226 protein-coding genes and 9 pseudogenes (2 of these 235 only partly in view) are annotated in these 226,251 nt (G+C 57.3%); 121 read left to right on the forward strand and 114 right to left on the reverse strand.

The genetic code is table 11. The features are described from left to right. From KB890_RS01430 to KB890_RS01455, 6 genes are all read right to left on the reverse strand, one after another. Window positions 1-177: the beginning of a M20 family metallopeptidase gene (locus KB890_RS01430; protein WP_004179899.1), read on the reverse strand. Its footprint begins 966 nt before the window's first position; 177 of the gene's 1,143 nt are visible here — the first part of the coding sequence; the start codon lies at window positions 175-177; the stop codon falls past the left edge of the window. Further along, window positions 177-932 carry a glutamine amidotransferase gene (locus KB890_RS01435; RefSeq protein WP_004179898.1) on the reverse strand — a complete coding sequence of 252 codons (756 nt, stop codon included), beginning with the start codon at window positions 930-932 and terminating at the stop codon, window positions 177-179. Before KB890_RS01435 ends, KB890_RS01430 begins: the two co-directional genes overlap by 1 nt. Before the next feature lie 14 nt (window positions 933-946). Then, window positions 947-2,026: a phosphotriesterase family protein gene (locus KB890_RS01440; protein ID WP_004176149.1), complete on the reverse strand. Its 1,080-nt coding sequence runs from the start codon at window positions 2,024-2,026 to the stop codon at window positions 947-949. A gap of 3 nt (window positions 2,027-2,029) precedes the next feature. Continuing rightward, the gene (locus KB890_RS01445; protein WP_002904978.1) at window positions 2,030-3,031 is read right to left on the reverse strand and encodes an ABC transporter permease; all 1,002 of its coding nucleotides are present in this window, start codon (window positions 3,029-3,031) and stop codon (window positions 2,030-2,032) included. A gap of 18 nt (window positions 3,032-3,049) precedes the next feature. Beyond that, window positions 3,050-3,796, reverse strand: a complete 747-nt coding sequence (locus tag KB890_RS01450) for an ATP-binding cassette domain-containing protein (RefSeq protein ID WP_004198552.1) — start codon at window positions 3,794-3,796, stop codon at window positions 3,050-3,052. 380 nt (window positions 3,797-4,176) lie between these two features. Further along, the gene (locus tag KB890_RS01455; protein ID WP_004176158.1) at window positions 4,177-5,199 is read right to left on the reverse strand and encodes a LacI family DNA-binding transcriptional regulator; all 1,023 of its coding nucleotides are present in this window, start codon (window positions 5,197-5,199) and stop codon (window positions 4,177-4,179) included. 346 nt (window positions 5,200-5,545) lie between these two features. Between KB890_RS01455 and KB890_RS01460 the strand changes: the two genes are divergently transcribed. Then, window positions 5,546-6,499 (forward strand): ABC transporter substrate-binding protein, encoded by a 954-nt coding sequence (locus tag KB890_RS01460; RefSeq protein ID WP_004176159.1) that lies wholly within the window; start codon window positions 5,546-5,548, stop codon window positions 6,497-6,499. A 1-nt stretch (window position 6,500) separates the two neighbouring features. Here KB890_RS01460 and KB890_RS01465 read toward each other — a convergent pair whose 3' ends face one another. After that, window positions 6,501-7,373, reverse strand: a complete 873-nt coding sequence (locus tag KB890_RS01465) for a PfkB family carbohydrate kinase (protein ID WP_004179897.1) — start codon at window positions 7,371-7,373, stop codon at window positions 6,501-6,503. Window positions 7,374-7,399: 26 nt separating this feature from the next. On the opposite strand from KB890_RS01465, the gene KB890_RS01470 reads away from it, so the two are divergent. Together KB890_RS01470 and KB890_RS01475 are read left to right on the forward strand one after the other, a co-directional pair. After that, window positions 7,400-8,245, forward strand: coding sequence for a BtpA/SgcQ family protein (locus KB890_RS01470; protein WP_004179896.1), 846 nt, complete (start codon window positions 7,400-7,402; stop codon window positions 8,243-8,245). After that, window positions 8,245-8,889, forward strand: a complete 645-nt coding sequence (locus KB890_RS01475) for a TenA family protein (RefSeq protein WP_002904912.1) — start codon at window positions 8,245-8,247, stop codon at window positions 8,887-8,889. Before KB890_RS01470 ends, KB890_RS01475 begins: the two co-directional genes overlap by 1 nt. 52 nt (window positions 8,890-8,941) lie before the next feature. On the opposite strand, the gene KB890_RS01480 is transcribed toward KB890_RS01475, so the two are convergent. Further along, window positions 8,942-9,814, reverse strand: coding sequence for an alpha/beta hydrolase family protein (locus KB890_RS01480; RefSeq protein ID WP_004151646.1), 873 nt, complete (start codon window positions 9,812-9,814; stop codon window positions 8,942-8,944). Window positions 9,815-10,267: 453 nt separating this feature from the next. Here KB890_RS01480 and lysM point away from each other — a divergent pair, with 453 nt between their 5' ends. Beyond that, on the forward strand, window positions 10,268-10,717 hold the full coding sequence (gene lysM, locus KB890_RS01485; protein WP_004179893.1) for a peptidoglycan-binding protein LysM: 450 nt from the start codon (window positions 10,268-10,270) through the stop codon (window positions 10,715-10,717). 133 nt (window positions 10,718-10,850) lie between these two features. Here the strand turns inward: lysM and pgtP are convergent, their stop codons facing one another. After that, entirely contained in the window at window positions 10,851-12,242 is a 1,392-nt protein-coding gene (gene pgtP / locus KB890_RS01490; protein ID WP_004179891.1) for a phosphoglycerate transporter PgtP, read from the reverse strand. A 405-nt stretch (window positions 12,243-12,647) separates the two neighbouring features. Between pgtP and pgtC the strand changes: the two genes are divergently transcribed. The 4 genes from pgtC (at window position 12,648) to KB890_RS01510 (ending at window position 17,760) form a co-directional block, all read left to right on the forward strand. Beyond that, window positions 12,648-13,868 (forward strand): phosphoglycerate transport regulator PgtC, encoded by a 1,221-nt coding sequence (gene pgtC, locus KB890_RS01495; protein WP_004179889.1) that lies wholly within the window; start codon window positions 12,648-12,650, stop codon window positions 13,866-13,868. An 11-nt stretch (window positions 13,869-13,879) separates the two neighbouring features. Beyond that, window positions 13,880-15,874, forward strand: coding sequence for a two-component system sensor histidine kinase PgtB (pgtB, locus tag KB890_RS01500; protein ID WP_004176164.1), 1,995 nt, complete (start codon window positions 13,880-13,882; stop codon window positions 15,872-15,874). Next, a complete protein-coding gene (pgtA, locus tag KB890_RS01505) occupies window positions 15,864-17,114 on the forward strand; it encodes a two-component system response regulator PgtA (RefSeq protein WP_004179886.1) in 1,251 nt (416 codons plus the stop codon). The genes pgtB and pgtA overlap by 11 nt, the downstream gene beginning before the upstream one ends. Before the next feature lie 127 nt (window positions 17,115-17,241). Further along, on the forward strand, window positions 17,242-17,760 hold the full coding sequence (locus KB890_RS01510) for a GrpB family protein (RefSeq protein ID WP_004179884.1): 519 nt from the start codon (window positions 17,242-17,244) through the stop codon (window positions 17,758-17,760). Window positions 17,761-17,941: 181 nt separating this feature from the next. Here the strand turns inward: KB890_RS01510 and KB890_RS01515 are convergent, their stop codons facing one another. Beyond that, window positions 17,942-18,850, reverse strand: a complete 909-nt coding sequence (locus tag KB890_RS01515; RefSeq protein WP_004179874.1) for a LysR family transcriptional regulator — start codon at window positions 18,848-18,850, stop codon at window positions 17,942-17,944. Window positions 18,851-19,066: 216 nt separating this feature from the next. Between KB890_RS01515 and KB890_RS01520 the strand changes: the two genes are divergently transcribed. From KB890_RS01520 to KB890_RS01530, 3 genes and pseudogenes are all read left to right on the forward strand, one after another. Continuing rightward, entirely contained in the window at window positions 19,067-20,053 is a 987-nt protein-coding gene (locus KB890_RS01520) for an aldo/keto reductase (protein ID WP_004179872.1), read from the forward strand. 2 nt (window positions 20,054-20,055) lie between these two features. Then, window positions 20,056-20,379, forward strand: a pseudogene (locus tag KB890_RS01525) (aldo/keto reductase); the annotation flags it as partial. Between the two features lie 65 nt (window positions 20,380-20,444). Then, the gene (locus KB890_RS01530) at window positions 20,445-21,389 is read left to right on the forward strand and encodes an SMP-30/gluconolactonase/LRE family protein (protein WP_004884416.1); all 945 of its coding nucleotides are present in this window, start codon (window positions 20,445-20,447) and stop codon (window positions 21,387-21,389) included. A 51-nt stretch (window positions 21,390-21,440) separates the two neighbouring features. Here the strand turns inward: KB890_RS01530 and KB890_RS01535 are convergent, their stop codons facing one another. Both KB890_RS01535 and KB890_RS27495 read right to left on the reverse strand, forming a co-directional pair. After that, complete coding sequence (locus KB890_RS01535; RefSeq protein ID WP_004179866.1) at window positions 21,441-22,478, reverse strand: aldo/keto reductase; 1,038 nt, start codon at window positions 22,476-22,478, stop codon at window positions 21,441-21,443. 217 nt (window positions 22,479-22,695) lie between these two features. After that, entirely contained in the window at window positions 22,696-22,800 is a 105-nt protein-coding gene (locus KB890_RS27495) for a helix-turn-helix domain-containing protein (protein ID WP_077257447.1), read from the reverse strand. Between KB890_RS27495 and KB890_RS27500 the strand changes: the two genes are divergently transcribed. Then, on the forward strand, window positions 22,765-22,884 hold the full coding sequence (locus tag KB890_RS27500) for a hypothetical protein (protein WP_223168828.1): 120 nt from the start codon (window positions 22,765-22,767) through the stop codon (window positions 22,882-22,884). The genes KB890_RS27495 and KB890_RS27500 overlap by 36 nt on opposite strands. 548 nt (window positions 22,885-23,432) lie before the next feature. On the opposite strand, the gene KB890_RS01545 is transcribed toward KB890_RS27500, so the two are convergent. Further along, on the reverse strand, window positions 23,433-24,308 hold the full coding sequence (locus tag KB890_RS01545) for a LysR family transcriptional regulator (RefSeq protein ID WP_004179864.1): 876 nt from the start codon (window positions 24,306-24,308) through the stop codon (window positions 23,433-23,435). A gap of 216 nt (window positions 24,309-24,524) precedes the next feature. On the opposite strand from KB890_RS01545, the gene KB890_RS01550 reads away from it, so the two are divergent. Together KB890_RS01550 and KB890_RS01555 are read left to right on the forward strand one after the other, a co-directional pair. After that, on the forward strand, window positions 24,525-25,727 hold the full coding sequence (locus tag KB890_RS01550) for a M20 aminoacylase family protein (protein ID WP_020806275.1): 1,203 nt from the start codon (window positions 24,525-24,527) through the stop codon (window positions 25,725-25,727). A 100-nt stretch (window positions 25,728-25,827) separates the two neighbouring features. Continuing rightward, on the forward strand, window positions 25,828-27,147 hold the full coding sequence (locus KB890_RS01555; RefSeq protein WP_020325038.1) for an MFS transporter: 1,320 nt from the start codon (window positions 25,828-25,830) through the stop codon (window positions 27,145-27,147). Between the two features lie 482 nt (window positions 27,148-27,629). On the opposite strand, the gene KB890_RS01560 is transcribed toward KB890_RS01555, so the two are convergent. The 17 genes and pseudogenes from KB890_RS01560 to KB890_RS01640 form a co-directional block, all read right to left on the reverse strand. Then, a complete protein-coding gene (locus KB890_RS01560; protein WP_080883435.1) occupies window positions 27,630-28,145 on the reverse strand; it encodes a methyltransferase family protein in 516 nt (171 codons plus the stop codon). A 223-nt stretch (window positions 28,146-28,368) separates the two neighbouring features. Beyond that, entirely contained in the window at window positions 28,369-28,752 is a 384-nt protein-coding gene (locus KB890_RS01565) for a RidA family protein (RefSeq protein WP_004884428.1), read from the reverse strand. Window positions 28,753-28,826: 74 nt separating this feature from the next. Continuing rightward, entirely contained in the window at window positions 28,827-29,738 is a 912-nt protein-coding gene (locus KB890_RS01570; protein ID WP_004179857.1) for a LysR family transcriptional regulator, read from the reverse strand. Window positions 29,739-29,817: 79 nt separating this feature from the next. Then, window positions 29,818-31,023, reverse strand: a complete 1,206-nt coding sequence (metC, locus tag KB890_RS01575) for a cystathionine beta-lyase (protein ID WP_004884445.1) — start codon at window positions 31,021-31,023, stop codon at window positions 29,818-29,820. Between the two features lie 86 nt (window positions 31,024-31,109). Beyond that, on the reverse strand, window positions 31,110-32,294 hold the full coding sequence (locus KB890_RS01580) for an aminotransferase-like domain-containing protein (protein WP_004179855.1): 1,185 nt from the start codon (window positions 32,292-32,294) through the stop codon (window positions 31,110-31,112). A gap of 191 nt (window positions 32,295-32,485) precedes the next feature. Then, window positions 32,486-33,766, reverse strand: coding sequence for an amino acid permease (locus tag KB890_RS01585; RefSeq protein WP_004179854.1), 1,281 nt, complete (start codon window positions 33,764-33,766; stop codon window positions 32,486-32,488). Between the two features lie 365 nt (window positions 33,767-34,131). Further along, window positions 34,132-35,070, reverse strand: a complete 939-nt coding sequence (locus KB890_RS01590; RefSeq protein ID WP_004179853.1) for a LysR family transcriptional regulator — start codon at window positions 35,068-35,070, stop codon at window positions 34,132-34,134. A gap of 161 nt (window positions 35,071-35,231) precedes the next feature. Then, window positions 35,232-35,375 carry a DUF2474 domain-containing protein gene (locus KB890_RS01595; RefSeq protein ID WP_022631200.1) on the reverse strand — a complete coding sequence of 48 codons (144 nt, stop codon included), beginning with the start codon at window positions 35,373-35,375 and terminating at the stop codon, window positions 35,232-35,234. 12 nt (window positions 35,376-35,387) lie between these two features. After that, window positions 35,388-36,392 (reverse strand): cytochrome d ubiquinol oxidase subunit II, encoded by a 1,005-nt coding sequence (cydB, locus tag KB890_RS01600; RefSeq protein WP_004179851.1) that lies wholly within the window; start codon window positions 36,390-36,392, stop codon window positions 35,388-35,390. Next, window positions 36,385-37,799 (reverse strand): annotated as a pseudogene (locus tag KB890_RS01605) (cytochrome ubiquinol oxidase subunit I). The gene cydB and the pseudogene KB890_RS01605 overlap by 8 nt, the downstream one beginning before the upstream one ends. 124 nt (window positions 37,800-37,923) lie before the next feature. Further along, complete coding sequence (locus KB890_RS01610) at window positions 37,924-38,445, reverse strand: carboxymuconolactone decarboxylase family protein (protein WP_004179848.1); 522 nt, start codon at window positions 38,443-38,445, stop codon at window positions 37,924-37,926. A gap of 35 nt (window positions 38,446-38,480) precedes the next feature. Beyond that, window positions 38,481-38,804 (reverse strand): thioredoxin, encoded by a 324-nt coding sequence (trxA, locus tag KB890_RS01615; RefSeq protein WP_004179847.1) that lies wholly within the window; start codon window positions 38,802-38,804, stop codon window positions 38,481-38,483. 27 nt (window positions 38,805-38,831) lie between these two features. Further along, window positions 38,832-39,857 (reverse strand): alcohol dehydrogenase catalytic domain-containing protein, encoded by a 1,026-nt coding sequence (locus KB890_RS01620; protein WP_004179846.1) that lies wholly within the window; start codon window positions 39,855-39,857, stop codon window positions 38,832-38,834. Beyond that, window positions 39,854-40,927 (reverse strand): flavin monoamine oxidase family protein, encoded by a 1,074-nt coding sequence (locus KB890_RS01625; protein ID WP_004179845.1) that lies wholly within the window; start codon window positions 40,925-40,927, stop codon window positions 39,854-39,856. Before KB890_RS01625 ends, KB890_RS01620 begins: the two co-directional genes overlap by 4 nt. Then, entirely contained in the window at window positions 40,924-41,598 is a 675-nt protein-coding gene (locus KB890_RS01630) for a cupin domain-containing protein (RefSeq protein WP_032408683.1), read from the reverse strand. The genes KB890_RS01625 and KB890_RS01630 overlap by 4 nt, the downstream gene beginning before the upstream one ends. A 53-nt stretch (window positions 41,599-41,651) precedes the next feature. Then, window positions 41,652-41,990: a carboxymuconolactone decarboxylase family protein gene (locus KB890_RS01635; protein ID WP_004179843.1), complete on the reverse strand. Its 339-nt coding sequence runs from the start codon at window positions 41,988-41,990 to the stop codon at window positions 41,652-41,654. Window positions 41,991-42,020: 30 nt separating this feature from the next. After that, the gene (locus tag KB890_RS01640) at window positions 42,021-42,302 is read right to left on the reverse strand and encodes a hypothetical protein (protein WP_004179839.1); all 282 of its coding nucleotides are present in this window, start codon (window positions 42,300-42,302) and stop codon (window positions 42,021-42,023) included. A gap of 237 nt (window positions 42,303-42,539) precedes the next feature. On the opposite strand from KB890_RS01640, the gene gcvA reads away from it, so the two are divergent. The 10 genes from gcvA (at window position 42,540) to KB890_RS01690 (ending at window position 55,161) form a co-directional block, all read left to right on the forward strand. Then, window positions 42,540-43,502: a transcriptional regulator GcvA gene (gcvA, locus tag KB890_RS01645; protein WP_004179838.1), complete on the forward strand. Its 963-nt coding sequence runs from the start codon at window positions 42,540-42,542 to the stop codon at window positions 43,500-43,502. 410 nt (window positions 43,503-43,912) lie between these two features. Next, window positions 43,913-45,469 (forward strand): class I adenylate-forming enzyme family protein, encoded by a 1,557-nt coding sequence (locus KB890_RS01650; protein WP_004179837.1) that lies wholly within the window; start codon window positions 43,913-43,915, stop codon window positions 45,467-45,469. Continuing rightward, the gene (locus tag KB890_RS01655; protein ID WP_004179836.1) at window positions 45,466-47,058 is read left to right on the forward strand and encodes an acyl CoA:acetate/3-ketoacid CoA transferase; all 1,593 of its coding nucleotides are present in this window, start codon (window positions 45,466-45,468) and stop codon (window positions 47,056-47,058) included. The genes KB890_RS01650 and KB890_RS01655 overlap by 4 nt, the downstream gene beginning before the upstream one ends. Window positions 47,059-47,069: 11 nt before the next feature. Beyond that, window positions 47,070-47,804 carry a 3-oxoacyl-ACP reductase FabG gene (gene fabG / locus KB890_RS01660; RefSeq protein ID WP_004179835.1) on the forward strand — a complete coding sequence of 245 codons (735 nt, stop codon included), beginning with the start codon at window positions 47,070-47,072 and terminating at the stop codon, window positions 47,802-47,804. Window positions 47,805-47,815: 11 nt separating this feature from the next. Next, window positions 47,816-49,006, forward strand: a complete 1,191-nt coding sequence (locus tag KB890_RS01665; RefSeq protein WP_004179834.1) for a thiolase family protein — start codon at window positions 47,816-47,818, stop codon at window positions 49,004-49,006. A 135-nt stretch (window positions 49,007-49,141) separates the two neighbouring features. Beyond that, a complete protein-coding gene (locus KB890_RS01670) occupies window positions 49,142-50,479 on the forward strand; it encodes an MFS transporter (protein ID WP_004179833.1) in 1,338 nt (445 codons plus the stop codon). 13 nt (window positions 50,480-50,492) lie between these two features. Continuing rightward, complete coding sequence (locus KB890_RS01675) at window positions 50,493-51,371, forward strand: SMP-30/gluconolactonase/LRE family protein (protein ID WP_004179832.1); 879 nt, start codon at window positions 50,493-50,495, stop codon at window positions 51,369-51,371. Window positions 51,372-51,447: 76 nt separating this feature from the next. Continuing rightward, window positions 51,448-52,818 (forward strand): MFS transporter, encoded by a 1,371-nt coding sequence (locus KB890_RS01680; protein WP_004176181.1) that lies wholly within the window; start codon window positions 51,448-51,450, stop codon window positions 52,816-52,818. A 13-nt stretch (window positions 52,819-52,831) separates the two neighbouring features. Next, the gene (locus KB890_RS01685; RefSeq protein WP_020323808.1) at window positions 52,832-54,007 is read left to right on the forward strand and encodes a glycerate kinase; all 1,176 of its coding nucleotides are present in this window, start codon (window positions 52,832-52,834) and stop codon (window positions 54,005-54,007) included. After that, a complete protein-coding gene (locus tag KB890_RS01690; protein WP_002904834.1) occupies window positions 54,004-55,161 on the forward strand; it encodes a CdaR family transcriptional regulator in 1,158 nt (385 codons plus the stop codon). Before KB890_RS01685 ends, KB890_RS01690 begins: the two co-directional genes overlap by 4 nt. Window positions 55,162-55,243: 82 nt before the next feature. Here the strand turns inward: KB890_RS01690 and KB890_RS01695 are convergent, their stop codons facing one another. Both KB890_RS01695 and KB890_RS01700 read right to left on the reverse strand, forming a co-directional pair. Beyond that, window positions 55,244-56,119 carry an NAD(P)-dependent oxidoreductase gene (locus tag KB890_RS01695; protein ID WP_004179830.1) on the reverse strand — a complete coding sequence of 292 codons (876 nt, stop codon included), beginning with the start codon at window positions 56,117-56,119 and terminating at the stop codon, window positions 55,244-55,246. Window positions 56,120-56,230: 111 nt separating this feature from the next. Continuing rightward, window positions 56,231-57,028 carry a LysR family transcriptional regulator gene (locus KB890_RS01700; protein ID WP_020323809.1) on the reverse strand — a complete coding sequence of 266 codons (798 nt, stop codon included), beginning with the start codon at window positions 57,026-57,028 and terminating at the stop codon, window positions 56,231-56,233. A 111-nt stretch (window positions 57,029-57,139) separates the two neighbouring features. Here KB890_RS01700 and KB890_RS01705 point away from each other — a divergent pair, with 111 nt between their 5' ends. Beyond that, window positions 57,140-57,883 (forward strand): sulfite exporter TauE/SafE family protein, encoded by a 744-nt coding sequence (locus KB890_RS01705; RefSeq protein WP_002904827.1) that lies wholly within the window; start codon window positions 57,140-57,142, stop codon window positions 57,881-57,883. Between the two features lie 5 nt (window positions 57,884-57,888). On the opposite strand, the gene KB890_RS01710 is transcribed toward KB890_RS01705, so the two are convergent. Then, entirely contained in the window at window positions 57,889-58,587 is a 699-nt protein-coding gene (locus KB890_RS01710; protein WP_002904825.1) for a GntR family transcriptional regulator, read from the reverse strand. Between the two features lie 267 nt (window positions 58,588-58,854). Between KB890_RS01710 and KB890_RS01715 the strand changes: the two genes are divergently transcribed. From KB890_RS01715 to iroE, 7 genes are all read left to right on the forward strand, one after another. Beyond that, a complete protein-coding gene (locus KB890_RS01715) occupies window positions 58,855-60,387 on the forward strand; it encodes a PTS transporter subunit EIIC (protein ID WP_004179828.1) in 1,533 nt (510 codons plus the stop codon). Window positions 60,388-60,398: 11 nt separating this feature from the next. Next, window positions 60,399-61,727, forward strand: a complete 1,329-nt coding sequence (locus tag KB890_RS01720; protein ID WP_094965667.1) for a 6-phospho-alpha-glucosidase — start codon at window positions 60,399-60,401, stop codon at window positions 61,725-61,727. 745 nt (window positions 61,728-62,472) lie between these two features. After that, window positions 62,473-63,918 (forward strand): sugar porter family MFS transporter, encoded by a 1,446-nt coding sequence (locus KB890_RS01725; protein WP_004143440.1) that lies wholly within the window; start codon window positions 62,473-62,475, stop codon window positions 63,916-63,918. Further along, complete coding sequence (locus KB890_RS01730; protein ID WP_002904819.1) at window positions 63,908-64,351, forward strand: PTS sugar transporter subunit IIA; 444 nt, start codon at window positions 63,908-63,910, stop codon at window positions 64,349-64,351. The genes KB890_RS01725 and KB890_RS01730 overlap by 11 nt, the downstream gene beginning before the upstream one ends. 416 nt (window positions 64,352-64,767) lie before the next feature. Further along, complete coding sequence (locus KB890_RS01735) at window positions 64,768-65,007, forward strand: hypothetical protein (protein ID WP_004179827.1); 240 nt, start codon at window positions 64,768-64,770, stop codon at window positions 65,005-65,007. A gap of 24 nt (window positions 65,008-65,031) precedes the next feature. Beyond that, complete coding sequence (locus tag KB890_RS01740) at window positions 65,032-65,172, forward strand: hypothetical protein (RefSeq protein WP_002904814.1); 141 nt, start codon at window positions 65,032-65,034, stop codon at window positions 65,170-65,172. 187 nt (window positions 65,173-65,359) lie between these two features. After that, the gene (gene iroE, locus KB890_RS01745) at window positions 65,360-66,295 is read left to right on the forward strand and encodes a siderophore esterase IroE (protein ID WP_004148380.1); all 936 of its coding nucleotides are present in this window, start codon (window positions 65,360-65,362) and stop codon (window positions 66,293-66,295) included. A 33-nt stretch (window positions 66,296-66,328) separates the two neighbouring features. Here iroE and KB890_RS01750 read toward each other — a convergent pair whose 3' ends face one another. Beyond that, window positions 66,329-67,984 carry a putative bifunctional diguanylate cyclase/phosphodiesterase gene (locus KB890_RS01750; protein ID WP_004143447.1) on the reverse strand — a complete coding sequence of 552 codons (1,656 nt, stop codon included), beginning with the start codon at window positions 67,982-67,984 and terminating at the stop codon, window positions 66,329-66,331. A 296-nt stretch (window positions 67,985-68,280) separates the two neighbouring features. Here KB890_RS01750 and KB890_RS01755 point away from each other — a divergent pair, with 296 nt between their 5' ends. The 3 genes from KB890_RS01755 (at window position 68,281) to map (ending at window position 69,800) form a co-directional block, all read left to right on the forward strand. Then, a complete protein-coding gene (locus KB890_RS01755; protein ID WP_002904810.1) occupies window positions 68,281-68,529 on the forward strand; it encodes a hypothetical protein in 249 nt (82 codons plus the stop codon). 289 nt (window positions 68,530-68,818) lie between these two features. Further along, complete coding sequence (locus tag KB890_RS01760) at window positions 68,819-69,037, forward strand: ParD-like family protein (protein ID WP_002904808.1); 219 nt, start codon at window positions 68,819-68,821, stop codon at window positions 69,035-69,037. Continuing rightward, complete coding sequence (gene map, locus KB890_RS01765) at window positions 69,018-69,800, forward strand: type I methionyl aminopeptidase (protein WP_004179825.1); 783 nt, start codon at window positions 69,018-69,020, stop codon at window positions 69,798-69,800. The genes KB890_RS01760 and map overlap by 20 nt, the downstream gene beginning before the upstream one ends. A gap of 226 nt (window positions 69,801-70,026) precedes the next feature. Here map and KB890_RS01770 read toward each other — a convergent pair whose 3' ends face one another. Continuing rightward, the gene (locus tag KB890_RS01770) at window positions 70,027-70,314 is read right to left on the reverse strand and encodes a hypothetical protein (RefSeq protein WP_004176193.1); all 288 of its coding nucleotides are present in this window, start codon (window positions 70,312-70,314) and stop codon (window positions 70,027-70,029) included. Between the two features lie 444 nt (window positions 70,315-70,758). On the opposite strand from KB890_RS01770, the gene KB890_RS01775 reads away from it, so the two are divergent. The 5 genes from KB890_RS01775 (at window position 70,759) to KB890_RS01795 (ending at window position 77,038) form a co-directional block, all read left to right on the forward strand. Then, window positions 70,759-71,322 carry a fimbrial protein gene (locus KB890_RS01775; RefSeq protein WP_004179824.1) on the forward strand — a complete coding sequence of 188 codons (564 nt, stop codon included), beginning with the start codon at window positions 70,759-70,761 and terminating at the stop codon, window positions 71,320-71,322. 77 nt (window positions 71,323-71,399) lie between these two features. After that, entirely contained in the window at window positions 71,400-72,095 is a 696-nt protein-coding gene (locus tag KB890_RS01780) for a fimbrial biogenesis chaperone (RefSeq protein WP_004176194.1), read from the forward strand. 15 nt (window positions 72,096-72,110) lie between these two features. Continuing rightward, window positions 72,111-74,612, forward strand: coding sequence for a fimbria/pilus outer membrane usher protein (locus tag KB890_RS01785; protein ID WP_020323802.1), 2,502 nt, complete (start codon window positions 72,111-72,113; stop codon window positions 74,610-74,612). Next, window positions 74,600-75,604 (forward strand): fimbrial protein, encoded by a 1,005-nt coding sequence (locus KB890_RS01790; RefSeq protein ID WP_004179822.1) that lies wholly within the window; start codon window positions 74,600-74,602, stop codon window positions 75,602-75,604. The genes KB890_RS01785 and KB890_RS01790 overlap by 13 nt, the downstream gene beginning before the upstream one ends. Window positions 75,605-75,745: 141 nt before the next feature. Further along, complete coding sequence (locus KB890_RS01795; protein ID WP_002904794.1) at window positions 75,746-77,038, forward strand: glycoside hydrolase family 10-like protein; 1,293 nt, start codon at window positions 75,746-75,748, stop codon at window positions 77,036-77,038. A gap of 16 nt (window positions 77,039-77,054) precedes the next feature. Here the strand turns inward: KB890_RS01795 and KB890_RS01800 are convergent, their stop codons facing one another. From KB890_RS01800 to KB890_RS01820, 5 genes are all read right to left on the reverse strand, one after another. Then, on the reverse strand, window positions 77,055-78,377 hold the full coding sequence (locus tag KB890_RS01800) for a type II toxin-antitoxin system HipA family toxin (protein ID WP_004179815.1): 1,323 nt from the start codon (window positions 78,375-78,377) through the stop codon (window positions 77,055-77,057). After that, window positions 78,377-78,643 (reverse strand): type II toxin-antitoxin system antitoxin HipB, encoded by a 267-nt coding sequence (hipB, locus tag KB890_RS01805; RefSeq protein WP_004176198.1) that lies wholly within the window; start codon window positions 78,641-78,643, stop codon window positions 78,377-78,379. Before hipB ends, KB890_RS01800 begins: the two co-directional genes overlap by 1 nt. A 265-nt stretch (window positions 78,644-78,908) precedes the next feature. Continuing rightward, window positions 78,909-79,235 (reverse strand): hydroxyisourate hydrolase, encoded by a 327-nt coding sequence (gene uraH / locus KB890_RS01810; protein ID WP_002904788.1) that lies wholly within the window; start codon window positions 79,233-79,235, stop codon window positions 78,909-78,911. Then, the gene (gene uraD, locus KB890_RS01815; RefSeq protein ID WP_004179811.1) at window positions 79,232-79,732 is read right to left on the reverse strand and encodes a 2-oxo-4-hydroxy-4-carboxy-5-ureidoimidazoline decarboxylase; all 501 of its coding nucleotides are present in this window, start codon (window positions 79,730-79,732) and stop codon (window positions 79,232-79,234) included. Before uraD ends, uraH begins: the two co-directional genes overlap by 4 nt. Next, a complete protein-coding gene (locus tag KB890_RS01820; protein WP_094932908.1) occupies window positions 79,710-81,089 on the reverse strand; it encodes a nucleobase:cation symporter-2 family protein in 1,380 nt (459 codons plus the stop codon). The genes uraD and KB890_RS01820 overlap by 23 nt, the downstream gene beginning before the upstream one ends. 345 nt (window positions 81,090-81,434) lie before the next feature. On the opposite strand from KB890_RS01820, the gene hpxO reads away from it, so the two are divergent. After that, window positions 81,435-82,589, forward strand: a complete 1,155-nt coding sequence (hpxO, locus tag KB890_RS01825; RefSeq protein WP_002904783.1) for an FAD-dependent urate hydroxylase HpxO — start codon at window positions 81,435-81,437, stop codon at window positions 82,587-82,589. Here hpxO and hpxR read toward each other — a convergent pair. After that, window positions 82,570-83,493, reverse strand: coding sequence for a LysR family hpxDE operon transcriptional regulator HpxR (gene hpxR, locus KB890_RS01830; RefSeq protein ID WP_002904781.1), 924 nt, complete (start codon window positions 83,491-83,493; stop codon window positions 82,570-82,572). The two genes, hpxO and hpxR, sit on opposite strands and share 20 nt — an antisense overlap. A 125-nt stretch (window positions 83,494-83,618) precedes the next feature. On the opposite strand from hpxR, the gene hpxD reads away from it, so the two are divergent. Together hpxD and hpxE are read left to right on the forward strand one after the other, a co-directional pair. Continuing rightward, a complete protein-coding gene (gene hpxD, locus KB890_RS01835; RefSeq protein ID WP_002904779.1) occupies window positions 83,619-84,656 on the forward strand; it encodes a molybdenum cofactor-independent xanthine hydroxylase subunit HpxD in 1,038 nt (345 codons plus the stop codon). Between the two features lie 11 nt (window positions 84,657-84,667). After that, on the forward strand, window positions 84,668-85,642 hold the full coding sequence (gene hpxE, locus KB890_RS01840) for a molybdenum cofactor-independent xanthine hydroxylase subunit HpxE (protein ID WP_004179806.1): 975 nt from the start codon (window positions 84,668-84,670) through the stop codon (window positions 85,640-85,642). On the opposite strand, the gene KB890_RS01845 is transcribed toward hpxE, so the two are convergent. Next, window positions 85,619-86,857, reverse strand: coding sequence for an MFS transporter (locus KB890_RS01845; RefSeq protein WP_004179804.1), 1,239 nt, complete (start codon window positions 86,855-86,857; stop codon window positions 85,619-85,621). The genes hpxE and KB890_RS01845 overlap by 24 nt on opposite strands. Window positions 86,858-86,962: 105 nt before the next feature. Between KB890_RS01845 and KB890_RS01850 the strand changes: the two genes are divergently transcribed. After that, the gene (locus KB890_RS01850; RefSeq protein ID WP_004179802.1) at window positions 86,963-87,907 is read left to right on the forward strand and encodes an AraC family transcriptional regulator; all 945 of its coding nucleotides are present in this window, start codon (window positions 86,963-86,965) and stop codon (window positions 87,905-87,907) included. Window positions 87,908-87,916: 9 nt separating this feature from the next. Here KB890_RS01850 and KB890_RS01855 read toward each other — a convergent pair whose 3' ends face one another. The 3 genes from KB890_RS01855 to KB890_RS01865 all read right to left on the reverse strand — a co-directional run bounded on the left by KB890_RS01855 (window position 87,917) and on the right by KB890_RS01865 (window position 89,445). Further along, window positions 87,917-88,672 carry a VOC family protein gene (locus tag KB890_RS01855; RefSeq protein WP_004179800.1) on the reverse strand — a complete coding sequence of 252 codons (756 nt, stop codon included), beginning with the start codon at window positions 88,670-88,672 and terminating at the stop codon, window positions 87,917-87,919. Between the two features lie 176 nt (window positions 88,673-88,848). Beyond that, a complete protein-coding gene (locus KB890_RS01860; protein WP_020323805.1) occupies window positions 88,849-89,160 on the reverse strand; it encodes a cupin domain-containing protein in 312 nt (103 codons plus the stop codon). Window positions 89,161-89,181: 21 nt separating this feature from the next. Beyond that, window positions 89,182-89,445: a VF530 family protein gene (locus tag KB890_RS01865; protein WP_002904643.1), complete on the reverse strand. Its 264-nt coding sequence runs from the start codon at window positions 89,443-89,445 to the stop codon at window positions 89,182-89,184. A gap of 282 nt (window positions 89,446-89,727) precedes the next feature. Between KB890_RS01865 and KB890_RS01870 the strand changes: the two genes are divergently transcribed. From KB890_RS01870 to KB890_RS01885, 4 genes are read left to right on the forward strand one after another with little or no spacing between them, the layout of a single operon-like run. Next, window positions 89,728-90,756, forward strand: coding sequence for an isopenicillin N synthase family dioxygenase (locus KB890_RS01870; protein WP_004176215.1), 1,029 nt, complete (start codon window positions 89,728-89,730; stop codon window positions 90,754-90,756). Between the two features lie 23 nt (window positions 90,757-90,779). Then, window positions 90,780-91,586 carry a MetQ/NlpA family ABC transporter substrate-binding protein gene (locus tag KB890_RS01875; protein ID WP_004179797.1) on the forward strand — a complete coding sequence of 269 codons (807 nt, stop codon included), beginning with the start codon at window positions 90,780-90,782 and terminating at the stop codon, window positions 91,584-91,586. Further along, window positions 91,583-92,374, forward strand: coding sequence for a methionine ABC transporter ATP-binding protein (locus KB890_RS01880; protein WP_002904635.1), 792 nt, complete (start codon window positions 91,583-91,585; stop codon window positions 92,372-92,374). The genes KB890_RS01875 and KB890_RS01880 overlap by 4 nt, the downstream gene beginning before the upstream one ends. Next, window positions 92,371-93,030 carry a methionine ABC transporter permease gene (locus KB890_RS01885; RefSeq protein WP_004217626.1) on the forward strand — a complete coding sequence of 220 codons (660 nt, stop codon included), beginning with the start codon at window positions 92,371-92,373 and terminating at the stop codon, window positions 93,028-93,030. Before KB890_RS01880 ends, KB890_RS01885 begins: the two co-directional genes overlap by 4 nt. A gap of 10 nt (window positions 93,031-93,040) precedes the next feature. On the opposite strand, the gene KB890_RS01890 is transcribed toward KB890_RS01885, so the two are convergent. Next, window positions 93,041-94,099: an NAD(P)H-dependent flavin oxidoreductase gene (locus KB890_RS01890; protein WP_004179795.1), complete on the reverse strand. Its 1,059-nt coding sequence runs from the start codon at window positions 94,097-94,099 to the stop codon at window positions 93,041-93,043. An 89-nt stretch (window positions 94,100-94,188) separates the two neighbouring features. On the opposite strand from KB890_RS01890, the gene KB890_RS01895 reads away from it, so the two are divergent. Continuing rightward, window positions 94,189-95,034 carry a LysR family transcriptional regulator gene (locus tag KB890_RS01895; protein ID WP_004143508.1) on the forward strand — a complete coding sequence of 282 codons (846 nt, stop codon included), beginning with the start codon at window positions 94,189-94,191 and terminating at the stop codon, window positions 95,032-95,034. Here KB890_RS01895 and KB890_RS01900 read toward each other — a convergent pair. Then, window positions 95,031-96,188 carry a YbfB/YjiJ family MFS transporter gene (locus tag KB890_RS01900; protein WP_004184010.1) on the reverse strand — a complete coding sequence of 386 codons (1,158 nt, stop codon included), beginning with the start codon at window positions 96,186-96,188 and terminating at the stop codon, window positions 95,031-95,033. The two genes, KB890_RS01895 and KB890_RS01900, sit on opposite strands and share 4 nt — an antisense overlap. A gap of 206 nt (window positions 96,189-96,394) precedes the next feature. Here KB890_RS01900 and KB890_RS01905 point away from each other — a divergent pair, with 206 nt between their 5' ends. The 6 genes from KB890_RS01905 (at window position 96,395) to KB890_RS01930 (ending at window position 100,501) form a co-directional block, all read left to right on the forward strand. Continuing rightward, window positions 96,395-96,817, forward strand: coding sequence for a VOC family protein (locus KB890_RS01905; RefSeq protein WP_002904629.1), 423 nt, complete (start codon window positions 96,395-96,397; stop codon window positions 96,815-96,817). Between the two features lie 155 nt (window positions 96,818-96,972). Beyond that, window positions 96,973-98,160 carry an MFS transporter gene (locus KB890_RS01910; protein WP_004179791.1) on the forward strand — a complete coding sequence of 396 codons (1,188 nt, stop codon included), beginning with the start codon at window positions 96,973-96,975 and terminating at the stop codon, window positions 98,158-98,160. A 228-nt stretch (window positions 98,161-98,388) separates the two neighbouring features. Next, complete coding sequence (locus KB890_RS01915; RefSeq protein WP_002904624.1) at window positions 98,389-98,679, forward strand: hypothetical protein; 291 nt, start codon at window positions 98,389-98,391, stop codon at window positions 98,677-98,679. Window positions 98,680-98,887: 208 nt separating this feature from the next. Next, window positions 98,888-99,649, forward strand: coding sequence for a trans-aconitate 2-methyltransferase (tam, locus tag KB890_RS01920; RefSeq protein ID WP_004176221.1), 762 nt, complete (start codon window positions 98,888-98,890; stop codon window positions 99,647-99,649). A 160-nt stretch (window positions 99,650-99,809) separates the two neighbouring features. Then, on the forward strand, window positions 99,810-100,130 hold the full coding sequence (locus tag KB890_RS01925) for a carboxymuconolactone decarboxylase family protein (protein WP_002904619.1): 321 nt from the start codon (window positions 99,810-99,812) through the stop codon (window positions 100,128-100,130). Continuing rightward, on the forward strand, window positions 100,121-100,501 hold the full coding sequence (locus KB890_RS01930) for a tautomerase family protein (RefSeq protein ID WP_002904617.1): 381 nt from the start codon (window positions 100,121-100,123) through the stop codon (window positions 100,499-100,501). Before KB890_RS01925 ends, KB890_RS01930 begins: the two co-directional genes overlap by 10 nt. A gap of 48 nt (window positions 100,502-100,549) precedes the next feature. On the opposite strand, the gene KB890_RS01935 is transcribed toward KB890_RS01930, so the two are convergent. From KB890_RS01935 to KB890_RS27505, 3 genes and pseudogenes are all read right to left on the reverse strand, one after another. Next, a complete protein-coding gene (locus KB890_RS01935; RefSeq protein ID WP_002904614.1) occupies window positions 100,550-101,032 on the reverse strand; it encodes an Hcp family type VI secretion system effector in 483 nt (160 codons plus the stop codon). Between the two features lie 18 nt (window positions 101,033-101,050). Continuing rightward, window positions 101,051-101,245 carry a hypothetical protein gene (locus KB890_RS01940; RefSeq protein WP_002904612.1) on the reverse strand — a complete coding sequence of 65 codons (195 nt, stop codon included), beginning with the start codon at window positions 101,243-101,245 and terminating at the stop codon, window positions 101,051-101,053. Between the two features lie 4 nt (window positions 101,246-101,249). Further along, a pseudogene (locus tag KB890_RS27505) lies at window positions 101,250-101,333 on the reverse strand (hypothetical protein); the annotation flags it as partial. 158 nt (window positions 101,334-101,491) lie between these two features. Between KB890_RS27505 and KB890_RS01945 the strand changes: the two are divergent. Next, window positions 101,492-101,677, forward strand: a pseudogene (locus tag KB890_RS01945) (tautomerase family protein); the annotation flags it as partial. 210 nt (window positions 101,678-101,887) lie between these two features. Here KB890_RS01945 and KB890_RS01950 read toward each other — a convergent pair. The 7 genes from KB890_RS01950 to sad form a co-directional block, all read right to left on the reverse strand. Further along, a complete protein-coding gene (locus tag KB890_RS01950; protein WP_002904604.1) occupies window positions 101,888-102,334 on the reverse strand; it encodes a GNAT family N-acetyltransferase in 447 nt (148 codons plus the stop codon). A 253-nt stretch (window positions 102,335-102,587) separates the two neighbouring features. After that, entirely contained in the window at window positions 102,588-104,039 is a 1,452-nt protein-coding gene (locus KB890_RS01955) for a tagaturonate reductase (RefSeq protein ID WP_004179787.1), read from the reverse strand. Between the two features lie 113 nt (window positions 104,040-104,152). Beyond that, window positions 104,153-104,683: a GNAT family N-acetyltransferase gene (locus KB890_RS01960; RefSeq protein ID WP_004179785.1), complete on the reverse strand. Its 531-nt coding sequence runs from the start codon at window positions 104,681-104,683 to the stop codon at window positions 104,153-104,155. A 77-nt stretch (window positions 104,684-104,760) separates the two neighbouring features. Further along, complete coding sequence (locus tag KB890_RS01965; protein WP_004148352.1) at window positions 104,761-106,185, reverse strand: GGDEF domain-containing protein; 1,425 nt, start codon at window positions 106,183-106,185, stop codon at window positions 104,761-104,763. 114 nt (window positions 106,186-106,299) lie between these two features. Next, a complete protein-coding gene (locus tag KB890_RS01970; protein WP_002904598.1) occupies window positions 106,300-106,668 on the reverse strand; it encodes a DUF4186 domain-containing protein in 369 nt (122 codons plus the stop codon). After that, window positions 106,668-107,594, reverse strand: coding sequence for a glutaminase B (glsB, locus tag KB890_RS01975; protein WP_004179782.1), 927 nt, complete (start codon window positions 107,592-107,594; stop codon window positions 106,668-106,670). Before glsB ends, KB890_RS01970 begins: the two co-directional genes overlap by 1 nt. 80 nt (window positions 107,595-107,674) lie before the next feature. Then, a complete protein-coding gene (sad, locus tag KB890_RS01980; protein WP_004179780.1) occupies window positions 107,675-109,063 on the reverse strand; it encodes a succinate-semialdehyde dehydrogenase in 1,389 nt (462 codons plus the stop codon). Between the two features lie 101 nt (window positions 109,064-109,164). On the opposite strand from sad, the gene ptrR reads away from it, so the two are divergent. Next, window positions 109,165-110,043 carry a putrescine utilization regulator PtrR gene (gene ptrR / locus KB890_RS01985; RefSeq protein WP_004143535.1) on the forward strand — a complete coding sequence of 293 codons (879 nt, stop codon included), beginning with the start codon at window positions 109,165-109,167 and terminating at the stop codon, window positions 110,041-110,043. Here ptrR and KB890_RS01990 read toward each other — a convergent pair. Further along, on the reverse strand, window positions 109,997-110,479 hold the full coding sequence (locus tag KB890_RS01990; protein ID WP_002904493.1) for a GNAT family N-acetyltransferase: 483 nt from the start codon (window positions 110,477-110,479) through the stop codon (window positions 109,997-109,999). The two genes, ptrR and KB890_RS01990, sit on opposite strands and share 47 nt — an antisense overlap. 144 nt (window positions 110,480-110,623) lie before the next feature. Here KB890_RS01990 and KB890_RS01995 point away from each other — a divergent pair, with 144 nt between their 5' ends. Further along, window positions 110,624-111,568: an L-lactate dehydrogenase gene (locus KB890_RS01995; RefSeq protein WP_002904491.1), complete on the forward strand. Its 945-nt coding sequence runs from the start codon at window positions 110,624-110,626 to the stop codon at window positions 111,566-111,568. A gap of 14 nt (window positions 111,569-111,582) precedes the next feature. Here the strand turns inward: KB890_RS01995 and KB890_RS02000 are convergent, their stop codons facing one another. From KB890_RS02000 to dtnK, 3 genes are read right to left on the reverse strand one after another with little or no spacing between them, the layout of a single operon-like run. Beyond that, entirely contained in the window at window positions 111,583-112,344 is a 762-nt protein-coding gene (locus KB890_RS02000; protein WP_002904489.1) for a DeoR/GlpR family DNA-binding transcription regulator, read from the reverse strand. A 1-nt stretch (window position 112,345) separates the two neighbouring features. Further along, entirely contained in the window at window positions 112,346-113,332 is a 987-nt protein-coding gene (locus tag KB890_RS02005; RefSeq protein ID WP_004151623.1) for a D-threonate 4-phosphate dehydrogenase, read from the reverse strand. Beyond that, window positions 113,325-114,560: a D-threonate kinase gene (dtnK, locus tag KB890_RS02010; protein WP_004179776.1), complete on the reverse strand. Its 1,236-nt coding sequence runs from the start codon at window positions 114,558-114,560 to the stop codon at window positions 113,325-113,327. The genes KB890_RS02005 and dtnK overlap by 8 nt, the downstream gene beginning before the upstream one ends. Before the next feature lie 174 nt (window positions 114,561-114,734). Between dtnK and KB890_RS02015 the strand changes: the two genes are divergently transcribed. From KB890_RS02015 to KB890_RS02030, 4 genes are all read left to right on the forward strand, one after another. Further along, a complete protein-coding gene (locus tag KB890_RS02015; protein ID WP_004179774.1) occupies window positions 114,735-115,883 on the forward strand; it encodes an iron-containing alcohol dehydrogenase in 1,149 nt (382 codons plus the stop codon). A 14-nt stretch (window positions 115,884-115,897) separates the two neighbouring features. Beyond that, window positions 115,898-116,782, forward strand: a complete 885-nt coding sequence (locus KB890_RS02020) for a dihydrodipicolinate synthase family protein (RefSeq protein ID WP_004179772.1) — start codon at window positions 115,898-115,900, stop codon at window positions 116,780-116,782. A gap of 85 nt (window positions 116,783-116,867) precedes the next feature. Next, complete coding sequence (locus KB890_RS02025) at window positions 116,868-117,818, forward strand: phosphoglycerate dehydrogenase (protein ID WP_004179770.1); 951 nt, start codon at window positions 116,868-116,870, stop codon at window positions 117,816-117,818. 63 nt (window positions 117,819-117,881) lie between these two features. Continuing rightward, window positions 117,882-119,201 (forward strand): MFS transporter, encoded by a 1,320-nt coding sequence (locus KB890_RS02030; protein WP_004179768.1) that lies wholly within the window; start codon window positions 117,882-117,884, stop codon window positions 119,199-119,201. Window positions 119,202-119,246: 45 nt separating this feature from the next. Here KB890_RS02030 and KB890_RS02035 read toward each other — a convergent pair whose 3' ends face one another. Beyond that, a complete protein-coding gene (locus tag KB890_RS02035) occupies window positions 119,247-120,041 on the reverse strand; it encodes a PhzF family phenazine biosynthesis protein (protein WP_004179766.1) in 795 nt (264 codons plus the stop codon). A gap of 201 nt (window positions 120,042-120,242) precedes the next feature. On the opposite strand from KB890_RS02035, the gene KB890_RS02040 reads away from it, so the two are divergent. Further along, window positions 120,243-121,442, forward strand: coding sequence for a sugar transporter (locus KB890_RS02040; RefSeq protein WP_002904407.1), 1,200 nt, complete (start codon window positions 120,243-120,245; stop codon window positions 121,440-121,442). A gap of 68 nt (window positions 121,443-121,510) precedes the next feature. On the opposite strand, the gene KB890_RS02045 is transcribed toward KB890_RS02040, so the two are convergent. Together KB890_RS02045 and KB890_RS02050 are read right to left on the reverse strand one after the other, a co-directional pair. Continuing rightward, window positions 121,511-122,179 carry a MarC family NAAT transporter gene (locus KB890_RS02045; protein WP_002904403.1) on the reverse strand — a complete coding sequence of 223 codons (669 nt, stop codon included), beginning with the start codon at window positions 122,177-122,179 and terminating at the stop codon, window positions 121,511-121,513. Window positions 122,180-122,222: 43 nt separating this feature from the next. Beyond that, complete coding sequence (locus KB890_RS02050) at window positions 122,223-122,351, reverse strand: hypothetical protein (protein ID WP_004217987.1); 129 nt, start codon at window positions 122,349-122,351, stop codon at window positions 122,223-122,225. An 89-nt stretch (window positions 122,352-122,440) separates the two neighbouring features. Between KB890_RS02050 and marR the strand changes: the two genes are divergently transcribed. The 3 genes from marR to marB are packed head-to-tail and all read left to right on the forward strand — an operon-like array spanning window position 122,441 to window position 123,529. Further along, window positions 122,441-122,875: a multiple antibiotic resistance transcriptional regulator MarR gene (gene marR / locus KB890_RS02055; protein WP_004143563.1), complete on the forward strand. Its 435-nt coding sequence runs from the start codon at window positions 122,441-122,443 to the stop codon at window positions 122,873-122,875. Between the two features lie 20 nt (window positions 122,876-122,895). Then, window positions 122,896-123,270 (forward strand): MDR efflux pump AcrAB transcriptional activator MarA, encoded by a 375-nt coding sequence (marA, locus tag KB890_RS02060; RefSeq protein ID WP_002904397.1) that lies wholly within the window; start codon window positions 122,896-122,898, stop codon window positions 123,268-123,270. A gap of 40 nt (window positions 123,271-123,310) precedes the next feature. Then, window positions 123,311-123,529 carry a multiple antibiotic resistance protein MarB gene (marB, locus tag KB890_RS02065; RefSeq protein WP_002904394.1) on the forward strand — a complete coding sequence of 73 codons (219 nt, stop codon included), beginning with the start codon at window positions 123,311-123,313 and terminating at the stop codon, window positions 123,527-123,529. 47 nt (window positions 123,530-123,576) lie between these two features. Here marB and eamA read toward each other — a convergent pair whose 3' ends face one another. Further along, window positions 123,577-124,476, reverse strand: a complete 900-nt coding sequence (eamA, locus tag KB890_RS02070) for an O-acetylserine/cysteine exporter (RefSeq protein ID WP_004179762.1) — start codon at window positions 124,474-124,476, stop codon at window positions 123,577-123,579. Between the two features lie 195 nt (window positions 124,477-124,671). On the opposite strand from eamA, the gene ydeE reads away from it, so the two are divergent. Together ydeE and KB890_RS02080 are read left to right on the forward strand one after the other, a co-directional pair. Continuing rightward, window positions 124,672-125,868, forward strand: coding sequence for an efflux MFS transporter YdeE (gene ydeE / locus KB890_RS02075; RefSeq protein ID WP_002904391.1), 1,197 nt, complete (start codon window positions 124,672-124,674; stop codon window positions 125,866-125,868). Window positions 125,869-125,997: 129 nt separating this feature from the next. Beyond that, a complete protein-coding gene (locus tag KB890_RS02080) occupies window positions 125,998-126,480 on the forward strand; it encodes a helix-turn-helix domain-containing protein (RefSeq protein ID WP_002904389.1) in 483 nt (160 codons plus the stop codon). Between the two features lie 35 nt (window positions 126,481-126,515). On the opposite strand, the gene urtE is transcribed toward KB890_RS02080, so the two are convergent. The 7 genes from urtE to KB890_RS02115 all read right to left on the reverse strand — a co-directional run bounded on the left by urtE (window position 126,516) and on the right by KB890_RS02115 (window position 133,823). Continuing rightward, window positions 126,516-127,214: an urea ABC transporter ATP-binding subunit UrtE gene (gene urtE, locus KB890_RS02085; RefSeq protein WP_004179759.1), complete on the reverse strand. Its 699-nt coding sequence runs from the start codon at window positions 127,212-127,214 to the stop codon at window positions 126,516-126,518. Window positions 127,215-127,223: 9 nt separating this feature from the next. Then, on the reverse strand, window positions 127,224-128,021 hold the full coding sequence (urtD, locus tag KB890_RS02090) for an urea ABC transporter ATP-binding protein UrtD (protein ID WP_002904321.1): 798 nt from the start codon (window positions 128,019-128,021) through the stop codon (window positions 127,224-127,226). Further along, entirely contained in the window at window positions 128,021-129,094 is a 1,074-nt protein-coding gene (urtC, locus tag KB890_RS02095) for an urea ABC transporter permease subunit UrtC (RefSeq protein WP_004148341.1), read from the reverse strand. The genes urtD and urtC overlap by 1 nt, the downstream gene beginning before the upstream one ends. Beyond that, a complete protein-coding gene (gene urtB, locus KB890_RS02100) occupies window positions 129,094-130,668 on the reverse strand; it encodes an urea ABC transporter permease subunit UrtB (RefSeq protein ID WP_004179758.1) in 1,575 nt (524 codons plus the stop codon). The genes urtC and urtB overlap by 1 nt, the downstream gene beginning before the upstream one ends. A 61-nt stretch (window positions 130,669-130,729) precedes the next feature. After that, a complete protein-coding gene (gene urtA / locus KB890_RS02105) occupies window positions 130,730-132,001 on the reverse strand; it encodes an urea ABC transporter substrate-binding protein (protein ID WP_004196000.1) in 1,272 nt (423 codons plus the stop codon). A gap of 171 nt (window positions 132,002-132,172) precedes the next feature. Then, entirely contained in the window at window positions 132,173-133,276 is a 1,104-nt protein-coding gene (locus tag KB890_RS02110; RefSeq protein WP_002904248.1) for a cobalamin-independent methionine synthase II family protein, read from the reverse strand. Window positions 133,277-133,424: 148 nt separating this feature from the next. Further along, a complete protein-coding gene (locus KB890_RS02115) occupies window positions 133,425-133,823 on the reverse strand; it encodes a rhodanese-like domain-containing protein (RefSeq protein ID WP_002904247.1) in 399 nt (132 codons plus the stop codon). Between the two features lie 67 nt (window positions 133,824-133,890). Here KB890_RS02115 and ftrA point away from each other — a divergent pair, with 67 nt between their 5' ends. Then, the gene (gene ftrA, locus KB890_RS02120; protein ID WP_004176251.1) at window positions 133,891-134,988 is read left to right on the forward strand and encodes a transcriptional regulator FtrA; all 1,098 of its coding nucleotides are present in this window, start codon (window positions 133,891-133,893) and stop codon (window positions 134,986-134,988) included. Next, window positions 134,957-135,172 carry a DUF4177 domain-containing protein gene (locus tag KB890_RS02125; protein WP_004205985.1) on the forward strand — a complete coding sequence of 72 codons (216 nt, stop codon included), beginning with the start codon at window positions 134,957-134,959 and terminating at the stop codon, window positions 135,170-135,172. The genes ftrA and KB890_RS02125 overlap by 32 nt, the downstream gene beginning before the upstream one ends. A gap of 52 nt (window positions 135,173-135,224) precedes the next feature. Here the strand turns inward: KB890_RS02125 and KB890_RS02130 are convergent, their stop codons facing one another. Next, the gene (locus tag KB890_RS02130) at window positions 135,225-135,665 is read right to left on the reverse strand and encodes a GNAT family N-acetyltransferase (protein ID WP_004176252.1); all 441 of its coding nucleotides are present in this window, start codon (window positions 135,663-135,665) and stop codon (window positions 135,225-135,227) included. Between the two features lie 254 nt (window positions 135,666-135,919). Next, window positions 135,920-136,980, reverse strand: a pseudogene (locus KB890_RS02135) (LacI family DNA-binding transcriptional regulator). Between the two features lie 196 nt (window positions 136,981-137,176). Here KB890_RS02135 and KB890_RS02140 point away from each other — a divergent pair. Next, the gene (locus tag KB890_RS02140) at window positions 137,177-140,284 is read left to right on the forward strand and encodes a beta-galactosidase (RefSeq protein ID WP_004179756.1); all 3,108 of its coding nucleotides are present in this window, start codon (window positions 137,177-137,179) and stop codon (window positions 140,282-140,284) included. 54 nt (window positions 140,285-140,338) lie between these two features. Next, window positions 140,339-141,604, forward strand: coding sequence for an MFS transporter (locus KB890_RS02145; protein WP_004176258.1), 1,266 nt, complete (start codon window positions 140,339-140,341; stop codon window positions 141,602-141,604). A gap of 30 nt (window positions 141,605-141,634) precedes the next feature. Here KB890_RS02145 and KB890_RS02150 read toward each other — a convergent pair whose 3' ends face one another. Then, complete coding sequence (locus tag KB890_RS02150; protein ID WP_004179755.1) at window positions 141,635-142,723, reverse strand: AAA family ATPase; 1,089 nt, start codon at window positions 142,721-142,723, stop codon at window positions 141,635-141,637. A gap of 86 nt (window positions 142,724-142,809) precedes the next feature. Next, a complete protein-coding gene (locus tag KB890_RS02155; protein ID WP_004176262.1) occupies window positions 142,810-143,070 on the reverse strand; it encodes a hypothetical protein in 261 nt (86 codons plus the stop codon). Between the two features lie 266 nt (window positions 143,071-143,336). On the opposite strand from KB890_RS02155, the pseudogene KB890_RS02160 reads away from it, so the two are divergent. Further along, window positions 143,337-144,371 (forward strand): annotated as a pseudogene (locus tag KB890_RS02160) (IS481 family transposase); the annotation flags it as partial. Window positions 144,372-144,465: 94 nt separating this feature from the next. Then, window positions 144,466-145,326 carry a broad-spectrum class A beta-lactamase SHV-28 gene (locus KB890_RS02165; RefSeq protein WP_004179754.1) on the forward strand — a complete coding sequence of 287 codons (861 nt, stop codon included), beginning with the start codon at window positions 144,466-144,468 and terminating at the stop codon, window positions 145,324-145,326. A gap of 20 nt (window positions 145,327-145,346) precedes the next feature. On the opposite strand, the gene KB890_RS02170 is transcribed toward KB890_RS02165, so the two are convergent. Then, window positions 145,347-146,108 (reverse strand): DeoR/GlpR family DNA-binding transcription regulator, encoded by a 762-nt coding sequence (locus tag KB890_RS02170; RefSeq protein ID WP_002210513.1) that lies wholly within the window; start codon window positions 146,106-146,108, stop codon window positions 145,347-145,349. Between the two features lie 260 nt (window positions 146,109-146,368). Between KB890_RS02170 and ltnD the strand changes: the two genes are divergently transcribed. Genes ltnD through KB890_RS02195 form a run of 5 tightly spaced genes read left to right on the forward strand, consistent with a single transcriptional unit; the run spans window position 146,369 to window position 151,370 of the window. Then, window positions 146,369-147,271, forward strand: coding sequence for an L-threonate dehydrogenase (ltnD, locus tag KB890_RS02175; RefSeq protein WP_002903955.1), 903 nt, complete (start codon window positions 146,369-146,371; stop codon window positions 147,269-147,271). Between the two features lie 11 nt (window positions 147,272-147,282). Beyond that, window positions 147,283-148,548, forward strand: coding sequence for a 3-oxo-tetronate kinase (otnK, locus tag KB890_RS02180; RefSeq protein WP_004179748.1), 1,266 nt, complete (start codon window positions 147,283-147,285; stop codon window positions 148,546-148,548). Continuing rightward, window positions 148,541-149,161, forward strand: a complete 621-nt coding sequence (locus tag KB890_RS02185) for a 3-oxo-tetronate 4-phosphate decarboxylase (RefSeq protein WP_002210516.1) — start codon at window positions 148,541-148,543, stop codon at window positions 149,159-149,161. The genes otnK and KB890_RS02185 overlap by 8 nt, the downstream gene beginning before the upstream one ends. Window positions 149,162-149,165: 4 nt before the next feature. After that, a complete protein-coding gene (locus KB890_RS02190; protein WP_004179747.1) occupies window positions 149,166-149,948 on the forward strand; it encodes an HPr family phosphocarrier protein in 783 nt (260 codons plus the stop codon). 57 nt (window positions 149,949-150,005) lie between these two features. Next, entirely contained in the window at window positions 150,006-151,370 is a 1,365-nt protein-coding gene (locus KB890_RS02195) for a GntP family transporter (RefSeq protein ID WP_002903916.1), read from the forward strand. Window positions 151,371-151,396: 26 nt separating this feature from the next. Here the strand turns inward: KB890_RS02195 and KB890_RS02200 are convergent, their stop codons facing one another. Beyond that, window positions 151,397-152,323, reverse strand: coding sequence for a helix-turn-helix domain-containing protein (locus tag KB890_RS02200; protein WP_020806136.1), 927 nt, complete (start codon window positions 152,321-152,323; stop codon window positions 151,397-151,399). Between the two features lie 310 nt (window positions 152,324-152,633). On the opposite strand from KB890_RS02200, the gene kbvR reads away from it, so the two are divergent. After that, entirely contained in the window at window positions 152,634-153,245 is a 612-nt protein-coding gene (kbvR, locus tag KB890_RS02205) for a LuxR family transcriptional regulator KbvR (protein ID WP_004179745.1), read from the forward strand. A 30-nt stretch (window positions 153,246-153,275) separates the two neighbouring features. On the opposite strand, the gene KB890_RS02210 is transcribed toward kbvR, so the two are convergent. After that, a complete protein-coding gene (locus KB890_RS02210; RefSeq protein ID WP_004195995.1) occupies window positions 153,276-153,395 on the reverse strand; it encodes a small membrane protein in 120 nt (39 codons plus the stop codon). A gap of 400 nt (window positions 153,396-153,795) precedes the next feature. Here KB890_RS02210 and KB890_RS02215 point away from each other — a divergent pair, with 400 nt between their 5' ends. Further along, a complete protein-coding gene (locus KB890_RS02215) occupies window positions 153,796-155,013 on the forward strand; it encodes a diguanylate phosphodiesterase (RefSeq protein ID WP_004143607.1) in 1,218 nt (405 codons plus the stop codon). A gap of 20 nt (window positions 155,014-155,033) precedes the next feature. Here KB890_RS02215 and KB890_RS02220 read toward each other — a convergent pair whose 3' ends face one another. The 4 genes from KB890_RS02220 to KB890_RS02235 all read right to left on the reverse strand — a co-directional run bounded on the left by KB890_RS02220 (window position 155,034) and on the right by KB890_RS02235 (window position 156,733). After that, the gene (locus KB890_RS02220; RefSeq protein WP_004179742.1) at window positions 155,034-155,546 is read right to left on the reverse strand and encodes a 2-oxo-tetronate isomerase; all 513 of its coding nucleotides are present in this window, start codon (window positions 155,544-155,546) and stop codon (window positions 155,034-155,036) included. Window positions 155,547-155,712: 166 nt separating this feature from the next. Beyond that, complete coding sequence (locus KB890_RS02225) at window positions 155,713-156,186, reverse strand: Hsp20 family protein (RefSeq protein WP_002903808.1); 474 nt, start codon at window positions 156,184-156,186, stop codon at window positions 155,713-155,715. 22 nt (window positions 156,187-156,208) lie between these two features. Continuing rightward, entirely contained in the window at window positions 156,209-156,406 is a 198-nt protein-coding gene (locus KB890_RS02230; protein WP_020806134.1) for a hypothetical protein, read from the reverse strand. 225 nt (window positions 156,407-156,631) lie between these two features. Continuing rightward, window positions 156,632-156,733 carry a hypothetical protein gene (locus KB890_RS02235; protein ID WP_223174880.1) on the reverse strand — a complete coding sequence of 34 codons (102 nt, stop codon included), beginning with the start codon at window positions 156,731-156,733 and terminating at the stop codon, window positions 156,632-156,634. On the opposite strand from KB890_RS02235, the gene KB890_RS27725 reads away from it, so the two are divergent. The 3 genes and pseudogenes from KB890_RS27725 to KB890_RS02245 all read left to right on the forward strand — a co-directional run. Next, window positions 156,693-156,788 (forward strand): YnaM/YnfT family protein, encoded by a 96-nt coding sequence (locus KB890_RS27725; protein WP_271229884.1) that lies wholly within the window; start codon window positions 156,693-156,695, stop codon window positions 156,786-156,788. The genes KB890_RS02235 and KB890_RS27725 overlap by 41 nt on opposite strands. A gap of 219 nt (window positions 156,789-157,007) precedes the next feature. Further along, window positions 157,008-157,130 carry a hypothetical protein gene (locus KB890_RS02240; RefSeq protein ID WP_020325016.1) on the forward strand — a complete coding sequence of 41 codons (123 nt, stop codon included), beginning with the start codon at window positions 157,008-157,010 and terminating at the stop codon, window positions 157,128-157,130. 67 nt (window positions 157,131-157,197) lie between these two features. Next, a pseudogene (locus KB890_RS02245) lies at window positions 157,198-157,572 on the forward strand (helix-turn-helix transcriptional regulator); the annotation flags it as partial. 21 nt (window positions 157,573-157,593) lie between these two features. Here KB890_RS02245 and KB890_RS02250 read toward each other — a convergent pair. Beyond that, complete coding sequence (locus KB890_RS02250) at window positions 157,594-158,625, reverse strand: IS630-like element ISEc33 family transposase (RefSeq protein WP_004176137.1); 1,032 nt, start codon at window positions 158,623-158,625, stop codon at window positions 157,594-157,596. A gap of 102 nt (window positions 158,626-158,727) precedes the next feature. Here KB890_RS02250 and KB890_RS02255 point away from each other — a divergent pair. Beyond that, window positions 158,728-158,988: pseudogene (locus tag KB890_RS02255) on the forward strand (helix-turn-helix transcriptional regulator); the annotation flags it as partial. On the opposite strand, the gene KB890_RS02260 reads toward KB890_RS02255, so the two are convergent. Together KB890_RS02260 and KB890_RS02265 are read right to left on the reverse strand one after the other, a co-directional pair. Further along, window positions 158,985-159,107, reverse strand: a complete 123-nt coding sequence (locus KB890_RS02260) for a small membrane protein (RefSeq protein ID WP_004143611.1) — start codon at window positions 159,105-159,107, stop codon at window positions 158,985-158,987. The pseudogene KB890_RS02255 and the gene KB890_RS02260 overlap by 4 nt on opposite strands. 54 nt (window positions 159,108-159,161) lie before the next feature. Beyond that, a complete protein-coding gene (locus KB890_RS02265; protein WP_004219446.1) occupies window positions 159,162-159,290 on the reverse strand; it encodes a hypothetical protein in 129 nt (42 codons plus the stop codon). 171 nt (window positions 159,291-159,461) lie between these two features. On the opposite strand from KB890_RS02265, the gene KB890_RS02270 reads away from it, so the two are divergent. Beyond that, the gene (locus KB890_RS02270) at window positions 159,462-160,136 is read left to right on the forward strand and encodes an SOS response-associated peptidase (protein ID WP_004179739.1); all 675 of its coding nucleotides are present in this window, start codon (window positions 159,462-159,464) and stop codon (window positions 160,134-160,136) included. A gap of 50 nt (window positions 160,137-160,186) precedes the next feature. Here the strand turns inward: KB890_RS02270 and KB890_RS02275 are convergent, their stop codons facing one another. Beyond that, window positions 160,187-161,029 (reverse strand): AraC family transcriptional regulator, encoded by an 843-nt coding sequence (locus tag KB890_RS02275; RefSeq protein WP_004179738.1) that lies wholly within the window; start codon window positions 161,027-161,029, stop codon window positions 160,187-160,189. 27 nt (window positions 161,030-161,056) lie between these two features. Between KB890_RS02275 and KB890_RS02280 the strand changes: the two genes are divergently transcribed. Next, window positions 161,057-161,443 carry a nuclear transport factor 2 family protein gene (locus KB890_RS02280; RefSeq protein ID WP_004179737.1) on the forward strand — a complete coding sequence of 129 codons (387 nt, stop codon included), beginning with the start codon at window positions 161,057-161,059 and terminating at the stop codon, window positions 161,441-161,443. A 77-nt stretch (window positions 161,444-161,520) separates the two neighbouring features. Here KB890_RS02280 and dcp read toward each other — a convergent pair whose 3' ends face one another. Beyond that, complete coding sequence (gene dcp / locus KB890_RS02285; protein ID WP_004179736.1) at window positions 161,521-163,566, reverse strand: peptidyl-dipeptidase Dcp; 2,046 nt, start codon at window positions 163,564-163,566, stop codon at window positions 161,521-161,523. Window positions 163,567-163,696: 130 nt separating this feature from the next. Here dcp and ydfG point away from each other — a divergent pair, with 130 nt between their 5' ends. Both ydfG and KB890_RS02295 read left to right on the forward strand, forming a co-directional pair. Continuing rightward, entirely contained in the window at window positions 163,697-164,446 is a 750-nt protein-coding gene (ydfG, locus tag KB890_RS02290; RefSeq protein ID WP_002903733.1) for a bifunctional NADP-dependent 3-hydroxy acid dehydrogenase/3-hydroxypropionate dehydrogenase YdfG, read from the forward strand. A gap of 92 nt (window positions 164,447-164,538) precedes the next feature. Next, window positions 164,539-165,225: a GntR family transcriptional regulator gene (locus tag KB890_RS02295; RefSeq protein ID WP_002903730.1), complete on the forward strand. Its 687-nt coding sequence runs from the start codon at window positions 164,539-164,541 to the stop codon at window positions 165,223-165,225. A gap of 50 nt (window positions 165,226-165,275) precedes the next feature. Here KB890_RS02295 and KB890_RS02300 read toward each other — a convergent pair whose 3' ends face one another. The 4 genes and pseudogenes from KB890_RS02300 to KB890_RS02315 form a co-directional block, all read right to left on the reverse strand. Then, window positions 165,276-165,707, reverse strand: coding sequence for a universal stress protein (locus KB890_RS02300; RefSeq protein WP_002903728.1), 432 nt, complete (start codon window positions 165,705-165,707; stop codon window positions 165,276-165,278). A 264-nt stretch (window positions 165,708-165,971) separates the two neighbouring features. Beyond that, window positions 165,972-167,435, reverse strand: coding sequence for a mannitol dehydrogenase family protein (locus KB890_RS02305; RefSeq protein WP_004195998.1), 1,464 nt, complete (start codon window positions 167,433-167,435; stop codon window positions 165,972-165,974). A gap of 263 nt (window positions 167,436-167,698) precedes the next feature. Next, window positions 167,699-168,982, reverse strand: a complete 1,284-nt coding sequence (locus KB890_RS02310) for an MFS transporter (protein WP_004179732.1) — start codon at window positions 168,980-168,982, stop codon at window positions 167,699-167,701. A 113-nt stretch (window positions 168,983-169,095) separates the two neighbouring features. After that, a pseudogene (locus KB890_RS02315) lies at window positions 169,096-169,457 on the reverse strand (YnfA family protein). Window positions 169,458-169,565: 108 nt separating this feature from the next. Here KB890_RS02315 and KB890_RS02320 point away from each other — a divergent pair. Both KB890_RS02320 and speG read left to right on the forward strand, forming a co-directional pair. After that, window positions 169,566-169,907, forward strand: coding sequence for a DUF1283 family protein (locus tag KB890_RS02320; protein ID WP_002903720.1), 342 nt, complete (start codon window positions 169,566-169,568; stop codon window positions 169,905-169,907). Between the two features lie 78 nt (window positions 169,908-169,985). Beyond that, window positions 169,986-170,546 (forward strand): spermidine N1-acetyltransferase, encoded by a 561-nt coding sequence (gene speG / locus KB890_RS02325; protein WP_004179730.1) that lies wholly within the window; start codon window positions 169,986-169,988, stop codon window positions 170,544-170,546. Here the strand turns inward: speG and KB890_RS02330 are convergent. Then, on the reverse strand, window positions 170,540-171,250 hold the full coding sequence (locus tag KB890_RS02330; RefSeq protein WP_004179729.1) for a YnfC family lipoprotein: 711 nt from the start codon (window positions 171,248-171,250) through the stop codon (window positions 170,540-170,542). The two genes, speG and KB890_RS02330, sit on opposite strands and share 7 nt — an antisense overlap. A 101-nt stretch (window positions 171,251-171,351) precedes the next feature. Between KB890_RS02330 and KB890_RS02335 the strand changes: the two genes are divergently transcribed. From KB890_RS02335 to clcB, 6 genes are all read left to right on the forward strand, one after another. Beyond that, the gene (locus tag KB890_RS02335) at window positions 171,352-171,621 is read left to right on the forward strand and encodes a DUF1161 domain-containing protein (protein WP_002903714.1); all 270 of its coding nucleotides are present in this window, start codon (window positions 171,352-171,354) and stop codon (window positions 171,619-171,621) included. A gap of 150 nt (window positions 171,622-171,771) precedes the next feature. After that, window positions 171,772-174,207 (forward strand): selenate/tellurate reductase subunit YnfE, encoded by a 2,436-nt coding sequence (gene ynfE, locus KB890_RS02340; RefSeq protein ID WP_004190280.1) that lies wholly within the window; start codon window positions 171,772-171,774, stop codon window positions 174,205-174,207. Between the two features lie 10 nt (window positions 174,208-174,217). Further along, the gene (locus KB890_RS02345) at window positions 174,218-174,835 is read left to right on the forward strand and encodes a DMSO/selenate family reductase complex B subunit (protein ID WP_004152235.1); all 618 of its coding nucleotides are present in this window, start codon (window positions 174,218-174,220) and stop codon (window positions 174,833-174,835) included. A gap of 1 nt (window position 174,836) precedes the next feature. Next, a complete protein-coding gene (locus tag KB890_RS02350) occupies window positions 174,837-175,694 on the forward strand; it encodes a DmsC/YnfH family molybdoenzyme membrane anchor subunit (protein ID WP_002903710.1) in 858 nt (285 codons plus the stop codon). A gap of 41 nt (window positions 175,695-175,735) precedes the next feature. Further along, the gene (gene dmsD / locus KB890_RS02355) at window positions 175,736-176,344 is read left to right on the forward strand and encodes a Tat proofreading chaperone DmsD (RefSeq protein WP_004179727.1); all 609 of its coding nucleotides are present in this window, start codon (window positions 175,736-175,738) and stop codon (window positions 176,342-176,344) included. A 133-nt stretch (window positions 176,345-176,477) separates the two neighbouring features. After that, window positions 176,478-177,773 (forward strand): voltage-gated ClC-type chloride channel ClcB, encoded by a 1,296-nt coding sequence (clcB, locus tag KB890_RS02360; RefSeq protein ID WP_004148305.1) that lies wholly within the window; start codon window positions 176,478-176,480, stop codon window positions 177,771-177,773. Here the strand turns inward: clcB and bioD are convergent. The 3 genes from bioD to KB890_RS02375 form a co-directional block, all read right to left on the reverse strand. Further along, window positions 177,726-178,421 (reverse strand): dethiobiotin synthase, encoded by a 696-nt coding sequence (gene bioD / locus KB890_RS02365; protein ID WP_002903703.1) that lies wholly within the window; start codon window positions 178,419-178,421, stop codon window positions 177,726-177,728. The genes clcB and bioD overlap by 48 nt on opposite strands. 127 nt (window positions 178,422-178,548) lie before the next feature. Next, on the reverse strand, window positions 178,549-179,769 hold the full coding sequence (mlc, locus tag KB890_RS02370) for a sugar metabolism global transcriptional regulator Mlc (protein ID WP_002903701.1): 1,221 nt from the start codon (window positions 179,767-179,769) through the stop codon (window positions 178,549-178,551). Between the two features lie 123 nt (window positions 179,770-179,892). Beyond that, on the reverse strand, window positions 179,893-180,795 hold the full coding sequence (locus KB890_RS02375) for a LysR family transcriptional regulator (protein ID WP_002903700.1): 903 nt from the start codon (window positions 180,793-180,795) through the stop codon (window positions 179,893-179,895). Between the two features lie 130 nt (window positions 180,796-180,925). On the opposite strand from KB890_RS02375, the gene KB890_RS02380 reads away from it, so the two are divergent. Next, window positions 180,926-182,176 carry an MFS transporter gene (locus KB890_RS02380; RefSeq protein ID WP_002903698.1) on the forward strand — a complete coding sequence of 417 codons (1,251 nt, stop codon included), beginning with the start codon at window positions 180,926-180,928 and terminating at the stop codon, window positions 182,174-182,176. A gap of 30 nt (window positions 182,177-182,206) precedes the next feature. On the opposite strand, the gene KB890_RS02385 is transcribed toward KB890_RS02380, so the two are convergent. Then, the gene (locus KB890_RS02385) at window positions 182,207-182,299 is read right to left on the reverse strand and encodes a KPN_01571 family protein (protein WP_004206050.1); all 93 of its coding nucleotides are present in this window, start codon (window positions 182,297-182,299) and stop codon (window positions 182,207-182,209) included. 216 nt (window positions 182,300-182,515) lie between these two features. Between KB890_RS02385 and KB890_RS02390 the strand changes: the two genes are divergently transcribed. From KB890_RS02390 to KB890_RS02405, 4 genes are all read left to right on the forward strand, one after another. Further along, window positions 182,516-184,003 (forward strand): carboxypeptidase M32, encoded by a 1,488-nt coding sequence (locus tag KB890_RS02390; RefSeq protein ID WP_002903695.1) that lies wholly within the window; start codon window positions 182,516-182,518, stop codon window positions 184,001-184,003. A 164-nt stretch (window positions 184,004-184,167) separates the two neighbouring features. Next, window positions 184,168-184,587 carry an acid resistance repetitive basic protein Asr gene (gene asr / locus KB890_RS02395; protein ID WP_002903693.1) on the forward strand — a complete coding sequence of 140 codons (420 nt, stop codon included), beginning with the start codon at window positions 184,168-184,170 and terminating at the stop codon, window positions 184,585-184,587. Window positions 184,588-185,525: 938 nt separating this feature from the next. Continuing rightward, entirely contained in the window at window positions 185,526-186,338 is an 813-nt protein-coding gene (locus tag KB890_RS02400) for a trypsin-like serine peptidase (protein WP_004179725.1), read from the forward strand. A 13-nt stretch (window positions 186,339-186,351) separates the two neighbouring features. Continuing rightward, entirely contained in the window at window positions 186,352-186,468 is a 117-nt protein-coding gene (locus tag KB890_RS02405; RefSeq protein WP_004224649.1) for a hypothetical protein, read from the forward strand. Window positions 186,469-186,511: 43 nt separating this feature from the next. Here the strand turns inward: KB890_RS02405 and kpnF are convergent, their stop codons facing one another. Next, a complete protein-coding gene (gene kpnF / locus KB890_RS02410) occupies window positions 186,512-186,841 on the reverse strand; it encodes a multidrug efflux SMR transporter subunit KpnF (protein WP_002903683.1) in 330 nt (109 codons plus the stop codon). Continuing rightward, entirely contained in the window at window positions 186,828-187,190 is a 363-nt protein-coding gene (gene kpnE / locus KB890_RS02415; protein WP_004179723.1) for a multidrug efflux SMR transporter subunit KpnE, read from the reverse strand. Before kpnE ends, kpnF begins: the two co-directional genes overlap by 14 nt. Window positions 187,191-187,632: 442 nt before the next feature. Here kpnE and KB890_RS02420 point away from each other — a divergent pair, with 442 nt between their 5' ends. The 9 genes from KB890_RS02420 to mdcH all read left to right on the forward strand — a co-directional run bounded on the left by KB890_RS02420 (window position 187,633) and on the right by mdcH (window position 195,951). After that, window positions 187,633-188,667, forward strand: coding sequence for an AI-2E family transporter (locus tag KB890_RS02420; protein WP_002903679.1), 1,035 nt, complete (start codon window positions 187,633-187,635; stop codon window positions 188,665-188,667). A 224-nt stretch (window positions 188,668-188,891) separates the two neighbouring features. Further along, a complete protein-coding gene (mdcA, locus tag KB890_RS02425; RefSeq protein WP_004176297.1) occupies window positions 188,892-190,547 on the forward strand; it encodes a malonate decarboxylase subunit alpha in 1,656 nt (551 codons plus the stop codon). Beyond that, entirely contained in the window at window positions 190,547-191,389 is an 843-nt protein-coding gene (locus tag KB890_RS02430) for a triphosphoribosyl-dephospho-CoA synthase (protein WP_004143107.1), read from the forward strand. Before mdcA ends, KB890_RS02430 begins: the two co-directional genes overlap by 1 nt. Window positions 191,390-191,406: 17 nt before the next feature. Further along, entirely contained in the window at window positions 191,407-191,706 is a 300-nt protein-coding gene (mdcC, locus tag KB890_RS02435) for a malonate decarboxylase acyl carrier protein (protein WP_004143106.1), read from the forward strand. Then, the gene (locus KB890_RS02440; RefSeq protein WP_004143105.1) at window positions 191,699-192,532 is read left to right on the forward strand and encodes a biotin-independent malonate decarboxylase subunit beta; all 834 of its coding nucleotides are present in this window, start codon (window positions 191,699-191,701) and stop codon (window positions 192,530-192,532) included. The genes mdcC and KB890_RS02440 overlap by 8 nt, the downstream gene beginning before the upstream one ends. Then, on the forward strand, window positions 192,532-193,332 hold the full coding sequence (mdcE, locus tag KB890_RS02445) for a biotin-independent malonate decarboxylase subunit gamma (RefSeq protein ID WP_004224637.1): 801 nt from the start codon (window positions 192,532-192,534) through the stop codon (window positions 193,330-193,332). Before KB890_RS02440 ends, mdcE begins: the two co-directional genes overlap by 1 nt. A gap of 136 nt (window positions 193,333-193,468) precedes the next feature. Continuing rightward, window positions 193,469-194,428: an AEC family transporter gene (locus KB890_RS02450; RefSeq protein ID WP_004148291.1), complete on the forward strand. Its 960-nt coding sequence runs from the start codon at window positions 193,469-193,471 to the stop codon at window positions 194,426-194,428. A gap of 3 nt (window positions 194,429-194,431) precedes the next feature. Beyond that, window positions 194,432-195,049: a malonate decarboxylase holo-ACP synthase gene (locus KB890_RS02455; RefSeq protein WP_004152239.1), complete on the forward strand. Its 618-nt coding sequence runs from the start codon at window positions 194,432-194,434 to the stop codon at window positions 195,047-195,049. Then, a complete protein-coding gene (gene mdcH / locus KB890_RS02460) occupies window positions 195,049-195,951 on the forward strand; it encodes a malonate decarboxylase subunit epsilon (RefSeq protein WP_004179720.1) in 903 nt (300 codons plus the stop codon). The genes KB890_RS02455 and mdcH overlap by 1 nt, the downstream gene beginning before the upstream one ends. On the opposite strand, the gene KB890_RS02465 is transcribed toward mdcH, so the two are convergent. The 4 genes from KB890_RS02465 to KB890_RS02480 form a co-directional block, all read right to left on the reverse strand. Then, window positions 195,941-196,867, reverse strand: a complete 927-nt coding sequence (locus KB890_RS02465) for a LysR family transcriptional regulator (protein WP_002903632.1) — start codon at window positions 196,865-196,867, stop codon at window positions 195,941-195,943. The two genes, mdcH and KB890_RS02465, sit on opposite strands and share 11 nt — an antisense overlap. A 157-nt stretch (window positions 196,868-197,024) precedes the next feature. Then, on the reverse strand, window positions 197,025-198,635 hold the full coding sequence (gene mqo, locus KB890_RS02470) for a malate dehydrogenase (quinone) (RefSeq protein WP_171889666.1): 1,611 nt from the start codon (window positions 198,633-198,635) through the stop codon (window positions 197,025-197,027). A gap of 309 nt (window positions 198,636-198,944) precedes the next feature. Further along, complete coding sequence (locus KB890_RS02475) at window positions 198,945-199,865, reverse strand: N-acetylmuramic acid 6-phosphate etherase (RefSeq protein ID WP_004179719.1); 921 nt, start codon at window positions 199,863-199,865, stop codon at window positions 198,945-198,947. Between the two features lie 163 nt (window positions 199,866-200,028). Then, window positions 200,029-200,385: a hypothetical protein gene (locus tag KB890_RS02480; protein WP_004179716.1), complete on the reverse strand. Its 357-nt coding sequence runs from the start codon at window positions 200,383-200,385 to the stop codon at window positions 200,029-200,031. A gap of 155 nt (window positions 200,386-200,540) precedes the next feature. Here KB890_RS02480 and KB890_RS02485 point away from each other — a divergent pair, with 155 nt between their 5' ends. Further along, complete coding sequence (locus KB890_RS02485; RefSeq protein WP_004179714.1) at window positions 200,541-202,157, forward strand: sensor histidine kinase; 1,617 nt, start codon at window positions 200,541-200,543, stop codon at window positions 202,155-202,157. Further along, window positions 202,154-202,873, forward strand: a complete 720-nt coding sequence (dcuR, locus tag KB890_RS02490) for a two-component system response regulator DcuR (RefSeq protein ID WP_004176303.1) — start codon at window positions 202,154-202,156, stop codon at window positions 202,871-202,873. Before KB890_RS02485 ends, dcuR begins: the two co-directional genes overlap by 4 nt. Here dcuR and KB890_RS02495 read toward each other — a convergent pair. Then, complete coding sequence (locus tag KB890_RS02495) at window positions 202,854-203,804, reverse strand: FAD:protein FMN transferase (RefSeq protein ID WP_004179712.1); 951 nt, start codon at window positions 203,802-203,804, stop codon at window positions 202,854-202,856. The genes dcuR and KB890_RS02495 overlap by 20 nt on opposite strands. A gap of 67 nt (window positions 203,805-203,871) precedes the next feature. Then, on the reverse strand, window positions 203,872-206,649 hold the full coding sequence (locus tag KB890_RS02500; RefSeq protein ID WP_004179710.1) for a flavocytochrome c: 2,778 nt from the start codon (window positions 206,647-206,649) through the stop codon (window positions 203,872-203,874). 642 nt (window positions 206,650-207,291) lie between these two features. On the opposite strand from KB890_RS02500, the gene KB890_RS02505 reads away from it, so the two are divergent. The 3 genes from KB890_RS02505 (at window position 207,292) to KB890_RS02515 (ending at window position 212,289) form a co-directional block, all read left to right on the forward strand. Then, complete coding sequence (locus tag KB890_RS02505) at window positions 207,292-208,803, forward strand: anion permease (RefSeq protein ID WP_004148278.1); 1,512 nt, start codon at window positions 207,292-207,294, stop codon at window positions 208,801-208,803. Window positions 208,804-208,857: 54 nt separating this feature from the next. Then, window positions 208,858-210,510, forward strand: coding sequence for a class I fumarate hydratase FumA (fumA, locus tag KB890_RS02510; protein ID WP_004152246.1), 1,653 nt, complete (start codon window positions 208,858-208,860; stop codon window positions 210,508-210,510). 162 nt (window positions 210,511-210,672) lie between these two features. Further along, the gene (locus KB890_RS02515; RefSeq protein ID WP_004179708.1) at window positions 210,673-212,289 is read left to right on the forward strand and encodes a mechanosensitive ion channel family protein; all 1,617 of its coding nucleotides are present in this window, start codon (window positions 210,673-210,675) and stop codon (window positions 212,287-212,289) included. Between the two features lie 1,044 nt (window positions 212,290-213,333). Here the strand turns inward: KB890_RS02515 and pcaC are convergent. From pcaC to KB890_RS02545, 6 genes are read right to left on the reverse strand one after another with little or no spacing between them, the layout of a single operon-like run. Beyond that, the gene (pcaC, locus tag KB890_RS02520) at window positions 213,334-213,723 is read right to left on the reverse strand and encodes a 4-carboxymuconolactone decarboxylase (RefSeq protein ID WP_004143067.1); all 390 of its coding nucleotides are present in this window, start codon (window positions 213,721-213,723) and stop codon (window positions 213,334-213,336) included. Next, window positions 213,716-214,480 carry a 3-oxoadipate enol-lactonase gene (gene pcaD / locus KB890_RS02525; protein ID WP_004179700.1) on the reverse strand — a complete coding sequence of 255 codons (765 nt, stop codon included), beginning with the start codon at window positions 214,478-214,480 and terminating at the stop codon, window positions 213,716-213,718. Before pcaD ends, pcaC begins: the two co-directional genes overlap by 8 nt. Continuing rightward, window positions 214,470-215,822 carry a 3-carboxy-cis,cis-muconate cycloisomerase gene (locus KB890_RS02530; protein WP_004179694.1) on the reverse strand — a complete coding sequence of 451 codons (1,353 nt, stop codon included), beginning with the start codon at window positions 215,820-215,822 and terminating at the stop codon, window positions 214,470-214,472. Before KB890_RS02530 ends, pcaD begins: the two co-directional genes overlap by 11 nt. A 9-nt stretch (window positions 215,823-215,831) precedes the next feature. Then, window positions 215,832-217,034, reverse strand: a complete 1,203-nt coding sequence (gene pcaF / locus KB890_RS02535; protein ID WP_004179693.1) for a 3-oxoadipyl-CoA thiolase — start codon at window positions 217,032-217,034, stop codon at window positions 215,832-215,834. 10 nt (window positions 217,035-217,044) lie between these two features. Further along, the gene (locus KB890_RS02540) at window positions 217,045-217,701 is read right to left on the reverse strand and encodes a 3-oxoacid CoA-transferase subunit B (protein ID WP_004151559.1); all 657 of its coding nucleotides are present in this window, start codon (window positions 217,699-217,701) and stop codon (window positions 217,045-217,047) included. Window positions 217,702-217,711: 10 nt separating this feature from the next. Then, window positions 217,712-218,398, reverse strand: a complete 687-nt coding sequence (locus KB890_RS02545) for a 3-oxoacid CoA-transferase subunit A (protein WP_002903522.1) — start codon at window positions 218,396-218,398, stop codon at window positions 217,712-217,714. 169 nt (window positions 218,399-218,567) lie between these two features. On the opposite strand from KB890_RS02545, the gene KB890_RS02550 reads away from it, so the two are divergent. After that, window positions 218,568-219,374 carry an IclR family transcriptional regulator domain-containing protein gene (locus KB890_RS02550; protein WP_004151560.1) on the forward strand — a complete coding sequence of 269 codons (807 nt, stop codon included), beginning with the start codon at window positions 218,568-218,570 and terminating at the stop codon, window positions 219,372-219,374. Here KB890_RS02550 and smrA read toward each other — a convergent pair. After that, window positions 219,371-219,934 (reverse strand): DNA endonuclease SmrA, encoded by a 564-nt coding sequence (smrA, locus tag KB890_RS02555; protein WP_004143055.1) that lies wholly within the window; start codon window positions 219,932-219,934, stop codon window positions 219,371-219,373. The two genes, KB890_RS02550 and smrA, sit on opposite strands and share 4 nt — an antisense overlap. Before the next feature lie 101 nt (window positions 219,935-220,035). Continuing rightward, entirely contained in the window at window positions 220,036-220,944 is a 909-nt protein-coding gene (locus tag KB890_RS02560) for a LysR family transcriptional regulator (protein WP_002903460.1), read from the reverse strand. 166 nt (window positions 220,945-221,110) lie between these two features. On the opposite strand from KB890_RS02560, the gene KB890_RS02565 reads away from it, so the two are divergent. The 3 genes from KB890_RS02565 to abgT all read left to right on the forward strand — a co-directional run bounded on the left by KB890_RS02565 (window position 221,111) and on the right by abgT (window position 225,512). Continuing rightward, on the forward strand, window positions 221,111-222,421 hold the full coding sequence (locus KB890_RS02565; RefSeq protein ID WP_004179692.1) for a M20 family metallo-hydrolase: 1,311 nt from the start codon (window positions 221,111-221,113) through the stop codon (window positions 222,419-222,421). Beyond that, on the forward strand, window positions 222,421-223,866 hold the full coding sequence (locus tag KB890_RS02570; RefSeq protein ID WP_004176321.1) for a M20 family metallopeptidase: 1,446 nt from the start codon (window positions 222,421-222,423) through the stop codon (window positions 223,864-223,866). Before KB890_RS02565 ends, KB890_RS02570 begins: the two co-directional genes overlap by 1 nt. Window positions 223,867-223,985: 119 nt before the next feature. After that, window positions 223,986-225,512 carry a p-aminobenzoyl-glutamate transporter gene (gene abgT / locus KB890_RS02575; RefSeq protein ID WP_002903400.1) on the forward strand — a complete coding sequence of 509 codons (1,527 nt, stop codon included), beginning with the start codon at window positions 223,986-223,988 and terminating at the stop codon, window positions 225,510-225,512. Window positions 225,513-225,544: 32 nt separating this feature from the next. Here abgT and KB890_RS02580 read toward each other — a convergent pair whose 3' ends face one another. Further along, on the reverse strand, window positions 225,545-225,703 hold the full coding sequence (locus tag KB890_RS02580) for a hypothetical protein (RefSeq protein WP_002903398.1): 159 nt from the start codon (window positions 225,701-225,703) through the stop codon (window positions 225,545-225,547). A gap of 292 nt (window positions 225,704-225,995) precedes the next feature. Here KB890_RS02580 and ogt point away from each other — a divergent pair, with 292 nt between their 5' ends. After that, a protein-coding gene (gene ogt / locus KB890_RS02585) for a methylated-DNA--[protein]-cysteine S-methyltransferase (protein WP_004176326.1) crosses the window boundary here: on the forward strand, window positions 225,996-226,251 show its 5' end (the start). The gene runs 260 nt beyond the window's last position; the window shows 256 of its 516 coding nt (coding positions 1-256); its start codon is at window positions 225,996-225,998; the stop codon falls past the right edge of the window.

A 226,251-nucleotide genomic window follows, 5' to 3' on the forward strand; every position in this document is an offset into this window, starting at 1 on the left:
CCCGGGCAGGCTGGCGATAAGATTGCAGCGTCCTTCGCCGAACGACGACAGCGAAACCTCAAAACCGCTATCGTCAAGCCAGTCGGCGAAGAACCGCATGCAGTCGGCTTCGCTGCCCGGCGGGTTGATGGTGTTAAAGCCCAGCAGCTGCCGGGCGAGCTCAAGGGTCGCGGTCATCAGCGGCGTTCCGTTAGCCAGTCGAGGCAGTTAATCCACAGCTGGCGATAGCCGGGCCATTTGGTAAACTCTTCCGGCAGCCAGTGCGCCGACATGTCGCTGGTCCACACCAGCGAGCGACCCTGCTGATATTCGCGAACAGCCAACAGCGGATGACCGGTACCGGCCACGGTCGCCAGCAGTTTGCCTTCCGGGTGCATTTCAACTTCGTTATAGCCCAGCAGCCACGGCCATTCGCCCGGAATATCGTTAAACAGGGGGTGAGACTCCGTCACTTCGGCATAGCAGCCTTCCGGGGTTTCAATGCGATCGTCCCAGGCCAGGCAGCGTACCGGCAGCACTTTCTCCACCTCGGTATGGCGGTAGCGCGCGCCGCCGTTGATTCCCTGGAAGCTGTAATAGCCGCCGATCATCATCAGCGCCCCCCCGCCGGCCACGTAATCATGCAGGAGCGTTAAACGGTTGGCGGTTCGGCGGCTCTTCAGCCAGGTGTCCGGATGCAGCAGCAGCGTATTGGCGCCAATGTCCGAGAGAATAATCGCATCCCACTCCTGCAGCGCTTCCAGCGTCAGCGGAAAGTCGGTCGCCGCCGCGTGGGCGGGCATATAGGTAATGGCATAGGGACTGTCGGCGAGCGCGGCCAGAAAGTCCGTTGCGCCGGTGTGCCAGGTGGCGGTGGCAAACTGGTCGAAGCCTTTAACGTGCGTTGACGTGCTGGTCCAGGACTCACCGACCAGTAAGATTTTTTTCTGCATGATGACGTTTCCTTTTATCCGCCAAAGACCCGCTGGGGGTTTCCAATCATTAAGGTTTCAAGTTGTTCGCCGCTGACGCCGTGGCGCCGCAGACGGGGAACAAAATGCTTGAGTATGTAGCCATAACCGTGGCCGCCGTAGCGGGTGAGCATGGTTTTCAGGAAGACGTCCTGCGACAGCAGAATTTGCTGGATGTAGCCGTCGTCAATCAGCTCGCGGATCGCGCGGGCGTTCTCCTCGTCGGAGGGCGACTGCGCCGACTCGTCGGCGTAGTAATAGCTCATGCCAATCATGTCGTATTCGAGAAACGCCCCGCGCTGCGCCAGTTCGCGCTGGTAGCGCTTATCGGCAAAGCTGGGATTCATATGGCACAGCACGGTATGGCGTAAATCGGCGCCTTCCTGCTCGAGAATATCCAGCACCCGATGGCCCAGCCGCTCCCAGCCGGGCAGATGGACCTCGATCGGCACGCCGGTCGCGGCGCTGGCCCGACCCGCAGCGCGCAGGGATTTCTCCTCATCCGGCGTAAAGCGGCTGGAGATACCGATTTCGCCGATGAGCCCGGCGAGCACCTCCGGTTTCTCCTCCGCGCCGCCAAGATCGTAAATCAGCCGTTCGGTCAGCTGTTCGACGCTGCTGATTTTTACCCACTCAGGGTGCGAAGGTTCCAGATAGAGCCCGGTACCCATAATGATGTTCAGACCGGTCAGCCGCGCGATGCGCGCCAGCGCTTTCGGATCGCGGCCAATGCCGATATTGGTCGGGTCGACTACCGTTTCTCCGCCAAGGGCGCGATATTTAGTCAGCTCGTCAATCGCAACGTCGACATCAAACAGCTGACAGTTATCGCGGCTCATCAGCGGGTTGAGCGACAGTTCGCCAAGGTTTTCCATTTTCACCGGCATTTCGGCAAGATGGCGATCGCTGCAGCAGCAGGGCGGCACCCATTTGCCGGAGGCATCCAGCAGAATATGCTCATGCATCAGAGTAACGCCCATTTCGTTAATCGGCAGTGGGCCAAGCACAGTCATTACGTAACCGCTGCTAACGCCAACCGGCAGCGGCGAGGGATGGCGAAAAATTGATCCTTTCATCAGCTATCCTTTTGCCGCGGAGCGCGTCGGGTTGAGAATGCGGGTGTTCAGCCAGATAGCCAGCAGGATAATGGTGCCGGTGGCTATCTGGGTGTAAAACGGCGAAATATGCGACAGGATCAGCCCGTTCTGAATGACCGCAATCGACAGTGCGCCCAGCAGCGTGCCAATAATAGTTCCGAAGCCGCCAAACAGACTGGTGCTGCCTAGCACAACGGCAGCAATGACCTGCAGTTCAAAGCCTTCGCCCTGGTTGGAGGAGCCGCTGCCGAGGCGTGCGGTAATGATCATCCCCGCCAGCGCGGCGGCCATTCCGCTGATGATATAGACCTTCATGGTGACCGCTTTGGTGTTAATACCGCTGCGCCGCGCGCCTTCGGCGTTAGCGCCGATGGCGGTCACGTAGCGGCCAAAGCGCATATGGTTGAGAACGATATGCCCGATCAGCAGAATCAGAATGCCGAGCAGTGCGGGCATGGGGATCCCGACGACCCACGCGCGTCCGATAAAGGTAAACAGGCTGTCAGCCGGCACCGGAATCGAGTAGCCCTGGGTGACCAGCAGCGCGATGCCGCGAACTACGGCCAGGGTGGCGAGCGTGACGATAAACGCCGGAATGCCCTCATAGGCAATAAAGAAGCCGTTGATGGCACCAACGAATCCGCCTAGCAGCAGGCCGCCGAGGAGTACCACCGGCCACGGCAGACCCCAGCTATTCAGGGCGATAGCGGAGAGCGCGCCGACCAGCGCCAGGGTGGAGCCTACCGACAGATCGATACCGCCGGTGGTAATGACCAGAGTCATTGCCGTCGCGACGATCAGCAGCGGGGCGCTCTGACGGATAATGTTGAGCCAGTTGGTGCCGGTGAGAAAGTTGCTGGTGATCAGCGAAAACACCACGCAGCAGAAGACGAAAAAGAGCGCGATGCTGACTACGCCTGAATGGTTATGCAGCAGGCGGCGCGGCAGCGAATGCTGGATCATGCGTGAGCTGCTTAAATTCATGATACTCATCCTGTTACCTCAATGTGCTGCCGCAGAGCGGGCGGTGAATTTTTCGCCCACAATCAGGTTAACGATATCGCTCAGGCTGGTGTCGGACACCCGTCTGTCGGCGACGTTGGTACCTTCATACATCACCATGATCCGGTCGCAGACCAGGAACAGGTCCTGCAGGCGGTGGGTAATCAGAATCACGCTCACCCCGCGAGCGGAAACGCGGCGAATGAGCTCCAGAACCGCTTCAACTTCCGCGACGGCCAGCGCGGCGGTGGGTTCATCCATAATCAGCACTTTCGGGTCAAAGGCCGCGGCGCGGGCGATGGCTATAGCCTGGCGCTGGCCGCCGGAGAGATTTCGCACCAGCAGCCGGGTATCCGGAATGGAGATCCCGAGCCCTTTAAGCATCTCTCTGGCATCGGCGTGCATTTTGGCCTCGTCGAGAAAGGGGATGCCGAGGACCGATTTCATCGGCTCACGGCCCATAAACAGATTGCCCGCGACATCGACCGTGTCACAGAGCGACAGATCCTGGTAGACCATCTCGATATGGCAACGGCGTGAATCGGCCGGATTCGTAAACTGTTGCTGTTCACCGTCGATACGAATCGTGCCGCTGGAGGGGATCACCGCGCCAGAGAGCACTTTGGTCAAGGTGGATTTCCCCGCGCCGTTATCGCCCACTAAGCCCAGCACTTCGCCCGGGGCCAGCTCAAGGTTGACTCCGCGCAATGAGCGTATCGACCCGTAGGTCTTGGTGATATTGATCATCTCTACCCTTGGCGGGGTAGTTTGTGGCTGCTGCATCTGATAACTCCCATCGCTGTGGCCGGGAAAATGTTCGCCATCCTGCGGGAGAGACTCTATCCGACACGGTTTACAATCTAGTAAACCGGTTTACCTGCGGACCAGAGCACTCGCCAGTGCAGTCAGGACAAACGCTATGTAAGATATTTGTTCGCCAGTAAGAACATTGCAGCATCCGTGCCAGGGCAGTAACCACACAGCAGCCCTGTAACTTAACCTTATGTATTCAATACACTTAATTGAATACAATCCGGTAAACCGGTTTACTGATTATAGTGAATAAATTGTTAATTGATCGTTTTTTGCGCCAAAAGCGGGCGCTTTTGCGCCATTTTGGGACGGGCTTAACAAATCTTGATCGAGTCGCGGCCAATCCATTCAACCGGCAGGCGGGTTTCCGCAGGGATATCCGGATCGTCGTTTAGCAGGCGCATCATGATGTTCACCGCAGTGCGGCCCAGTTCGCGGGCGGGCTGACGGATAGTGGAGATCCGCGGCTGGGTAAAATCGGCATAGTTGGCGTCATCGAAGCCGACTAACGATAGCGCCTCTGGCGCCTGGAGCCCACTGGCGCGCAAGCCGTCGAGCAGACCGAGCACCAGATAGTCGCTGGCAGCGAAGACGGCGGTAGGGCGAACCTGTTGGCTGAACAGGTACCGCAACGCTTGCTGGCCAAACTCGCGCTGGTAGTCGCCATACATCACCCATTCGGGCGGCCAGCTCAGGCCCGCTTGCTCCATCGCGGTGCAAAAGCCCTGATAGCGCTCGCGGACGCTCATCAGCTTGTCCGGGCCACCGACGAAAGCGATATGGCGATGCCCGGCGGCGATCAGTTTTTCGGTGGCGATCCGCCCGCCCTGGACGTTATCGGCAAACACTTTCGGTACCTTACTGCCGGGAATATCTTCATCCAGCAGGACAATCCGTTCGTGACGCTGGACTTCCTTGCGCAGCAGGCCATTATCGGGGCGGTTGGTGGTGAACAGCAGACCGTCGACCTGGCAGGTATCCAGCCAGCGAATGAACTGGCACTCTTTTTCCGGGTTGTTGCGGGTGATACACAGCACCAGGCTGTAGCCGCTGGCAGAAGCGGCCTCTTCGGCTGCGTCGGCCAGTTCGGCAAAGAAGGGGTTGGTAATATCGGGAAGCACCAGGCCAAGCGTTTCGCTGCCGCCTTTGCTAAGACGGCGTGCCAGGCTATTGCCGCGATAGTCCAGTTCGCGAATGGCGGTTTCGATGCGGTCGATGGTGTCCTGCGGCAGCACAATACTGTTGTTCATATAGCGCGACAGGGTCGCCTTCGACAGCCCGGCCAGCTTTGCCACATCGGATAACAATACACGTTTTATACTCATTTCCTGCGCCATTTCTGCCAGAATCGGCTATCTGTAACATAGTTAAGCGCGGTGGATACAGCAATTTCTCTGCGAACAATCACCAAAAATAAATGCTTGACAAATTTTAATCAGCAGAGAATTGTATAGGCAGTTTACCGCATCATCCGGGAAGTCATTCCCAACCCCGTTTAAGTTATTCCAGTCGCGCACCGACACGGACCGGTTGCCGGGATGACATTAAGCAGGTATCCGCCGAACGTTCAATGATTGTTCTGGCGATATAGACGATATTTGCCCGCCAAAAAAAATAATCCTTCTGCGTTCGCATGCGGCGCGGAACTCTGCTGGCTATCAACTATTCCCGACGAGGATACTGATGATGTTATTTCACACCGGAAAACTGCGTTTCCTTGCTGTCGCCACGACCATGCTGGCATCCATGAGTTTTATTTCTGCCGCCAGCGCTGCCGGTCCGACTTATGCGCTGGTACAAATCAACCAACAGGCGCTGTTCTTTAATCTGATGAATAAAGGCGCACAAGATGCGGCCAAAGCCAGTGGCAAGGATTTAGTTATTTTTAACTCTAACGATAATCCCGTGGCGCAAAACGACGCGATAGAAAACTATATTCAGCAAGGCGTTAAAGGCATTCTGGTTGCTGCTATCGACGTTAACGGGATCATGCCAGCGGTTAAAGAAGCCGCCGCCGCAAACATTCCGGTGATTGCGATTGATGCCGTATTACCGGCCGGGCCACAGGCAGCTCAGGTCGGCGTTGATAATATTGAAGGCGGCAGAATTATCGGTCAATACTTCGTGGACTACGTGCAGAAAGAGATGGGCGGCCAGGCGCGACTGGGTATAGTCGGCGCGCTGAATTCGGCCATTCAGAACCAGCGGCAGAAAGGGTTCGAAGAGACGCTGAAAAGCAATCCGAAGATTACTATCGCTAACGTGGTCGACGGGCAGAATGTGCAGGATAAAGCGATGACCGCGGCGGAAAACCTGATCACCGGTAATCCGGATCTGACAGCGATTTATGCCACCGGCGAACCCGCGCTGCTCGGCGCTATCGCCGCCGTAGAAAACCAGGGGCGGCAGAAGGATATTAAAGTCTTTGGCTGGGATCTGACGGCGAAGGCGATTTCCGGTATTGACGGCGGCTACGTCACCGCCGTACTGCAGCAGGACCCGGAAAAGATGGGCGCCGAAGCCCTGAATGCGCTGAACAGCATCACGTCGGGTAAAACCGTGCCGAAAACCATTCTGGTTCCAGCGACGGTGGTAACCAAAGCGAACGTCGATTCATACCGTCCGCTGTTTAAGTAGGTCAGCGCGCCCCGTCCGTGGTTAACAGGGCGGCGAGCTCACGGCTGCCGGGAAACGCGCTGAGCGTCCCCCGGCGGCTAACCGTAATGGCGGCAGCGCGACTGGCGTGCGCCAGCGCCAGCGCATCCGGCGCGACGCCGCGCAGCAGGGCGGAGGCCAACATGACGGCGAGGAACGTGTCGCCCGCGCCGGTAGTATCAAGCGCCTCGGCGGGCACGGCGGGACAAAACTGACGCTGGCCCTCCTGGACCAGCCAGGCGCCTGCGGCGCCCTGGGTAATCACTAAGGTTTTCACCCCGTATGGCTGGAGCAGCTCGGCCTCGGATTCATTGACCACCGCGATGTCGATGAGGGGCCACAGATGGCAAAAGTCAGGATTGACAGGTGAGGGGTTGAATACCGTCGTCATGCCGCGGCTTCTGGCGTACTGGAACAGCGCCCGCGTTTTATCGAGGGAGAAATTGCCCTGCTGTAGCAGAATATCGCCAGCGACGGCATCCGCCATATGCGGAATCATTTCATCCAGGCTGAATGTATCGGCCGCCGCCGTAGTGGTAATGATGGCGTTGTCGCCATCAGCGCTATTTAAAATAATCGAGGTATCGCTATGTTGATTGAAATGGCCGTCGGGTAGTAGCATCAGTGGTTCATTTTTTATCTGCTGGCGGATCCACGCGCCGTTGCTGTCATTTCCCGTGGCGGCAATTAAACGCGTCTCTATTCCGCAGCGGGATAATATAATCGCCTGGTTCGCGCCTTTACCGCCGATATCCTGCGACACTTTAACGCCGTGAATGGAGGCTCCTTTTTTCGGTATATCCGGAATGGACCAGGTTTCATCTACGGTAATATTACCAGTAACGTAAACACGCATAGTGTTCCCTTAACAGGATGGATAAGATGGTTGCTATCTCAGCAGAAAAAACGAATGCAATACAAGCTATTTTTTCACGAAGCAAGGCTGTTATTGGTGTTATTCATTGCGACCCATTTCCTGGCACGCCAAAATATCGAGGAAAATCAGTCTCGGATATTGTTGAACGTGCGCTTCGCGATGCTGAAAATTATATTTCAGGCGGTGTTCATGGTCTGATTATTGAAAATCATGGCGATATTCCTTTCTCTAAACCTGAGGATATCGGCCATGAAACCTCAGCGCTGATGGCGGTCATTACCGAGAAAGTTCGTGAACGTTTTGCTGTGCCGCTGGGCATTAACGTTCTGGCTAACGCGGCGATCCCGGCAATGGCGATCGCCCTGGCGGGAGGCGCCGATTTCGTCCGCGTAAACCAGTGGGCCAACGCCTATATCGCCAACGAAGGATTTATAGAAGGGGCGGCCGCTAAGACGCTGCGATACCGCAGTATGCTGCGCGCTGAACATATTCGCGTTTTTGCCGATAGCCACGTTAAGCACGGTAGCCATGCCATTGTCGCCGATCGTTCGATTCAGGAACTGACGCGCGATGTCGATTTCTTCGAGGCTGACGCGGTGATCGCCACCGGCCAGCGTACGGGCGATAGCGCCACGATGGCGGAAATTGACGAGATCCGCGCGGCGACGGAACTACCGCTGCTGGTGGGCTCCGGGGTGACACCGGCTAACGTGAAGCAGATCCTCGGGCGGACTCAGGGGGTCATTGTGGCCAGTACAATGAAGGTCGATGGCGTCTGGTGGAACGATGTTGAGCTGGCCCGGGTGAAACATTTTATGTCGGTCGCGCAGGCCGCGCTGGAGGAAGCTTAATGGAAGCGTTTAGCGAACGCCTTCTGCGCGAGCATCAACCGGCGTGGCAGGCGATGCAGCAGCACCCGTTTGTGACTGATATCGAACAGGATCGTCTGCCGACAGTCGTCTTCAACCGCTATCTGGTGTTTGAGGGCAACTTTGTCGCGACGGCAATCGCGATTTTTGCCCTCGGGGTCAGCAAAGCGCCGGGTATTCAACAGCAGCGCTGGCTGATTGGCGTGCTGAATGCCCTGGTTGATATACAGATCGCGTGGTTTGAACAGGTGTTGTCAGCGCGGCAGATCGATCCCGCTGAGTACCCGGATGATTTGCCCGGGGTACGGCGCTTTCGCGACGGTATGCTGCGGACCGCCCACGAGGGCAGCTATGAGCAGATTGTGACCCTGATGTTCGGTGCGGAATGGATGTACTATTTTTGGTGCCGACGGGCGAGCGAACATTATCAGAGCGATGCTGATTTACGACGCTGGGTGGAAATGCACGCGGAGGACGAATTTTATCAGCAGGCTCTCTGGCTAAAAAACGAACTCGACCGCTGCGCCATGGCGCTGAGTGAAGACGAAAAGCAGGCGTTATCGGCGCTTTACGGCGAGGTGCTGCAGTGGGAAATTGATTTCCATCACGCGGCGTACGAGGAGTAGCCGCGAGGTGAAGAACAGGAGGCGCCGGAAGCGGCGTCTCCTGAAATATTGCTCAGGTCGTCCGCCTCTTATCCGGGCAATGTCTCTCCAGCCATTGTGCGACGAGGGGCCATAATTTCTCCGCATTCCGGGTACGAAAGAAGCCCATATGACCAATGGATGAAAGTCCGTAATCCGCCCGCCGTATTTCACGGCGTTCTATTTTTGCGTTTTGCGCTGGAGCAAGCAGGCGTGAGATGGCTTCTGTATTAGCCCAGGGGTCGTCATCAAAACCCAACACCAGAATAGGTAAGGTTATCTTTCCTGCCCGCTGACGCGCATCCCACTCCGGGTCGTCATAGAAATATTCAGGCATCGCGCTCCAGCGTCCCCACTGAAGCATCGCCGGAGCCGGTAAATCTTCACCCAGCCCGAGACGTCTGGCTGGCATATACCCAAAGAGCCGGCAAAGTGCCGGCCCCAAAACGCGCAGTAAGCACCATACTCGCAGCTTTTCCTTCGTTTGGCTGATAGTGCTTGTCACGCCTGCGTGTGAGGCAACCATGACGGCGGCTCGCAGGTCGGTGGAGGCGGAAGATAACAGCACGGCATGCCCGCCAATACTGTGCCCAATCGCCAGCAGGGTAAGGCCAGGGGCTCGGGCTTTCGCCCACGCGGTGATGCATCCGACGTCCTGCTCGATCCAGTCGGACATGGTGTTTTTGTTGTGACGGACTCTCCCGGACTTCGAAAGACCAGTGCCCCGGTAATCATAAGTAATGACACTAAACCCCCTTTTATAAAGGTATTCAGCGAATCCTTTATAAAATCCCTGTACAACGGCCGTCGCCGGGTGAACGATCACCAATGCTTTGGCTTTGTGTCTTTGCCAGAGCGTGGCGGCGACAAAGCCGCCCTGGCTTACGGGGATGATGACAGATTCCATGAGTCTCGCCTTGTGTGGTCATACCAGTTTAACCTGGATTTACTGTAGCTGCTGCGGCAGAAATCAGCGAATGTTTTTGAGACGATCTCAGTAAGAAAAACGTCCTGAAAGCATTGGCGACCAGAATCAGGAGCCCTCAGGCGGGGTGCCAACTCCCAGCCTGCCATTTAAGGTCCCATATCCTTTCACAATCAATCAGCCTCTGCGCCAGGTGCCTTGTGTTCGGGGGGATAATGTCCGCTTTAGTTTCGTGTCGCCTTGCCGGAATACAGACTTTCCTGCCATACCATGGCAAATTTCCTGCACTTTGACGCTCATTGATTATACTTTGATGGTGGCTTGTGCTGCTTCAGGCTGTTGACGCGAGGGCGGGTAGCAAAACCAGCCCCCTGACATTGGATCAACGGGTCCGATGATGATGTGATCATGTAACCGTCGTGGAGGTATGGAAAGATGGGATTATTAAATTTTGTGAAAGAAGCGGGTGAGAAAATATGGGATGCCGTCTCCGGCGACAGTAAAGAAGATCGGGCCGATAAGCTGAAAAAACATATCGATGGACTTAATCTGCCTGGCGCCGAAAAGGTCAATATTGATGTTGCGGAAGATGGCACCGCAACGGTCACTGGTGATGTCGCTTCGCAGGAGGATAAGGAAAAAATTCTGGTAGCGGTCGGGAATGTCACTGGCGTAGGCCAGGTCAGTGACGGCGTTAAGGTGACGCAAAGCGGGGCGGAAAGTCGTTTTTACACGGTCAAATCCGGTGACACTCTGAGCGCAATCTCAAAAGCGATGTATGGCTCGGCCAATGATTATCAACGTATTTTTGAAGCCAATAAACCGATGCTGACCCATCCCGACAAAATCTATCCGGGTCAGGTGCTGATTATCCCGGCGAAGTAGGCCACTCAGCAGCAACATCAGTGATGGCAGGAATACTTGCTTTATACCGCTGTCGGAAGCCGCCGCGGACATCTATTCCTCTCTCAACGACAAAAGAGCCAGCTTGCTGGCTCTTTTACCGGGGTTCAGGCGCTTACTGTGCGTCAGCCAGTGCCAGTCGGGCCTCTTCCTGCTCGGTGATTTTACGCTGTTGCTCAAGTTCCAGCGCGCCGCGATGAGAGAGGTAGCAGAAGAGTATGCAGCAGACGATCCCGCCCATCAGCAGATAGAACCCGCCGTGCCAGCCCATTTTATCGACCATTACGCCGAACAGGCTGGTGCCTAACGATGCGCCAAAGATATAGCTCATAAATCCGCGCAGACCCACGGCTGAACCGACGGCAAAGCTGGGGACGATTTCCATGGTCTGGACCGAGGCCAGAAACTGCGGGACATAAATAAGGCAGCCCACAATTGCCGCGAATACCGTGACCATCAGTAGCGATTCGCTTTTCCAGTAGCCGATCAGACAGATGAAGATTAGCGTCATACAGATTATGGCTAACGGCATCCGGCGCCCTTTAAACAGCTTGTCGGAGAGCCAGCCGGCCAGCAGAGTAGACGGAATCGCCGCCCACTCAAAAAACAGGAATGCGACGCTCATTTGTTCTTTGGAAAAATGTTTCACCGTCAGCAGGTAAATTGGCAGCCAGCTGATCATGCCGAAACGCACCATATAGACAAACACATCCACAAAGGAGACATACCAGGCGTTTTTGTTACACAGTACGTAGGTACAGAAGATCTGAAATGCGCTCATGTGCTCCGGCGCTTTCTGGCCGTGTTTGGTCTTCAGCACCACTTTCTCTTCCGGCATCATCTCTGCCAGCGAAGGCAGACCTTCCTCGCGCGGCGAACCCTTACCCAGCACCAGTACGCTAATGGCGAATACCACCGCCACGCAGGCCGGTACAATGTAACTGGCGCTCTGCCAGTGCTCGGTGCCGAGAATGGCGAATGCGGCGCCGACGATCGGGGCGACAATTCCGCCGCCGACGTTATGGGAAATGTTCCAGAACGCCCCTACGCGGCCACGCTCACGGCGCGGGAACCAGTTCGCAATAGTAATAAAAGAGGGGCCGACCCCCATACCCTGAAACAGGCCGTTCAGGACAACCAGCGCAGCGAAGACCCAGAATGCGGTACTGAATCCTAACCCGACGTTGACGATGGCGCACAGCACCAGGCCACAGGCCATAAAGACTTTCGGGCTGGCTTTATCCGCGAGGCTGCTCATTACGCCTTTACTGATCCCGTAGGCGATGAGCATACAGCTGCTGAGCAAACCGATCTGCGTGGCGCTGAGGTCTAACTGTTCTTTCAGATAGGGCGTGGATAAGGTGAAGTTATTGCGCACGATATAGTACGCCAGGTATCCCAGAAATACGCTTAGCAGCGCCTGCATACGGTATCGACCATAGGTTGCCTGAATTTTCTCAGCAGGAACTTTATTCGCCGACGGGCCTTTTTTTAATAATGATAACATGTCGTCACCTGTATTTATATTGATATGAACATCAGGAGTAATTACCCCGAAGGGTGAAATAAGCGGCTAAAAAATTCAAATCGTAGAAATGAGTCAAAATTGACTCAAAATAATGCAGGGACGGGTTGTTTTTGACCCATCTGGCATGAGCGAGATTTTGCGCAATTAATTTTGCGCTGATTTTATGTCCGGCTTGTGCGGACACTAACAAATTGCCTAATCATTATCTGGTAATCTTTCCCGATATTCCCGGACGCCCGTTTGACTATTTTTCCGCTCGCGGCGATTAATTCACCAGATGTCATAAACGGGTAAGTTTTGTCTCAACGCGGTTTTTACGGTATTTCAATATTTATGAACGGGATCACAAACATATTTCTTCGTGGGGTCAGGATAGTGAGCAAAATGCTCGCGCTGCTGCTGCTGACCGCATGGCTGAGACCCTGTGCGGCGCAAAGCAATGAGCTGGTGATGGCGACGACATTTTCTCCCAGCGCCACCGTGTGGATTATCGATCGCTGGCAGAAAGAGCCAGGGTCGGTGATGATAAGGACGCTCAACCGCACCAGCGCCTCGCTGGAACAGTTGCTTGATACGGCAAATGCCGAAAATGTCGATCTGATCCTGACTTCGTCACCGATGCTGCTGCAGCATCTTCAGGAGCATCAAAAACTGGCGCCGTTCAGCGGTGCGCCGGCAGTCAGCCAACATCTGGTGCCGGAATCCATTCGCTCCACCTCCGTGGCCGTGGCGATCTCCGGGTTCGGTTTGCTGATGAATCGCTCGGCACTGATGACCCGGCATCTGCCTGCGCCAGCGGACTGGGATGACCTGACCGATCCCCGTTATCAGGGGGCGCTGCTGATGAGCAGTCCGTCGCGTTCGGATACCAACCATCTGATGGTGGAGTCGCTGCTGCAACAAAAAGGCTGGATTAAAGGATGGGAAACGCTGTTGACGACGGCGGGAAACCTCGTGACCATTTCATCCCGTAGCTTTGGGGTGGCAGATAAGATTAAAAGCGGCCTGGGCGTGGCTGGTCCGGTGATTGATAATTACGCCAATCTGCTGCTGTACGATCCGCACCTGGCTTTTAGCTATTTCCCCCAGTCGGCGGTTTCGCCGACCTATGTCGCAGTGCTTAAAAACAGCCAGCACGCCAGCGAAGCGCGGCGGTTTATTCGCTATCTGTTAAGTCCGGAGGGCCAGACGATCCTCGCCGACGCTAATACCGGGAAGTATCCGGTAACACCGCTGGCGCCAGGCAATCCACGGGCGGCGCAGCAGGCGATGCTGATGAATCAACCGCCATTAAACTATCGATTGATCCTCAAACGTCAGCGTTTGGTTCAGCGGATGTTTGATACGGCGATTAGCTTTCGTCTTGCCCAGCTCAAAGACGCCTGGCGAGCGCTGCATAGCGCGGAGGTCCGTCTTAAGCGTCCGCTGCCCGAGATACGGGCGCTGCTCACCCGTGTCCCGGTGGATCCGGCCAGCAGCGAGGATGAAGCCTGGCTGGCTCACTTCGACAACAAAAGTTTTGCGGAACAGCAGATGATGGAGTGGCAGCTCTGGTTTCTCAACAACCAGCGGCAGGCGATTACTAAACTGGAAGAACTGAAATGACGGACAGGTCCATGCTGCAACGCCTGCGGCAAATCAGTATCAGTAGCAGTCTGCGCGGGGCATTTCTGACGGGGGCGCTGCTTACGCTGATTGTCAGCAGCGTAAGCCTCTATTCCTGGCATGAACAAAGTTCGCAGATCCGCTATTCGCTGGATGAGTATTTTCCGCGCATCCATGCGGCTTTTCTGATTGAAGGGAATCTCAACCTGGTGGTCGATCAGCTCAATGAATTTCTGCTGGCGCCAAATACCACGGTACGACTGCAGCTGCGCAACCAGATTATCCAGCATCTGGACAAAATAGAACGGCTAAGTCAGGGGTTGTCGCCGGCAGAACGCCAGCAGTTGGGGGTGATATTGCAGGACAGCCGCGCGCTGCTGGCGGAACTGGATCGCGTGCTCTACAACATGTTTCTGGTTCGTGAAAAGGTGGGAGAGCTTGCGGCGCGGATCGACTGGCTGCACGATGATTTCACCACCGAGCTGAATTCGCTGGTGCAGGATTTTACCTGGCAACAGGGAACGCTGCTCGATCAGATTGAAGCCCGACAGGGGGATGCGAGGCAGTATCTGAAACGCGCCCGGGAAGTGCAGAACGAACAGCAGCAGGTCTATACCCTGGCTCGTATTGAAAATCAGATCGTTGACGACCTGCGCGACAGGCTCAATGAACTGAAATCCGGGAATGATGACGGCATGCTGGTGGAGACGCATATCCGCTATCTTGAAAACCTGAAAAAAACGGCGGATGAAAATATCCGTGCGCTGGATGACTGGCCGAGCACCATTACCCTGCGACAAACGATTGATGAGCTGCTGGAAATTGGCATGGTGAAAAATAATATGCCGGATACCATGCGCGACTATGTTAGCGCGCAAAAAGCGCTCGTGGAAGCCAGCCGGTCCAGAGAAGCGACGCTGGGGCGCTTCAGAACGCTGCTGGAAGCCCAGCTTGGCAGCAGTCACCAGCAGATGCAGATGTTTAATCAGCGTATGGCGCAGATTGTCCGGGTCAGCGGCGGGTTAATCCTGGTGGCGACCTTGCTGGCGCTGCTGCTGGCATGGGGGCTAAACCATTATTTTATTCGCTCGCGGCTGGTGAAACGCTTTACCGCGCTGAATCAGGCGGTGGTGCAGATTGGTCTGGGCCGGACCGAGGCGACCATTCCGGTTTACGGGCGCGACGAGCTGGGACGTATTGCCGGTTTGCTTCGTCATACCCTGGGTCAGCTTAATGCGCAAAAACAGCAGCTGGAACAGGAGATTGGCGAGCGAAAAGCGATTGAGGCCGATCTGCGCGCCACGCAGGACGAGCTGATCCAGACCGCTAAACTGGCGGTGGTGGGACAGACGATGACCACCCTGGCGCATGAGATTAATCAGCCGCTGAACGCGCTGTCGATGTATCTTTTTACGGCGGGAAGGGCGATCGAACAGGGACAGGCGGAGCAGGCGCGGACGACGTTAAGCAAAGCAGAAGGGCTGATCAACCGCATTGACGCGATTATCCGCTCCCTGCGCCAGTTTACCCGCCGCGCAGAACTGGAAACGCCGCTGCATCCGGTCGATTTGCGTCAGACGTTTACCGTGGCGTGGGAACTGCTGGCGATGCGTCATAAGCCTCAGCAGGGGACGCTGGTGATACCGGATGACACTGTCTGGATCCAGGGGGACGAAGTGCGCGTCCATCAGGTGCTGGTGAACGTGCTGTCCAATGCCCTCGACGCCTGCCCGCACGCCGCGCAAATCACCGTGAGCTGGCAAATCCAGGGCGGAAGGCTGTGCGTGTTGATTGCCGATAACGGCCCTGGCTGGCCTGCGGCCTTACTCCCTTCGCTGTTAAAGCCGTTCACTACCAGTAAAACCGTGGGGCTCGGAATAGGGCTTTCGATATGTGTTTCGCTGATGACGCAAATGGAAGGGGCGTTGCGCCTGGCGTCGACCTTTACACGCAGTGCCTGCGTGGTGCTGGAATTCAATTTGACGGATGTAAAAGATGTTGAGTAATAACTGTTCGATTCTGCTGATTGACGATGATGCCGATGTGCTGGATGCCTATACGCAGCTGCTTGAGCAAGCGGGGTATCATGTCAGTGCCTGTAATAATCCGTTTGATGCGCGGGAGCAGGTGCCGAAGGACTGGCCCGGCATCGTTTTAAGCGATGTCTGCATGCCCGGCTGCTCCGGTATCGATTTAATGACGTTGTTTCATCAGGAGGACGATCTGCTGCCGATTCTGCTTATCACCGGTCACGGCGATGTGCCGATGGCGGTGGAGGCGGTGAAAAAAGGGGCCTGGGATTTCCTGCAAAAGCCGATCGATCCGGGCAAACTGCTCACGCTGGTGGACGCCGCGCTGCGTCAGAGGCAATCGGTTATCGCCCGTCGCCAGTATTGTCAGCAAAAATTACAGGTTGAGCTTATTGGCCGCAGCCAATGGACGGTTCGGTATCGCCAGCGCCTTCAGCAGCTGGCAGAAACGGATATTGCGGTATGGCTTTACGGCGAGCCGGGAACCGGCCGCATGACCGGCGCGCGTTACCTGCACCAGTTAGGACGGCACGCTGAAGGTCCGTTTATTGCCTGCGAGCTGACTCCGGCTAACGCCCATACGCTTAATGAACTGATCGCCCAGGCCCAGGGCGGAACGCTGGTCTTAAGTCACCCCGAGCATCTGACTCACGAGCAACAGCATCAGCTGGTACAGCTGCAGAGTCATGAGAAGCGGCCTTTTCGCCTGATTGGTATCGGTAGCGCTTCGCTGGTGGAGTTGGCCGCCAGCAGCCAGATAGTGGCGGAACTCTATTACTGCTTTGCGATGACGCAAATTGGCTGCCAGCCTCTGTCAAAGCGACCTGATGATATCGAGCCGCTGTTTCATCACTATTTGCAAAAAACCTGTCAACGGCTGAATCATTCCGTCCCGGAGGTGGATGCTGGTCTGTTGAAGGGGATGATGCGCCGGGTGTGGCCAAATAACGTTCGCGAACTGGCGAACGCCGCCGAGTTGTTTGCAGTAGGGGTATTACCACTCGCAGAAACGGTTAATCCGCTGATGCACATTGGCGAGCCGACGCCGCTGGATCAGCGGGTTGAGGACGTCGAACGGCAGATCATCACCGAAGCGCTGAATATCCACCAGGGACGTATTAATGAGGTGGCGGAGTATCTGCTGATACCGCGTAAAAAACTTTATCTCAGAATGAAGAAGTATGGTCTGAATAAAGAGCACTACAAAGGGGTTTAGGGCATCTTGTCAGACGATGGTTGAAAATTATGAGGACAGATACAGATTATAAATGCCTTCAAGTCAGCAGAGGCGATTTATGTTATTGTGACTGCTTAAATTTCCTTAAAAGGTGTGACTGTTGAACATGCGAATATTGACTGTAGTTGATTATGATGAGATGTGGCCGGCTTTATTTGAGAACGAACGTACTCTGTTGCAGATGACGCTTGGTAAAGTGATATCCCGGATTCATCATATTGGTAGCACCTCGGTGCCTGGATTATCAGCTAAGCCAGTAATAGATATATTAATCGAAGTTGCTAATCTTGAAGAACTGGACAGTTTGAATCAGGCAATGGAGGGTGTAGGATATACTGTGCGTGGTGAAAACGGCATTTTAAATCGTAGGTACTTTACAAAAGGTGGAAGTCAGCGTAGTCATCATATCCATGCGTTTACCACCGGGGATGCTCAAATCATAAAACACCTGGCATTCCGTGATTACCTTATTAAACACAATGACGTAGCCATTCAGTACGCTTTAATGAAAAAAAACGCGATGTTATTATGTGAAAATGACAGCCACCGATACAGCATTTATAAAGCGGATTTCATTCAGAAACATCTTCGTATGGCGCTTATTGATGCGGGTCACCTGGGCTAGCCTTCAAATAAACTACAACCCATGTTTTTTTTGTAATTTTTCACAGCGTTACCTCTTGTTTCTCCATTATTAGCAAACAGCACGCCTTGCAGACTCCCTGCGGCTTCCTGCAACTGAGCATTCTGAATAAGCGACGGGGCGATAAAGCCGATAACGCATCGTTCAGTATGGAGGCACTATTTCACAACCCCAGCGGCCTGGCCTCCTGTATGAACTCAATCAGAAGGCGAAGCCCGGTCGGCAATTGCCGGCGGCTTGAATAATAGATATGAAAACCTTCCTCTAGTGGGGACCATTCCGTAAGCACCAGACGGAGCCGTCCATCCTTGACATAGGGTGCAACAAGAGGCTCCGGAAAATACATCAGGCCAGCCCCGCCCAATACGGCCACCAGACCCGTTTCGGCATGATTGACCGTCACTGAGCCTGGCACTGTCATTTGGTATGTTTCGCCGTCTCGCGTAAGTTCCCAGCGATAAACCCGATCGTCACCGAGACGATTGCTGATGCAGCGATGGTGTAATAAATCATCCGGATGTTCAGGCGTTCCGTAGCGTTCCAGGTAATCAGGGGAGGCCGCGATAACCCAGCGAATATCGGCAGATAAACGCCGGGCAACCATGTCCTCCGGGACGGTGCCACCATAGCGGATGCCGGCATCGAAGCCCGCATCAGTCACGTCAACCATTCGGTTGCTGGCCACAATATCGATTTCAATATCGGGATAGCGATCCATAAAAGCGGGCATGACCGGCGCAAGCAAAAGATTTGCCGCTTCAACGGCTGCATTGATGCGGATACGTCCGGTAGGGGTATTGCGATACCGGTTAAGCGATTCAAGCGCGCCTTCTATGGTGTCGAAAGGCTGAAGAACAGACTGAACCAGTTCCTCACCAGCTGCCGTAGGGGTGACGCTCTTGGTCGTGCGATTAAGCAGGCGAACTCCGAGCCGGGTTTCCAGTCCCTTCAGGGCATGACTCAGCGCTGATGCACTGACGCCTAATTCAATTGCCGCACGGCTGAAGCTGCGATGACGTGCAATCGCCATGAAATAAATAAGATCGGCAACATCAGCTCTGCTTATTTGCATACAGAAAAGTTTTCCTTATGCGGCGTTAAAACCCGAATGCGTTGATGAAGAAATGATATACACCTTAGACCGATTAGGGCTAATCCATTGCTGAATTTTTTTCACAAGTCCATTCATGCACGTCCACTCACTGTACACGTTGTGCTTCGTTATTCTTGAAAATCATGCGCTCTGGCTGGTAGGCCAGGGCGGAACACTCATCTAACGGAGCCGTTTATGAACTATACGCATCTTGGCCGCACCGGCCTGAAAGTCAGCCGCCTTTGTCTCGGAACCATGAATTTTGGTGACGTCACCGACGAGAAGACCAGCGCCCGCATTCTGGATGAGGCGCTTGAGGCGGGTATCAATTTCATTGATACAGCAGACGTGTATGGCACTGAACAATCTCCCGATATCCAGCAAGGCTCGGGGCTGTCCGAGGAAATTATTGGTCGCTGGCTTCAGCAGGGTGGCCGCCGTGAACGCATCGTTCTGGCGACAAAAGTCTATCAGCCTATGGGACCGGGCCCGAACGATCGCCGGCTTTCTGCGTATCATATTCGCAAGGCCTGCGAGGACAGTTTGCGACGGCTTAATACCGACCATATTGACGTCTATCAGATGCATCACATCGATCGCCATACGCCGTGGGAAGAGATCTGGCAGGCCATGGAACTGCTTGTTCAGCAGGGAAAGGTTCTTTATATCGGTAGCAGCAATTTCGCGGGCTGGGACATTGCGACTGCGCAGTCAGTCGCCACGGCCCGTCATTTCCTGGGCCTGGTCGCCGAGCAAAGTCTTTATAATCTGACAGCCCGCACCATTGAGCTGGAGGTCATTCCCGCATGCCGCCATTTTGGCCTGGGGTTGATCCCCTGGAGCCCGCTTGCCGGAGGGCTGCTTGGCGGCGTACTGAAAAAGATGGCAAGCGGGCGCCGTGCCAGGCCCGCGTTTGCCCGTCTAATCGAACAGTATCGTCCGCAGCTGGAAGCCTACGAGGGATTATGTGAGGACCTCGGCGAAACCCCCTCCGATGTGGCCCTGGCGTGGCTCCTGCAGAATCCTGTCGTTACCGCTCCACTGATTGGGCCTCGTACGGTCGAACAACTCCAGCAGGCGCTTCACGCAACGACAGTCACGCTATCAGACGACACCATGAGCTGTCTCGACGAAATCTGGCCCGGCCCCGGGGGAGAAGCGCCCCAGGCTTATGCCTGGTAATGACCAAATGGCGGCATAACCTGCCACGCTTCCAGCCCGATGCCCTGGCCAAAAACATGGTGCTGCTTGAATTCGCGCAGTCGTGGGCCCGTCGCAAAAACACCACTCCGGTTCAGTTCGCGCTGGCCTGGGTGATGGCGCAGCGGCCCTGGATTGTCCCTATCCCGGGTACGACGCAATATCCGCACCTGATAGAAAACAGCGGCGCACCGCAAGTCCGGTTGACGGACAGCGAGCTACGCGAAATCGATGCGGCGCTTGCCAAAATCCCATTGCAGGGCGGTCGCGCCGATCCGTTTACCGAAAGTCAGTTTGATAAAAGTTAATACCTGCTGTCACAGGGAGACTGCAGGTGAAGTCTCCCTCTGTATTATTGCCGGGGATAAACTACATGAATGGACTAAATCATAACGCGCTTACATGCAGTGCCGTCCCCATACCGCCCTGGGAGCGTTCTCTTCAGACCGTGGAGGCCCAGCCGTACTTCAACGTTTCACAGGCGTCGCTCGTGCTCGAAGGGATCGTGTTCGATCGGAACAATAACCTGCTGTTTGTTGATGTGGCGACGGGGCGCGTGTTTAAGCTAACCCCGGAGCGGCAGCTTTCCATTGTCCTTAAGGAGAATTCATTCGGTGCTTCCGGCCTGGCGGTACACAAAGATGGACGGATCTTTATCGCGTCGGTGGGCGATATGCAGCGAGGTTCTGTCCGGGCTATCGAACCCAACGGCACCCGTGAGCAGATGATTGTTGCCCCTGATACTGGATTTCTTGTCAACGATCTGGTCTTTGATAATCAGGGCGGATTTTATTTCACTGACAGCCGGGGAAATTCAGCCGATCCACAGGGTGGGGTGTTCTACGTTAGTCCCAATGTCGGGTCAATTCATGCCATCCTGCCTGGACTCGCGGTCGGGAACGGCATAGCGATTGACCCCGGCGGCTCTCAGATATGGGCCACAGAACACGCTAAAAACAGGCTTCATCGCGTAAGACTGTCAGACGCCACTACGGTCGCCCCGTTTGGTTCAGTTGTTACCTATCAGTTCACCGGGCCGGCGCCAGACGGGGCCCGTGTCGACAGCGAAGGCAATGTATATGTGGCCATCTCAGGCCAGGGCCGCGTCATGGTCTTCAACCGCAACGGACTGCCTATTGGGCAAATTGTGCTGCCTGACCGCGACAAAGGCCGTAACCTTAAATCGACAAGCCTGGCGATCCGCCCCGGGCATCGCGAGTTGTTTATTGTCGCTAACAGCGGGACCGAACCTGGTGGAGCGATGATTTTTCGATCGGGCGCATTCGCGCCGGCACCGTTTCCCTTTTCACATCAGTGACCGGGAATGAGTGGTCTGGGAGACCCGGCAACGCCGGGCCAGGGCAGGGTGTTAATAGTTCTGGATCGCTGAAGGCGGCGTGAGGGAAGGCGGCGTATCCGGAAGCGGGGGAATGATCCCGTCAACGGGGTGCGGCAGATAGCGAGCTTCCAGTTCCGTGATTTCGGCATCGCTAAGTGAAAAGTCCAGCGCGCTGATAGCCGTGGAAAGATGTTCTGGTTTCGTTGCGCCAATGATCGGTGCTGTGATGACGGATTTTGATAACAGCCAGGCAATAGCAACATGAGCTCTTGGCACCGCGTGCTTTTCGGCAATGCTGGCAACAACATCAATCACGGGCTTATCCAGAAGGGCTGCGTTCTCATACATTTTTAACGCAAAGGCATCGTTTTGCGTTCGTCGGGACGTGACACTCCAGTCGCGCGTGAGCCTGCCGCGTGCCATCGGACTCCAGGGGATCACCCCAACGCCCTGGTCTTCACACAGGGGCAGCATCTCACGCTCTTCTTCCCGGTAAAGCAGGTTGTATTGCGGTTGCATCGTGATAAATCGGGTCCAACCGTTACGCTCAGCGGTATGCTGCATTTTTGCAAAGCGCCAGGCTTCCATAGAAGATGCGCCGATATAACGCGCTTTTCCTGCTTTAACGACGTCATGCAGAGCCTCCATGGTCTCTTCAACAGGCGTGGAGTAGTCAAAGCGATGAATCTGAAAGAGATCCACATAATCCATGCCTAAGCGCATCAGGCTATCGTCAATAGACTTAAAAATGGCCTTGCGGGAGAGAAACCCGGTATTGGGTGAGTTGCGCCACGGAAAGAAGGTCTTTGTCGCTACAACGATCTCGTCGCGTCTGGCCATCTCTCTCAGCGCTTTTCCTGTAATTTCTTCTGAACTACCGCCCGAGTAGATATTCGCGGTATCAAAAAAATTAATGCCGGCTTCAAGCGCCTGACGAATGAGCGGTCGTGACGCCTTTTCATCCAGGGACCAGGGTTGAGGCAAACGTTCAGGTTCGCCATAACTCATACAACCGAGACAAAGACGGGAGACTTTCAACCCGCTACGACCCAGATTCACATACTTCATTCGGTGTTCCTTCTTTTATTGCCAGCAATTATGTTTGTGACAGGGTATTGCACTGGTATGAAGGGAACCAGCATGCGCCATTGAATGGTGTTATGAGTTTTTTTCACAAGTAGACAACATTCTCATACGCCAGCCTAGGCCCAAAGTCGGTATAGCGTTCGCGGATAATATTGAGTGCGTACCGGGCAAGACCATCAGGCAGCTGGTTATTGCTGGGTTATCCACGACGGCGGTTAGGCATACTCAGTGGGCCTGATTGATTGTAACGCGAGAGAAGGCGTCGGCACTGGCGATCGGGAATACCCAGGCGCTGCGCGGCCATCTGAGTGGTCAGACGCCGGTCGACAACGTCATGAATGATTTAGAGTCGGTTAACTTCATCCAAAGTAAAAATGCCGGTGCATGATCCGTCATCAGAATCCTTTGATTGGGAAGCTATCTTTGAAAGCAGTGATCGCTGTGGTAAGACTGTAGCGCGGACATATCTATTTGGTCAGAGACGGACATCTCAATTTAGCTACTACAACATTAGTGCGCATAATGTATATTATGTTAAATTGAGTGTATGTGCGTAAGCAAACCTTTTCATAATCCCTACTCCTCGCTCATGAAATCAGTATACTCAGGCATTAAAGCTCTACGGGTGACGCTTTATTTTAGTCTTACACTACTAGTCCGCCAGTTGCGCCGATACTCTCGTGTGGTGCTGGCCCTCTGATGCTCCCTATTGGCGATCGGGTCAAAGCAGGACAACTGCTGGTCACGCGTTAGATACAACCGGTCATATTCAGCACGATGACGCACAGGTCGACGTTTCAGGAGACTAAACTTCTGCATAGAGGTTTCCTTCCTCATCGTCAGCCGAAAGCATATTCTCATGCCATTAGTCCCGATTGACCGCTTGCGCTCAAAAAGCAGCAGTCATTTATTCCGCTATTAGCGCGTGGTATATGCTCAAATCAAATTTATTAAACTTTTTAAAACCTCAGAGCACCTGTCCTTGCGCCATACTAACTCCCATTCCTGTACAATGTTTAAATCTTCTAAAACCACAAACGACACGTTTGACGGAGCAAGATGTCTCATCCCTTCTGCAACGATGGTACATCCCATGCCTGCGCTAACTAATGTAAGCATCGATACTGCATCAACGCCGTGCATAACGGAACGTGGCGTAAAACCTGCATCGTAAAAGCAATGAATAAGTCGATCATGCCACGCCGGTGCCGCGGTACGAGGAAGCCATATAAAGTCAAGATTCTGCAATTCTCTTAAGTAACGAGGTTCTTTATTATCAGGCCACTTCCACTCAGTCGGATAAGCTAATAACATTTTTTCTTTGAAAACGGGGATTCCTGCAAAAAGCGGATCATTAAGAGGTCTAAACAATAAAAAACCAGCATCCAGCTCTCCCTCAGCGATCTTTGAAAGTTGCACTTCAGATATGAGGTGATGAAGCGTAATACCGACGAGCGGTGATGCCTTCTTGAATTTTTTTAATAATGTTGTGATCGGTGGTGCCGCATTTTGTATTACAGGAAGCGCTAGCGAAATATTACCACATTCTCCACGGGAGGCTCGTACAGCGCGCTCCTTTATGACGGTTACATTGTTGATCAATATTTCCGCGTCAACGAGGAACTGGCTTCCTGCATCAGTAAGTTGCACCCCGCGCCCTGTTCGATTGAAGAGCGTTACTCTAAGATCTTCTTCCAGTTTTTGCATCTGGCGTGTCAGAGCGGGTTGAGCAATATGAAGTTCTAACGCAGCTTGACTAATGCTACCTAGCTTCGCTACTGAGATGAAGTAGCGGCATTGACGCAATTCCATAGATATACCTCAATGGTATGAGTTAGATATTGAAAAGGTATTTTACGACAAGATTAGCATTATCTATCATCCATGTTGAATGAATTCAAGCAAGTATTTTTATGGCAGGAATTCAATAAAGTAGTTTGGGAAGGTTGATTTTATGTGAACTAGATCAATAAAGATAAAGCATTTGTTACTTTTCGAAGGTTAACGCTAACTAAAAAGAGATCCCCCATGTCATCTAAGTATAGAACGACTCTTAATGTGAAGAGGCTCACAGAATTTAGGCATGATTTACATATGCATCCAGAATTAAAATTTATGGAGCATCGTACATCCGATAAAATCGCAGCTTTTCTTACTGAGCTGGATATCCCTTACAAGAGAGGGCTAGCGTCTACGGGTATCGTTGGTAGTATATATGGTAAAAACCGTAGTGCTAATGATCCTGGACCAGCATTAGGCATAAGAGCTGATATTGATGCCCTGCCATTAGAAGAAGCAAATAAATTCACGCATGCTAGTAAGCATAAAGGGTGTATGCATGGATGCGGACATGACGGGCACACCGCTATGTTACTTGGCGCAGCCGAACTGCTTTCAGCAAATAGAGATTTTGATGGGACCATACATCTAATTTTTCAGCCAGGGGAAGAAGGCGGTGCCGGGGCGCGTGTTATGATGAACGAAGGACTGTTTAAGCTTTTTCCCTGTCAGGCTGTATTTGCTTTGCATAACTGGCCTCACCTTCCGCAAGGACAAATGGGGACAAAAATTGGCCCTATAATGGCATCGGGAGTCACTTTTGAGATCACCGTTTTTGGCAAAGGTGGACATGCAGCTCTCCCCCAGTCAACTATTGATCCTGTGCCGGTCGCCTGCTTTATTGTGTCGCATTTACAGACTTTAATATCACGTCGAATGAATCCTCTGGACGCTGCCGTGTTGACTATTGGTAAAATTGAAGCGGGGAGTTCACCGAATATAATTCCTTCTGAAGCAAAAATTATGGGCACATGCCGTACCTTAACAAACGAAGCTCAATCATTGATTCTGGATAATATGCAGCGTATTGCCATCAGCATAGCAGAAGCTCATGGCGCGCACGCTGAGGTAATTATTAAACAAGGTGGTTATCCAAATACTAATAATCATCCCAAAGAAGCTCGTTTTATGGCTAAAATGATGCGGGAAATTGTTGGTGAAAATAATGCTCATGATAATGTTCTTCCAGCGATGACCGCCGAAGATTTTGGTTTTATGCTCCAGGAGGTACCTGGCGCATATGGATGGATTGGGAATGGTAACGATGCGCTTTCTCAAGGGGATCTTCATAGTACATCATATGACTTCAATGATAAAAACCTCGAATTAGGTGCTCTTTTTTGGGAGAAACTAGCACGTCAATGGTTTATTACAGAGGTTACACATAGTTAGCTGTCATTTCGCCCGAAAAGTCCGAACAGGTAAAATTTTCTCTTACCTAACCTCAGAAAATAAAAATTTACCGCCCTATAATAACCATAAGGATTAATAAATGAAAAATGATACTGATTTGCCCCAAAGTGTCACAATTTTAGAGCATGTACAAAAACCTACGAAACAGCGTTTTTTTGTGTTAGGGATATTATTCGTTAGCTTATCGATTATATATCTTGACCGTGTCAATATTTCTATTATTGCAGCAAATACACACTTTTTAAACGAAATGCATCTTAATGACAAACCAATCTTAGTTGGCTTGTTGATGTCTTTATTCTTAGCGAGTTACGGGATTGCTAATGTTTTTTTAAGCCCTTTAGGAGATTATATTGGCCCTCGAAGGGCCATGCTTATCGCTTATGTGGTGATAAGCCTATCACTTTTGATTGGGGGGTTGTCAAGTTTCTTTGCTATATTATTAGGAACCAGGATTTTGCTAGGTATTGGTGAGGGGCTTTACTACCCTATGCAAAATACAATCATAAAAAATTGGTTCCCTGCTGGAGAACGAGGTCGAGCGAATACGGCATGGATCTTAGGACAGTCACTCGCTCCTGCACTAGCCATGCCTCTTTATACCTGGATCATCGCTGAGCATTCCTGGCGTCATACTTTTTATTTTTCATTCTCGTTAACCTTGTTGCCCATTGTTCTAATCTATTTTTTCACATCAAACTTCCCACAGGAAAATAAATACGTTAACGTTCTTGAACTCCAAAAAATCAATAAAAGCACCACAGAGGAAGTTTTACATAAAAATAGCAGTGAAAAAATTTCAGTTGTTGAACGTGCCAAAGTATATCTGTGCAATTCTAATTTTTGGATTTTATTAGCTGTTTTTTCTTCTAACTCCATGCTGTCATGGGGTGTCGTAACTTGGCTTCCAACATATTTAAATACCGAGCGCGGTTTTTCATGGGCAAATGTCGGTTGGATGTCCGCGCTTCCTTTTATATTTGGACTTTTGTTCAAGGTGCTTGCTGGGTTTATTGTCGACAAAACTGACAGGAAAGGCATGGTAATGTTTGTCTCGGCCATGTTGTGTGCTGCAAGCATCCTGACTGGAGTGAATATTAGTAATAATTTTTTCGCTGCAATCGTTATCTCCTTCGGTATCGGCGCCTCCTCAATGCAACTACCCTGTGTGTTTACCCTCTTGCAATCAATGGTTCCTGCAGAAGCGATGTCGTCTGCAGCGGGGGCTTTAAATGGTATGGCCGTTGGTTTCGGGGCATTATCACCTGTATTAATTGGTTTTATATTGAGTGTTACTCATAACTTTTACTTTGTTATGTATATTCTAATAGGGATAGTTGTAATTGGCGGTTTGTTTTCATTGCTTTTTAGTCGTGACAGAAGTCGGCTTTTAAACTAAACGTTTCTCCTTACATTTATTAACAATGGCGACGTTCGAGTGTCGCCATTTTTTAATAAGCATGCATAATTTTAGAGTTAAAATCAAGTTAATCTACCCTTCCCCATCTTAGTAAAAATATTAATTAATTCGTAAGAGTGAAAATCATTTAAAAGATTCACGGAATACTCTGCGCAGCTCTAAAATGCTACTTTCATCAACATAGTGCATTAATAAAAAATATAGCACAAATTATCATCTCGAGAGTAGATTTTGCGTGACCATACCAGTGAAACATCTTACAGATTCAGGATATTCCTGGTAACGACGGGATATCTACCGTATTCCATCGTTTGGTCGACATAGCTGAAATACTCGTGCGCTGGAACCATACAGCATTTCGTGAGTGTCGGACAAACAGTACGTAACGAATGAATTATTAGTGGTATGTGAGAAGCGAATACCATTCACACAATTTTAACGATAAATAAAATGGTATCCCATCACTTGGCGCGCCCCTTAATGACCGCATATAACGATGCCAGAGAGAACCAGCGAGGTGTATTGTTGCAATATTCTTCCCATTGTCGGCCAAACAGTTGCTGCATTCCAGCCTCTTCAACCTGTATATGCAAGATGCTCAGAAGTAAAATGAGAAACGGGGTAATCATTAAACCAATTACACTACTTAACAATAGGGCCAAAGCGATATGTAGCCCTATAAATCCAAGGTAGACGGGGTTGCGAGAAAAACGAAAACATCCTCTGGTCACCAGCATACTGGTTCGTTCCGGATGCAGTGCGTTGAGGGTTGTTTGATTACTTATCAACGTTACCAGTCCCGTCAGAGACAGGACAAGACTAATGCCTCCAGTGACCAGGGCGGTGCATACTCTCCATGAAATAGTGAATACCTCATCAATATGCATAAGTATAGGCCAACGCGCCCATATATTGATCAATAAACAAAGCAGTAAAAGCACTGGCGGAGCCAGGCCCTTTCTTGCAATATCTCGCATTCTATACATGGTATTCCTGCCTCCTGTGGGTTCCGAAGCGAGTCAAAATTAACACTAATATTCTCACTCGTTGCTGCGTTGCCCGACCATTTGCCTTGCCCACGTAGTTATGCTCTAACCATTCACCCTTTTCATCTAACCAGGATTAAAAAGCAACAAGGAGGTCAAAGTAAAAATAATGTGCCTGTGTTCACGGCACATATCCACTTTGCCTCCTGTTGTATTACTTAATATACGCGATGGCTTCGATTTCAACTAAGGCTTCTTTGGGTAATTTGCCAGCCTGAATGCATGAACGCGCTGGCGCTCCTGAGTCACCAAAAAATTCGGAGTATACTTCATTAAATACCGAAAAATCCTCCATCTTTGCGAGGAAACAGGTAGTTTTAAGTACAGTATCCAGCGAAGCGCCTGATTGTTCCAAAACGGCTTTTAGATTTAATAACGACTGGCGAGTCTGTTCCCTTACTCCTCCTTCGGGAAATGCCATCGTTGTTGGATCCAGAGGTAGTTGGCCTGAAGTCATCACTAAATTGCCGAATGATACCCCTTGAGAATAAGGTCCAATAGCTGCTGGAGCAGCTTTTGTATTGATTATTTTTTTCATTTTTTCTCCTGTAAATAAAGATATTGCCGTCTTCTTATGCAAAAAAACTCTCACTTACATTGTTATTACGTATTTTAGATTTCATCTAATAAGCGCAAGCAGCGCTGTCTGGTAAAGCCAATAAAGTCATTAACATAGCCCTTGTCGATGTTCTCTGTTAGTGTGGCAAGCCAAACTTCTGAAATTAGTTTATTTTCCGTGATTGACTTTGCTGTGACGTATTTTTTTTCAAGATATTCTGATACTGCCCAGATAGGCAATGCGGCAATACCCCGCTGGCAGGCAACCTGTTGAATGATAGCCATGGTGAGTTCAGTGGTTTTTCTCCTAATTGGAATGCCGGCAGGTTTAAGTACTTTTCGACAAAGATCGATGCGCTCATCCGGTACTGCATAGGTGATGAGCGATTCACCACGAAAATCTTCCGCTTCAAGCCAAGGCTTTCGCGTTAAAGGATGTTCATTTGCCAAAATAGCAACCATTTCATATTTAAATAAAGAGCTGTACCTCACCAGATCTGTCTGCTCGGTTTCATCCACGATGGCAACATCAGCTCTGTCTTGCAACAGAAGACCTATTGGATCCGGCTGAAAACCAGGCAATATATCAATTTCAACCTCAGACCATTTCTTACGAAACTCATCCATCACCGGTAGTAACCAGCCATAACAGGTGTGACACTCAAGGGTTATCCGGAGCGCGCCCTGTTTTCCGAGCGCTAACTTATAAAGATCCCTGTTGGCTTCCTCCATTGCATTAAGCACGATTTCAGCAAGGTGTAACAAACGCTCACCCGCCAGGGTAAACTTTACGGGCGATGTTTTTCGCATAAACAGAGTAACGTTATAGTGCTCTTCCAGTTGTTTGATCTGGTGCGATAGTGCCGATTGAGTCAGTTGCATAGCTGCGGCCGCGCGCGTCAGACTTCCTGTTTTACGCAATGCTAAAAGAGTTTGTAAGTGCTTAAGTTCTATCGGAATATCCATTACTACTTCCGCCAATCACAACGTTTTGTCATAGCGCTAGTATAACAAGCGCCAGCTTGACTGGCGCTTTTGCTGGTTCTTACCCCTTCAGATGACGCAGCGCCTGATCCAGGTCTCTTACTAAATCTACTGGATCTTCTAAGCCGATTTGTAAACGGAAGGAGTGCCCTTCGTACGGCCAGTGATATTCCGGACGATCTTTACGCGGGTTAAATGGAATGGCCAGGCTTTCAAAACCGCCCCACGAAAAACCAATGCCGAAATACTGCAGGCTATCAATAAACTTCTCCACAGACTCTTTTGAGTAGTGCGGTTTAAGCACCACGCTAAACAAACCGCTGGAACCGGTGAAGTCACGTTTCCAAATTTCGTGCCCCGGACATGAAGGCAATGCCGGGTGTAGCACCTGCTCCACTTCTTCACGTTCTTCAAACCATTTAGCAATTTTAAGCGCTGAATCCTGATGGCGTCCGAGACGCAAAGACATCGTGCGTAATCCACGTTGTGCGAGATAAACATCATCCGGCGCAGCATGAAGACCAAATAGATAGATAAAGCGACGAATGGCAAGCCAGGTTTCTTTATTCGTCGTGATCAAGCCCATCTGCGCATCAGAGTGCCCAACGATATATTTAGTGGCGGCATGCACGGAGACATCCACGCCATGCTCAAATGGTTTGAAAAATAGTGGCGTTGCCCAGGTATTGTCAATTATCACTTTAGCGTTGTGGGCATGCGCCACGCGAGTTATTGCCGGAATATCCTGGATATCAAATGTTTGGGAGCCTGGAGATTCTGTAAACACCACGGTAGTGTTTTCCTGGAACAGTTGACCAATGCCATCGCCGATAGTAGGGTCGAAAAAGGTTGCCGAAACGCCCATTTTGGCCAGCACATTATTTACGAACCCACGCGTCGGGCCGTAAACGCTGCTACTGACAAGAATATGATCGCCACTTTTTACCAGAGCCAGTAATGCACTGGTGCATGCTGCCAGCCCTGTAGGCACCAGTAAAGATCGGTACCCCCCCTCCAGTTCGGCCAGAGCTTTCTGCACGGCGAAGGTGATTGGCGTTCCAAATCGACCGTAATACATCACTTCATCTTCCGCATCTTCAAACAGAGCCTGGTGACGCTCGTTTAGCTCTTTGCAGTTTTTGAAGATGACCGTAGAGGCGTGATATACAGGCGGGTTAACCACGCCACCAAATACCTCAGGATCGAATGGGCCATGGCACAGATACGTTTCTGGAGACATCTGGTTATCAAAACTATGATTAGTCATTATTACTCTTCCTCTGGTTACAACTTACAACTCTAACTGTCTTGTTTATTACCAATGTCCTCGCTGGGTATAGCAGGTGAGGACGCTTAATTAAGCGAAATTTTCAGGCGCTTAACCGCTTCTATCAGATTCTCTTCCGTGGTGCTGACATACGACATTCGCAGAGTGCAATGATCAGGTTCTTCGCAGTAGAAAAATTCACCAGGCACGAACACCACGCCGTTGCGTATTGTTTTCTGAAGCCATTGCGTGGTATCCATCGCATATTTAAACTTCGCCCATAAAAACATGCCGCCCATCGGCTGATGAAAAGTGAGGTGGTCACCTAGTTCGTTCAGCAGATGGTGGCTTAGAACTCGACATTTGAGCTCATAAGCCTTCCGGATGAGTGCGATCTGTCCCGGCAAGCGGCCACTGTGTAAATAGTGAGAGGTCAGCGACTGTGAGAGTGCACTTGTATGTAAATCTGTGGTTTGCTTGATATTGACTACCGCTCTTTTCAGCCAATCCGGTAGCACGAGCCACCCTACCCGAGCGCCTGGCGCGAGGATCTTCGAAAAGGTTGATGTGTAAACAACGTTATCATTGTTACCCCTTTCCGCAGACCATGCTCTGAGCGGGATGAATGACGAATCCGTAAAATTAATTTCGCCGTAAGGGTCGTCTTCGATGATGATAAAATCGTAGCGTAGTGAGAGTTCCACCAGCTGTTTACGCCGTTGCTCCGCGAGGCTAACGCCTCCTGGATTGCCAAACGTGGGCACGATATACACTGCTTTTATCCGGGTCGATAGAAGCAGCGTTTCCAGCTCATCGACAATCATGCCCTCAGCGTCAGTTCCTACCGACAACAGGTTCGCTTCAGCAAGCTGAAATACCTGCAGCGCCGCCAGGTAAGTAGGCCGTTCTAACACCACTACATCGCCAGGATTAATCAGAGCCCGAGCAAGAATATCCAGAGATTGCTGGGAGCCGGAGGTCACAACAACATTCTCTACGCCGCAGTGAATTCCCCGGTCAAGCATGATCTGGCAGATGGCTGCCCGCAGTTCAGGATTACCCTCACTCAGTCCATACTGAAACGCGTCTTCCCAACCGTGGGTCAAGATGTGATCCATAGCAATCTGTAAGCCTTCCCGATCAAACAAGTTTGGATCTGGTATTCCTCCGCCCAGGGAAATAACACCGTCCATTTTGCTGTGTTTCAATAATTCTCTAATTGCAGATGATTTAAGATTTTGTAACTTATTTGCGATTTTAGTATGCGACATCTTAGCTCCCTAACCTCTTTATATATCTCTTTTAATATCACAGGCACGCAGCAATGATAATTATTTTTTTGCTCCCGCTTTTTATTTGCGGATCAACATGAATTGAATTAATGATGACCCGCAACAGGATTCATGATGACGCAATGCAAAAAACAAAATCTCAGTAAAGTGTAAGTTATATGAGTTAAAAATTATTGTGAAAACAGCATGACAAAAGGTCCAATGCACATGAGCATGCCGATTAAAATCACATAGTAAACCGAGACGCCACGAAGGTCAGAAAACTTGTCATTCTTAAGAATAATAAAACCAGGAATGATGCAGCTAATAAGTCCGTAAGTCACGCCACCAAACACAAACACCTTCAGAATGGGAAAGTTCGTTAGTACTATCAGCCACAGCACCAGCACAACCATGACAAAAGCGGCAACTGAGATCGCCTTACTATTGTTTTCCTGAGGCTTAACTATTTTTTCAACAGTGACTTTGATCAGACCTACAAAAGATTCATGTACGGCCAGATAGAGCGCCAGGAATGCCGTCACAATGGAAAACACATTGAGAATAACGCTCATATACTTCACCGTGGCCCCAGGAATGACCTTGGCGGCCAGCGCCAGGGCCGAGATATTATCCTGATAGGCTCGTAGCGCATCGGCTTCGCTGATAGAAAGTACGATGGACATGACAAACAACAGCACGGTAGCGACAAGAACTAAATAAGCCACTTTGTGTACGCGTAAAATTTTATATTTTGCCACGTCCTTATCTTCTTCACGTTTTTTATAGGCGATGTTCATCGGATTTAGTATCCCAACAAACATAATGGAGAAGATAGCGAACGGAAGCGTCGGGAACGTACCTACGACAAGGTGGCTAACGGTTGGGAATGCACCAATATTGCTCACATCCCAGAAAGGGATCACCACGAAACCAATCGCTACGATGATCACCAGCTTTACGGCGATCATGCTGCCTGAAACTTTGAAGAGCAGCTTTTCTCCTTTCGACGCGACCAGAGAGAGCCCGGCGATTAACAGCAGAGACCACCACCAGTGTTCGGATAACGTCTGGTTAGTAAGGCCAAAGGTTTTCAGATACGAGGCGCTGTCGTTGGTAATGGCAAGAGCATACTCCACCATCGACTTCAGCATGGTGAAGGAGTAAAGCGCGCCAAGCAGTACGCCCCAGCGGCTGCCAACGTAGCTGGTAATAATACTCAGGTAGGAATCTTGCTCATCGCTGCGCGCCATCGTTTCGATGAACAGCTTCTGCATGTAATAAACTGCCGGATAGCCCAGGATAACGGCCAGGGCAAAGACCCACACCCCTTTTAATCCAACCTGTAATGGGAAAAAGACGATTCCGGAGCCAATGGCAGCTCCGATGCAAAGCACCACCCACCCTAAATCATACATGGTAAAGGGAATATTCTTATGATTAATTGCTTCGGTATTAATTCCTACGGTCATAGGAGTCCCCAATAGACTTAACAAAAACACAAAGTTACGCATGTTTTAATTACATACTGGAATGACTTGTCTACATTTAATCCAGAAACCAACAAGTCCCTGACGATATTTCAATCAAATAAGCGGTAGATATCTTTGATTGAATGCATGAAGCTTTACACAGCAAACAAAGAGTGGCTAATGAATATTAGAGAAAACAGTTTATACTTTTATTCACATTGGATTTATTTCATCATAATATGACGCACACCACAAAATATAAAAGTTTTCACTTTAAAGTGTGACCAATGCAATAGTTTTTTCTTATGTCGGTAATTTCATTTTGGCTAATTATTGTGATCTGCCGCACGTTGATTGTGCGCTTATTAGAGCAAATTACCTATCGCTTTTTCCCAACGATTCCATGGCTGGTTTTCTTCCACCAAAAAATCAATAAATGATCTTACCTTTGGATTACGAAACTTGCTGGGGAAATAGAGTGCATAGAGGCTATGCGTCGGGTAAGCGTATTTACCGTCAAGCTTTAAAGGAACAAGCGCCCCTGCATCGATGTGCTGGCTGATGAGATAAGAGGGAAGCCAGGCAATACCCTGCCCTGAAAGAGCCGCCTTCAAGAGCAACAGGCTACTATTGGCCTGAACCGGTGTTCTGGGTTTTATTGCGCACTGCGGATGCGGGGATGCGATATCGTTATAGCGAAGGGCTGGCGTTAATCCTGGATAGATCAGACACTCATGGCTTGCAAGCTCGGTGCGTTTAGTCGGGGAGCCCTTCCGTGCAAGATAATCAGGGGAAGCACAGTATAGCCAGCTGATTTTTGAAAGTTTTCTGGCGGCGTAGTTCTGCGGGGGCGTGGCGGTAATCCTCAATGCGATATCAACATTGTTTTCATTCAGATTCGTCAGGTGATCGTCGAGATCCAGTATAAGTTCAACATCATGATTTTTTTTACGATATTCTTCAAAAATATCGATCAAATGTGCGTATCCAAACGCCACAGAACAGGTGATCTTCAAGGCCCCATGTGGATGGTTGAAATAGCCACAGGTCGTGTTAACGATATCGTCGAACTCTTTGAGCAGATCCGATGCTCTGGAAACGAAGTACTCCCCGGCTTCAGTCAACTGAAATGAGCGGGTTGTTCTTTGGATGAGCGGAACACCCAGGTTTTCTTCCATCACCGCCAGCCCCTTACTCACGGCGGATGGCGATAAATTAAGCAAGCGCGCCGCTTCTGACAGTCCCTTCCCTTCACTTATTTTTACCAGCATTTCAATTTGTTTGATCGTCAATGGAATGGTCATCGTTCTTTTCAACCGTCAAGCCTGTGGTGTCTGATATTCTCTCCCTACGGCAGTATGAAGTGGAAACTGAGGTTACAACAAAGCAGATAAACTTCCTGACTAATAAAGTTTTTCTTTTAGCAACGCCATCCGGACACCAGACCCGGATGGCGCTCGTACGATTATGCTTTCAGGCCTGCAGCAGTCATTAAGGCCCTAAAAATCATTGAATCTCCCCCTAAAGCGAGAACACTGACCGTCCAGATGACGATCAACCACACGAGCTTTTTCAGCAGCACGGGGGGTTTATTGTCAGCATGCATCATCTATACGTCTCCTTAATGGTATCCATCATCCGTTCTGACCTTTCCTCGAAAGACGTAATAGCTCCAGAAGGTGTAAACAAGAATGACGGGGATAATCACCAGGCTACCGGCCAGCATGAACGACTGACTCATTACTGGAGCAGCGGCCTGGCGAAGCGAAACCGATGGAGGAATGATAGTTGGCCAGATGCTTATTCCTAGTCCTGAAAAACCAAGAAACACCAGCATCAGCGTTAAGAAAAAGGGGGTGTAGTGCGCGCAGCGGTTAACAGCCCGGACGATCCCCCATGAGCTGAACAGCACTAATACCGGAACAGGCAGAAACCAGAACAGGTTTGGCAAACTAAACCAACGGTTGGCAATATGAGGATGTGCTAATGGCGTCCAAAGACTAATGATTCCCATAGCGACCATTAAGGCCAGCAACAATGGGAGGGTTAGTTTTGCCATTTTATGCTGCAGATGCCCCTCTGTTTTGACCATCAGCCAAGTGCTACCCAGTAGTGCATAGGCAATTAGCAGCCCCAGTCCACAAAACAGCGCAAAAGGATCGAGCCAGATAAATGCCGACCCTGCATATGCTCGCCCACTTACCGGTAAGCCATTAATCACAGCGCCAACAACGATACCCTGACAGAACGCGGCCAGTATAGAACCTGAAATGAAAGCTTTATCCCAAAATGGTTTATGGGCTGGAGTCGCTTTGAAGCGAAATTCAAATGCGACGCCACGGAAAATCAGACCAATAAGCATTAACGTCAAGGGCGCCGCTAGTGCATCAGTAATAACAGCATAGGCCAACGGAAACGCACCATACAAACTCGCGCCTCCCATCACCAGCCAGGTTTCGTTGCCATCCCATACAGGCGCTACCGAGTTAACCATAACATCGCGCTCTTCTGCATTTCTGTTAAACGGAAATATAATCCCTATACCCAGATCGAAACCGTCCATCACGATATACATCAGGATAGAGAAGATGATGATGCCGAACCAAATTAACGGAAGATCAATCATGATTGCCGTCCTCAGTACAATTGCCAGCTGAAAGTGGCCTGGCTGGTGTGCGCAACTTCCCCGGGCCCCCCTCCTGTAGATACTGACCTTCACCGGTTTGCGGCCCCTTCTTAATGAGCTGCATCATATAGATATAACCCACACCGAACACCGCACTGTAAACGATAATAAAGGCCATGAGACTCATACTCATATGCAGCTCGCCGTGTGCGGATACCGCCTCACGGGTCCGTTGAAGGCCATAAACAGTCCAGGGCTGTCTTCCTATTTCGGTGGTAAACCACCCTGCCAGGATGGCAATCAACCCGGACGGTCCCATTAGCAAGACGAACCAGAGGAACGGTCGAGAGGCGTACAGTTTTTTTTTGTAACGTAGCCATAGGCTTAAAATACCTTGGGTAATCATTAATAGTCCCAGACCAACCATGATACGAAATGACCAGAACACCACGGTAGAGTTGGGCCTGTCAGCAGGCGGAAAGCTTTTTAGCGCGGGGATCTGTTGGTTCAGACTGTGAGTCAGGATCAGGCTGCCAAGGTAAGGTACTTCAAGTGCAAATTTAGTTCGTTCCTGCTCCATATCTGGAATGCCAAACAGAATGAGCGGCGTGGCTACACCAGGCCTGTTTTCCCAGTGCCCTTCAATCGCCGCAATTTTTGCAGGCTGATGCTCTAACGTGTTTAGCCCGTGCCCATCGCCCAGAAATACCTGAATCGGCGCAATAATGGCTGCCATCCATAACGCCATAGAGAACATTTTGCGGATTGCTGGCGTGTCCCTGCCCTTAAGCAGATGCCATGCGCCAGATGCCCCAACGAAGAACGCACTTGCAAGGAAAGCGGCTGTCGTCATATGCACCAAACGCCATGGGAATGATGGGTTGAAAACAATTTTTATCCAGTCCTGAGGCTCGACTACACCATTCTCGATACTGTATCCCTGAGGCGTGTGCATCCAGCTGTTGGAAGCCAGGATCCAAAAGGTTGATATTAATGTTCCGAGAGCCACCATGCAGGTAGCAAAGAAATGCAGGCCGGGTCCTACTTTGTCGCGACCAAACAGCATAACGCCCAGGAAACCTGCTTCAAGGAAAAAGGCCGTTAATACTTCATAAGTAAGGGGCCCGTGATGCTACCTGCGAATTGAGAAAAACCGCTCCAGTTGGTCCCACACTGATAGGCCATTACCAGTCCGGAAACAACGCCCATCCCAAAGTTAACGGCAAAGACTTTCGACCAGAAATGATAGAGATCCAGGTAAACTGCGCTGCGTTTTTTCAACCAGAGGCCTTCGAGTACGACCAGATAGCTTGCAAGACCGATAGTTATCGCCGGAAAGATAATATGAAACGAAACGGTGAATGCAAACTGGATCCGTGCCAGATGAAAAGCATCTAAACCAAACATAGGTACTCCTTTTTATGGGCGTATTCGTGCTCAGGCATTGAAGCCTGTTACGCTGGGCCCATAGCATTACAGCAGCGTCTTCTGCTGTTATATTTCGATAGTGAAAAAAGAGAGGACTGTGGAGCTAGATATCCAGCGCCACCAGAAAACGCGAAACCATGTTGTAAGCTGCCACGGTCGCGACGGCCTCAACAGTTTTGGTTTCACCGAAGAGATTTTTCAATGATGCAATAACTGCGGCATCGACATTAACGTTTATGGTGGATTGATCGGTCAACGTAATGAGCATCCACTCCTGGTCATCGAACATTTCACGTTTCGGCACAGCGTTTTTTAGCGCTTGGGCCTTTTCTTCTGTTCCCCCTGCCTGCAGATAGGCTGGATAGTGCACCCCCCACTCAAATTGGGCACCATTCAGAACGGCGACGCGCAGCATGATCAATTCCAGATAAATCAGCTCCAGGCTAAAATCAGCGCGAACTCGGCTTAGTAGCTCATTCCAACCGGTGGCCAGCGGAACGCTTTTCAGTAATACCCTGTCGATGCCAATGAGTTCACCGTTGGGACGACGCGCCTGCATAGCTCTCAGCAAATCAGCGGGAACAGGATCTTTATCCTGCCACGGTGTCACACGTGTCTTGCTCATAATTACCCTCGCAGATGAATGTTGCTCATGATTTTTTAGTTGATAACGCTGGTCAGTAGCGCATCGAAGTCAGTTTTCGGTCTGGCGCCGGAAAATTCGATGACGGACTCCCCCTTCACAAAGATCTTAAAAAATGGGATGGTCCGAATGCCATGCTGTGATGCCAGATCGGGGTGCTTATCCACATTTACCTTGTACACCTTCAGTTTGCCGGCATGCTCCAGAGCAAGGGCATCGATGATGGGGGCGACAGTACGACAGGGATTGCACCAGGGGGCCCAGAAATCGACGAGTACAGGAATCGCGGATTCCAGCACGTCTGCAGTAAATTCCGTAGTTGAGATTTCTTTAATTGTCATTAGCAATGCCTTGTACGGGGTATGTATTCAACGGTGCCCCATGGTGAGAACCATGCGGAAAGACGCCTTTCCGCTACGCATTTTTTCATACGCCTCTTGTGCTTGTGCCAGAGAACGCGTTTCAATCTGCGCGCGCACAGCTACCAGCAGGCTGAAATTAAGCGTTTTTTCTAATTCAATTGCCGTCCCGGTCATGGCTCCGTTTATCTGTAACTCCCGTCCGACCATGAGACCCGGGGTAAAGCTCAATGGCGCTTTACCCACACCAACGACCATCAGCCTTCCCTGGGGAAGCAGCGCGGGTAGCAGAGTGGCAACGGCATGGCTGTCCGTGATGGTCGACAAAATAACTTTGGCGCCGCCAAACGCCTTAATGACTTCAACAGCCTCTTCTTTGTTGGTATCGATGTAGTAATGGGCACCGAGCGCAATGACTTCGCGTGCAATATCATCACCCCTGCCAACGGCGATAACGCGAAAACCCATTTTGCGTGCATATTGCAAAGCTAAATGTCCTAACCCCCCGATCCCCTGAATAACAACCGTATCGCCAGCCTGCGCTTGAGATTTTTTTAAGGCGTTAAAAGTCGCTACTCCGGCGCAAAGTAAGGGTGCGGCGTCAACGGAGGACAAATCATCCGGTATTGCGACCAGCCCCGTCTCACGCGCCAGCATGTATTCTGCATAACCCCCGTCTCTTGTGCTGCCAGTAACCGGTTGATTCTGACAGAGGTTAAAGTGTCCAAGACGGCATTGCTCGCAGGCGTTGCAATGACCACCTAGTCGCCCAACGCCGACACGTTGACCAGGCTTGAGCCAGGCCGGGAGCGGCCCCGATGTTTTGCAGATCGTACCGACCACTTCATGACCCGGTACACGCGGATACTCAACACTCTTTTCCAGACCTTCAACGACGCCAGAATCTGCTCCGCAAATTCCACAGGCCTCCACTTTTATCAGCACTTCACCTGGGCCGGGAACCGGAAGTTCTTTTTCCACACATTCCAGTTGACCAGGACGAGAAACTTGCATTGCTTTATAAGTCTGCTTCATCTTTTGTTCTCGATTATGTGTTGTACGCCTGCCGCAGCGGCATCAATCGCTCCTGCCAGGTAGCCAGGAAAGACGGTGGACCATTCGCTAGCGATACCGGTAAGACAGTTACGCCACGAGCCGTTATTTGCGCTGGCGGGTGGTACAGAATGCCCTGCGGGTAGGGCCAGGTCGCGCGAGGTTGAGGTAAAGGGATCCGCCGCCCAGTCTTTAAGAAACTCAGCATGGGGATAGGCGGCTTCCTCGCCTAACAGTCTTATCAACTGGGCTCGGCATAAATCTCTCAGGACCGCGTCACCTATCTTCTGACGCTCGTGAAAAGGCACGCCAATAAATCCGAACAGCGCAAACATCCTGTCAGGTTCTGAAACATCGTGAATTTCAACCATAGGCCCAATGTTGCTTCTTACCTCTCCGGATAATCCCTTCCTGTGCCAAAAATTATAGGGATACACAGCGACATACTTTGCATGGGGGGCCATCCAGGTTCCGGTGTTACGCCATGCCTGCAATAACGTCGTGGGCAGCGGGGGGAAAAAATTGATCCCTGCAGCCAGCATGGGGGGCAATGCCAGCAGTACATGTTGCGCCTGCCGGCTAAACGGACGTCCATCGGCATACGATCCGCAAATATTCAGGGTGCCATTTTGCTGTTCGATGTGTTTAACCTGCAGTCCGGTCTGAATGCGTTCAGGCTTTAACTTCGCAAGTAATGCATCGGGCAATCGTGACATCCCACCACTTACACGGGCGGCGGCAGGCGAAGAGACAAATCCAGGATGGCGAGAAGGGGCATCTTTGGAACGCTCAAAAAGCATGTCCCCCCTCTCCTGATGACTGAATGACTCAATGTTCAGTTCTCTGAATAACTGCTTCAATGCAGGTTGTATCGTTGGCCAGAACCAGGTCGCGCCTAAATCAGCCTCAACGGTATTCGCCTGCAAGATACGCCCCCCCATACGCTCACGGCCTTCGAGAAGTAGGTAGTTAATACCCGCTTTCTCCAGCAACATGGCCGCGTATAACCCGCTGAGTCCCCCTCCCACAATGATGACCTCAATATTCATCATGGTAGCGTTACCTGCTCAACATCGAGATGGCCTTCTTTGAGATACACCAGGCTTTTGTCGATCCCGGCAATAAACGCCATTCCATGCCCGGACGGGATGCGTATCCAGCTCCCTTTAGCATGGATGCTGTTGCCCTCAATTAGGTTACCTTCGACGATGAGCAACTCAGCCCCTCCCTTCAAAGAGGGGGCAACCAGCAGCGAACCAGAATCCATAAGCAGCAGACAAACTCGTTCTTCTGCGCTCTCAAACAACGGACAAATTGACATTCCGCCATCCTCACGCCAGTTTTCAGGCGCACGGCTATCGATACGTAGCGGAACAGTTTCTCGTTTTGTCATCTGACCAAGCTTGACGAATAGCTGCGTGCCTTTGTTGCTGTGAGGCTGGTGAGAGGAGCCCGGAGGGTTACGCAAATACCAGCCAGCGGGATAATCACGGTTGCCTTCCGAGAATTGCCCCTCCAGAACAAGGATCTCTTCTCCACCGGGATGCTGATGTTCCGGGAATGATGTCTGAGGTAAATAACGAACCAGGCTGGTGGCGCGGGCCTGCTCACCACCGATGCGATCCAACATAACACGATCAATTCCTGTCTGAGGGGAGTGAACCCAGTAATAATCATCGCAGGAGACGGTAACGCGTCGGGTGAAATCGTGGTTTATTAACATGCTGCTTTCCAAAGTATAGGAAAAGCGGCTCCGTACAGAAGCCGCAGATTTATTTACTTAGGTAGGTTATCGAAGGCGTCCAATGCGCGGCTGGAATAGACCAACGCAGCGCCAGTGTTCAGTGTGATTGCCACACCTAAAGCCTCGGCGATTTCTTCGCGCGTCGCCCCCTGTTTTGCAGCAGCTTCAGCATGGACGGACAGACATCCATCACAACGGGTCGTGACCGCCACTGCCAACGCGATGAGCTCATGTGTTTTGGCGTCCAGGTGGCCTGTTACGACAGCTGCATTTTGCATCTTATCGATGCCTTGCATCACATCGGGTTGCAGACCTGCGAATTTCCCGATCGCTGCCCGGAGTTCTTTCCGCATTTCAGTCCAGTGAACCATCACTGCTATCTCCGTTTGATCAATGCGTTATCAGGCAACGTCGTAGATACGCACGTCAGGCGCGCGGTTCAGATAGGGTTTGAGCGCCTCAACCACATCTGCGGTAAATAACTGAGATCCGAGATACGCCTCAGCCTGTTTAGCCGTGTGGAAACTATGCAGAACCTGCACATCTTCGGCACGTACCAACAGCTCTTTTGAAACAGCGCCGTCGATCGTTGAGAGGAATGGTGCTTTGTATTTTTGATATACCGCTGCAGCGGCTGCTCTGTTCTTTTCGCTGATATCCAGGGTGATCTGCAAATAAGCCATTGAAAACTCCTTAATTCATTTGATCGCTAAAGTCATAAAGATAGCCTCAGGCCATACTTCGTTACGGTGACACCCGCTTGCCTATCGCAAAGAAAAGCTTTGCGCATAAACTCAACACTCTGTGTTGGGGTTACAATAATTTATTTTGTAATCCTCACCGTTTCTGCATTATGTTAAGCAATGCCCTCATGAACAAATGAGATAATCTTGGTTTTGTAAGAAGGTTTTCTATCAGGTATGAAGACACCCGTTCATCTCAATGCACTACGTGCATTTGAAGCCAGCGCGCGCCACCAGAGCTTTTCTCTTGCAGCCGAGGAGTTAAACGTCACCCCAGCAGCCGTCGGACAACTGGTGCGTTCACTTGAAGAAGTGATCGGTTTTCCGCTGTTTCACCGCAGCAATAATCGTCGCGCCGCCCTCGTTTTAACGGAGCCTGCGCTCCGTGCGCTCCCCGATATACGCATGGGTTTTCAAAGCCTAAACCTGGGGATGACGCTCCTGCGGGAGGGCGCGACAAACGGTATTCTGAACGTAACCGTCAGCCCTGCCTTTGCAGCTAAGTGGTTATTGCCACGCATTGAAGATTTTCAGCATAAATGGCCTGATATCGATGTTCGCCTGGAAACTAGCCTGAAGTTAATGGACTTCACTGCACAGGGTATGGATGTGGGTATTCGCTATGGTCTGGGACAATGGGAAGGATTGAAGGCAGAATGCTTGATGTCGGAGGAGGTTTTCCCGGTGTGCGCCCCCTCCCTCATATCGGTGAATCCTGCGATTAACTGTCTAACGGGAGTCACTGAGCAAACGCTTATTCACGATCTGTCGATGGAGCAACACAAAGATTTTATCACCTGGGATCGCTGGTTACGGCGTTTTAACGTTCAGTCGATAGCACGTAAACCCGCCTTGCGGATAAATAACTCCGCAGCAGTACTTCAGGCAGCTATTGATGGCCACGGTATCGCTCTGGCACGGAGCATAATGGTTGATGATGACATCAAAAGTGGGCGCCTTATTCGCTTATGTCCCGATGTTTCGCTGACAAGCCCGCTATCTTATTATCTGGTATACAGGCCCGGATGCGATAGTCTGCCGAAAATTGCCAATTTTCGAGCGTGGATAATTGAGCAAGCTCAGGCGTTTAATCACGCCATAAATCCCGGCAACCTCTCCAGCAAAATCGAACCACTGTAAATTTTTCAGGTCCAGGCAATGGCTTGGGATTCACGTGTTCGCCACATAATAAACAAAACTCATAGCTGTGCCTGGGGTTTTGATCCAGACACGAAAGGTCGTTTGTCTTAGATTGTATGCGAACGTTCATCACGTAACACAAACAGAACATTCATACCGTGTGCTTAAGGAAGCCCCCCTTCACTCTTTTAGGCCCGGTTAATACGGGTCTAAAAGATAGCGTCCTCTGGCTTTGTTCACGTCGGTTTGATTCGCTGATATCTCTCCCCCACCCGGTCTCTCCTGCCCATTGTGCAATGTTACAAAATTGCTTCTGTTTTGTTGATTTTCTATTGTGAGCCATTCGGCAATTTCCTCTCCTGAATTTCCCCAGACTACTCCTACTCAATACGCGATATCAGGAGAGACACATGAACAGCACCTCCGCCGACTTCCAGAATCTGTACCAGGCCCTGAGCCACAGCGCCGCCCGCAGCCCGGATGCCCTGGCGCTGGCGTTTGAGGATCGGCGCTATCTGTACCGCGATTTTCATCTGCGGGTACAGCGGGCGATGGCGCAGCTTGATCGCGGCTGGTCGCTGCGCAAAGGCGACCGTATTCTGCTGGCCTGGGGCAATCACCCCGCTTTTTGCGAAGTCCTTTTTGCCGCGCTGGGTTTGGGCATCGAAGTGGTGCCTTTCAGCACCAAGCTTAAGCAGGCCGAAAGCGAGGCGCTGGTAGGCCATATCGCTCCCCGGGTTGTCCTGTTCGATGCGACCGTGCAGGACTGGCTGAAAAACACCCCCGACGCGCGTGCGGTTTCACTCAGCGAATGGCAGGCGCTCTGCCTTCCCGAACCGCTGACCCGCCCGCCGGTCCCGGTTAACCGCGACGATACGGCGGTGATGATGTTCACCTCCGGCACCACCGGAGAGCCTAAAGGGGCGATTATCACCCACAATAACCTGCTCTGCGCGATTGACGCCTATACGCAAAAACTGAATCTCACCGCCGCGGATAGCACCATCCTGGCGGTGCCTATCTATCACATCACCGGCCTGTCGGCGCTGCTGGCGCTGTTTATTAGCCTCGGCGCGAGCATCTGGCTGCAGCATCGGTTCAATGCCCCGCAGGTGATCACCACCCTGCGCGAGCAGAACATTACCTTTCTGCACGGCTCGCCCACCATTTTTATCCTTCTTTGCCAGGCTGCGCGTGAGCAGAGCGCCAGCCATCCCAGCGATTTTCCGGCATTGCGCACGATTGCCTGCGGCGCTGGCCACTTGAGCGATGGACTGATCAAGGAGTTAAAAACCCTGTTCCCGCATACCGCGATTCAGCCAATCTACGGCCTCACCGAAACGACCTCGCCTGCGACGATTTTTCCGGGCGACGTCTGGGGCAGCGATAAATGCGGCAGTTCAGGTCAGGCGATCCCGGGTCTCGCCATTACCATCCGCAACGATCGCCAGCAGCCCCTCCCCGCCGGACAAATCGGCCATATCTGGCTAAAAGGCGATGTGGTGATCCGCGAATACTGGCAGCACAGCGAGCGACGCCCGAGCTGCGATGCGCAGGGCTGGTTTTGTACCGGCGATCTGGGCTATCTCGACGACGAAGGCTGGCTGTACATCAAAGACCGCAGCAAGGACATGATCAATCGCGGCGGCGAGAAAATTTACTCACTGGAGCTGGAAAACATTCTCTCTACCTATCGGGGAGTACGGGAAGTTGCCGTCATCCCGACCCCCAGCCCGGTCTACGGCGAAGAGCCCGTGGCGTTTATCGTGCCGGATGGCCAGCATCACCTGACCAGCGAAGAGATCCTCGACTGGCTGAAGGTCAAAATCGCCCGCTTTAAGCTACCGGCGCGCATTATTTTCACCCGTGCTTTACCGCGTACCCACAACGGCAAAGTGAGCAAACAGCAGCTCAAAACGCGTCTCGCAGAATCCATCATCACGCTATCAACGGAGGATAAAAAGTGAGCAGCAAATTTATCGACGCCCATGAGGCGGCGCGGTGGGTCGCCAGCGGCGACACCGTCTGCACCGTCGGGATGACGCTTATCGGCGCGGCGGAGTCCATTTTAAGCGCCATCGAAGCGCGCTTTCTGACCGCGGGCGAACCGCGTGACCTGACGCTACTGCATGCCGCGGGGCAAAGCGATCGCCAGCGCGGTATCCAGCACTTTGCCCATCCGGGTATGGTGACCCGCCTTATCGGTTCGCACTGGGGCCTGGCGCCGCGCTGGATGGCGATGATCAACAACAACGAAGTGGAAGCCTGGTGCCTGCCGCAGGGGCAGATCGTTCATCTCTATAGCGCGATGGCCGCCGGACTGCCGGGGCGGCTTTCCCCCGTCGGTCTCGGTACCTTTGTCGATCCGCGCATAGAGGGCGGAAGGATGAACGCCCGCACCCGCGAACGACCCAATCTGATCGAGCACGTCACGTTTCGCGGCGACGAATATCTGTTTTATCCGGCTCTTCCTCTGGACGTGGTCATTGTGCGCGGCACCCATGCTGATGAAGACGGCAACCTCACGACCGATGAAGAGGTGATGAAGCTGGAAGTCCTGCACGCCGTTCTCGCCGCCAGACGCTACGGGGCGAAGGTGCTGGCGCAGGTGAAATATCGCGTAGCGAAAGGCTCGCTGCATCCGAAAAGCATCACCGTTCCCGGCAACCTGATCGACGCCATCGTGGTATGCGAAGAGCCGCAGACGGATCACCGCCAGACTTCAAGCTGGGCCTTCGACCCAGCGCTGTGCGGCGATATCCAGCTGCCCGCCGCGCAGAATGCGCCGCTGCCGCTGGATCTGCGCAAGCTTATCGGGCGGATTGCCTGCCGCTATCTGACCCCCGGCTGCGTCATCAATCTCGGCACCGGTATTCCCAATGACGTGATTGGCGCCATCATTCACGAGGAACAGCTCGGGGAGCAGGTCACCATCACCGTCGAGTCAGGGATCTACGGCGGGCAGCAGGCGGGTGGCGTGGATTTTGGTATCGGCCGTAATCTGAGCGCGATGATTAGCCACCAGGATCAAATGCTCTACTACAACGGCGCAGGAGTCGACATCACCTTTATGGGGGCCGGCGAGATGGACCCGCACGGGCACGTCAATGCCACACGGCTCGGCGCATCCTGCCCCGGCGCGGGCGGTTTTATCGATATCACCCAGAATGCCCGCCACGTCGTGTTCTGCTCCTCTTTTACCGCCAAAGGGCTGGAGATCGCCTGTGAACACGGGGCGCTGCATATCCGCCGCGAAGGCGAGGTGCGTAAATTCGTCGCCGGGGTAAACCAGATTTCTTACAACGGCGAACTGGCCCGCGCCAAAGGACAAACCATGCATTACGTCACCGAACGGGCGGTTTTCGAACTGCGCCCGGAAGGACCGGTGCTGACGGAAATCGCCCCCGGCATCGATCTTGAGCGCGACATCCTGGCGCATATGGATTTTCATCCGGCGATCGCCGCGGATCTTCAGGTTATGGACAGCCGATTGTTCGCCCCGCCGCCCTGCGGTCTCGCGGAACATCTGTCCCGGAATTCATCCTCTGACTCATAAGGAACGTTGCTATGAAACTTGCCAGTAAAACCGCCATTGTCACCGGCGCCGCACGCGGTATCGGCTTTGGCATTGCCCAGGTGCTTGCGCGGGAAGGCGCGCGAGTGATTATCGCCGATCGTGATGCACACGGCGAAGCCGCCGCCGCTTCCCTGCGCGAATCGGGCGCACAGGCGCTGTTTATCAGCTGCAATATCGCTGAAAAAACGCAGGTCGAAGCCCTGTTTTCCCAGGCCGAAGAGGCGTTTGGCCCGGTAGACATTCTGGTGAATAACGCCGGAATCAACCGCGACGCCATGCTGCACAAATTAACGGAAGCGGACTGGGACACGGTTATCGACGTTAATCTGAAAGGCACTTTCCTCTGTATGCAGCAGGCCGCTATCCGCATGCGCGAGCGCAGTGCGGGCCGCATTATCAATATCGCTTCCGCCAGCTGGCTTGGCAACGTCGGGCAAACCAACTATTCGGCGTCAAAAGCCGGCGTGGTGGGAATGACCAAAACCGCCTGCCGCGAACTGGCGAAAAAAGGTGTCACGGTGAATGCCATCTGCCCGGGCTTTATCGATACCGACATGACGCGCGGCGTACCGGAAAACGTCTGGCAAATCATGGTCAGCAAAATTCCCGCGGGTTACGCCGGCGAGGCGAAAGACGTCGGCGAGTGTGTGGCGTTTCTGGCGTCCGATGGCGCGCGCTATATCAATGGTGAAGTGATTAACGTCGGCGGCGGCATGGTGCTGTAAGGAGAAAAACAATGACCCAGGCTAATGATATTGTGATTGTCAGCGGCGTCCGTACCGCTATTGGCACGTTTAACGGCAGTCTTAAACATACCCATCAGCATGACCTTGGGGCCGCCGTCATTCGCGAAGCGATCGCCCGCGCCGGGATTGCGCCGCAGGATATCGACGAAACGATCGTCGGCAACGTTGGGCAAATCGCCGAAAGCGGTTTTATCGCCCGCATCTGTCAGCTGCGCGCGGGGATCCCGCAGGAGAGCACCGCCTATTCCGTTAACCGCCAGTGCGGCTCCGGACTTCAGGCCCTGGCGGACGGCATGATGCAGCTGCAAAGCGGCCAGGCCGAGGTGGTCGTCGCCTGCGGCACTGAAAATATGACCCAGCTGCCCTACTACCTGCGTAAAGCGCGCGATGGCTATCGCATGGGCCATGGCGAGCTGGAAGATGGCCTGATCTCCATTCTCACCTGGCCGGAAGGCCCTTATCACAACGGCATCACCGCGGAAAACGTCGCGCAACGCTTCGGTATTACCCGCGAAGCGATGGACGATTTCGCCTGGTCGAGCCAGCAGAAGGCGCTGAAGGCGATCGCGGAGGGTCGCTTTCGCGAGCAGATCCTGGCCCTTGAGGTGCCGGACGGCAAAAAAGCGACCCGCCTGTTTGCGACCGATGAACACCCGCGCGACACCCCGCGTGAAAAGCTCGCCACGCTGCGTCCGGCGTTTAAAGCCGACGGCGTGGTGACGGCGGCCAACTCATCGGGCATTAACGACGGCGCGGCGGCGCTGGTGATGATGACCCGCCAGCAGGCGGAAAAACGCGGCTTAACCCCGCGCATGCGCATTCGCGGCTGGGCGGTCGCCGGCTGCGGGGCGGAGATTATGGGGTTTGGTCCCTCTCCCGCTACCCGACGCCTGATGGACCGTCTCAATATAGATGTGCAGTCCATTGATTTAATTGAACTCAACGAGGCCTTCGCCGCTCAGGCGCTGGCGGTGATGAACGATCTGCGTCTCGACCCGGCCCGCGTTAACGTCAACGGCGGCGCGATCGCCCTCGGCCACCCGGTAGGCGCCAGCGGTGCGATTCTGCCGGTCAAACTGATGTATGAAATGGCGCGCAGCGGCGCACGCACTGGTCTGGTCACCATGTGCATCGGCGGCGGCCAGGGGATTTCTATGCTGTTCGAGCGCGAAGGCGCTTAGCAAAAGACGGCCCGAAGTGGGGCTTCGGGCCGGGCGTCGTTCGGGTCAGCACCCGGCGACAACCTGTGAGCTGACGAACGGGATCGTCTCGATCCCGGCAAGGCTTCTGACCACGAATACGGGGAAATAATAACCATGTCCGCAATAAATGAAAAGGCGGTAAACGGGACGCAGCTGCAACGCACCCATAAAAAAATCTACCGCCATTTGATGCCGCTGCTTATCGTGGCGTACATCATCAGCTTTATTGATCGTACAAATATTGGCATGGCGAAAGCGACCATGTCGGTGGATATCGGCCTTTCCGCAACCGCATTCGGCCTCGGGGCCGGGTTGTTTTTTCTCACCTACGCAGTGCTGGAGATCCCCAGTAACCTGTTTCTCACCCGGATTGGCGCACGGCGCTGGATAGCTCGCATCATGATTACCTGGGGCATCCTCTCCTGCGGTATGGCGTTTGTCACCGGGCCTACGTCCTTTTACGTGATGCGCCTTCTGCTCGGCGCCGCCGAAGCGGGACTCTATCCGGGCATTATTTACTACCTCACCCTCTGGTTTGGCCGCGAAGAGCGCGCAAAAGCCACCGGCCTGTTCCTGCTGGGGGTCTGTCTGGCCAATATTATCGGCGCGCCGCTGGGCGGATTGTTATTAAGCCTTGATGGCATGTCCGGCTGGCACGGCTGGCAGTGGATGTTCTTTATCGAAGGGCTGCCTGCGATAGCGCTGGCGTTCGTCGTCTGGCGCAGACTGCCGGATAAACCAGCCGACGCCCGCTGGCTGGACAGCGACGATGTGCAAGCCATTAACGCGGTACTGGCGAAAGAAGCCGAGGAAACGCGCCATACGCCGAGCCGTTTCTCCCTGAAAACCGCGCTGTCCACCCGAGTGTTTTTGTTGCTGGTGCTGATTTACTTTACCCACCAGTTTTCGGTTTACGGCCTGAGTTATTTCCTGCCGGGGATCATCGGTAGCTGGGGCCAGCTTACTCCGCTGCAGATTGGTCTGCTGACCGCCATCCCGTGGATTTCCGCCGCCGCGGGTGGGATCCTGCTGCCGCGATTCGCCCGCACGGAACAGCGTTCCCGCAGCATGCTGATGGCCGGATATCTGGTCATGGCGACCGGCATGGCGATTGGCGCCATTGCCGGCCACGCTGTGGCGCTGCTTGGCTTCTCGCTGGCCGCTTTCATGTTCTTCGCTATGCAATCCATCATCTTTAACTGGCTCCCGTCCATCATGAGCGGGCATATGCTGGCGGGCAGCTTCGGCCTGCTCAACTGCCTCGGGCTGTGCGGGGGCTTTCTCGGGCCGTTTATTCTCGGCGCGTTTGAGGACCGCACCGGTGCGGCAACGTCCGGCTTATGGTTCGCTGTCGCGCTACTGATTATCGGCGCGCTGGTGTCCCTGTTTCTCAAAAGTTCCTCATCCCCAGGCTCCGTATCGGCGAAACAGGCCCACGGCGAAAAAGTGTAATCAGGAGGCCATTATGCGCATTGAAGTGTTACTGGATTTAAAAACCCGACTCGGCGAAAGCCCGGTCTGGGATGTCGAACAGCAGCGTCTTTGGTGGGTGGACAGCCTCGACGGGCGCCTGTTCGCCTGCAACGCGCAGGGCGGCGCGATCAAGAGCTGGGACGTGCGACAGAAAATTGGCTCTTTCGCCCTGCGCCAGAACGGCGCAGGCGCGGTGGTGGCGCTGCAGAATGGCGTTCATCTGCTCGACTTCGCCAGCGGCGAGCTGACGCTGTTGCACCATCCGGAAGCGGACCGACCCTTTAACCGGCTCAACGACGGCAAAGTCGATCGTCAGGGACGCTTTCTGTTCGGGTCAATGGATATGCGCGAAGAGGAACCGAGCGGCGCGCTATATCGCCTGGACGCCGATCTGTCCCTGCACGTGCTGAAGAAAGACATTATCGTCTCTAACGCCCCCTGCTGGAGCCCCTCCGGCGAGACCTTCTATTTTGCCGATACCTGGACGGGCGAAATCTGCGCCTGGGACTACAACACCGCGACCGGCGATCTTTCCGGCGAACGGGTCTTTTGCCATGTCGATCGCAGCGAAGGCGGCGCGGCGGACGGCGCCACCGTGGACAGCGAAGGCTATCTGTGGAACGCGCTGGTCTACGCGGGCAAGCTGGTGCGCTATACCCCGGAGGGCAAGGTCGATCGCATCATTGAGATGCCGGTGAAAAAAGTGACCAGCGTGATGTTCGGCGGCGAAAACCTTGATGTGCTGTACGTCACCTCCATGGCGCAGCCGCCCCTGCCGCGCTTCCCGGAAGATAATCAGCTGCGCGGCAGCCTGTTCGCCATTTACGACCTGGGCGTGACCGGCGTAGCGGAACGGCGCTTCGCCGGCTAAACGAACCACCGGCTCGCCGCGATAACAATAATACCCGGCGAACTGACTCTGACCCTGACACCAGGCGGCGCGCATCATGCTGTCGCGACGCCGCGGAGTAAACACGACTATGACAACAATCAATCACACACCTGCCGGCGAACAACGTGGCAAAAAGCGGCTGATACATCGCTTCTCCTGGGTTTCGCTACTGGTTTGCTGGCTAATCTGGGTGCTTAACGCCTACGATCGCGAGATGATCCTGCGCCTTGGCCCGGTCATCTCTAAGGAGTTCTCGCTCTCGCCGGAACAGTGGGGCAATATCGTCGCCCTGATCATGGTAGCCCTTGCGGTGCTGGATATTCCCGGCTCCATCTGGAGCGATCGCTACGGGTCTGGCTGGAAACGAGCGCGCTTTCAGGTACCGCTGGTGCTGGGCTATACCGCGCTGTCTTTTATTTCCGGGATAAAAGCGATCAGCCACGGGCTGACGGCCTTTGTGCTGCTGCGCGTGGGCGTCAACCTTGGGGCCGGCTGGGGCGAACCCGTCGGCGTCAGCAACACCGCGGAGTGGTGGCCGAAAGAGAAGCGTGGTTTTGCGCTGGGGGTGCATCATACCGGCTATCCGATTGGCGCGCTGCTGAGCGGCGTGGTGGCAAGCCTGGTGCTTGCCACGTTTGGCGAAGGCAGCTGGCGCTACTGCTTCCTGCTGGCGCTGCTCGTCGCCATCCCGCTAATGATCTTCTGGGCAAAATATTCTACCGCCGACCGCATCAACACGCTTTATCAGCATATCGACAGCCAGGGGTTGACGCGCCCGGCGACGCAGGAAAGCAGCCATGTCGCCAAAGGCGAAGGGATGAAGACCTTTTTACGCACCCTGCGCAACCGCAATATTTCGCTGACGGCGGGCAATACCCTGCTAACGCAAATCGTCTATATGGGCATTAACGTTGTACTGCCCCCGTATCTTTATCACGTCTCCGGCCTGTCGCTGGCGGCGTCCGCCGGGCTGAGTATTATCTTCACGCTTACCGGTACCCTGGGTCAGGTAATCTGGCCCTGGCTGTCGGATAGCTTTGGCCGTAAACGAACCCTGATCGTCTGCGGTCTGTGGATGAGTATCGGCATTGCGCTGTTCTATTTCGCCACCAATATGCCGCGCCTTATCGCCATTCAGCTATTTTTTGGCCTGGTGGCCAACGCCGTGTGGCCTATCTACTACGCCATGGCGTCGGACTCCGCCGAAGAACGCGCCACCTCTACCGCTAACGGAATTATTACCACGGCGATGTTTATCGGCGGCGGCATTTCGCCATTGCTTATGGGCTGGCTCATTCAGTTTGGCGGCGGCTGGGAAAATCCAGCGGGTTATATCTACGCCTTCTTTACCATGGCGGGATGTGCGCTGCTGGGGATGTTATTACAGCTCATGACCACCGATAAAACGCCGCGCAAAGCGCATTAACGCAGGAGAACGTATGAAGATTGTTATCGCGCTGGATTCGTTTAAAGGTAGCTGCAGCGCGCAGGCCGCTTGCGCAGCGGTAGCCCAGGGATTGCGCCGGGTTGACCAGACGCTGGAGCTGGTCGAAATGCCCGTGTCCGACGGCGGAGAGGGACTGCTGTCGACACTGGCGGATAGTCCGTTGCTTAAGGGGGCGGTGTGGCAACAGCAGCGCTTTACCTCGCCTTATGGCCTCTCCCTGCAGGCGGATTTCCTGATCCTGCCCGGCGAGCGGGCCATTATCGAGATGGCGCAAAGCTGTGGGCTCGAACTCACGCCGCCAGCGCAGCGGGATGTGCGTCAGGCCAGCAGCTACGGGCTGGGCGAACAGGTAAAGGCGGCGCTGGACGCCGGGTGTCGGCACTTGATTATCGGCCTGGGCGGCAGCGCGACCAACGATGGCGGCATCGGTTTTGCCCAGGCGCTCGGCGCACGATTCTGGCGTAAGGACGGCACCCTGCTGCCGGCTCCCGCGGCAGGTCAGGACCTGGCGCATATTCAGCGCATCGATTTGAGCGGTCTGGACCCGCGTCTACAGCAAAGCGAAATACAGGCCTCCTGCGATGTCACTAACCCTCTGCTTGGCGAGCATGGCGCCACCTGGGTGTATGGGGCGCAGAAAGGCGCGGACGAGGCGGCGCTCTGCGAACTGGAGGCGGGAATGGCGCATTATAGCCAGCTGCTTACGCAAACCCTCGGATTCGACGTCAGCGGACGGCCCGGCGCCGGGGCCGCGGGCGGTATGGGGGCTGCGCTTATCGCCTATACCGGCGCCACGCTGCGTCCGGGCATTGACCTGGTGCTGGAGCTGCTTAACGCCGACGACCATCTTCGCGATGCCGCGCTGACGATCGTGGGTGAAGGCTGGCTCGATCGGCAGAGCGCCTTTGGTAAGGCCCCGGTGGGCGTGGCAGGCAAAGCCGCACGCCATGGCGTGCCGGTTGTGGCCCTTTGCGGCGGGCGTGATGAGAGCAGCCGGCAATTATATCAACACCATATTGACGCAATGTGGTCTATTTGCCAGCGCCCTATGGCGCTGGCAGAGTCGATGAACACATGCGAACCGCTCCTCGCCGACGCCGCGGAGAATGTTCTACGAACCTTTCTGAGCGGGTGGCGCGGAGAGGCACATAAGCGGATAACTGTATGATTATTACAACAGCGCTGGCTAATGAAATTGTCGCCCGGGCAATGGCGATAATTCATCATAACGTGAATGTGATTGACCATCATGGACAGATCATTGCCTCAGGTGAACGGCATCGTATCGGCGAACAGCATGAAGTCGCCCGGGAGGTAATACGCACCGGGAAACGCATTTGTATTAACAACGCCGCGGAAGCCGCGCGTTTTCACAACGTGCATCCTGGTATTAATCATCCCATTATCTATGACGATCGCGTGGTGATGGTGGTAGGCATCAGCGGCGATCCCGCGGCGATAAGCCGCTATGCTGAACTGGCGGTGCTCACCGCCGAACTGCTGGTCCGCCAGGCCATAGAGATGCGGGAAACCAACTGGCGGCAACGTCTGCGTGACACCTTGTTTTGTCAGTATCTGGAACAAGGGGCTACGCCCGCCGGGCAAGAAGCGCTTCATCGCCTGCTGGAACTTGGTTTCGATTTTGATACACCGCGGGTTCCGATCGTAGTGACCGTGCAGGTCGAACAGCATCAGTTAAGCGACATACTGAGTACGCTGTTGCGGGAATTCTCGCAGCTCTCCGGCGTAAGTGATGTTATTTTGCTGGGCAGCCATGAAATATTGATCCTCAACGCGCTAAGCGAAGCCCAGGAAACCCTGCTGCGGGGCATTGAGTTTGTACTGAGTAATCAGATAAGCCATTACCATATCGGGATTGGCGTGCAGGCGGACAGCGCCCCGGACATTCGCGAGGCCATTCGGTTCGCCCGCTCGGTGATCGAAGTGGGTAGCAAAGTGCAGCCGCAGCGGCAGATCTACTACTTTCGCGAAATGGCAATGCTCTGCCTGTTCAGGGTGCTGGAAGACAGCTATATGGTCAATTTTTTTATCAATAACGTACGCCAGCTGCTTGAGCATGATTCCGGCGAAGTACTGCTGGATACCCTGAGCAGCTTTATTGCCAATAATGCCGAACCGGGCAAAACGTCGCTGCTGTTGGGGATTCATCGTAATACGCTCACCTATCGGCTGCAGCAAATTAAAAAGCATATACAGCTCGATCCGATGGTCTTCACCGACCTGACGCAGCTGGCGGTGTCGGTACACTGTTATCGCCGGCTGAATCCGCGCCAGAGCGAATGGATTGATAGCTTAAGCTAACGTACGATAGATTCGAATTGATGCCCCATCCGCCAGGATAAGTGGCCACCATGGCCACTTCTTTCCTGGCGTGGGTAGGAAACTACGCTTTTGACGACGGCGACAGCCACTGATATACCGCAGACAAATCCTCTCCGGCATATCCCGCGTCCGCCGCCTGCTGCCACAGTTCGGCGATGTTTTCCAGCCCCGGCATGGTGTGCGGCTCGGCCAGGGAAAGCGCCAGCCGGGCATCTTTCAGGGCATGCGCCAGCTGCATCTGCGGGGTAAACTGCTCGCTGGCGATGGCGTCCAGTTTCACTTTGACATAGGGCGCCGCCAGCGGGCCGCCTTCCAGGGCGCTCCACAGCTGGTCGGGGGTGAAGCCCAGCGTCTTCGCCAGCTGGGCGCTTTCCGCGATGCCCTGCATCATCGAAATCAGCCAGGCATTGAGGACCAGCTTCATTTTCTGGCTGTTGCCCGCCTCGCCAAACCACTGCGTCCCGCGGGAGATAGCCGCAAACACCGGTTCGGCAGCGGCGCCCTTTTCCCGATCTCCGCTGGCGAGCACCAGGATCTGTGCCTTCTCCGCTGGGGCTTTGGTCCCCGACACCGGGGCATCGATATAGGTCATCGCTGGCTGAAGTTCCCGCAACATAGCGATGGCCTGCCGGGTCTCCGGCAGGCCAATGGTGCCCATCTGGCAATAGATCGCCTGCGGCTGACAGGCGGGCGCGATTTGCGCCAGTACCTCGAGGGTGGCCTCGCCGTCGGCGAGCATACTGATGATCACCTCGGCATCGGCCACCGCCTGCTGCGGCGTGGCGTGCAGAGATAACCCATGCGCCTGTAAATCTTCGCCGCGGGCTGGCGAACGGTTCCAGCCGGCAACGGTAAAGCCGTTTTTCAGCAGGTTACTGGCAAAAGCGTGTCCCATGGCGCCGAGTCCCAGCACCGCGACCTTTGGTAATGTACTCATCTTGTCTGTCCTGATTCGCGTCTTAATAAAAGCGGACCTCTACTATCGCATCTCTGGCACGGATGTCAGTAGCAATAACGGGCATGAAAAGTGACACTGTCACTGATATTCTCAAGGCTGACGAAGCCATTCCAGTAAGCGGCGCATCGCTGGCGACAGGCTGGCGTCATCCTGGTAGCACAGGCACAAACGGCGCTGCGCCCAGCGGTCCTGTAACCCGATGACGGCAAACGAATAGCGCTGCCGGTAACGCTCGGCAATAACGCGCGGCAGGATCGCCCCGCCGGCGCCGTGCGCCACCATCTCGCAAAGCCCTGCAAAATGGCTCATCCTGACCCGAACGTTTAGCGCCTGGCCGAGTTCAGCTGCGTGCTGTTCGATATGCTGCTGTAGCGCACTGGTCTGATAGAGGGCGACCAACGGCTCGTTGAGCACCGCCGCAAACGCCACTTCCTCTTTTTCGGCCAGAGGGTGAGCTGGCGGCACGCCCGCCAGGATACAGCTGACGATATCCGCGCTGGTGCGTTCTTCGGTTTCGATCTGCACCGCCGGGTGCGCTGCCATCCAGGCGGCGAGCTTCCCCGGCAGAAAGGCCGACATCGCCGAGGTGTTGGCGAACAGGCGCAGCGTCCCCCGCTGACCGCAGGCGAAGGCGTGCATCGCCTGGCGCAGACGCTGCTGCTGCGCAAGAAGCGGGCGGGCATGGCGCGCCAGTACCTCCCCGGCCTCTGTCATCGTCACCCCGCGGGCATGACGGTGCAATAGCGGCACGCCGATCTCGGCCTCCATCTTGCGCAGCCTCTCACTGGCGGACGCCAGGGCCAGATGGGCATTCGCCGCTCCGCCGGTGATACTGCCGGTATCCACGATGGCGATAAATAGCCGCAGATCGGCCAGATCCAGTCGCATCAGGCCCTCCTTTCCCTTCGGTTTTTCCGTAGTCTATGGCCAACATACCGCATTGTGGCCCTCACGACCAGCTGTTTCAATGCCCCTTTCTACCCTGAAAAGTGAGCCATAATGTTCGATTTACACACGATCTCTTTCCTGTTGATCTTTATTGCCGCCGGGCTGGTCAAAGGGGTGACCGGCATGGGATTGCCCACCGTGGCGATGGGCCTGCTTGGCCTGCTGATGCCGCCGCAGGCCGCAGCGGCGCTGCTGGTGCTTCCCTCGCTGCTCACCAATCTCTGGCAGTTACTGGCAGGCCCGGCGCTGGCGCAGATTGTACGCCGTCTCTGGCTTATGATGACCGGGATTATTATTGGCACGTTGGCCGGATCCTCACTGCTGATCGGCCTCAATCCTCGGTGGTCGGCGCTGGCGCTTGGCGCCGCATTGATAGTCTATGCCGGGTATGCGCTCTGCAGTCCGGTGTTTCAGGTTTCCGGCCGCGTGGAGAAGTGGCTGTCGCCGCTCATGGGCGGGCTTACCGGCGTTATCACCGGGGCGACTGGGGTATTTGTTATTCCGGCCGTTCCCTGGCTACAGGCGCTGGGCTTTCGTCGCGACGAGCTGGTGCAGGCCCTGGGGTTGTCGTTCACCCTTTCCACTCTGGCGTTGGCGGCTGGCCTCGCCCTGCACGATGGCTGGCATGATGATGCATGGCTATTGTCGGCGCTGGCGCTGTTGCCGGCGCTGCTCGGCATGTGGCTGGGACAGCGGATCCGCTCGCGTCTCAGCCCGCAGCGCTTTCGTCAGGGCTTTCTGTTGTTCCTGCTGGCGCTGGGGATAGAGCTGATCGCCCGGGGATGGCTGGTCTGAATCCTCTAGCGGCGGGTAATGTGCTTCACATTGTACTTACTGGTGTTCTGGTAGATCTCTGAGAAATCGACGATCGCCCGGTTCTGGGCGTAGCTGATCGACTGCACCCGCAGCAGGAGGCTGTTTGGCGCCACCTGCAGCAGCTCCGCCTGCTCACGGGTCGCCAGCACCGGGGTATAGCTGCGGTGGCTCTCGATGATGGTGATATGGCACTCTTTTTTGAAATAGTTGAACTTAGACTGCTCGAGGTTACCCACGCTGAGCCAGGGGAAGGTGGCGAATGGAATATAGCTGTTTTCCACCAGGATTGGGACCTCATCGATCAGCCGCAGCCGTCTGACGTAATACACTTTCTCCCCCGGCTGGATCTTTAGCTGCTGGGCAATGGCTGGCGGGGCATCAAGCAGGGTAAATTCAATAACTTTGTTACGGTAGTTGGTGACGCCCACCACCTGCATCTGGTAGTTAAAGCCCTCCAGTTCCCCGCCATGATAGTTACTTTTACGCACAATGCAGGTTCCGCTGCCGTGCCGCCGCGCGATCAGCTTTTCTTCCTCCAGTAGCGCCAGCGCTTTGCGCAGTGTCATCACCGAGACCTTCAGCTCCGCGGCGAGCGCTTTTTCGCTGGGCAGCATATCGCCGACGGCATAGTCGTCGCTGTTGATGCGGGTCCGCAGTTCAGTGGCAATCTTTTTATAAATCACTTTTAGATGTCTCGATGGAGTGGCGCCAGTCAACGGTAACCATGAATAACCTCATGTAATTAAATGATTATTTTTATCTTGCAGCGAAAAAATCAACAATGACACATCTATAAATCACGCCATATTTATATATCTGTCCAGCAATAATATATATGACTTTCGTCACAGATGGCCCTTTTCCTGCTCGGGTTCCCGGTGGTCTGCTCCTAGTCTGATAAGCCTATTCATCAGGTGATGACAGCGGTCTGCAAAGACGAGAGGACAACCATGATTGGAGTGAAAAAGCTTCAGGACTTTTCCAAGGCGATGATCGGGCCGGTGCTGTATCTGCCAGCTATCGGCCTGTTGATCGCCCTGTTCAGCATGACGACCAACCGGCTGTGGGTGGATGAAAGCAGCGGGCTCTACCTGGTGGGGAAATTTGTCTCCAGTATGCTCTGGGCGCTGATGAACCATCTTGGGTTTCTGTTCTGCCTTGGGCTGGCCAGCGGTCTGGCGAAAACCCGCAAGGCCGAAGCGGCCTTCGTGGCGGCCATGACCTGGCTGATGTACCTGGCGGCGAATAATAGCTGGCTAACCCTCACCCATCGCCTGGCGACCGGAGCCACCAACGCGCAACTGTACGGCAGCGGACAAACCTTTATCTTCGGTTTTCAGGTTATCGATATGGGCGTATTCCTTGGGATTATCCTTGGCTGCGCTGTTGCCTTTGTCCATAATCGCGTGATTGGGATTGAGTTTCGCGGCGCGCTGTCGATCTACGGCAACAGTAAGCTGGTGCTGATCGTGATGCTGCCGCTGGTTGGCATGTTCGCCATCGCCACCGTCTATCTCTGGCCGGTAGTGGAGCTGGGCATTTCGGCGCTGACCGGCTTTATGAAATCCTTTGGCGCCATCGGGGTCTTCCTGTACGGCTTTCTCAACCGGTTCCTGATCCCCACCGGGCTGCATCATCTGATCTGGTCGCCGTTCGTTTTTACCTCTATCGGCGGTCAGCTGCTGATCGATGGTCAGACCGTCATTGGCGCTAAGCCTATTTTCCTGGCCGAAATCGCCCGCCACCCCGTTGACGCGCTCAGTGATTCCGCCCGTTTCCTCACCTATGGGATGGTGAAGATTTTTGGCACCGCCGGCATGGCGCTCGCCTTCTACCGTACGGCGAAACCGGAGAATAAGCAGCGGTTGAAAGTCACGCTGATCCCCTTGATTGTTACCTCCGTCCTGGTGGGGATCACCGAACCTTTTGAGTTTCTCTTTATCTTCACCGCCCCATTGCTGTGGCTTATCTACTCCCTGCTGGACGGTTTTTTCCAGATGCTGGCCTGGCTGCTTCACGTCAGGGTCTGCGCCACTAACGGTCTCATCGATTTCGTCGTCTATAACCTCCCGGCGGGAGTCAGCGCGACGCGCTGGCCGGTGTTTGTCGCCCTCGGTCTGCTGGAAACCGCGACCATGTACCTGGTCGGCACCTTCTGTATTACCCGTCTGCGGCTGCTCACCCCGGGCCGCGAAACCGCAGCCGAAGATGAGCATTCGCAACAGGCTAATAGCGAGCATCCGGATAAAGGCGCGCTGGTGATTGCCGGGCTGGGAGGGAAAGAGAATGTCTGTGCGGTGGGCAACTGTTTTACCCGTCTGCGGGTTGATGTGCGGGACCCCGCCCTTATCCAGCAGACGCTGTTGAAAGAGAGCGGCGGGAGCAGCGTGCTGATTAAAGGAAACCATGTCCAGGTTATCTATGGCCTGGGAGTTAACAAAATTCGAACGGCGGTCAACGCCAGTCTGGGTGTTATTGAATAACGAGGTGGTAAATGAAAGATAATTTTGTGGTCACCATTGCCGGCGGCGGCAGTACTTATACCCCTGGGATTGTGATGATGTTACTGGAAAATATGTCGCGCTTTCCCCTGCGGGAGATCCGTCTGTATGACAACCATCACCAGCGTCAGAAGACTATCGGCGACGCCTGCGCCATCCTGGTGGCTGAACGCTTCCCACAGGTGAAGTTCAGCTATACCACCGATCCGCAGGCGGCCTTTACCGACGTCGATTTCGTGATGGCGCATATTCGCGTTGGCCTGTATGAGATGCGGGAAAAGGATGAAAAGATCCCGCTGAAATATGGCGTGCCGGGCCAGGAGACCTGTGGTCCGGGTGGGATTGCCTACGGTATGCGCTCGATTGCCGGGGTGCTGGAGCTGGTCGATTATATGCAGCAGTACGCTCCAGGGGCCTGTATGCTCAACTACTCCAACCCGGCGGCTATCGTCGCGGAAGCGACCCGTCGCCTGCGGCCCGACGCGCGCATCATCAATATCTGCGATATGCCGGTGGCTATCGAGGGTCTGTTCGCCGACATCCTCGGCCTGCCGTCGCGCAAAGCGCTGAACGTTCGTTACTATGGCCTGAACCACTTCGGCTGGTGGACCAGCATCACCGATAAAGCCGGTAACGATTTGATGCCGGCGCTGAAGCGTCACGTGGCGGAACAGGGATACAGCAGCCCAAAAGAAGACTTTCAGCATAAGGCGCCGAGTTGGATCGAGACCTTTAAAAAGGTGAAGGATGTGTTTGCCCTCGATCCGACGACGCTGCCTAACACCTATCTGAAATACTATCTCTACCCGGACTATGAAGTGGCGCATTCCGACCCGGAGTTTACGCGGGCCAACGAGGTGATGGCCGGACGCGAAAAAGAGGTCTTTGATATGGCCCGGGAGATCACCCGTCGCGGCACGGCGGAAGGCGCGCATTTCCATGCCGGGGCCCATGCCACCTTTATCGTCGACCTCGCCTGCGCCATCGCCTTTAACACCCAGGAGCGGATGCTGTTGATCGTCGAGAACAACGGAGCCATCGCCAACTTCGATGAGACGGCGATGGTGGAAGTCCCCTGCCTGGTGGGCGTTAACGGTCCGGAACCGCTGGCGATGGGGAAAATCCCGTCATTCCAGAAAGGGTTGATGGAGCAGCAGGTGGCAGTTGAGAAACTGGTGGTTGACGCCTGGATTGAGGGCAGTTACCAGAAACTGTGGCAGGCCATCGCCCTGTCGAAAACGGTGCCCAGCGCTTCGGTGGCGAAAGCCATCCTCGATGAACTGATCGTCGCCAACGAAGGGTACTGGCCCGCACTGCACTGATCTTTTTCGTGATGGGTAAGATGCAGAGAATCCACCTTCTCTGCATTTTTACCCGGTGTTTCCCCCGGTGGTGCATTCATCCTTAACCTCCTCCCCCGTGGGCAAAGCGAATCGCTCATTTCCCCCTTCAGACCGGAGGTAAAAGGCCTCTATCTTCATTTTGCCCCGATCGTGACAATGAAATATAAATTCTATTCTTCAATATTATGGCGTAAAAATGTGATCTGCATAGTATTCTTCGATTTACATTAACCCACTGAAAACAACATCGTTATTACCTCACTGTAAATTTAACCTGCTTTTCATGGGGATATACTCCCTTTAGCCTTTGTGATTGGCTTCATGCATTTACCATTCTGCAACACTGATTTGAAATTAAATTTTCATAATGTGATCTTGTTGCATGTTCATTCCATTTCTTTGTGCCATATTCTTACCACGGTAAATCGCCGGAGCGACAGCAACGTGCCACACCAGAGCGCTGTTCATCGGCAAATGTCGTCGCGACTGACGCACTAAAGACCGCTAACCCGCAAAGGAGAACGGATATCGACTACATCCATGTCAACACCAAGCCGTAAACCTCTTTGACCGCCATTGCTTAGCGTACCCTGCCTTGTGCTGAGCAATTACACAAAGAAGAAAATCATTTAATTCAGTTAGATACGACAACACAGGCGTGATAAATCCTGACTGGGGAGATGTATTTTTATCTTGTGTCGTTCAACAAAATAAAGGGACTACCATGTCATTTATAACAAACCTGAACCAGCAACAGAGAAAACGACTTCATCAGATCACCTTAGTGGCCACCTTCGGCGGCCTGCTTTTCGGTTACGACACCGGCGTTATCAACGGCGCCTTTTCCTCACTGAAGCAGTACATGGCGCTGACCCCAACCACCGAAGGGCTGGTAATGAGCGTTCTGCTGGTCGGCGCCGCGCTGGGCAGCGTGTTTGGCGGCAAATTTGCCGATTACTTCGGCCGGCGTAAATATTTACTCTTTCTCTCCTTTGTTTTTCTCATCGGCGCGTTGCTTTCCGCCGCGGCCCCCGATATCACTACCCTGCTGATTGCCCGCGCCCTGCTGGGCTATGCCGTCGGCGGCGCTTCGGTCACCGCCCCCACTTTTATTTCAGAAGTGGCGCCTACCGAGATGCGCGGCAAGCTGACCGGCCTGAATGAAGTCGCCATCGTCATTGGCCAGCTGGCGGCGTTTGCCATCAACGCGATCATTGGCATCATCTGGGGCCATCTGCCGGACGTCTGGCGCTATATGCTGCTGGTACAAGCGATTCCGGCCATCTGCCTGTTCGTTGGCATGTGGCGCGCGCCGGAAAGCCCGCGCTGGCTGATCAGCAAAAATCGTCATGATGAAGCGCTGCATATCCTCAAACAAATCCGCCCGGCGGAACGCGCGCAGAAGGAGTACGATGACATCTCTACCCTGATCAAAATTGAAGCTGGTAATAAGTACAGCGCCCAGAGCACCTTTGCGACGATCGTCAAAACACCCTGGATCCTCAAAATTTTGCTGGTCGGCATTACCTGGGCCGCACTGCAGCAAACCACCGGCGTTAACGTCATTATGTATTACGGTACGGAAATCCTGAGTGCCGCCGGTTTCTCAGAGCGTACTTCGCTGATCTGCAACGTGCTGAACGGTGTTTTCTCCGTGGGCGGTATGCTGATCGGTGTGCTGTTCCTTGTCGACCGCTTCAAACGTAAGACAATCATCATCTACGGTTTCGCCATTATGGCAACCCTGCATCTGATTATCGCCGCTGTCGATTACACCCTGGTGGGTGACCTGAAAGCTACCGCCATCTGGCTGCTGGGCGCGCTGTTCGTCGGCGTGATGCAGGGCTCCATGGGCTTTATTACCTGGGTGGTATTAGCCGAACTGTTCCCGCTGAAATTCCGCGGACTGTCGATGGGGATCTCGGTATTTTTCATGTGGATCATGAACGCGGTGGTCAGCTATCTGTTCCCGCTGCTGCAGGCAAAACTGGGCCTTGGGCCAGTCTTCTTTATCTTCGCCGCCATTAACTATTTAGCCATTCTTTTCGTGGTCTTTGCCCTGCCCGAGACCTCCAATAAATCGCTTGAGCAGTTAGAAGCAGAGCTGTCAGCAAACCATGAAGATAAAAAATCCACTCGTCTCACCAGGGAGGTTGGTTATGATCGATAACATCACGCTGGATAATCTGCATATTGGCTGCAAAGCCAGTAATAAAGCGGAAGTCATCGCCATGATCGGCGCGGAGTTTAAAGCCAAAGGCTATGTCAATCAGGAATGTGTCCACTTTCTGCTGGAGCGTGAACATCAGGTCTCGACCTTTTTAGGCAATGGCATCACCCTGCCGCATTTGCCGAAATCCGCGACGGATATCATCCTTAAAACCGGGATTGAGATCTATCAGTTTCCTGATGGCGTAATCTGGGATCGGAGCAATGTAATGTTTATTGCCATCGGCGTGATCGCGAAAGAGAAAGAGCATATTGACGTACTCAAGGAAATTGCCTCGATATTTAGCGATGAGCTGATCGCTAATGCACTGTCATTAATCTCTGACAAACATGATTTCCTGAAAATTCTGCAGCATAACGCCTTGCCCCATTAAGTATGACACCGACCGGAGCTCTGGCCCCGGTCGGATTTTCACCCCTCGCCCAGCAAACATGGCGAATAATCTGATTCTCCCCGTTATAACCTCAATGGCAATAATAACCAGAGAAACCAACGTATTGCTACTTGCTTGAAGTACGCACATTAGCGCAGGTATCTCACAACTAAAATCCCATTAAAACAATGAGTTAAATATTCTCCAGGGCTACTGTTTCTCAGGTTTATTGCTCGCGCTGTTAGCACCGTACGCCAGTGATTCCTGCGGTATTCCATTAGTTTTGATTTATATCAATACCTGTTCGATCGTTAAAATGCATTTTACAGCGCGATTATTTTAGCAGGGTGAATACGACATTGGTTTTACGATTGGGATATTTATTTAGCCGACCCGCAAGTCTGTGGGGATGGCTGATGTGTAATGCGTTTAACGGTATTGCGATTGTCCTCTGCTTTCGTGGCATAAGCATCGTCACCGGTTTCAGCGAGGCGATCTGGCAGGTCATCATCACGCTGGCTATTATCATATCAACCTGGTACAGCGCTAACTATTTTGCTGCGCTGGAAGCTCGACGCGATAAACGACGCTATCTGCTGCTGGCCTGGGTGGTCATGACCATTCTGTTGAATTTTATTCACCTTGGCGGTGGTTAACGCCATTTATTAAAGGATCATACCATGACGCTGGCGATGCTGTTGGTGCTTATCAGCCACCATAAAGGGCTGACGCTCTTGCTGATCGTAATTATTGCGCTGCTGTTTATTGCGCTCACTCCGCTGGTCAAAAAACTGTTGAGTCACCTTCACGATCGTTCCTGAATTTTCTTTTATGACCGCCTATAGGGGGCCTTCTCTTCGTCATCTCCGTTTATCCCGTCACCCGCTCCCCCAGCATACAGTTTGTGGCAACGCCAGAAAAAGAAATGAGAACCATTATCATAAAAGCTGTGCTAACGTGTCAGCCCAACAATAACGCCAGAAGCAACAAAACAGGGGGACAGACGAGGTGAAGTTGAGTTCAGGGAGCATCACAACGGGTCGTACGAGCGGGCTGCTGACGCTGGCGATTGGCGCACTCTTCTACAGCAGCGGCAGTATTGCCCGGCCGGATCTTCAGCCGCTGGGGCCGAACATTGCGGATAAAGGGTCGGCGTTTTACCACTTTACGCAACGCCAGTATGACTCTGCCGATGGCGAACGTCACTACCGGGTATGGACCGCAGTGCCGGACAAAGCCCCGCCCGCCGCCGGCTATCCGGTACTGTATATGTTGGATGGCAACGCGGTGATGGATAAACTCGACGACGCGTTTCTGCAGCAGCTCTTCGCCGGCTCCCCGCCGGTGATCGTCGCTATCGGCTACCAGACCGCGCTGCCCTTTGATACCGCAGCCCGCGCCTGGGATTACACCCCACCGCTAAAGACGCATGAGCCTCGCGCCGGGAAACCCGCGCTACCGCCGCGTAAAACCGGCGGCAATGATGTTTTTCGCCAGCTGCTGACCGAAACGATGGTTCCCCAGACGGAAGCTAACCTGAAAATAGATCCCCACCAGCGCGCTATCTGGGGCCACTCCTACGGCGGATTGTTTGTGCTCGACGCGTGGAGGAAGGCTTCGCCGTTCGGGATCTACTATTCCGCCAGCCCGTCGCTAGGTCAGGCCCTGCAATCGCCTTTGCAGGCAAGCCAAAGTCTTGATGCCGTCCGCTTTCGCGGGAAATCGCTGTACCTACTCGAGGGTGACGGTAAAGCCCGTGGAGAGCCGTCCGGGCACGAGGCCTCGCTTGAGGTGTTGCGTCAAACCCAACAGCAGCTTGCCAGTAAAGGGTTGACCGTAGCCTTCTGGCGCTACCCCGGCCTGACGCACGGTCAGATGTTCGAGGTCTCGCTGCGCTCGGCGCTGCTGCATCTTTCCGGGCAGGCAGCGCTTGCGCATCAGTAACGCCCTTACGCCCACCAGCGGAGGGTGGGCGCATCAGCGCCGGTCGGGCAGGTGTTTGATATCGACCGGCTCGCCGAACAGAAATCCCTGCATCTCGTCACATCCCTCCTCTTCGAGGATCTGCAGTTGTCCAGCCGTTTCCACCCCCTCGGCGATAAGCGGCGTATTGATCGAATTGCCCAGCGAAATAATGGCTCGCACGAATGAGCGTACCTGAGGGTTGCTCTCCACATCTGTCATAAAGCTGCGGTCGAGTTTGATGACGTCGAAATGAAAATCGCGCAGCATGCTCAGGGAGGAGTAACCGGTGCCAAAGTCATCCAGCGCAATACTGATCCCCATTTTTTGCAGATGATGCAGAACGCTGAACGCCAGCTGTTTATTGATCACAAACGCCGTTTCGGTGACCTCAAACTCCAGCAGACTGACCGGGTAGGCGGTACGCATCAGGATCTCGCGGACTTTTTCGATAAAGCTACGATGACGCAACTGCACCGGAGAGATATTGACCGAAACTTTTCTGTTCAAACCATTTTCCAGCGATTCGTTACACACCTGCTCGAGCACCCAGTAACCTAAGGGCACGATGGCGCCGCTCTCTTCGGCGATGGGAATAAACACGTCCGGCGGGATCGTCCCCAGCTGCGGATGCTGCCAGCGCAGCAGCGCCTCGTAACCGGTGATGCTACGATCTTTGATGTTGCGGATAGCCTGATAGTGGAGCGAAAACTCCCCGGCGTGAATACCGCGCCGGATATCGGCGGCCATCATATTGCGCTGCCGCGTCTTGTCATCCATTTCACGTTCATACCAGCAAATCTTATGGTCGAGGCTGCTTTTTGCCCGATACATAGCCAGATCGGAATTGCTCAGTATCGTATTAATATCCGTGCCGTCTTCCGGGTAGACTGAGATGCCAATGCTGGCGGAGAGAACCACTTCCGTCGCGGCAAACGTCTGCTTACCGCTGAAGCAGTGCCACAGGCGCGCAGCAAAGGCATCCACTTCCCCCTCATCGGAAAAAGGTTTAACGGCCACAAACTCATCGCCGCCGAAGCGGGCGACCATCTCCTCCTTCTGCAGCGTTTTGAGCACGGCGCCCGCCACGCGCTGCAGCAGCTGGTCACCAATCAGATGGCCCTGCAGATCGTTAATCTCTTTAAATTTGTCTAAATCGATCGTGAAAATGGCAAAGCGGCGGGCATCATTTCCAGTGATCAGCTTCTCCACCCGTTCAAAAAACTCCACCCGATTGGGTAAACCGGTTAACGCATCGTAGCGCGCCATCCAGGCGATGCGGTCGTTAATCGCCTTCTGTTCACTAATGTCGCGGGTAATTTTGGCAAAACCCAGCAGGGTGTTCTGCTCATCGCGGATGGTATCGATCATGACATGCGCCCAGAATCGGGACCCGTCTTTGCGATACCGCCAGCCTTCCCCTTCAAACTGCCCGCTACGCAGGGCGATTTCCAGGTTTTTTGCGGGTACACCGGAGAGTTGCTCAGCTTCGCTATAGAAGAGACCGAAGTAGCGACCGATGATCTCGTCGCTCAGGTACCCTTTTGCCCGGCGGGCGCCCTCATTCCAGCTAATGACCGTGCCGTCGGCGCTCAGCATATAGATGGCATAATCTTTAACGCTTTCAATAAAGTGGCGATAGGCAATATCCGTCAGGTGATCGTTACTCATGGTACAGCGCTCTCTGTGGCTCGGTCGTGGCAAAACGCATTAGATATAGCAGAATTACGCCTATTAAGAATACAAGGATATGGCCTTTTGTTGGCCTCTTTCTGACCCGGACACCGCAGAAGGCGCGGCGGACGCTCTCGTTAAGCGTAGTGGACCAGGCCGTCCGAAGGAGTGATATTCCCCGCGATTTTTGCACTTAGGTCGCCCACTAATAGTTACTTTTATTGATTAAAAAGTTTGATTGAAAGAATAAATAAAAGGAGTAATGTTAATAATACTTTCTATGGAGGTTAAATATGTTGCGTGATTATTTAAAAGTGGAAAAAGAAGACCAACTTGTTGAACAACAGAGTCGGCATGACAATAGCCAGCATTATTCTTCGGTGACCGAATGGGTTATTTTAAGTAAAGATGGCCAGCGCAAAGGCCGGGTATCCCTGTTCGACCGCTTCACCACCCGCCGCTCCTGGAGCGACAGTTTCCGCATTACGCAGTTCGATAATGCGGGTAAAGTGGTGGTGGATAAACTCACTGACGCGCTGTAAATCCTTCGGATTCCCGGCCTGACGGGAGAATATTAATACGCAAAATTAACACCTGCATAAAATATATTGATGCGTCGCTATCATGTTATTTTCTTTCTGCATACCGATAATCTAATGGGTAATTTTCGCCATGGTGCACAGCGCGAATTTTTAACCCGAAAAAATGCTGAATATAAGCCCGCTGGTCGGGCTTTTTTGCATGATGCTCGCCATCTACGCCACAAAATGCCAAGGACATCCCGCGCTGGATTGTATACGATGTATATACGAATCGTTACGGTATATATCTATGGGAATCGTCAAAATCTCCGATCTGCTGCACGATGATATTCGTGATGCCAGCAAAGCCATGTCCCGCTCCGTCAATGCCCAGGCGGAATACTGGATCCGTCTGGGCATGATGAGCGAACTCTACCCTGAGCTTAACCACCAGCAGATCAAACTGCTGATGCTGAAATCCGGCTCTGACCGTCTGCTGGAGGTGATCAATGCCATCAATAATCATTAAAACCGCCGACGAACTCGCCCGGCAGCGCCATGCCGGCCAGCTGCTGGCGTCAGTGTTTGATATGCTGGATACTTTTATCGTTCCCGGCGTAACGACGATGGCGATTAACGATCGAGTGGAAGATTTTATCGTCAACCAGCTGCACGCCCGCCCGGCCAGCAAGGGGCAATACGATTTTCCCTATGTGTTGAACACTTCCATTAACGATGTGGTGTGCCACGGGATCCCCAAAGCGACCGAACATCTGCGCTCCGGGATGATTGTTAACGTCGATATCACCCTCGAGAAAGCGGGCATGATTGCCGACTCCAGTAAGATGTACCTGATAGGCGATGTCTCCCCGCTGGCCCGCCGGCTGGTAAAGACTACCTATGAAGCGATGTGGAAAGGCATTGAGGTGGTGAAGCCTGGCGCGACGCTGGGCGATATTGGCCACGCTATTCAGCGCTGGGTGGAGGAACATGGCTATAGCGTGGTCAGAGAATATTGCGGTCACGGCGTCGGTCAGGAAATGCATGAGGAACCGCAGGTGCTGCATTACGGCCGCCCCGGAGAAGGCGCCGTGCTGCAGGAAGGCATGGTGTTCACCATTGAGCCGATGGTCAACCAGGGCGACAGCCGTATCAAAACCAAAAAAGATGGCTGGACGGTGGTTACCCGCGATAAAAAACTCTCCGCGCAATGGGAGCACACCGTGGCCGTCACCGCCAACGGTTTTGAGGTGCTGACGTTACGCGACGATGAACAGTCGCGGATCCGCTGAGTTGCTTCCCTTTCTCTATGACGGTGGGCCGCTTTCCGATCCCGGAGCTCGCTTGGGCGCCAGACGACACCTGATTCTGCCGCCGGGCGGCGGCAATAATTGTTTTCATGAATGATTTCTGCGCGCGCGTCTGCCCGCTGGTTATGGCTGATGCGCGCATAAACCGCACAACGGTTTATCCTTTACCTCCTTGCATCAGCTTACTCTTCATTGCCTTTATCCCGCCTTAGCGATAGCGAATAATGACATCCGCTTCACTATGCTGCGCATTTCGCCAGTGAATACTGACCTCACCACGATTGTCCGGCATGGCGTAGCGAGGACGGTTGTTTGTCAAGGCGACCTGTTCCGGTGAATGGTGCTGGCACGAGACATCGATACGATCGTGCCGGGGGGCGATAACACAGGCCGGATTGATGACCCGTCCTGAAAAATGAACCTGGCCGGAAAGCGCAGCAGACGACGCCAGCGGCGCCAGGCACAGACATAGCAGAGCGAGACGGAATGGAGACATAGCAATCTTCCTTGATAACGGGTGACACTGCGCGGCACAGCATCGTTTCTGTGCCCTACAACCTGCGGCTTCCTGCCGTCACTCCACGCTACTGCAAAATAGCGGCAGCGTAAATGATTATTCCGGGCCACCCGGTCAACTGCCGGGATTAACAGCAACTTTTTCGTAAAATTTGCTCAGAACAGTTATCTCCCGGAAATAATGCATTATACATATGGGACTCTTTTTAATATTTAATGAGATTATACTTACACCAAAAAATAAATAATGTTACAGCTTAACACATCTTATCAATGGGCCTTTACGATGTTCTCCGTATAATCCCGCCCCCGACGGTAATATACATTAGTGATGCTTACCGTTTTTTGTGAACAGAAATAAAAAACATGCTTTAAAAATGTTAAATGCTTTTGTTAACTTGTGATTATTTAATAAGGTTTGAGTATGAAAGAAAAAGGCACCCTGCTGGTTGTTGGTTCACTGCTGGCCTTAAGTCTGGCTACTGTGACCACCGCCCGCGCGGCGGGTACACTGAATTTCACCGGTAAAATTATTAACGAGTCCTGCCAGATCGCCAATAACGGTGGCGATGTTAATGTCGATTTTGGCAACGTCGATATGTCGGCGCTGAAATCCCATGAAGCGAAAACCGCAGAAACGCCGTTCACTATCAACCTCACCGGTTGCCCACTGGCGCAGAACATCAGTATCAGCCTGGAAGGTACTCCGGACACCAACGCTAACGGCACCAGCGCCGCCGTGCTGGCGCTCTCCGACGCCGCGGATACCGCCAAAGGGGTGGGCATTGAAGTCTTCTCTTCCCCTGACGGCTCAACGGAAGGCAATCAGCTGACCTTTGACAAGCAGAGCAAAACGGCGGTTTCGCAAGCCGACGAAAACGGTGATATTGCATTTAACTTTATTGCCGATCTGAAGAGCGATTCCTCACAGGATGTCACTGCCGGCAATATTAATGCCACGGCCAATATTGATATTGTGTACGAATAGAATGTCCTGATTGCCACTTTTCCAAGGGCAGCGTCCCCCTGCCCTTATTCTCATTCCTCGTGACCGGATCCTCAATTATGCAGTGTTATAAAGCGGCTTTTATCCTGAGCCTTCTCTTTTGCCCGTTCCTGGCGTCTGCCGCCGGGGTTGCCATTGCCGGCACTCGTGTCATTTATAATGAACAAAGCCATGAGGCAGACATCACGGTAAAAAACACCAATCCTCACGATCCGGTGCTTATTCAGAGCTGGGTAGACGATCTGGCTGATAATAATAAATCACCGTTTATCGTCACCCCGCCATTGTTCCGTCTGGATGCCGGAGACAGCAACGATCTGCGCGTGTTATTAACCTCGGCGCAACTGCCAAACGATCGGGAAAGTTTGTTCACCCTGAATATCAAAGTGATTCCCGCCAATACCGCGCCGGCTGGCGAGAACATTCTGCAATTTGCTATAAAGAATCAACTGAAGCTCATTTATCGCCCGGCAGGGCTCCCTGGCTCGGCGCTCGACGCGGCGCAGCACCTGCGCTGGCGGGTCAGCGGCAACCACCTGCAGGCGGAGAATGCCTCCCCCTATTATGTGACTATCACCACGCTCACCTGCGCGGGCCAGAACCAGAAAACGCCGCTTGAGCGCAGCGTGATTGCTCCTCACAGCCGTGAAGAGTATTCCCTCCCCGGCGAGGCCTGCGCCCGCGAGGTGAGCTGGCGCATTCTGGATGACTTTGGCGCTGTGCAGACGTTTAGCGCCCCCGTTTCGGCGCACTAAGCGTCTGATGTCGCGATGCGCCACGGCCCGGCTCATACCGTTACCGTCGTCAGCCTCTCCATCCTGCTGGGCGGGCAGAGCGCGCTCTTGCACGCCCAGGCGACCTTTAATATGGATCTGCTGGAGAAAAACGACCATTTGCCGGCAGTGGATCTGCAACGCTTCAATCAGCAGGCGGGCCAGCCGCCAGGCGCCTATCCGGTGAGCTGGCAGGTCAACGGCGTCACGCTGGACGCCCGTAAGACCGTCACGTTTCGCCAGAACGATCGCGGACAGCTCACGCCCTGCCTTAAGCCGGAAGATCTGCTGCAGGCCGGAGTTAACCCGGCCGTGCTGTCCCAGGCGACCGGCGCAACGTCCCGCTCATGTCCCGAACTCAACGCGCTGCTGCCGGGCAGCACGGTCAATTTCGATTTTGCTCATCAGCGGCTGGTAATGACCATTCCTCAGGCGCTGATGACGCACCGGGCGAGGGATAATGTTCCCTCTGCTCTGTGGGACGAAGGTATTAGCGCCTTTCAGAGTAACTATCGTTATTCAGGCGCCAGCCAGCGTACCCGCGAGGGCAGCACCGAGCGCGATAACTATCTGATGTTGAAAAGCGGCGTGAACGTCGGCGCCTGGCGCCTGCGCGCCAGCAATAACCTGACCGCCAACAGCGATGATAAGCCCCAGTGGACGACCAGCGGCGCCTGGCTTGAGCGCGACCTGACGCGCTGGCAGAGTGAACTGACCCTCGGGGATACCTTCACGTCGGGCGATGTGTTTGACGCGGTACAGTTTCAGGGAATATCCCTCGCCTCCAGCGATGCGATGCTCCCGGACTCGCAGAAAGGTTTTGCCCCGACCATCCGCGGGATTGCCAGAACCAACGCCCAGGTCACGGTTCGGCAAAATGGCTACGTGCTGTATCAAACCTACGTCACCCCCGGCGCGTTCGTGATTGACGATCTTTATCCCACCGCCAGCAGCGGCAATCTTGAGGTTGCCGTCAAAGAGTCGGATGGCGAAATCCGCCGCTTCACCCAGCCGTATGCTTCGGTGACCAGCATGCAGCGCGAAGGCAGCCTGAAATACAACCTGGTCGCCGGGCGCTACCATAGCGACGATGCCAGCCAGCGGCCGTTGATGATGCAGCTGTCGCTGATGCGCGGGTTCGCCCATAACCTGACGCTGTTTGGCGGACTGCAGAGCGCGGCGCAATACCATAACCTCTCGCTCGGCGCAGGACAGGGGTTGGGAGAAGCCGGGGCGCTCTCGCTGCAGCTGTTAAACGCCCGCGACCGGCACCAGCAGGATCCGATCGATGGCCGGGCCTGGCAGCTCCAGTACAGCAAAGGTTTTGATCGTCTCGGCACGCAGTTGACTTTCACCGGCTGGCGTTATTCGCATCAGCGCTATGCCACGCTGAGCGAGGCGTTTTCCAGCCCGGGTAGCGACGACGACCTGCAGGATAGCGACAACAAAAAAGCAACCCTGCAAATCACCGCCAGCCAGAGCCTGCCGTACGATATCACCCTCTATCTGAGTCTCGACCAGGACAGCTACTGGTCAGGGGGCGCCACACAGCGTACCGCCAATATGGGGATCAGCAGCCAGGTTCACGGTATCGCGTGGTCGCTCAGCTACAGCGACTCCCGCAACAGCCACGGTGACGAGGAGGATGACGAGCCGCATTCCGACAAAGTGGTGACGTTGTCACTTTCCGTGCCGTTGAGACACCTGCTGCCGGGGAGCTATGCCGGCTATACCCTGACCTCCTCCCGCCACAGCGTTGGCAGTCAGATGGTCAGCCTCAACGGCACATTGCTGGACAATCACGCGCTTAGCTACGCCGTCAGCCAAACCCGCGATCGGCAAAACGGGTCCAGCGGCAGCCTGACGGCCGGGTACAGCAGTGGAAGGGGCGATCTGAATCTCGGCTACAGCCACGATTCGCAGGCCGCTCGTCTGAACTACGGCGCCAGCGGGGGCATTCTGATTCACCGCCACGGGGTAGTCTTTACGCCGGAAATGAATGGCGCTGTCGTCCTGATTGACGCCGGTGGCGCCGGGGGTGTGACCCTCGCCAACCAGAAAACCATCGCCACCAATGGTGACGGGTACGCCGTGCTGCCCTTCGCCACCGCCTATCACCGCAACGACGTCTCTCTCGACAGCCATTCGCTGCCGGAGAATGTGGATCTGGCCAACAGCACCGTGACGCTGGTCCCTACCAAAGACGCGGTGGTTCTGGCGCGCTTTCACACCCACGTTGGCTATAAGGCGCTGTTTACGCTGCAGTCGCGGGGACAACCGCTGCCCTTTGGCAGCGAAGTACGCGCCAAAGACACCAACAGCATCGTTGCCAGCGAGGGTCAGGTGTACCTGGCCGGCCTGGCGCCAAAAGGCACCCTTTATGCGCAGTGGGGGCCGGGCCCTCAGCAGCGCTGTAGCGCCCGCTACGATCTCACCCCGACGCTGGCTCAGACCCCCCATCCACTCATTTTACAGCAGACGTTATCATGTCTTTTTTAACTCTCCTGCGTCGGGTCGCCATGACGCTGTTATTTATTCTGTTACCGGCCGCCAGCGGATGGGCCTGTACGCCAGTGTTTGTCCGCGGCCAGGCCTCCACCCTTCGGCTGAACGTGGGGCAGCTCACGGTTCCGGCTGACGCCAGACCCGGCACCCCGCTGTATCATAAAAGTTTCGCCTGGAACCGCCTTAGCGACGGCGGCGAACAGTGGATCCGCTGCGCGGACGATCCGCACGGGCTGTCACCGCTGCTGCTGGACAGTCTGCTGTCCGGGGGAGTGACGCGACCGACGGTTTATCAAACTAACCTCGCCGGCATTGGCGTTCGCGTATCGCTGCGCGCTATCGGCGGCTATGGCGGCTTTCCTGACCGGCCGACGCCCTCGCCGCTTAGCCAACGGGTGGACAATCCCGCCGCCTTGCCCGATGCGGTGTGGAAACTGGGCTATTTCCACCTGACGATTGAGCTCATTAAAACCGGTCCCGCGGCGACGCCGGGCGAGCTTGAGTATCACAGCGAGCGCTTTTTAATGGCGGAGCATACCCCGCTGGCCGCGTTAGACTTAACCGGCAGGATCAGCACCGCGGGATGTTCAGTGAATGACGCCACGCCAGCCCTGATCAAGCTCCCTGCGGCGATGCTTGACCACTTCGGCGGCGTCGGCAAAACCACCGGCGACACCCCTTTCGCGCTGCAGCTGGATTGCAACAGCGCGGTCACGGTTTCCCTGCGAGTTGACGGCGCGGAGCCCCTCTCCGCCCGGGGGCATGGCGTTCTGCGCAATGACGCCACCGACGATCGGGCGCAGGGTATTGGCGTGCAGTTGCTTTACCATCGTCAGCCGGTCGTACTGAATCATGAGATGACGCTGGGCAGCGCGAGCGCGGGCCGGTTTACCCTGCCGCTCACTGCCCGCTACTACCAGACACGTTCCCGGATCACCGCCGGTCAGGTGTCGGCCGTCGCGACCTATACCTTGCATTATGACTAGGCGATGGCGAACCGACGGATGAAGCGGATGAAGGAATTGCTCTGACCGGCGAATCGTAAGAGAATAGCGCCTACACGCGACGATCTGAGTACACGGGAGTTCATCATCAGCCATTCTCGTCGATTCCCCTTAGCCAGCAAAGTGGCGCTGGCAGGCGCGGCGCTCATCGCCGCTGGCATGCTGTTCAGCTGCACCAGTAAAGCCCCTAAATCCCTTGTCACGCCGCCGAACGCTGCCGCCGTCAAAGCCGGGCAGGCGCACCGGGAGCCGGTGCGCGGCGTGTGGCTCACCACCGTTTCGCGCCTTGACTGGCCGCCGGTCGGGTCGATTATCGCCAGCACGCCGGAGAGCCGCATCACGCAGCAGAAGCTGGCGCTGATCGCTAAACTCGATAACCTGCAGCGCCTGGGGATCAATACCGTCTTTTTCCAGGTGAAACCGGACGGTACGGCGCTCTGGCGGTCGGATATTCTGCCGTGGTCCGATATGCTGACCGGCAAAATCGGCGAATACCCTGGCTACGATCCGCTGCAGTTTATGCTGGATGAAGCGCACAAGCGCGGCATGAAGGTTCACGCGTGGTTTAACCCCTATCGCGTCTCGGTCAACACCAAACCGTCGACGATTGCCGAGCTGAACAACACCCTCACCCAGGTACCGGCCAGCGTGTTCGTCCTGCACCGTAACTGGATCCGCACCGCCAGCGATCGCTTTGTCCTCGACCCGGGCATTCCCGAAGCACGGGACTGGATCACCAGCATCGTCGCTGAAGTGGTGCAGAACTACCCGATTGACGGCGTGCAGTTCGATGACTATTTCTATACCGAAACCGCCTCTTCCCCGCTTAACGACAACGAGACTTTCCGCCGTTACGGGCAGGGCTATGCCTCGAAGGGCGACTGGCGGCGGCATAACACCCAGCAGCTCATAGCCCAGGTTTCCACCACCATCAAAAAGCTCAATCCGAACGTCGAGTTTGGCGTGAGCCCGGCCGGGGTGTGGCGCAACCGCTCGCACGATCCGGCGGGGTCGGATACCCGGGGCGCGGCCGCCTATGATGAATCCTATGCCGATACCCGCAGCTGGGTGCAGCAGGGACTGCTCGACTACATCGCGCCGCAGATCTACTGGCCGTTTGCCCGCGATGCCGCGCGCTATGATGTGCTGGCCAACTGGTGGGCCGAGGTGGTTAAACCGACCCATACCCGGCTGTATATCGGCGTGGCGCTGTACAAGGTGGGTGAACCGTCCAAAAACGAGCCTGACTGGACGGTGGATGGCGGCGTGCCGGAGCTGAAAAAGCAGCTCGATCTCAATGAGACTCTGCCGCAGATCCAGGGCACCATCCTGTTCCGCGAAAACAACCTCAATCAGCCGCAAACCCGGCAGGCGGTTAACTATTTGCGCAGCCGCTGGGGGCAGCCGCAGAGCTAGCCGCCAGCCGGCTCTGCTATAGCGCCTGCAGCCCTTGCTGCAGGCGGGCGTGCAGCTTCAGCATGTTCTCTGTAATGGCCTGCCAGACGTGGCTGGAAAAGTCCGCCGGCAGCGTCCGGCGAGCGCTTTCGATTGCCTGCGGCACATGCCCGGCAAACTCCTGGAGGATCGCCAGCATCTGCTCCCGGGGAAAGTTCACCGCTTTGGCCGTCGCCAGAAAATGACGCGGATAGATGGCGTTAATCTCTGTTTTACGCCCTTTTGTGGCATTGAGCCCCATCGACAGCTTCAGATCGCGCAGATGCAGTCCCGTGCCGCCCAGCACCGGAAACGCCGAAATAATGTCGTAGAACGGTGTTAAGCGGTAGCTGCCGCCGGGCAACAGGTAAATTGAGAAGTTTTTTGCGTGACCGTCCGTCGCCCCCGTCAGCCACTGGAAGACCATGAACTTCATAAAGTCATAGCGATCTTTCAGCGCTTCACTCGAGCCCAGCAGAAAGGTCATGATCGCGGCGATACCCGGCCCGCCGTCAGACTCATATTTCATCGCTGAAGGAAGACCAAAAGCCTGACACAGATCCTCCTGCGGCAGACGCAGCAGCACCCGTCCCTCCTGCGCCCAGCGCCGGTCGAAGCGGGTTACCGCCAGGGCGCGGATCCGCGGAGTGGTGATGATCTCCGCTTCCGGCACCGCCAGGCCCAGTTCTCTGGCCAGCGCCAGGCACAGATACTCATTATCCACGCTTTCACGCAGATCCAGCGTCGCATTGGGCTGCTTTATCTCGCCGATGGGCAGCTTAATGATATGCGTGGTCGGCGTGGCGCCCTGCGGAATACACCACTGCTCGCCCATCCGCAGCAGCGCCGTTTTCTCCTGGGCGCCGGCCACCGAGATACGGAAATCGTCCTGGCTGGTAATCATCCCGAGGGGGATATCCGACTGGTAAGCGGTCAGCAAAGCGGTGAGCTGCGCCTCGTCCAGCGTCTGCCAGCGTAATCCTTCCAGGTGCGCCTCTTCCCCCGGCGGCAGGAGGGTCACCGCCCCTACGCTATCCCGCCCGACTTCGGCCAGCAGATCGAACGGCTGCTTCGAGCGCGCCTGATAGCGCCTGACGATCCGGTCGCGGACCTGCGGGCTGTCGGGCAGCAGGTTATCAAAATAGTGATACACCGCGTCGGCAGTGATATTGCCATACTGCAGCGGCAGTGAGAGGGAGAGCGGTCTGGCGCGCGGGCTGCGCAGCCACTCTTCGTCATAGCGAAAACTGTGCGCCCCGTTAGCCTGGTGGGTTAAGGTTCCCACGCGCACATTGTTCATCCAGGTGGTAAGCGTCGCCATTACCAGTCAAGGTCCGTGTTGTTATCGGGAGCCGGCGCCGTCTCAGCAGCTTTGGCGTTCAGCATCATCACCACCCCCAGCGACTGGAGGATCTTAAACAGCGTGGTTAAGGTGGTTTTGTCGGGGTGATTTTCAAAATTGGACAGCGTGGCCTGCTTAATGCCGATCCGCCTGGCCAGCGCATCCTGGGTCCAGTGGTTCTGCTGGCGCAGCAGCTTCAGGTAATTGGCCAGCTGCACGGGACTGTATATCTGCGGGGAATTCATCGCCTTGTTCCTCACCATCATTTATCCCCCTGTCGGGATAAACTTGGTTTTATACCCTGTAGGGGATAATGTCAAGGTTATCCCCTACAGGGGATAGGAGAATAATTATCCTTGTGTGGGGATAAAACAGGAAGGATGGTCGCCGGAGCCACCTGTACATGCCCGGTAGCGGCTGCGCCTTACCGGGCCTACGGGCTGTCTATGCCCGCTCCGTAACGCTCCAGACCGGGCAAGCGCAGCTCCGCCCGGCAGCGGGCAGCCGCGCTTAGCTGCCGCGGTAGGTCGACCACCCGCCCGGGGCGATGAGAAACGGCAGATGGAAATGGTCCTCTGCCGCCTCGCCGATAACAAAATCAATCTGCGCCCGGGTAAAGACGCTCTCGCGCCCGGCGCGGGCAAACCACGCCCCGGTTTCCGCTGTTAAGCAATAGCGCCCCGCCGGCAGCGGCGCGGCGCTAAAGGTGGCGATACGCCCCTGGGCGTTGGTCACCAGGTTCGCCAGCGTCTCGCCCTCCCGGCTCAGGCTGACCGTTACGCCTTCTGCCGGCGTACCGGTGGAAATATCCAGAATATGGGTGCTCAGGGTGCTCATTCGCCAATCGCTCCTTCCAGTCTTAACATCGTAATTTCCCGCAGCTGGGCAAGCGCCTCGGCCACTTCTTCGTCAGCGGTATGCTGCAGCCGGCGCGTCAGCGCCTGCAGAATCTCTTCGCCGCTGCGCCCTTTGGCGCGGATTAAAAACACCCGGCCAAAGCGGGCTTCGTAGCGGGCATTGCCCTCCCGCAGGGCCTGCGCGAGCCGCTCATTCTCGCTGTCCACCGACGACTGCTCCTGGCGCGACAGCGCCGCGTGCGCCTGGCTGCCGGTCGGCTTTTCACCGATCCGCGGATGGGCGCTGAGCGCCGCGTTCAGCTCATCCTCTCCCCAGTTAGCCATCGCCTTACGGGCGGCCTGCAGCAGCGCATGGCGGCTGGCGAAAGGTCGTAAGCTCACCAGCATCTCGCCCCAGGCCGGGATCGCCACGCAAGGGGCCAGCAGCCCCGCCGCCTCATCTTTGCTCAGGCTGTTAAACTGACTCAGCGCGATCATCCTGACTCCTTAACGATTTCGTCGCCGCCTGCTCCTGCGGCAGAATAAGGTTCAGCGCTATCGCTACCAGCCCACCGCTGGTGGCCGCCGAACCGAACAGATCGCCGACCATCGGCGGAAAATGGCTGAGAAACGCCGGCACCGACTCCACGCCAAGACCCGCGCCAAACGCCAGCCCCACGATCAGCACATCGCGACGGCTCAGCGGGGTCTGGGTAATAATCCGGATCCCGACCGCCACCACGCAGCCAAACATCACCATCGTGGCGCCCCCCAGCACCGGCGCCGGGATCTGCCGCAGCAGTTCGCCCACCGGGGGAAACAGCCCAAGCAGGATCAGAATCACGCCAATGTAGCGTCCGACATAGCGGCTGGCCACCCCGGTCATCTGGATCACGCCGTTGTTCTGCGCGAAGGTGGTGTTCGGAAAAGCACAGAGCATGGCCGCCACCATACAGCTGACGCCATCCGCCAGGATACCGCCCTTCAGCCGGTTACGGAAAGCGCAATCGTCAACAGACTGTTGCGAAATCAGCGAGTTGGCCGTCAGATCGCCCACCGCCTCCAGAATACAGACCAGCGACACCAGGGCGACCGGCAGAAATATCGCGCTGTTAAACTGAAAGCCGAACGGAAACAGCGTCGGCAGGCGAAACAGGGTGTCGCCCAGGCTGTGAAGATGGAACTGACCGCTCAGCCCCGCTGCGATGCAGCCCACGGCAATGCCCACCACCACCGAGGAGAGCCGCAGCCAGCGGTTTTTGGCGCAGCTCAGCAGGACGATAACCCCGAGGGTGCCCGCCCCGAGCGCGATATTGCTCATGCTGGCGAAATCCTCGGCCTTTTCCCCACCGCACCAGTTGATGACGCTGACCTTGATCAGGCTGATGCCGATCAGCGCAATCACGCTGCCGGTAATGATGGGAGTAAAGATTTTCTTCAGCGGTTCGATAAAGCGGCTGACAATCACCGGCACCAGAGCGGCGACAAAGTTAACGCCAAACAGCATCGCCATCATATCCTGCGGCCCGCCGCCCTGGGCTTTTACCCACATCCCTCCGGCCACCGTCACGCCGAGGAAGGCAAAACTGGTGCCCTGCATGCAGATCATCCCGGCGCCGATGCCCCATACCCGATTGGACTGCAGAAAAGTGCCAATGCCCGAGGCCAGCAGCGACATACTGATGAGATACGGCAGCCAGTCGCCAAGCCCGAGGGTAGCGCCGATGATCAGCGGCGGCGTGATGATCCCCACCAGGCCCGCCAGCACATGCTGGAGAGCGCTGAAAAAGGCCGGAAGCGGTGGGATCCGCTGTTCAAGGCCGTAAAGCAGGCCACTGTGATGTTCGTCAGACATAGTGATATCCCGTAGCAAAGAGAAGTGCATGGGCTAGTGCACAAAGCAGGCCAGAGACGACAAAAGGGCACCAATAAATTTATTATCACTCCAAAATCATCAACTTAGATTACGCTCGTGATGCATCACCCCTCTCCGCTGCTGAACCAGGCGTCTGAAACGATAGATTCTTAATGCAACATACAGAAACTTTTGATTCATAAAAAGGCAACCAATACCTCACATTGCACCGATGCGGTGCGTCATGAGCCATCGCTGTGCCTCAGGCAGGCGGTTTTCCTCCCTCCGGCGAACTGGTACGCAAATTGCTGTAGTCAGTCACAACATCGGGAGAAGGAGAAAAAAATGAAAGCAATCGTGATTGGCGCCGGCATCGGCGGTTTAAGCGCGGCAGTGGCGCTCAAACAGTCGGGGATCGACTGCGACGTCTATGAAGCGGTGAAAGAGATCAAACCGGTCGGCGCAGCGATTTCCGTGTGGCCCAACGGCGTGAAGTGCATGGCCCACCTCGGCATGGGCGACATCATGGAGACCTTCGGCGGGCCGCTGCGCCGGATGGCGTATCGTGATTTCCGCAGCGGCGAGAACATGACCCAGTTCAGTCTCGCCCCGCTGATCGAACGCACCGGCAGCCGCCCCTGCCCGGTCTCCCGGGCAGAACTGCAGCGGGAAATGCTGGATTACTGGGGACGGGACAGCGTGCAGTTCGGCAAACGCGTCACCCGCTGTGAAGAAGACGCCGACGGCGTGACGGTATGGTTTACCGACGGCAGCAGCGCCAGCGGCGATCTGCTGATTGCCGCCGACGGCAGCCATTCCGCACTGCGTCCGTGGGTGCTGGGCTTTACCCCGCAGCGCCGCTACGCCGGCTACGTCAACTGGAACGGCCTGGTGGAGATAGATGAAGCGCTGGCCCCCGGCGACCAGTGGACCACCTTTGTTGGCGAAGGCAAGCGCGTCTCGCTGATGCCGGTCTCCGCCGGCCGGTTCTACTTTTTCTTTGATGTGCCGCTTCCAGCGGGTCTGGCGGAGGATCGTGACACCCTGCGCGCTGACCTCAGCCGCTACTTTGCCGGCTGGGCGCCGCCGGTGCAGAAGCTGATCGCCGCCCTCGACCCGCAGACCACCAACCGCATTGAAATACATGATATCGAACCTTTCAGCCGCCTGGTGCGCGGCCGCGTCGCGCTGCTCGGCGATGCCGGACACAGCACCACCCCGGATATTGGCCAGGGAGGCTGCGCGGCGATGGAAGATGCAGTGGTGCTGGGCGCCGTTTTCCGCCAGACCCGAGATATTGCGGCCGCCCTGCGCGAGTATGAAGCCCAGCGCTGCGACCGGGTTCGTGACCTGGTGCTGAAGGCGCGCAAACGGTGCGATATTACCCACGGGAAGGATATGCAGCTCACCGAAGCCTGGTACCAGGAGCTGCGTGAGGAGACCGGGGAGCGCATTATCAACGGCATGTGCGACACCATCCTCAGCGGGCCGCTGGGCTGACCGTCGCCATAGATTCGATCACCGCACTCAGCGTCTGAATGGCCATTTGCGCGGGCCGCGAAAGCTGACGCGAGGGCGCAGTACACAGCGCCAGGGTCAGCGGTCGCAGCAGCGTACTGCGCAGCGGGACAAAGGCCAGCTGTCCACGCTGGACCTCGTCCAGCACGTCGAGCAGGCTAAGGAGCGTCACGCCGCTGCCGCGCAGCACCAACGACTTGATAAGCCGGATATCATTGCAGCTGATGGTATTCTCCGGCGCAAAGTCATGGTGGCGATAGAGGAGCGCCACCCGCTCATGGACGATCAGCGGCGCGCCGGGCACGATATGCCGCTCCAGGCTGAGCTCGCCCAAAGACAGCGCCTTCGCCCCCGCCAGGGGATGGTCCGGACGCATCACAATCCCCACCTCCAGTTCGGCAAAGGCCAGCACGCTGAGTCCAGCCTGCCCCTGCGGATCGAGGATCAGGCCGACGTCCAGGTCCGCCTGACGCACTTTCTGGCTGACGGTGTGGCTGTCAGCCACCTGCAGATCCAGCTCCAGCCACGGCCAGCTGGCGATGATCTCCGCCAGCGCGGCGGCGAAGCCCCCTTCCGCCAGCGCCTGCACCATGCCAACGCTAACGCTTCCGCGCTTCATCCCCTGCAGCTCATCGAATTTCTGCCGCGTCTGGCGAAACTCCTTTTGCCAGCGCAGCAGGTTGTCATACAGCAACTCACCGGCGGTGGTCATCCGCAGTCCCTCCGGCAGGCGCTCGAACAGCGGGGTACCGAAGGCCTCCTCGGCCTGCAGGATCTGGCGGTTAATTGCCGAGGCGGAGATATGCAGCTGCTCGGCGGCCCGGCGCAGACTGCCGCAGCGGGCCACGGCGATGAAATAGTGCGCGAAACGGGAAAATGGACTCATGGCGCCCCTGTACTCTTTTTTGCAACAGCAGAGTGAATTAATGGTGATGGATGTGAACACCCTAATATGACAACAATAATCTCACAACAATAAAACAATCACCGATGTGAGCAGGAAGAGAAATCATGAAGACAACCACCCCCACGCCCCCCGCCCATTGCACCTTTGACCCGGAAGACTGGCTGCGGCTGGCCCGCTGCTGGCACCCGGTGGCCCGCGCCTGCGATATTGCCGGCGCCCCGGTGAAAGCCACCTTGTTGGACGAACAGCTGGTTATCTATCGTATTAAAGGCCAGGTGGTAGTCGCCCGCGACGTCTGCCCGCACCGCGGGGTGCCGCTGACCCTGGGATTTCATGAAGAGGAAGGTATCGTCTGCCCCTATCATGGCCTGCGTTTTGGCGAGGATGGCCGCTGCAACCGTATCCCCTCCAGTCCGGGGCAACCCATTCCGGCCAAACTGCATCTCACCAGCTTCGCCGTGGAGGAGCGCTACGGGCTGATCTGGACCTGCCTGGCCTGCGATCCGGACAATCCGCCGCCGTTACCGACCATGCCGCACTGGGACGACGCCGGCTTTCAGCAAATCAACTGCCCGGCCTTCGAGGTAAAGGGATTTGCCGGCCGCCAGGTCGAAGGCTTTCTCGATGTCGCCCACTTCGCGTGGATCCACACCGACACCTTCGCCGATCCGGACAACCAGCAGGTGCCGGACTATACCCCGCAGGAGACGCCGTTCGGCTTTGTTGCCGACTACTGGAGCTCGGTGGGCAATTACCCGGCCAGCTCTGATTTCCGCGCGCCGGAAGGGTTCCAGTGGCTGCGTCACTTTGAAATGCATCTGCCGTTCACCGCTACGCTGACCATCCATTTTCCCGCCGACGCCAGGCTGGTGATCATGAACGCCGCCTCGCCGGTGTCGTCCCGGGTGACGCGGATGTTTGCCCCTATTGCCCGCAACTTCGATCTGCACGTGCCGGTGGAAGACGTACATGCGTTCAACCTGCGGGTATTTGAAGAGGACCGCCTGATGGTCGAGACCCAGCGTCCGGAACGGTTGCCGCTGGATCTGACCCTGGAGGCGCATATTCCGGCAGACCGCAGCTCTATCGCCTACCGGCGCGGGCTGAAGAAGATGGGTTTTGGCGATTTCTTTCTGGTATGAGTGGAGGTCATATGCGCGACATACTCCCGGTGGTGGTCGATGGCCTGTGGCGCCAGGGCGCTAAAAATCTGGCCGTTAGTCTGGTGAGCGCCGAGGGGCAACCGCTGCCGGCGTGGACGCCCGGCGCCCATATCGATCTCCATCTTCCCTGCGGGCTGATCCGTCAGTACTCCCTGACCGGCAGCCCGGCCGAACGGGATCGCTATCTGCTCTGCATCGCCCGCGAGTCGCAGTCTCGCGGTGGCTCCCGTTATATTCATGACACCCTGCGCCCGGGACAGCCATTGATGATCTCTGCCCCGCGCAACCACTTTCCGCTGCACGAGGGCGGCCATGTGGTGCTTCTCGCCGCCGGGATCGGCATTACGCCGCTGCTGGCGATGGCCCACGCCCGGGCGGCGTCCGGCGCCAGCTTTACGCTGCACTATTACGTTAGCCGTGCGCAGGAGGCCGCCTTCGCCACCGAGATCGCCCGCCAACTAACGGGTGGAATCTGCCAGATCCACTGCTCAGACGAGGGGCAGAGTCCGCGCCAGCGGCTGGCGCAGGATCTGGGGGCTCCGGACGCCGACACCCGGGTCTACTTTTGCGGTCCGCCCGGATTTATGGCCCGGGTTCGCGATACCGCACGGGCGGCCGGATGGGAGGAGGCGCAATTGCACAGCGAAGCGTTCCAGCCGCCCGCCCCGACGGCGGCGTCGGCGGCGGACGGAACCTTCACCATCACCCTCACCTCCACCGGGGAGCGCTGGCCGGTGCCGGGGGACAAAACCATCGCCCAGGTGCTGCAGGAGCATGGCGTCGCGGTGCCGCTCTCCTGCGAGATGGGGATCTGCGGCGCCTGCCTGACGCCGGTACGCGAGGGAACCGTCGACCACCGGGATACCGTGCAGTCGGAGGCGGAAAAACAGGCCGCAGAACAGCATATTGCACTGTGCTGCTCCCGCAGCCTGTCGGCCAATTTAGTTATCGATCTCGCGGGATAAGCGGCCCGTCACCGGCTGGTCGGCGCGGGCGACCGGTTTCACCCGTACGGCGGCGAAGACAATCACCATCGCGCTCAACAGCAGCAGACCGCTGCCGGTGAAGACGCCGCTGGCGCCGTGCAAATCAAACACCGCCCCGCCGCCGGCGGCCCCGGCGCTGATGGCCAGCTGAATAGAGGCGACCAGCAGACCGCCCGCGCTTTCTGCTTCATCCGGCACGGTGGTGGCAAGCCAGGTGGACCAGGCCACCGGCACCAGGCCGAAGGCAAATCCCCACAGGGCGACCAGCAGCCCGGCCAGCACGGTCAGATGGCCAAACGTCACCATCAGCAGCGCCAGAACGCTCATCATCAACGGCACCAGCGCCAGGGTCAGGCGCAGGCTACGGCTCAGCAGATAGCTCGCCACCGAAGTGCCGATAAAGTTAGCGACACCGAAGCCGAGCAATATCAGCGAAACCCCTTCGATACTGGCCTGCGCGACGGTCTCAAGGAACGGCCGCAGGTAGGTAAAGAAGGCGAAATGGCCGCTGAAAATCAGGATCGTCGCCAGCATGCCGCCCAGCATACCGGGACGGCGCAGCACCCTGAACAGCGTGGAGAAGGTCCCGACGCTCTCCGGGCGCATGGAGGGCAGCACCCACAGCTGCCAGAGCAGCGCCAGCAGGCTGGGTATCGCACAGAGAATAAACACGTTGCGCCAGCCGATCAGCTCCCCGAGGTAGCTGCCGAGCGGCGCGGCCACCACCGTGGCGACAGACACCGCGGAAAAGATGATCGCCAGCGCCTTTGGCACATGGGCCGCCGGCACCAGACGCATCGCCGTGGCGGTGGACATCGCCCAGAAGCCGCCGATGGCGATCCCCAACAGCAGACGGCCCAGCAGGAGAAACGCCAGCGAATCGGCAAAAGCGACCATCAGGCTGGAGACTATCTGCAGTACGGAAAAGAACATCAGCACCCAGCGGCGATCGATATTGCGGGTGGCGGTGGCGATCAGCAGGCCGGTAACTAACGCCACCAGCGCCGTCGCGGTGACCGCCTGTCCGGCCATCCCTTCACTGACGCCGAGGCTGCTGGCCATCGGCGTTAACAGGCTGGCGGGCAGAAACTCGGCCACGATCAGGCCGAACACCCCGAGGGCCAGGGCATAGACGGCGCGCCAGGCAGGTTTGGCGGATGACAGGCTCGCGTCAGCAGCTATGCAGGAACTCATATACAACTCTCCAGGTTTATTAACATCCTGGTCATCTTAGGGCCTTACTTTCGGACGATATATGATGCATACTCTTCAGTTATTGATTATTCGTCCGGAATTACCATGAGCCAGCCTGCCATCGATCTGACCAGCGAACTGTTGCGCGGTATGCGCCTCTCCGGCGTTAACTACCGGCGCATCGAAACCGCACGCCCGTTCGGCGTCGGCTTTAGCGCCGTGGCGGGTAAAGCCCAGTTCCATTTCATCAGCCGCGGGCCGGTGCTGCTGCGCATGGCCAGCGGGGAACAGTTCACCCTCGAGAGCGGCGATGCGCTGTTTATTCCCAACGGCGACGGGCACGCCCTGCTCTCGGATCCGCAGGCCACGGTGGTCAATGTGGCGCAGCTGCCCAGCGAAACGGTGTGCAGCACGGTAAGTTGTATCAACGCTGGCGACCAGCCTGACTGCCCGGAGCGCGCCGTCATTTTCAGCGGTTGTATGGACTTTGAGCTCGGCGGCATGCAGCCGCTGGTCAAGGCCATGCCGGAGGTGATGCGGGTCAGCAGCCTGCTTAATACCTGGCCGGAGATCCAGCCGCTGCTGGCGGCGATGGAGCGGGAATCGCTCACCCGCCAGGCAGGCTATGCCGGGATCCTCTCCCGGCTGGCGGACGTGGTGGCTGCGCTGATTGTCCGCGGCTGGGTAGCGTGCGGGTGCGGCAACGCCACCGGCTGGGTACAGGTCCTGCGCGATCCCCGGCTGGCGAAAGCGATCTACGCCATGCATCAGCGCCCGGGGGTCAACTGGAAAGTGGAAGATCTGGCGCGGGAGGCGGGTCTTTCACGCTCGCTGTTCGCGGAACGTTTTCTCGCCGCCACCGGCACCACCCCCGCCCGCTATCTCACCGAGCTGCGTATGCGGCTGGCGGTGCAGTACATCACCCATGAAGGCCAGGCGCTGGAAAAAGTCGCCTTCAGCCTCGGGTATCAGTCGCTGGCGGCCTTCAGCCGGGCTTTCAAACGCATCACCGGCCAGCCGCCGGGAGCCCTGCGCGCCACGGCACGCTAGAGTCAGCCTTTATGTAAAGCCATACACGCCGTTGCCGACACGAAAGCGCTGCCCCTTAAGCGCCGGGTTGGCGACGCGGAACACCAGTTCGGTCAGCTGGTTGGCAGCCCCTTCACGGAAGATAAATTGCCGGCCGCCCACGTCCAGTCCCTGCTCCCCCAGTGGCGGAAAGCCCAGCAGCGCCTGCCAGCGATCGCGCACCGCCTGCGGATTGACCACCTCGAACACCGCCTGCTCAAGCGTAATGTCGCCCAGCGGATGCGGCGCGTCCAGCCTCTGGGCGCGCAGCCGCGTCAGCCGGGTGGCGTCGTCTTCTTCCCACTGCAGCACAAAGGGATAGACCAGCCCGTCAGTGTCGCCATCGATGGTGAAGATCCGCCAGCGGATGATATTGCCCTGCGGATCGTTGCGCTGGCCATCGACAATCGGTGACACTGTCACCCCTGTACGACGCAACTGGTCATAGGTGGCGTCGATGTCGTCGCTGCGCAGCGCCACCCGAAACAGCGCCTCATTCTCCGGCAGCAGCCGTGCGGCGTCGCGCGAAAGGAGGAATTTGTCCGTCGCGGCGCGCAGTTCGTCCGGGTCGGCAATGGCGAGGAATTCGATATACGTGAGGCCAAAATAGCTCAGCGCATTACGGGTTCCCCACCCCGGATGCCGCCCTCCGGCCACCGCCCGCAGCTGCTGCCCGGCAAAGATTTCAATCGCCGCTTCCGGCTGATTCACAAACTGTACTGCGTGGTCCCACTGCAAGGTTGCCATGATCTCTCCCGCGATTGTGCCTGGTCAGGCGCCTGCGGCAAAAGATAGTGCTGGGGTGAAGGGAATGGCAAACAAGAATTAAATATATCGAAAGCAGGATAAGTGATTTATATCAAAGCGGTATGTCGCATCTGGCAGGCGATGAAACGGCGGGCAAAGAACCGCCCGCCGCGGGGTCAGACCGACCCTTCTTTCTCAATCACCAGAATACGCGCCGCCCCCTGCGGGTGAGCGACATGCTCGCATCCCACCCCGGCGTAGAAGATATCGCCGGCGTTTAGCATGATGATCTGCTCCTCGCCGTCGACTTTCACATGCATCGCCACCTGACCATCCATCACGGCAAACACCTCCTGACCATCATTGATGTGCCAGATATAGGATTGGTCGGTCCAGTGTAGACGCACGGTGGTGCCGGAAAAATTGGCAATATCCAGCGCGCCCCACGCGCGGTCGGCGGTGAAATCTTTACTGCTCCAGCTCTGCATGATGGTGTCCTGTGGTAAGGGTTATTTTTTCTGCCAGTTTGCCCAGGGATCCGCTTTCTCCACCGGCGCGTCATCATCAAGGGAGGCGAGATACATAGCCTCCACCTCTTTGCGCGCCCACGGCGTCCGGCGGAGAAATTTGAGGCTGGACTTAATGCTGGGATCGCTTTTAAAGCAGTTAATGTTGACCTGGCGGGCCATTTCCGCCCAACCATAGCGCGCCACCAGGGCATTGAGCAGCGCTTCCAGCGTCACGCCGTGCAGGGGATCTTTCGAGCTGTGCATTACGATACGTCCGTTCCGCATTAAAAAGTGCGCCTACCTTACTGGCTCTCACCGACGGGCGCAACCGGCTTCATTACGCGCTTCGCGCCTATATCTATTTAACGCAAAAGCACTGAACCCCGCGCGGTCATAAATTAGAAAATAACGTTATTGGTTGCTTATTTGGCCTTGAGGCAAGCTGTGTTCAGCCCCGGACAGAGGAAATCACCATGCGCTGCTGTTGTGCCCGAACCCAGAACCTGAATCTACCCATAACTTATTACCCCGTTTTCGGAGAACACAATGAACGCGACCACCCTGCCGATTCTCGACCTGGCCCGCTACGCGGACCCCGCGGATAAAGCGGCCTTCCTGGCCGACCTGCGTCATGCCGCCCGCGACATCGGCTTCTTCTATTTGATCAACCACGGTGTCGACGACGCGCTTCAATATGAAGTTCAGCGCCAGTCCCAGCGCTTTTTTGCTCTCGATGAGGCGCAAAAACAGCAGGTGGCGATGATCCACTCCCCCCATTTTCGCGGCTATAACCGCGCGGCCTCTGAGCTGACGCGCGGCCAGCCTGACTGGCGAGAACAGTTTGATATCGGCGCCGAACGTCCGGCGCTAACCCTCAGCGACGACGCCCCGCGCTGGCAGCGCCTGCAGGGTCCGAATCTGTGGCCTGCCGCCCTGCCGTCGCTTAAACCGGTATTACTTCACTGGCAACAGCAAATGACCCAGGTGGGCATCCGCCTGCTGCGCGCCTTTGCCGAAGCCCTGCAGCTCCCGGAGAATGCTTTCGATCAGCTCTACGGCGAGAAACCCAACGAGCATATCAAACTGATCCGCTACCCCGGCCAGCAGGAGACCCAAAGCAGCCAGGGCGTCGGCGCCCATAAAGATTCGGGGTTTCTCAGCTTCCTGCTGCAGGACGAGCAGAAAGGACTGCAGGTAGAGGTCGCGCCTGGGGAATGGATCGACGCCGTGCCGCTGGCCGGCAGCTTTGTGGTCAATATTGGCGAACTGCTGGAGCTGGCGACCAACGGGTATTTGCGCGCTACCGTCCATCGCGTGGTGTCGCCGCCGGCGCAGCAGCAGCGCCTCTCCATCGCCTTCTTCCTCGGCGCCCAGCTTGACGCGGTGGTGCCGGTTTACACCCTGCCGCCCGAGCTGGCGCGTGAAGCGCGAGGGCCGGACAGCGACCCGCACAATCCGCTGCTGCGCGATGTCGGCTGGAATTATCTCAAGGGCCGTCTGCGTTCCCATCCGGACGTGGCGGAACGCTACTATCAGGACGTGTTTCGCGAACGCGCCGAGCAATTGATCGTTTAACCATAACTAAAAAGGAACACACCATGAAATATGCCGCTTTTAAACTGGCAGGGGTCGCACTGTCTCTTTCTCTGGCATGGACGTCTGCCCAGGCTGCCGCGCTGCGCGTCGCCGCGGACCCGGTTCCCCACGCGGAGATCCTCAACTACATCAAAAAAATCGATCCCAGCCTCGATCTGAAGGTGGTGGAGCTGACCAGCGGGGTCAACGCCAATGAACTGCTGGCCAGTGGCGATGTGGATGCCAACTACTTCCAGCATGTTCCCTATCTGAAGGATCAGGAAAAAGCGCTGGGTAAAACCTTTGCCGTCGCGGCCACGGTGCATATTGAGCCGCTGGGAATTTACTCGCATAAGCATAAAGATTTCTCATCACTGCCGGAAAACGCCACCGTGGCGGTGCCGAATAACACCACCAACCTGAGCCGGGCGCTGTTCCTGCTGCAGGCGCAGAAGCTTATTAAGCTGGACCCTAAATTTACCGACCCGGCCACCACCCTGGCGACGCCGAAGGATGTTGTCGAGAACCCGAAACACCTGAAGATTCTGGAGATTGAATCGCCGCAGATCCCGCGCTCCCTCGACGATGTCGACCTGGCGGTGATTAACGGCAACTACGCGCTGGAAGCCGGTCTGGTGCCAGCGAAGGATGCCCTGGGGCTGGAAAGCGCCGAGCATAACCCGTACGCCAATATTCTGGTGACCACCCCAGCCCTGGCGAATGACCCGCGCATTAAGGCGCTGGCGAAAGACCTGACCTCGCCGCAGGTGGCGGAGTTTATCCGTAAAACCTACAACGGCTCGGTGATCCCGGTGGCCCCTCAGTCATGATAACCATCGAAGGGCTGAGCAAAACCTACGCCGGAACCGGCCGACCGGCGCTGAACGATATCGCGTTGCAGATACCGAAAGGGGCAATATACGGCATTCTCGGGCGCAGTGGCGCCGGCAAAAGTACGCTCATCCGCTGTCTCAATTTACTGGAGCGGCCCACCTCGGGCCGCATTCTGGTGAACGGACAGGATATTACCCAGTTGAACAAGGCGGCGCTGCGGGATTATCGCCTGCGCACCGGGATGATTTTCCAGCACTTCAATCTGCTGCATGCCCGCACCGTCGCTGACAACGTCGCGGTGCCGCTGGAGATTGCCGGAGTGCCGAGGGCCGCTCGCGAGGCCCGGGTGCGCGAACTGCTGGAGCTGGTGGATCTCAGCGAAAAGGCCGCCGCTTTCCCGTCACAGCTTTCCGGCGGGCAAAAGCAGCGCGTCGGCATCGCCCGGGCGCTGGCCGCCCGGCCGGAAGTGCTGCTGTGCGATGAGGCGACCAGTGCGCTGGATCCCGAGACCACCGCCTCGGTGCTGGCCCTGCTGGCGGATATTAACCAGCGCCTCAATCTGACCATCGTGTTGATTACGCACCAGCTGGAGGTGGTGAAAACCATCTGTGACCACGCGGCGCTGCTGGAACAGGGCGAGATTGTCGAAAGCGGTAAACTCGCCGACCTGCTGGTGACCCCATGGTCGCGGCTGCGCCAGTCGCTGCTGCACGACCCGCAGGCTGAACAGGAATTTCTTACCCGCCACGGCGTTCAGGGGAGGCCATTATGCGGAGTAGCATGAGCTGGGAAGATTTGTGGCCGTTATTACTCGACGGCACGCTGGATACGCTTTATATGGTGGGCCTGGCGGCCCTGTTTACCGTGCTGATCGGGTTGCCCACCGGCGTGCTGTTATTTATTTCCCGCGCCAACGGGCTGGCGCCGATGCCGAAACTGAACGCGCTGTTAGGCGCGGTGATCAACATCGGCAGGTCGCTGCCGTTTATCGTACTGCTGATCGCCCTGATCCCCTTTACCCGGCTGATCGTCGGCACCACGCTGGGCAGCACCGCCGCCATCGTGCCGGTAACCATCGGCGCCTTTCCGTTCTTTGCCCGTCTGACGGAAAACGCGCTCGACGAGGTGGACTACGGGAGAATTGAAGCCATTCTGTCGATGGGCGGCAACGTCTGGCACGTGATTTTTAAATCCCTGCTGCCGGAAGCCCTGCCAACGCTGCTGGCCGGGATCACGCTGACCATCGTGATGCTGATTGGTTTCTCCTCCATGGCCGGTGTGATCGGCGGCGGTGGACTCGGCGACCTCGCCATCCGCTACGGCTATCAGCGGTTTAATAATGAAGTCATGTTTGGCACGGTGCTGATCCTGGTGGCGATGGTCCAGGGGGTGCAAATGGCCGGCGATCGGCTGGTGCGTAGCCTGGCCCACCGCCGCTAGCCGTCAGTCATTAGTTCCAGCCGCTCTCTGCCGCCAGCTGGCGGACCAGAGTGGCGGCGTCACACTCGCGGATCAACCCCACCCCCTGCCCGGCCCAGTGGGCGCCATACTCATGGACACCCTGGGCTTTCGCGGCGGCGGCCAGTGCTTTGCCGATATCATACGCCAGCGGATAATCCGGCACGGCGCTCGCCGGATAGCCTTCCCCCAGCGCACAGAAGGCATTCGCCAGACAGCGTGCCGGACGCCCGGATATCGCGGAGGTCAGCACCGTACGCCCGTCAAGGCTGTTGTGGATCGCCGCGCGATAGCCGGCGTCGGCGGCCGATTCCGGACACAGTAAAAACGCCGTACCGAGCTGTACGCCCTGCGCCCCCAACTGCATCACGCTGGCGATCCCCGCTCCGTCCATGATGCCCCCGGCGGCCACCACCGGGATGGTTAGTCGACGCCGCAGAAGTTGCACCAGGGTGAAGGTGCTCAGCTGCGCGTCAGGCGCCTGCGGAGCAAAAATCCCCCGGTGCCCACCCGCCTCATAGCCCTGAGCGACCACCACGTCGATCCCCTGCTGTTCAATCAGCAGCGCCTCCTGGAGCGAGGTTGCCGTCGCCAGGGTAACGATCCCCTGCCGCCGCAGACGCTGGATCGTCTCACCTTCAGGAAGGCCAAAATGAAAGCTCACCACCGCCGGCGAGATGTCGAGAAGCAGCTCCAGCATCGGCGCATGACCGATAAATGTCTGGTAGATCTCGCTTAACGAATCCGGTGGCGTACTGCCATAGCGGGCAAAATGGGGACGTAATGTTGTTGCCCAGTCGGCTTCCCGCCGGGCGTCGCGCCGGGGCGGCGCATGGCAGAACAGATTAACATTGAACGGGCGGTCCGTCAGCTGGCGGGTGGCGACTATCATCGCTTCCGCCTGGGCAACGGTTGAAGCGCCCAGCCCCAGCGAGCCCAGCGCACCGGCATTACTTACCGCGGCAGCCAGCGCGGGGGTGGAGACGCCCGCCATCGGGGCCTGAATCAGGGGATAATCAATATCAAGAAGCGAAAGCAGCGGGTTGCTCATGGTTTCCTCATGCATTAACGATGCCGGAGGCTTACCATCTCCTTTAAAGATGGTAAGATCAACATTATTATCGTATTGAGAAGAAAAATATGAACCACAGCACACTCGAGATCTTCATTCAGGTGGCAGAAACGCAGAGCGTCACCCAGGCAGCAAAACGGCTGGGCCGCGCACAGTCCAATATCACGACCCGCATTCAGCAGCTGGAAGAGGAGCTTGCCGTTGAGCTCTTCGTTCGCGGCAACAAAAAAATGGTGTTGTCCCCGGCAGGCGTGCAGTTTCTCAGCTATGCCCGGCGGATCCTGAGCCTGGCGGAAGAGGCAAAGCAGGCTCTGCATCCGACAACCCCAGGCGGCAGTCTGCGTCTGGGCGCGATGGAGGCGACCGCCGCCAGCCGGCTGCCGCCGCTGCTTACCCGCTTCCAACAGCAGTGCCCACAGGTGGATATCACCCTCATTACCCAACCGACCCGCCAGTTAACCGAGGGGGTGTTAACCGCCGCCCTTGATGCCGCGCTGGTCTGCCTGCCGCCGGGGGCCGATGGGCAACCTGCCTGTCCCGCCGAGCTGGCATTCACCCCGGTGTTTTATGAAACCCTGATGCTGGTCCGTCCGCAGACCCCTGGTCCGCTGCGGTTCGCGGCATTTGCCAGCGGCTGCAGCTACCGCGCGCTGGGAGAACGCTGGCTGGCGGAACAGCAGGCGGCCGTGGAGGTGCATGAGGTCAATTCCTATCACAGCATGCTTGCCTGCGTGGCGTCCGGGCGCTACGCCTGCCTGCTGCCGCAGAGCGTGCTGTCGCTGATGACGCTTCCCGAAAACTGCCTTAGCGAACCGCTGTGCGAGGCGACCACCCAGCTTATCTGGCGCAGCGGCTTGAGCGCCCCCGCCCTGAGCGAGTGGCGCAAGCTGCTGCAAAGCGTGGCGATTGGCTAAGCCTGGCGTTCGGTAAAGACCAGCCCTGCGGCAATCAGCAGCGCCAGCGCCGCGGCATAGAGCGCCGGGTTAAATGAAGCCGCGATCTGATACAGCGCGCCGGCGATAAGCGGCCCGGCAATCTGTCCCACACCGTACAGTGCAGTCATCGCGGCAATCATATTGAAGCTCACCTGATGGCTGAGACTTTTCGCCTTCGGTAGCGCAATGGTTACGGTGCCCATAAAGGTAAAGCCCACCAAAAGCGCGCTTAGCACGCAAAACAGCAATGAAGCGCTGCAGGCTGGAAGGATCACGCCAAGCGCCTGGACGAGCAGGTTGCGGGTCAGCGCTTGCCGGTATCCCCACTTTAGCACCAGCTTATGCCAGATGAGGCAGGACGGCGCGGCCGCCAGACCAAACAGCGCCCACAGATGGACCGGGTCAACGCTCTGCAGCGAACCGGACAGAAACAACGGCAGATAAGTGGCGGTGATGATATAGCCGAAGCCCGCCAGGCCGTAAACCATCAAGAGTCGCCACGCCGCGCGACGGGTATCGCTCCCGGACGCAGGCAGGGAGGTCTCAACATGGGAAGCCCGCACCAGTGCAGCCGGCGGAGTCAGCAGCCAACGGATCGCCAGCGCCAGCAGCAGACCGGCGCATAATGCGCAGAGCAGCCAGATCTGCTGGCTGGTGAGGCTCAGGGCATGTCCAAGGGCGATCCCCTCCGCGGAGATAAATATCCCCAGCCCCACCCCGGCATACAGCAACGGCGCCCCGTGATGATGCCCCATATGTTCCAGCAGCCACAGCGAACCTGCAATTAGCGTTATCGCGCTCAGCGCGCCGGCGACGGCGCGCAGCGTAATAATGGTCCACGGCGAGCTCACCCAGGCCAGCAGCGCCAGGCTGGCGATGGTCAACCCGGCGGAGATAATACTCAGTCGGGTGGCGGCCCCAGGCTGCACCCGCGCCAGCAGCAACGCACCGACCAGATAGCCAGCGTAATTGGCCGACGCGGCGAGATTGCCCTCGTGCAGGGTTAACAGACCTTCATTAAGCATAAGCGGCAGCACGCCGGTGAAGGCAAAGCGCCCATAGCCCATGCCGATCATCAGTACTATCGATCCAGCCAGTGCCAGCCATAAGGCCTGGCGCGATTGGTTATTCATCCACCACCCCACAATTATTCTCAATTTAAGAACAATAATATTGTATAATTCTTTTTTTATTATGATGAGGAGGTATTGTTGGCGCAAGTCGGATGTTAATCCGCTATGGTATTTACAGAGAGAAGGTGCGCCTGGGCACGGCTTAACACACGCCGGGCCGATTTACCGGTACAGTATCAACTCAACTTATGCTCACGGGAGTCATTATGTCGTTCTGTCATATGCGCATTGCCAGGCCGGTCAGTGAACTGGACACCACCGCCAGCATGTATTGCGCCGGGCTGGGACTCGAGCTGCTCGGCAGCTTTACCGATCATGAAGGATTCAGCGGGATAATGCTCGGCGCGCCCGAAGCGGGCTGGCATCTGGAATTCACCCACTGCCGCCACCATCCCGTCACCCCCTCGCCAGGCGATGAAGATCTGCTGGTGCTGTACTATCCGCAGCAGGCGGCATGGGAGGCACAGTGCGCAGCCATGGATGCCGCCGGATTTCTGCGCGTTACGGCGTTTAACCCTTACTGGGAGGTCAATGGCGTCACTTTCGTCGACCGGGACGGCTACCGCACGGTATTGCAAAACCGCGCCTGGGGCATGGTGTGTGATTCGTCGGGTATGGCGGCGAGCTGACGCTGAGCGAGGCGGGCGTTAAGCGCTGTAAAAGCAGTTATTTACATTCGTACAAATATCGTTCCCGTCGGTTACCGATAAAACGCTGTCGCGCCTCGCCAGCGCCCTCACGGCGCGCTATGCTACACATCCCGTTGTATTAACCTCTTATCCCTATGAGCACTTCCGTCAGCACTACACAACTCAATTTGCGCATTATTTCGATCGTTGTTTTTACCTGTATCTGCTATCTCTCCATTGGTCTGCCGCTGGCCGTACTGCCGGGCTATATTCACTATCAGCTGGGCTACAGCACCTTTGTGGCCGGAATTGTGATCAGTCTGCAGTACATATCGACGCTGATAAGCCGGCCGCACGCCGGGCGCTATACCGATATCTGGGGGCCGAAAAAAGTGGTCAGCCTTGGGATCGTCTGCTGCCTGCTCAGTGGCGCCTTCACGCTACTGGCGGTAGTCCTGCAGGCAACGCCGATGCTGGCCATTGCCGCGCTGCTGGCGGGCCGGGTGTTTCTCGGCGTCGGCGAGAGCTTTACCGCCACCGGCGCCACCCTGTGGGGGATCAAAACCGTCGGCGCGATCCACACGTCACGGGTTATCTCCTGGAACGGCGTGGCGACCTATGTGGCGATGGCGGTCGGGGCGCCGCTGGGAGTTACCCTCAATCACTATTTTGGCATCAGCGGCTTTGCTACGGTGGTAGTGCTGGTCGCGGCCATCGGTCTGCTGTTCGCTCGTACCCGCCAGGACGTCAAGGTGACCGCCGGCGCCAGAGCGCCCTTTCACGCGGTGGTGCGAAAAATCTGGCCTTACGGCCTGGGGCTGGCCTTTGGCACCGTCGGTTTCGGCGTTATCGCCACCTTTATCACCCTCTACTTCGCCGCGCACAGCTGGCAGGGCGCCGCGTTTACCCTTTCGCTGTTCAGCGTCGGCTTTATCTGCGTTCGCCTGGTGCTGGGAAATACCATTACCCGCTTTGGCGGAGTCCCGGTCTCCCTGGCCTGCTTCATCATCGAAAGTCTCGGCCTGCTGCTTATCTGGCTGGCGCCATCAGCATGGATGGCCGGCGTCGGCGCCTTTCTCACCGGTTCGGGTTTCTCGCTGGTCTTTCCGGCCTTAGGGGTTGAGGCGGTAAAACAGGTTGAAGAGCAAAATCAGGGAACCGCCCTCGGCACCTACTCGGCGTTTCTTGATCTGGCGCTGGGCCTGACCGGGCCGCTGGCCGGCTGGGTCGCCGGGTTCTACGATCTCGCCACGCTGTATCTGCTGGCGGCGATCGTGGTGGCGCTCGCATTCCTGCTGATTTTCCGCGTACATCGGCAACAGCGGCTTGTCGCCAGAGAGTAGTGTGGCCCGGCTCGCGGGCTGCCGCGGTCCGATGACGCCGGCAAAAAATGAATCGGCAATTGACGACGATTCGGCTTCCGTGCCAACATCCCGTCAGCGTCTGGCAACAGATGCATGGACGGTACTGGTAGACAACAGAGTTCGCGCAACGATCCAGCCCGGTACCGTAGTCCAATCCGAATCACTGACCCACACGGTGAATTCCTGATTCTGGCGGGAAACACAGACATGCACCAAAGTTTTAATCAGCGCGTTCATTTCTATTACTGCGTCCTGGTCGCGCTGAAGATGCACGGAAAATCGAAAAAAGCGGGTGGTATCAGGGGAAAGAATAACTTTCTGCTGAAATGGCTGCGCCGGGCGCAGGATAACAACATTTTTCCTCCCGATATCACCAGTGAAATCGAATGGCTGCGAGGAAAAATTATTCAGGCTGGCTATGACACCGATCTCGAGCCGATGCTGGATTTTGTCTACGCCACCGCCAGCCGCGCCGAGGCGCTCAAAAACGCCGAATAGGCTCCTGCGCCCGCCACGGGCGCAGAGACGTTCCCTGCCATGTCTCAATCCCAGGTTCGGCCAACAGCGCAGGCGCAATCCAGCCACGCTCTATTTTGTGACACTGTCACGCACAAAGGTGACCGCTGAGGTTCATTAACCGCTGACATGCCGCCTGACGCGTTCTATGCTTTACCCTGTCTCCCTCCTCACACAGGAACTGCACCCGATGGCCGACTGGAATCCTTCGTTGTATCTGCAATTTGACGCTGAACGTACCCGCCCCGCGGCCGACCTGCTCTCGCGTATTGCCCATCTGCAGGTCGAGCACGCCGTCGACCTCGGCTGCGGGCCGGGAAACAGCACCCGCCTGCTACGCGCCGCCTGGCCGTTGGCGACGATCGTCGGTATCGATAACTCCCCGGCCATGCTGGTCCAGGCGGCGCAGGCCTTACCCGACTGTGAGTTCATCGACGCCGATATTGCCCGCTGGCGGCCTGCGCAACCGCCAGATGTGATCTATGCCAACGCCTCTCTGCAGTGGCTGACGGATCATGAGACGCTTTTCCCCCATCTGGTAAACCAGCTGGCGGACAACGGAACGCTGGCAGTGCAGATGCCGGATAACTGGCAGGAACCTTCCCATACCCTGATGCGTCAGGTTGCCAGCGAGATGGGGTTGCCGGACCGTGGACGCCAGCCGTTACTCCCGCCCGCCGCCTGGTACGATCTGCTCAGCCGCCAGGGTTGCGAAGTTGATATCTGGCGCACCACCTATTTTCATCCCCTTGCTTCTCATCAGGCGATTGTCGACTGGCTGCAGGGCACCGGGTTACGCCCCTATCTGGCAGGCCTGGACGAGCAGGCCGGAAGCGCGTTTCTCACACGCTATCTCGCATTGCTGGCCGCACACTATCCGTTACAGTGTAACGGGAAGGTGCTCCTGCGTTTCCCACGGCTGTTTATCGTGGCGCGAAAGATCGCCGCCTGACCGTTGGGATAGGTGGGCAGAAAAGCGGAGTGATGAAAGGTGTAAAGGATCGGCTATACCATCCTGATTTTCAGGATTGATAATCCCGAACGTTGCGATATTCAATATCTTAGTCAGCGTGCGACAGTGATGACTCCTTTAACCTGCAAAGAGAATCACTATGAGTACTCCTCCTGTCGATCGCCGAACGCTGGCTGCTATCGCCCCAAAGCTAGCCGAGCTGACCGAAACGGTGCTGTTTGGCGATATCTGGGCGCGGAGCGAGCTGTCGCCCCGCGAACGCAGCCTGATCACCCTTTCCGCCCTGACGGCGCAGGGCAAAACTGAACAGCTGCCGTGGCACATCGCGTTCGGCTATCAGAATGGCCTGAGCCGGGAAGAAATTGTCGAATTGTTTACCCATCTGGCGTTCTATGCCGGTTGGCCGGCGGCGGCCAGCGCCCTGACCTGCCTGAATGCGCAGGAGGCGTCATGCCCCTGACCCGAATTTCGCTTGGCACCGCCTGGCGTCCCGCGGAGTTTGCTCAATTGTCGGCGCTCTTTCATGAGTGTCTGGTGGCGGAGTTCGACGTTCCGTCAGCAGATAGATTTCAGTTTATCGAACGGGCCGCCGACGAGCAGCGCATTTACGACCCGCACTACCTCAGCGAAGGACGCAGCGCCCGCTTCGTGCTGTTTCATATTTTCGCCGGAAAACCGCGCAGCCGGGCGCAGAAACAGGGACTCTATCGTCGGCTCTGCGCGCGGTTAGACGACGAGATGGCGGTCAGCCCGCAGGACGTGATGGTGGTTATCCAGTTTAACCAACTGGAGGACTGGAGTTTTAGCGCAGGGAAGATGGCGGATGAATGAGACAGGCGGCGCCGCAAGAGGCGCCGCGTTTCAGCACTATATCATTTGCTACCATGCACAACAGCGATCGTTCCATGAATCACGATACATGATGTTCCCTTCTGTGTATATCCAGGTGATCGTCTCATAACGGAAATCAATGTCTTCAAGGTGAGTACTTGTCATTCCGGCCGGATGTAAATTTGGTGTGATTGCCGTAATCTTAATATTCGCCATCGCTATGTTAAAATATTCAACTTCCAGTCCCGCCTCATTTATTCTGTACATTTTTAGCGTTGCCGATCTTAATGTTCGACCTTCACAAAGAGCCCTAAATAGCAAAGGTGTTGTTCTGTCAAACTCTTTTTGAATTTTAACCGGTGTATGAAGACGGGTTCCCGTCAGCTTTCCTGTATTATTATCGGTAGGTAACCAAACATGATGATTCACTGCGCGCAATTCGATGGAACCCGTGCGTGTGGGCATCAGGCAAGAACCTATAATAGGCGAATCATTCTCATCAGTTAACCATAAATATGCTGGATTTGACATTACCCCTCCTCTTTCATATCAGTTTTTAACTTTAAACCAAACGACAACGTGAAACCCAATGATTAATAAAACAAAAAGTCCTATTAAGTTAATGGCAATGTCAGGAAAAAGAGAGACTGCAATCATGCTAAATATAATGATTAATAATACAATACCCCATCCCCATAAAAAAAGAATGAATTCTTCTTTTAACCATCTTTTCAAGAAATCCATCCATTCACCTCATTAATTTAATAAGTAATTCAGCAAGTTCATCATCAGAAATAATCATCGGATTTAAATAAGGAACGCCTGTGATGACAGATTAGATCATTCATTGTTCCGGCACATATTTCTTATGTTCATCTGGCCTTTCAATATACTTATAAAACGATGGCCTTGATAGTAATATTGACTCTACTCTTTTGTTTATATTCCCTCGCCCCCTGCCCGGTTTAAAATATCTCGGTTAGCTATTACTTCGTATTGTTTCATATTTTCGCCGGAAAACCGCGCAGCCGGGCGCAGAAACAGGGACTCTATCGTCGGCTCTGTGCGCGGTTAGACGATGAGATGGCGGTCAGCCCGCAGGACGTGATGGTGGTTATCCAGTTTAACCAACTGGAGGACTGGAGTTTTAGCGCAGGGAAGATGGCGGATGAATGAGACAGGCGGCGCCGCAAGAGGCGCCGCGTTTCAGATGATATAATTTACTACCACGCGAGATGATGCACCAGCGAGAGATCCCAGGCCGTTGCCAATAGCGAAAGAAACATAATCACATTGACCACTGTTTCAAGACGTTTTTCCATCGTTGCTTCTCCTGAGCCTGTTTCCCCTGTTATAGCGGGAAAAGCTTAACAACCTCTTACCGCTTCAGGACTCAAGCGTGATCCTGTAGCGTACGTAATCGTCAGCCGGGGTAAACTCATCATACAGATGACGGGCGGGATTATCACGGCGCGTATGCCAGTACAGCCGCGACCAGCCTTTGTCCGCCCCTTCGCTTTGCAGCGACTTAATCATGGTTCTGGCAATACCCTGTCCACGGAAGGCGGGATCGACAAACAGATCCTCCAGATAGCAGATCGGCGTGGTAACCCAGGTTCCCTCATGAAGAACACAGATAGCAAAGCCGACCACCGCATCATCCACCACCGCGACTCTACCCAATACAGACGAGTTTACATCCAGCATCCGCTGCCAGGTGCATTCGGTTACCTCTTCCGGCTGCGGGCTACCGTAAAAACGAGTGTAGCCTTGCCAAAGCTGAAGCCATTCGGCTTTGTCGTGGGGCCGTACTTCCCGGATATCGATGACCATGAGAGTTTCCTTACAGATGAATGCATTAGCCTGCGAATATTGGCAGGAGATATGAGTTGAGGCCATTATTTTCCTGCGCAGATATTTGTTCAAGCGCTTCGGCCATAATTCTCCTGCTGTTCGGAACGATTTGGCACTAAAAAGCCGTATGCAGAGGAGCCACTGACCGGCTGTTACAGGTTAGCATAATAGTATGTTGTAACTAATAAAAATCCTGCACAACCCGGCCGCAGCCGGGTGTATAGATGGACTATCAGCACAGAGGTTTGACGGCGTCGCGCATACCGCAGGTCAGGATAGCGTCAAGGTCGGCAGTCACCAGCTCCACCAGCCCCGGGATCTGGCTCAGATCCTGCTGCCAGTGATCCGCCACGCTGAGCACGGCGGTGACCAGCTCGCGAGTGCTCATCTGGCCATCGCGATGGCGGGCCCACAGCGTTTGATAGCGCGATATCCAGTCGGCGTCATCCTGTACTGGATAGCTCTCACCATCCCGCTCTCCCCGGTAAAAGGCGATCAGCGCCGCCAGGGCAAAGGTCAGACGCGGCGGCAGCGCGCCATGCGCTTTCTGCCCCGCCAGCAGCTGCGGCAGAATACGGGTGCGGTACTTGGTCATGCCGTTGAGCGCAATCGAGAGCAGCTGATGTTTAATATAGGGATTACGGAAGCGCCCTGTCACGGCGCTGGCGAATGACACCAGCTCATCGCGCGGCAGATCCAGCACCGGAATAATCTCGTCATAAATCGCTTTTTCGACAAACGCGCAAATCTCCGCATCGTTCATCGCCTCACCCACGGTGTCGATCCCGGCCTGGAAGGCCACCGGCACCAGCGCGGTGTGCGCCCCGTTGAGGATCGCCACTTTGCGCTCTTTATACGGCTTGATATCGTCCACAATGCGCACATTCAGCGGCAGTTTATCGAGACGCAGCTCGGCCTCCAGCGAGGCAGGCCCCTGGATAACGAACAGGTAGAAATGCTCAGCGGTATCAAGGAAAGCATCTTTATAGCCGGTCTGCGCCTCGAGAGCCGCCACTTCATCACGCGGATAGCCGGTCACAATGCGATCCACCAGCGTCGAACAGAAGGTATTCGCTGAGGTCAGCCAGGTGATAAATGCCTGCGGCAGTTCCCATTCGCTAGCATAGCGCAGCACCAGCGCCTGCAGCGCCTCGCCGTTATAATCGATCAGCTCGCAGGGGATAATCACCCATCCCTTGTCGGCCGCACCGGCGAAATGCTGGTAACGCTCAAACAACAGACGGGTCAGTTTCGCCGGATAACTGACCGGCGGCGCGTCGTCAAACCGATCCCCGGCATGGTAGCTGATGCCCGCCTCGGTGGTGTTGGAGAAGACAAACCGCATCTCCGGGTTATGCGCCAGGCGTAAAAAAGCGTCGAAGTCTGCGTAAGCGCTGATCTCCCGGTTGACCGAGCGGATAAGACGCGCATCGCTGACCGCTTCGCCCTGCTCGTTCAGGCCGCGAATAATAGTCGTGTACAGGCCATCCTGGGTGTTCAGCGAAGGCGGAAAATCTGTGGCGATAGGCCGCACGACCACGATGCCCGCATTCAGGTCGGTATGCTCGTTGAGCAGGTCGATCTGCCAGTCAACGAATGCGCGCAGGAAGTTACCTTCCCCAAACTGGATGATACGGTCAGGGTACTGCGCGCCGGGGAAATCACGACGGTTTAAAGTTTTCACAATGGGTTCCCTCTAATAGTAGTCATACAACCTGAGTAATTGGTCCAATAAGTTATCAGGTTTTGCTACCAGTGAAACCCTGTTTTGATCAAAGCAATCTGCAATAGCAGCCGTCAGGGCAGAAACTTATAGAATAGTGAGGTGGCAGTCATTTTGCCGTCGGGCATCAGCGCATAGCGCGGAATTTCCCCCACTTTTTCCCAGCCGCAGCGGGCATAGAACTGTTCCGCCCCGCTGCCGGTCGCCGTGTCCAGCACCAGCACCGTCTTCCTTTCCCGCCGGGCAATGCGCTCCAGCTCGCTCATCAACGCCTGGGCGATCCCCTGGCGGCGGACATTTTGGTGAACCAATAATTTGGCGACATCCGCTCGATGGGGCTGGTTTTCCGGTTGACTGGTGATAAGTTGCACGGTGCCAACGGGACGTTCCTCCGCGTCGAAGGCGGCCAGCACAATGCGCTCCCCGGCCGCCACGCTGTCGGCAGTGCGTTGCCAGAACGTTATCGCCGTTTGCGGCGCGAAAGGCAGCATAAAGCTCACCGAGGCGCCGCCGTTGACGCAGCTTGCCAGGATCTCGCTTAATGCCGGGAGGTGATGGAGAATATCGTCACGCGAGAGCGTGCGCAGTGAAAAGGATGTGGTCATAAAAGCTCCCTGTTATCGACCACATCACTATGTTTTTAACCAAAAATTAGCACAAGCAGGATCCCGATAGGATTTTCTTATGGCGCGCTTTCGGTCAGCGTCGGCATACAAATTTGGTTACGACCGCTCTGTTTGGCTTTCACCATCTCATCGTCCGCCGCCAACAGCAGCTGGTTAAACAGCTCGGTGATGCGCGCGTGGCCTACCTCGCGCGTCTCCAGTCCCAGACTGATGGTCAGGTGGATCGGGTTCTGGCCCAGGCCGAAAGGCTGCGACTCCACCCCGTGACGGATCTTTTCCGCCAGCAAATAACCCTGCTGGGCGCTGTCGACGACGGCGGCCACCGCAAACTCTTCGCCACCGATACGGGCCACCATCCCCTGCTCACCCACCAGCTGTCGAACCTGCTGGGCAAACTGGGTCAGCACGCAATCGCCGCCTTCATGGCCCAGAGCATCATTCACCCGTTTGAAGCCATCGATATCCAGCACCATCACCGTCAGCAGCTTATCCGCCGGCAGCGTCTGACGCTTCAACGCTTCGCTCAGTCCGGAACGGGAATAGACGCGGGTCTGAAAGTCAAAATCGGCGCGCAGGGCCAGCTGCTTCACCAGCGTGTTAATCGCTTCGACACTGGATGCGACAATCACCGGGCTAATCAGCATGGCGGCAATTCCGAGGCGGGTGGAGAACAGCTGCCACGGCTGCATTCGCGCATCTGGCGAAAAGTGAATTAACGAATTAGCGACCAGCAGTATTTCGCCGATGCCAGTGAGAAAAGTCAGCAGACAGGTCAGCGGCAGCGGATAGCGTACAGCGCACCAGATCAAAGCCGGTAACGGGAAGGTAATGCTGCCCGCGCCGCCTACCGCCACGCCAAGCGCAATTGACAGGACCAGCGCCAGCACCGGCAGCAGCTGGCGAAAGCGAAAACCGCTTAATGCCGAAGGCAGCGTCAGGGTCAGAATAAAGGGCAGGATTAATACCGCCGTCGAGAACTGTTCGCTAAACCAGTCCGCCAGCTGGGGAACGAAGGTGGCGCGTTCAACATCCACCGACCCCAGCGCGCCGACCGCTGCGCACAGTAAGGCGGCTAACAGGCAGAAACAGAATAAATTAAGCGCGTTTATCGGGCCCGGCATGGAGTCGGCGCGACGTTTATCCCACAGCACCAGCTGCGCCAGCGTCACAATAAAGACAATATTGGAAAAGTTAATCAGCAATGAGGCAAAGCCCATTCCCCAGCGCGAGGTTAATCCGTCATAGACCAGCATTGCCGCAAAACAGACGGCATAAAAATAGCTGCGGTTAAGCCATACATAGCGTGCAAAAATCCCGGCCATCACTGCATTGAGCGGCCAGAAGAAAGAGAGCTCCTGCACCAGACGCAGCATAGCGCCAAGAAAATGCAGCAGTAGCGTTAACGTAAATAAGACCAATGCATCGCGCACGGGTTGTTCTTCACGAAACAGCGTAAATGACCGAATCGACAGTGAAGACATTCAGTAATTATCCGTCTAATTGTTTCAGGAAATTATTATGTTAATAGTTAGTTAGCGGATTATCATAACATGAGAATATTTATCAGGCATACTCCGGCGCCGATCAAATGCAAATTAGCGCACAGACGGCGCATTCATTTGTAGCACCAGCCAGCGGTGGATGACCTGCACGATATAGTCCTGCTCCGGCTCGCTCAGCGCGCGGCCGTGGGGAATGGCATGCCATTTTTCCAGGCAGCCGCGACAGCAGGTAGCGGTCGCGTGCTGGGCGATAAACACCGGGTGACCGCGCATCGGCGTCTGCTTGCCATCATTGATCGGCGCAGCGGGCGCCAGCCGCTGGCGAATAAAGTCTGCGGCATGCCGATCGATGACCTCCGGTCCCTTATCGAGACAATATTGCCGCTCTTTCCCCCCCAGACGGAAGCGTGAGCGAAACGTCGAGCGCGCCAGGCGCGCAAACAAGCGATCCTGATCGACCATCAGAACACCGACCTCCCCATCCGCTGAGTCAGTTTTTCCAGCATCGCCACGCCGGCCAGCGAGTTCCCGGCGTCGTCAAGCTCCGGGCTCCACACGGCGATCGCCATCTCCTGCGGGACAATCGCCACGATCCCGCCGCCGACGCCTGATTTCGCCGGCAGGCCAACGCGCCAGGCGAATTCACCAGCATTCTGGTACATGCCGCTGGTCATCATCAGGGCATTCACCTGGCGGGACTGGATGGGCGCAATAACCGGCGCGTCGAGATGCGGGGCAATGCCGCGGTCGGCGAGAAACAGAAAGGTTCGCGCCAGCTCAACGCAGCTCATCTCCAGCGAACAGTAGTGGAAATAGTTCTGCAGCACGGTGGCGACGTCGTTATGGAAGTTACCAAAGGATTTCATCAGCCAGGCGATGGCGGCGTTGCGCGCCGAATGCTCAAACTCTGAGCGAGCCACCACCGGATCGTAGGCGATATCGGCCACGCCGCTCAGACGGCGGACAATCTCCAGCATCCGCTGACGCGGGGCGCTGAGCCGGCTCTGCAGCATGTCGCAGACCACCAATGCCCCGGCGTTGATAAACGGGTTGCGCGGTTTGCCCTGCTCGATCTCCAGCTGCAGAAGCGAGTTAAAGGGCTGGCCGGAAGGATCTTTCCCCACCCGCTGCCAGATCTCCTCCTCCTGATAGTGGTTCATGGCCACCACCAGGCTCAATACCTTGGAGATTGACTGGATGGAAAAACGTTCATGGGCATCGCCAGCGGCAAAGTGCTGACCGTCCACCGTACTGATCGCGATACCAAGCTTGTCGCCGCTGACGCTGGCCAGCGCCGGAATATAATCCGCCACTTTTCCGCGGCCAATCAGCGGCCTGATTTCTGCCAGAATGGCTTCCAGCATTGCATTATTGATTACCGTCGCCACACGCGGCTCCTTGCCCACCATCAAAATTCGGTGGGCGAGTATAGCAGACGTGGACGACGGTCGTCAGGGGCTAACGTTGATTAGCGACGGTCTTTCCAGACGGTCTGCGCATTACAGAACTCGTGCAGGCCAAAATGCGACAGCTCGCGGCCAAAACCGCTCTTCTTCACGCCGCCGAAGGCCACGCGGGCGTCGCTGGCGCAGTAGCCATTGAGGAAGACGCCGCCGCACTCCAGCTCGCGGGCAAAGCGCTGGGCCTGCGCCTCGTCGGTGGTATAGACCGTGGCGGACAGCCCAAACTCGCTGTCGTTGGCGAGGGCCAGTGCATGGTCAGCGTCGCGAGCGGTGGTCAGGGTTGCTACCGGACCAAACAGCTCCTGACGAAAGCCGGTCATCCCGGCGGTGACGTTGCCCAGCACCGTTGGCGCATAGTAGTTGCCCGCCCCTTCGATTTTTTCCGCGCCCAGCAGCAGAGTCGCTCCTTCATCAAGGGTCGCCGTTACCTGCTGGTGCAGTTCATCGCGTAAATCGAACCGCGCCATCGGTCCGACGTAGTTTTGCTCATCGCGCGGGTCGCCCATCTTCAGCGCTGCCACGGCGTCGACAAATTTGCGGGTGAAGGCCTCGGCAATGCCGGCTTCGAGAATAAAGCGTTTCGAGGCGGCGCACACCTGGCCGCTGTTCTGATAGCGGCCGGTGACGGCGGCTTTCACCGCTTCATCGAGATCGGCATCGTTGAGCACGATAAAGGGATCGGATCCTCCCAGCTCAAGCACGCATTTCTTCAGCGCCGCGCCCGCCTGGGCGCCAATCGCCTTCCCGGCGCGGACGCTGCCGGTGACGGTCACCGCCGCGATGCGGTCGTCATTGATAATCTGCGAAACGCCGTCATTGGTGGCGTTCACCCAACCAAATACACCATCCGGCAGGCCGGCGGCGGCAAAAATCTCGCCCAGCAGACGGGCGCTGCCCATCACGTTCGGGGCATGCTTCAGCAGATAGCTGTTGCCGGCCAGCAGGATCGGCACCGCGCCGCGCATCACCTGCCAGACCGGGAAGTTCCACGGCATGACCGCCAGTATGGCGCCCAGCGGCCGATACTCAATCACCGCCTGGTTATTTTCCACCAGGGTAGCTTCCGTCGCCAGCATCGCCGGGCCGTGTTCAGCGTACCAGTCGCAGAGGTTGGCCGATTTCGCCACCTCGCCGCGCGCCTGAGCGATCGGCTTGCCCATCTCAAGGGTGATCATCTGGGCCACCTCTTCGCCACGGGCGCGCAGCGCGGCCCCGATGCGGCGCAGGGCGTCGGCGCGGTCGGCAAGCGGCGTCTGACGCCACTGGCGATAGCCCGCCGCGGCGAGCGCGATCGCCGCGTCGACCTCGCGTTCGCTGGCCCACGGCAGCGAGGAGACCACCTCACCGGTAGTCGGATTGACGGAGACGGCGTGCGTTGCAGATAAATTCATCATTATTCTCTCTCGTTGCTTGCGAAGTGTCCGTATTCTGGCTTACCTTTCCATTCATTGAAAATGAATAATATTAAGCAACACATTCACAAAAGAAGAATATCATGGACCTGACTCAGCTAGAGATGTTTAACGCTGTCGCCAGCACCGGCAGCATTACCCAGGCGGCGCAGAGAGTGCATCGCGTGCCGTCCAACCTCACCACCCGCATCCGCCAGCTGGAGGCCGACCTCGGCGTTGAGCTGTTTATCCGCGAGAACCAGCGCCTGCGCCTGTCGCCTGCGGGACACAGCTTTTTGCGCTATAGCCAGCAGATCCTCGCCCTGGTGGACGAGGCGCGAATGGTGGTGGCGGGCGACGAACCCCAGGGGCTGTTTTCACTTGGTTCGCTGGAGAGCACCGCGGCGGTACGGATCCCCAGCACTCTGGCCCACTTTAATCAGCGCTACCCGAAAATTCATCTGGCGCTCTCAACCGGCCCTTCCGGGACGATGATCGACGGCGTACTGGAGGGCGCCCTGAGCGCCGCGTTTGTCGACGGCCCGCTGGTGCATCCGGGCCTGGAGGGGCTGCCGGTGTTCCCTGAAGAGATGATGATCGTCGCCCCCTACGGCCACGCACCCATCACCCGCGCCAGCGAAGTGAACGGGGCCAACGTCTACGCCTTTCGCGCCAACTGTTCCTATCGCCGGCATTTTGAGAGCTGGTTTCATGCCGACAGAGCGACCCCGGGCAGGATCCACGAGATGGAGTCTTACCACGGGATGCTGGCCTGCGTCATCGCCGGCGCCGGCCTGGCGTTGATCCCGCGCAGCATGCTGGAGAGTATGCCCGGCCATCAGCAGGTTTCCGCCTGGCCGCTGGCCGAAGAATGGCGCTGGCTCACCACCTGGCTGGTGTGGCGCCGGGGCGCCAAAACCCGCCAACTGGAGGCGTTTATAGCGCTGCTGAACGAAGATCGGCAAACAGTGGTTTCTCCATAAACACGCTGAGCGGATCGGGTTGATACGGCGCAAACGCGCAGCGGGTCTGGTAGCCGTTGCGCGTGTAGAGGGCGATGGCCGCATGCTGATGGATACCGGTCTCCAGGCGCAGGGTATGGCAGTCGCGCTGACGCGCTTTCGCTTCCAGCGCCGCCAGCAGCTTTTCTCCCAGCTGCTGGCCGCGGTGCTGGGGATCGATATAGACCCGCTTCATCTCGCCAAAGCCTTCCTCACTGAGGACAATAGCCCCGCAGCCAACGGCCTCGCCCTGCGGGCTGCGGATCGCCAGGGCGATGACCGTCTGCGGCGGCAGCTGGCTAAGGTCCAGCAGGTGGTTGCTCTCCGCCGGGTAGAGGGTCTCCTGCCAGGCGTCGAGGGCGGCAATCAGGGCGATAAATTCGGCGTCGGTAGGGGCGATGTCGGTGATGGTGTACATAGGTGAGCTCCTTTTTTACCCCACTGTAGCGCGGCCGGCGGCTTTTCCCGACATAGCATTAACTTATATTGCCGCCCGCCTATTGCGCTAACCCACTGAAACACAGTAATTTTATCCCCTGCCGTTCGTACTTGAGATCTGAATATGCACACCAAAGCCCGTAAAGTGATGATTATTGGCGCCGGCAATGTCGGCGCGTCGGCGGCCTACGCCCTGCTCAACCAGAGCATTTGCGAGGAGCTGATCCTCGTCGACCTTAACCAACAGCGCGCTGAGGCCCACGCTCAGGACCTGAGCGACGCCGCGGCCTACCTGCCGGGGATGATGACCATCTCCACCCGCGAGGCCAGCGACTGCGCCGATGTCGATATCGCGGTGATCACCGTCTCCGGCGGCGCGCTGCGCCCCGGCCAGAGCCGGCTGGATGAACTGACCTCCACCGCGAAGATTGTGAAGAGCATTGTGCCGACGATGATGGCCAACGGATTTAACGGCATCTTTCTGGTGGCCACCAACCCCTGCGACATCATCACCTGGCAGGTATGGCAGCTTTCCGGCCTGCCGCGCAGCCAGGTGCTGGGCACCGGCGTCTGGCTGGATACCACCCGCCTGCGTCGCCTGCTGGCGCAGGAACTGGAGATTGGCGCCCAGAGCATCGACGCCTTTATCCTCGGCGAGCATGGCGATACCCAGTTTCCGGTGTGGTCGCACTCCTCGGTATATGGCACGCCAATCGCCGACCTCTACCAGCAGCGCACCGGCCTGCCGCTCGATCGCGAGGCGATGGCTGACAAAGTGCGCAAGCTGGGATTTGAGATCTACGCGGGTAAAGGCTGCACCGAATATGGCGTGGCAGGGACCATCGCCGAGATCTGCCGCAATATCTTCACCGGCAGCCACCGCGCGCTGGCGGTCTCCTGCATTCTTGACGGCGAGTACGGGGTCAGCGGCGCGGCGGCTGGGGTGCCGGCGGTGCTGGCCCAGGGTGGCGTGAAGCAGATCATTGAACTGCAGCTGGCCGGCGAAGAGCAGGCGAAGTTCAGCCAGTCGATCGCGGTGATCAAGGCCAATATCGCCCGTCTGCCCTGACGGCAGCCTGCGAGTCAGTCGGCAATGATCAGCTGCGGGGAAAGGGTCTCCAGCGCCTCGCGGGTTTTATCCGGCAGGTGGGCGTCGGTGACGATATCGGTCAACGACGCCAGCGGAGCGATGTTGAACAGTGACCAGGCGCCGTATTTGGAGCTGTCCGCCAGCAGGATACGCCGCCGGGCATTGGCCATCAGATCGCGCTTCAGGGCGGCCTTTTCCTCCGTCGGGGCGGTGATCCCCTTCTCAAGGTCCCAGCCGTTGCAGCTGACGAAGGCGAGATCGGGCCAGATGGTCTGCAGCAGGCGGCGGCCGTGATCGCCGATGCACGACTGGCTGCTGTCATCGATGCGCCCGCCGATAATCGTCACTTCGATCTGCTTAAATTCCGATAGGAACAGCGCGATATGTAAATCGCTGGTGATCACCCGCAGCGGCAGATGGGTGATCTGCCGCGCCAGCTCAATCATGGTGGTGCCGGCGTCAAGCACAATGGCGTCGCCGGCTTTCACCAGCGCTGCCGCCGCACTGGCGATAGCCTGCTTCTCAAGCGGACTGCGCTGGGCTTTCTCCAGCGTCGTCGGCTGGGAAGGAATAAACCGGTTCAGCGTCACCCCGCCGTGCGTTCGGCTGATCACCCCTTCCTGATCGAGTTTGATCAGGTCGCGGCGAATGGTGGCCGGCGAGGCGTTGGTCGCCGCCACCAGCTGGTCGACTGTCACCAGATTATGGCTTTTCAGGAAGTCCATAATCTGCTCTAACCGGTTATATCCCTTCATGTTATTCCTGCGCGATGTGCATGGCGAGCTCAATGGAGGTTGCCATGCTCTCAGACTTCGCTTTACCTGTCCAGGCAATATCAAACGCAGTGCCATGATCCGCGGAGGTACGGATAAACGGCAGCCCGGCGGTAATATTCACCCCGTCATAGAATCCCAGCAGCTTCAGCGGAATATGCCCCTGGTCGTGATACATCGCCACTACCATGTCGTACATGCCTTCGTGACACTGCATAAACACCGTGTCCGGCGGACAGGGGCCGGTCACCTCCACTCCCTTCGCCCGCATGGCGGCGACCGCCGGGGCGACGATACGGATCTCTTCATCGCCAAACAGGCCGTTCTCCCCGGCGTGCGGGTTAACGCCGGCGACCGCGATGCGCGGACGCGGATAGCCGACGCGGCGCAGAAAGCGATCCGCCACGCCAATCACCGTCTCAATCCGCGGCTGGTTGAGGGTATCGAGGAACTGGCGCAAGGAAATATGGGTAGTGATATGGATAACCTTAAGCTTCTCGGTATAGAGCACCATGGCGTAATCGGTAGTCTGCGTCAGGTGGGCCAGCAGTTCGGTATGGCCGGGATAAGCGTGCCCGGCGAGATGCAGCGCCTCTTTATTCAGCGGCGCGGTAGCGATGGCCGCGACCGCGCCCTCCAGCGCCAGCGCGGTCGCCCGCCTGATGCAGCGAAACGCGAGATCCCCTGCCTGGGCCTGGACTTCGCCAGGGCGCAGCCCCTGCGGGTCGCTGAGTGGTTCATCAATGACGTTGATGGTCGCTGGGGAAAAACTCGCCTCGGCGGGATGGTCAATAATGCGCAGCTCCGCCCGCGGTGTGATATTTAGCGCCAGGATCCGCCGCAGCGTCTGCGCGCAGCCCACCACCACCACCGGCGCGCCGCTCAGCGCCCCCTCGGCGAGGGATTTGATAATAATCTCCGGACCAATCCCTGCCGGGTCGCCCATTGTCACTGCAATCATCTTAGACACTCAGTTTCTCCTCAATAAAATTCACAACATGTAACAGCGTGGTGTCGGTGCCGAATCCTCCGGCTTTGGTCATCACCGGCCGCGACCAGCGGCCGCCGAGAAAATGCCCGTATGGAACGCACTCCGCCACCCGGCCGCGGATCTGAAACCCTGTGGCGCCGAGCGCGTGCGCGACGGCGATGGCTACATCGCCGCCAGAGAGGTACAGGGCGCCCGGTGGGCACAGCGCCACCACCAGTGCCGTGACGTCGGCAAGCCAGGCGCAGATGTGCTCCCCGTAGGCGGCGCGGCTGAGACCGCGTTCACGGCACCGGGCTTCAATCCCGTGCCGGGCGGCGTGATTCGGGCGGGTGGTCACCACGCAGTGCTGGCCCTCACGCAGCGCCCCGGCGATCCGTGAAGCTTCCTCCTTTGGCGATCCGCTAAAGGCCTGTTCGACATCAATTTCAATCACCCGTACTCGGGAATGGACCTGCAGCGCAGCAACCTGGCGCTGCGCCATCTCGCTCATCGAACCGACCACCGCCAGCAGCGGGCCCTGCTCGCTGCGGCGCAGGCGGCGAGCCAGCGCCTCGCAGAGACCCGCCGAGCCGACCAGCAGGGTCTCCCGCGCATGGGGCGCAACGGCGTCGATCACCTGGTCCAGATGGCTGTCTTCCCAGGCGTCGACAATCAACACTCGCTTCTCCTCGCCCGCCGTCGCTAATGCCGCCGGAAGCTGGCCAGCGTTCAAGGTCAGACAGGGAAGACGGCTCTGCATGGCGATAATTTCGCTAATCTCCGCCCGGCTCACCGGCGTTTTCGGATCGCTGGCAAATTCGGTCTGATCGAGGGGCACACCATGCACATAGCAGCGCCCGTCCCGGGTATGCCGCCCGGCTGCCGGATAAGCCGGGGCCACCACCGCCATCCGGCAGCCTTGCGCCGCCATCATTGCCTCCAGTTCGCCGCCGGGATTACCGCGCAGCGTGGAGTCAATCTTCTTTACCTGCCAGTGCGGGACGAATGTCGCCGCGCCGCGCAGCAGAGCGGCGACCTTGTCCGCCGCCGCCGCGGCGCTCATCGCCCGGCTGTCGCTGTTGAGAATTAATGCCCGGGCGGTTGATGGCTGTCCGGCGGTGAAGGCCACTTCCACCGACATACCCGCCTCCGCCAGGCTGACCCCGGCGTCATTGGCCCCGGTAAAGTCATCCGCCAGCACCAGCACTCTGTTATTGCCGTCGTTCATTGTCCTGCCTTGTAGTCGATAAAATCTTAAATTGATTATATTCAATCATATTTGATTAAATGTGAGCAAGCTCAAGTTATTAAGCTGCCGTATAAATTATAACTTTTCCCCATCAGACGAGTGGCAAGATTTATGAATGATTGAATTCAATCAATTACTACCAAGGAGAAACGCGTGGCGACGATACACAGCACAATCATCAGCGGGGCTGGCGCCTCATCGGCCCTGCTCCCGCTGCTGGCCGGTAAAACCTCAATCCTGCTGGTGACCGACAAGAACGTCGGGGCGCTGGAGGCAACCCAGGCGATTCATCGCCTGCTGGCGGCTGAAGGACGTGAAGTTGAGGTCATTGACAGCGTGCCAGCTGAGCCCAACCATCACGATGTTACGCAGATCGTCAGCCAGCTGGGCGCCAGCCAGCCGCAGATGGTCGTTGGTATCGGCGGGGGGAGCGTACTGGATGTAGCAAAACTGCTGTCAGTACTTCTGCACCCTGAGGCGCCCTCGCTGACGTCCCTGCTGGCAGGCGAGCAGCCGCAACGACGAATTTGCTCATTGTTAATCCCGGCCACCGCGGGCACCGGATCCGAAGCGACGCCGAACGCCATTCTGGCGATCCCCGAGCAGCAGACGAAGGTGGGGATCATCTCCCCGGTGCTGCTTCCGGACTATGTCGCCCTGCTGCCGGAGCTGACCACCAGCATGCCGCCCAGCATCGCGGCGTCGACCGGAATCGATGCTCTGTGTCATCTGCTGGAGTGCTTTACCTCCACCGTCGCCAACCCGGTGAGCGATAACGCGGCGTTAATCGGTTTACACAAGCTGGTACGCCATATCGAGCGTTCGGTAAATCAGCCGCAGGATCTGACGGCGAAGCTGGAGATGCTCTGGGCCTCGTGGTACGGCGGCGCAGCGATCAACTATGCCGGCACTCACCTGGTGCATGCGCTCTCCTATCCGCTTGGCGGTACCTGGCACCTGCCGCACGGGGTGGCCAACGCCATTCTGCTGGCGCCCTGCATGCGGGTGGTCCGCCCTCACGCGGTGGCGAAGTTCGCTCAAGTCTGGGACCTGATCCCCGATGCAGATCGCACGCTCAGCGCGGAAGAGAAATCCCATGCGCTGGTCGCATGGCTGGCGGCGCTGGTCAAACGACTGCCGCTGCCGGACAACCTGGCCGCGCTAGGCGTGCCTCAGGAGAGTATTTCCGCCCTCAGCGCAGCGGCGCAAAACGTCAAACGCCTGATGAACAATGCCCCATGCAGCGTCAGCCGCGAAGAGATCGCGGCCATCTACCAAACGCTGTATCCAGAACATGCCTAACAGGAGAAAGTTAAATGAGGAAAGCTATTAGCGGCGTACTCACCGCCATTGTCACTCCCTTTACCGCCGAGGGAGCGCTTAACCTGCCGGCGCTACGCCAGCAGGTGCAGCGCCAGCTCGCCGCAGGCAACGGTATTTTCTGCGGCGGCACCAACGGCGAGTTTTTTGTCCTCAATGAGGAAGAGAAGATCGCCGTCGCCAGAACCTGCGTGGAAGAGGCGGCCGGTCGCGCGCCGGTGGTGGCCCATATTGGGGAGGTTTCCACCCGGGAGACGCGCCGGCTGGGCCAGCAGATCGCCCGCCTCGGAGTTGACGCGGTATCGGCCATTACCCCGTGGTTCGTGCCCTTGAAGCAGGAAGAGCTGATTAACCACTATACGGCGATCGCCGACGCGCTGAGCGTCCCGCTCTTTCTTTACAACATTCCCGCCCGCACCGGGAACACTATTGCCCCGGAGACCGCGCGCCAGCTGGCCCGCCACGAGAATATCGTCGGCATTAAGGATAGCGCCGGCAGCTACGACAGCCTGAAAGGCTTTCTCGACGCGGTGCGCGATATCGACGGTTTCGACGTTCTGAACGGGCCGGACTCGCTTATCCATCAGGGATTTGTCGACGGCTGCTCGGCCTGCATCTCGGGGCTTGCCAACGTCGCCCCCGCTGAAATTAACGCCATCTGGTCGCGCTTTCACGCCGGGGATATCGCCGGATCGCGCCAGGCCCAGGAGCAGGTAACGGGCCTGCGCACCGATCTGTATAAAGTGGCGTTCTCGCCTGCGGCGGTGAAGAAAGCCCTGCAGCTAATGGGTCACGAGGTGGGCGACAGCCGCTACGCGGTGCAGTTTAGTGACCACCAGCTGCAGCAGATTAAAAATATCATTAACACCTACCTTCACTAATTTACGTATCCGCCCCGGCCATCACTGGCTGGGGCAAGGTCTTGTATTTGCGACGCTCATTGTCGCCAGTAAACAGGAAACGGTTATGAAAGTAATTTGCACCTCGCCCTCATTCGCCAAATACGACGATGCGCCCATTTCGGCACTGAAAGAGGCCGATCTTGAACTGGTCATGTTGCCTGCCGATGCCTCTATAGAGATGCTGGCTCAGCATCTGCCTGATGCCATAGCGATGATTGTCGCCTTCACCGACATCAATGAATCGCTGCTGGCAAAGGCCCCGAGGTTAAAAATTGTCTGCAAACACGGCGTTGGTGTGGATAACATCGATCTTAACGCTACACGTCAGCGCAAAATTTTTGTCACTAACGTTCCTGATGCCAACAAGCATGCGGTGGCCGATTTTGCTTTTGGCTTAATTCTCAATACTGCCCGCCAGATTTATCAGGCAATCAGTGAAACGAAAGCAGGCAACTGGCCTCGTATTTTTGCCACTGATGTATATGGCAAAACCCTGGGGATCGTCGGTTTAGGCCATATCGGTAAGGAAGTGGCGCGACGTGCGCGCGGATTCAATATGCGAGTGCTCGCGACCGACGCCTGGCCAGACAGAGAATTTGCACAACAACACCAGATTGAATATGTCTCACTGGATACCCTGACGGCGCAAAGTGATTTTATTAGCCTGCATACCCCTTTAACCCCGGAAACTGAAAATATGTTTAATGCCGCCCGGCTACAGCAGATGAAATCAGGGGCATTCCTGATCAATGTTTCCAGAGGCGGTATTGTTGATGAACAAGCGTTGTATGAAGCACTAAAATCAGGACACCTCGCCGGAGCCGCAGCTGACGTTTTTCTCGAGGAACCTTGCGCTACGCACCCTTTATTTACCCTGGCGAATTTTGCGCCAACATCTCATATTGCTGGATATACGGATGGCGCAATTAGCAATATTAGCGCGCGCTGCGTCAACAATATTATTACCTGCGTCTGTCGTGGTGAACGACCTGAAAACATTATGAATTCGCTGTAAATAACGAGGTGGGAAGCATGCCATTCCCACCAATATAACGAACATCTACTTAGAGCCGAATATATGAACACGACAGCTAACACTACTCGTATTCGCTGGTGGATAGCCGGGTTAATGTGGTTGGCTATTGCCATCAACTATATCGACCGGACAGTATTATCTGCCGCAGCCCCACATTTAATCGATGAACTGAAACTCGACCCCGAAATGATGGGGTTTATCATGGCGGCTTTTTTTTGGTCATACTCGTTATTACAGATCCCCGCCGGGTGGTTCGCCGATCGTTTTGGTCAGAAAAAAGGTCTTGGTTTAGCCGTCGCCTGGTGGTCAATTGCCACCTCGATGATGGGTGTTGCCACGGGTTTTAAATCACTTCTGGCACTGCGTCTGGCTTTAGGTGTTGGCGAGGCCGCCGCCTACCCCAGCAACGCAGGGATCGCCGCACGCTGGTTTCCGGATAAAGAACGTGCCACCGTATCCGGACTCTTCGATAGTGCGTCAAAATTTGGCGGGGCGATTGCCATGCCGCTTATCGTCTGGATGATCTACACCTTTGACTGGCGACTGACCTTTTTGATTATCGGCAGTGTGGGCATTTTATGGGTTATCGCCTGGTATTTTATCTATGCTGAAAACCCGGAAGAACACAAACGCATCAGTCCTTCAGAAGTGCGTATTATTCGTGATGGCCAAAAACAACATCACGGCGACAAAACTGTATTGCCCATGAAATGGTATAAGCTCTTGCGTTATCGTAACATTTGGGCAATGTGCATCGGCTTTTTTACCATCAATTATACCTCCTATTTTTTTATTACCTGGCTTCCTACTTACCTGGTAAAAGAAAAAGGTATGGATTTTATTAAAATGGGAATGGTAGCCGCTCTGCCTTTATTATGCGGGATGGTGATTGAAGTTTTTGCTGGCTGGGCCTCGGATCGTCTGGTACATAAGAAAGTACTGTCTCTAACAGCGACCCGTAAACTGTTTTTGACTATCGGCTTGCTTATGGCACTTTGTATCGGCTTTGCACCATTTACCGACTCTGTGTTTATGACCGTCTTTCTCTTGTGTGTCGCGAAATCAGGCACGACGGTCGCCGCATCGCAGGTTTGGGCCTTACCGGGTGATGTTGCACCCAAAAATAGCGTCTCAATTGTCGCTGGGCTGCAAAATACGGTTTCGAATATGGGAGGCGCAGTCGGTCCGATCATTACGGGTGCGATCGTTGCTGCGACAGGCTCATTCAACTGGGCACTGATTTTCTCGGCCATTCTTGTCGTTATCGGGATAATCAACTACCTGTTCCTGATGGGTAAAATTGAACCTATCAATGACAAAGGTGGAAAATCACCCGTCCTTAATGCCGCAGAACAACATTAAGTCCAATCCGCCCGGTAGAGGACGCCACCGGGCGTAAACACATTGTTAACCTCGCAGGTAAACCGTTCCGCGCATATAGGTGGTGGCCTGGCCGCTAATCAGCACACGGTCGCCCTGCCACTGGCAGCGCAGGTCGCCGCCGCGAGCGGAGACCTGGCGCGCCATCATGGTGGTTTTCCCCAGCTTTTCGCCCCACCAGGGGATCAGCATGCTATGGGCGGAGCCGGTGACCGGATCTTCCGGCACCCCTTCTCCCGGGCAGAAGAAGCGGCTGACAAAGTCATACTCTTCATCCGGCGCGCTGACGCAGATCATTTTGCCAAGCGTTCGCAGCCGCGCCATATCCGGTCGCACCGCTTCAACCTGCTGGCGATCCGCCAGCACCACCAGATAATCGCGTCCTTCCCGAACTTCAACGGCGGCCTCGAGTCCCAACCCGGTCAGCAGATCCGCCGGCGGGTTTTCCACCGGGGAGGTCGACCACGCCGGGAAATCGAGCGTCAGCCAGTCGCCATTACGGGTGACCCGCAGCTCACCAACAAAACGGGTGCTAAAGAGAATCGTCGCCGAAGGATGGTCGAGATATTCGAAAATAACGTGCGCAGCGGCGAGGGTCGCGTGGCCGCAGAGATTGATCTCAGCGAGTGTGGTAAACCAGCGCAGCTCATAGCCCTCGTCGGTACGGACAAAGAAAGCCGTTTCGGATTGATTATGCTGCTGGGCCATTTTCAGGAGCACATCGTCGGCTAACCACTCGCTGAGCGGGCAGACGGCCGCGGCATTGCCGCCAAAGTTTTTATCGCTGAAAGCATCGACCAGATAAAATTGAATTTCCTGCATACCCTGTCCTTACTTTTTTTACTTTCCTTCAACATGACATAAAAGCGCCCCCTTGACACTATCCATAGCAAAATTAATCGCTTAACCGCGGCCAGCCCCTTGCGATGAAATGAGACGCAGATCACAAAATGATTGTCTTTTCGCCAACAATCGTTTTAAGATCAGCGTCACATCTTTCCCTGAATCACCAGTCCAGAGCTTATGACTACGAATACGGTCTCACGCAAGGTAGCGTGGCTACGTGTCGTGACGTTGGCCATCGCCGCGTTTATTTTTAACACCACAGAGTTTGCCCCGGTCGGTCTGTTGTCGGATATTGCCGACAGCTTCGGCATGGAAACCGCCCAGGTGGGCATGATGCTGACCATCTACGCATGGGTGGTGGCGTTAATGTCGCTGCCGTTTATGCTGCTGACCAGCAAAGTGGAGCGCCGGCGCCTGCTTATCGGCCTGTTTATTCTGTTTATCGCCAGCCACGTCCTGTCGTTTTTTGCCTGGAATTTTGACGTGCTGGTGATCAGCCGCATTGGTATCGCCTTTGCGCATGCAGTGTTCTGGTCGATAACATCGGCACTGGCCATCCGCATGGCCCCGCCGGGCAAACGGGCGCAGGCGCTGAGCCTGATCGCCACCGGTACCGCGCTGGCGATGGTGTTTGGTATTCCGATCGGGCGCATTATCGGCCAGTACTTTGGCTGGCGGATGACCTTCCTGGCGATCGGCCTCGGCGCGTTAGCCACCCTGGCCTGCCTCGTAAAACTGCTGCCGACCCTGCCGAGCGAACATTCTGGCTCGCTGAAAAGCCTGCCGGTGCTGTTCCGCCGCCCGGCGCTGGTCAGCGTGTACATTCTGACCGTGGTGGTGGTGACCGCTCATTATACCGCCTACAGCTATATCGAGCCCTTTGTCCAGACGGTAGCGGGCCTGAGCGGCAACTTTGCCACCGTACTGCTGCTGATCCTTGGCGGGGCCGGTATTATCGGCAGCATTCTGTTCGGTAAACTCGGTAACCAGCACGCGTCGGGGCTGATAAGCCTGGCGATTGCCCTGCTGCTCGCCTGCCTGCTGCTGCTGCTGCCGGCCTCGCATAACCCGCAGCACCTGATGCTGCTCAGCATCTTCTGGGGGGTGGCGATCATGATTATCGGTCTCGGCATGCAGGTGAAAGTGCTGGCCTCCGCTCCGGATGCCACCGACGTCGCCATGTCTCTGTTCTCGGGCATCTTTAATATCGGCATAGGCGCCGGGGCGCTGGTCGGCAGCCAGGTGAGTCTGCATCTTTCCATGGCCTCCGTCGGCTACGTCGGCGCCATTCCGGCGCTGGTCGCGCTGGTCTGGTCGCTGATGATATTCCGTCGCTGGCCGGTATCGCTGGAAGACCATCAGCCGCACCACTCCTGAATCCGTCGCACAAAAAAGCCCGCCGGTATCGCGCCGGCGGGCTTTTTTTCTCTGCGCATCGCGGGCGGTCAGGGATGCCAGGTCGAAATGATCTCCAGCACGCCGTTAATAATAAACTGCACGCCCATGCAGACCAGCAGAAAGCCCATCAGTCGCGAGATGGCCTCGATGCCGCCTTTGCCAACCAGACGCATAATCGCGCCGGAACTGCGCAGACAAGCCCACAGAATCACCCCTAACAGCAAAAAGATGATCGGCGGCGCCGCCAGCACCACCCACTCCGGGAAGTCCACGCCGTGCTTAACGGTCGAGGCGGAGCTAATAATCATCGCGATGGTGCCCGGACCGGCGGTGCTTGGCATCGCCAGCGGCACAAAGGCGATATTGGCGGTCGGTTCATCCTGCAGTTCTTCCGATTTGATCTTCGCTTCCATCGAATCGTGGGCTTTTTGCTGGGGAAACAGCATGCGGAAACCGATAAAGGCCACAATCAATCCGCCGGCGATACGCAGCCCAGGTATTGATATGCCGAATGTATTCATCACCACCTGACCGGCATACCACGACACCATCAGGATGGCGAAGACATACACCGATGCCATTAACGCCTGTTTATTACGCTCGGCGTTGTTCATATTACCGGCCAGGCCAAGGAACAGCGCCACGGTTGTGAGTGGATTCGCCAGCGGTAAAAGCACCGCCAGGCCGAGCCCTATTGCTTTAAACAAATCGAACATAGTTAATTAAAGTCCCGTTAATATTCATTTTTTAAGAATGGTTTCATTCCGTGAGTATATCGGCTTCAACAAATTTGACGCCAGCCTGCTGATAAATCACTTCTGCAAAAAAATAACAAGCGTTAGAAAAATCATAAAGAGTGACCCACATCGTACTTTTCCATTTTAGCAAATCGTGGCATCGGCCAATTCATAATGTTGACTTATGATTGCCTGGGCAATAGTATCACCTGCAACTAATTACTTGCCTGGGCAACCATTATGAAAAGTACCAGCGACCTGTTTAATGAAATGATCCCGCTGGGTCGCTTGATCCAGATGGTTAACCAGAAAAAAGATCGCCTGCTCAATGACTACCTCTCACCTATGGATATTACCGCGACCCAGTTTCGCGTGCTCTGCTCCATTCGTTGCGAAGTATGTATTACCCCCGTTGAGCTGAAAACCGTGCTTTCCGTCGACCCGGGCGCGATGACGCGCATGCTCGACCGCCTGGCGTGCAAAGGCTGGATTGAACGGTTACCCAACCCCGCTGACAAGCGCGGCGTGCTGGTGCAGTTGACGCCGGACGGCGCAGCCCTTTGCGAGCAGTGTCATCAGGTTGTGGGTCAGAAGTTACACCAGGAGTTAACGAAAAATCTGTCGGCGGACGAAGTCGCCATGCTTGAGCAACTGCTCAAGAAGGTCCTGCCGTAAAAATAAGAAGAGGTAAGATGATGTCCAGACGTAATAATGACGCCATCACTATCCATAGTATTTTGTCGTGGATCGAGGATAACCTGGAATCGCCCCTGTCGCTGGAAAAAGTGTCTGAGCGCTCCGGTTACTCAAAGTGGCACCTGCAACGTATGTTTAAGAAAGAGACCGGCCATTCCCTCGGCCAGTACATCCGCAGCCGCAAGCTGACGGAGATTGCGCAGAAGCTCAAGCAGAGCAATGAGCCAATTCTGTACCTGGCGGAACGCTATGGTTTCGAGTCGCAGCAGACCCTGACGCGAACGTTCAAGAACTATTTCGATGTTCCGCCCCACAAGTATCGCATAACGAATGTACCTGGCGAATCCCGCTATCTACATCCGCTAAATAACTGATGTTAATCGCCTGCACTATAAAAGACGTATTGAGGAAATCATGAAACTATTCGCTGCCGCAGCTATCGTACTCTTGTCGCTGGCCTCCAGCCTCAGCTATGCGGAGCAAAACACCACGCCGGTGCGTCAAAACCAGCGTGATACAATGATTATCCCTTCCGAACATAATGATTCGCCGTTTGATTTCAATCATATGGCGGCTGGTAATGATAAATCTGACGAACTTGGCGTGCCGTACTACCAGCAGCACGACCTGTGATGCCATTACACGCATAATTGTGTATAGCCCCGTCTCCGGGGCTTTTTTTATCCGCGCGCCATGCCAGGCCGCACCAAACGTAAGCCAAAGACATTAATGTAGAGTCCGGCCATAATCAGCACCGCCCCGGTGAGCTGCAGTCCGCTCAGCGTCTCCCCGAGCAGCAGCGCAGCGCTGGCCATTCCCACCACCGGCACCAGCAGCGACAGCGGCGCCACCCGCCAGGTTTCATACCGCCCCAGCAGCGATCCCCAGATGCCATAGCCGACGATAGTGGCGATAAATGCCAGATAGAGCAGCGACAGTATCGTCAGCAGATCGATGTGTTGCAGGCTCGCCAGCATGGTCTGCGGGCCATCAATCAGCCATGAGGCCAGCATAAACGGCAGCACCGGGATCAACGCGCTCCACACGACCAGCGACATAATGGGCGGCCGGCTCGCCTGGGACATGATTTTCTTGTTGAAGATATTACCGCAGGCCCAGCTGAGCGCCGCCGCCAGGGTCAGCATAAAGCCCACCAGCGGCACATGCTCCCCGCCAAGGCTGCCCTCCACCAGCACCAGCACGCCAAAGATCGCCAGGGCGATCCCCGCCAGCTGCTTGCCCTGCAGACGTTCGCCAAAGACGAAGGCGCCGAGAATGATGGTGAAGAAGGCTTGCGCCTGCAGCACCAGCGATGCCAGCCCGGCCGGCATACCCAGGCCGATAGCGCAGAACAGAAAGGCGAACTGACCGAAACTTATGGTCAGGCCATAGCCCAGCAGCAGGCGCAGCGGAATAGCTGGCCGGGCGACAAACAGCAGCGCCGGGAAGGCGACCAGCATAAAGCGCAGCCCCGCCAGCATCAGCGGCGGCATATTGTGCAACCCCAGCTTAATCACCACAAAGTTAAGCCCCCACACCACCACTACCAGCAGCGCCAGTAGTCCATCTTTCCTCGTCATACCCCTGCCTCTGTCGTTATTGGAATTTTTGTGAACAAAATCAAAGTAGCGAAAAAGCGGCCGCCGGGATAGATCATTATTTTTGGCAGGCCCGGAAGTGCGCCCGTCGACCGCGATGACCTGTACAAGGCGTAATGGCCGTGTTATTTGTGATCGAAGACATAAAATTATAACAACATGACAGGCAAGGAAATCATGATCACCACTCTCCGGCGCTCCACCATCGCGCTGCTGGCATCGTCGTTACTGTTGACTATCGGCCGCGGGGCCACACTGCCGTTTATGACCATCTATCTCACCCGACGCTTTCAGCTGGAAGTGGATGTGATTGGCTATGCCCTGTCGCTGGCGCTGGTGGTTGGGGTGTTGTTCAGCATGGGTTTTGGCATCCTCGCTGACAGGTTCGATAAAAAGCGCTATATGGTGTGGTCAGTGCTGGTGTTTATTCTCGGCTTCAGCGCAATACCGCTGGTCAATAACGCCCCCCTGGTGGTGATCTTCTTTGCGCTGATCAACTGCGCCTACTCGGTCTTTTCCACCGTCCTGAAAGCCTGGTTCGCCGACCGGCTGACAGCAGAGAAAAAAGCGCGCATCTTCTCGCTGAACTACACCATCCTCAACATCGGCTGGACCGTTGGGCCGCCCATCGGCACCCTGCTGGTAATGCACAGTATCAATTTGCCGTTCTGGCTGGCGGCCGCCTGCGCCGCCTTTCCGCTGGTGTTTATTCAGCTGTTTCTTCAGCGGGATGGCGCCGCCGCGGCCCAGCCGGGCGCAGCGCCCTGGTCGCCTTCGGTGTTGCTGCGCGACCGGGCGCTGCTGTGGTTTACCTGCTCCGGGCTGCTGGCCTCCTTCGTCGGTGGCGCCTTCGCCTCCTGTCTCTCGCAGTATGTGCTGGTGGTCGCCAGCAGCGATTTCGCCGAGAAAGTGGTGGCCGTGGTGCTGCCGGTCAACGCCGCGGTGGTGGTTGCTCTGCAGTACGCGGTTGGCCGGCGGCTGAGCGCGAGAAATATCCGCCCGCTAATGACCTTCGGCACCGTCTGCTTTGTGATCGGCCTTGTGGGCTTTATGTTCTCTGGCGCCAGCCTGTGGGCGTGGGGGATCTCGGCGGCGATCTTCACCCTCGGGGAAGTGATTTATGCCCCCGGGGAGTATATGCTGATTGACCATATTGCCCCGCCGGGGATGAAGGCCAGCTACTTCTCCGCCCAGTCGCTGGGGTGGCTGGGGGCGGCATTCAACCCGATGCTGACGGGGTTGATCCTCACCCATCTGCCGCACTGGTCGCTTTTTGTCATTCTTATCGTGGCGATTGTCGCCGCCTGGCTGATGATTTTCCGCGGGATCAATGCCCGCCCCTGGCAACCGGATTCTCCGCTGGCCAACGCCTGACGCCAGCTGGCATGCGGCTGTCAGGTTGCTGTCGGGCCGTTGTCGGGTCGCTGTCGTGGTGGCTGGCGGCCCGGTTCACCATACTCCATCACAGGTTTACATCCGCAGAACGTTATGGAGCATACGAATATGAACAGCAACAATCAGGTCAAACAATTACGGCTGCAGCGCGCCTGGTCCCAGGAGCAGTTGGCCGAAATGGCGGGTCTCAGCGTCCGCACGATCCAGCGCATTGAGAATGGCGAACGCCCGGGGCTGGAGACCCTCAGCGCCCTCGCCGCGGTCTTTGAGGTGACGGTGGCCGAGATCGGCGGCGAAGCCCGGCGGGAAGACGCGCCGGGCCAGGAAGCCTCACTGGATCTGCGCATAGAGGAAGCCAAAGCGCGGGTGCATCAGGAGAGCCGCTTTTTCCGTTCGCTGTCGGTGGCGCTGGTGGTTTGCGTGCTGCTGGCGGTGCTTAACCGCTTCACTAATCCACAGTACTACTGGTCCGGCTGGGTCGCCCTGATCTGGGGCGCCCTGCTGGTGGTGAGAGGATTACGCCTGTTCGTGTTCGGCGAATGGATCAAAAACTGGCGCCAGGCGCGCCTGCAGCGGCTGCTGCGCAAATAGGCCGCAAACCGGCGGCGCGACCGCCGCCGGCATGGTCAGATGGTCACCATGGCGCGCACGCCGTCGCTCTCCATATCACCACCCTTGCCTTGCTGGACGATGGCGCCGCGCGACATCACCAGGTAGTGGTCCGCCAGCCCGGCGGCAAAGTCATAGAACTGCTCCACCAGCAGGATCGCCATGTCTCCGCGGCTCGCCAGCTGGCGGATCACTTCGCCAATCTCTTTGATGACCGAGGGCTGGATCCCCTCGGTGGGTTCATCAAGGATCAGCAGCTGTGGGCGGCTGGCCAGCGCGCGGCCAATCGCCAGCTGCTGCTGCTGGCCGCCGGATAAGTCACCGCCTCGCCGCTGCTTCATGGTCCTGAGCACCGGGAAAAGCTGGTAGATCTCCTCCGGCACCTGCTGCGCTTCGCGGGCGGGAAAGCGCGACAGCCCCATCAGCAGGTTTTCTTCCACCGTCAGGCGCGGAAATATCTCGCGCCCCTGGGGGACGTAGGCGACCCCGGCCTGCACCCGCTGGTGCGGTTTGCGATGGGTGATGTTCTGATCCTGCCAGCGTACCTCACCGCTGCGCGCCGGGATCAGCCCCATCAGGCATTTCAGCAGCGTGGTCTTACCGACGCCATTGCGCCCCAGCAGGCAGGTGACTTCGCCCTGGCGGGCGGAAAACTCCACCCCGCGTAAAATATGACTGCCGCCGTAGTATTGATGTAGCTGACTCACCTGTAACATTGGCGCTCCTTAACGTCCCAGATAAACTTCAATGACCTGCTCATTGGCCTGAACCTCCCGCAGCGATCCCTCCGCCAGCACCTGGCCCTGATGCAGGACCGTCACCCGGTCGGCGATGGTCTCGACAAATCCCATGTCGTGCTCCACCACCATCAGGGAGTGCTGTCCGGCCAGCGTGCGAAACAGCTCCGCCGTATACTCCGTTTCCGCATCGGTCATGCCGGCCGCCGGCTCATCAAGCAGCAGCAGATGCGGCTCCTGCACCAGCAGCATGCCGATCTCAAGAAACTGTTTCTGACCATGGGACAGCAGACCGGCCTGGCGGTAGCGCTCGCCGTCAAGACGCAGCAGGCGCAGCACCTCATTCAGCCGATCGTCCTGTTCGCTGCTCAGCCGGGCGCGCAGGCTGGCCCACACCGATTTATCCCCCTTCATCGCCAGGGCGAGATTTTCCGCCACCGTCAGCGCTTCGAAGACCGTCGGCTTCTGAAACTTGCGCCCGATGCCCTGGCGGGCGATGGCCACCGGGTCAAGAGTGGTCAGATCCACCGACTGGTCATAGAGCGCTTTGCCGCTTTGCGGCCGGGTCTTGCCGGTGATCACGTCCATCAGGGTGGTCTTGCCCGCCCCGTTGGGGCCGATCACACAGCGCAGTTCGCCGACGCCTATCGCCAGCGACAGATCCGTCAGCGCCCGGAAACCGTCAAAGCTGACGTTGATGTTCTCCAGCTGCAGCACCGGATCGGTTTGTTCGCGAAAGCGATCGCCGGGCAGCTGGCGGGTAAACAGTCCTTCATCCGGTTGCATTAGCGGTCTCCTCGACGCAGCAGGCCCATCACCCCGCGGGGTAAAAACAGGGTCACAATGATGAAGATGAGGCCGAGAAACAGCTGCCAGTACTCTGGCATCGCCACGGTGAAAATGCTTTTCGCACCGTTGACCAATCCGGCGCCAAGCACCGGGCCGATCAGGGTGCCGCGCCCGCCGAGCGCCACCCAGATGGCGGCCTCGATGGAGTTGGTCGGCGACATTTCGCTGGGGTTGATGATCCCCACCTGCGGGACATATAACGCCCCCGCCAGACCGCAGAGCACCGCCGACAGCGTCCACACCAGCAGCTTGAAGCCGCGCGGGTCGTACCCGCAGAACATCAGCCGGTTTTCGGCGTCACGCACCGCGGTGAGGATCCGGCCAAACTTGCTCTGCGCCAGCGCCGCGCCCAGCCACAGGGTCAGCAACAGCAGCAAAACCGTGGCCATAAACAGGCTGGCGCGGGTGCCGGTGGCGGTGACCGGAAAACCCAGCAGCGTGGTAAAACCGGTGAAGCCGTTGTTGCCGCCAAATCCGGTCTCGTTGCGAAAGAACAGCAGCATACCGGCATAGGTCAGGGCCTGGGTCATGATCGAGAAATAGACCCCTTTGATCTTCGAGCGAAAGGCAAACCAGCCGAAAACCAGGGCCAGCAGACCGGGAACCAGCACCACCAGCGCCATCGCCCAGGCGAAATGCTGCGTGCCCCACCAGAACCAGGGCAGCTCGCTCCAGGAGAGAAAAGACATAAACGCCGGCAGACCGTCGCCCGCCGCCTGGCGCATCAGGTACATCCCCATGGCGTACCCGCCGAGGGCAAAGAAGATCCCGTGCCCCAGCGACAGCATGCCCGCGTAGCCCCAGACCAGATCCAGCGCCACCGCCACAATGGCGTAGCAGAGGATTTTGCCGCTCAGCGTCAGCAGCCAGCTCGGCACCGCCAGCGGATGGGAGGCCGGCAGCAGCGCCAGGAATGGCATACTCAGCAGCCCCAGCACCAGCAGGATCCCCAGCCAGCGCAGAGGCCGCGGCGCGCGCTGCGCCAGCGTTAAGGTGATTGGTTGACTCATTAGTCGATAACCCTCCCTTTCAGCGCGAACAGACCCTGCGGGCGTTTCTGAATAAACAGAATAATCATCACCAGGATCAGGATTTTGCCCAGCACAGCGCCCATTTGCGGTTCGAGAATTTTGTTGAAAATGCCCAGCCCAAAGGCCGCCGCCACGCTGCCGGCCAGCTGGCCGACGCCGCCCAGCACCACCACCAGAAACGAGTCGATGATGTATCCCTGACCTAGTTCAGGCCCGACGTTGCCAAGCTGCGACAGCGCCACGCCGCCCAGCCCGGCAATACCGGAGCCGAGGCCAAAGGCCAGCATATCCACCCGCCCGGTAGGCACGCCGCAGCAGGCGGCCATCGCCCGGTTCTGCGTCACGGCGCGGACGTTCATACCCAGACGGGTACGGTTCAGGATGAGCCAGGTAAAACACAGCACCAGCAGGACGAACGCCAGCACCGCCAGCCGGTTCCACGGCAGGATCAGGTTCGGCAGGACCTGCACGCCGCCGGAGAGCCAGGCCGGGTTTGCCACCTCCACGTTCTGCGCGCCAAACAGCATCCTCACCAGCTGGATAAGCATCAGGCTGATCCCCCAGGTGGCGAGCAGCGTTTCCAGCGGCCGACCATACAGATGACGAATAATGGTGCGCTCCAGCGCCATGCCGATCCCGGCGGTCACCAGAAACGCCACCGGCAGCGCGACCAGCGGATAAAAGGCCAGCCATTGCGGCGCGAGCTGCGCCAGCGCCTGCTGTACCAGCCAGCAGCTGTAGGCGCCGATCATTAACATCTCGCCGTGGGCCATGTTAATCACCCCCAGCAGGCCATAGGTGATCGCCAGCCCCAGCGCGGCCAGCAACAGCACCGATCCCAGCGACAGCCCCATAAAGGCCTGGCCCAGCAGATCGCCGAGCAGCAGACGATGTTTGATCTTTTGCAGGCTGTCGCTGGCCGCCTCGCGCACCGCCGCATCCGGCTCATGTTGGGCATCGGTAAAGGGGATCAGCAGCGCCTGGGTTTCCGGGTCCGCGGAATGGCCGAGCAGCGTCACGGCGGCCAGCCGCGCGCTGGCCTCAGGCTGAGTCAACTGCAGGCGCGCCAGCGCCACCTCCAGCAGACCCCGCACATTATCATCGGTTTCCGCCTGCAGCCGCTGTTGCAGCAGCGCGGCCATAGCCGGGGTCGCTTCCCGCTGTAGCGTTCGTGCGGCGGAAGCTCTCTCCGTGACGTTGTCACTTAAAATAAGGTGGCTGGCCAGCGCGCCGGCAGCCAGATTGCGCAGCCGGTTGGTCAGACGGACCGGCCGGGTTTCGCCCTGCGGCGCGGCGACAGCGCCCAATGGCTGTAATCCGCCCTGTCGGGTGCGGAAAGCATGTTTTCCGTCGTCCATCACCAGGCTCTCGGTGGTTAACGCCCGCAGCAGCGGCAGACGATCCGCCTGCGGCGCTGCCGCCCACTGGGTCAACAGCTGCGCCTGCTGGCTGCGACTGGCGGCAACGAAGTCGTCCGCCTCCGCGGCCTGCGCCCGCCATGGCAGCAGGATCAGCAGTAGCGCCAACACATTCATGAGACGCAATGCGTTCATGTCGTTCTCCTCTGGTCAGCGGCCGACGGGCGCGACGCTCCAGCCCCGTCGGCCGTGGCGCTTACTGGCTGACGGTTTTCACCGGATGGTCAGGTTTCTTATCGTTACCGGGGATCCACGGACTCCACGGCTGCGCGCGAACGGGTTTATCGGTCTGCCAGACCACGTTGAACTGGCCGTTGCCTTCAATTTCACCGATCATCACCGGCTTATGCAGATGATGGTTAGTGGCATCCATGGTCAGGGTAAAACCGGACGGCGCGTTGAAGGTCTGCCCGGCCATCGCCTCGCGCACTTTATCGAGATCGGTGGTGCCCGCTTTGGTCACCGCCTGCGCCCACATATGCAGACCCACCCAGGTCGCTTCCATCGGATCGTTGGTTACCACCGTATCGGCATTCGGCAGCTTGTGCGCTTTGGCATACGCGCGATAATCGGCGACAAAGGCTTTGTTGGTCGGATTATCGACGGACTCAAAGTAGTTCCATGCCGCGAGGTTGCCGACCAGCGGTTTGGTATCGATGCCGCGCAGCTCCTCTTCCCCCACCGAGAAGGCCACCACCGGTACATCGGTCGCTTTCAGACCCTGGTTAGCCAGCTCTTTGTAGAACGGTACGTTGGAATCGCCATTGATGGTGGAGACCACTGCCGTTTTGCCACCGGCGGCGAATTTTTTGATATTGGCGACGATGGTCTGGTAATCGCTGTAGCCGAACGGGGTGTAGACCTCCTCGATATCTTTGTCCTGGATCCCTTTGGCATGCAGGAAGGCGCGGAGGATCTTGTTGGTGGTGCGCGGATAGACGTAGTCCGTCCCCAGCAGAAAGAAACGTTTAGCGCCGCCGCCGTCCTCGCTCAGCAGGTATTCCACCGCCGGGATAGCCTGCTGGTTAGGCGCCGCGCCGGTATAGAAGACGTTGGGGGACATCTCTTCCCCTTCGTACTGCACCGGGTAGAACAGCAGGCCGTTCAGTTCCTCAAACACCGGCAGGACCGATTTACGCGAGACCGACGTCCAGCAGCCAAACACCACCGCCACTTTATCCTGGGCCAGCAGCTGGCGCGCCTTCTCGGCAAACAGCGGCCAGTTGGAGGCCGGGTCGACCACCACCGGCTCCAGTTTCTTGCCCAGCACCCCGCCTTTGGCGTTGATGTCGTCGATGGCCATCAGCGCGACGTCTTTCAGCGGCGTTTCGGAAATCGCCATCGTCCCGGAGAGCGAATGCATGATCCCGACTTTGATGGTGTCGGCGGCATAGGCCTGGAAGGAGAGACCCATAGCCATAACAGAGGCGGAGAGTGCAAAAGCTTTTAATAACGTTCTACGTTGCATGATTCACTCCTGAGTAGCGCAAAAAATAAAGAATTAACAGCTAACCAGAGGTGATAAGGCAAAAAAGGTGCCAGGTTGTGAAAACAGCAGGATGCGGCGCAGGTGGGCGATAGTGGCGAAGAGGATGGCAGCGTTGCCTCATCACGGTGCAACGCTGCGCTAAGAAAGCAATTACCAGACGTCGGCGGCGATGGAGGTCACCAGACGGACCTTTTGCCATTGCTGGTCTTCGCTGAGGGCATTCCCCTCTTCAGTGGAGGCGAAACCGCACTGCGGGCTGAGGCAGATCTGCTCGAGCGGCACGTACTGCGCGGCCTCGGCGAGACGCGCTTTTACCCCTTGCGGATTCTCCAGCTCGCCGTTTTTGGTGGTGATCAGCCCGAGGACCACCTGCTGGTGGCCGGGACGAATAAAGCGCAGCGGCGCGAAATCCCCGGAGCGGTCGTTGTCGTACTCCAGGAAGAAGGCATCGACATTAACGCCGCCAAACAGCACCTCGGCAACCGGCTCGTAACCGCCTTCCGAGATCCAGGTTGAACGGAAGTTACCCCGGCAGACGTGCAGGCCCACCGTCAGATCGGCCGGCTTACCCTCCAGCGCCTGGTTCAGCACCCGGGCATAAATACGCGCCAGCGCATCCGGATCCTCGCCGCGCTCACGTACCTGCTGGCGCTGGGCATCGGAGCACAGATAGGCCCACACGGTATCGTCCAGCTGCAGATAGCGGCAGCCGGCGTCATAAAACGCGCGGATGGCGTCGCGCCAGGTGGTGGCCAGATCGTCGAAGTAGTCGCTAAGATCCGGGTAGACCGTGGCATCGATATCTTTCCGCCCGCCGCGGAAGTGCAGCACGCTCGGGCTGGGAATGGTCATCTTCGGCTGCGCGTCGCCGCTGATGCTTTTCAGATAGCGGAAATCCTCCAGCATCGGGTGGTCGCCAAACGCCAGCTTGCCGGTGACGCGAACGCCGTGCGCTTTGGTCTGCACGCCGTTGAACTGGATCCCCTGCTCGGCATCGTAACGTTCAACGCCCTGCAGGCCATCGAAGAAATCGAAATGCCACCATGCGCGACGAAACTCACCGTCGGTGACCACGTGCAGGCCGCAGTCGCATTGCTGCTGAACCAGATGACGAATGGCGTTATTCTCAATCTCGCGTAGCTGAGCGGCGTCGATAATCCCCTCAGCCAGCTGCTGACGCGCCTGTTTAATGCTGTCCGGGCGCAAAAAACTGCCGACGATGTCTGCGCGGAACGGGGCCTGTTGACGTTGCATGCTGTCTCCTTAGCGGTGGGCGCGTTAGTTGCCCACCGTGATAGTTCATTATTTGAATTTTTAGACTTCTGGATGGCTATATGTCCAGATACTGGCATGCAGAGTGGTGGGTCGCAAACGAGAATATTTCATGGTACATGAAAAATTTTCATTTACCGGAAACAAATGCATAGCCCTCATCTTCCCAGCCGGTGAGTCCGCCGAGCATCATTTTCACCGGCCGCCCCAGCTCGGCCAGCTTCAGCGCGGCAACGTCAGCGCCGTTGCAGTGCGGCCCGGCGCAGTAGACCACAAAGAGGGTCTCCGCCGGCCAGGCGGCCATTCGCTCGGCGGTAATTTGGCTGTGCGGGAGATGCTGCGCGCCTGGCAGGTGACGTCTGGCGAAGGCTTCCTCGCTGCCGACCACGTGCAGCAGGACGAAGTCGACCTCGCCGGCACGCTGGGCGCTGTGCACATCGGCACAGTCGGTCTCAAGATGCAGCTTATGGCTGAACCAGCGGATAGCCTCAGCGGAGGTGGCAGGGGGAAATTGGGTTACTACACTCATGGCGTCTTCTCCTTGTCTGTGATAACACTACTTTACTGACGCCCATCACCCTGATCTGCCGACAACCATGACAGAAAACGCTAACATCCTGACAACCCCTTCTGTGACACCGTCACGTCATCAGGTGGTCGCCCTCGCCTACGATGGCCTGTGCACCTTTGAGTTTGGCGTAGCCGTGGAGATCTTCGGCCTGCCGCGCCCGGAAATGGGCGACAACTGGTACCAGTTCGCCGTCGCCGCCGTCGATGAAGGGCCGCTGTGCGCCACCGGCGGCATCCGCCTGATGACCGACGGCGGTCCTGAACTTCTCGCCCAGGCGGATACGATTGTGGTCCCCGGCTGGCGCGGCGTCGACGCCCCGGTCCCCGAGGCGCTGTGCGCCGCGCTGGCTTCCGCCCACGCCCGCGGATGTCGGATTATTTCTATCTGTTCCGGGGTGTTCGTTCTCGCCGCCGCCGGGCTGCTCAATGGCCGCCAGGCGACAACCCACTGGCGTTACACCGCGGCGCTGCAGTCCCGTTTTCCGCAGATCCAGGTGGTGGAGGACGTCCTTTACGTGGGCGATGCTTTGCTGATGACTTCCGCCGGCAGCGCGGCGGGGATCGACCTTTGTCTGCATCTGGTGCGTGAAGATTTCGGCAGCGAAGCCGCCAACGTCGTCGCCCGCCGCCTGGTCGTCTCTCCCCATCGCGACGGCGGTCAGGCGCAGCAGGTCCTGCGCCCGGTAGCCCGCAGCCGGGAGAGCCTGCGCCTCGGTCAGCTGTTTGACTATCTGCACCAGCATCTTGCCGCCAGCCATACCGTCGCTTCCCTCGCCCAGCGCGCCGGCATGGGGACGCGCACCTTTTTGCGCCGCTTTGAGGAGGCCACCGGTAAAACGCCCGCCCGCTGGCTGCTGGAGGAACGACTGCTGCGCGCCCGCCAGCACCTGACGGAGAGCACGATGGGCATCGATCAGATCGCTGAGCGCTGCGGGTTTGCCAGCGCCGGCACCCTGCGCCACCATTTTCGCCAGCACTTCGCGCTCAGCCCGCTGCAGTACCGTAAACAGTTTACGCCTTCTCCGATTGCAAAATCGTCGCAGCCACGGACAATAGACGGCCACAGTAAACCGGTCGCCAGGAGGGTCGATGATGAAGAAAGAGTGTCGGGTAGTGATCTATAAAGAGGGGCTGCTGGGCAGTCTGTTTTTTGGCGAAGCCAAGGCCGACCCTGACAAAATGAGCCAGTTTCTCAGCAGCTATACCCGTGAGGGATGGGAAGTGAAAACCATGTCGGTGGAGCGCCGCCGTACCGCCCTGTTCTGGTCGCGTGAAGCGTATCTTTTCGTGCTCGAACGCCCCCTCTGATAGCCTGCGCCTGGTTTACACGTTTAAGCCAGGCGTTTCTAAGCGTCAGCTTTCAGGGCTGACGGATATAGCCCTGCTCCTGCATTTTCTGCATGCCTTCCTCGCTGGCGCAGACCATGCCGGTAGTCAACATGGCAAATCCAAAACGCTGATAAAACGTAATTTTATCGGCCACCGCATAGATAAATATTTTGCCAAAGGGCAGGAGTTGCTCCCGGATGGCCAGCATCAGCTGTTGCCCGTAGCCCTGTCCCTGACGAGCGGGGACGATCGCCACATCCGCCAGATAGCTGCTCCAGGTACAGTCGCTGATGGCTCGCGCCACGGCAATCAGCTGACCGTTCTCATAGCCAAACCAGCAGAAGGTACTCTGGCGGAACGCCTGCTCCAGTTGCTGAACATCACGCTCATTCAGCCCGGCCTCGGCGATGATCGTTCGCACTCGCTGCCAGTCCACCCGCGCGATCGCCTCTTTACCCTCAATCACCATCATGACATTGTCTCCCGTCGTCTCCCGGAAGCAAGATCTAGCATGCCGCGGCAGGATATGCCAGATGGAAAGCCGGACTGAAGCAGTCGGTACAGGGTGGAAGGGGCAAAAAAAAACCGCCATATGACTGGCGGTAAATCAATGCTTGCATGGATAGATTGTGTTTTGCATTTTTCGCAGACAGATAAGCTTTACCTCTCTACGTTTGCTGCCGAAGTTAGCATGCTCAACTTCAATAAAGCCTCAACGACCAGCAGCTAAAGCTTCTCCACCAGCGCTTTCAGCTGCGCCAGGGTCTGCTGCCGGTCCTCCGCGGCGGCGACAGGCCAGGCCGACTGGCGCACGATGAGCCGGGTCGGCAGCAGCTCGCGGATCCGCAGCTGCGGGGCCGCCATCAGGGCAATCAGCCGCTCCACCGCCCTTTTGCCCAACAGATCGAAGTCCTGCGCCACCGTGGTGAGCGGCGGCTGGAAGTAAAGGCTGTCGGCGGTGTCATCGTAGCCGGTCACCGATACTGCCCGGCTGCCGCTGCGATTGAGCTGGGCCAGCGCACTGAGCACGCCGAGCGCCATCTGATCGTTTGCCACCACTATGGCGCTGATCCGCGGCTGCAGGTGGAGGAGCTCGAAAGTTTTCTGCCAGCCGCTGGCGGCGCTCCAGTCGCCAAACACCGTAGTAGAGCGGGCAATATTCAGACTGTGCAACGCCTCGCGCCAGCTGGCGAGACGCAGACGGGCGGAAACCGAACTTTCCGGTCCCGCCAGCAGACCAAATTCGCGATGCCCCAGCTCCCACAGGTGGCGCAGGCCCCGCAGCCGTCGCGGTGGTCGAAGCGCACGCAGCAGACATCGGCCTCCGGGGAGACATCGAGAAACAGGCAGGCCATATCCGGATTGTCTTGCACCAGCCGCTCGGCAGTGGCGCTCTCCAGCGGCAGACTGACGATCACCCCGCGAATATGCTGGGCGCGCAGCTCGTCCAGCCGGGCCTGCAGCGCGACAAAATCAGCCTGCGCCGGCATCGCTATCGCCACTTCCAGCTGATGCAGGCTGGCATGGCTCTTTATCGCGGCGGCGATCTGCGAGGGGGCGTGCAGCGTCAGCGAGGCGGTAATCAGCCCGATGGAGGGCGCCGCTTTGCCGGCAAGCAGCTGCGCCGAGCGGTTAGGCACATAGTGCAGCGCCTGCATCGCGCGGATCACCTGCTCGCGGGTGCGGGCTGACACCACCTCAGGACGGTTCAGCACCCGGGAGACCGTCTGCTGGGACACGCCCGCGGCGCGGGCGACATCCTCCAGGGTTGCGGTACGACGCGGCATCTTTTCTCCTCAGCAATAACAATGTCGTGCGCTAACATTTTATGTTTAACGCGCGACAAAAAACAGCGCTTCGCCCCCGCTTTCGTGATCGTCTGTTAATTTCGATTCCCCCGAGATTGCTGGACAAAACAAATTACCCGATAACGTTAACCATCCTGTTTAGCGAACGACAATTTCTGACTTACCGGGGTTTTATATGCAAATTAGCGATACCGGCCGCAGCCACACTCCTGACTTTCACGCCGTCCTCGCCCGTGAAGACTGGCAGAACCAGACCATTACCCACCTTAACCGCCTGCCAGCGCATCCCGTTTTCGCCAGCTGGCGCGATGAGCTTGCCGCCCGCGATAACCTACCTTCATCCCGCCGCCGTCAACTGGACGGCGAGTGGCAGTTCTCTTACGCCCGCAGCCCATTTGCCGTCGATGCACAGTGGTTGACGCAGGATCTTCCGGACTGCCGCGGCACGCCTGTGCCTTCCAACTGGCAGATGCAGGGCTATGACGCGCCGATCTACACCAACGTCCGCTATCCCATCGACACCACCCCACCGCGGGTGCCGGAGGATAACCCGACCGGCTGCTACTCCCTGCACTTTACGGTTGAGGACACATGGCGTGAGAACGGGCAAACGCAGATTATTTTCGATGGCGTCAACTCGGCATTTCATCTGTGGTGCAATGGCGTGTGGGTCGGCTATTCGCAGGACAGTCGCCTGCCGGCGGCGTTCGATCTCAGCCCCTTTCTGCGTCCGGGCGACAACCGCCTGTGCGTGATGGTCATGCGCTGGAGCGCCGGCAGCTGGCTGGAAGACCAGGATATGTGGCGGATGAGCGGTATTTTCCGCTCGGTATGGCTGCTGAATAAGCCGCAGCAACGGCTATGCGACGTGCAGTTGACGCCAGCCCTTGACGCCCTCTATCGCGACGGCACTCTGCAGGTCCAGGCGACCGTCGAAGCGACTGAGGCGGCGCTTGCCGGGCTCAGCGTCGGGGTTAGCCTGTGGCGCGGCGAGGAGCAGATCGCCGCCGGGCGGCAGCCGTTAGGTACCCCGACGGTGGATGAGCGCGGCCACTACGCGGAACGGGTCGATTTCTCCCTGGCGGTGGCGACGCCGGCGCACTGGAGCGCGGAAACCCCGAACTGTTATCGCGCCGTGGTCACCCTGTGGCGCGGCGACGAACTGCTGGAGGCCGAAGCGTGGGACATCGGTTTTCGCCGCATCGAGATTGCCGATGGCCTGCTGCGTCTCAACGGTAAACCGCTGCTGATCCGCGGCGTTAACCGCCATGAGCATCATCATTTGCGCGGGCAGGTGGTCACCGAGGCGGATATGGTGCAGGACATTCTGTTGATGAAGCAGAACAACTTTAACGCCGTGCGCTGCTCGCACTATCCCAACGCGCCGCGCTGGTATGAACTCTGCAACCGCTACGGTCTGTACGTGGTCGATGAAGCCAATATTGAAACCCACGGGATGGTGCCGATGAATCGGCTGTCCGACGATCCGGCGTGGCTGCCAGCCTTCAGCGCCCGCGTCACCCGGATGGTACAGAGCAACCGCAACCATCCGTGCATTATCATCTGGTCGCTGGGCAACGAGTCCGGCGGCGGCGGCAACCACGAAGCGCTGTACCACTGGCTGAAACGCAACGATCCGAGCCGTCCGGTGCAGTACGAGGGCGGCGGCGCGGATACCACCGCCACCGATATTATCTGTCCGATGTACGCCCGCGTCGAACGCGACCAGCCGATCCCGGCGGTCCCCAAATGGGGGATCAAAAAATGGATCAGCCTGCCCGGTGAGCAGAGGCCGCTGATCCTTTGCGAGTACGCCCACGCGATGGGCAACAGCCTCGGCAACTTCGCCGATTACTGGCAGGCCTTTCGCGAGTATCCGCGGCTGCAGGGCGGGTTTATCTGGGACTGGGCCGACCAGGCGATCCGCAAAACCTTTGCCGACGGCAGCGTCGGCTGGGCCTATGGCGGCGACTTTGGTGATAAGCCTAACGATCGCCAGTTCTGTATGAACGGTCTGGTGTTTCCCGATCGCACGCCGCATCCGTCGCTGGTGGAGGCGAAGCACGCCCAGCAGTATTTTCAGTTCACGCTGCTGTCGACCTCGCCGCTGCGGGTGCGCATCATCAGCGAATACCTGTTCCGCCCAACCGATAACGAAGTGCTGCGCTGGCAGGTGCAGGCGGCCGGTGAACCCCTGTATCACGGCGACCTGACCCTGGCGCTGCCCCCTGAGGGCAGCGACGAGATAACGCTGCTCGATAGCCTGATCCTGCCTGAAGGCGCCCGCGCGGTGTGGCTGACGCTGGAGGTGACCCAGCCCCAGGCGACCGCCTGGTCAGAAGCGGAGCACCGCGTCGCCTGGCAACAGTTTCCCCTGCCTGCCCCGCTGGCGCTGCCGGCGCCCACCGTGTCTGCCGGCGCTCCGGATCTTATCGTCAGCGATGAGGTCTGGCAGATCCGCGCCGGTTCGCAATGCTGGACCATCGATCGCCGGACGGGTCTGCTGAGCCGCTGGTCGGTTGGCGGTCAGGAGCAGCTGTTGACCCCCCTGCGTGACCAGTTTATTCGCGCGCCGCTCGACAACGACATCGGGGTCAGCGAAGTAGAGCGTATCGACCCCAACGCCTGGGTGGAGCGCTGGAAAAGCGCCGGCCTGTACGATCTTGAGGCGCACTGCGTCCAGTGCGATGCGCAGCGCCTGGCAAATGAAACCCTCGTCGACTGCCGCTGGCACTACCTGCGCGGCGAAGAGGTAGTGATTGTCAGCCACTGGCGCATGCACTTCACTGCTGACGGAACCCTGCGGTTGGCGGTGGACGGCGAACGGGCGGAAACCCTGCCGCCGCTGCCGCGGGTCGGGCTGCACTTCCAGGTGGCGGATCAGCAGGCGCCGGTGAGCTGGCTGGGTCTGGGGCCGCATGAGAACTACCCCGACCGGCGGAGCAGCGCCTGCTTCGCCCGCTGGGAGCAGCCGCTGGCGGCGATGACCACCCCCTATATCTTCCCGACGGAAAACGGCCTGCGCTGTGATACCCAGGCGCTGGACTGGGGGCGCTGGCACATCAGCGGTCATTTCCACTTCTCCGTTCAGCCATGGAGCACCCGTCAGCTGATGGAGACCGACCACTGGCACAAGATGCAGGCCGAAGACGGCGTGTGGATCACCCTCGACGGCCTGCATATGGGGGTGGGAGGCGATGACTCCTGGACCCCCAGCGTGCTGCCGCAGTGGCTCCTGAGCCAAACGCGCTGGCAGTACGAGGTCTCATTGCGTTGCTTTTAATCCGTGGGGGCGACAGCCCCCACCCCACAAACAGAATAACAAGGGATCATGGTGATGAAATTCTCAGAACTGGCGCCACGAGAACGGCATAATTTCGTCTATTTCCTGCTGTTCTTTTTCTTTTACTATTTCATTATGTCGGCCTACTTCCCGTTTTTTCCGGTGTGGCTGGCGGACGTTAACCATTTAACTAAAACGGAAACCGGGATCGTTTTCTCGTCTATCTCGTTATTCGCCATTATTTTTCAGCCGGTGTTCGGCCTGATGTCGGATAAGCTCGGCCTGCGCAAACATCTGCTGTGGACCATTACGGTACTGTTAATTCTGTTCGCGCCATTCTTTATTTTCGTTTTCTCCCCGCTGCTGCAGATGAATATTATCGCTGGTTCGCTGGTAGGCGGGATCTACCTGGGGATTGTTTTCTCCAGCGGCTCCGGGGCGGTGGAAGCTTATATCGAACGCGTCAGCCGGGCCAACCGCTTTGAATATGGCAAAGTGCGGGTCGCAGGCTGCGTCGGCTGGGCGCTATGCGCCTCGATAACCGGCGTGCTGTTCGGCATCGATCCCAATATCACCTTCTGGATCGCCTCCGGCTTTGCGCTGGTGCTCGGTCTGCTGCTCTGGCTGTCGCGGCCGGAAAGCAGCAACAGCGCCCAGGTTATCGAGGCGCTGGGCGCCAATCGCCAGGCCTTTTCGCTGCGTACGGCGGCAGAGCTGCTGCGTATGCCGCGCTTCTGGGGCTTTATCGTCTATGTGGTGGGTGTCGCCAGCGTCTACGACGTGTTTGACCAGCAGTTCGCCAACTTTTTCAAAAGCTTTTTCGCCAGTCCGCAGCGCGGTACCGAAGTGTTTGGCTTCGTCACCACCGGCGGCGAGTTGCTCAACGCGCTGATCATGTTCTGCGCGCCGGCCATCGTTAACCGCATCGGCGCCAAAAACGCCCTGCTGACCGCGGGGATGATCATGTCGGTGCGTATTCTCGGGTCGTCCTTCGCCTCATCGGCAGTCGAGGTGGTGATCCTCAAGATGCTGCATATGTTTGAGATCCCCTTCCTGCTGGTGGGAACTTTTAAATATATCTCTTCCGCCTTTAACCCGCGCCTCTCGGCCACCCTGTTCCTGATCGGTTTTAATCTGTCAAAACAGCTGTCCGGGGTGGTGCTTTCCGCCTGGGTGGGCCGGATGTACGACACCGTCGGCTTCCATCAGGCCTATCTGATCCTCGGCTGCATAACCCTGAGCTTCACCCTGCTCTCGTTCGTCACCCTACGCGGCGGCAACCGTCTGCTGCCGACCGCAGAGACGCAGAGCCCCGCCTGACTCCAGCGCCCCCGTCAGGGATGACGGGCTTCACTCGACAATCCGCGTCTCACCGCCGCGATTCTCCAGCGCATAGCGCTGACAAGGCGCCCCGGCGGCGATAAGCTCCGCCAGCTCCGCCGAGTGGCTGGTCAGCCAGATCTGGCTGTAGCGCGAGGCCTCGATAATCAGCCGGGCCAGCGCGGGCAACATGTCGCGATGCAGGCTGTTCTCCGGTTCATTGATCGCCAGAAACGCCGGCGGGCGCGGACTGAGAAGCGCGACGGCGAGGCACAAAAAGCGCAGCGTACCGTCGGACATCTCCGCCGCCAGCAGCGGGCGGCGGATCCCTTCGCGACGCATTTTCAGAGCGAAACGCGAGTGCTCGTTTTCACAATAAAACTGGCAGCCGGGAAAGGCGTCGGCAAGGATTTCATGCAAAATCTCCTCCGCGCCGATCTCGACAATGGTCTGAAAGGCGGCGGCGAGATTCTGGCCATCGCTGTCGAGGACTGGCGAACGGTAACCCACGGCCGGCTGACGCAGCGGCGAATGACGGCCAATCGCGAATTCATGATAAAACCGCCAACGGCGCAGGGTCTCCCGCACTCGCGATACTTCGGGGAAACGGTGCGGCTCGCCAAGCTGACCGAACACCGACTCATTTTCATAAATACTCTCGGTGAAAGTACTTTTCTCCCCGGTGACATCGACGAGAAACGCCGCCTGATTCTTGCGCTGCAGTACGCGGGAGGAAGGCCGGCGGGAGTAGCCGGCCAGCCAGATATTCTCTTCTTTAACGATAGGATCGAGCATGAATTGCGTCGGATAGGGCAATTTTTCAGGGAAGCCTATCTGCAGCTCATAATCGAAGCTGTCGGTCCGGCAGGCGATTTGCAGCCGGCGGGGGTGACGATCGAGGGGCGAACGCTCCCCGGACCACATCATATTCTCCAGACCGCCCTCTTCGCTGATAAAACCCGAAAGCCTGCCCTCAGCGGCAGCGGTCAGCAGGTGGATGGCGTTATAAATATTGGATTTACCGCAGCCGTTAGGGCCGAAGACAATGTTCAGCGGCCCGAGCTCCAGCACGATATCCTTCACTGAGCGAAAATTTTGAATACGAATGTACTGAATCATTATGCGTCCGGCCCTGGAAATAGAAGGCTGCCACAGTAGCACAGCGGCGCCCGGCACACCCTCTTACGCCCCCTTTCGGGCAGGGTTTAACAGAACATTTTTTTCATTCCACGGGTCAGGGCGACCCGCGTCAGCTTATCGCTATCCTGATGGGCGTCGCTGAAAACGCCAAAAAAATAGCGTTCATCGTCAATGGTTTGGCTAACAATTCGGTAGCTCAACGGTTGCCCGGATAGCGCACCGTACTGCGCAGGCGTCACCGAGACCTCGGTCGCGTCATCGGCGACGCTGACCAACAGCCCGTCCGCCTTACCGCCCACCAGCATGACCTTAATTATCGGGTGCACCAGTTCCTCCCGGGATGGCATATAGCGTTGGCGAACCGCAGGGACCGGCGGGCGTGGTGATCGGCAAACAGCGACGCCCGACAGAGTGCGGTATTTAGTACTTTCTTATAGTTCATCACGGCCTTGAGTCAAAAAATAGCGTGCTTAGGCAGGGCTAGATATTGATTATTCGAAATAAAAGATGACAAATGATGAAGGAAAAAAGAGGAATGTGTAAGTTCACACAGATATTGCAAATACCTCAGGGTTAATAAGGGGGTTACCTGATGTTGATGCAACATGTCGGAGTAGGCTATTTTGGGTATTACCGAGCAACTGCTTATGCGATGAAACACTCCCTTATGCCCGAGATTGCGAAGTTAAGAATGAAGGCCCTGAACTTCTGGGATAAGCATGGTATCCGTGCCGCAGCTGATGCTTTTGGCGTATCAACACGAACGCTCTACTGGTGGCGCCAGTTGCTTCGCACCGGTGGTCCTCAGGCGCTTATTCCAAGAAGCAAAGCCCCCCTGGTTCGCCGTTCAAGGCACTGGCACCCTGATGTGATCAAGGAAATCAGGCGCCTGAGAACTGAGCTACCCAATCTCGGCAAAGAGCAGATTTTTGTCAGGCTGAAGGCATGGTGTGAACTGCGACATTTTACCTGTCCCAGTACATCAACCATTGGAAGGATCATTGCCGGAGCGCACGATAAAATGCGGATGGTTCCCGTTCGCCTCAGTGCCAGAGGCAAAGTCAGGTTGATAAAAAAACGCTCAGTGAAGCCCAGAAGGCCTAAACAGTACCGCCCGGTAAAAACAGGCGAACTCATAGGGATGGACGCGATTGAACTCAGAATGGGGGATCTGCGCCGCTATATTATTACCATGATCGACGAGCACAGCGACTACGCGCTCGCCCTGGCAGTTCCTTCACTCAACAGCGATATCACCAGCCATTTCTTCAGCAAGGCCACAAAGCTCTTTCCTGTTGCTATCAAACAGGTTGTTACTGACAACGGTAAGGAATTCCTTGGAAACTTTGATAAAACGTTGCAGGAAGCCTCGATTAAACACATCTGGACCTATCCGTACACACCGAAAATGAATGCGACCTGTGAGCGATTTAACCGGACACTTAGAGAACAATTTATTGAATTCAATGAATTGTTGCTTTTTGACGACCTGAATTTGTTTAATCAAAGAATGGCTGAATATCTGGTGCTGTATAACAGCAAAAGGCCACATAAATCACTCGAACTGATGACGCCAGTGGACTATATTTTACGTGAGAGTAAAAATTGCAATATGTGGTGGACCCATACAAGGAATTGTAATCAGCAAAACGCCGGGTTATTCTTATTTGTCGCTTCTTTACTCGCCTTTATCGGCCCTCACTCAAGGATGTATTGTGGTTATGCGTTTTATTCGCCTGTGTATTATCTCCCTGTTAGCCACCCTGCCGCTGGCGGTACACGCCAGCCCGCAGCCGCTTGAGCAAATTAAACTAAGCGAAAGCCAGCTGTCGGGCCGCGTAGGCATGATAGAAATGGATCTGGCCAGCGGCCGCACGCTGACCGCCTGGCGCGCCGATGAACGCTTTCCCATGATGAGCACCTTTAAAGTAGTGCTCTGCGGCGCAGTGCTGGCGCGGGTGGATGCCGGTGACGAACAGCTGGAGCGAAAGATCCACTATCGCCAGCAGGATCTGGTGGACTACTCGCCGGTCAGCGAAAAACATCTTGCCGACGGCATGACGGTCGGCGAACTCTGCGCCGCCGCCATTACCATGAGCGATAACAGCGCCGCCAATCTGCTGCTGGCCACCGTCGGCGGCCCCGCAGGATTGACTGCCTTTTTGCGCCAGATCGGCGACAACGTCACCCGCCTTGACCGCTGGGAAACGGAACTGAATGAGGCGCTTCCCGGCGACGCCCGCGACACCACTACCCCGGCCAGCATGGCCGCGACCCTGCGCAAGCTGCTGACCAGCCAGCGTCTGAGCGCCCGTTCGCAACGGCAGCTGCTGCAGTGGATGGTGGACGATCGAGTCGCCGGACCGTTGATCCGCTCCGTGCTGCCGGCGGGCTGGTTTATCGCCGATAAGACCGGAGCTGGCGAACGGGGTGCGCGCGGGATTGTCGCCCTGCTTGGCCCGAATAACAAAGCAGAGCGCATCGTGGTGATTTATCTGCGGGATACCCCGGCGAGCATGGCCGAGCGAAATCAGCAAATCGCCGGGATCGGCGCGGCGCTGATCGAGCACTGGCAACGCTAACCCGGCGGTGGCCGCGCGCGTTATCCGGCCCGCAGCACCTCGCAGGCGTGCCGGGCGATATGACTGGCGGCGGCATCGGAGAGATGCCGGTCGGTAATGATGGTGGTGAACCGGGTCAAAGGTAACGCCATGAACGTGGCCACCTGATTGTATTTCGAACTGTCGCACAGCAGGATGCTTCTCGCGCTGACCTGGCTGACGGTCTCCTTGACGGTAACCTTGTTCTCATCAGGGGTGAATATCCCGCGACTGTCCCAGCCGCTGGCGGAGATAAAGGCCGTATCGATAGCCAGGTGGCGTAACGTACGCGCCGCCGATTCGCCCACGCAGGAGCGGTTCTCCCGGCACAGAGTGCCGCCGGTGTGGATCACGCCGCACTGGCTGGCATCGATCAGCAGCTGGGTTATCTCAAAATCATTGGTGACCACCTGGAGATCGTTCCGGTCGAGGATCGCCCGCGCCAGCGCCAGGGTGGTAGTCCCGGCATCCAGATAGATGCAACTGTTTTTAGCGATATGACTCGCCGCCAGCGCGCCGATCGCCTGTTTCTCCTCACTCTGCAGCGTGCTTTTCACCAGATGACTGGGTTCCGCAGCCAGCCGGCTGACGGCGCGCACGCCGCCCGAGACGCTGACCAGCAGCCCCTGCTCCTCCAGTTTACTAACGTCCCGACGGATGGTCATATGGGACACGCCGAGGATCTCCGTCAGCTCGTTAATGCTTACCGCCCCACGCTGCTCCACCAGGGCTAAAATACGCTGATGTCGTTCTATTGGAATCACCGCTCTCCCCTTACCATTTTTTCACACCAGGCGTCACCACCCAGGCTACGGCCCTGGCGACACCCGGTGTTGTTATCGCGCTTTGCCGCTGTTTTTACGCTATTTTAGGGCAAGAATCGCCGTTGCGCAGCCTCTTTCCGCCTGTGAATTTTTTATATTCATGTGGGTTATTCGTGATAACTCTCACATAAATTCACATGATAACGCTTTATTCTATCATTAAATCACATTAATTAACTAATGTTCACAAGGAGACCAGCATGGCTGCACACACTAACGTCTGCGTGATTGGACTGGGTTCAATGGGCATGGGCGCCGCCCGCGCCTGCCTGCAGGCGGGCCTGAACACCTGGGGCGTTGACATCAATCCCGACAACTGTCGCGCACTGCTGGCGGCGGGCGCCAAAGGCGCGGGCCCCAGCGCGGTGCCGTTCGCCGCGGAACTGGATGCAGTTGTGCTGCTGGTGGTCAATGCCGCCCAGGTGCGGGGGATCCTGTTCGGCGAGAGCGGCCTCGCCGCCCATCTGAAGCCGGGCACCGTCGTGATGGTGTCGTCCACCATCGCCTCCGCCGATGCTCAGGCCATTGCCGAGGCGCTGGCGGAGTACCAGCTATTGATGCTCGACGCGCCGGTATCGGGCGGCGCCGTGAAAGCGGCCGCCGGCGACATGACGGTGATGGCCTCCGGGAGCGATGCCGCCTTTGCCCGCCTCGCGCCGGTGCTGGACGCCGTGGCCGGCAAAGTCTACCGCATCGGGAGCGACATTGGTCTTGGCTCGACGGTAAAAATTATCCATCAGCTGCTGGCCGGGGTGCACATCGCCGTTGCCGCCGAAGCGATGGCGCTTGCCGCCCGCGCCGGGATCCCCCTGGAGACGATGTATGACGTGGTCACCCACGCGGCGGGTAATTCCTGGATGTTTGAGAATCGCATGCAGCACGTCCTGGATGGCGATTACTCGCCAAAATCCGCTGTCGATATTTTTGTCAAAGATCTCGGGCTGGTGAATGACACTGCCCGGGCGCTGACCTTCCCGCTGCCGCTCGCCACTACCGCGCTGAATATGTTCACCTCCGCCAGTAATGCCGGATTCGGTCGGGAAGATGACAGCGCGGTGATCAAGATTTTCAACGGCATCACCCTGCCGGGCCATAAACAGTGAGGAGAGACAACATGCAGCTTGGTGTCATTGCCGATGACTTCACCGGCGCCACGGATATTGCCAGCTTCCTCGTGCGCAACGGCATGCCGACGGTGCAACTGAATGGCGTGCCGACCCGCGATCTTCCGCTGACCAGCGAGGCGGTGGTCATCAGCCTGAAAACCCGCTCCTGCCCGGCGGAAATGGCCGTCAGCCAGTCGCTGGCGGCCCTGCGCTGGCTGCAGGCCCAGGGCTGTCAGCAGTTTTATTTCAAGTACTGTTCCACTTTCGACAGCACCGCGCAGGGCAACATTGGCCCGGTGCTGGATGCCCTGCTGGCCGAGCTGGGTGAGACGCGGACGGTGATTTCCCCGGCGCTGCCGGTTAACGGCCGCACGGTCTATCAGGGATATCTGTTCGTCGGCGAGCAACTGCTGAATGAGTCCGGGATGCGCCACCATCCGGTGACGCCGATGGAGGATGCGCACCTGGGCCGCTTAATTGAGCGCCAGGGGCGCGGAAAAGCCGCGCTGATTGCCTGGCCGATTGTCGCCAGGGGGCCGGAGGCGGTCGCCGCCGCGCTGGCGGCAGTCAACGATCCGGCGGTGCACTATGTGGTGCTCGACGCCCTCAGTGAACAGGATCTGCTCACCCAGGGCGTGGCGCTGCGGGAGATGAAGCTGGTCTCCGGCGGTTCCGGCCTCGCCATCGGCCTCGCCCGCGACTGGGCGCAGCGCCATGGCGCCCGGGGTGAAAGCGCTCAGGCCGGCATGCCGCTGGCCGGCCCGGCGGTGGTGCTCTCGGGCTCCTGCTCGGTAATGACCAACAGCCAGGTGGCGGCCTATCGTCAACAGGCCCCCGCCCGCGCCGTCGACTTAAGCGCCTGCTTTACCGATCTGGAGAGCTACGTCAGGACGCTGACTGACTGGGTGGACGCGCAGCGCGATGCGCCGCTGGCGCCGATGATCTATGCCACCACCGAGCCGCAAACGCTGCAGCGGATCCAGGCGCAGTATGGCGACAAGGCCAGCAGCGAACGGGTGGAACAGCTGTTTGCCGCCCTTGCCGCCGCCCTGAAGGCGAAAGGATTTACCCGCTTTATTGTGGCCGGAGGGGAAACGTCGAGCATTGTGGCGCAGACCCTGGGGGTTGAGGCGTTCCATATTGGGCCGACCATCTCCCCTGGCGTGCCCTGGGTGCGTGACACCCGCCAGCCGCTCTCCCTGGCGCTGAAGTCAGGTAACTTCGGCGATATCCAGTTCTTTGCCCGTGCCCAGCAGGAGTTTCGTCATGACTGAGCAACAACTGCGAGAGGAAATGGTGCAGATTGGCGCCTCGTTGTTTAGCCGCGGCTATGCCACCGGCTCCGCTGGCAATCTATCGCTGCTGCTGCCGGACGGCAACCTGCTGGCGACGCCGACCGGCGCCTGCCTCGGCGAACTGCAGGCTCAGCGGTTGTCGGTGGTGACGCTGCAAGGGGAATGGATCTCCGGCGACAAACCGTCGAAAGAGGTCACTTTTCACCGGGCGGTCTATTTGCACAACCCGGCCTGCAAGGCGATCGTCCACTTGCACAGCCACTATCTGACCGCGCTCTCCTGCCTGCAGGGGCTCGATCCGCACAACTGTATCCGCCCCTTTACCCCCTATGTGGTGATGCGCGTCGGCGACGTCCCGGTGGTTCCCTACTACCGGCCGGGCGATGACCGTATTGCCCAGGCGCTGGCCGGGCTGGCGCCCCGCTATAACGCCTTTTTACTGGCCAACCACGGACCGGTGGTTACTGGCTCATCGCTTCGCGAAGCCACCAACAATACCGAGGAACTGGAAGAGACCGCACGGCTGATATTTACCCTCGGCAACCGCGAGATCCGCTACCTGACCGCTGACGAAGTGAAAGAACTGAGATAAAACCATGCCAAAATTCGCTGCAAATTTATCCATGCTGTTTACCGAACTGCCGTTCCTGGAACGCTTTGCCGCCGCTGCCCGGGCGGGATTTGAAGCCGTTGAGTTTCTTTTTCCCTATGAGTATGCCGCCGGGGAAATCAGACAGCGCCTGCAGGAGAACCAGCTGCAGCTGGTGCTGTTCAATACCCCACCCGGCGACGTCAACGCCGGAGAATGGGGGCTCGCCGCCATTCCCGGGAGAAGCGCGGAGGCCCGACGCGATATTGAGCTGGCGCTGGAGTATGCCTGCCAGCTCGGTTGCCCGCAGGTACATATCATGGCCGGCGTGGTACCGCCGGGGTTGGATCGCGCAGCCTGCGAGGCCGTGCTTATCGATAATCTGCGCTACGCCGCGGAGTGCTTTGCCCGCCACGACAAGCGGATACTCATCGAAGCGCTGAATCCGCAGACCAAACCGGGCTATCTCTACCACAGTCAATATCAGACGCTGGCGATGGTGAAACGGGTCGACAGGCCGAACCTGGCGGTGCAGTTAGATCTGTTTCACGCGCAGAAGGTGGACGGCAATTTAAGCCATCTTATTACCGAATATGCCGGCCAGTATCGCCATATTCAGATTGCCTCCCTGCCCGACCGTCATGAACCGGATGAGGGCGAAATAAACTATCCGTGGCTCTATGCGCTACTGGATAAAACCGGTTATGACGGCTGGATCGGCTGCGAATATATCCCCCGGACAGACACGCTTTCCGGGCTGGGGTGGTTCTCGCCCTACCGGAAAAAATAAACGCCGTTTTCTAAAAAAATAACTCTCTGTACACCTGTTAATACCCGAGGCAAACCTATGTCGACATCGGCGCTGTTACTTATTGCGTTAGCCAGCGTAGTGCTGTTGCTCCTGTTAGTGATCAAAGCGAAAGCACATCCTTTTGTGGCGCTCCTGATCGTCAGCCTGCTGGTGGCATTCGCAACCGGCATTCCGGCAGATAAAATTATAACCACCATTGAAAAAGGCATGGGCGGCCTGCTTGGCCACATCGCCAGCATTATTATTCTGGGCTCAATGCTGGGGGTGCTGATTGAAATGTCCGGCGGCGCTGAATCGCTGGCGAAAACGTTGACCGGCGTACTGGGTGCAAAACGAACCATTGCCGCCTTAACCATTGTGGCTTTTATTCTCGGCACCCCGGTCTTTTTTGAAGTCGGCTTTATCATCATCATTCCGTTAATCTACGGCTTCAGCAAAGTCGCCCACGTGTCGCCGCTGAAGTTTGGCCTGCCGATGGCCGGCGTGATGTTAACCGTCCACGTGGCGCTGCCCACCCATCCTGGCGCAGCGGCTGCGGCAGGCATTCTGCATAGCGATGTCGGTTGGCTGATGCTGGCGGGGATTGGGGTGTCGGTGGTCGTCGGTATCGTGGGCTATTTTGTCGCCCGGTTTATCAATCGGCGCCATTATCATCTGTCGATTAACGTGCTGGAGCAGCAACAAACGGCGGAAGTACCGGATCTCTCGGTTAACGCGCAGCAGACCCGTCTGCCGCCGCCGAATGCGCTGGTTATCGGTGGGCTGATCGTGGTGCCCATCATGCTGATTGTTTCCGGGACGCTGTGTCAGGCGCTTCTGCTGCCGGAAAACGCGGTTCGCCAGCTGATGACCGTCATTGGTACCCCGCCGGTCGCCCTGCTGATCTCCCTGGGCCTGGCCAGCTGGACGCTGGGCATCCGTCGGCGGATGAGCCTGAAAAAGCTGGGCGAAGTCACCGGCAGCGCGATCCCCTCGTCGGCGGACGTGATCCTCGTCGCCGGCGCCGGCGGCGCCTTTGGCGGCGTACTGGTCGCTTCCGGCATCGGTAATGCCTTAGCCGAGGCGCTGGAGACAATACATCTGCCGCTGATGCCCGCCGCTTTTCTGCTATCGCTGGTGCTCAGAGCCTCGCAGGGTTCGGCCACCGTGGCGATCCTCACCACCTCCGGTCTGCTGTCGCAGGCGGTTGTCGGTCTGGAGCCGCTGCAGCTGGTGCTGGTGACGCTGGCGACCTGCTTCGGCTCGCTCGGGCTGTCGCACGTCAACGACGCCGGGTTCTGGGTCGTCACGCGCTATCTCGGACTCTCGGTGCCGGATGGACTCAAAACCTGGACCGTCTTGACAACCATCATGGGGGTGACGGGCTTTCTCATCACCTGGCTGCTGTGGTTTGCGCTTTGATGTTAACCTGGGTGGCTCCGGCCACCTTAACTTCGCCCCGGCACAGGCTCTGACCCACTACCGCTGTCAGACCGCAGACCCGCTGCCGACAGCGTCACCGGGATAAAATAGCGTACGCGATAGCGCCTGTCCCCTGCCTCTTCGCCTTCCGCATGGCGGGTTATAAAACATTCAATGTCATAGCCGTCCCGACGACTTACCCCCAGGGATGGCAGCAGCTCCATATACAGATCGCTGGATAAACGAGCATAACGTGACCAGCTGCCGTAGAATTCAACCCCGACATAAAGCCCTGACCGGGTGGTCAGCGAGCTGTTCATGGCCAGCGCGGGGGGCAGCTTTCCCGCCTCATGACAGCCGACAAAAGCGTTAACCTCGACGTTAAGCTCATTTTTGCTCGCCGCGGCGTAGTCGGAAAGTACGGAAAGCGAGCCTCCGCCAGCGGTGAAAAAACGGTCAACCTTTTGTCTGATGCTCGTCTTAGCGGTGCTTTGCAACACCAAATCCGACAGGCGCAGTTCATACTTCATCGGATAGCCGTAATAGACCTGTTCCGGCAGAGAAAAAAAACGAGCCAGAGGTAGGCTCTCTCCGTCCGGGTGAAACTTTTTCAACAGCTTTGCCGTGTCCCAGTGCGCCGCGCAACGGTATTCACGTGGCGAGAGCGAAAAGCGCTTCTTAAACTCCCGGGAAAAGGTCTGCGGCGAGTCATAGCTTAACTGCCAGGCAATAGCGGCGATCGGTTGCCGTGTTAAGCGCAGACTGACCGCTGCGATGGTCAACCGCCGCAGACGAATATACTGCCCGATGGGTAACTGGCCATACTGGTAAAACACGTCGTACACAAACCGACGCGAATAGCCCATATACTGCGCCAGGTCATCGATCGCCGGGTTACAATAGATATTATCCTCCAGCCACGCCAGCATTTTCAAATAGAGCATCTGCTTCATGAGTACGGCATACATCCTGTATTCTTGTCCTCCGCTAATTTTAACAACAGAGCGCGGCTATCACTAAGCTTTTTATGCATCGCAAAAATAAAAAAACAGCAAACGGCTTTAAATAGTGAAAAATATATGCTTAAGGTTTTGTTTATTAGGAACTTTCGCATATCAATATACCGTTATCTCACTTTCCCCACCAGATATTGCATTAATGGAAAACATCCCTTAGATTACCACGGCTAAAAATAGTACCTGCATCATCATTATATTCTTTAATTTATCCAGATATGTTTTTTAATGCCCACAGGGAAGTTATATGACTAATTTTTTGTTCAATATAAAAAATCACTATTTGCGAGTCGCTATTGCTGAACTGGTTGATGAAGCGATGAAGGCCGCCGGGCGGCCACACTATCAGTTTTCTCAACAATGGGATGCAGGATCGATGGCGCAAGCTGATGTGATATTCACGGAAATGGTCGCGGGGGAGTGGTACTTGTGCCAGGATCTTTTTCAGCATGCCCCGGAACAATATACGCTTTTTATTTTCCCGGACAATGAACACGCTACCGTAGATGAGGGTTTACCGAATTGTCTGCAGCATGCGGTATTTATGCCGCCTCACGCTCGCGTTCAGCGGCTGAAAGATGAGATAGCTAACGCCATTGAGCGTCCGCTGCTACCGCGGCAAGACCCGCCGTTCAATCGTCTGCGGCGTTGCATTAATTGCGCCTGCAGGTCGGTCAGCGACGCGCAAACCAAAGTCATTTACGCGTTCAGTATTGGCCTGAGCCCGCATGAAGTCGCCGCTGCGCTAAATATTAGTCCCAAAACGATTCATTCACATAAAAAGAATATTATGAGTAAATTTTATTTGAATAGCCGTCAGCAGTTTAACAACCTTGTGCAACTGCTCGCCAAACGCTGATACAACTCGTCATTTTATTCTGTCAAACAATCATCTTCTGGAACGGAAAACATACCGTCTCTTGCGCCTTTCCTGAATATAGGAAAAGCCACTCCATAAAGAAATGATGGGACATAAAATCAGACACAAAATAATAAAGAAGTCGCTCATATCAAACCTGACAAAAGAATTTAATTTAGAGTGATAATATTCACTCGATTATATTCAGGCAAGACCAGCGCCTCATTTTTGAGAGTGGGAAATAGAATGGTAGGATAATTCCTGGTAGCGAATATTAACAGGTAAAATAAGACGCAGCGCCAGTGTCTGAGGAGGGAATGAGAGGCCTGTTAGCGTCTTTTTGCATTGAGGATGAGAAAAAGATAGCCAAATGTGTAATTCCCTGTACAGTGAAGGGAATCACAAAGTGAAGCTCGCGTTCCGCGTAGCGGACATCACGGTTGGTTGAATGTTTGTACATATCAGCCTCGCCCTCCTTTAGGGTCAGGCCATACTCATCTTGCATGCTGAGCGCGGATGTCCTTACGCCGCGGGAGCGATCGTAACAACTATGCTAACCACCCTGATTTACCGCAGCCAGGTTCATCCTGACCGCCCGCCCGTCGATCTCGACGCTTTAGTCCATCGCGCCAGCAGTAAAAATTTGCCCCTTGGCATCACCGGCATTCTGCTGTTTAACGGCCTGCAGTTTTTCCAGGTCCTGGAAGGGACTGAGGAGGCACTTGAGTCGCTGTTCAGCGAAATCCAAAGCGACCCGCGTCATCGCGACGTAGTGGAGCTGATGCGCGATTACTCAGCCTACCGACGTTTTCACGGCACCGGAATGCGCATACTGGATCTCCGGCTGTTTGAAACCGATGGCGCGCTGGAGGAAATTCTGCGCTTTAGCACGTTTGGGGTCACCGAACCGGTCAACGACCGGATGTTCCGGCTGCTTAGCGCCTTCATTGCCGACGGCGGCCGCTATTGCCTGCCCGAGCCGCTGCAGCCCTCTCGCTGGATGATGATGCCCGCGTCAGGTACGGCCGCGCCGCAGCACCTGCCCGGTCAACCTTGCCAGTTTGCTCTGCAGGCTATTGTCGAGCCGGCTAAAAAGCGAGTTTCTTCCTTTGAGGCTCTGATCCGCAGCCCAACCGGCGGCTCTCCCGTGGAAATGTTTGCCGCCATTGCGGCGGAGGATCGCTACCGTTTTGATCTTGAAAGCAAAGCGTATGCATTCGCTCTCGCCGGCCAGCTGCCGCTCGGGAAACATCAGCTGGCGATTAACCTGTTGCCCGGATCGCTGTATCACCACCCTGACGCCGTAGGCTGGCTGATGGACAGCCTGCTGGCGGCCGGCCTCAGACCGGATCAGGTACTGATCGAGGTGACCGAAACAGAGGTGATCACCTGCTTTGACCAGTTCCGCAAGGTGCTCAAAGCCCTGCGCGTCGCGGGCATGAAGCTGGCCATCGACGACTTTGGCGCAGGTTATTCCGGCCTGTCGTTACTGACCCGTTTTCAGCCTGATAAAATCAAAGTGGATGCGGAACTGGTACGCGATATCCATATTAGCGGCACCAAACAGGCGATTGTCGCCTCGGTCGTTCGCTGCTGCGAGGATCTTGGCATTACGGTGGTGGCTGAAGGTGTCGAAACCCTGGAGGAGTGGTGCTGGCTGCAGTCGGTGGGCATTCGCCTGTTTCAGGGCTTTCTCTTTTCCCGACCCTGCCTTAACGGCATCGGGGAGATCTGCTGGCCGGTAGCGCGCCAGGCAATGGACCTGTAAGGCCGCGCACCCGGGCATCGTCACTGCCAGTGGGGAAGCTTTTCGCTCAGCGCCGCCAGGGCATATCGTACCGCTTTCGCCACCACGGTCTCACAGTCGCCGGCAAAGCACATCCGTTTGGTTTCAGTCTGGCCGCGAAAATTCCAGGCAAACCATACCGTGCCGGCGGGGGTACCATCTTCCCCGCCCTCCGGTCCGGCGTAGCCGCTGACGGCGATGGCGATATCGGCCCCGGCGAGCGCCAGAATACCAGAGGACATTTCCTGAACGCAGGCTTCGCTGACGGCGCTGTGTACCGCCAGGGTTTCCGCGCGAACCTGCAGCACGTTGCGCTTGGCTTCATCGCTGAAGGTCACTACGCCGGTATCATAAAATGCCGCGGTATCCGCCTGGGCACAGAGCGCTGCCGCCAGATTCCCTCCGGTGCAGGACTCCGCCGTGGTCAGTCGCCAACCGCGCGCGATCAGCGCCCGAGCCACTTCAGCGGTTAGTTCATGCGTACTGTTTGCGTCGCTATCGATCTCGTCAGTCATTCTTCCTCCTCGCCGAAATTGAAAGAAATAGCAGACTCACTGCGTCTGTTAACAGAATAGCATATCGATTTCTTTGTCGTCGGGAGGCCATTTATATTTTCAGGGGGGAAAGGATAAAGGCCCGCAGGGCGGGCCTTTAAGGTAACATCCTCGGAACAACGGTGAATCAAACTTTATGTTCTATCACGCGCCCCTGATTCTCGATCGCAATTTTACGCGGTTTTTCGCTCTCCGGGATCTCCTGGTGGATGGCTATTTTTAAGATGCCGCTATCCAGCTGCGCCTGATTAATTTGGGCGTGTTCAGGAAGAGAGAAACTGAGCTGGAAATTAGCGCGGCGGATACCTTTATAAATCCAGCGTTCACCGCTGTCTGTCGAGGCATCGGTTTCCTGGCGTTTCCCGGAAATATGCAGATTCCCCCCTACGGTTTCTATTTCCAGCTCATCATCTTTCCAGCCAGGCACGCTGACGCTGAGCAGGAAATTGCTGTCGTCGACTTTCTGTAAATCATAAGCCGGTAAAGTGCCCACCGGCGTATCGCCCGTTAACTGGCTGAAAAGACGGTCAATACGATTAAAGCGATCGGCAAAAAGAGAATCAGCAAATACCGGGAGTGCTGACAAGGTTTTGAGTGCCATAATTAACCTCCTGAATATTCATTCAAAAGCTCAACATAAAGGCAAGCATTGCTTGTCCGCTATATAAAATAATATCTAAGGCGCGTTTTTCAATACCCGAAATAAAAAATTTTTCTTCGCCAGCCTCAGTGAAAAATAAGCATGCCGGTGGCGAAGTTACCCCCGCCCGACGGCGGGGGCTGTGGCGCTTCTGAGTCCCATAACTGATGCTGTTTAACATTCAATAAACAGAAGCGACATGTATATATAACTTGTTTAAGGGGATGTCAACGTCCGAATCGCTCCCCCTTTGCCGTCGTGTATTCTCCCCATGAACAGCGCGTTTAGCAACACGGCTGCCTGTCAGGATCCCCTTGCCAACAGCGGCGCTTCGACGTGGCATTCGCCTTGTTGCCGTCAACCGGACGCCGCTGGTGAAAATATACCCGGCCGGGTAAGGAACCTTTCATCCGACACCGTGCCTAATGATCTGCATACGCACTTTCTGAGGCACCGCCATGACCAGCATTTTTATCTCAACCACCCTGTTCGCCCTCTTCGCGTCGATGTTGATCGGCCTGGGAATGGTGTGGAAAAGCATTTCCAACAATCCTGATAACTGATTCTGTTGTACGCCGTTGCTGTTCACCCTCCGCAGCGGCGGGTCTACCCCGCCCCTTTTTATCAATGACCACCCCAGGTTTCGCTCAGGCGCAATCTCCTCAAGGACCCGCGCCTGCAAAAGGTATTTTTGAAAAAGCAATTCATACAGTGAATAAGTAACTCTGATTAATATATTTGAGACCAGAATTAACGCATGCAATATAAGCAATTTAAGCAGTTTGTGCCAAATTAGCGGTCATGCCCGCGCAACGCTAAAAAATAAGTCATTGATTAATATGCCATTAATTTCACTCGCCAGCTCAAAGTCCAAAATTAGACTTATTGCATTTGTTGATTATTAGAAATATCCTAAAGGCATACGCATTTAATGTTCTCCACTTTAAATGCATGACAACTTTCACGATCGCCATGACTATGCCTGATATTTTAATTAACACTGAAAACATATTTCTTAATCGCGGAATTTGCGAACTGCTTAGCGAGATCGCGAAAGAAGAACACATCCGTGAACCGTATTCCGTTGTGGACTGTTCCACAGATATATTAGGTCCGATTGATATGCTGTTCACAGAAATGGCCGCTGGTGAACATTATCTATGCCACCCGTTTTTCAAAAAACTTCCTCCGCACACGTCTATTTTTATTTTCGTCGCCACCGACAGCGCTTTGCAGGTTGAACAGTTACCACTTTGTCTACGCGATGCCACTTTTATCAGCATGAACAGCGGCTTGCGCCGCGTAAAAAATCAGATTGCAAAACGTCTGACGGAGTCGACAACATCTAAATAGCTGCGCCTAATACCGCTACACTTTTGCCTGACCATGTTTTCCTCCGGGGAATGGGCTGGCGGTTTCCATAAAATGGCGGACCTTTTTCAGTAACTGCCACATTGAGCGGCACTGATGATTACGGGTTATCGTGTCATGAAGTGCCTGCCATAGCCGTTCCACATGATTCACCCACGGCGAGTAAACCGGCTGGTAAATTACCCTGAACTTGGGATTTGCTTTCAACCAGCGCTGTGTTTCGCGGCTTTTATGGATAATGTAGTTATCAACGATCAGCGTGATTGTTTTCGCCCGCCGGTAAGTGGCTTTCAGGTGCTTCAGCAGAGCGATAAACAGCGCTGAACTTTTGCTGTTGCCGCCCACGTAGCTAACTTTACCCGTGCCACTGTGCAGTGCGCCGGCCAGATAGTATTTTTCGTTCTGCCCCGGAGTCACTACCCGTTTCTGCTGTCCGCGCAACTGCCAGTCCGCACCGATTTTAGGATTAAGGTGGATATCCACTTCATCTTCATAAAATACCGGATGCTCTGCGCTGCATTCATCCAGCGCTTTGTGGATTACCGCCATCTTTTCATCTTTATGTGGGTCACGGATACGCAGAGTTGGCGCGGCCCTGCGCCATACAAGCCCCGCAGATGGCAACCAGCGGCGAACGGTTGCTGCATGTAACTGGCAACCGGTTATCTCGTTGATTTTTATTGCCAGTAATTCGGTGCTCCAGCGTGAACGTTGATAACCAAAATCGCCGGGAGAATGCTTTATCAGCTCACGTAACAGGGTGCAGATATGTTCAAAAGGCCAGCGTCGGGAGCGCCCTGCGGGTAAGGATTTCAGGCCTTCAATACCTGAGTGCGTAAACCAGTTAATCCAGCGACCAACGGATGAACGGGCACAACAGAGAGTTCTGGCAACATCGCTGACCCGTTCACCCCGATGAAGCATCAGCATGGCCGTGAGTCTGCGGGCATGATTTTTATCGCGCGTTTTATGAATAGCTTTCTGCATCAGGCGTCGTTCGCCACGGGGTATTGGTGCTATGATCGGCATCGCTCAGTCCGGTTGGTGGTTTTGGTTGGTTTGGCGATTGATCAGATCGCACAATCCGGGCTGAGTTCCCTTTCAGTGATCTACTATTCCGCGCAGCTATTTAGTTGCGGTGGGCTGGAAAAAGACAGCAGACGCTGTGTCAAATGCCCTCGGTTAACCTTGACCAAATCACAACTTTATATTATCGATGCGATCAGAACGGGAATGAACAATCAGCAGATAGCGCAAAAACTGGGCATCAGTCATAAGACGATCTTCTCTCACAAAATCAATATTATGAAAAAATTCCAAATAGCTACCAAACAAGAGTTAACGAGATTCTCATCTGTTGCTCTTGCGCTTTCCGCAGGAAGGATCGGTTAACGTCGGAATTTATTAAAGCGCATCTTCATTTTTCTTCTTTCTCTAACATAGGACAGGCCAAAAAACAAAGATGTAAACAATAACACCACCGCCAGGACTAATAATAGTAAGTTACTCATAACAACCTTTTAAAAGATAAAGATGACTTTTTAAATAATAAGGGGTGGATATTTTCAAATACAACCCAGCGACAACCATTTCAAACAAAGGTAAAACTCTGTGCGATAATTCTGAAAGATAATAAAAAGAGTAAAAACGATTTCCTTTATCAGACAGGCGTTAGGGTAATAACGATGAAGCATAAACGGACAATGCCAGGCCTAACGCCCAGCGTGTACTGTCGCGACGTCAGGCAAGATGACGGCCTGAAATAATGGTCTACTAACGTGGAAGGAGCGTGGTATTTGGGCAGGTGAAAACACCGTTTTGCAGCTGATCTATACTGTTAGTCAGACATCACGCTGGAGGTGGCTATGTGCGGACGTTTTGCGCAAGCGCAAAGCCGGGAGGAATACCTGGCGCATCTCGTTGAAGCGGCCGAACGAGATATTGCCTGGGACCCGGCGCCTATCGGGCGCTATAACGTCGCGCCCGGGACAAAAGTTTTACTCCTCAATGAACGCGATGAGCAACTCCATCTCGATGCCGTTTACTGGGGCTATGCGCCAGGATGGTGGGATAAACCGCCGCTGATTAATGCCCGGGTTGAGACTGCAGCCTCCAGCAGGATGTTCAAGCCGCTGTGGGAGCACGGACGGGCGATCTGCTTCGCCGACGGCTGGTTTGAGTGGAAAAAGGAAGGAAATACAAAGCAGCCATACTTTATCCAGCGTAAGGATGGCCAGCCAATTTTTATGGCCGCGATTGGTCGGACTCCGTTCGAACGTGGGGACCATGCCGAAGGATTCTTGATCGTGACGGCCGCCGCCGATCGCGGTCTTGTCGATATTCATGACCGTCGGCCGTTGGTCCTGGCGCCTGAAGCCGCCCGGGAATGGATGAGGCAAGATGTCACCGGCGCGGAAGCGGCGGAGATTGCCAGCGACGGAGCCGTTTCCGCCGACGATTTTACCTGGCACCCGGTAACGCGGGCGGTCGGCAATGTGAAAAATCAGGGGCCCGAATTACTTGCCCCTCTCATCCCATGACAAACGTAATCAAAGCGGCGGATAACGCATCATGTTCAGCGAAGAGATAATTAAATTTTATACCGCCCTGGAGTAGTGCCGAACATCCGACGGAACAAGGCTATGAAGGCACTCACATTGTCATATCCCAGATCCAACGCTATCGCCGTCACTGGCTTGCCGGCAGCCAGTAGCTCAAGGGCCCTGAGTAAGCGTATCCGCTGTCGCCATTCATTGAAGCTAAAACCCGTTTCGGCTCGGAATCGTCGCGTGAGCGTGCGTGATGACATGCCGGCCCAGGCTGCCCATTCTTCCAACCTGCGCCCGTCGTCCGGGTTTGCTGACAGCGCCTGCGCGATTCTGAGCAATCGGCTATCTTGCGGCATTGGAAGCCCAAGATTAACCCTGGGAAGGGAACCAATTTCATCAAGAATAACGCCAGCTAAACGTTTTTGGGACGCAGTAAGCTCTACACCTTGCCATGCAGCCGCTCGCGTTATCGCTTCACGCAGCAGATTTGTCATTGAGAGAACAGATGGCTTATCAGGTAGCTCGCCACAGGCTTTGGCAGAAACATAAACACTCCATCCTGAATATGGACCGTGCGAGCGCAGGCCGTGCGGAACACCTGGCGGTATCCAGACGGCATGTGTTGCCGGTACCACCCAGCGACAATCACCGCCATCGACCGTAAGTAGCCCACGTATGGCACCGATTAACTGCCCACAGCTGTGATGGTGGCGTGGAGTCTCCCGTATTACCTCAGACTGACGTACCGCGACGAGTAAAGTGGGTCCCTGGGGTGAAAACACCGGTTCGAATGGAATCAATGGATCGTGCATATTGGCGTGTTTGAGGTGTTTAATGTCTTTTATACCGTACTGAAGCCAGTTAGTCGATTGTAAAGTATTCATCACTTTCACAGAGGACTAACCATCAAAATGATTACTATTACTAGGGTATTGGATGACATTATCAACCACCAACAGATACCACTGGATCGGATACTCAGTCGCTATTTTAGTCCCGGTTATCGGCAGCGTACTGATAACAAGTGGGAAGGATTAGATGGCTTTGCTCAGCATGCGCGTAGACTCCGGGAAATTATCGCCTTCGCTAAAATTGAGTTACATGACGAACTTCGTAACGGGAATCTTTATGCCACAAGGCATCGCGTTCTGTGCACCAGGCGCAGCGGAGAAGAGGTGGACATGGAAGTTTATATGTTCGCTGAAATAGATGATTCCGGGCGCTTCATTCGTATCGAAGAAGCCACGCTAATGCTTAAAGGGAGAGAGAGCGATAAAGATTTAGGCAGCGTGAGGTAAAAGAAATATAAGGTTACGACTAGATCAGACAAAAAACCGGGCAGCGCGCCCGGTTATCTTGTCAGACTAAAATTGCCCTACGCACTCAACCCGCGATTTTTCAGCATCGGCTCAATCTGCGGATCGTGTCCGCGCCACTGGCGATACAGTTCAGCTAAATCAGTGCTGTTCCCGCGTGATAAAATCGCCTCACGGAAACGCTGACCGTTCTCACGGGTCAAACCGCCCTGCTCCACGAACCATTGATAGCCGTCGTCGGCCAGCATCTGGGTCCACAGATAGGCGTAATAGCCTGCCGCATAGCCGCCGCCGAAGATATGGGAGAAATAGCTGCTGCGATAGCGCGGGGGGACCGCCGCCAGATCCAGGTTCTCTTCCCGAAGCACCAGCTGCTCAAACGCGTCCACCTCCTCCGGTAATGCCGAGGTCGACAGGCTATGCCACCGCATATCGAGTAACGCAGCAGCCAACAGCTCACTCATGTCGTACCCTTTATTGAAGGTTGCCGCACGCAACATATTGTCGCGTAGCGCCTGCGGCATCGGCTCCCCGGACTGGTAGTGCTTCGCGTAGTGGGCAAACACCTGCGGCTGGCTGGCCCAGTGTTCGAAGATCTGCGAAGGAAATTCGACAAAATCGCGCGGCGTATTGGTCCCCGAGAGACTGGCGTAGCGCTGGCTGGCGAACAGCCCATGCAGGGTATGGCCGAACTCATGAAACAGGGTGATCACCTCATCCCACGACAGCAGCGCGCTCTGCCCTGCCTGCGGGCGGACGTAGTTGCAGACATTGTAGATAACCGGGCGCTGCGCGCGCAGAGTCGACTGTTCGACAAACACATCCATCCATGCGCCGCCGCTCTTTGAGTCACGAGCGTAGTAGTCACCGTAAAACAGCGCCATCCCTTCGCCGTTGTGATCGAAGATCTCCCAGACCCGCACATCCGGGTGATAGACCGGTATATCGAAGCGCTCAACAAAGCGCAGACCAAAGAGCTGCGAGGCCGTCCAGAATACGCCGTCTTGCAGCACCCGCTCGAGGGCAAAATAGGGTTTGAGCTGCGCGTCATCAATGGCATAGGCAGCCCGCCGCACCTGCTCGCTGTAGTAAAGCCAGTCCCATGCCGTCGCGCGAAAACCCCCGCCTTCGTTGTCGATCACCTGCTGGATGTCCGCCAGCTCACGTTCCGCCCTCGCCCGCGCCGCCGGCGCGATCTGACGCATAAAGCCCAATGCCTCCGCCGGGGAAGCCGCCATTTGATCGGTCAGCGCCCAGCTGGCGTAATCAGCGGCTCCCAACAGCTCAGCCTGCTGCGCGCGGATCGCCGCCAGCCGCAGTACCAGGTCACGCGTATCATGCTCATCGCCCTGCTGATTGCGGGTCCAGCCGGCGGCGAAGAGATTCTCCCGCGTTTGCCGGTCGCGCAGCGCAAGCAGCTGCGGCTGCTGGGTGGTATTGGTCAGCGTCAGCAACCAGCGGTCGCTAAGCCCTCTTTCACGCGCTGCGTCAGCCGCCGCCGCTATCTCCTCATCGCTCAGGCCAGCCAGTTGATGCCGGTAATCAACCACCAGGCCGCCGCTTTTTGCCGCTCCCAGCAGTCGCTGCTGGAACTGACTTTGCAGCGTAGCCGCTTCGGTGTTCAGTGTGCGCAGCGCCGCCTGCTGCTCGGGAGCCAGCGTCGCCCCGGCATGAACAAAACGTTGCCACGTCAGGGTCAGGAGACGATAGGACTCGCTGTCCAGCGCCAGCGCGTCGCGCTGCTCGTAGACGCTGTTCACGCGCTGAAACAAGGCCGCATTAAGCCAGATGTCATTCCCCAGCTCGGCGAGTTCGGCGGAAAATTGTTCATCCAGTGATTGAATATAAGGATTGGTATGGGCGCCAGCCATGGCGAAAAAGACCCGCGTCACCCGCGCCAGCAGCTGACCACTCTGCTCCAGCGCCTCGAGCGTGTTGGCGAAACTGGCCGGCTGCGGATTGTCGATAATAGCGCGAATTTCGGCCCGCTGCTGCCGGACGCCCTCATCAAACGCCGGGCGATAGTGGCTGTCGTCAATCACATCGAACGGCGGCGCCTGGTAAGGCAACGTACTGACGCTAAAAAAGGGGTTTCGTTCGGACATCTTTCTCTCCTGTACAGGCTAATGCTGTAAGATTAGGCCTCTCCTTAAGGGGTCGCAATGATTTCCGTTACCGGTCGCCGCCTGTGCGTGCTATGGTATGAAAACACAAAAAGCGTTGAGGAACAGTAAGATGATTATCATGGTCACCGGCGCCACCGCCGGTTTTGGTGAAAGTATTACTCGCCGTTTTATCGCTAACGGTCATAAAGTGATTGCCACCGGTCGTCGTGAAGAGCGCCTGAAGACGCTGAAAGACGAGCTGGGCGATAACCTTTATATCGCGCAACTTGACGTCCGCAACCGCGCCGCCATTGAGACGCTGATTGCTGACCTGCCGGCCGAGTGGCAGGCTATCGATGTGCTGGTGAACAACGCCGGCCTGGCGCTTGGTCTGGAGCCGGCGCACCGCGCCAGTGTGGAAGACTGGGAAGATATGATCGACACCAATAATAAAGGGCTGGTGTACATGACCCGCGCCGTGCTGCCGGGGATGGTGGAGCGCAATCGCGGCCATATCATCAATATCGGCTCTACGGCAGGCAGCTGGCCTTACGCCGGCGGAAACGTCTATGGGGCGACCAAAGCCTTTGTCCGTCAGTTTAGCCTCAATCTTCGTACCGACCTGCACGGCACCGCGGTGCGCGTGACCGACATCGAGCCGGGTCTGGTGGGCGGCACCGAGTTTTCTAACGTCCGCTTTAAGGGCGATGACGCTAAAGCCGAAAAAGCTTACGAAAATACCCAAGCGCTAACGCCGGAAGATGTGACCGAGGCGGTCTGGTGGGTCGCCACCCTGCCGAAACATGTCAACATCAACACCCTGGAGATGATGCCGGTGAGTCAGAGCTTTGCCGGACTCAGCGTTCACCGTCAGGGCTAACCGTCAGCCACCCGGCCTGCGGGCCGGGTATGGGCGGAAACGCAAAAAAACGCGTAAAATAGTGCGCATAACCCCCTAAAAAGTAACCATCAATGGCCGCAGAATCGCAACTGAATCCGACGCAACCCGTCAATCAGCAAATTTATCGCATCCTCCGCCGGGATATCGTTCACTGCCTGATCCCGCCTGGTACACCGCTGTCGGAGAAAGAAGTCTCCGTGCGTTTTGCGGTGTCTCGTCAGCCGGTGCGCGAAGCCTTCATTAAGCTGGCGGAAAACGGACTTATCCAGATTCGTCCCCAGCGCGGTAGCTATGTCAATAAAATCTCATTGTCGCAGGTGCGTAATGGTTGCTTCGTCCGCCAGGCGATTGAGTGCGCGGTGGTTCGCCGTGCCGCCGGCATGATTAACGAAGAGCAACTTTATCAGCTGGAACAGAATCTTCACCAGCAGCGTATTGCTGTTGATCGGCAGCAGTTAAACGACTTTTTCCTGCTCGATGATGAATTTCACCAGAAGCTGTCGATTATCGCCGACTGTCAGCTGGCCTGGGAGACAGTGGAAAATATTAAAGCCGCCATCGATCGCGTCCGCTATATGAGTCTGGACCATGTCACCTCTCCGGAGATGCTTCTGCGCCAGCATCATGAGATTTTCACCGCGCTGGAAAAACGCGATGCCGAGGCGGTAGAAAAAGCCATGAGTATCCATTTGCATGAAATCAGCGAATCCGTACTGCTGATTCGCCAGGAGAACCGCGACTGGTTTAGTGAAGAATAAGAGTCAGACGGCTGCCGGCATGGCCGACGCAGCCGTCCTCATTGAAGGGATTATCTAACGACCAATACCGGCGTTTTGGCGTAGCGCAGAATTGACTCGGCGTTGGAGCCCAGCAGATGGGTGGAGATCCCCGGTTTGCGGGAACCAATCACAATGACATCGAACTCTTCGTTGTTACTGATAGCCAGAATTTCGTCACGCACGTTGCCAAAGACTACGCGGGTATGGATCCGCGTCATGGGGATGGCGAACAGTCGCGCCACCTCGCGCATTTTTTTCTCCGACTCTTCTTTCATATAGGCTTCAAACTTACGAATATCCGCCGTAAAACCGCGCAATAGCGAACGGCTGCTGTTCGGCAGAACGTTGAGCAAGGTGATCTCGCCATTTTCGGCCGAAGCGAGAAATTCCGCGTGACGCACCGCTTTATCGCTTAAATCCATTTCAAAGACATCAACAGGCAATAAAATTTTTTTATACATGGCCCGTACTCCTTTTGCAGAGAAAGTTCTTTTTCAATAACTTAACTATGCCATTATTGCGGTGAAATACCAGCCATGGTTCGGAAAAATAACAGCTAATTATCTTTAGTAAATCAGGGAAATATAGAGTTATGTATAGACATTGCGTTCGATCATATTCTGCGTCTGCTAAAACCGATCGTCAGCAAAAAATAGACATCAGCGGAGTATCGTAAAAATAACTGAAGAGCCGGTGTCGACCCCGGGACCGACACCGGAAAAAGATTATTGCGCGGCGGCCCACGCGGCGACGGTAGCTTTAGCCCCCTGCCGCTGCAGCGCTAAGTAGGCGCGGGTCACCGCCGTGACAAAGCGTAACTCCTGCGGCAATTCGACGCCGAAAATCGCCTCAATACCCAACAGCGCTTTGACTCGCGCTTCGCCATCGGCGCTGGCAGCCACCGCTTGCTGGATAACCGGCAACAACGGGTCGCATATCTCGATTGCCTGGCCCGCATCGTCAACGCCGCCAACGTAGCGCATCCACCCTGCCACGCCCAGCGCCAGCAGTGTAAAATCACGCTGATGCACCAGATGCCAGCGTATTGAGTCCAGCATGCGCTGGGGCAACTTCTGGCTGCCGTCCATGGCTATCTGCCAGGTGCGGTGCTTCAGCGCCGGATTGCAGTAACGGTCAATCAGCAAACTGGCATAGCGTGACAGATCCACCCCCTGCACCTTCAGCGTTGGTGCCTGTTCGTCCAGCATCAACGACAGCGCCGCGCGACGGTAGTTATCGTCCTGCATACAGTCGTTGATATGCTGATAACCGGCCAGATAGCCGAGATAAGCGAGGAACGAATGGCTACCATTGAGCATTCTCAGCTTCATCTCTTCGAAAGGCACCACGTCGGCGACCAGTTCCGCTCCCGCTTTCTCCCACTGCGGACGTCCGGCAACAAAGTTATCCTCAATCACCCACTGACGGAAAGGTTCGCAGGCCACCCCGGCCGGGTCGCGCACCCCGGTCAGCTGGGTAATTTTATCGAGGGTTTCGGCAGTCACCGCCGGGACAATCCGGTCCACCATGGTCGACGGAAAGGTGACATTCTGCTCTATCCATGCGGCAAGATCCTCGTCTAAAGCCCGGGCGTAGGCGCAGACGACGTTGCGCATCACGTGACCATTTTCCGGCATGTTATCGCAGGACATCACGGTAAAAGCAGGCAGGCCGGCCGCCCGGCGGCGAGATAAGGCCTCCACCACTACCCCCGCCGCCGATTTTGGCTGGTGCGGGTTATGCAGATCGGCGGCGATCAGCGGGTGATCGAGCTGCAGTTCGCCGCTGGCTGGCGAATGGCAATAGCCTTTCTCAGTAATCGTCAGGGAGACAATGGCCACCTGTGGCTGGCACATCGCCGCCAGCACCGCTTCGAGACCATCAACCCCGGCGTGCAGCGCCTGCTTCACCACACCAACCACGCGCGCGGTCCAGGCGTCGGCGGACATTTCGGCGACGGTATACAGCAGATCCTGCTGCTGGAGATCGGCGACCTGCTGCTCGCCGCCAATCAGATTAACTTCGGTGTAGCCCCAGTCGCTGCCGTGCTCGCTGGCCAGTATATCGGCATACACAGCCTGATGAGCGCGATGAAACGCGCCAAAACCAAGATGAACGATACGGGGGATCAGTGCGCTGCGATCGTAGGTCGGCAGCGTGGCGTTAGCGGTTAAGAGGGTGTTTTCCATGATGACTCTCGTTGTTATGTAGCCCATCAACCATTCTCGGGGAGAACTCTCGAGGAGAATGCCTTTGTGCCTCAACCATCTCACGCAATTGGTATAACATCTTTGATTTCTGTCAACTACCATACAAGAAGATCTTGCGTGATAAAGCATGGGGCACGAGGCTGCAATCGCCGCAGTGACAGGATAGTGCAGGTAACGGGAGGAGAAGAACATGGCGGCCGCGCGTCCCTGCGGGCCTGCTGTTGACGAATCGCCGAGCGTTGTTAATCGATGCGAGTTTTGACGATAAAGAAGTAGCACAGCGCCCCGGCAAAGGTCACCCCGGCGGCTATCACCAGCGCCAGATTGAAAGAGTGAGTCGTATCCACTACCCAGCCGGTCACGATCGGCGCGAAGGAGGCAAACACAAAGCTGCCGAAGTTCTGGATCGCCGCCACCGAAGCCACTTTATGCTCCGCCACCATTACCTGCACCAGCCCCCAGGCGGACGTCCCGGCAAAATGAACGCAAAACAGCGCCATGGAGATAAAAGCCACCGCCTGGGCTGGCGTCGACGATTGCACCACCAGCAAGGTGCCCAGCGCCGACAGCACCAGACCGATAACAATCGCCGTTTTGCGGGTTTTCGCCAGATCGTAGCCTCTGCGCGCCAGGGCATCGACCACCAGGCCGTTGACCCACATCCCCACCGCCGCGGCAAGAAACGGGATCGCCGCCACCCAGCCGGTACGGGCCAGGCTTAACCCCTGCTGCGCCTGCAAATAGCCGGGTAACCAGGCGATATACAGCCAGCCGGTGTAGTTCACACCGGAAAAGCCGAGGATCATCCCCCAGGTAGTCCGCCGTTTAAACAGAGCCAGCCATTCGCTAAACTTCAGCGCCGGGCGGGCCGCCTCCTCACTGGCCAGATACTGCTGCTCCTCCTCCTGCAGGGTAAACTGCCGACGGTTACGGTAGCCCACATACCAGCACAGGCCGACCACGATCCCGGCTAAACCAATCACCACAAACATCGTTCGCCAACCCCAGGCCAACTGCATGATGACCAGGGCCGGCGGGGCGATAGCCTGGCCCAGCACCGTCGAGGAGTTGAATATTCCCACCGCCGTGCCGCGCTCTCTTTGCGCATACCAGTCGTTGATCGATTTCACGCCGGCTGGCATAAACGGCGCTTCGCCGATCCCGAGGCCAATGCGCAGCAGAATAAAATGCGAGAACGAATTGACCATCCCGGTCAGGGCCTGCATCGCGGACCAGAAAATCAGCCCGGCGCCCAGCACAATCCGTGGTCCCAGGCGATCCAACAAAATACCGGAGGGCAGTTGCGCGAAGCCGTAGGAGAGCGAAAAGGCGGAGAGCAGCACCCCAAACTCGGTGGCGCTAAGGCCCAGGTCGGCGCGTATCGCCTCCCCGGCGACGCTCAGCGAAGAGCGGTCAAGAAAGTTGACGATACCGGCGATAAACAGCAGCGTCAGGGTGATCTTCTGCACCCGACGGATGCGTAACGGCGTCGCCCCGGTCCGGGCGGCAAGAGTCTCGATAGCCATCGTTGTTCCTTACAGAGTCATATGAAATAGGATGTCTGATAAGTAAGGCAACAGGTCGACTACCATACAAGAATTAGGGTTGAAAAAAGCGGCAGGGATCACACATGACGGGCTTAGGCCCGTCCCCACCCCGCCACGATGATTAGCATGCCGCACAGGGCGATGGCCGCGCCCGCCCAGTCATAATGGGTTAATTTGACCCCATCAACGACCCGCAGCCAGAGCAATGCGGTACAAACGTACACCCACCGTAGGCGGCATATACCCGCCCGCTGGCGGCCGGATGGAGCGTCAGGAGCCAGACGAATAGCGCCAGCGCCAGGGCGGTGGGGATCAGCAGCAGCGGCGTTGCCCCGCGCTTGAGCCATAGCCACGGTAGATAACAGCCGACGATTTCACACAGAGCGGTAGCAAAGAACAGCAGCGTTGTTTTGTGCATTAAAAGATTCGTAAAAGAGACAAAGCGTTGAACCATTCTACGCGATAATGGCCTCTGCCCCACGCTGTTTTGCCGGCTATGCCCGACAAAAGAGCTGTAGTAAACTGAACCTGAGGGTTAACCCATCACTTAAAGGAAATCGTGATGAACATGACACTGAATAAACGCTGGTGCCTGACCGCCATTCTGGCGTTAAGCGCTGTGGTCTACACCTCCAGCTCCTATGCCGCCACCGACCGGCTGGTGATTGAATCTGGCGACAGCGCGCAGAGCCGTCAGCAGGCGTCGATGGAAAAAGAGCAATGGAACGACACCCGCAGCCTGCGCCAGAAGGTGAACAAACGGGCGGAAAAAGAGTGGGATAAAGCCGATGTCGCTTTCGACGCGCAGGATAACTGCCAGAAGAGCGCCAACGTCAATGCCTACTGGGAGCCAAACACCCTGCGCTGTCTTGACCGTCGCACCGGCCGCGCGATCAATCCCTGAGCCGCTCCCTGACCACGCTGGCGCCTGCGGGCGCCGCCTTTCTGTAATCCCTTTTCCGTTTTGACCACAGGAATCTCCATGACCGACGCGCTACACGTCAAACTCCGCCCGCTTGAGCGCGAAGATTTGCGCTTCGTCCACCAGCTCGATAACAACGCCAGCGTCATGCGCTACTGGTTTGAAGAGCCGTACGAGGCCTTCGTTGAGCTCTCCGATCTGTACGACAAACATATTCACGATCAAAGCGAGCGCCGCTTTGTCATCGAATGCAATGGCGATAAAGCCGGACTGGTGGAGCTGGTTGAAATCAACCATGTGCACCGCCGGGCCGAGTTCCAGATCATCATCTCCCCCGACTTCCAGGGAAAAGGTCTCGCCACCCGCGCCGCACGCCTGGCGATGGACTATGGCTTTACCGTGCTCAATCTGTATAAGCTGTATTTAATCGTTGATAAAGAGAATGAAAAAGCGATCCATATTTACCGCAAGCTCGGCTTTATGGTCGAGGGTGAACTGATCCATGAGTTTTTCATTAACGGCGAGTACCGCAACACCATCCGCATGTGCCTGTTCCAGCACCAGTATCTGGCCGAGCACAAAACGTCCGGGCCGTCCCTGCTGAAGCCGACGGCTCAGTAATAATCGATACGGTTTTTAATGGTGTAGTGGCGGGTCAGCGGCGGCTGGACGCTTTCATCGATCACCTGCAGCTCACAGCTCAGCGGATTGTCGTGATCGTCGTAGTCGCAGGTCTGACGCACCGTGCCCAGCGTGCGATCGTTGAAGGTGCTGATGGCGGTATAGTCCAATTTCTTACGCGGATCCTTTGACGGCGTTGAGGCGACGGTAAATCGCTCCTCTTTGGCGGTGGTGGTTTTTCCCAGCGGATAGCCATCGCTGTCATAGCGGTAGGTGGCGGTGGTCTCTTTGCCGCGTGCGCTGATAATAAAACCGTTATCATCCGTCTCCCAACTCACCCCGGCGGTAGGCATCTCCGCCAGCTGACACTTGCCCTGCAGGCGCAGCCGCTTCTCGTGGGTGCGCCCGTCGACGTAATAGTTGGCGTCCAGCAGCAGCGTGGCGCCGGTTTTGTTCTCCACATCTTCCAGGGTCAGCAGATCGAAACACCCTTCCCTTGAGAGCTGAGCGCTCACCTTCTTGACCACCACATCGTGTTCATCCAGCAGCGTCTGGCTAAAATCTTTCACCGGCCCGCGCAGGGGATCAAACTCAAACTCATTGGAAAAACTCGCCATCTCCGGGGTGAAGGCGTCCGGGGCGCTTTTACGGTCGCATGCCGTCAGCAGCAGCGCTGCCGGGATCAGCCAATACAATCTTTTCACAGACGATTCCTTTTGTGTACATCCGATCATATTAGCAAATACAATTGTTTACACCAGTTCTGCTATGCTTAAATCTGGATAACATCGATAAGGAGCGTAAGATGAAACTATCCCTCTGCACCGGCGCTGCGCTACTGCTGTGCTCCACGGCCGTACTGGCGGCTCCCGACTCCTGTGAACGGGTCAAAAGCGACATCCAGCAGAAGATCATCAACAATGGCGTACCGGAAACCGCCTTCAGCCTGGCCATTGTGCCAAACGATCAGGCAGACCAACCCGGGGTTCAGGTGGTCGGTCATTGCGCCAACGACACCTTCAAAATCACCTATACGCGTAACAGCGACAGTCCCGCCGAAAACGACGCTCAGTAAGCCCTCTTCGGTTTCAAATGAAAGATCTTATCCCTGCATTGACCAGGGATAAGGTCTACTGGCTACCCATAACGTATTATCGCTCACCCCTGCGTCTGTTAATGAAGTGGCGGCCCTTCTCCGCACAGCATAACTATCATGGAGTGAGCAATGTCGAATCAGGAATCTCCCGGCGGCGTCAGCCGACGCGCGCTACTAAAATCTACAGCCCTCGGCTCCCTGGCGCTGGCCGCCGGCGGGCTGACCCTGCCCTTTACGCTGCGCCGCGCCGCGGCGGCAGTTCAGCAGGCTACAGGCGACACAACCCGCATTGTCTGGGGCGCCTGCTCGGTTAACTGCGGCAGCCGCTGCGCCCTGCGGCTGCACGTGCGTGATGATGAAGTGGTTTACGTCGAAACGGATAACACCGGCGACGACCGCTACGGCGACCATCAGGTCCGCGCCTGCCTGCGCGGGCGTTCGATTCGCCGGCGCATCAATCATCCGGATCGCCTTAACTATCCCATGAAGCGCGTCGGCAAGCGCGGAGAAGGCAAATTTGTCCGCATCAGCTGGCAGGAGGCGCTGGATACCCTCGCCGACCGCCTGAAGAGCGTGGTAGCGCAGTATGGCAACGAAGCCGTATACATTAACTACTCTTCAGGGATCGTCGGCGGCAACATCACCCGTTCGTCGCCTTCCGCGTCGCCGGTGGCGCGTTTAATGAACTGCTACGGCGGCTCGCTTAACCAGTACGGTACCTACAGTACTGCGCAGATTGCCTGCGCCATGCCCTACACCTACGGCAGTAACGACGGCAACAGCACCTCGGATATTGAAAACAGCAAGCTGGTGGTGATGTTCGGCAACAATCCGGCGGAGACCCGGATGAGCGGCGGCGGCATTACCTGGTATCTGGAGCAGGCCCGCGAGCGCTCTAACGCGCGAATGATCGTCATCGATCCGCGCTACACCGATACCGCCGCCGGTCGGGAAGATGAGTGGATCCCCATTCGCCCCGGCACCGACGCCGCGCTGGTGGCCGGTATCGCCTGGGTGTTGATTAACGAAGATCTGGTGGACCAGCCTTTCCTTGATAAATACTGCGTTGGCTACGACGAGAAAACGCTCCCGGCCGGGGCGCCGGCGAATGGTCATTACAAAGCCTATATCCTCGGCGAGGGCGACGACGGGATCGCTAAAACGCCGCAGTGGGCCTCGCGTATTACCGGTATCCCCACCGAGCGCATCATTAAGCTGGCGCGCGAAATCGGCATGAGCAAGCCGGCCTACATTTGCCAGGGCTGGGGGCCCCAGCGCCAGGCCAACGGCGAACTCACCGCCCGGGCGATCGCCATGCTGCCGATCTTAACCGGCAACGTCGGCATCAACGGCGGCAATAGCGGCGCCCGCGAATCAACCTACACCATCACCATTGAGCGCCTGCCGGTACTGGAAAACCCGGTGAAGACCGCCATCTCCTGCTTTACCTGGACCGACGCCATCGCGCGCGGTCCAGAGATGACCGCCAGCCGCGATGGCGTACGCGGAAAAGAGAAGCTGGATGTGCCGATCAAGTTCCTGTGGAACTACGCGGGCAACACCATCATCAACCAGCACTCCGACATCAATAAGACCCACGAAATTCTGCAGGATGAAAGCAAGTGCGAAACCATTGTGGTTATCGACAACTTTATGACCTCGTCGGCGAAATACGCCGACCTGCTGCTGCCCGACCTAATGACCGTTGAGCAGGAGGATATCATTCCTAACGATTACGCCGGCAATATGGGCTATCTGATTTTTATTCAGCCCGCCACCTCAGCGAAGTTCGAACGCAAACCGATTTACTGGATCCTAAGCGAAGTGGCGAAACGGCTCGGCGACGACGTGCATCAACGTTTTACCGAGGGGCGTACCCAGGAACAGTGGCTGCAGTATCTGTACGCCAAAATGGTGGCGAAAGATCCGGCGCTGCCGGCCTACGAGGATCTGAAGCGAATGGGCATCTACAAGCGCAAAGACCCGAACGGCCACTTCGTCGCCTATCGCGACTTCCGGCGCGATCCTGAAGCGCATCCGCTCAAAACCCCGTCCGGCAAAATTGAAATCTACTCCAGCCGACTCGCAGAGATTGCCGCCCGCTGGCAGCTTGAGAAAGACGAAGTTATCAGCCCGCTGCCGGTCTACGCCTCCACATTTGAAGGCTGGGACGATCCGCTGCGCAGCCAGTATCCGCTGCAGCTGTTTGGTTTCCACTATAAAGCGCGCACCCATTCCAGCTACGGCAACGTTGATGTATTACAAGCGGCCTGTCGCCAGGAAGTATGGATCAATCCGCTTGACGCGGAAAAACGCGGGATTAAAAACGGCGATATGGTGCGCGTTTTTAATCAGCGCGGCGAAGTCCGTCTTCCGGCGAAAGTGACGCCACGCATCATGCCGGGGGTCTCGGCGATGGGCCAGGGCGCCTGGCACGACGCCAATATGACCGGAGATCGGATCGACCATGGCGCCTGCATGAATACCCTGACCACCCACCGCCCGTCGCCGCTGGCGAAGGGGAATCCACAGCATACCAACCTGGTCGATATCGAGAAGGTTTAAGGAGTAAACCATGAGCACGCAATATGGATTCTTTATCGACTCCGCTCGCTGTACCGGATGCAAAACCTGCGAGCTGGCCTGTAAGGACTACAAGAACCTGACTCCGGAGGTCAGCTTCCGCCGGATCTATGAGTATGCCGGCGGCGACTGGCAGGAGGACAACGGCGTCTGGCAGCAGAACGTGTTTGCCTATTACCTCTCCATCGCCTGTAACCACTGTGAAGATCCGGCCTGCACCAAGGTCTGTCCGAGCGGCGCGATGCATAAGCGCGAAGACGGTTTTGTGGTGGTCAACGAAGAGGTATGCATTGGCTGCCGCTACTGCCATATGGCCTGCCCGTACGGCGCCCCGCAGTATAACGCCGACAAAGGCCATATGACCAAATGCGATGGCTGTCACGAGCGCGTCGCCGAGGGGAAAAAGCCGATCTGCGTCGAGTCCTGCCCGCTGCGGGCGTTGGATTTCGGGCCAATTGCCGAACTGCGCGCTAAGCACGGCCAGCTGGCCGCGGTAGCGCCGCTGCCGTCGGCGCACTTTACCCGGCCGAGTATCGTTATCAAACCTAACGCCAATGCCCGGCCGTGTGGCGATACCACCGGTTACCTGGCGAACCCGAAGGAGGTGTGAGATGGGAAACGGATGGCATGAATGGCCGCTGGTGCTGTTTACGGTGCTGGGTCAGTGCGTGGTCGGCGCGACCATCGTCAGCGGTCTTGGCTGGCTGGCGCTGGGGGACCAACGGGAAGCCCGGCGGCGGCTGGTGCGCAATATGTTTTTTATCTGGCTGTTGATGGGCATTGGTTTTCTTGCTTCGGTGATGCATCTCGGTTCACCGCTGCGCGCGTTTAACTCGCTGAACCGCATCGGCGCCTCGGCGCTGAGCAACGAAATCGCCAGCGGCGCTCTGTTCTTCGCCGTGGGCGGATTCTGGTGGCTGCTGGCGGTGCTGGAAAAAATGCCGGCGACGCTGGGTAAAGTCTGGCTGGCGATCGCCATGCTGTTAGGGCTGCTGTTTGTCCTCGCAATGACCCGGGTTTACCAAATCAATACCGTGCCAACATGGTACAATGGCTACACCACCAGCGCGTTCTTTCTGACGGTGCTCCTCAGCGGGCCGCTGTTTGCCGCCCTGCTGCTGCGGCTGGCGAAAGTCGACTTTAACGGCTGGTTTTTTGCCGGACTGAGCGTGGCCGCGCTGGTCATCAGCGCCGCAGTTATCATTATGCAAAGCGCCGGGCTCAGTACCCTTCACAGCTCGGTTCAGCAGGCGGCCACCCTGCTGCCAGATTATGGCAAACTCCAGGCGCTACGCCTGGTACTGCTGGCGCTGGGCCTCGGCTGCTGGCTATGTCCGCTGATCCGCCGCCAGCCGCCGCGCGCTACGGGGCTGCTGATCGGCCTGCTGCTGGTCTTGATCGCCGAATGTATTGGCCGCGGCCTGTTTTATGGTCTGCATATGACCGTCGGTATGGCGGTTGCCGGTTAATGAGACGGCGCGCAGGCGCGCGCCGCAGAAAGGAATAAGTGATGATGCCGATCCCAAATCGCGACGCCGTCGCGTTAAGCGCCCGCACCCTGGGCGCGCTGTTCTCTTATGCGCCGAATAGCGCGGAAATTGCGCCGCTGGTCGCCGCCTTCCAGGACGGGAGCTGGCAGCAGCAGTGGCCCTTCCCGGTCGCAGCCCCGCTGGCGTCAGGGTTTGCCGCATCGGCTGAAGAAACGTTGCCGGAAGCCTGGCAGCGCCTGTTTATCGGGCCATGGGCCCTGCCGGCGCCGCCCTGGGGCTCGGTCTGGCTGGATAAAGAGTCTGTGCTGTTTGGCGATTCCACGCTGGCTCTGCGCCAGTGGATGCGCGAGAACGGTATCGCACTGGAGGCCGATGGCAACGAACCGGAAGATCATTTCGGCACCGTGCTACTCCTGGCGGCATGGTTGTGCGAAACGGAGCAGGATGCGTTGTTTGCCCAGCTGCTGGCCTGGCACCTGCTGCCGTGGTCCGGGCGTTTCCTGAGCGTCTTTGTCGACCATGCCGCCCACCCCTTCTATCAGACGCTGGGTCAGCTGGCGCAGGCGACTCTGGCGCAGTGGCAGGAGAATCTGCCGATCGCCGTAGCGCAAAAACCGCTCTATCGTTAACCCTTCGCCGCGCCGGTATCCGGCGCGGTTTTATTTTGCCGCTTCCCAGCCTTTCACCCGCACTTATCGCTTTTGCATCTAAGGTTATTCCCTATCACAATAAGCCAATGTTTTCTGAACCTCGCCGTGACTAATGCATCGTCTTCATCCCTACCCTGATGTGCAGGTGATGTTTCGCCGCCTGCTGATCGCCACCCTGATTGGCCTTCTCGCCGCCCTGGCGGTGGCGCTGTTTCGCCACGCTATGGTGGTGCTGGAAACGCTGTTGCTCAGTAATGACAGCGGGAGCCTGGTCAACGCCGCACAGTCGCTGCCGGCGTGGCGTCGGCTGGTTACCCCCGCGCTGGGCGGCCTGACGGCGGGAACCTTACTCTGGCTCTGGCAACGACGCAGCGTCGCGCGTCCGCATGCCGCCACCGATTATATGGAAGCCCTGGAGACCGGCGACGGCTGTTTCGATACGCCGGCAAGCCTGGTGAAATCGCTGGCGTCATTGCTGGTCGTGGTGACCGGCAGCGCGATTGGCCGGGAAGGCGCCATGATCCTGCTGGCCGCGCTGGCGGCCTCGCTGTTTGCCCGTCGCTTCACGCCGCAGAGTGAATGGAAGCTATGGGTCGCCTGCGGCGCGGCTGCCGGGATGGCCAGCGCCTATCATGCCCCGCTGGCCGGCAGCCTGTTTATTGCTGAAATTCTCTTTGGCACGCTGATGCTGGCCTCGCTTGGGCCGGTGGTGATCTCGGCGGTGATCGCCCTGCTGTTGACGCAGTTTCTTAATGGCGGCGCCGCGCCGCTGTATCACGTCGTGTTACAGCAGAACCTCAGCGCCCTGCACTATGGCTTAATGCTGGCGACTGGCCTGCTGGCCGGGCTGTGCGGGCCGCTGTTTATCTGGCTGATGGACTACAGCCACCGCGGGTTCGTTAAACTGAAGCTGGCGCCGCCGTGGCAGCTGGCGCTGGGCGGGCTAATTGTCGGCGGCTTATCGCTCATCACCCCGGCAGTATGGGGCAACGGCTACAGCGTAGTGCAAAGCTATTTGCTGCTGCCGCCGTCCGGTGCGCTGCTGGTGGGCGTATTTATCTGCAAACTGCTGGCGGTGCTGGCCAGCAGCGGCTCCGGCGCGCCTGGCGGGGTCTTTACCCCGACGCTGTTTGTCGGCCTGGCGATGGGCATGCTGTTTGCCTGCTTCAGCAGGCTGTGGCTGCCGGGAAGTGAAGAAATGGCCATCATGATGGGTCTGACCGGCATGGCGGCGTTTCTGGCCGCCACGACCCATGCGCCGATCATGTCAACCCTGATGATTTGCGAGATGACCGGGCAGTATACGCTGCTGCCCGGTCTGCTGATAACCTGCGTCGTGTCGTCTGTGCTGTCGCGGACGTTACGCCGGGATTCGATCTATCGCCATCACGTTGCCGAGCATGTCTAAGTCGACGTAGCGGCTCAGCTCACGCTGTTCGGCGCGCGGTAGATAAGGCAGCTCGCCGATCAGCGGCGCCGGCAGCTTTTTGCTGAGGACATCGATGATTTCGGCGTAGTGCGCCAGACCGGGGTTGATCCGATTGGCCACCCAGCCAATCAGCGGTAAACCGTCATTGGCGATCGCCTGGGCTGTCAGTAGCGCATGGTTGATGCACCCCTCCTGGATCCCCACCACCATCAGCACTGGGAGCTGCTCCTGAACCACCCACTCGGAGAGCGGCCGCAGGTCGTTCATCAGGCTGCGCCAGCCGCCGGTGCCTTCAACCACCACGTGTTCGACCTGCGCGGCCAGACGCTGCAAACCATCGGACAGCAGACCGTAGTTGATCGGGCAGCTATGCGCCACGCTGCTCTCGTCTTCGCTTAAGGCGATGGGGTTGACAGCCTCATAAGGTAACGCCAGCGTGGAGACGCTCTGCAACACCAGCGCATCTTTGTTACGTAAACCGTCCGGCGTCTCTTTGCTGCCCTTCGCCACAGGCTTATACCCGGCCACGCTTTTGCCTCTGGCAGCAAGTGCCTGCAACAGCGCACGGGAAACCACTGTCTTCCCGACAGAGGTGTCTGTACCTGTAATAAAGAAACGCTTAAACATCACTAACCCCACAGTTTTGTCGATGAAATATACGGGAGAGAAATAATCAACGGTGGGCAAAGTCTACGTGAAGCCGTCTGAGGTCAGCTTGAGATAGCGCAATTTTTGGTGTGACTATGAAAAAATGTTAACCCTGTAACAGTCGTATGAGTAAGGATCCGTTATAGAGCGCATCTTTAACCAGCGCCGCGCCAGCCATCGTTCCGCGGTTGGAGAACTGAGTACTTTCAACGGTAATATGCCGGCTATAGGCTGGGAGAGATTGTTGCCGAATACAGCTGGAAATTGCCGGAAAAAGAATTTCTGCCGCCAGATTGAACGGCGAGCCAATCAGAATTTTCTGCGGATTAAACAGATTGACCATGATCGCCAGAATTCGCCCAACGTGATTACCCACGCCGCTGATGATGTCCCGGGCTAACAAATCGCCCTGCAGCGCCGCCTGACAAAGCCACTCCACGCTCAGCGGACGCTGGTGCAGCAGCGAGCTCATCGACTGCGCCATGCGCATCTGCGCCAGCTCCAGCACGCTTTCTACGCTGGCAATCGTCTCCAGGCAACCATGGTTGCCGCAGTAACAGCGTTTGCCGTAGGGATCGACCTGGGTATGGCCAATCTCCACCAGGCTGCTGCTGCCGGCGTGCAACAGGCGCCCATCGGTGATCACCCCGGCGCCGACGTTATGATCGATGACCACCTGAATGACGTCCCGGGCGCCGCGCGAGGCGCCAAACAAAGATTCCGCCATAGTCCAGGCGCTGATGTCATGCTGAATATAGACTGGCACCCCGGTATGATTGGCCAGCGCTTCGCCGAGCGGGACATCTTTAACATCCTCATAAAACGGCATGCGATGAATAATGCCATTTTCGGTATCGATAATACCGGGCATCGTCATGGCGATGGAGGTAAGGCGTTCCAGCTTCTTTTGATGGCGAATAAAGAAGCGATCAATATGGTCGATAACGCGCGTCAGAAACGGCGTGCTGTCGGTGAGCGCCAGCTCCAGCTGATCCTCCACCACCAGCTGACTGCTTAAATCACGCAGCGAAAGATGGATCTCACCGCGGCTGATGCGCACCGCCAGATAGTGCCATGCCTCGGTCTCCACCATCAGCCCCACCGCCGGGCGGCCGCGGCTGCCGGGCTCCTGGATCTCGGTCTCCTGAACCAGATGCGCTTCCAGCATTTCGCGGACGATTTTGGTGATGCTGGCCGGCGCCAGTTGCGCAAATCGGGAAAGGTCGATACGCGATACCGGGCCGAGCTGATCAATCAGGCGATACACGGCGCCCGCATTGGTCTGCTTTATTTGATCGATATGGCCTGGTTGACTATCCGCTACCACCATTGACTCCCTTATTTTCGCGCTTCGAAATAAACTTTCGGCTATGGTGAAGCACTTCGACGGTGAACGTCAAATTTTTACTTAGCCTTGTGATTTACCGCACATTTCCAACCCCTTTTCGCCTCAATTATGCTCGCTTTTCCAGGAGAGCAGCGCCTCACGAAAGCGTTTTGCCAGTGCCCCTTGCTCATGGTGTTTAGACCACACCAGCCACATCTCCGATACCGCATCCTGTTCGTCGATCGGCAGCCAGCGCATTTCACTGAGCTGGACGCGCTGAAAGGAGGCCGGGAGGATCGATACCCCCAGGCCGGCGGCCACCAGACCAATAATCGTCATTGCCTCCCCCACCTCCTGGGCAATCTTCGGCGTGTGGCCGTAGCGGCGCAGCAAGCCGAGGATGTCGTCATACAGGCCAGTGCCGACGTGCGGGTCGAAAAAGACGAAGGGCTCGCGCGCCAGCGCCGCCAGGCTGACCGAGGGCTGGCGGGCCAGCGGGTGATTCGCCGGGACCATCGCCAACAGCGGCTCGCGCAGAACCCGCTCCCACGCCAGGGTGTCCGGCAGTTGAGTATTGCGCAGCAGCCCCAAATCCAGAGCCCCTTCGCTCAGGGGCACTATCTGTTCGCGGGTGTTAGTCTCGCGGGTGAGAATATGCACATCCGGAAGGCGTTGGCGAAACATCGATAGCGTATCGGAGACGGCCTTAATAAAAGGGGCCGAGGAGGTAAAGCCGATGCGCAGCTCACCCGTTTCGCCATGGTGTAGACGGGCGGCGCGAGCAGCCGCCTCATCTACCTGGGCGAGGATTTGTCGGCTATCGGCGAGAAACTGCTTTCCGGCCGCCGTCAGGCTGACGCTGCGGTTGGTACGGGCAAACAGGCGAGCGCCGGTCTGCTGCTCAAGGATCTGAATCTGCTGGCTTAGCGGTGGTTGAGAGATGTTTAGTCGCGCCGCGGCGCGGCCAAAATGTAGCTCCTCGGCGACGGCGACAAAGTAGCGCAAATGACGCAACTCGATATTCATATTTAAAACGTCTTATTTGAGATTATTAATATATTAGACAGAATATTTACATTTTCATACCCTAAAAATGTGAGCTGAATGGTCACAACATCCTGTTGGTAAGCAGCAACTTCTACGCAAGGAATTCTCTGTGAGTCGTACAACAACCGTTGACACCGTGCCGGCGGGCGAGGTCAGCGTCGCTGGTGCATCCCGCCCGGATCCGTTTATTAAACGTGGCACCCCGCAGTTTATGCGCGTCACTCTCGCGCTGTTCTCCGCCGGTCTGGCCACCTTTGCCCTGCTCTACTGTGTGCAGCCGATCCTGCCGGTGCTGTCGAACGAGTTTGGCGTGTCGCCGGCCAGCAGCAGTATTTCGCTTTCAATTTCCACGGCGATGTTGGCGGTGGGCTTGCTGTTTACCGGCCCGCTGTCGGACGCTATAGGCCGCAAGCCGGTGATGGTCACCGCCCTGCTGCTGGCCGCCTGCTGTTCACTGTTGTCGACTATGATGACCAGCTGGCACGGCATCCTGATTATGCGCGCGCTCATCGGCCTGTCGCTGAGCGGCGTAGCGGCGGTCGGCATGACCTATCTGAGCGAGGAGATCCACCCCAGTTTCGTCGCCTTTTCGATGGGACTCTATATCAGCGGCAACTCCATCGGCGGCATGAGCGGCCGCTTGCTGACCGGGGTCTTTACCGATTTCTTCGGCTGGCGCGTGGCGCTGGCGGCGATCAGCGGCTTTGCGCTGGCCGCGGCGATTATGTTCTGGCGTATCCTGCCCGAGTCGCGCCATTTCCGCCCGACCTCGCTGCGACCGAAAACGCTGCTGATTAACTTCCGTCTGCACTGGCGCGACCGTGGCCTGCCGCTGCTGTTCATCGAAGGTTTTCTGCTGATGGGCGCTTTTGTCACCCTGTTTAACTATATTGGCTACCGGCTGATGATGTCGCCGTGGTCGTTAAGCCAGGCGGTGGTAGGCCTGCTGTCGGTAGCTTATCTCACCGGGACCTGGAGTTCACCGAAGGCAGGGGCCATGACCGTACGCTTTGGCCGCGGGCCGGTGATGCTTGGCTTTACAGCGGTGATGCTCTGCGGCCTGCTGCTGACGCTCTTTTCTTCCCTGTGGCTTATTTTCATCGGCATGCTGCTGTTTTCCGCTGGCTTCTTCGCCGCGCATTCCGTCGCCAGCAGCTGGATTGGCCCACGCGCCCGCCGCGCCCGCGGTCAGGCGTCATCGCTGTATTTGTTCAGCTATTATTTGGGTTCAAGTCTTGCCGGGACGTTAGGCGGGGTATTCTGGCATCACTACGGCTGGAACGGCGTCGGTGGGTTTATCGCGCTGCTGCTCCTTGCCGCGCTGTTGACCGGCACCTGCTTACATCAGCGACTGAAATAGTCGCGTGTGACGTGGCCTGCAGGCCACGTTTCACCACATGCCCATTATGGAAGACAAGCCCATCAGCTCTCTGACGGCATCAACGGACAGCAGTGCAATAAACAGCCAGGTGAACGGATTCATAAACCACCCCCGAACCTCCAGACCTGTGTAATCGATCACAGTTTAGTACCGATATGTTACCGTTTTCTGTCACACCGATCACAGAGGTGAGCTTATTCTCCCGCCATGTGTCTTTCCCTTCCCCTGTGCGCAACGCTCGACCCGCCGGGCGTATCAGGATAGTGTAGAGGCAAAGCGATAATCTCTTTATTCACCTGTCACGGACCGAACGCCACTATGACTGAAAATACGCCTTATCAGCAGCTTACCCGTACCTTTCAGCGCCTGTCGCGCTTTTCGCATCTCGCCGCCATCGCCGGCTGGGATATGTTCGCGATGATGCCCCCGGGCGGGAGCGTCGCCCGCGGCGAAGCGCTGGCCGAGCTCGGCGTGCTGCAGCATCAAATCCTGACCGATAAAAAAGTGGGACAATGGTTACAGGAGGCCCGCCAGCAGGATCTTAATGATGTTGAACAGGCCAACCTGCGGGAAATGCAGCGTCAGTACGATCAGGCGGCGCTGCTGCCGGAGAGCCTGGTGGAAGCAAAATCGCTGGCCGGCAGCCGCTGCGAGCATGCCTGGCGCAGCCAGCGTCCCGCCAATGACTGGACGGGCTTTGCCGACAACCTACGCGAGGTGGTCAGACTGAGCCGTCAGGAAGCGCAGATCCGCGCCGATGCCAGGGGCGGCTCACGCTACGACGCGCTGCTGGATATTTTCGAACCGGATATGACCAGCGCGCGGCTGGACAGCCTGTTCGCCGATCTCAAATCGTGGCTACCTTCCCTGCTTAGCCAGGCGGTGGAGAAGCAGGCGAAGCAGACGCTAATCGCCCCGCAGGGGCCTTTCCCCATTGCTGAACAACGGGAGCTGGGCCTGCAGGCGATGCGTATCCTTGGCTTTGACTTCGACGGCGGGCGCCTCGACATCAGCGCCCACCCGTTCTGCGGCGGCGTACCCCAGGATGTGCGCATCACCACCCGCTACAACGAAAACGACCTGCTCAGCGCTCTGTTCGGCGTGATCCACGAAACCGGCCACGCCCGCTACGAGCAGAATCTACCTCGCCCGTGGGTCGACCAGCCCGTAGGACTCGCCCGCTCCACCGCTATCCACGAGTCGCAGAGCCTGTTTTTTGAAATGCAGCTGGGACGCAGCGAGCGGTTTCTTAACCGCCTGTTACCGGCGGTGCGCGAGCGGTTTGGCGATCGGCCGGCCTTTAGCCAGGACAATTTTGTCGCCTGGAATCAGCAGGTGAAACCCGGCTTTATTCGCGTCGATGCCGATGAGGTGAGCTACCCGGCGCATGTCATCCTGCGTTATGAAATTGAACGTGCGCTGATCGACGGCGAGATTGAGGTAGATGATATCCCGTCGCTGTGGGACGAGAAAATGCAGCACTGGCTGGGGCTGTCGACCACCGGCAACTATCGGGATGGTTGCATGCAGGATATTCACTGGACCGACGGCGGATTCGGCTATTTCCCTTCCTATACCCTGGGTGCGATGTATGCCGCGCAGCTGATGGCCGCGGCCCGCCGCGCGCTGCCGACGTTAGATCGCGATATTGAGGAAGGCGATTTCAGCGCCCTGTTCGACTGGCTGCGGCAGAATATCTGGCAGCATGGCAGCCGCTTCACCACCTCGCAGTTGATTCAGCAGGCCACCGGTGAGGATCTTAATAGCCGCTACTTCCGCGAGCACCTGACCACTCGCTACCTGTAATCATACGCGCCGGGCTACCCGGCGCGTCCTGTCGTTCCTGCCTTGTACATTCGGTTACACGCCGATACCAAACACTCACGGAAAGCTCGAAAAGACAAGCATATAGTGATTTCACCGGCCCCGCAGTGGGGTTGAAATTAAGAAAACTTTTCGAGGATATCAGAATGAAAAAAGTATTAGCTCTGGTCGTTGCCGCTGCTATGGGTCTCTCTTCCGCCGCTTTCGCTGCTGACGCAGTAAGCACCACTCAGGCACCGGCTGCCACCCACAGCACGGCTGCCAAGACCACCCATCACAAAAAACACCACAAAGCCGCGGCAAAACCGGCTGCAGAGCAGAAAGCTCAGGCTGCCAAAAAACACAAAAAAGCAGAAGCTAAACCAGCCGCTGCTCAGAAAGCCCAGGCCGCTAAAAAACACAAAAAAGTAGCAGCTAAACCAGCTGCTCCGCAGAAAGCTCAGGCGGCGAAAAAGCATCACAAAGCTGCGGCTAAACCGGCAGCCCAGAAAGCGCAGGCAGCGAAAAAACACCACAAAACCACTAAACACCAGGCCGCTAAACCGACTGCACAGCCGGCAGCATAATTCCTCCCGGTGAACCAACCTTCTTAATAATCGGCGCTGTTTCAGCGCCGTTTTTTCTGGAGAGCACTATGCTGCGGCGCTATCGTTTTGAGCTCATCCTGATCCTGCTAATTATATGCGCAGTGGTTGCAACCCGTTTTTTCCTCTCTTAATTATTTATCCCGCGTTCGCATTTTGCTGCTTCTACCAGCTTTTCATTAAAATGAATACCGTGCGGCTATCGCTGACCCGCTCCCCGCTTCCCATTATCCTGTGACTCTCTGCGGCGCAAAAAAATGTCCGGCGCCAGAAGACGCCAGACATGTTAGTCGTAATATGTCGCACGCCTGGCCCTTGCCGGGTGGCGCGCCCATCACAATGCACGCACGGCTTCCATCACCAGATAGCCGGTCGCGCCCCAGATAGCGACTGAGACCAGGGAAACATAAACCAGTGCGCGAATACCTTTTTTAGACATAAGCCCTCCGAACGCAGGGGAAATAGAGTTCAGGCTATCATCGCCGGTACTACCTCTCTATTTACTCAACGGCAGGGCGACGGTAACAACGTTTTCGGTGAGAAAATGTTTCGCATTGAAAATAATTACGAGAGGCGTAAAGAAGTGCGAATTCCGGTGAAGATCTGGTGGGTAAAAGTATTATTTTTGGGCATTATGCTGACAAACCAGGAATAATCCCACGGATGAATTGCTGCATTATTAACCGAATTCAGTACGTTCTGATACATGAATTTTGTTGCGCAAGACGCCACTTTCTGCGGAAATAGCACAAGCAGAACACTGGTATTAACCGCTTGAAATCAGGAGGTTTTACCAGCGCCAGACCCCACCGCGCGCTGATGTGGTATACGGTTTGGCCTGTTTAGAATTATTGTTTACTTTCAAAAACTTAAATCTCCTGCTACTGTCAATAGACATCATAGCCTCCCCAGAGAGTGATATGCGTAGAGACGTTCTGTTATTACTGTGTTCATTTTATCTGTTACCTCTGGGCGCACATGCCGATGATAGCGGACTGAGCGCCAAAGATATTAAGACGTTGTTTTTCGGTCACGATGACCGTAAAGCGGTGAACCGCCCCGAGGAGAGTCCGTGGGACGCGATTGGCCAGTTGGAAACCGCCAGCGGCAATCTGTGTACGGCGACGCTCATCTCTCCGCATCTGGCGCTGACCGCGGGCCACTGTCTGTTAACGCCCCCGCGCGGCAAGCCGGACAAAGCGGTCGCCCTGCGCTTTATTTCCCGCAAGGGCAACTGGGTCTATGAGATCCACGGCATTGACGGGCGAGTCGATCCCAGCTTAGGCAGACGCCTGAAAGCCGATGGCGACGGCTGGATTGTCCCTTCCGCTGCAGCGCCGTCCGATTTTGGTCTGATCGTGCTGCGCTATGCTCCGTCTGGCATTACGCCGATCCCGCTCTTTCCGGGCAGCAAGGCCGATCTCACCGCCGCGCTGAAGGCGGCGGGCCGTAAAGTTACCCAGTCTGGCTATCCTGAAGATCATCTCGATAATCTTTACAGCCACCAGGATTGCATCGTGACAGGGTGGGCGCAAACCAGCGTACTGTCGCATCAGTGCGACACCCTGCCTGGCGACAGCGGCTCGCCGCTGCTGCTGAAAACGGAGGACGGCTGGCAGGTGATCGCCGTGCAGAGTTCGGCCCCCGGCCCGCAGGATCGCTGGCGGGCGGACAATCGCGCCATTGCGGTGACTGGCTTTCGCGATAAGCTGGAGGCGCTTGCCGGTGAGTAATGGACCGAGGCCGGTGAAGAATATCATTATTGACATCGTCCTGGCGGAAATGATTTTCCGCCAGCCAAAAGCAGTGAACCTGCGCAGCCCTCAGCGTCACCTGACACAATTACAGCGGGGCAAGGCGTGAACGAAGCTTCCGTTTGCCGCCTGGCTTTGCAGGCGGCGAGACGTCAGGCGAGTTTAATTAACACCATGCCGGCTACCAGCAGGATAACCCCCGCCCAGCCTTTGTTATTCAGACGCTGACCAAACAGCACCCAGCCGGCGGCGATGGTCGCCGCGATACCGAAGCCGCCCCACAGCGCATAGGCAACCGAGAGATCGATCCCTTTAACCGCCTGCGACAGGGCGCTGAACGCGCCCAATACTGCCGCCAGGGACAGTATGCCGTAGATCTTGCGGCGGAAGCCGTCGGAAAACTTCAAAAAGACGTTGGCAATAATTTCCAGCACAATGGCGATTGCCAGCCAGGCGGCATGGATCCACTCAAACTGCTGCATGGGCCACCTCCTGCTGTGAAGACGCTTTTTTCTGGGTGCCGGACTTAATTAAGACGATCCCTATCACCAGGGTGGTCAAGCCGGCTATTTTCAGCAGGGACAGACTCTCATCAAACAGCAGCACGCTGAACAGGGTAATCAGTAAAATACCGATCCCTTCCCACAACGCATAGGCCACACCGAGGGCAATCTTTTTAACCGCAAAGGCAAGAAAAATATATGACAGGGCAATCATGGCCAGCATTAAAATAAAGCCGGTGTGCCCGCCGCTCACGCTTGCCCATTTCATAGACAAGGTGCCGGTAATTTCAGCAATAATTGCTAAAGCTAATAAAATCCAATAAAACATGATCCCTTCTCCTGCTTGAGAATATAATCCATTACCGTTTACGCGAGACGTAAACAGGAAAATTTCTGACGTAGATATCGCTGTGCGCTTGGCGCCAGCTCAGGCAGAAAGAAGGTGACTATAGCGCCGAATGCCAGTGCTGTTCGCCGGCAAAACGGGAAAAAGTGAGGGATACTGCGGGGTGATTTAAAATATACATCCTGAACTGATTGTCCATAAAATTACAATTATCCGCGGTGTTGCTTCTCGTCCGGTGCGGATGAAAATTGTCCTCAGTAGTTAAACACAGGTAGATTTGTAGCATAGTGCTACATTTAATTCAAAGACTTTGCAATTCTTTACGCCGCGGTTTTTCTTCAATGCGTTTGTTCTGCAAAAAAGCGTCATTATGCTAATGTAACGCAACCTGTTAATAGGCAAGGAAGTTTGAGGTCGGGATCCTATGGCTAAACCCATTATTACACTTAACGGATTAAAGATGGTCATCATGTTGGGCATGCTGGTGATCATCCTTACCGGCATTCGCTTTGCGGCGGACATAATCGTCCCGTTTATCCTGGCGCTTTTTCTGGCGGTGATCATCAATCCTCTGGTCCAGCTCCTGGTCCGCTGCCGGGTGCCGCGCGTGCTGGCGATCTCGCTACTGATTGGCCTGATTGTTATGTTAGCCATTGTGCTGCTGGCCTCGCTGGGGACCTCGCTCAACGAGCTGGCGCGCACCCTGCCGCAGTATCGCAACTATCTCTATGAGCCGATGCAAACCATCGCGCCCTGGCTGCAGCGTATGGGATTCACCGTTTCGGTGGTCGAGCTCAATAAGTACATCGACCCTAACGCCGTAATGACCCTGGTCACCAGCCTGCTCACTCAGCTGTCGAATGCCATGTCTTCTATTTTTCTGCTGCTGCTGACGGTGGTGTTTATGCTGCTGGAGGTGCCGCAGCTTCCCGCTAAGCTGCAGCAGTTAATGTCCAGACCAGTAGAAGGCATGGGCGCCATCCAGCGGGCCATCGACAGCGTATCGCATTATCTGGTGCTGAAAACTGCGATAAGCCTGATCACCGGCCTGGTGGTCTGGGGCATGCTGGTGCTGCTGGATGTGCGCTTCGCCTTTATGTGGGGGCTACTGGCCTTCGCGCTGAACTATATTCCCAATATCGGTTCCGTGCTGGCGGCCATTCCGCCGATCCTGCAGGTGCTGGTATTCGGTGGTCTGTACGAGGCGCTGGTAGTGCTGGCCGGCTACCTGATCGTCAACCTGGTATTCGGCAATATTCTCGAACCTCGTATCATGGGGCGCGGGCTGGGCCTCTCGACGCTGGTGGTATTCCTGTCCTTAATCTTCTGGGGATGGTTGCTGGGTCCGGTTGGCATGCTGCTCTCGGTGCCGTTGACGATTATCGTCAAAATTGCCCTCGAGCAGACCAGCGGCGGGCAGAGTATCGCTTTCTTATTAAGCGATGTCAGTAAACAGTAGTCCTTCCGCAGGCCGGCGCTTCGCCGGCCTGCTCCCTGCCCTACACTCTCTCCGTAGACCACTACGCCTTATGTATTATTGATCCGCATCACAAACGTTGCGGCGGAATCGTTACTCTGATGCTAACGATCGGCCACCGCGCTTAATTGATGCTCATAGCCTCGCGTCGCACACTAATCTCCACCAGGACAAACAAAACGATTTGTCGAATCAGGAGGTTATTAATGAATGCCGAACAAACGACGGGGCGGGTCTGGAACCGTCGCCGAACGGAAAAACAGCGGCGGCTGGCCGAGGCGAACATGCCAGGTAAGGTCATCCCGACTGACCAGTTGGTCAGCGTACTGGAAAACCTGCTCGCCCCCGGCGACCGGGTTGTGCTGGAAGGCAACAACCAGAAACAGGCCGATTTCCTCTCGCGCATGCTGGCGGAAGTTAATCCGCAAAAAATTCACGACCTGCATATGATTATGCCCAGCGTCGGGCGCAGCGAGCATCTGGACCTGTTTGAAAAAGGTATTGCCCGCAAGCTGGATTTCTCTTTCTCCGGCACCCAGAGCCTGCGCATTTCGCAACTACTGGAAGATGGCCTGCTCGAAATCGGCGCCATCCACACCTATATCGAACTCTACTCGCGCCTGTACGTCGATCTGTCGCCAAACGTCGCGCTGATTGCCGGCTATAAAGCTGACCGCAAAGGCAACCTGTATACCGGACCGAGTACCGAAGATACCCCGGCGCTGGTGGAAGCCGCCGCCTTCCACGACGGCATTGTGATAGCCCAGGTCAACGAACTGGTGGACGACGAATGCGATCTGCCGCGCGTCGATATTCCCGGCTCGTGGATCGATTACGTGGTGGTTGCCGACAAGCCGTTCTTTATCGAACCGCTCTTCACCCGCGATCCGCGCCTGATTAAGCAAGAACACATACTGATGGCGATGATGGCGATCAAGGGCATCTATGCGGAACATCAGGTGCAGTCGCTTAACCACGGTATCGGCTTTAATACCGCCGCCATCGAGTTGCTGTTGCCGACCTATGGCGAGCAGCTCGGCCTGAAAGGCAAAATCTGTAAACACTGGACCCTGAATCCGCATCCAACCTTAATCCCGGCCATCGAGAGCGGCTGGGTGGAGAGCGTGCACTGCTTCGGCGGCGAACTGGGGATGGAAGAGTACATCCGCGCCCGCCCGGATATCTTCTTTACCGGCCCGGATGGCTCGATGCGCTCTAACCGCGCCTTCTGCCAGCTGGCGGGCCAGTACGCGGTAGATATGTTCATTGGTTCAACCCTGCAGGTGGATGGTCTGGCTAACTCCTCGACCGTCACCCGCGGCCGTCTTTCCGGCTTCGGCGGCGCGCCGAACATGGGCCACGACCCGCACGGTCGCCGCCACGCCACCCCGGCATGGCTCAATATGATCACCGAGCCGGACCCGATGCAGCGCGGGAAAAAGCTGGTGGTGCAGATGGTCGAAACCTTCCAGGCCGGCGTGAAACCAACCTTCGTTGAGACGCTGGATGCAGTTGAGGTGGCGAAAACCTCCGGCATGCCGCTGGCGCCGGTAATGATTTATGGTGATGACGTCACCCACGTCCTGACCGAAGAGGGTATCGCCTACCTGTACCGTGCGGAGAGCCTTGAAGAGCGCCGGGCGATGGTCGCCGCGGTGGCCGGGATCACCGATATCGGCCTTGGTGTGGACGCCAAACGCGTCGCCGCGCTGCGTCAGAGCGGCAAAGTGGTCTACCCGGAAGATCTCGGGATTCGCCGCAGCGATGCCACCCGCTCCCTGCTGGCCGCCGGCAGCGTCGCCGACCTGGTGGAGTGGTCCGACGGACTGTACAACCCACCGGCAAAATTCCGGAGCTGGTAATGAAAAATCTCTCCCCCCTGCACGCAGAAAGCCGCGTCAGCTGGCTGGCGCATACCGCCAGCGCCTGTCTGATTGACGAAGCCCGTCTGAGCCCGAAACCGGGTCTGGTGGATAGCCGCGGCAACGGCGCGCATCAGGACCTGAATCTGGCGCTGATGGAGCGCTCGGCCCGCAGCCTGCAGCCGACCTTTCACGCGCTGGCCGAGCAAAGCTGGCGTCGCCCGGCGGACATCGCGCTGCGCGAAACCGTCGGCCGCCTTGGCCGCGAAGGCGAAGCGCAGATGATGCTGGCGACGGGGGGGGTTAACACCCACCGCGGCGCTATCTGGGCGCTAGGCCTGCTGGTCAGCGCGGTGGCGATGTTGGGTGGAGAGGGTCAGTCACAGGCGATCGCCGACGCCGCCGCCGCCCTCGCCCGCCTGCCCGACGGCTTCGCGCCGAAAAGCTTTAGTAAAGGGCTTCGCGCCAGCCGCCGCTGGCAGGTGCCAGGCGCCCGCGAGGAAGCGCAGTGTGGTTTCCCGCATATCACCCGCCTGGCGCTGCCGCAACTGCAGCACAGCCGGGCGCGAGGCGCCAGTGAGCCGCAGGCGCAGCTTGATGCGCTGATGGCCATCATGACCTCGCTGAGCGATACCTGCGTGCTGTCGCGCGCCGGTATGGCCGGGCTGCAGGCCATGCAGCAAGGCGCTTGTGAGGTGCTGGCGGCTGGCGGTTGCGCCAGTTTCGCCGGGCGCGCCGCCCTGGCCCGCCTGGACGCAATCATGCTGGCGCTAAACGCCTCGCCGGGAGGCGCCGCCGATCTCCTTGCCGCCACCCTGTTTCTCGACAGAGTTGCCGGCTAACGCATTCAGAGGATGTTATGGAACAGATTACATTGTCATTTCCTGCCAGCCGCGCCCTGAGCGGCCGAGCGCTGGCAGGAGTCGTGGGTTCAGGCGATATGGAAGTACTTTATACCGCCGCACAGAGCGCCACGCTCAACGTACAGATCACCACCTCAGTGGATAACAGCCAGGCGCGCTGGCAGGCGCTGTTCGACAGGTTGAACCTGATCAACGGCCTGCCCGCCGGGCAGTTGATTATCCACGACTTCGGCGCCACGCCGGGCGTCGCCCGTATTCGTATTGAACAGGTTTTTGAGGAGGCCGCTCATGCGTAACGATCGCAGCTTTATCGAACTGCGCGCTCGCGAACGCGCCCACGCCCTGCTGGACGACGGCAGCTACCGCGAACTGCTGGATCCGTTTGACGGTATTATGTCGCCGTGGCTCGGCGCCCAGGGCATCGTCCCGCAGTCCGATGACGGTATGGTGGTCGCCAAAGGCACGATCAACGGCCAGCCTGCGGTGGTGATTGCCATCGAGGGCACCTTCCAGGGCGGCAGTATGGGCGAAGTGTCCGGCGCCAAAATGGCCGCCGCGCTGGAGCTGGCGGCGGAAGATAACCGCAACGGTATCCCGACGCAGGCGGTGCTGTGCCTCGAAACCGGCGGCGTACGTCTGCAGGAGGCCAACCTCGGTCTGGCCGCCATCGCTGATATTCACGCGGCGATTGTCGATCTGCGCCGCTACACGCCGGTAGTCGGCATCATCGCCGGCACCGTCGGCTGCTTTGGCGGTATGTCTATCGCCGCCGCGCTGTGCAGCTATCTCATTGTCACTCGTGAAGCCCGTCTCGGCCTCAACGGCCCGCAGGTTATCGAGCAGGAAGCCGGCATTGAAGAGTACGACTCCCGCAACCGGCCGTTTATCTGGAGCATGACCGGCGGCGAAATTCGCGCCGCCAGCGGACTGGTCGACGCGCTGGTTAACGATGGCGTTAACGCCGTTAAAACCGCAATGAATGAGGCGATCGCCAAAGGCGTACCGGTACAGCACCGCAGCGACAACTATGACGATTATCTGCGGCGCTTGAGCCAGTTCGACACCCGCCAGCAGGCGGATACCGCGCAGATTAAACAGCTTTTTGCCCGGGAGGATAAATAATGAGTCAGTTCCCAAACCGCGCCGCGCTGTGGCTGAACAAACTGGCGCCCGACGCGCCGCTGATGAGCGGCCTGTGCCCTTCCGTCCAGGTGGCAGACGGCCAGATTAATGGCGAAAACGTGCGTTTTATCGCCGTGGTCCCGGATGCTAACAACCACTACCCGCGCGCCGCCGGCGGCGAAGTCGGCCTGCTGGAAGGCTGGACGCTGGCGAAAGTGGTTAATGAAACCATTGCCGCCGACGCCGACCAGCCAGTCAAACGGCCGATCGTCGCCGTGATCGATGTGCCAAGCCAGGCCTATGGCCGCCGCGAAGAAGCTTTCGGCATTCACCAGGCGCTGGCCGGGGCGGCTGGCGCTTATGCCAAAGCCCGTTTGGCCGGCCACCCGGTAATTGGCCTGATCGTCGGCAAAGCGATGTCCGGGGCGTTTCTGGCCCACGGCTACCAAGCCAACCGCCTGATCGCCTTTAACGATAGCGGCGTGCTGGTCCACGCGATGGGTAAAGCGTCGGCGGCGCGCATTACGCTGCGTACCGTAGAGGCGCTGGAGAAACTGGCGGCTACCATTCCGCCAATGGCCTACGACGTCAGCAACTATGCGACGCTCGGCCTGCTCTCCGCCCTGCTGGATATTAATAATCCGGATGCCCCTGACGACCACGATCTGTCGTTGGTCAGCAACACGCTGCGCGACGCCATCGCTGATGCGCGCACCGATGCCTCACTGAAGTGCCGCCTGGGCGCGGAAAACCGCCGCAGCTCGCAGCTGGTCCGCGATCGCATGCGCGCCAGCTGGTAAGACGTTCGTACGTAAGTAGTAGAAGAAAACCTGCCGGAAGCCGTCCCCCGGAGCGCGTAATAACCGCGCCGGGTAGGGACGGCTTTTAGAAAAAATAACAATCGCGCCAGTACTCTATCTTATTTACAGGTGATTTATGACTTATGTGATTATTCATGCTCTTGCCCCGATTTTCGTTATCATGCTGCTGGGCTTCTGGGCCGGTAAGGCCGGGATGGTAGATAACAAAAACGTCTCGCTGCTTAATATTTTTGTAATGGATTTTGCCTTACCCGCCACGCTGTTTAGCGCCACGGTACAAACGCCGTGGGCCGGGATCGTCGCCCAGTCGCCGCTGGTGCTGGTGTTGACCGGCGCGATGTGGATCACCTATGCCGCGATCTACTTCCTCGCCACCAGCGTGTTCAAACGCACGCCGCAGGATGCCGCGGTGCTGACCCTCACCGTCGCCCTGCCAAACTATGCAGCGTTAGGTCTGCCGATCCTCGGCAGCGTGCTGGGTGAAGGCGCGTCAACCTCACTGTCGGTAGCGGTCTCTATCGCCTGCGGCTCGGTACTGATGACCCCGTTCTGCCTGCTGATTCTGGAGCGTGAAAAAGCCCGCGCCGCGGGAGAAAACAGCGGTTCTACGCTGGCGATGCTGCCGGTGCTGATGTGGCGTTCGGTGAAAAAACCGATCGTCTGGGGCCCGCTGCTTGGGGTGGTGCTTTCCGCGATCGGCATTAAAATGCCGGACCTGCTGCTGGCGTCGATCAAACCGCTGGGCCTTGCCGCCACCGCCGCCGCGCTGTTCCTCACCGGGGTGATCCTGTCGGCGCGTAAACTGCAGCTCAATGCGCTGATCGCTACATCAACCATCGTGAAACTGCTGGTGCAGCCGTTTATTGCCTGGGGTCTGGTGATGTTACTTGGGCTGCACGGTTCCATTGCCATTACCGCGATCCTGATGATTGCCCTGGCCGCCGGCTTCTTTGGCGTGGTCTTCGGCAACCGCTTCGGCGTCCAGTCTCCGGATGCTGAAGCCGTGCTGCTGTTGAGCTCGGTTCTGTGTATCCTGTCGCTACCGCTGTTTATCTCTTTGACTTCAGGACTGTAAACCATGTCAGCAACGCCGCGTCCCCATGATCTAGTTTGGTTAAACCACGCCAGCGCCCTGGAAGATATTGCCGAGCCGTGGGTGGCTCAGCAGTGGCGAGCCGCGCTGCCGGTAGTGGTGAGGCGCGACGTTGACGACCAGGCCCGCGTCCCGGTTGGGGTGCGGGGCATGAAGCGCGAGCAGCGCGCCGCCGGCTGGGTACAGGCGCGCAATATCGTGCGCAGCGTCACCCCGGAGATGCTTGTTGATCGTGAGGTCTTACTCCATTCGCCTTTTGTCTCTCAGCCGCCGGTCCAGGGGGCTATCGCCCTCACCTTACACCGCTGGCCCTGGGGCTGGGGCGTCACCGGCAGTACCGGCTACGCGCTGGCAACCGAGATCCCGGTGCTGCATGCGGCCAGCGATCTGGATCTGCTGATCCGCGCGCCACAGCCGCTGGACCGCGAGGCGCTGCTGGAATGGCAGACCCGGGTGGCCCAACTCCCATGCCGCGCTGATACCCAGGTCGAAACGCCGTACGGCGCCTTCGCCCTTAATGAATGGCTGCGCGACGGGCGCGCGCTGCTGAAAACGTCCCGCGGCGCGCGCTTAACCGCGACGCCGTGGCACAGGGAGGAATAATGAAGATTTTATTTACCTTTCCCGGCCAGGGCGGCCAGCGCCCCGGCATGCTGGCGGCGCTCCCCGATCGCGAAGCGATCCTCACCCAGGCGCGCGCCGTGCTGGGGAATGAAGTCGCTACTCTCGATAGCGCCGACGCGCTACAACACACCCGTGCGGTCCAGCTCTGTCTGCTGATCGCCGGGGTAGCCTGGGCGCGCGAGCTACAGCGTCAGGGCGTGGATCCGCAGATGGTCAGCGGCCTGTCCATCGGCGCGTTTCCGGCCGCGGTGATTGCCGGCGCGCTCGATTTCGCCAGCGCCTTGCGGCTGGTGGCCCTGCGCGGGGACTTAATGGAACAGGCGTATCCTGAAGGTTACGGACTGACGGCGATTATGGGCCTGACCCGCCCGCGGGTTGAGGCGCTGATGCAGGGCCACGAGGTTTATCTCGCCAACCTGAACGCCGAAACGCAGTTCGTGATTGCGGGCCGTGATGAGGCAATGGCCGAGGTGGCGCAGCTGGCGCTGCGGGCTGGCGCCAGTAAAGCCCAGCGGCTGGCGGTCAGTGTCCCGTCGCACTGCGCGCTGCTGGATAAACCCGCCGCTGAGCTGGCGAAAGCTTTTGCCGGCGCCAGCTTAAGGCGCCCATGGTGCGCCTATTTAAGCGGCTCGACGGCGCGCGTGCTATGGGATCCGCAGCGGATCGCCGACGATCTGGCGATGAACATGGCGCGCCCGGTCCACTGGCAGGAGGCGATGGTCGCCGCCGATGAGCGCGATGCGCGCTTAGCCATTGAGATGCCCCCCGGCGGGGTACTCACCTGCCTGACCCGCCAGGCGGGCTGGCGCGGGGAGACCATTGCGCTGGAGCGCAGCGGCCTGGACGTCGCCCGCCATCTGGCGCAGCGGCTTAGCGATTAATACTGCGGGCGTACATCCGTCCTTCCGCCGCCAGCGCCAGCAGGTCGGCATCGCGTTCGCGATGGTGCGAATAGACGATAGAGATCAGCTGGCGCATCTGGTAGGGTTCCGCCAGCTTTAGCAGCTGTACATCCTTCTCATACACTTTCTTCATCCGCCCCGGCAGCAGGGCAAAACCGACGCCAGCCTGCACCAGGCTAATCATCGAGAAAATATCATTCACCCGGGTGACGATCTCCGGCTCGAAGCCGGCGATATGGAATGCTTCCCGGAATCCGGCATAGGTGGCGAACCCCTCCGCCAGCGAAACAAACTTGCGGTCGGCGTAATCGCGCAGATCGGCGAGCCGTGAGGCATCCAGCCGTTCGGTCGCCGGGGCGGCGAGAAAAATATCGTCCTCAAACAGCGGCACCACGTCGAAAGCGGTATTATTGAACTCCCCTTCGTTGGTGGCGATCAGGATGGCATCGAGGGCATCGTCTTCCAGCATATCCAGCAGCATCTGATTTGAACCCATCGTCAGGTCCAGCTCCAGCTCCGGGCGACGCAGCTTCATCCCCATAATGATGCGCGGAACGGTTTCCAGGGTCAGAGAATAGAGGGTACCGATGCGCAACCGCCCCTGACCGACGCCTGCAACCTTGCGCGTCGCCTCGAGCCCGCGGTTCATCAGACTTATCACATCCTGGCAGTATTCAAGCAGCGTCCACGCCGCCTGCAGCGGCAGCAGGTTGCGCCCTTTATGGACAAACAGCGGGCAGCCCACCCCCTCTTCCAGGGTATGCAGCGCGCGGTGAACGCTGACGCTGCTGAGTTTCATCGCTTCGGCGGTTCTGGCGATATTACCTTTCGCCATAAACATCATAAAGACCGACAGCTTGCGGAAGGTGATCTCCTGGTTAATATCCTCTTGCATGGCCCTTCCACACTCCTGGTTTAATTTTCTTATTTCAATTCAAACCAGTATATCTTTTATGACGCCAAAGTTGCAGGCAGCGCGCGGCCTCAGCCGGTAAATAACGCAAAAAAGGGAAGACCATGGTCTTCCCTTTTGTTCACTGTCGAGTTTGCTTTTACAGCGCCATATCGTGCTGCGGCGAGGCCTCGCGCGGCGTCTCTGCCGGCTTGGCGGTCGCGGTAGGCGCAGCCGCTGGCATCTGGATCACCGGCGGTTTCGTCAGCTGCAGGGTCGCAGCGGTGTCATCCCAAACCTGCTGGGTCAGCGCCACGTTACCGTTCAGCTTCTGGCCGTAGCTCGGCACAATAGCGTGAATGCGGCTCTGCCACTCCGGCGAGTTAAACTGCTGCGGGAACATCTGCTTGAGCACGTTCAGGGTGATCGGCGCGGCGGTGGAAGCCCCCGGCGAAGCGCCGAGCAGCGCGGAAATGGTTTTCTGCTGATCGACCACCACTTCGGTACCGAGCTTCAGCACGCCGCCCTTCTCTGCGTCTTTCTTGATGATCTGGACGCGCTGGCCGGCCTGGATCAGTTTCCAGTCTTCTTTACGCGCGTCCGGGTAGTACTCTTTCAGCGCAGCGAAACGGTCATCATCGCTGAGCATCACCTGGCTAACCAGGTATTTCACCAGATCGAAGTTGTCGAGACCGACGTGGGTCATCGGCAGCACGTTATTGGTGGTGGTAGTGCTGAGCAGATCGAAGAACGAACCATTTTTCAGGAACTTGGTCGAGAAGGTGGCGAATGGCCCAAACAGCACCACGCGCTTACCGTCGAGGTAACGTGCATCAAGGTGCGGCACCGACATCGGCGGCGCGCCGACTGAAGCCTGGCCATACACTTTCTCCAGGTGCTGCGCAGTGACCGCCGGGTTCTCGGTCATCAGGAACGAGCCGCCCACCGGGAAGCCGGCATAGTTGTCCGCTTCCGGAATACCGGTTTTTTGCAGCAGCTTCAACGCGCCGCCGCCGGCGCCGATAAAGACGTATTTGGCGTCAATAGTCTGCGCTTCCCCGCTCTGCACATTCTTAATCGTTACGTGCCAGGAGTTGTCGGCATTACGTTTGAAATCCGTTACCTCAGAGGAGGTCTGCAGGGTGAAGTGGTTATTTTTCTTCAGGCTGCCGATCAGCTGGCGAGTGATTTCGCCGTAGTTGACATCGGTACCCACCGGCGTCCAGGTGGCTGCCACTTTCTGCTGCGGATCGCGGCCTTCCATCACCAGCGGCGCCCACTGTTTAATTTGCGCGTGATCGGTGGAGAATTTCATCCCCTGGAATAAGGTGGTCTGCTGCAGCGCGTTATAACGCTTCTGCAGATAATCCACATTATCACCCCAGACGAAGCTCATATGCGGCGTGGAATTAATAAACGAGTGCGGATCGTGCAAAATACCGCGTTTCACCTGTGCCGACCAGAACTGACGGGAAATCATAAATTGCTCGTTAATATCGAGCGCTTTGCTGACGTCAATCGACCCGTCCGCCCGCTCCGGCGTATAGTTCAGCTCCATATTCGCCGAGTGGCCAGTACCGGCATTATTCCAGCCGTTGGAAGACTCCAGCGCCACGCCGTCTAGTTTCTCCACCATGGTCAGATCCCAGTCCGGCTGCAGCGCCTGCAGCCAGGTGCCGAGCGAGGCGCTCATGATCCCGCCGCCAATCAGCAGGAAGTCGGTTTTTTTCGAGGTATCCGCTTCAGCATGCGTCGCCGCGCTGACCAACATCGCTAATGCGGTTAAGGAAATAATCGTTTTTTTCATTGCAGGCATAATAGAATTATCACGTAGCACACGGTCATAAGAGGCAGCATATTAACGCACTTTTACTTTATTTTAAAATATCATTTACACTCTCGCATTTTAAACCAAACAGTTATTTAACTTAAAAAATCAATTTTAAAAATAGAGCGAAGACGGATAAAAAAATAAGGTCGAAAATTCAATATCTATTGCCGGGTAAAATAAAAGTTAAGAATTTCTTTAATTACAAAAGTCCAGGCGCGCATGCTCATCGCGCGCCTGGCAGAGAAGGGATTACTGGGCGGGAGTGACAGCGCTACGCTGGGCTTCACGCAGGGCGAGACGCAGATGATCGTGATGTTTGGTTAGCAGCTCCCGCGCGTGCCAGGCGTCAAGCCCGCTGAGCAGCATCAGGATCGCGGTGCGGCAGTGCTGATGACAGCTGGCCAGGGCGGCCTTTGCTTCACTGCGCGTGCAATCGGTGGCCGCCATCACAATCGCTATCTGCCGCTCCGCCCAGTGCGAATTGTCAGCCTGCACGTCCACCCGCAAATTGCTGTACACCCGACCGTCACGGATGGCGAGTCCGGTCGTCAGCATATTGACGATCTGCCTCTGGGCCAACTGAGCCTTCGGATTGGCTAACCCCGCCACCGCCTCCGGCCCGGTCTGCGGAGCAATAATGATATCCGCCAGCTGCGCCGCCTCGCTGGTCGGCTGCTGGGTGATGACCGCTATCGGGGCGCCCAGCGACCAGGCGTGGCGCATCGCCCCCCACACCCATGGCGTCTTGCCGCTGACGGTCAGCGCCAGCAGCATATCGCGGTTGCTGAAGTCCAGCGACTGCAGCTCAAAGGCGCCCAGGTCATAATTATTCGCTGCAGTCTCCCGCTCGGCCATCGCCGCCGTCTGCCCACCGGCAATCAGCCCCACCAGCGCGTGTTTACCTTCCGGCGAATAGTCGCTGACCGCCTCAATGGCCGTCCGGCCCGAAGCGCCGGCGCCAATAATGACCAGGCGCCCTCCCCGGCTTATCGTCGCGGTGGCGATATCAATCAGCCGGGCGATATCCGGCAGACAGGCGCCGACCGCCTCCGATATCTGCTTATCATCCTGATGCAGCATCGCCAGCATATCGGCGGTGGCGAGGCGATCGATGTGGGTGGTCTCCGGGTGACGACGAGCCTGCATTGACGCGGTTAGCGAACTGCTCATAACAACCTCCATTTACGACAGAAAAAGCGCATCTCGGCAAAATCAGCGGCCTGATGCATATCCTTATATTCATCAGGACTATTTAACCTCTGCCGCCACTATAAGTGGAATGTTCTGCGCTTTACCGCCGTCGGGGTCACAGTTTACCGTCCCCAACGCGCGTTTACGGGTGATTGTCGGTTATCTGAGCAATTCTGTCTGAGGTCTCATCTTCACCACCCGCCTGCATAGCCAGCCAGAAGGATTGCTGGCAAAGGTTATAAAACTGTTTGCGCATCGGGTTGACCTCCTGGCCGGCGGCGTCGATAACCTGCCAGTCAATCCAGCACTCCGGGCAGGATGCGCTATCCTGCTGCGCGATCTCGAGCTCATAGCGGCGCTGGATCACCACCCCGCTGCGATGCCGCCAGCGGGCGATCTCCCACTCTGCTTCCGCTTCATTATCCTGTTCACGATGCTGCGCCAGACGTTCAACGTGCCGCTGCCGGAGGATATCCCGGACCAGAGAAGCCAGTTCCATAGTGTCTCCCTTAAGCCTGTGGCGAAAAGCCGCAGTGTATCGCGCGCTGGAGGAGTCTGCCGTAGCAAAAGCGGCCTTTTGCTTTGATTACACGGCTTTATGTATGCCGCGCTATCGGCGATAATAATCTTTCACTGAATCTACCCGGGGTCGTCATGAAGGCTTCAGAGCACCCGCCTCGCGTTCGCCAACGCGCCTTACCGTTAAAGCTGAGCACCGCCGTGTCCTTGATGATCGGCAGCGTCATCGGCGCCGTGCTGCTGCTGGTGTATGCCTTGTGGTATATGCAGATCAGCAACGCCACCCGCGACGGTCTGAAAGAGACCGCGCTGGCGGTGGCGCGCACCATGGCCGATATGCCGCAGGTGAAGCGCGGACTGGAGGCGCCCCCGCAGCAGCAGATCATTCAGCCGCTGGCGCAGGCCATTACCCGCCGCAACGACCTGTTGTACGCTATCGTCACCGATATGCAGGGTATTCGCTATTCGCATCCGGACAGCTCAATCATCGGCAAACCGTTCATCGGCCACGATATTCAGCCGACGCTGCAGGGGAAAGAGAATGTCGCCATCAACCACGGGGTGCTGGCCCCGGCGCTACGGGTGTTTACGCCGGTGTTCAACGAACGGCATCAGCAAATCGGCGTGGTGGTGGTCGGCATTTCACTGAGTAAAGTGGACGAACAGATCGCCAACAGCCGTTGGGACGTGCTGCTGACCATCCTGTTCAGCGCGCTGGTCTGCGCGCTGGGCACCTGGAGCCTGGTTCGCGGCCTGAAGCGCGTACTGCTGGGGCTGGAGCCGCACGAAATATCCACCCAGTTTCAGCAGCGTCAGGCCATGCTTCACGCCCTCAAGGAGGGGGTGGTGGCGGTCGATGCCCATGGCGAGGTAAATCTCATCAACCCCGCGGCGGAAGAGATCCTCTTTTCCGGCCCGGATAAGACTCTCGTTCACAGCCCCCTGCTCGACGATCTGCAGACCGTACTGCAGAGCGGCGAGCCAATGTACGACCGCGAACTGGGGTGCAATGGTCTGCTGCTGATCGGCAATACAGTGCCCATTCGCAGCCAGGGTGCGGTGGTCGGCGCCATCTGTACCTTCCGCGATAAAACTGAGGTCAGCCAATTGCTGCAGCGACTGGACGGCATGATGAGCTATGTGGATGCCCTGCGCACCACCTCCCATGAGTTTATGAATAAATTGCACGTGATCCTCGGTCTGCTGAATATGAAAAGCTACGGCAAACTCGAGGAATACGTGCTGCAGACCGCCCACCGCTACCAGGCGGACATCGGCGACATTCAGCACCGCATTAAATCCCCGGTGGTGGCCGGCTTCCTGATAAGTAAAATTCAGCGCGCCACAGAGTGCGGCTTTACCCTGACGCTGGCGGAGGAGAGCCTGGTGCCGGATTGTCCAAACGAGAAACAGGTCACGGTGCTGGTGACGGTGCTGGGCAACCTTATTGAGAACGCGCTGGACGCCATGTGCGGCCAGGCGGAGGGTGAGATCGGCCTGCTGCTGCACTACCAGGACGGCTGGCTAAGCGGTGAAGTGAGCGACGATGGGCCGGGGATCCCGGAGAACAACATCGACGCTATCTTTAACAAAGGCTTCTCCACCAAAGGCGAGAATCGCGGCGTCGGGCTGTTTCTTGCTAACCAGCAGTTGCGCGAGCTCGGCGGCACCCTCGCCGTCGAATCGGAACCCGGCGTATTTACCCAATTTTTTGTTCATCTCCCCTGGGATAGTAAAAGGAAACCTGCGTGATAAATGTTTTAATTGTTGACGATGATGCCATGGTGGCCGAACTGAATCGCCTGTACGTGGCAAGGGTTCCCGGCTTTCGTTGCAGCGGGAGCGCTTCGACGCTCAGTCAGGCCCAGGAGATGATTAACGATCCGCAGCAGGAGATCGATCTGGTGCTGCTGGATGTCTACATGCAGCAGGACAGCGGGCTCGATCTCCTGCCGACCATCCGCGAGTCGGGTCGCGCCATCGACGTTATCATGATTACCTCGGCGGCGGATGCCGCCACGGTACAGACCGCGATGCATTACGGGGTGGTCGATTACCTGATCAAACCTTTCCAGTTTCCGCGCTTTGAAGAGGCGCTCACCACCTGGCGGGAGAAGCGCAAGCTGATAACCGGCCAGCCCTATTACGAACAGGCCGATGTCGACCGCCTGCTGCACGGCGGCGCGCCGGAGGCCAGCGACGCGCGCAAGCTGCCTAAAGGGTTAACCGCGCAAACGCTGCGCACACTCTGCCAGTGGATTGACGCCCATCCGGATGTCGAATTCTCTACCGATGAGCTGGCGGCGGCGGTGAATATCTCCCGCGTTTCCTGCCGCAAATATCTGATTTGGCTGGCGCAGATCAATATTCTCTATACCACTATCCACTACGGCGCTACCGGGCGGCCGGTCTATCGCTACCGCCTGGTCGCCGAACAGTACAGTTTGCTTAAGCAGTACAGTCAATAACCCGATAGCCGCTGTCCAGCGGCGCAAAACGCAGCCGCTGCGGCGATGAGAGAATAATGTCGCGATTTTTGGTAACGAAAATCGCGTCGATATCCTGCCGCTGACGCAGCGCTGCGCAGCCCTTCTCCACGCCGAGGCCGAACAGCAGCGTGGTCCAGATGTCGCCGTCTAAAGAATCCGCGGAAATGACCGTCACGCTGTCGAGTTCGTTGTCCAGCGGATAACCGCTGCGCGGGTCGAGAATATGGTGCCAGCGTTTGCCATCCTGTTCGAAATAGCGCTCGTAGGTCCCGGAGGTGACTACCGATTGCCCGTTGACCGTCAGGGAACCGATCAGCGCCTGCGCGTCGGCAAATGGTTTTTTCAGGCCAATGGCCCATTCGCCGAGGGTATGCACATTGCCGCCGAGGTTGATCAGCGCCTTCTCCACCTGCTGCTGACGGAGATAATCGCGCACGCGGTCAGCGATATAACCTTTGGCGATCGCCCCGAGATCCAGCTCCATCCCCGGCTGTTGGAGAAACACGCTGCAGGTTGCCTCATCGAGGATCACCTCCTGTGGGCGGGTCAGCGCCAGTCGGGCTCTGATATCAGCCGCGTCAGGCACGCTGTGCCCGTGAAAACCAATTCGCCACAGCTTCACCAGCGGGCCGATGGCGAGGTTAAAGGCGCTGTCGCGCACCATGCTGGCGGCTTTGGCGCACTGGATCAGCTGAAAGACCGGTCGGCTGACGGTGACCGGATGACGCCCGGCGGCATGGTTGATATCCATCACCTGCGACTCGGCGCGGTTAACGGTAAGCAGGTCTTCGTAGCGCTTGATAAGCTGGAAAACGCGGGAGGCCATCGCCTCATCGTGGGAACAGAGTTTGAGCAGGATGGGCGAGCCCATCAACACGGCGGAGTAGCTATAGACGCGGTTATCGGACATCGGGCTCTCCTTAGAAGGGGCAAGCCGGGCGGTGAAAGCGCCAACCCGGCAGGAGCAAGGTTACAGGTTATCCTCTGGCACGTTTCGCCGCCTGATGGCCCGCGAGGGTACCGAAGATAATGATATCCGCCACCGCATTACCGCCGATACGGTTGCCGCCGTGGATCCCGCCCACCACTTCACCGGCGGCGTAGGCGCCGCGAATCGGCTGCTGCGCCACATTCAGCACTTCGCCATCGGTATTAATGGTCACGCCGCCCATGGTGTGGTGCACGCCGGGGGCGATGCGAATGGCGTGGAACGGGCCTTCGTTAATCGGCGCGCGTAGCGCGGTGGTCCGGCCAAACTGTTCATCATGCTGTTTTTCCACCGCCCCGTTATAGCACTCGAGGGTGGCGAGGAAGGCATGGTAATCCATCCCCAGTTTCTCCGCCAGTTCCCGCGGTGAGCTGGCGCTGGTGACGAAGCCTTTGGCGATGTACTCGTCGGCAGCTTTGTTTTTCGCCCGCACATGCTCGTCGAAGACGATGTAAGCATAGTGTTCCGGCAGAGCGATAATCGCCGCCGAGACTTTATCGCGGGTCTCCATCTCGTTGAAGAAGCGGTTCCCCTGCTGGTTAACGAGAATAGCGCCGCCGCCGCGAATCGATTCGGAAATCAGATACGAGGTCTGCTGCTCGACGGTCGGGTGAATCTGAATTTCGCCCATGTCCACGGTGCCGGCGCCGATGCGTTCCAGCAACGCGATACCGCTCCCGGTAGCCCCTTTGTGGTTAGTGGTGACGAAGCCTTCAAGGTCAGGACGATACTTCACGACCATCGCGCTGTTAGCGCTGAAGCCGCCGGTGGCCACTACGATGCTTTTGGTCTGTACTTCAATGACCTCTTTTTCGTCGTTGATCAGACGTACACCGCTAACCTCATCCCCGCGCATCAGGATCTCTTCCACCGAGGTATCCAGCAGGACGTCAATACCGCGTTTGGTGATGTTGCGCACCAGGCCGCTAATCAGATAGCCGCCGACCGCTGACCCGTCGCGCGGACGGTGGGTACGGTCAATGCTCATCCCACCGGTGGTGGTAATATCGTTGAGCATAATGCCCCGGTCCGCCAGCCACTCAATGGCTTGCGGCGCGTTTTCAACGAAACGGCGCAGCAGCTGCGGGTTGTTTTTGTTGTGGCCGCCCTTCAGGGTTTCCTGATAGAACAGCTCTTTACTGTCTTCGATACCTTTCACGCGCTGGAAGCGGGTTTCCGCGGCGTTCATCCCGGCGGAAGCCTTGATGGTATTCCCGCCGATGGTTGGCATTTTTTCAACGATCAGCACGCTGGCCCCTTCGTCGTGGGCCTGAATGGCTGCCGCCAGACCGGCGCCGCCGCTGCCGACTACCACCACATCATAGCTTTTCGGCGCGACGTCATTGCCGCCCTCTTCCGCCGCCAGCGCTTTACTCGATTTCAGCATCGCTTTGGCGACCGCTTTTTTCACCGCCTCGCTCTGGCTGGTGGCCCCGGAAATGGCATCGACGTGCGGGGTATTGGCGGTGAGAATACGTTCGCGGATCTCTTCGAAGCTGGTGGTGAATTCCACGGTCTGGACCGGGCTCGCCGCCAGTTCGATATCGGCAATATGGTCATTTTCGAGGCTGACGTTGATCACCAGCTCATTGGCGTCATCGTGGACGGTCTCAACAAACATCCCCGGTTTAAATTTGGCGTCGCCCATGCTCATGTCGCGGATCATCGCTTCCACCAGCGAGAAACGCCATAGCGGTTCCGGAATGTGCAGCGCTTCACGCTGGGTGCTGTCGATAAACAGCTCCAGCTCTTCGCCGGCTGCGATACGTGACGCCCAGTCCGGATAGGCGATGCAGGCGCGGCCTACCGCAATCAGGTCATAGCCGTGATCGAGGCCCTGCTCGGCATCGGCGGCGTTCACCACCCCGCCGACGCCCATCACCGGCACCTGGGCGAGGGTGTCAGAGCGCATCGCACAGTATTTCTCGATCAGCGGCGTCGGATCGCTGGTATCGACGATAGACGGACGCAGGGTCGCGCCCACCGAGAAGTGCAGATAATCGACACCGCGGGCGGCCAGCTTTTCCAGCAGATACATGGTGTCGTCAAAGCGGATCCCCGGGACCTCCATCTCCTCCGGCGAGAAGCGATAGCCGATGATAAAGGCATCGTCGGCGTACTGGCGGGCCATTTTGTGGGTAATATCCAGCACCGCCAGTGGGAAACGGGCGCGGTTGTCGCGGCTACCGCCCCACTCGTCATCGCGCTGGTTGGAGTTCGGCGAATAGAACTGCTGAATGAGATAGGTGTTGGCGCCGTGAATTTCGACCCCGTCGAAACCGGCGAGAATGGCGCGACGAACGCCGTCGCCAAACTTGGCGATCATCCCTTCCACTTCTTCTCCGCTCAGCGCCCGCGGCATGGCGGCGCCCTCACGCGGCGCGGCAATAGCGCTCGGCGCCACCGGCTGGCGCCCCCCGATCAGCTGCGGGTCGACCATACGGCCGCCGTGGTAAATCTGCAGAATCGCTTTTGAACCCTCGGCTTTGATCGCCTCAGCGATTTTCGCCAGGCCGGCAATTTTTTCATCATTATCAATGCCGATCGCGCCCGGGAAGGCCAGACCGTAGTCATCAATAAAGCAGCACTCGACAATAATGGTACCGATGCTTCCGGCGCGCGCGCGGTAGTACTCCACCAGCTCGCTGGTGACAGTACCATCGAAATAACCGGTGCAGGTGGTCATTGGCGCCATGAGCAAACGGTTTTTCAGCTCGGTACCATTTGGTAAAGTAAATGGCTGCAAAATACGTTCGTTACTGGTCATAAGTTACGCTCCAGATTTTAAAATATTAAAAGCTCAGAATGAGGTGACGGAATCATTAATGGTTTTGGTTTTTTAATTCCTGTTGTCATGCCAATAATATAGCGCGTTTTTTAATTACTAAACCAATTACGTTAGTTATAAAACTATTTAACCCCAGCAATAACATCGCTACCTCTATTGTATTATTAAAATAATAAATAGCATTTACATAATACAAATGCGTGATAACAATTAGGATACTTTTGTTAACATAAACAATGACAAGGAAACAACAAAAAATACAATAAAATCATAAAGATACTAAAACATAAAATAATTTCAGCATTTATTGTTCATTTTTCTTTTAACATCTATCGATATTTTCGCCAAAATAACACCTCATCATATAGGGTTATGCTGATAATAAAAAAAATAGTGAAATCACCGGCTTTTATTGATCTTGATCAATTGCAACGGCCATTGAAAGCGCAATATATAAATAGCCAACAAATTTAATTTAACGCCTCATAAAACGCGTTAAATAAGCGCCCTGTCGATACTCAAAAACGCAAAATAAAAACTAAAGTAACTTTTGTAATTAAAGAAATCACTGAGCAAGACGCTGGCGTAAACGTTATTTTCAACAACTTGCAGATACTCATTATGAAAGAGAAAAAGACAACCATACCGCCTGCCGGTGCAGTCAAGCCAACGACTGCGAATAAAAAACCTCTCCTGATGATGGCGCTGCCGATTATCGTTGCCGTGCTGTTATTGTTCGTCCCGGTCCCCGAAGGCCTGCCGCCGTACGCCTGGCACTACTTCGCTATCTTTGTCGGGGTGATCGTCGGGTTGATTTTTGAACCGCTGCCCGGCGCCGTTATCGGTATCACCGGCGTGGTAGTTATTGCCCTGTGCAGCCAGTGGCTGCTGTTCAGCCCGGATCAGATGGCCGCGCCAGGCTTCAAAATGGCTGGCGCCTCCTTTAAGTGGGCGGTGAGCGGCTTCGGCAACTCCACCGTGTGGCTTATCTTCGGCGCGTTCATGTTCGCCGCCGGCTACGATAAAACGCAGTTCGGCCGCCGCCTGGCGCTGATTCTGGTGAAATATCTTGGCCGTCGCAGCCTGACGCTCGGCTACGCCATCACCTTCGCGGATCTGCTGCTGGCGCCGTTTACGCCATCTAACACCGCACGCAGCGGGGGGACTATCTACCCGATTATCGCTAACCTGCCGCCGCTGTACGGTTCAAAGCCAAACGATCCGAGCGCACGTAAAATCGGTTCCTATCTGATGTGGGTAGCGATCACCGCCGCCTGTATTACCAGCTCGATGTTCCTGTCGGCTCTGGCCCCGAACCTGCTGGCCCTGGCGCTGGTCAAAAGCATTGTTGGCATCAATATCTCTTGGGGCACCTGGTTCATCGCCTTCCTGCCGCTGGGTATCCTGCTGATTCTGGCTATGCCGCTGCTGGCCTACTGGTTCTACCCGCCGGAAGTGAAAGTCAATAACGAAGTGCCACTGTGGGCCGCGCGTGAACTGGAAAAACTGGGCAAACTGTCGCGCAATGAAATTCTGCTGCTGGTATTCGTCTGCTTCGCGCTGATGATGTGGATCTTCGCCGCCGACTGGATCGAACCGGCGCTGGCTGCCCTGCTGGTTATCGTGCTGATGCTGTGGACTGGCGTGCTCTCCTGGAGCGATATCACCAACAACAAAGCGGCATGGAACACCTTTGTCTGGTTCGCCACCCTGGTGGCACTGGCCGACGGCCTCTCCTCCACCGGCTTTATCGCCTGGCTGGGTAAAGAGGGCGGCGCGCTGATGAGCGGCATCTCCCCGGGGATGGCGACCATCGTCCTGCTGCTGGCGTTCTACCTGCTGCACTATTTGTTTGCCAGCACCACCGCGCACACCACCGCGCTGCTGCCGGCCATGCTGACCATTGCCTCGACTATCCCGGGAATGAATATGGAAGTGTTTGTCCTGCTGATGGTCACCTCGCTGGGCGTGATGGGGATCATCACCCCGTACGGTACTGGCCCAAGCCCAATCTACTACGGCAGCGGCTACCTGCCGACCAAAGATTACTGGCGCCTCGGCACCATCTTTGGCGCCATCTTCCTGGCCGCCCTGCTGCTGATTGGCTATCCGTGGATGTCCATGATGTTCTGATTCATAACCGCCGGGACTACCCCGGCGGTTTTTATCTTTATGGAGTAAGTGACTATGTCGACTAAACCGTTTGTTTATCAGGATCCGTTTCCGCTGGCGCACGACGATACGGAATACTATCTGCTCAGCAAAGAGCACGTCTCCGTCGCCGAATTTGACGGCCAGCAGGTCCTGAAAGTAGAGCCGCAGGCGCTGACCCTGCTCGCTCAGCAGGCCTTCCACGACGCCGCCTTTATGCTGCGCGTCTCCCATCAGCAACAGGTCGCCTCGATTTTGCTCGACCCGGAAGCCAGCGATAACGATAAATATGTCGCCCTGCAGTTCCTGCGCAACTCGGAAATTGCCGCCAAGGGCGTGCTGCCGACCTGCCAGGATACCGGCACCGCGATCATTATGGGGAAAAAAGGCCAGCGCGTCTGGACCGGCGGCGGCGATGAAGCCGCCCTGGCGCAGGGGGTGTACAACACCTATACCGAAGATAACCTGCGCTACTCACAGAACGCGCCGCTGGATATGTATAAAGAGGTTAACACCGGCACCAACCTGCCGGCGCAGATCGATCTCTACAGCGTCGACGGTGAAGAATATAAGTTCCTGTGCATGGCGAAAGGCGGCGGTTCCGCCAACAAAACCTATCTGTACCAGGAAACCAAGGCCCTGATCACCCCGGCGAAGCTGAAAAACTACCTCGTTGAGAAGATGCGCACCCTCGGTACCGCCGCCTGCCCGCCGTACCACATCGCGTTTGTGATCGGCGGCACCTCGGCGGAAGCGACGCTGAAGACCGTCAAACTGGCCTCGACCCGCTATTACGACGGTCTGCCGACCGAAGGCAACGAACACGGTCAGGCGTTCCGCGACGTGCAGCTGGAGCAAGAGCTGCTGCAGGAAGCGCAGAACCTCGGCCTCGGCGCGCAGTTCGGCGGGAAATACTTCGCCCACGATATCCGGGTGATCCGTCTGCCGCGCCACGGCGCCTCCTGCCCGATCGGCATGGGTGTCTCCTGCTCCGCCGACCGCAATATCAAAGCCAAAATTAACCGCGACGGTATCTGGATCGAGAAGCTGGAGAGCAATCCGGGAAAATATATTCCTGAACATCTGCGTCAGGCCGGCGAAGGCGAAGTGGTAAGCATCAACCTGAATCAGCCGATGAGCGAGATCCTGGCGCAGCTGTCGGCACATCCGGTCTCCACCCGCCTGAGCCTTAACGGCACCATTATCGTGGCCCGCGACATCGCCCACGCCAAGCTGAAGGAGCTTATCGACAACGGCGAGGCGCTGCCGCAGTACGTCAAAGATCACCCGATCTACTACGCGGGCCCGGCAAAAACGCCAGCCGGTTACGCTTCCGGCTCCCTCGGCCCAACCACTGCCGGCCGCATGGACTCTTACGTTGATCTGCTGCAGTCCCACGGCGCGAGCATGGTGATGCTGGCGAAAGGCAACCGCAGCCAGCAGGTGACCGATGCCTGCCATAAACACGGCGGCTTCTACCTTGGAAGCATCGGCGGCCCGGCGGCAGTGCTCGCCCAGCAGAGTATCAAGAGCCTCGAGTGCGTGGCCTATCCGGAACTGGGGATGGAAGCTATCTGGAAAATCGAAGTGGAAGATTTTCCGGCGTTTATCCTCGTCGATGATAAAGGCAACGACTTCTTCCAGCAGATCCAGAATAAGCAGTGCGCGGGCTGTAAACAGCACGGCTAACGCTATCCTCTGACGCTGATATCAGGCCGTCGCCGTTTGGGCGACGGCTTTTTTATGTCCGCGTTTCCCCAGCTTGAATTCACTTCGCACCAGGCTATGCTCAACTACAAGCCCTCCGTTTTTTGCTGAAAAATAACAATAATTCTTATCTCAGGTGCCTCAATGAACAGGATGAGCATCGTTATCCTCTGGGCGCTGGCGCTGCTGGTGCTCCAGCCGGCGCTGGCCGCCGAACCGCGACAGCAGCCAACCGCGCGCGAGCAGGCACGCACGGTCACGATTTTCCACCAACCTGTCGTCATGTTGCAGGCCACCTTTGGCCAGACCACGCCCGAAGAGCGCGTTTTGCGCACCCGTAGCGCCCTGCGCGCCTTCACCGAAGATGATATTCGCCAGCCGCTGCGGGTCGTGCCGGTTATCCGCTATGGTCAGCCAGGCAGACTGTTTCTGATGAACGGCAAACCGGTGCTGCTGCTGAGCCAGGCGGATCTCGACGAGGGCGATGATTTAACCCTCGACCAGGCAGCCCAGCGGGTGCTGGCGCGTATGGAAGCCCAGCGCACCAGCCTCCAGGAGCAGTTCAACAACCGCTATCTGTTCATCTCCGCCGGTAAAGCCCTGGCCGGGGCGCTGCTGCTGGCGCTGTTTTACTACGGCGCCTTCCGCGCCTGGCGGCGGGTGCGACGTTTTTTCCTGCTGCGGATCCTCGAAAAACGTAGCGCCATACCGCAGCACTGGCGGCGCTATCTCGGCAATATTGAAGTTCGACTCTATGCTGTGCTGGTCATCCTTCTCGGCATGCTGGCCTGTTATCTCTGGCTGAGCTGGGCCTTCAGCCTGTTTCCCTGGACGCGGGTGTGGAGCGAATCGCTGGGCGACTGGTCGCTGGGGGTGATCCGCGACCTCTCTCTGTCGATTGTCGCCTCCCTGCCGGGGCTGATGATCGTGGTGCTTATTTTCCTTCTCACCTGGCTTATCATTCGCCTGGTGAAAGTGGTTCTCGACCAGGTCGCCGCCGGCCGCATTCAGGTTCCCGGCATTCATCCGGAGACCGTTAGCGCCACCCGTCGACTTATCTCGGTGGTCATCTGGTTGTTTGCCCTCTCCGCCGCCTACCCGTTCCTTCCCGGCGCCAACTCTCTCGCCTTCAAAGGCATTAGCGTGTTCTTCGGCCTGATGCTGACCCTCGGGTCAACCGGAGTGATGACCCATGCGATGAGCGGCCTGGTGCTGATCTACTCTCGGGCGCTGCGCAAAGGCGACTGGATCCGCCTCGCCGATAATGAGGGTCAGGTCAGCGAGATTGGCGTGCTGGCGACCAAAATTCTCACCCGCGAAAATTACATCGTTACCGTCCCGAACGCGGTGGTGGTGAGCGGGAAAATTATTAATCTCAGCGCCGAAAGCGCCGACGGTGGAGTCAACCTCACCACCAGCGTCACCATCGGCTACGATACGCCGTGGCGTCAGGTCCATGCGCTGCTGGAGCTGGCGGCGAGACGCACCCCGGGGATCGATCAGCAAATTGCGCCGGTGGTGCGTAAGCTGGGATTGCTTGACTGGTACACCTCGTATGAGCTGCAGGTGCGCTTACTCCCCACAACCAAGCTGCCGGATGGCCGCAACGCATTGCATAGCAGCATTATTGATGTGTTTAACGAATTCGGCGTGCAGATTATGTCGCCGAACTTCGTGATGCAGCCAAAGGCGGCGGTAGTGGTGCCGCAGGAAGCCTGGTACGCCGCCCCGGCCGTCGCGCCGCAGGAGCCTGAGAAATAAGGGTTAACGTAGCGGCATTTCCGCCGGGTGGCGGCTGCTCCTTACCCGGCCAGGGGTTCGTGAGGCCTGTCACTCATTTACCCACTTGCGCGACTGAAACTGCCGGTGCTGGCGGCCTCAAAATCGCTGAGACGTTCCCGGAAGGCCGGGGCAGCCCGCATGGATGCGGGCTGAGGGCCGTGTTTTGCAGGGACGCTGCCTCGGCCCGACCCGCAGCCTGCAGGGATAAGTCGAAGGTACCGCGCAGCGGCGATTTTGCTGGCCGGAGCCCGGGGGTACAGGGGGCGGCGGCGACTGGCCGCCCCCTGTGCGCTCCCTGCGCCATACGAGACATAACGCAGAAGATCAACCGGGAGCGCAATCTGCCCGGAATTAACATAGAAGTTGTAGCCCTGCCAAACGTTGCGGTCCTGCCAAACATAGTGCGAACAGGGACATTTCCGGTTGTGCCGCCATTTCGCCGGGTGGCGGCTGCGCCTTACCCGGCCAGGGGTTCGTACGGCCTGTCACTCATTTACCCACTTGCGCGACTGAAACTGCCGGTGCTGGCGGCCTCAAAATCGCTGAGACGTTCCCGGAAGGCCGGGGCAGCCCGCATGGATGCGGGCTGAGGGCCGTGTTTTGCAGGGACGCTGCCTCGGCCCGGCCCGCAGCCTGCAGGGATAAGTCGAAGGTACCACGCAGTGGCGATTTTGCTGGCCGGAGCCCGGGGGTACAGGGGGCGGCGGCGACTGGCCGCCCCCTGTGCGCTCCCTGCGCCATACGAGACATAACGCAGAAGATCAACCGGGAGCGCAATCTGCCCGGAATTAACATAGAAGTTGTAGCCCTGCCAAACGTTGTGGTCCTGCCAAACATAGTGCGAACAGGGACATTTCGGGTTGTGCCGCCATTTCGCCGGGTGGCGGCTGCGCCTTACCCGGCCTACGGGGTCTTCAGGCGATCTTCGCTTCCCAGGCCCGGCAAGCGCTGTGCCGGAGGGCAATCTATCGGCGCCTTACCCGGCCTACAACGACTGCCGGGCAATCCGACTCGGACGACGACTCAACCCTGCGCGGCGTCGATGTCGTCAAACACCTGCTGCGCCAGATGCATCGTGGCATTGGCCGCCGGCAGCCCGCAGTACAGCGCAGAGTGCATGATCAGCTCTTTCAGCTCATCGCGGGTCACCCCGTTGTTAAACGACGCGCGCAGATGCATCTTCAGCTCCGCCTCGCGATTGAGAGCGATCAGCATGGCAATAGTGATCATGCTGCGGGTATGGTGATCGAGCCCCGGACGCGTCCAGGTCTCGCCCCAGGCATAGCGGGTAATAAAGTCCTGAAACTCATCATTCAACGGCGTCAGATGCTGCAGCGTACGGTCGACGTGGGCGTCGCCCAATACTTTGCGCCGTACCGCCATCCCGTCCTGATAGCGCTGTTTATCATCCATGGCGTTCCCCCTGGAAAAAGCTCAGCAGCGCTGAAGTAAAGCTTTTCGGCGCCTCAATGTTAGACAGATGCGATGCCGCCAGAACCACCACCTCGGAGGCGGGGATCTGCTGCTGCAGGAAATGAGCGTCACCGACCGTGGTGACAGGGTCACTTTCCCCGGCGATGATTAGCGTCGGCAGCGGGATCTGCCCCACTTCGCCCCGCAGGTCGGCGGCGGCCAGCGCCTCACAGCAGGCGGCATAGCCTTCAGCATCGGTATGGGTCAGCTGGTGACAAAGCGCCTTGACCACCTCCGGCGCCTTCTGGCGAAACGCGTGGGTAAACCAGCGGTCTGCCGCTCCGGCGGCCACCACCGCCATCCCCTCCTGACGTACGGCCCGCGCCCGCGACAGCCAGCTGGCCTGATCGCCAATGCGCGCCGCGGTGTTGGCGACCGCCAGACCATGAAAACGCTCCGGCGCAAAGCGTCCCAGCCACAGGCCGGTCAAACCGCCCATCGAGATCCCGCAGAACCAGGCGCGGTCGATATTCAGGTGATCGAGCAGCGCAATCACATCCTCACCCAACTGGGCGAGGGTCACTTTGCCATTTTTCGTCGTTTTACCGTGGCCGTGCGTGTCGTAGCGCAGCACCCGGAAATGGGCGGTTAACGCCTCGATCTGCGGCTGCCACATCGCCCGGGTGGTGCCCAGCGAATTGGAGAGGACGATAACCGGCGCGCCATCCGGCCCGTCGAGTTGATAATCAAGATTCATCACGTTGCTCCTGATAACGCGCCAGCACCTGGCGCACAAAGCGTTCGGCGCTGCCGGTCGCCGTTGCCGGGTCCAGCAGCGTGGTTAAGCGTTCACGAGAGAGATACTGACTGACCTGTGGGTCAGCCGCGAGCAGATCGACCAGCGGGCAGTGACGGTCCAGCGCCTGGCGGCACAGCGCCTCGATATGATGATGCGCCTCGGCTTTGCCAATGAATTCCGCCAGCGCCAGAGTCACCGCCTCAGCCATAATCAGCCCATGGGTGATATCGAGATCGGCGCGCATTTTCTGCGGGAAAACCTGCATGTCGCGCACCAGCGCCTCGCTTTGCGCCAACGCCCCGCCCACCAGGGTAATTAGCTCCGGTAGGGTCTCCCACTCCGCCTGCCAGCCGCCCAGCGCCCGCTCATGCTGCTGGAGTTGGCTGGCGTAGAGCGTCGCCATCAGCCCCGGCGTACGCTGGGCGGCGGTCAGGATCGCCGCGCAGGCCACCGGATTGCGCTTATGCGGCATCGTCGACGAACCGCCGCGACCTTCCGCCACCGGCTCGCCCACCTCAGCCACTTCGGTCTGCATCAGCAGGGAAAAGTCGTTAGCGAATTTCCCCAGCGTGCCGCAGACACCGGCGAACCAGGCGCCCGCCTCCAGTAGCCGATCGCGCTGGCTGTGCCACGGAGTATCCGGCAGCGACAGACCGAGGATCTGCGCCAGCGCCAGGCCAACCGCCGGCCCTTTCTCTTTTAGCGCGTCCAGAGTGCCCGCGGCGCCGCCGAACTGCAGCGCCAGCAGCCGCGGACGCATCTCGCGCAGCCGCTGCTGCCAGCGCAGGAGCGCGTCGAGGGTGCCCGCCAGCTTCAGGCCAAAGGTCACCGGCAGCGCGTGCTGCATCCAGGTCCGGCCCGGCATCACGGTATCGCGATAACGATCCGCCTGGAGAGCCAGGGCCGCCAACAGCTGCTCAAGCAGGGTCTCAGCGGCATCCAGCGCCCCGCGCAGCTGGAGCACCAGTCCGGTGTCGATGGCGTCCTGGCTGGTAGCGCCCCAGTGAACGTAGCGCGCAGCCTCGGGATCTCGCGCTTTTACCTGGACCGTCAGCTGTTTCACCAGCGGGATGGCCAGATTACCGGCTCCCACTGCCGCCTCGCCCAGCGCGGCAAAATCGATGGCCTCGTGGCGGCAGGCCGCCACAATTGGCCCGACCGCTTCCGGCGGCACCATCCCGCAGGCGGCCTGCGCTTGCGCCAGCGCCGCTTCAAAATCCAGCATGCCCTGCACCCGCTGCGCGTCGCTGAACCAGTCGGTTAGCGGACTGCTGCGCAGCATCGGGGTCAACAAACTCATTCTGGCTCCTTAAACACGTTCAATAATCAGGGCGATCCCCTGTCCGACGCCGATGCACATGGTGCACAGGGCGTAGCGGCCGCCGGTCCGTTTCAGCTGATAAGCCGCGGTCATCGCCAGCCGGCCGCCGGAGGCGCCGAGCGGGTGGCCCAGCGCAATCGCCCCGCCGTTAGGGTTCACGTGGGCGGCATCGTCCGGTAAGCCCAAATCACGGGTCACCGCCAGCGCCTGCGCGGCGAAAGCTTCATTCAGCTCAATGACATCCATCTGGCCTAATGTCAGGCCGGTCTGCGCCAGCACCTTGCGCACCGCCGGCGCCGGGCCAAACCCCATGATCCGCGGCGCAACGCCCGCCGTCGCCACGCCGACCACCCGGGCCAGCGGCTGAAGATCGTTAGCCGACAGCGCCGTCTCGCTGGCCAGCAACAGCGCGCAGGCGCCGTCGTTAACCCCGGAGGCGTTACCGGCGGTAACGCTGCCGTCGGCGCGCACCACGCCGCGCAGTTTAGCCAGCGCCTCCAGCGAGGTGCTGCGCGGGTGCTCATCGCGGCTAAACAGCAGCGGCTCGCCTTTGCGCTGCGGCACCTGGACGGCGATCAGCTCATCGGCGAAACGCCCCGCCTCTTGCGCCGCGGCGGTACGCAACTGACTGCGTAAGGCGAACGCGTCCTGATCGGCACGGGAGATGGCAAACTCATCGGCGACGTTTTCCGCCGTCTCCGGCATGGAATGCACGCCGTACAGGGCTTTCATCTGCGGGTTAATAAAGCGCCAGCCGATGGTGGTATCCTCCATCTGCATGCTGCGGCTAAAGGCGCTCTCCGCTTTCCCCATCACAAACGGCGCGCGGGACATGCTCTCCACCCCACCGGCGATCATCAGCTGCGTCTCCCCGCTTTTAATCGCCCGCGCCGCAACGCCGATCGCGTCAAGGCTGGAACCGCACAGGCGGTTGATGGTGCTCCCGGGCACGCTCTCCGGCAGGCCGGCCAGCAGCAGCGCCATCCGCGCCACGTTGCGGTTATCTTCCCCGGCCTGGTTGGCGCAGCCAAAGATCACATCGTCAATGCGCGAGGGATCCAGTCCCGGGTTCCGCGCCAGCAGCGCTTTCAGCGGCAGCGCCGCCAGGTCGTCAGCGCGCATCGTCGCCAGGGCACCGCCGAAACGGCCAAAGGGTGTACGCACCGCATCACAGATAAATGCCTGATTCATCATAGGTTCCTTACGCGCTTTCCGCCAGTTGTTGAAAGGTCAGCGCCACCGGAGTGATGCGCTGCAGCTCTTCAAAAGAGAGGCCGTTAAAGATTTCCCGCACCACCGGGCCGCGGTCGGTGATGTCGATCACCGCCAGGTCGGTATAGATCCGGCTGACGCAGCCGACGCCGGTCAGCGGGTAGCTGCACTGCGCCACCAGCTTGCACTCGCCGTCACGGGTCAGGTGGTCCATCATCACAAACACCTGGCGGGCGCCGATGGCCAGATCCATCGCCCCGCCAACGGCCGGGATCGCATCCGGCGCACCGGTGCTCCAGTTGGCGAGGTCGCCGCTGGCGGAAACCTGATAGGCCCCCAGCACGCAGATATCGAGATGGCCGCCGCGCATCATGGCGAAGGAGTCGCCGTGGTGGAAATAGCAGCCCCCCTGCAGGAGGGTGACATACTCTTTACCGGCATTGATCAGCTCGGGATCTTCTTCCCCGGGCTGCGGTTTCGGCCCCATCCCCAGCAGGCCGTTTTCGCTGTGCAGGAACACCTCTTTGTCAGCGGGCAGGTAATTGGCGATGCGGGTCGGCAGGCCGATGCCGAGGTTGACGTAAGCGCCTTCGGGAATATCGCGGGCCACGCGCTGGGCCATTTCGTCACGGGTCAGTTTTTGCATGTCGGGCTCCTCAGGCGCGTTGTGCGGCAGTCAGGTTTTCCAGCGAGAAGACGCGCTGGACGAAAATGCCGGGGGTGATGATGTTTTCCGGATCGAGGTCGCCCAGCGCCACCAGCTGCGAGACCTCTACGATGGTGGTTTTCGCCGCTGTCGCCATGATCGGGCCAAAGTTGCGCGCCGCCTTGCGATAGACCAGGTTGCCCCAGCGGTCGCCCTGGTGGGCTTTAATCAGCGCGAAATCGGCTTTGATCGGGTACTCCAGCACGTAGTGGCGACCGTCGATTTCCCGTGTCTCCTTGCCTTCCGCCAGCGGCGTGCCGTAGCCGGTGGGGGTAAATACCGCCCCCAGCCCGGCGCCGGCCGCCTGGATCCGCGCCGCGAGGTTGCCCTGCGGCACCAGCTCCAGCTCCACTTTGCCGCGACGGTAGAGATCATCGAAAATCTGCGAATCCACCTGGCGCGGAAAGGAGCAGATCATTTTGCGCACCCGGCCCGCCTTGAGCAGCGCAGCGAGACCCACTTCCCCGTTGCCGGCGTTGTTATTTATGATGGTCAGGTCGCGAGCGCCCTGGTCAATCAGGGCGTCAATCAGAAAGGTCGGCTGGCCGGCGGGGCCAAAGCCGCCGATCATAATAGTCGCCCCATCGTGGATCCCGGCGATGGCCTCGCTCAGCGTCGATACGCTTTTATCAATCATCAGATCGCTCCAGTGATGTGCGGTAATCGCACTTTTATTCGTTGTTCGCACAAAATGTGACCCGCTTAACGATGTCGGTCAAGGGCGATAATCGAAATATGGTGCGATAATCGAACATCGGTTATCTTTAGCGAAAGAATGTGATCGATGGCAAATATGGGGAACAGAAATGGACAAGCATCCAGACGATTTACTGACCGGCGACGGCGATCCGTTTAAAGGCGATCCTAACTTTATGGCCTCCCTGGCGCGGGGTCTGGAGGTGATTCAGGCGTTCACGCCGCAGCGGCCCCTGCTGTCTATCTCACAGATCAGTCAGAAGACCGGCATCCCGCGCGCCGCGGTGCGCCGCTGCCTGTATACCCTGAGCAAGCTGGGGTTCGTGTATGCCGAAGACGGTAAGAATTTCCAGCTGCGGCCGCGGATCCTGGCGCTGGGCCACGCCTGGCTGGCCTCGACGCCGCTGGCGCGTTCGGCGCAGCCGGTACTGCGGCATCTGAGCGAAATGCTCAATGAGTCCTGCTCCATCGCCACCCTCGACGGCGACGATATCCTGTATATCGCCCGCGCCTCCAGCTCGCGGATTATGACCATCGACCTGGATATCGGCAGTCGCCTTCCGGCGTGGGCGACCTCGATGGGCCGGGTGCTGCTGAGCCATCAGCCGGAGGAGAAGCTCAACGATATGCTGGCCCGGGTGACCATGATCCGCTATACCCCACAGACGGTGGATTCGGTGGCGAAGCTGCGCGCCGAACTGAAACGGGTGCATCAGCAGGGGTATGCCCTCAACGATCAGGAGCTGGAGATGGGGCTGCGCTCCCTCGCGGTCCCGCTGTTTAACGCTCAGGGGCAGGTCCAGGCGGCGCTCAACGTCGGGGTGCATGCGGGCCAGATGACGGCCCGCGAGATGATCGAGCGCGTGCTGCCGGAGCTGCAAAAAGCCGCCCGCGAGCTGACGCTGCTTCTGCGCTAACGACTGCGCTTGGCGTGCTGCTCCCAGGTCTCCTGCTTCGCCTGCGCCGATTTACGCAGCGCGACATAGCAGGCGCCGCTGCCGCCATGATGCGGAAGCGCGGCGCAGAAGGCCTGCACCTCCGGCAGCTCTTCCAGCCAGCGCGCCAGATAGCTGCGGATAATATTGGCGTGGGACTGGTCGTCGCGGCCTTTGCCGTGAACGATCAGCACATTGCGTAACCCCTCTTTCTGCGCCTGCACCATAAAGGCGAAGAGCATCTGCCGGCACTGTTCCACCGGCTGGCGCAGCAGGGAGAGGCTCGCCTGCTGGCTGTATTTCCCCCGCCGCAGCTTATCCAGCACGCCGCTCTGCAGCCCTTCTCGCTTAAACTCCAGCGGCGTGGCGAGCGGCACGATATCGAGATAGCCGGTGGTGAGAAAATTATCCAGCTGCAGGGTATCGACGCGTTGCGGGGCCCGGCTGTTACGCCCGGGATGCCAGTGCACATCATTGTTACGTTTCAGAGGCTGGACATCTTCCATGGCGTCAAGAAACAGGGATTTGTCATCAAGGTTCATGGGCTCTCCTCCAGCGGCTGTCGCCAGCTACTATAGCCGCCTCGCGCTCCCCTCTCAACGCGTTTAGCCGCGTTCGCTGGCAAAGTGAGCGTGACGAACGATTAAGGAAACAATTGTCGGCTCTGGCGGCGGAACAGGGTGATTAACGACGCCGTGAGCGGCGTCTGTCGGGTATCGCGCCGCTGGATCAGATAATAGGTGGCGGTGGGTAACACTTCACGGATGGGGATCATCACCAGTTTGTCGGCCATCAGCGGGTCGTTGCCCAGCTCCACCGGCAGGATGCTGAGAAAATCACTTTTCACCACCAGGCTGATGCAGGATGAGAACGTTTCGCAGACGATCCCCACCTTTGGCTCCCGTCCCAGCTGTTCGAAGCATTCCTGCAGCTGCTTGAAGTAGCTGCCGCGCGGCGTCGGCATGGTCCAGTGGTGATCCATCAATTCCCCCAGCGAGGTGGCCTGCGCCGCCGGATGGCCCGCGCGGGCGAACACCGCGAACGGTTTCTCAAACAGTTTCTCAAAGCTGAACTCATGGTCGTACGGCCCGGGGTAATAGGTATTAATGGTGAAATCCAGCTCCCCCTGGCGCAGCTCATTAATCATCGCCAGCAGCTGACCCTCCATGATCCGCACCTTCACCTGCGGATGCTGCTGATGAAAGCGGCAGATCACCGACGGCATCAGCGACCGGGCGACGCTGGCGCCAAGGCCAATATTAATTTGCCCGGCCTGTTCCCCCTGGCGCTGCAGCAGTTCATCCTGCGCCGCCCGCAGCTCCTCAAGGATCAGGCTCGCATGTTGATAAAAACTTTCGCCATTGTCGGTTAACGCCACCCCCTGGCTGCGGCGGACGAACAGCTGGGCGGAAAGCCCCTCCTCCAGCTCTTTAATCGCTTTGGTCAGCGCCGGCTGCGAGACCGCCAGCGCCCGGCTGGCGCCACGGATACTGCCTTCCCGGGCTACTTCGACGAAGGCGCGAATTTGATGAAATTTAATCTGAAATGCCATGCTTTTAGTGATAACTGTTGCTTATCAGACAGAAGAAAATGACATCTACTGTAATCCATCAGGCTGTGGCAGGTTAAGGGTGTTAAGGCCTGTAGCGCGTCAGTGATAAACAAAAGCTATCACATCGTGAACGCCGTCACATTTTTTACTTATGACAGGATAAGCTATGCCGCAACTTGATGAATACCTCCGCCAGCTGGCGCCCTCCATGACCCAATGGCGCCGTGATTTTCACCTGCACGCTGAATCCGGCTGGCTGGAGTTTCGCACCGCCAGTAAGGTCGCGGATATTCTTGACGGGCTCGGCTATCAGCTGGCGCTAGGCCGCGATGTCATCGATGCCGACAGCCGGATGGGGCTGCCGGACGAGGAGACGCTGGCCCGGGCTTTCGAACGCGCCCGCGAACAGGGCGCGCCGGAGCGCTGGCTGCCGGCGTTTGAAGGCGGTTTCGCCGGCGTGGTGGCCACGCTCGACACCGGGCGGCCCGGACCAACCCTGGCCTTTCGCGTCGATATGGATGCCCTCGATCTCAACGAACAGCATGACGATAGCCACCGCCCCCATCGCGATCATTTCGCCTCCTGCAACGCCGGCATGATGCACGCCTGCGGCCATGACGGCCATACCGCCATCGGGCTGGGGCTGGCGCATGTGCTCAAGCAGTATGCCGCCCAGCTCAATGGCGTCATTAAACTGATTTTCCAGCCTGCTGAAGAGGGTACCCGCGGCGCCCGCGCGATGGTGGCCGCCGGCGTGGTTGATGACGTGGATTATTTCACGGCGATCCATATCGGGACCGGTGTGCCGGCAGGTACCGTCGTCTGCGGTGGAGACAACTTTATGGCCACCACCAAATTCGACGTGCAGTTCAGCGGCGTGGCCGCCCACGCCGGCGGCAAGCCCGAGGACGGGCGCAACGCGCTGCTGGCCGCCGCCCAGGCCGCCCTTGGCCTGCACGCCATCCCGCCGCACAGCGCCGGCGCCTCGCGGGTCAACGTCGGGGTGATGCAGGCCGGTACCGGGCGCAACGTGGTGCCCTCTTCCGCGCTGTTAAAAGTGGAAACCCGCGGCGAAAGCGAAGCCATTAATCAGTACGTGTTCGAGCGGGCGCAGCACGTCGTCGCCGGGGCTGCGGCGATGTACGAAGCCCGCTACGAACTGCGCATGATGGGCGCGGCGACCGCCAGCGCACCGTCGCCGGCGTGGGTGGACTATCTGCGCGAACAGGCCGCCCGGGTGCCCGGCGTGCAACAGGCGGTGGATCGCATCGCTGCCCCGGCGGGCTCGGAAGACGCCACCCTGATGATGGCCCGGGTCCAGGCGCGCGGCGGCCTCGCCTCGTACATGATTTTCGGCACTGAACTCAGCGCCGGTCACCACAACGAAAAGTTTGACTTCGACGAGAGCGTGATGGCGGTAGCGGTCGAAACCCTGGCGCGCGTCGCGCTTAACTTTCCCTGGCAGCGGGGGGGGTAATGGAAGCCATTTTTCAGTTTGTGGACGAGGTGGTTGAGGCACAACGCGACACTTACTGCGCCATCGCCGACGACATCTGGGACCACCCGGAGACCCGCTTTGAGGAGTTCTGGTCAGCCCAACGGCTGGCCGACGCCCTGGAGGCGGAAGGTTTTCAGCTCACCCGCGATGCTGGCGGGATCCCGAATGCCTTTATCGCCAGCGTCGGTGAGGGCCAACCGGTCATTGCCCTGCTCGGCGAATTTGACGCCCTGGCGGGACTCAGCCAGCAGGCCCACAGCGCGGAACCGACGCCCTTGACACCGGGAGCCAACGGCCACGGCTGTGGGCACAATCTGCTCGGCACCGCGGCATTCGCCGCGGCGGTCGCCGCCAAAGGCTGGCTGCAGCAGCACGGCGACAGCGGCACTCTGCGCTTCTACGGTTGTCCCGGCGAGGAAGGCGGTTCGGGAAAAACCTTTATGGTGCGCGAAGGGTTGTTTGATGATGTCGATGCGGCGCTGACCTGGCATCCGGAAGCCTGGGCCGGGATGTTCAGCACCCGCACCCTCGCCAACATTCAGGCGGCATGGCGATTTACCGGCACCGCGGCCCACGCCGCTAATTCGCCGCACCTGGGCCGGAGCGCGCTGGATGCCGTCACCCTGATGACCACCGGCAGCAATTTCCTCAATGAACATATCATCGAGAAGGCGCGGGTCCATTACGCCATTACCGATACCGGCGGCGTCTCGCCCAACGTGGTGCAGGCGCAGGCGGAAGTGCTGTATTTGATCCGCGCGCCGGAGATGGCCGACGCTGAGCAAATCTTCGCCCGCATAGAGAAGATTGCCCAGGGGGCCGCGCTGATGACCGAGACCCAGGTCAGCTGCCGCTTTGAAAAAGCCTGCTCCAGCTATCTGCCCAACCGCACGCTTGAGGCGGCGATGTATCAGGCGGTCTGTCATTACGGTACCCCCGCCTGGAGCGACGAGGAACGCGCTTTTGCCGCGGCGATCCGCGCCACTCTCAGCGCCAACGATATTAACAACAGCCTGAACAATATTGCCGGCACCAGTGGCGAGGAAGGCAAAACGTTCGCTCGTCGTCACCGCGACACCTTGCTGATTGATGAGGTGGCGCCCTGGGCGGCCACGGATAACGTCCTCGCCGGATCCACCGACGTCGGCGATGTTAGCTGGAAAGCGCCGGTGGCCCAGTGCTTCAGCCCGTGCTTCGCGGTGGGTACCCCGCTGCACAGCTGGCAGCTGGTGAGCCAGGGCAGAACCTCCATTGCCCATAAAGGGATGTTGCTGGCGGGGAAAGTCCTCGCGGCGACCGCCATCCGTTTATTCAGCGACAGCGCCCTGCTGGAGGCCAGCCAGCAAGAGCTCAGGCAGGTACTGGCCGAACGCCCCTATCGTTGCCCGATCCCGGCGGAGGTGAGTCCGTCCGTTTTACGATAACCACTTAGAGGCTACTCCTGCCCAACGCTGACCGGATCGCGGCACGCACCGCCCATAATAACCGCCGGCAGTACGGGAGCAGGCCTGCCCAACACAACAACGACAACAGAGGAATGCCCATGAGTATGTCATCCATACCGTCATCTTCCCCCGGCGGAAAGCGCTATGGCTGGGTAGAGAAGATCGGTAACAAGGTCCCGCACCCGTTTTTGCTGTTTATCTATCTCATCGCCGTGCTGATCGCTGCCACGGCAATCCTCTCCGCCCTCAACGTTGGGGTACAAAACCCAACTGACGGTTCGCGGGTGGTGGTCAAAAACCTGCTCAGCGTGGAAGGATTGCACTGGTTTTTGCCGAACGTGATTAAAAACTTCAGCGGTTTCGCGCCGCTGGGGGCGATCCTCGCCCTGGTGCTGGGCGCCGGCTTTGCCGAGCGGGTGGGCCTGTTACCGGCGTTGATGGTCAAGATGGCCTCGCACGTCAGCGCCCGCTATGCCAGCTATATGGTGCTGTTTATCGCCTTTTTCAGCCATATCTCTTCCGATGCGGCGCTGGTGATTATGCCGCCGCTGGGAGCGCTGATGTTTCTTGCCGTCGGTCGGCATCCTGTCGCTGGTCTGCTGGCGGCGATAGCCGGCGTGGGCTGCGGCTTTACCGCCAATCTACTGATTGTCACCACCGACGTGCTGCTCTCCGGGATCAGCACCGAGGCGGCAAAGTCCATCGATGCCTCTTTGCACGTCAGCGTGATCGACAACTGGTACTTTATGGCGACCTCGGTGATCGTTCTGACGCTCGTCGGCGGACTGATCACCGATAAGCTGGTCGAGCCGCGGCTGGGCCAGTGGCAAGGCAGTCGTGATGAAAAGCTGCAGACGCTGACGCCCGGGGAGCGGTTCGGCCTGCGCATCGCCGGCGTGGCGACGCTGGTATTCGTGGCGGTCATCGCCCTGATGGTGGTCCCCGAAAACGGTATTCTTCGCGATCCGGTTCAGCATACGGTCATGCCCTCGCCGTTTATCAAAGGCATCGTGCCGCTAATTATCTTTTTCTTCTTTGTCGTGTCGCTGGCATACGGCATCGCCACCGGCAAAATTCGCCGCCAGGCCGACCTGCCGCAGTTGATGATTGAGCCGATGAAAGAGATGGCCGGGTTTATCGTGATGGTCTTCCCGCTGGCGCAGTTCGTGGCGATGTTCAACTGGAGCAACATGGGCAAGTTTATGGCCGTCGGTCTGACGGACCTGCTGGAGAGTTCAGGCATGAACGGTGTTCCGGCGTTTGTCGGCCTTGCGCTGCTGTCGGCTTTTCTGTGTATGTTTATCGCCAGCGGCTCGGCCATCTGGTCGATTCTGGCGCCGATCTTCGTGCCAATGTTTATGCTGTTGGGCTTTCACCCGGCGTTTGCGCAGATCCTGTTTCGTATCGCTGATTCATCGGTGCTGCCGCTGGCGCCGGTGTCACCGTTTGTGCCGTTGTTTCTCGGTTTTCTACAGCGCTACCGGCCGGATGCCCGCCTCGGCACCTACTACTCGCTGGTGCTCCCTTACCCGCTGATTTTTCTCGCCGTCTGGCTGCTGTTGCTGGTGGGCTGGTATCTGGTGGGACTGCCGATCGGCCCTGGCATCTATCCGCGGCTGTCTTAACCCACCGATGCGCCAGGGACGGCCGCCTTAGCTTAACGCGATATCTTCACTTTGAACTTACGGGTCGCTTCCCCGGCTCCGGCGAATATGCCGAAAAGCGCGCGATACCCTCGCTCAAGCAACAGCGACATACCATGAATAACCAGACCGCTGAAGATCAGTACGATTACGCCAGTCAGTATATATTGCATAGCTCCACCTCTGAGTTATTAACCGCGCCGCGCCGACGCGGTAGCACTTTCCCGAGCGCGCACAGCGGCGCGGAGGACCGACGTCGTCAGCTTAAAAGTAGCAAAAACCCTGTCCGGTAACCCGCCAGGATCGATCCAAAAATAAATCATCGTGGCGATCGCAGAATACCTCCACGGCGGATAGCCCGCCGTGCTATCTGGCGATGCGGTTTTACCTTTTGGGAGTATAGTTGACTGCCGTCAGCGCGTGGTATCGTGTGCCTCTCATGTACGATGGTGGATGACAGAAACGATGTTGACCTTGCTGCAGGATAAAATGGATACCCCGCTGGGGCCGTTGTGGGTGCTTTGCGACGAACAGTTTAATTTGCGCGCCGTCGAGTGGGACGAGCACCGCGATCGGATGGAAACGCTGCTCGACGTACACTATCGCCGGGAAGGCTATCAGCGCGTCGACTGCCGCAATCCCGGCGGTCTCAGCAGTAAGCTGAGCGACTATTTTGCCGGCGATTTAGCCATTATCGAGACTCTGCCTACCGCCACCGCCG

It is taken from the genome of Klebsiella sp. P1954 (genome assembly GCF_018199955.1).
Lineage (GTDB): Bacteria > Pseudomonadota > Gammaproteobacteria > Enterobacterales > Enterobacteriaceae > Klebsiella > Klebsiella pneumoniae.

Coding starts and splice junctions, on each gene's coding strand:
- KB890_RS02430 (WP_004143107.1), top strand. CDS start 190,547: ATGAAAAATCTCTCCCCCCTGCACGCAGAAAGCCGCGTCAGCTGGCTG.
- KB890_RS01845 (WP_004179804.1), bottom strand. CDS start 86,857: ATGAGTTCCTGCATAGCTGCTGACGCGAGCCTGTCATCCGCCAAACCT.
- KB890_RS01800 (WP_004179815.1), bottom strand. CDS start 78,377: ATGGCGACGCTTACCACCTGGATGAACAATGTGCGCGTGGGAACCTTA.
- KB890_RS02345 (WP_004152235.1), top strand. CDS start 174,218: ATGAGCACGCAATATGGATTCTTTATCGACTCCGCTCGCTGTACCGGA.
- mdcC (WP_004143106.1), top strand. CDS start 191,407: ATGGAACAGATTACATTGTCATTTCCTGCCAGCCGCGCCCTGAGCGGC.
- KB890_RS01670 (WP_004179833.1), top strand. CDS start 49,142: ATGTCCGCAATAAATGAAAAGGCGGTAAACGGGACGCAGCTGCAACGC.
- KB890_RS01535 (WP_004179866.1), bottom strand. CDS start 22,478: ATGAAGTATGTGAATCTGGGTCGTAGCGGGTTGAAAGTCTCCCGTCTT.
- KB890_RS01690 (WP_002904834.1), top strand. CDS start 54,004: ATGATTATTACAACAGCGCTGGCTAATGAAATTGTCGCCCGGGCAATG.
- KB890_RS01780 (WP_004176194.1), top strand. CDS start 71,400: ATGCAGTGTTATAAAGCGGCTTTTATCCTGAGCCTTCTCTTTTGCCCG.
- KB890_RS01475 (WP_002904912.1), top strand. CDS start 8,245: ATGGAAGCGTTTAGCGAACGCCTTCTGCGCGAGCATCAACCGGCGTGG.
- KB890_RS02200 (WP_020806136.1), bottom strand. CDS start 152,323: ATGAAGCAGATGCTCTATTTGAAAATGCTGGCGTGGCTGGAGGATAAT.
- KB890_RS01530 (WP_004884416.1), top strand. CDS start 20,445: ATGAATGGACTAAATCATAACGCGCTTACATGCAGTGCCGTCCCCATA.
- KB890_RS02565 (WP_004179692.1), top strand. CDS start 221,111: ATGCCGCAACTTGATGAATACCTCCGCCAGCTGGCGCCCTCCATGACC.
- pcaC (WP_004143067.1), bottom strand. CDS start 213,723: ATGGATGATAAACAGCGCTATCAGGACGGGATGGCGGTACGGCGCAAA.
- KB890_RS01545 (WP_004179864.1), bottom strand. CDS start 24,308: ATGGAATTGCGTCAATGCCGCTACTTCATCTCAGTAGCGAAGCTAGGT.
- urtE (WP_004179759.1), bottom strand. CDS start 127,214: ATGTTACAGGTGAGTCAGCTACATCAATACTACGGCGGCAGTCATATT.
- KB890_RS01550 (WP_020806275.1), top strand. CDS start 24,525: ATGTCATCTAAGTATAGAACGACTCTTAATGTGAAGAGGCTCACAGAA.
- KB890_RS01470 (WP_004179896.1), top strand. CDS start 7,400: ATGGTTGCTATCTCAGCAGAAAAAACGAATGCAATACAAGCTATTTTT.
- KB890_RS02480 (WP_004179716.1), bottom strand. CDS start 200,385: ATGGAACTGGCTTCTCTGGTCCGGGATATCCTCCGGCAGCGGCACGTT.
- KB890_RS01585 (WP_004179854.1), bottom strand. CDS start 33,766: ATGACCGTAGGAATTAATACCGAAGCAATTAATCATAAGAATATTCCC.
- KB890_RS02195 (WP_002903916.1), top strand. CDS start 150,006: ATGTCGACATCGGCGCTGTTACTTATTGCGTTAGCCAGCGTAGTGCTG.
- KB890_RS02305 (WP_004195998.1), bottom strand. CDS start 167,435: ATGGAAAACACCCTCTTAACCGCTAACGCCACGCTGCCGACCTACGAT.
- KB890_RS01640 (WP_004179839.1), bottom strand. CDS start 42,302: ATGGCTTATTTGCAGATCACCCTGGATATCAGCGAAAAGAACAGAGCA.
- mqo (WP_171889666.1), bottom strand. CDS start 198,635: ATGTTGGTCAGCGCGGCGACGCATGCTGAAGCGGATACCTCGAAAAAA.
- KB890_RS02080 (WP_002904389.1), top strand. CDS start 125,998: ATGAACAGCAACAATCAGGTCAAACAATTACGGCTGCAGCGCGCCTGG.
- marB (WP_002904394.1), top strand. CDS start 123,311: ATGAAACTATTCGCTGCCGCAGCTATCGTACTCTTGTCGCTGGCCTCC.
- pgtA (WP_004179886.1), top strand. CDS start 15,864: ATGTTGAGTAATAACTGTTCGATTCTGCTGATTGACGATGATGCCGAT.
- KB890_RS01665 (WP_004179834.1), top strand. CDS start 47,816: ATGACCCAGGCTAATGATATTGTGATTGTCAGCGGCGTCCGTACCGCT.
- KB890_RS01445 (WP_002904978.1), bottom strand. CDS start 3,031: ATGAATTTAAGCAGCTCACGCATGATCCAGCATTCGCTGCCGCGCCGC.
- KB890_RS01610 (WP_004179848.1), bottom strand. CDS start 38,445: ATGAGCAAGACACGTGTGACACCGTGGCAGGATAAAGATCCTGTTCCC.
- fabG (WP_004179835.1), top strand. CDS start 47,070: ATGAAACTTGCCAGTAAAACCGCCATTGTCACCGGCGCCGCACGCGGT.
- KB890_RS01715 (WP_004179828.1), top strand. CDS start 58,855: ATGATTGGAGTGAAAAAGCTTCAGGACTTTTCCAAGGCGATGATCGGG.
- lysM (WP_004179893.1), top strand. CDS start 10,268: ATGGGATTATTAAATTTTGTGAAAGAAGCGGGTGAGAAAATATGGGAT.
- KB890_RS01675 (WP_004179832.1), top strand. CDS start 50,493: ATGCGCATTGAAGTGTTACTGGATTTAAAAACCCGACTCGGCGAAAGC.
- KB890_RS02025 (WP_004179770.1), top strand. CDS start 116,868: ATGAAAGTAATTTGCACCTCGCCCTCATTCGCCAAATACGACGATGCG.
- asr (WP_002903693.1), top strand. CDS start 184,168: ATGAAAAAAGTATTAGCTCTGGTCGTTGCCGCTGCTATGGGTCTCTCT.
- KB890_RS01725 (WP_004143440.1), top strand. CDS start 62,473: ATGTCATTTATAACAAACCTGAACCAGCAACAGAGAAAACGACTTCAT.
- speG (WP_004179730.1), top strand. CDS start 169,986: ATGACCGACGCGCTACACGTCAAACTCCGCCCGCTTGAGCGCGAAGAT.
- KB890_RS01860 (WP_020323805.1), bottom strand. CDS start 89,160: ATGCAGAGCTGGAGCAGTAAAGATTTCACCGCCGACCGCGCGTGGGGC.
- KB890_RS01440 (WP_004176149.1), bottom strand. CDS start 2,026: ATGAAAGGATCAATTTTTCGCCATCCCTCGCCGCTGCCGGTTGGCGTT.
- KB890_RS01510 (WP_004179884.1), top strand. CDS start 17,242: ATGCGAATATTGACTGTAGTTGATTATGATGAGATGTGGCCGGCTTTA.
- KB890_RS01650 (WP_004179837.1), top strand. CDS start 43,913: ATGAACAGCACCTCCGCCGACTTCCAGAATCTGTACCAGGCCCTGAGC.
- pgtB (WP_004176164.1), top strand. CDS start 13,880: ATGCTGCAACGCCTGCGGCAAATCAGTATCAGTAGCAGTCTGCGCGGG.
- map (WP_004179825.1), top strand. CDS start 69,018: ATGCCATCAATAATCATTAAAACCGCCGACGAACTCGCCCGGCAGCGC.
- KB890_RS02530 (WP_004179694.1), bottom strand. CDS start 215,822: ATGAGTTTGTTGACCCCGATGCTGCGCAGCAGTCCGCTAACCGACTGG.
- KB890_RS02150 (WP_004179755.1), bottom strand. CDS start 142,723: ATGATTCAGTACATTCGTATTCAAAATTTTCGCTCAGTGAAGGATATC.
- tam (WP_004176221.1), top strand. CDS start 98,888: ATGGCCGACTGGAATCCTTCGTTGTATCTGCAATTTGACGCTGAACGT.
- KB890_RS02260 (WP_004143611.1), bottom strand. CDS start 159,107: ATGAGTAACTTACTATTATTAGTCCTGGCGGTGGTGTTATTGTTTACA.
- KB890_RS02140 (WP_004179756.1), top strand. CDS start 137,177: ATGCAAATTAGCGATACCGGCCGCAGCCACACTCCTGACTTTCACGCC.
- KB890_RS01560 (WP_080883435.1), bottom strand. CDS start 28,145: ATGCGAGATATTGCAAGAAAGGGCCTGGCTCCGCCAGTGCTTTTACTG.
- KB890_RS01700 (WP_020323809.1), bottom strand. CDS start 57,028: ATGCGACTGGATCTGGCCGATCTGCGGCTATTTATCGCCATCGTGGAT.
- KB890_RS01775 (WP_004179824.1), top strand. CDS start 70,759: ATGAAAGAAAAAGGCACCCTGCTGGTTGTTGGTTCACTGCTGGCCTTA.
- KB890_RS02295 (WP_002903730.1), top strand. CDS start 164,539: ATGGCCGCAGAATCGCAACTGAATCCGACGCAACCCGTCAATCAGCAA.
- KB890_RS02280 (WP_004179737.1), top strand. CDS start 161,057: ATGATTACTATTACTAGGGTATTGGATGACATTATCAACCACCAACAG.
- KB890_RS02125 (WP_004205985.1), top strand. CDS start 134,957: ATGAAGAAAGAGTGTCGGGTAGTGATCTATAAAGAGGGGCTGCTGGGC.
- KB890_RS01965 (WP_004148352.1), bottom strand. CDS start 106,185: ATGTCTTCACTGTCGATTCGGTCATTTACGCTGTTTCGTGAAGAACAA.
- KB890_RS01770 (WP_004176193.1), bottom strand. CDS start 70,314: ATGTCTCCATTCCGTCTCGCTCTGCTATGTCTGTGCCTGGCGCCGCTG.
- KB890_RS01970 (WP_002904598.1), bottom strand. CDS start 106,668: ATGGTCGATCAGGATCGCTTGTTTGCGCGCCTGGCGCGCTCGACGTTT.
- KB890_RS01940 (WP_002904612.1), bottom strand. CDS start 101,245: ATGGATTTCTTGAAAAGATGGTTAAAAGAAGAATTCATTCTTTTTTTA.
- KB890_RS01900 (WP_004184010.1), bottom strand. CDS start 96,188: ATGAATAACCAATCGCGCCAGGCCTTATGGCTGGCACTGGCTGGATCG.
- KB890_RS02165 (WP_004179754.1), top strand. CDS start 144,466: ATGCGTTTTATTCGCCTGTGTATTATCTCCCTGTTAGCCACCCTGCCG.
- pcaF (WP_004179693.1), bottom strand. CDS start 217,034: ATGAATCAGGCATTTATCTGTGATGCGGTGCGTACACCCTTTGGCCGT.
- KB890_RS02515 (WP_004179708.1), top strand. CDS start 210,673: ATGAACAGGATGAGCATCGTTATCCTCTGGGCGCTGGCGCTGCTGGTG.
- KB890_RS01905 (WP_002904629.1), top strand. CDS start 96,395: ATGTCGTTCTGTCATATGCGCATTGCCAGGCCGGTCAGTGAACTGGAC.
- KB890_RS01635 (WP_004179843.1), bottom strand. CDS start 41,990: ATGGTTCACTGGACTGAAATGCGGAAAGAACTCCGGGCAGCGATCGGG.
- KB890_RS02230 (WP_020806134.1), bottom strand. CDS start 156,406: ATGTTAAACAGCATCAGTTATGGGACTCAGAAGCGCCACAGCCCCCGC.
- KB890_RS01590 (WP_004179853.1), bottom strand. CDS start 35,070: ATGACCATTCCATTGACGATCAAACAAATTGAAATGCTGGTAAAAATA.
- KB890_RS01875 (WP_004179797.1), top strand. CDS start 90,780: ATGAAATATGCCGCTTTTAAACTGGCAGGGGTCGCACTGTCTCTTTCT.
- pgtP (WP_004179891.1), bottom strand. CDS start 12,242: ATGTTATCATTATTAAAAAAAGGCCCGTCGGCGAATAAAGTTCCTGCT.
- KB890_RS02420 (WP_002903679.1), top strand. CDS start 187,633: ATGGCTAAACCCATTATTACACTTAACGGATTAAAGATGGTCATCATG.
- ydfG (WP_002903733.1), top strand. CDS start 163,697: ATGATTATCATGGTCACCGGCGCCACCGCCGGTTTTGGTGAAAGTATT.
- KB890_RS02545 (WP_002903522.1), bottom strand. CDS start 218,398: ATGATTGATAAAAGCGTATCGACGCTGAGCGAGGCCATCGCCGGGATC.
- KB890_RS01680 (WP_004176181.1), top strand. CDS start 51,448: ATGCTGTCGCGACGCCGCGGAGTAAACACGACTATGACAACAATCAAT.
- KB890_RS27495 (WP_077257447.1), bottom strand. CDS start 22,800: ATGGCCGCGCAGCGCCTGGGTATTCCCGATCGCCAGTGCCGACGCCTT.
- KB890_RS01625 (WP_004179845.1), bottom strand. CDS start 40,927: ATGATGAATATTGAGGTCATCATTGTGGGAGGGGGACTCAGCGGGTTA.
- KB890_RS01890 (WP_004179795.1), bottom strand. CDS start 94,099: ATGAGCAACCCGCTGCTTTCGCTTCTTGATATTGATTATCCCCTGATT.
- KB890_RS02215 (WP_004143607.1), top strand. CDS start 153,796: ATGCTAACCACCCTGATTTACCGCAGCCAGGTTCATCCTGACCGCCCG.
- KB890_RS01885 (WP_004217626.1), top strand. CDS start 92,371: ATGAGCTGGGAAGATTTGTGGCCGTTATTACTCGACGGCACGCTGGAT.
- KB890_RS02110 (WP_002904248.1), bottom strand. CDS start 133,276: ATGCAACGTCAACAGGCCCCGTTCCGCGCAGACATCGTCGGCAGTTTT.
- KB890_RS02265 (WP_004219446.1), bottom strand. CDS start 159,290: ATGCTTCATCGTTATTACCCTAACGCCTGTCTGATAAAGGAAATCGTT.
- KB890_RS02000 (WP_002904489.1), bottom strand. CDS start 112,344: ATGAAGGGATATAACCGGTTAGAGCAGATTATGGACTTCCTGAAAAGC.
- KB890_RS01930 (WP_002904617.1), top strand. CDS start 100,121: ATGCCCCTGACCCGAATTTCGCTTGGCACCGCCTGGCGTCCCGCGGAG.
- otnK (WP_004179748.1), top strand. CDS start 147,283: ATGCAGCTTGGTGTCATTGCCGATGACTTCACCGGCGCCACGGATATT.
- KB890_RS01760 (WP_002904808.1), top strand. CDS start 68,819: ATGGGAATCGTCAAAATCTCCGATCTGCTGCACGATGATATTCGTGAT.
- KB890_RS01580 (WP_004179855.1), bottom strand. CDS start 32,294: ATGTCGCATACTAAAATCGCAAATAAGTTACAAAATCTTAAATCATCT.
- KB890_RS01455 (WP_004176158.1), bottom strand. CDS start 5,199: ATGGCGCAGGAAATGAGTATAAAACGTGTATTGTTATCCGATGTGGCA.
- KB890_RS02540 (WP_004151559.1), bottom strand. CDS start 217,701: ATGCAAAAACTGACCCGTGACGAAATGGCCCAGCGCGTGGCCCGCGAT.
- eamA (WP_004179762.1), bottom strand. CDS start 124,476: ATGACGAGGAAAGATGGACTACTGGCGCTGCTGGTAGTGGTGGTGTGG.
- KB890_RS01565 (WP_004884428.1), bottom strand. CDS start 28,752: ATGAAAAAAATAATCAATACAAAAGCTGCTCCAGCAGCTATTGGACCT.
- KB890_RS01570 (WP_004179857.1), bottom strand. CDS start 29,738: ATGGATATTCCGATAGAACTTAAGCACTTACAAACTCTTTTAGCATTG.
- kpnF (WP_002903683.1), bottom strand. CDS start 186,841: ATGCAGCAGTTTGAGTGGATCCATGCCGCCTGGCTGGCAATCGCCATT.
- KB890_RS01755 (WP_002904810.1), top strand. CDS start 68,281: ATGTTGCGTGATTATTTAAAAGTGGAAAAAGAAGACCAACTTGTTGAA.
- KB890_RS01685 (WP_020323808.1), top strand. CDS start 52,832: ATGAAGATTGTTATCGCGCTGGATTCGTTTAAAGGTAGCTGCAGCGCG.
- KB890_RS01735 (WP_004179827.1), top strand. CDS start 64,768: ATGTGTAATGCGTTTAACGGTATTGCGATTGTCCTCTGCTTTCGTGGC.
- urtD (WP_002904321.1), bottom strand. CDS start 128,021: ATGCAACCGGATGAAGGACTGTTTACCCGCCAGCTGCCCGGCGATCGC.
- KB890_RS02020 (WP_004179772.1), top strand. CDS start 115,898: ATGAGGAAAGCTATTAGCGGCGTACTCACCGCCATTGTCACTCCCTTT.
- uraD (WP_004179811.1), bottom strand. CDS start 79,732: ATGATCGCGCTGAGTCAGTTTAACAGCCTGAGCAAAGATGAGGCGGCG.
- KB890_RS02400 (WP_004179725.1), top strand. CDS start 185,526: ATGCGTAGAGACGTTCTGTTATTACTGTGTTCATTTTATCTGTTACCT.
- urtB (WP_004179758.1), bottom strand. CDS start 130,668: ATGAACGCATTGCGTCTCATGAATGTGTTGGCGCTACTGCTGATCCTG.
- KB890_RS01740 (WP_002904814.1), top strand. CDS start 65,032: ATGACGCTGGCGATGCTGTTGGTGCTTATCAGCCACCATAAAGGGCTG.
- KB890_RS01595 (WP_022631200.1), bottom strand. CDS start 35,375: ATGATGCATGCTGACAATAAACCCCCCGTGCTGCTGAAAAAGCTCGTG.
- kpnE (WP_004179723.1), bottom strand. CDS start 187,190: ATGTTTTATTGGATTTTATTAGCTTTAGCAATTATTGCTGAAATTACC.
- KB890_RS02040 (WP_002904407.1), top strand. CDS start 120,243: ATGACTACGAATACGGTCTCACGCAAGGTAGCGTGGCTACGTGTCGTG.
- KB890_RS01915 (WP_002904624.1), top strand. CDS start 98,389: ATGCACCAAAGTTTTAATCAGCGCGTTCATTTCTATTACTGCGTCCTG.
- KB890_RS01620 (WP_004179846.1), bottom strand. CDS start 39,857: ATGAAGCAGACTTATAAAGCAATGCAAGTTTCTCGTCCTGGTCAACTG.
- hpxD (WP_002904779.1), top strand. CDS start 83,619: ATGAAGACAACCACCCCCACGCCCCCCGCCCATTGCACCTTTGACCCG.
- KB890_RS02250 (WP_004176137.1), bottom strand. CDS start 158,625: ATGCCGATCATAGCACCAATACCCCGTGGCGAACGACGCCTGATGCAG.
- uraH (WP_002904788.1), bottom strand. CDS start 79,235: ATGAGCACCCTGAGCACCCATATTCTGGATATTTCCACCGGTACGCCG.
- mdcH (WP_004179720.1), top strand. CDS start 195,049: ATGAAGATTTTATTTACCTTTCCCGGCCAGGGCGGCCAGCGCCCCGGC.
- KB890_RS01790 (WP_004179822.1), top strand. CDS start 74,600: ATGTCTTTTTTAACTCTCCTGCGTCGGGTCGCCATGACGCTGTTATTT.
- KB890_RS01895 (WP_004143508.1), top strand. CDS start 94,189: ATGAACCACAGCACACTCGAGATCTTCATTCAGGTGGCAGAAACGCAG.
- fumA (WP_004152246.1), top strand. CDS start 208,858: ATGTCGACTAAACCGTTTGTTTATCAGGATCCGTTTCCGCTGGCGCAC.
- KB890_RS02320 (WP_002903720.1), top strand. CDS start 169,566: ATGAACATGACACTGAATAAACGCTGGTGCCTGACCGCCATTCTGGCG.
- KB890_RS02495 (WP_004179712.1), bottom strand. CDS start 203,804: ATGTCCGATAACCGCGTCTATAGCTACTCCGCCGTGTTGATGGGCTCG.
- KB890_RS02350 (WP_002903710.1), top strand. CDS start 174,837: ATGGGAAACGGATGGCATGAATGGCCGCTGGTGCTGTTTACGGTGCTG.
- KB890_RS02450 (WP_004148291.1), top strand. CDS start 193,469: ATGACTTATGTGATTATTCATGCTCTTGCCCCGATTTTCGTTATCATG.
- KB890_RS02210 (WP_004195995.1), bottom strand. CDS start 153,395: ATGAGCGACTTCTTTATTATTTTGTGTCTGATTTTATGTCCCATCATT.
- KB890_RS02310 (WP_004179732.1), bottom strand. CDS start 168,982: ATGGCTATCGAGACTCTTGCCGCCCGGACCGGGGCGACGCCGTTACGC.
- KB890_RS02385 (WP_004206050.1), bottom strand. CDS start 182,299: ATGAATCCGTTCACCTGGCTGTTTATTGCACTGCTGTCCGTTGATGCC.
- KB890_RS02580 (WP_002903398.1), bottom strand. CDS start 225,703: ATGCAATATATACTGACTGGCGTAATCGTACTGATCTTCAGCGGTCTG.
- KB890_RS01435 (WP_004179898.1), bottom strand. CDS start 932: ATGCAGAAAAAAATCTTACTGGTCGGTGAGTCCTGGACCAGCACGTCA.
- KB890_RS02390 (WP_002903695.1), top strand. CDS start 182,516: ATGACTGAAAATACGCCTTATCAGCAGCTTACCCGTACCTTTCAGCGC.
- KB890_RS01555 (WP_020325038.1), top strand. CDS start 25,828: ATGAAAAATGATACTGATTTGCCCCAAAGTGTCACAATTTTAGAGCAT.
- KB890_RS01995 (WP_002904491.1), top strand. CDS start 110,624: ATGCACACCAAAGCCCGTAAAGTGATGATTATTGGCGCCGGCAATGTC.
- KB890_RS01850 (WP_004179802.1), top strand. CDS start 86,963: ATGAGCCAGCCTGCCATCGATCTGACCAGCGAACTGTTGCGCGGTATG.
- cydB (WP_004179851.1), bottom strand. CDS start 36,392: ATGATTGATCTTCCGTTAATTTGGTTCGGCATCATCATCTTCTCTATC.
- KB890_RS01750 (WP_004143447.1), bottom strand. CDS start 67,984: ATGAGTAACGATCACCTGACGGATATTGCCTATCGCCACTTTATTGAA.
- KB890_RS01460 (WP_004176159.1), top strand. CDS start 5,546: ATGATGTTATTTCACACCGGAAAACTGCGTTTCCTTGCTGTCGCCACG.
- dtnK (WP_004179776.1), bottom strand. CDS start 114,560: ATGAACGACGGCAATAACAGAGTGCTGGTGCTGGCGGATGACTTTACC.
- KB890_RS01855 (WP_004179800.1), bottom strand. CDS start 88,672: ATGGCAACCTTGCAGTGGGACCACGCAGTACAGTTTGTGAATCAGCCG.
- KB890_RS02475 (WP_004179719.1), bottom strand. CDS start 199,865: ATGAGCAGTTCGCTAACCGCGTCAATGCAGGCTCGTCGTCACCCGGAG.
- KB890_RS01935 (WP_002904614.1), bottom strand. CDS start 101,032: ATGTCAAATCCAGCATATTTATGGTTAACTGATGAGAATGATTCGCCT.
- KB890_RS01990 (WP_002904493.1), bottom strand. CDS start 110,479: ATGTACACCATCACCGACATCGCCCCTACCGACGCCGAATTTATCGCC.
- KB890_RS01880 (WP_002904635.1), top strand. CDS start 91,583: ATGATAACCATCGAAGGGCTGAGCAAAACCTACGCCGGAACCGGCCGA.
- KB890_RS01950 (WP_002904604.1), bottom strand. CDS start 102,334: ATGGTCATCGATATCCGGGAAGTACGGCCCCACGACAAAGCCGAATGG.
- KB890_RS02300 (WP_002903728.1), bottom strand. CDS start 165,707: ATGTATAAAAAAATTTTATTGCCTGTTGATGTCTTTGAAATGGATTTA.
- KB890_RS02030 (WP_004179768.1), top strand. CDS start 117,882: ATGAACACGACAGCTAACACTACTCGTATTCGCTGGTGGATAGCCGGG.
- metC (WP_004884445.1), bottom strand. CDS start 31,023: ATGACTAATCATAGTTTTGATAACCAGATGTCTCCAGAAACGTATCTG.
- gcvA (WP_004179838.1), top strand. CDS start 42,540: ATGAAGACACCCGTTCATCTCAATGCACTACGTGCATTTGAAGCCAGC.
- KB890_RS01480 (WP_004151646.1), bottom strand. CDS start 9,814: ATGGAATCTGTCATCATCCCCGTAAGCCAGGGCGGCTTTGTCGCCGCC.
- KB890_RS02455 (WP_004152239.1), top strand. CDS start 194,432: ATGTCAGCAACGCCGCGTCCCCATGATCTAGTTTGGTTAAACCACGCC.
- KB890_RS02220 (WP_004179742.1), bottom strand. CDS start 155,546: ATGACTGACGAGATCGATAGCGACGCAAACAGTACGCATGAACTAACC.
- marA (WP_002904397.1), top strand. CDS start 122,896: ATGTCCAGACGTAATAATGACGCCATCACTATCCATAGTATTTTGTCG.
- hpxE (WP_004179806.1), top strand. CDS start 84,668: ATGCGCGACATACTCCCGGTGGTGGTCGATGGCCTGTGGCGCCAGGGC.
- mdcE (WP_004224637.1), top strand. CDS start 192,532: ATGAGTCAGTTCCCAAACCGCGCCGCGCTGTGGCTGAACAAACTGGCG.
- KB890_RS02500 (WP_004179710.1), bottom strand. CDS start 206,649: ATGACCAGTAACGAACGTATTTTGCAGCCATTTACTTTACCAAATGGT.
- KB890_RS01465 (WP_004179897.1), bottom strand. CDS start 7,373: ATGCGTGTTTACGTTACTGGTAATATTACCGTAGATGAAACCTGGTCC.
- clcB (WP_004148305.1), top strand. CDS start 176,478: ATGCATCGTCTTCATCCCTACCCTGATGTGCAGGTGATGTTTCGCCGC.
- KB890_RS01450 (WP_004198552.1), bottom strand. CDS start 3,796: ATGATCAATATCACCAAGACCTACGGGTCGATACGCTCATTGCGCGGA.
- ptrR (WP_004143535.1), top strand. CDS start 109,165: ATGGACCTGACTCAGCTAGAGATGTTTAACGCTGTCGCCAGCACCGGC.
- KB890_RS02035 (WP_004179766.1), bottom strand. CDS start 120,041: ATGCAGGAAATTCAATTTTATCTGGTCGATGCTTTCAGCGATAAAAAC.
- KB890_RS01630 (WP_032408683.1), bottom strand. CDS start 41,598: ATGTTAATAAACCACGATTTCACCCGACGCGTTACCGTCTCCTGCGAT.
- KB890_RS01865 (WP_002904643.1), bottom strand. CDS start 89,445: ATGCACAGCTCGAAAGATCCCCTGCACGGCGTGACGCTGGAAGCGCTG.
- pgtC (WP_004179889.1), top strand. CDS start 12,648: ATGCTCGCGCTGCTGCTGCTGACCGCATGGCTGAGACCCTGTGCGGCG.
- KB890_RS02440 (WP_004143105.1), top strand. CDS start 191,699: ATGCGTAACGATCGCAGCTTTATCGAACTGCGCGCTCGCGAACGCGCC.
- ltnD (WP_002903955.1), top strand. CDS start 146,369: ATGGCTGCACACACTAACGTCTGCGTGATTGGACTGGGTTCAATGGGC.
- KB890_RS02485 (WP_004179714.1), top strand. CDS start 200,541: ATGAAGGCTTCAGAGCACCCGCCTCGCGTTCGCCAACGCGCCTTACCG.
- KB890_RS02270 (WP_004179739.1), top strand. CDS start 159,462: ATGTGCGGACGTTTTGCGCAAGCGCAAAGCCGGGAGGAATACCTGGCG.
- hpxR (WP_002904781.1), bottom strand. CDS start 83,493: ATGAGTCCATTTTCCCGTTTCGCGCACTATTTCATCGCCGTGGCCCGC.
- abgT (WP_002903400.1), top strand. CDS start 223,986: ATGAGTATGTCATCCATACCGTCATCTTCCCCCGGCGGAAAGCGCTAT.
- KB890_RS01515 (WP_004179874.1), bottom strand. CDS start 18,850: ATGCAAATAAGCAGAGCTGATGTTGCCGATCTTATTTATTTCATGGCG.
- KB890_RS01960 (WP_004179785.1), bottom strand. CDS start 104,683: ATGACCACATCCTTTTCACTGCGCACGCTCTCGCGTGACGATATTCTC.
- trxA (WP_004179847.1), bottom strand. CDS start 38,804: ATGACAATTAAAGAAATCTCAACTACGGAATTTACTGCAGACGTGCTG.
- sad (WP_004179780.1), bottom strand. CDS start 109,063: ATGATGAATTTATCTGCAACGCACGCCGTCTCCGTCAATCCGACTACC.
- pcaD (WP_004179700.1), bottom strand. CDS start 214,480: ATGAATCTTGATTATCAACTCGACGGGCCGGATGGCGCGCCGGTTATC.
- KB890_RS02185 (WP_002210516.1), top strand. CDS start 148,541: ATGACTGAGCAACAACTGCGAGAGGAAATGGTGCAGATTGGCGCCTCG.
- KB890_RS01910 (WP_004179791.1), top strand. CDS start 96,973: ATGAGCACTTCCGTCAGCACTACACAACTCAATTTGCGCATTATTTCG.
- KB890_RS02570 (WP_004176321.1), top strand. CDS start 222,421: ATGGAAGCCATTTTTCAGTTTGTGGACGAGGTGGTTGAGGCACAACGC.
- KB890_RS02045 (WP_002904403.1), bottom strand. CDS start 122,179: ATGTTCGATTTGTTTAAAGCAATAGGGCTCGGCCTGGCGGTGCTTTTA.
- ynfE (WP_004190280.1), top strand. CDS start 171,772: ATGTCGAATCAGGAATCTCCCGGCGGCGTCAGCCGACGCGCGCTACTA.
- KB890_RS01720 (WP_094965667.1), top strand. CDS start 60,399: ATGAAAGATAATTTTGTGGTCACCATTGCCGGCGGCGGCAGTACTTAT.
- marR (WP_004143563.1), top strand. CDS start 122,441: ATGAAAAGTACCAGCGACCTGTTTAATGAAATGATCCCGCTGGGTCGC.
- KB890_RS02145 (WP_004176258.1), top strand. CDS start 140,339: ATGAAATTCTCAGAACTGGCGCCACGAGAACGGCATAATTTCGTCTAT.
- ydeE (WP_002904391.1), top strand. CDS start 124,672: ATGATCACCACTCTCCGGCGCTCCACCATCGCGCTGCTGGCATCGTCG.
- ftrA (WP_004176251.1), top strand. CDS start 133,891: ATGACAGAAAACGCTAACATCCTGACAACCCCTTCTGTGACACCGTCA.
- kbvR (WP_004179745.1), top strand. CDS start 152,634: ATGACTAATTTTTTGTTCAATATAAAAAATCACTATTTGCGAGTCGCT.
- KB890_RS01695 (WP_004179830.1), bottom strand. CDS start 56,119: ATGAGTACATTACCAAAGGTCGCGGTGCTGGGACTCGGCGCCATGGGA.
- KB890_RS02550 (WP_004151560.1), top strand. CDS start 218,568: ATGGACAAGCATCCAGACGATTTACTGACCGGCGACGGCGATCCGTTT.
- KB890_RS01785 (WP_020323802.1), top strand. CDS start 72,111: ATGCGCCACGGCCCGGCTCATACCGTTACCGTCGTCAGCCTCTCCATC.
- mdcA (WP_004176297.1), top strand. CDS start 188,892: ATGAATGCCGAACAAACGACGGGGCGGGTCTGGAACCGTCGCCGAACG.
- hpxO (WP_002904783.1), top strand. CDS start 81,435: ATGAAAGCAATCGTGATTGGCGCCGGCATCGGCGGTTTAAGCGCGGCA.
- bioD (WP_002903703.1), bottom strand. CDS start 178,421: ATGTTTAAGCGTTTCTTTATTACAGGTACAGACACCTCTGTCGGGAAG.
- KB890_RS02115 (WP_002904247.1), bottom strand. CDS start 133,823: ATGAGTGTAGTAACCCAATTTCCCCCTGCCACCTCCGCTGAGGCTATC.
- dcp (WP_004179736.1), bottom strand. CDS start 163,566: ATGTCCGAACGAAACCCCTTTTTTAGCGTCAGTACGTTGCCTTACCAG.
- KB890_RS02465 (WP_002903632.1), bottom strand. CDS start 196,867: ATGCAAGAGGATATTAACCAGGAGATCACCTTCCGCAAGCTGTCGGTC.
- KB890_RS02190 (WP_004179747.1), top strand. CDS start 149,166: ATGCCAAAATTCGCTGCAAATTTATCCATGCTGTTTACCGAACTGCCG.
- smrA (WP_004143055.1), bottom strand. CDS start 219,934: ATGAACCTTGATGACAAATCCCTGTTTCTTGACGCCATGGAAGATGTC.
- KB890_RS02335 (WP_002903714.1), top strand. CDS start 171,352: ATGAAACTATCCCTCTGCACCGGCGCTGCGCTACTGCTGTGCTCCACG.
- KB890_RS02225 (WP_002903808.1), bottom strand. CDS start 156,186: ATGGCACTCAAAACCTTGTCAGCACTCCCGGTATTTGCTGATTCTCTT.
- KB890_RS02275 (WP_004179738.1), bottom strand. CDS start 161,029: ATGAATACTTTACAATCGACTAACTGGCTTCAGTACGGTATAAAAGAC.
- KB890_RS01520 (WP_004179872.1), top strand. CDS start 19,067: ATGAACTATACGCATCTTGGCCGCACCGGCCTGAAAGTCAGCCGCCTT.
- hipB (WP_004176198.1), bottom strand. CDS start 78,643: ATGAATTCCCCGCAGATATACAGTCCCGTGCAGCTGGCCAATTACCTG.
- KB890_RS01925 (WP_002904619.1), top strand. CDS start 99,810: ATGAGTACTCCTCCTGTCGATCGCCGAACGCTGGCTGCTATCGCCCCA.
- KB890_RS01820 (WP_094932908.1), bottom strand. CDS start 81,089: ATGTCTGACGAACATCACAGTGGCCTGCTTTACGGCCTTGAACAGCGG.
- dmsD (WP_004179727.1), top strand. CDS start 175,736: ATGATGCCGATCCCAAATCGCGACGCCGTCGCGTTAAGCGCCCGCACC.
- urtC (WP_004148341.1), bottom strand. CDS start 129,094: ATGAGTCAACCAATCACCTTAACGCTGGCGCAGCGCGCGCCGCGGCCT.
- KB890_RS02130 (WP_004176252.1), bottom strand. CDS start 135,665: ATGATGGTGATTGAGGGTAAAGAGGCGATCGCGCGGGTGGACTGGCAG.
- KB890_RS01730 (WP_002904819.1), top strand. CDS start 63,908: ATGATCGATAACATCACGCTGGATAATCTGCATATTGGCTGCAAAGCC.
- urtA (WP_004196000.1), bottom strand. CDS start 132,001: ATGCAACGTAGAACGTTATTAAAAGCTTTTGCACTCTCCGCCTCTGTT.
- KB890_RS02375 (WP_002903700.1), bottom strand. CDS start 180,795: ATGAATATCGAGTTGCGTCATTTGCGCTACTTTGTCGCCGTCGCCGAG.
- KB890_RS02505 (WP_004148278.1), top strand. CDS start 207,292: ATGAAAGAGAAAAAGACAACCATACCGCCTGCCGGTGCAGTCAAGCCA.
- KB890_RS01705 (WP_002904827.1), top strand. CDS start 57,140: ATGTTCGATTTACACACGATCTCTTTCCTGTTGATCTTTATTGCCGCC.
- KB890_RS01870 (WP_004176215.1), top strand. CDS start 89,728: ATGAACGCGACCACCCTGCCGATTCTCGACCTGGCCCGCTACGCGGAC.
- KB890_RS02560 (WP_002903460.1), bottom strand. CDS start 220,944: ATGGCATTTCAGATTAAATTTCATCAAATTCGCGCCTTCGTCGAAGTA.